This is a genomic window from Streptomyces sp. NPDC060049 (genome assembly GCF_042736715.1).
Lineage (GTDB): Bacteria > Actinomycetota > Actinomycetes > Streptomycetales > Streptomycetaceae > Streptomyces.
This window is the reverse complement of sequence record NZ_JBHWVV010000012.1, coordinates 57,228-253,816: the sequence shown is the minus strand read 5'-3', so window position 1 is coordinate 253,816 and position 196,589 is coordinate 57,228. Positions and strand designations below refer to the sequence as shown.

The 196,589-nt window shown below is 69.8% G+C and carries 175 protein-coding genes and 14 pseudogenes (1 of these 189 only partly in view); 100 read left to right on the top strand and 89 right to left on the bottom strand.

All coding sequences use genetic code 11. The features are described 5' to 3' along the window. A pseudogene (locus ACFWBY_RS23755) lies at positions 1–242 on the bottom strand (hypothetical protein); the annotation flags it as partial. Between the two features lie 1,385 nt (positions 243–1,627). On the opposite strand from ACFWBY_RS23755, the gene ACFWBY_RS23750 reads away from it, so the two are divergent. After that, positions 1,628–2,143 (top strand): hypothetical protein, encoded by a 516-nt coding sequence (locus ACFWBY_RS23750; protein WP_385334078.1) that lies wholly within the window; start codon positions 1,628–1,630, stop codon positions 2,141–2,143. A gap of 152 nt (positions 2,144–2,295) precedes the next feature. Here ACFWBY_RS23750 and ACFWBY_RS23745 read toward each other — a convergent pair whose 3' ends face one another. Both ACFWBY_RS23745 and ACFWBY_RS23740 read right to left on the bottom strand, forming a co-directional pair. Continuing rightward, positions 2,296–2,673, bottom strand: coding sequence for a VOC family protein (locus ACFWBY_RS23745; RefSeq protein ID WP_385334076.1), 378 nt, complete (start codon positions 2,671–2,673; stop codon positions 2,296–2,298). A 247-nt stretch (positions 2,674–2,920) separates the two neighbouring features. Further along, positions 2,921–4,207: a hypothetical protein gene (locus ACFWBY_RS23740; RefSeq protein WP_385334074.1), complete on the bottom strand. Its 1,287-nt coding sequence runs from the start codon at positions 4,205–4,207 to the stop codon at positions 2,921–2,923. Between the two features lie 251 nt (positions 4,208–4,458). Between ACFWBY_RS23740 and ACFWBY_RS23735 the strand changes: the two genes are divergently transcribed. Continuing rightward, a complete protein-coding gene (locus tag ACFWBY_RS23735; RefSeq protein WP_385334071.1) occupies positions 4,459–4,998 on the top strand; it encodes a hypothetical protein in 540 nt (179 codons plus the stop codon). A 956-nt stretch (positions 4,999–5,954) separates the two neighbouring features. Here the strand turns inward: ACFWBY_RS23735 and ACFWBY_RS23730 are convergent. From ACFWBY_RS23730 to ACFWBY_RS23720, 3 genes are all read right to left on the bottom strand, one after another. Then, positions 5,955–6,524 (bottom strand): hypothetical protein, encoded by a 570-nt coding sequence (locus tag ACFWBY_RS23730; RefSeq protein ID WP_385334068.1) that lies wholly within the window; start codon positions 6,522–6,524, stop codon positions 5,955–5,957. A gap of 236 nt (positions 6,525–6,760) precedes the next feature. Beyond that, positions 6,761–7,342 carry a GNAT family N-acetyltransferase gene (locus tag ACFWBY_RS23725; RefSeq protein ID WP_385334065.1) on the bottom strand — a complete coding sequence of 194 codons (582 nt, stop codon included), beginning with the start codon at positions 7,340–7,342 and terminating at the stop codon, positions 6,761–6,763. Between the two features lie 244 nt (positions 7,343–7,586). Continuing rightward, complete coding sequence (locus ACFWBY_RS23720; RefSeq protein ID WP_385334062.1) at positions 7,587–8,687, bottom strand: S41 family peptidase; 1,101 nt, start codon at positions 8,685–8,687, stop codon at positions 7,587–7,589. A gap of 843 nt (positions 8,688–9,530) precedes the next feature. On the opposite strand from ACFWBY_RS23720, the gene ACFWBY_RS23715 reads away from it, so the two are divergent. The 5 genes and pseudogenes from ACFWBY_RS23715 to ACFWBY_RS23695 all read left to right on the top strand — a co-directional run. Further along, positions 9,531–10,334 (top strand): alpha/beta fold hydrolase, encoded by an 804-nt coding sequence (locus tag ACFWBY_RS23715; protein WP_385334059.1) that lies wholly within the window; start codon positions 9,531–9,533, stop codon positions 10,332–10,334. Next, complete coding sequence (locus tag ACFWBY_RS23710) at positions 10,334–11,662, top strand: SpoIIE family protein phosphatase (protein WP_385334056.1); 1,329 nt, start codon at positions 10,334–10,336, stop codon at positions 11,660–11,662. The genes ACFWBY_RS23715 and ACFWBY_RS23710 overlap by 1 nt, the downstream gene beginning before the upstream one ends. Continuing rightward, positions 11,659–11,997, top strand: coding sequence for an STAS domain-containing protein (locus ACFWBY_RS23705; protein ID WP_385334054.1), 339 nt, complete (start codon positions 11,659–11,661; stop codon positions 11,995–11,997). The genes ACFWBY_RS23710 and ACFWBY_RS23705 overlap by 4 nt, the downstream gene beginning before the upstream one ends. Positions 11,998–12,359: 362 nt before the next feature. Beyond that, complete coding sequence (locus tag ACFWBY_RS23700) at positions 12,360–13,616, top strand: esterase/lipase family protein (protein ID WP_385334051.1); 1,257 nt, start codon at positions 12,360–12,362, stop codon at positions 13,614–13,616. 859 nt (positions 13,617–14,475) lie between these two features. Then, positions 14,476–14,700 (top strand): annotated as a pseudogene (locus tag ACFWBY_RS23695) (hypothetical protein); the annotation flags it as partial. Here ACFWBY_RS23695 and ACFWBY_RS23690 read toward each other — a convergent pair. Then, positions 14,621–15,496, bottom strand: a complete 876-nt coding sequence (locus tag ACFWBY_RS23690) for a hypothetical protein (RefSeq protein ID WP_385334045.1) — start codon at positions 15,494–15,496, stop codon at positions 14,621–14,623. The pseudogene ACFWBY_RS23695 and the gene ACFWBY_RS23690 overlap by 80 nt on opposite strands. 181 nt (positions 15,497–15,677) lie before the next feature. On the opposite strand from ACFWBY_RS23690, the pseudogene ACFWBY_RS23685 reads away from it, so the two are divergent. The 4 genes and pseudogenes from ACFWBY_RS23685 to ACFWBY_RS23670 all read left to right on the top strand — a co-directional run bounded on the left by ACFWBY_RS23685 (position 15,678) and on the right by ACFWBY_RS23670 (position 19,611). Further along, positions 15,678–16,560 (top strand): annotated as a pseudogene (locus tag ACFWBY_RS23685) (IS5 family transposase). A 598-nt stretch (positions 16,561–17,158) separates the two neighbouring features. Continuing rightward, positions 17,159–17,401, top strand: coding sequence for a hypothetical protein (locus tag ACFWBY_RS23680; protein ID WP_385409689.1), 243 nt, complete (start codon positions 17,159–17,161; stop codon positions 17,399–17,401). Positions 17,402–17,718: 317 nt separating this feature from the next. Continuing rightward, positions 17,719–18,246 (top strand): hypothetical protein, encoded by a 528-nt coding sequence (locus ACFWBY_RS23675; RefSeq protein WP_385409690.1) that lies wholly within the window; start codon positions 17,719–17,721, stop codon positions 18,244–18,246. A 1,035-nt stretch (positions 18,247–19,281) separates the two neighbouring features. Beyond that, positions 19,282–19,611: a hypothetical protein gene (locus tag ACFWBY_RS23670; protein ID WP_385334037.1), complete on the top strand. Its 330-nt coding sequence runs from the start codon at positions 19,282–19,284 to the stop codon at positions 19,609–19,611. A gap of 84 nt (positions 19,612–19,695) precedes the next feature. Here the strand turns inward: ACFWBY_RS23670 and ACFWBY_RS23665 are convergent, their stop codons facing one another. After that, positions 19,696–20,577, bottom strand: coding sequence for a GyrI-like domain-containing protein (locus ACFWBY_RS23665; protein WP_385334034.1), 882 nt, complete (start codon positions 20,575–20,577; stop codon positions 19,696–19,698). Between the two features lie 157 nt (positions 20,578–20,734). On the opposite strand from ACFWBY_RS23665, the gene ACFWBY_RS23660 reads away from it, so the two are divergent. Further along, the gene (locus ACFWBY_RS23660; RefSeq protein WP_385334106.1) at positions 20,735–21,850 is read left to right on the top strand and encodes a serine hydrolase domain-containing protein; all 1,116 of its coding nucleotides are present in this window, start codon (positions 20,735–20,737) and stop codon (positions 21,848–21,850) included. Between the two features lie 127 nt (positions 21,851–21,977). Here ACFWBY_RS23660 and ACFWBY_RS23655 read toward each other — a convergent pair whose 3' ends face one another. Next, positions 21,978–23,024 (bottom strand): serine hydrolase domain-containing protein, encoded by a 1,047-nt coding sequence (locus ACFWBY_RS23655; protein WP_385334031.1) that lies wholly within the window; start codon positions 23,022–23,024, stop codon positions 21,978–21,980. 849 nt (positions 23,025–23,873) lie between these two features. Between ACFWBY_RS23655 and ACFWBY_RS23650 the strand changes: the two genes are divergently transcribed. Then, the gene (locus tag ACFWBY_RS23650) at positions 23,874–24,149 is read left to right on the top strand and encodes a pentapeptide repeat-containing protein (protein ID WP_385409691.1); all 276 of its coding nucleotides are present in this window, start codon (positions 23,874–23,876) and stop codon (positions 24,147–24,149) included. A 22-nt stretch (positions 24,150–24,171) separates the two neighbouring features. Here ACFWBY_RS23650 and ACFWBY_RS23645 read toward each other — a convergent pair. Both ACFWBY_RS23645 and ACFWBY_RS23640 read right to left on the bottom strand, forming a co-directional pair. After that, a pseudogene (locus tag ACFWBY_RS23645) lies at positions 24,172–24,489 on the bottom strand (hypothetical protein); the annotation flags it as partial. Positions 24,490–24,711: 222 nt separating this feature from the next. Then, a complete protein-coding gene (locus tag ACFWBY_RS23640; protein WP_385334026.1) occupies positions 24,712–25,320 on the bottom strand; it encodes a GPP34 family phosphoprotein in 609 nt (202 codons plus the stop codon). Positions 25,321–25,690: 370 nt separating this feature from the next. On the opposite strand from ACFWBY_RS23640, the gene ACFWBY_RS23635 reads away from it, so the two are divergent. Beyond that, positions 25,691–26,566 carry a hypothetical protein gene (locus tag ACFWBY_RS23635; protein WP_385334023.1) on the top strand — a complete coding sequence of 292 codons (876 nt, stop codon included), beginning with the start codon at positions 25,691–25,693 and terminating at the stop codon, positions 26,564–26,566. A 271-nt stretch (positions 26,567–26,837) separates the two neighbouring features. On the opposite strand, the gene ACFWBY_RS23630 is transcribed toward ACFWBY_RS23635, so the two are convergent. Further along, entirely contained in the window at positions 26,838–27,371 is a 534-nt protein-coding gene (locus tag ACFWBY_RS23630; RefSeq protein WP_385334021.1) for a hypothetical protein, read from the bottom strand. A gap of 220 nt (positions 27,372–27,591) precedes the next feature. Here ACFWBY_RS23630 and ACFWBY_RS23625 point away from each other — a divergent pair, with 220 nt between their 5' ends. Further along, entirely contained in the window at positions 27,592–27,792 is a 201-nt protein-coding gene (locus tag ACFWBY_RS23625) for a hypothetical protein (protein ID WP_385334018.1), read from the top strand. 166 nt (positions 27,793–27,958) lie between these two features. On the opposite strand, the gene ACFWBY_RS23620 is transcribed toward ACFWBY_RS23625, so the two are convergent. Further along, positions 27,959–29,590, bottom strand: a complete 1,632-nt coding sequence (locus ACFWBY_RS23620) for a hypothetical protein (protein WP_385334015.1) — start codon at positions 29,588–29,590, stop codon at positions 27,959–27,961. 1,031 nt (positions 29,591–30,621) lie between these two features. Between ACFWBY_RS23620 and ACFWBY_RS23615 the strand changes: the two genes are divergently transcribed. The 6 genes from ACFWBY_RS23615 (at position 30,622) to ACFWBY_RS23590 (ending at position 35,363) form a co-directional block, all read left to right on the top strand. Then, the gene (locus ACFWBY_RS23615) at positions 30,622–31,137 is read left to right on the top strand and encodes a GNAT family N-acetyltransferase (RefSeq protein ID WP_385334012.1); all 516 of its coding nucleotides are present in this window, start codon (positions 30,622–30,624) and stop codon (positions 31,135–31,137) included. Between the two features lie 354 nt (positions 31,138–31,491). Further along, positions 31,492–32,160 carry a hypothetical protein gene (locus ACFWBY_RS23610; protein ID WP_385334009.1) on the top strand — a complete coding sequence of 223 codons (669 nt, stop codon included), beginning with the start codon at positions 31,492–31,494 and terminating at the stop codon, positions 32,158–32,160. A 62-nt stretch (positions 32,161–32,222) separates the two neighbouring features. Next, positions 32,223–32,585 carry a hypothetical protein gene (locus ACFWBY_RS23605; RefSeq protein ID WP_385334007.1) on the top strand — a complete coding sequence of 121 codons (363 nt, stop codon included), beginning with the start codon at positions 32,223–32,225 and terminating at the stop codon, positions 32,583–32,585. A 398-nt stretch (positions 32,586–32,983) separates the two neighbouring features. After that, positions 32,984–33,679, top strand: a complete 696-nt coding sequence (locus tag ACFWBY_RS23600) for a hypothetical protein (protein WP_385334004.1) — start codon at positions 32,984–32,986, stop codon at positions 33,677–33,679. 49 nt (positions 33,680–33,728) lie between these two features. Next, positions 33,729–34,556, top strand: a complete 828-nt coding sequence (locus ACFWBY_RS23595; RefSeq protein ID WP_385334002.1) for an arylamine N-acetyltransferase — start codon at positions 33,729–33,731, stop codon at positions 34,554–34,556. A 327-nt stretch (positions 34,557–34,883) separates the two neighbouring features. Beyond that, positions 34,884–35,363, top strand: coding sequence for a GNAT family N-acetyltransferase (locus ACFWBY_RS23590; protein WP_385333999.1), 480 nt, complete (start codon positions 34,884–34,886; stop codon positions 35,361–35,363). Positions 35,364–35,480: 117 nt separating this feature from the next. On the opposite strand, the gene ACFWBY_RS23585 is transcribed toward ACFWBY_RS23590, so the two are convergent. Then, a complete protein-coding gene (locus ACFWBY_RS23585; protein WP_385333997.1) occupies positions 35,481–36,107 on the bottom strand; it encodes a 2'-5' RNA ligase family protein in 627 nt (208 codons plus the stop codon). A gap of 521 nt (positions 36,108–36,628) precedes the next feature. After that, entirely contained in the window at positions 36,629–37,084 is a 456-nt protein-coding gene (locus ACFWBY_RS23580; RefSeq protein ID WP_385333994.1) for an RpiB/LacA/LacB family sugar-phosphate isomerase, read from the bottom strand. A 611-nt stretch (positions 37,085–37,695) separates the two neighbouring features. On the opposite strand from ACFWBY_RS23580, the gene ACFWBY_RS23575 reads away from it, so the two are divergent. After that, positions 37,696–38,397 carry an HAD family acid phosphatase gene (locus ACFWBY_RS23575; RefSeq protein WP_385333991.1) on the top strand — a complete coding sequence of 234 codons (702 nt, stop codon included), beginning with the start codon at positions 37,696–37,698 and terminating at the stop codon, positions 38,395–38,397. A gap of 915 nt (positions 38,398–39,312) precedes the next feature. Next, positions 39,313–40,056: an NPP1 family protein gene (locus ACFWBY_RS23570; protein WP_385334104.1), complete on the top strand. Its 744-nt coding sequence runs from the start codon at positions 39,313–39,315 to the stop codon at positions 40,054–40,056. Positions 40,057–41,092: 1,036 nt separating this feature from the next. Here the strand turns inward: ACFWBY_RS23570 and ACFWBY_RS23565 are convergent. Beyond that, positions 41,093–42,220 (bottom strand): glycoside hydrolase family 64 protein, encoded by a 1,128-nt coding sequence (locus tag ACFWBY_RS23565; RefSeq protein WP_385334102.1) that lies wholly within the window; start codon positions 42,218–42,220, stop codon positions 41,093–41,095. 280 nt (positions 42,221–42,500) lie between these two features. Between ACFWBY_RS23565 and ACFWBY_RS23560 the strand changes: the two genes are divergently transcribed. Next, positions 42,501–43,121 (top strand): nucleoside/nucleotide kinase family protein, encoded by a 621-nt coding sequence (locus ACFWBY_RS23560; protein WP_385333988.1) that lies wholly within the window; start codon positions 42,501–42,503, stop codon positions 43,119–43,121. 56 nt (positions 43,122–43,177) lie between these two features. On the opposite strand, the gene ACFWBY_RS23555 is transcribed toward ACFWBY_RS23560, so the two are convergent. Together ACFWBY_RS23555 and ACFWBY_RS23550 are read right to left on the bottom strand one after the other, a co-directional pair. Next, entirely contained in the window at positions 43,178–43,675 is a 498-nt protein-coding gene (locus ACFWBY_RS23555; RefSeq protein WP_385333985.1) for a hypothetical protein, read from the bottom strand. Between the two features lie 136 nt (positions 43,676–43,811). Then, complete coding sequence (locus ACFWBY_RS23550) at positions 43,812–45,005, bottom strand: serine hydrolase domain-containing protein (protein WP_385333982.1); 1,194 nt, start codon at positions 45,003–45,005, stop codon at positions 43,812–43,814. Positions 45,006–45,329: 324 nt separating this feature from the next. Here ACFWBY_RS23550 and ACFWBY_RS23545 point away from each other — a divergent pair, with 324 nt between their 5' ends. Beyond that, positions 45,330–45,770 (top strand): hypothetical protein, encoded by a 441-nt coding sequence (locus tag ACFWBY_RS23545; RefSeq protein WP_385333980.1) that lies wholly within the window; start codon positions 45,330–45,332, stop codon positions 45,768–45,770. Positions 45,771–45,952: 182 nt separating this feature from the next. On the opposite strand, the gene ACFWBY_RS23540 is transcribed toward ACFWBY_RS23545, so the two are convergent. Both ACFWBY_RS23540 and ACFWBY_RS23535 read right to left on the bottom strand, forming a co-directional pair. Beyond that, on the bottom strand, positions 45,953–46,966 hold the full coding sequence (locus tag ACFWBY_RS23540) for a VOC family protein (RefSeq protein WP_385409692.1): 1,014 nt from the start codon (positions 46,964–46,966) through the stop codon (positions 45,953–45,955). 27 nt (positions 46,967–46,993) lie between these two features. Further along, positions 46,994–47,908, bottom strand: coding sequence for a LysR family transcriptional regulator (locus ACFWBY_RS23535; RefSeq protein WP_385333974.1), 915 nt, complete (start codon positions 47,906–47,908; stop codon positions 46,994–46,996). Positions 47,909–48,093: 185 nt separating this feature from the next. On the opposite strand from ACFWBY_RS23535, the gene ACFWBY_RS23530 reads away from it, so the two are divergent. From ACFWBY_RS23530 to ACFWBY_RS23520, 3 genes are all read left to right on the top strand, one after another. Then, positions 48,094–48,906, top strand: a complete 813-nt coding sequence (locus tag ACFWBY_RS23530; RefSeq protein WP_385333972.1) for an inositol monophosphatase family protein — start codon at positions 48,094–48,096, stop codon at positions 48,904–48,906. Positions 48,907–48,956: 50 nt separating this feature from the next. Beyond that, positions 48,957–49,601 (top strand): NADPH-dependent F420 reductase, encoded by a 645-nt coding sequence (locus tag ACFWBY_RS23525; RefSeq protein ID WP_385333969.1) that lies wholly within the window; start codon positions 48,957–48,959, stop codon positions 49,599–49,601. 219 nt (positions 49,602–49,820) lie between these two features. Continuing rightward, complete coding sequence (locus tag ACFWBY_RS23520) at positions 49,821–50,141, top strand: hypothetical protein (RefSeq protein ID WP_385333966.1); 321 nt, start codon at positions 49,821–49,823, stop codon at positions 50,139–50,141. Positions 50,142–50,441: 300 nt separating this feature from the next. On the opposite strand, the gene ACFWBY_RS23515 is transcribed toward ACFWBY_RS23520, so the two are convergent. Beyond that, a complete protein-coding gene (locus ACFWBY_RS23515) occupies positions 50,442–51,449 on the bottom strand; it encodes a Gfo/Idh/MocA family protein (RefSeq protein WP_385333963.1) in 1,008 nt (335 codons plus the stop codon). A 292-nt stretch (positions 51,450–51,741) separates the two neighbouring features. Between ACFWBY_RS23515 and ACFWBY_RS23510 the strand changes: the two genes are divergently transcribed. The 8 genes from ACFWBY_RS23510 to ACFWBY_RS23475 all read left to right on the top strand — a co-directional run bounded on the left by ACFWBY_RS23510 (position 51,742) and on the right by ACFWBY_RS23475 (position 60,604). Further along, complete coding sequence (locus ACFWBY_RS23510; RefSeq protein ID WP_385333961.1) at positions 51,742–52,386, top strand: TetR family transcriptional regulator; 645 nt, start codon at positions 51,742–51,744, stop codon at positions 52,384–52,386. Continuing rightward, entirely contained in the window at positions 52,383–54,059 is a 1,677-nt protein-coding gene (locus tag ACFWBY_RS23505) for an acyl-CoA dehydrogenase family protein (protein ID WP_385333958.1), read from the top strand. Before ACFWBY_RS23510 ends, ACFWBY_RS23505 begins: the two co-directional genes overlap by 4 nt. 356 nt (positions 54,060–54,415) lie before the next feature. Further along, positions 54,416–54,967: a hypothetical protein gene (locus tag ACFWBY_RS23500; protein WP_385333955.1), complete on the top strand. Its 552-nt coding sequence runs from the start codon at positions 54,416–54,418 to the stop codon at positions 54,965–54,967. 63 nt (positions 54,968–55,030) lie between these two features. Next, positions 55,031–55,684, top strand: coding sequence for a hypothetical protein (locus ACFWBY_RS23495; RefSeq protein ID WP_385333952.1), 654 nt, complete (start codon positions 55,031–55,033; stop codon positions 55,682–55,684). 410 nt (positions 55,685–56,094) lie between these two features. Further along, positions 56,095–57,243, top strand: coding sequence for a WD40 repeat domain-containing protein (locus ACFWBY_RS23490; protein WP_385333949.1), 1,149 nt, complete (start codon positions 56,095–56,097; stop codon positions 57,241–57,243). A 436-nt stretch (positions 57,244–57,679) separates the two neighbouring features. Continuing rightward, positions 57,680–58,474: a DUF4328 domain-containing protein gene (locus ACFWBY_RS23485; protein ID WP_385333946.1), complete on the top strand. Its 795-nt coding sequence runs from the start codon at positions 57,680–57,682 to the stop codon at positions 58,472–58,474. A gap of 301 nt (positions 58,475–58,775) precedes the next feature. Further along, on the top strand, positions 58,776–59,312 hold the full coding sequence (locus ACFWBY_RS23480) for an ArsR/SmtB family transcription factor (RefSeq protein WP_385333943.1): 537 nt from the start codon (positions 58,776–58,778) through the stop codon (positions 59,310–59,312). Next, positions 59,309–60,604, top strand: coding sequence for an MFS transporter (locus tag ACFWBY_RS23475; RefSeq protein WP_385333941.1), 1,296 nt, complete (start codon positions 59,309–59,311; stop codon positions 60,602–60,604). The genes ACFWBY_RS23480 and ACFWBY_RS23475 overlap by 4 nt, the downstream gene beginning before the upstream one ends. A 154-nt stretch (positions 60,605–60,758) precedes the next feature. On the opposite strand, the gene ACFWBY_RS23470 is transcribed toward ACFWBY_RS23475, so the two are convergent. After that, positions 60,759–61,172, bottom strand: a complete 414-nt coding sequence (locus ACFWBY_RS23470; protein ID WP_385334100.1) for an SgcJ/EcaC family oxidoreductase — start codon at positions 61,170–61,172, stop codon at positions 60,759–60,761. A 93-nt stretch (positions 61,173–61,265) separates the two neighbouring features. Further along, a complete protein-coding gene (locus ACFWBY_RS23465; RefSeq protein WP_385333939.1) occupies positions 61,266–62,540 on the bottom strand; it encodes an MFS transporter in 1,275 nt (424 codons plus the stop codon). A 99-nt stretch (positions 62,541–62,639) separates the two neighbouring features. Here ACFWBY_RS23465 and ACFWBY_RS23460 point away from each other — a divergent pair, with 99 nt between their 5' ends. Both ACFWBY_RS23460 and ACFWBY_RS23455 read left to right on the top strand, forming a co-directional pair. Further along, positions 62,640–63,725, top strand: coding sequence for a DUF5937 family protein (locus ACFWBY_RS23460; protein WP_385333936.1), 1,086 nt, complete (start codon positions 62,640–62,642; stop codon positions 63,723–63,725). A gap of 217 nt (positions 63,726–63,942) precedes the next feature. Then, a complete protein-coding gene (locus tag ACFWBY_RS23455) occupies positions 63,943–64,545 on the top strand; it encodes an ATP-binding protein (protein ID WP_385333934.1) in 603 nt (200 codons plus the stop codon). A gap of 470 nt (positions 64,546–65,015) precedes the next feature. On the opposite strand, the gene ACFWBY_RS23450 is transcribed toward ACFWBY_RS23455, so the two are convergent. The 6 genes from ACFWBY_RS23450 to ACFWBY_RS23425 all read right to left on the bottom strand — a co-directional run bounded on the left by ACFWBY_RS23450 (position 65,016) and on the right by ACFWBY_RS23425 (position 69,066). Continuing rightward, a complete protein-coding gene (locus tag ACFWBY_RS23450) occupies positions 65,016–65,432 on the bottom strand; it encodes a hypothetical protein (protein WP_385333932.1) in 417 nt (138 codons plus the stop codon). Between the two features lie 418 nt (positions 65,433–65,850). After that, positions 65,851–66,396 carry a L,D-transpeptidase gene (locus tag ACFWBY_RS23445; protein WP_385333929.1) on the bottom strand — a complete coding sequence of 182 codons (546 nt, stop codon included), beginning with the start codon at positions 66,394–66,396 and terminating at the stop codon, positions 65,851–65,853. Continuing rightward, positions 66,300–66,644 (bottom strand): trypsin-like peptidase domain-containing protein, encoded by a 345-nt coding sequence (locus ACFWBY_RS23440; RefSeq protein WP_385333926.1) that lies wholly within the window; start codon positions 66,642–66,644, stop codon positions 66,300–66,302. Before ACFWBY_RS23440 ends, ACFWBY_RS23445 begins: the two co-directional genes overlap by 97 nt. A gap of 6 nt (positions 66,645–66,650) precedes the next feature. Then, on the bottom strand, positions 66,651–66,905 hold the full coding sequence (locus ACFWBY_RS23435; RefSeq protein WP_385334098.1) for a CU044_2847 family protein: 255 nt from the start codon (positions 66,903–66,905) through the stop codon (positions 66,651–66,653). A gap of 203 nt (positions 66,906–67,108) precedes the next feature. After that, positions 67,109–67,840: a response regulator gene (locus tag ACFWBY_RS23430; protein ID WP_385333923.1), complete on the bottom strand. Its 732-nt coding sequence runs from the start codon at positions 67,838–67,840 to the stop codon at positions 67,109–67,111. Then, entirely contained in the window at positions 67,837–69,066 is a 1,230-nt protein-coding gene (locus ACFWBY_RS23425; RefSeq protein WP_385333920.1) for a sensor histidine kinase, read from the bottom strand. Before ACFWBY_RS23425 ends, ACFWBY_RS23430 begins: the two co-directional genes overlap by 4 nt. Before the next feature lie 159 nt (positions 69,067–69,225). On the opposite strand from ACFWBY_RS23425, the gene ACFWBY_RS23420 reads away from it, so the two are divergent. Next, a complete protein-coding gene (locus ACFWBY_RS23420; protein WP_385333917.1) occupies positions 69,226–69,561 on the top strand; it encodes a DUF4190 domain-containing protein in 336 nt (111 codons plus the stop codon). A 296-nt stretch (positions 69,562–69,857) separates the two neighbouring features. Here the strand turns inward: ACFWBY_RS23420 and ACFWBY_RS23415 are convergent, their stop codons facing one another. Beyond that, entirely contained in the window at positions 69,858–71,822 is a 1,965-nt protein-coding gene (locus ACFWBY_RS23415) for a HelD family protein (RefSeq protein ID WP_385409694.1), read from the bottom strand. Positions 71,823–72,881: 1,059 nt separating this feature from the next. Here ACFWBY_RS23415 and ACFWBY_RS23410 point away from each other — a divergent pair. Both ACFWBY_RS23410 and ACFWBY_RS23405 read left to right on the top strand, forming a co-directional pair. Then, positions 72,882–73,235: a molybdopterin dinucleotide binding domain-containing protein gene (locus tag ACFWBY_RS23410; RefSeq protein ID WP_385334092.1), complete on the top strand. Its 354-nt coding sequence runs from the start codon at positions 72,882–72,884 to the stop codon at positions 73,233–73,235. A gap of 229 nt (positions 73,236–73,464) precedes the next feature. After that, entirely contained in the window at positions 73,465–74,184 is a 720-nt protein-coding gene (locus tag ACFWBY_RS23405; protein WP_385333914.1) for a DUF2625 domain-containing protein, read from the top strand. A 6-nt stretch (positions 74,185–74,190) separates the two neighbouring features. Here the strand turns inward: ACFWBY_RS23405 and ACFWBY_RS23400 are convergent, their stop codons facing one another. The 6 genes and pseudogenes from ACFWBY_RS23400 to ACFWBY_RS23375 all read right to left on the bottom strand — a co-directional run bounded on the left by ACFWBY_RS23400 (position 74,191) and on the right by ACFWBY_RS23375 (position 77,547). Next, positions 74,191–74,994, bottom strand: a complete 804-nt coding sequence (locus ACFWBY_RS23400; RefSeq protein ID WP_385334089.1) for an IS5 family transposase — start codon at positions 74,992–74,994, stop codon at positions 74,191–74,193. 321 nt (positions 74,995–75,315) lie between these two features. Continuing rightward, positions 75,316–76,215, bottom strand: a complete 900-nt coding sequence (locus ACFWBY_RS23395) for a GNAT family N-acetyltransferase (RefSeq protein ID WP_385333911.1) — start codon at positions 76,213–76,215, stop codon at positions 75,316–75,318. Between the two features lie 260 nt (positions 76,216–76,475). Further along, positions 76,476–76,619 (bottom strand): hypothetical protein, encoded by a 144-nt coding sequence (locus tag ACFWBY_RS23390; RefSeq protein ID WP_385334109.1) that lies wholly within the window; start codon positions 76,617–76,619, stop codon positions 76,476–76,478. A 24-nt stretch (positions 76,620–76,643) separates the two neighbouring features. Beyond that, positions 76,644–76,727, bottom strand: a pseudogene (locus ACFWBY_RS23385) (DDE endonuclease); the annotation flags it as partial. After that, positions 76,724–77,041 carry a transposase gene (locus ACFWBY_RS23380; protein ID WP_385334086.1) on the bottom strand — a complete coding sequence of 106 codons (318 nt, stop codon included), beginning with the start codon at positions 77,039–77,041 and terminating at the stop codon, positions 76,724–76,726. The gene ACFWBY_RS23380 and the pseudogene ACFWBY_RS23385, both read right to left, overlap by 4 nt. Continuing rightward, complete coding sequence (locus ACFWBY_RS23375; RefSeq protein ID WP_385333908.1) at positions 76,924–77,547, bottom strand: winged helix-turn-helix domain-containing protein; 624 nt, start codon at positions 77,545–77,547, stop codon at positions 76,924–76,926. Before ACFWBY_RS23375 ends, ACFWBY_RS23380 begins: the two co-directional genes overlap by 118 nt. 210 nt (positions 77,548–77,757) lie before the next feature. On the opposite strand from ACFWBY_RS23375, the gene ACFWBY_RS23370 reads away from it, so the two are divergent. Both ACFWBY_RS23370 and ACFWBY_RS23365 read left to right on the top strand, forming a co-directional pair. Next, positions 77,758–78,282 carry an EF-hand domain-containing protein gene (locus ACFWBY_RS23370; RefSeq protein WP_385333905.1) on the top strand — a complete coding sequence of 175 codons (525 nt, stop codon included), beginning with the start codon at positions 77,758–77,760 and terminating at the stop codon, positions 78,280–78,282. Positions 78,283–78,453: 171 nt separating this feature from the next. After that, positions 78,454–79,035: a hypothetical protein gene (locus tag ACFWBY_RS23365; RefSeq protein WP_385333902.1), complete on the top strand. Its 582-nt coding sequence runs from the start codon at positions 78,454–78,456 to the stop codon at positions 79,033–79,035. Between the two features lie 464 nt (positions 79,036–79,499). Here ACFWBY_RS23365 and ACFWBY_RS23360 read toward each other — a convergent pair whose 3' ends face one another. Beyond that, positions 79,500–79,697 carry a hypothetical protein gene (locus tag ACFWBY_RS23360; protein WP_385333899.1) on the bottom strand — a complete coding sequence of 66 codons (198 nt, stop codon included), beginning with the start codon at positions 79,695–79,697 and terminating at the stop codon, positions 79,500–79,502. 619 nt (positions 79,698–80,316) lie between these two features. On the opposite strand from ACFWBY_RS23360, the gene ACFWBY_RS23355 reads away from it, so the two are divergent. The 4 genes and pseudogenes from ACFWBY_RS23355 to ACFWBY_RS23340 form a co-directional block, all read left to right on the top strand. Next, complete coding sequence (locus ACFWBY_RS23355) at positions 80,317–80,679, top strand: hypothetical protein (protein WP_385333896.1); 363 nt, start codon at positions 80,317–80,319, stop codon at positions 80,677–80,679. Positions 80,680–81,429: 750 nt separating this feature from the next. After that, positions 81,430–82,653, top strand: a complete 1,224-nt coding sequence (locus ACFWBY_RS23350) for an ankyrin repeat domain-containing protein (protein WP_385409695.1) — start codon at positions 81,430–81,432, stop codon at positions 82,651–82,653. Between the two features lie 641 nt (positions 82,654–83,294). Beyond that, complete coding sequence (locus tag ACFWBY_RS23345; protein WP_385333892.1) at positions 83,295–84,899, top strand: TROVE domain-containing protein; 1,605 nt, start codon at positions 83,295–83,297, stop codon at positions 84,897–84,899. A 291-nt stretch (positions 84,900–85,190) separates the two neighbouring features. Continuing rightward, a pseudogene (locus ACFWBY_RS23340) lies at positions 85,191–85,424 on the top strand (IS630 family transposase); the annotation flags it as partial. A 296-nt stretch (positions 85,425–85,720) separates the two neighbouring features. Here ACFWBY_RS23340 and ACFWBY_RS23335 read toward each other — a convergent pair. Then, positions 85,721–86,248: a hypothetical protein gene (locus ACFWBY_RS23335; protein WP_385333889.1), complete on the bottom strand. Its 528-nt coding sequence runs from the start codon at positions 86,246–86,248 to the stop codon at positions 85,721–85,723. Between the two features lie 345 nt (positions 86,249–86,593). Between ACFWBY_RS23335 and ACFWBY_RS23330 the strand changes: the two genes are divergently transcribed. From ACFWBY_RS23330 to ACFWBY_RS23320, 3 genes are all read left to right on the top strand, one after another. Then, a complete protein-coding gene (locus tag ACFWBY_RS23330) occupies positions 86,594–87,529 on the top strand; it encodes a helix-turn-helix domain-containing protein (protein WP_385333887.1) in 936 nt (311 codons plus the stop codon). Positions 87,530–87,978: 449 nt separating this feature from the next. Further along, complete coding sequence (locus tag ACFWBY_RS23325) at positions 87,979–88,533, top strand: matrixin family metalloprotease (RefSeq protein ID WP_385333884.1); 555 nt, start codon at positions 87,979–87,981, stop codon at positions 88,531–88,533. Positions 88,534–88,535: 2 nt separating this feature from the next. Then, positions 88,536–89,090: a hypothetical protein gene (locus ACFWBY_RS23320; RefSeq protein ID WP_385333881.1), complete on the top strand. Its 555-nt coding sequence runs from the start codon at positions 88,536–88,538 to the stop codon at positions 89,088–89,090. Between the two features lie 568 nt (positions 89,091–89,658). Here the strand turns inward: ACFWBY_RS23320 and ACFWBY_RS23315 are convergent. Next, positions 89,659–90,333: a hypothetical protein gene (locus ACFWBY_RS23315; protein WP_385333878.1), complete on the bottom strand. Its 675-nt coding sequence runs from the start codon at positions 90,331–90,333 to the stop codon at positions 89,659–89,661. Then, on the bottom strand, positions 90,324–90,887 hold the full coding sequence (locus ACFWBY_RS23310; RefSeq protein ID WP_385333875.1) for an RNA polymerase sigma factor: 564 nt from the start codon (positions 90,885–90,887) through the stop codon (positions 90,324–90,326). The genes ACFWBY_RS23315 and ACFWBY_RS23310 overlap by 10 nt, the downstream gene beginning before the upstream one ends. Positions 90,888–91,116: 229 nt before the next feature. Here ACFWBY_RS23310 and ACFWBY_RS23305 point away from each other — a divergent pair, with 229 nt between their 5' ends. The 5 genes from ACFWBY_RS23305 (at position 91,117) to ACFWBY_RS23285 (ending at position 93,544) form a co-directional block, all read left to right on the top strand. Beyond that, on the top strand, positions 91,117–91,590 hold the full coding sequence (locus ACFWBY_RS23305) for an Asp23/Gls24 family envelope stress response protein (protein ID WP_385333872.1): 474 nt from the start codon (positions 91,117–91,119) through the stop codon (positions 91,588–91,590). A 63-nt stretch (positions 91,591–91,653) separates the two neighbouring features. Continuing rightward, positions 91,654–91,833 (top strand): hypothetical protein, encoded by a 180-nt coding sequence (locus tag ACFWBY_RS23300; RefSeq protein ID WP_385333869.1) that lies wholly within the window; start codon positions 91,654–91,656, stop codon positions 91,831–91,833. Further along, entirely contained in the window at positions 91,830–92,213 is a 384-nt protein-coding gene (locus ACFWBY_RS23295; RefSeq protein WP_385333866.1) for an Asp23/Gls24 family envelope stress response protein, read from the top strand. Before ACFWBY_RS23300 ends, ACFWBY_RS23295 begins: the two co-directional genes overlap by 4 nt. A 34-nt stretch (positions 92,214–92,247) precedes the next feature. Further along, complete coding sequence (locus ACFWBY_RS23290) at positions 92,248–92,895, top strand: DUF6286 domain-containing protein (protein WP_385333863.1); 648 nt, start codon at positions 92,248–92,250, stop codon at positions 92,893–92,895. An 88-nt stretch (positions 92,896–92,983) separates the two neighbouring features. Beyond that, positions 92,984–93,544, top strand: coding sequence for an alkaline shock response membrane anchor protein AmaP (locus ACFWBY_RS23285; protein ID WP_385333861.1), 561 nt, complete (start codon positions 92,984–92,986; stop codon positions 93,542–93,544). 299 nt (positions 93,545–93,843) lie between these two features. On the opposite strand, the gene ACFWBY_RS23280 is transcribed toward ACFWBY_RS23285, so the two are convergent. Beyond that, complete coding sequence (locus tag ACFWBY_RS23280) at positions 93,844–95,037, bottom strand: PP2C family protein-serine/threonine phosphatase (RefSeq protein ID WP_385333858.1); 1,194 nt, start codon at positions 95,035–95,037, stop codon at positions 93,844–93,846. 413 nt (positions 95,038–95,450) lie between these two features. Next, positions 95,451–95,615, bottom strand: a complete 165-nt coding sequence (locus ACFWBY_RS23275) for a hypothetical protein (protein WP_385333855.1) — start codon at positions 95,613–95,615, stop codon at positions 95,451–95,453. Positions 95,616–96,266: 651 nt separating this feature from the next. Between ACFWBY_RS23275 and ACFWBY_RS23270 the strand changes: the two genes are divergently transcribed. The 3 genes from ACFWBY_RS23270 to ACFWBY_RS23260 are packed head-to-tail and all read left to right on the top strand — an operon-like array spanning position 96,267 to position 97,827. Next, complete coding sequence (locus tag ACFWBY_RS23270) at positions 96,267–96,773, top strand: hypothetical protein (protein WP_385333853.1); 507 nt, start codon at positions 96,267–96,269, stop codon at positions 96,771–96,773. 2 nt (positions 96,774–96,775) lie between these two features. Beyond that, positions 96,776–97,153, top strand: a complete 378-nt coding sequence (locus ACFWBY_RS23265) for a tail fiber domain-containing protein (protein WP_385334083.1) — start codon at positions 96,776–96,778, stop codon at positions 97,151–97,153. After that, positions 97,150–97,827, top strand: coding sequence for a 2OG-Fe(II) oxygenase (locus tag ACFWBY_RS23260; protein WP_385333851.1), 678 nt, complete (start codon positions 97,150–97,152; stop codon positions 97,825–97,827). Before ACFWBY_RS23265 ends, ACFWBY_RS23260 begins: the two co-directional genes overlap by 4 nt. Positions 97,828–97,860: 33 nt before the next feature. On the opposite strand, the gene ACFWBY_RS23255 is transcribed toward ACFWBY_RS23260, so the two are convergent. Together ACFWBY_RS23255 and ACFWBY_RS23250 are read right to left on the bottom strand one after the other, a co-directional pair. Beyond that, positions 97,861–98,064, bottom strand: a complete 204-nt coding sequence (locus tag ACFWBY_RS23255; RefSeq protein ID WP_385334080.1) for a helix-turn-helix domain-containing protein — start codon at positions 98,062–98,064, stop codon at positions 97,861–97,863. A gap of 168 nt (positions 98,065–98,232) precedes the next feature. Further along, positions 98,233–98,690: pseudogene (locus ACFWBY_RS23250) on the bottom strand (IS5 family transposase); the annotation flags it as partial. Between the two features lie 593 nt (positions 98,691–99,283). Between ACFWBY_RS23250 and ACFWBY_RS23245 the strand changes: the two are divergent. Together ACFWBY_RS23245 and ACFWBY_RS23240 are read left to right on the top strand one after the other, a co-directional pair. Further along, on the top strand, positions 99,284–100,636 hold the full coding sequence (locus tag ACFWBY_RS23245) for an erythromycin esterase family protein (protein WP_385333849.1): 1,353 nt from the start codon (positions 99,284–99,286) through the stop codon (positions 100,634–100,636). A gap of 56 nt (positions 100,637–100,692) precedes the next feature. Next, positions 100,693–100,833 (top strand): hypothetical protein, encoded by a 141-nt coding sequence (locus ACFWBY_RS23240; protein WP_385333845.1) that lies wholly within the window; start codon positions 100,693–100,695, stop codon positions 100,831–100,833. A gap of 502 nt (positions 100,834–101,335) precedes the next feature. Here the strand turns inward: ACFWBY_RS23240 and ACFWBY_RS23235 are convergent. Beyond that, a complete protein-coding gene (locus ACFWBY_RS23235) occupies positions 101,336–102,289 on the bottom strand; it encodes a hypothetical protein (protein WP_385333842.1) in 954 nt (317 codons plus the stop codon). A 91-nt stretch (positions 102,290–102,380) separates the two neighbouring features. Here ACFWBY_RS23235 and ACFWBY_RS23230 point away from each other — a divergent pair, with 91 nt between their 5' ends. After that, positions 102,381–106,604 carry a S8 family serine peptidase gene (locus ACFWBY_RS23230; protein ID WP_385333839.1) on the top strand — a complete coding sequence of 1,408 codons (4,224 nt, stop codon included), beginning with the start codon at positions 102,381–102,383 and terminating at the stop codon, positions 106,602–106,604. Positions 106,605–107,340: 736 nt separating this feature from the next. Here the strand turns inward: ACFWBY_RS23230 and ACFWBY_RS23225 are convergent. Together ACFWBY_RS23225 and ACFWBY_RS23220 are read right to left on the bottom strand one after the other, a co-directional pair. After that, entirely contained in the window at positions 107,341–110,199 is a 2,859-nt protein-coding gene (locus tag ACFWBY_RS23225; protein ID WP_385333836.1) for a hypothetical protein, read from the bottom strand. Positions 110,200–110,837: 638 nt separating this feature from the next. Continuing rightward, positions 110,838–111,818: a GNAT family N-acetyltransferase gene (locus ACFWBY_RS23220; RefSeq protein ID WP_385333834.1), complete on the bottom strand. Its 981-nt coding sequence runs from the start codon at positions 111,816–111,818 to the stop codon at positions 110,838–110,840. A 197-nt stretch (positions 111,819–112,015) separates the two neighbouring features. Between ACFWBY_RS23220 and ACFWBY_RS23215 the strand changes: the two genes are divergently transcribed. Further along, complete coding sequence (locus ACFWBY_RS23215; RefSeq protein ID WP_385333831.1) at positions 112,016–112,261, top strand: hypothetical protein; 246 nt, start codon at positions 112,016–112,018, stop codon at positions 112,259–112,261. Positions 112,262–112,655: 394 nt separating this feature from the next. Here ACFWBY_RS23215 and ACFWBY_RS23210 read toward each other — a convergent pair whose 3' ends face one another. The 4 genes from ACFWBY_RS23210 to ACFWBY_RS23195 form a co-directional block, all read right to left on the bottom strand. After that, positions 112,656–112,940 (bottom strand): chaplin, encoded by a 285-nt coding sequence (locus ACFWBY_RS23210; protein ID WP_385333828.1) that lies wholly within the window; start codon positions 112,938–112,940, stop codon positions 112,656–112,658. A gap of 494 nt (positions 112,941–113,434) precedes the next feature. Further along, a complete protein-coding gene (locus tag ACFWBY_RS23205) occupies positions 113,435–114,439 on the bottom strand; it encodes a TauD/TfdA family dioxygenase (RefSeq protein WP_385333825.1) in 1,005 nt (334 codons plus the stop codon). Positions 114,440–114,480: 41 nt separating this feature from the next. Continuing rightward, positions 114,481–115,494, bottom strand: coding sequence for a hypothetical protein (locus ACFWBY_RS23200; protein ID WP_385333822.1), 1,014 nt, complete (start codon positions 115,492–115,494; stop codon positions 114,481–114,483). A gap of 524 nt (positions 115,495–116,018) precedes the next feature. Beyond that, positions 116,019–116,450, bottom strand: coding sequence for a cupin domain-containing protein (locus ACFWBY_RS23195; RefSeq protein WP_385333819.1), 432 nt, complete (start codon positions 116,448–116,450; stop codon positions 116,019–116,021). Between the two features lie 292 nt (positions 116,451–116,742). Here ACFWBY_RS23195 and ACFWBY_RS23190 point away from each other — a divergent pair. From ACFWBY_RS23190 to ACFWBY_RS23165, 6 genes and pseudogenes are all read left to right on the top strand, one after another. Continuing rightward, positions 116,743–117,293: pseudogene (locus tag ACFWBY_RS23190) on the top strand (isochorismatase family protein); the annotation flags it as partial. 416 nt (positions 117,294–117,709) lie between these two features. Continuing rightward, positions 117,710–121,096 (top strand): PQQ-binding-like beta-propeller repeat protein, encoded by a 3,387-nt coding sequence (locus ACFWBY_RS23185; protein WP_385333816.1) that lies wholly within the window; start codon positions 117,710–117,712, stop codon positions 121,094–121,096. A gap of 15 nt (positions 121,097–121,111) precedes the next feature. Continuing rightward, complete coding sequence (locus ACFWBY_RS23180) at positions 121,112–122,380, top strand: sulfite exporter TauE/SafE family protein (protein WP_385333813.1); 1,269 nt, start codon at positions 121,112–121,114, stop codon at positions 122,378–122,380. A gap of 624 nt (positions 122,381–123,004) precedes the next feature. Beyond that, positions 123,005–123,145 (top strand): annotated as a pseudogene (locus ACFWBY_RS23175) (ATP-binding protein); the annotation flags it as partial. A 100-nt stretch (positions 123,146–123,245) separates the two neighbouring features. Continuing rightward, positions 123,246–125,324: a SpoIIE family protein phosphatase gene (locus ACFWBY_RS23170; protein ID WP_385333810.1), complete on the top strand. Its 2,079-nt coding sequence runs from the start codon at positions 123,246–123,248 to the stop codon at positions 125,322–125,324. Between the two features lie 251 nt (positions 125,325–125,575). Next, on the top strand, positions 125,576–125,803 hold the full coding sequence (locus ACFWBY_RS23165) for a hypothetical protein (protein ID WP_385333807.1): 228 nt from the start codon (positions 125,576–125,578) through the stop codon (positions 125,801–125,803). Between the two features lie 206 nt (positions 125,804–126,009). Here the strand turns inward: ACFWBY_RS23165 and ACFWBY_RS23160 are convergent, their stop codons facing one another. Beyond that, positions 126,010–126,183, bottom strand: a complete 174-nt coding sequence (locus ACFWBY_RS23160) for a CsbD family protein (RefSeq protein WP_385333804.1) — start codon at positions 126,181–126,183, stop codon at positions 126,010–126,012. 509 nt (positions 126,184–126,692) lie between these two features. Between ACFWBY_RS23160 and ACFWBY_RS23155 the strand changes: the two genes are divergently transcribed. Further along, positions 126,693–126,854, top strand: coding sequence for a hydrophobic protein (locus ACFWBY_RS23155; protein WP_385333801.1), 162 nt, complete (start codon positions 126,693–126,695; stop codon positions 126,852–126,854). Positions 126,855–126,962: 108 nt separating this feature from the next. Here ACFWBY_RS23155 and ACFWBY_RS23150 read toward each other — a convergent pair whose 3' ends face one another. Beyond that, positions 126,963–127,124 carry a hydrophobic protein gene (locus ACFWBY_RS23150; protein WP_385333801.1) on the bottom strand — a complete coding sequence of 54 codons (162 nt, stop codon included), beginning with the start codon at positions 127,122–127,124 and terminating at the stop codon, positions 126,963–126,965. A gap of 509 nt (positions 127,125–127,633) precedes the next feature. Between ACFWBY_RS23150 and ACFWBY_RS23145 the strand changes: the two genes are divergently transcribed. Continuing rightward, positions 127,634–127,807, top strand: a complete 174-nt coding sequence (locus tag ACFWBY_RS23145; RefSeq protein WP_385333804.1) for a CsbD family protein — start codon at positions 127,634–127,636, stop codon at positions 127,805–127,807. Positions 127,808–128,013: 206 nt separating this feature from the next. On the opposite strand, the gene ACFWBY_RS23140 is transcribed toward ACFWBY_RS23145, so the two are convergent. The 6 genes and pseudogenes from ACFWBY_RS23140 to ACFWBY_RS23115 form a co-directional block, all read right to left on the bottom strand. Continuing rightward, positions 128,014–128,241 (bottom strand): hypothetical protein, encoded by a 228-nt coding sequence (locus ACFWBY_RS23140; protein ID WP_385333807.1) that lies wholly within the window; start codon positions 128,239–128,241, stop codon positions 128,014–128,016. A gap of 251 nt (positions 128,242–128,492) precedes the next feature. Continuing rightward, positions 128,493–130,571: a SpoIIE family protein phosphatase gene (locus ACFWBY_RS23135; RefSeq protein WP_385333810.1), complete on the bottom strand. Its 2,079-nt coding sequence runs from the start codon at positions 130,569–130,571 to the stop codon at positions 128,493–128,495. A 100-nt stretch (positions 130,572–130,671) separates the two neighbouring features. Continuing rightward, a pseudogene (locus ACFWBY_RS23130) lies at positions 130,672–130,812 on the bottom strand (ATP-binding protein); the annotation flags it as partial. A gap of 624 nt (positions 130,813–131,436) precedes the next feature. Next, a complete protein-coding gene (locus ACFWBY_RS23125; RefSeq protein ID WP_385333813.1) occupies positions 131,437–132,705 on the bottom strand; it encodes a sulfite exporter TauE/SafE family protein in 1,269 nt (422 codons plus the stop codon). A 15-nt stretch (positions 132,706–132,720) separates the two neighbouring features. Continuing rightward, positions 132,721–136,107 carry a PQQ-binding-like beta-propeller repeat protein gene (locus ACFWBY_RS23120; RefSeq protein ID WP_385333816.1) on the bottom strand — a complete coding sequence of 1,129 codons (3,387 nt, stop codon included), beginning with the start codon at positions 136,105–136,107 and terminating at the stop codon, positions 132,721–132,723. Positions 136,108–136,523: 416 nt separating this feature from the next. Then, positions 136,524–137,074 (bottom strand): annotated as a pseudogene (locus ACFWBY_RS23115) (isochorismatase family protein); the annotation flags it as partial. Between the two features lie 292 nt (positions 137,075–137,366). Here ACFWBY_RS23115 and ACFWBY_RS23110 point away from each other — a divergent pair. The 4 genes from ACFWBY_RS23110 to ACFWBY_RS23095 all read left to right on the top strand — a co-directional run bounded on the left by ACFWBY_RS23110 (position 137,367) and on the right by ACFWBY_RS23095 (position 141,161). Beyond that, on the top strand, positions 137,367–137,798 hold the full coding sequence (locus ACFWBY_RS23110; RefSeq protein WP_385333819.1) for a cupin domain-containing protein: 432 nt from the start codon (positions 137,367–137,369) through the stop codon (positions 137,796–137,798). A 524-nt stretch (positions 137,799–138,322) separates the two neighbouring features. Continuing rightward, on the top strand, positions 138,323–139,336 hold the full coding sequence (locus ACFWBY_RS23105; protein ID WP_385333822.1) for a hypothetical protein: 1,014 nt from the start codon (positions 138,323–138,325) through the stop codon (positions 139,334–139,336). A gap of 41 nt (positions 139,337–139,377) precedes the next feature. Beyond that, positions 139,378–140,382 (top strand): TauD/TfdA family dioxygenase, encoded by a 1,005-nt coding sequence (locus ACFWBY_RS23100; RefSeq protein WP_385333825.1) that lies wholly within the window; start codon positions 139,378–139,380, stop codon positions 140,380–140,382. A gap of 494 nt (positions 140,383–140,876) precedes the next feature. Further along, the gene (locus ACFWBY_RS23095; protein WP_385333828.1) at positions 140,877–141,161 is read left to right on the top strand and encodes a chaplin; all 285 of its coding nucleotides are present in this window, start codon (positions 140,877–140,879) and stop codon (positions 141,159–141,161) included. Between the two features lie 394 nt (positions 141,162–141,555). Here the strand turns inward: ACFWBY_RS23095 and ACFWBY_RS23090 are convergent, their stop codons facing one another. After that, positions 141,556–141,801 (bottom strand): hypothetical protein, encoded by a 246-nt coding sequence (locus ACFWBY_RS23090; RefSeq protein ID WP_385333831.1) that lies wholly within the window; start codon positions 141,799–141,801, stop codon positions 141,556–141,558. A 197-nt stretch (positions 141,802–141,998) separates the two neighbouring features. On the opposite strand from ACFWBY_RS23090, the gene ACFWBY_RS23085 reads away from it, so the two are divergent. Both ACFWBY_RS23085 and ACFWBY_RS23080 read left to right on the top strand, forming a co-directional pair. Continuing rightward, a complete protein-coding gene (locus ACFWBY_RS23085; protein ID WP_385333834.1) occupies positions 141,999–142,979 on the top strand; it encodes a GNAT family N-acetyltransferase in 981 nt (326 codons plus the stop codon). Positions 142,980–143,617: 638 nt separating this feature from the next. Continuing rightward, the gene (locus ACFWBY_RS23080; RefSeq protein WP_385333836.1) at positions 143,618–146,476 is read left to right on the top strand and encodes a hypothetical protein; all 2,859 of its coding nucleotides are present in this window, start codon (positions 143,618–143,620) and stop codon (positions 146,474–146,476) included. 736 nt (positions 146,477–147,212) lie between these two features. On the opposite strand, the gene ACFWBY_RS23075 is transcribed toward ACFWBY_RS23080, so the two are convergent. Further along, positions 147,213–151,436 (bottom strand): S8 family serine peptidase, encoded by a 4,224-nt coding sequence (locus ACFWBY_RS23075; protein ID WP_385333839.1) that lies wholly within the window; start codon positions 151,434–151,436, stop codon positions 147,213–147,215. Between the two features lie 91 nt (positions 151,437–151,527). Between ACFWBY_RS23075 and ACFWBY_RS23070 the strand changes: the two genes are divergently transcribed. Then, positions 151,528–152,481, top strand: a complete 954-nt coding sequence (locus ACFWBY_RS23070) for a hypothetical protein (protein WP_385333842.1) — start codon at positions 151,528–151,530, stop codon at positions 152,479–152,481. 502 nt (positions 152,482–152,983) lie between these two features. On the opposite strand, the gene ACFWBY_RS23065 is transcribed toward ACFWBY_RS23070, so the two are convergent. Continuing rightward, positions 152,984–153,124 carry a hypothetical protein gene (locus tag ACFWBY_RS23065; protein ID WP_385333845.1) on the bottom strand — a complete coding sequence of 47 codons (141 nt, stop codon included), beginning with the start codon at positions 153,122–153,124 and terminating at the stop codon, positions 152,984–152,986. A gap of 56 nt (positions 153,125–153,180) precedes the next feature. Then, positions 153,181–154,533 carry an erythromycin esterase family protein gene (locus ACFWBY_RS23060; RefSeq protein WP_385333849.1) on the bottom strand — a complete coding sequence of 451 codons (1,353 nt, stop codon included), beginning with the start codon at positions 154,531–154,533 and terminating at the stop codon, positions 153,181–153,183. 593 nt (positions 154,534–155,126) lie between these two features. Between ACFWBY_RS23060 and ACFWBY_RS23055 the strand changes: the two are divergent. Both ACFWBY_RS23055 and ACFWBY_RS23050 read left to right on the top strand, forming a co-directional pair. Continuing rightward, a pseudogene (locus ACFWBY_RS23055) lies at positions 155,127–155,584 on the top strand (IS5 family transposase); the annotation flags it as partial. A 168-nt stretch (positions 155,585–155,752) separates the two neighbouring features. Then, complete coding sequence (locus ACFWBY_RS23050; protein ID WP_385334080.1) at positions 155,753–155,956, top strand: helix-turn-helix domain-containing protein; 204 nt, start codon at positions 155,753–155,755, stop codon at positions 155,954–155,956. 33 nt (positions 155,957–155,989) lie between these two features. On the opposite strand, the gene ACFWBY_RS23045 is transcribed toward ACFWBY_RS23050, so the two are convergent. The 3 genes from ACFWBY_RS23045 to ACFWBY_RS23035 are packed head-to-tail and all read right to left on the bottom strand — an operon-like array spanning position 155,990 to position 157,550. After that, positions 155,990–156,667 carry a 2OG-Fe(II) oxygenase gene (locus ACFWBY_RS23045; protein ID WP_385333851.1) on the bottom strand — a complete coding sequence of 226 codons (678 nt, stop codon included), beginning with the start codon at positions 156,665–156,667 and terminating at the stop codon, positions 155,990–155,992. Then, the gene (locus ACFWBY_RS23040; RefSeq protein ID WP_385334083.1) at positions 156,664–157,041 is read right to left on the bottom strand and encodes a tail fiber domain-containing protein; all 378 of its coding nucleotides are present in this window, start codon (positions 157,039–157,041) and stop codon (positions 156,664–156,666) included. Before ACFWBY_RS23040 ends, ACFWBY_RS23045 begins: the two co-directional genes overlap by 4 nt. Before the next feature lie 2 nt (positions 157,042–157,043). After that, positions 157,044–157,550, bottom strand: a complete 507-nt coding sequence (locus tag ACFWBY_RS23035) for a hypothetical protein (RefSeq protein ID WP_385333853.1) — start codon at positions 157,548–157,550, stop codon at positions 157,044–157,046. Between the two features lie 651 nt (positions 157,551–158,201). On the opposite strand from ACFWBY_RS23035, the gene ACFWBY_RS23030 reads away from it, so the two are divergent. Continuing rightward, positions 158,202–158,366, top strand: coding sequence for a hypothetical protein (locus tag ACFWBY_RS23030; protein ID WP_385333855.1), 165 nt, complete (start codon positions 158,202–158,204; stop codon positions 158,364–158,366). Positions 158,367–158,779: 413 nt separating this feature from the next. Continuing rightward, a complete protein-coding gene (locus ACFWBY_RS23025; RefSeq protein ID WP_385333858.1) occupies positions 158,780–159,973 on the top strand; it encodes a PP2C family protein-serine/threonine phosphatase in 1,194 nt (397 codons plus the stop codon). A gap of 299 nt (positions 159,974–160,272) precedes the next feature. Here the strand turns inward: ACFWBY_RS23025 and ACFWBY_RS23020 are convergent, their stop codons facing one another. From ACFWBY_RS23020 to ACFWBY_RS23000, 5 genes are all read right to left on the bottom strand, one after another. Next, the gene (locus tag ACFWBY_RS23020) at positions 160,273–160,833 is read right to left on the bottom strand and encodes an alkaline shock response membrane anchor protein AmaP (protein ID WP_385333861.1); all 561 of its coding nucleotides are present in this window, start codon (positions 160,831–160,833) and stop codon (positions 160,273–160,275) included. 88 nt (positions 160,834–160,921) lie between these two features. Then, positions 160,922–161,569: a DUF6286 domain-containing protein gene (locus ACFWBY_RS23015; RefSeq protein ID WP_385333863.1), complete on the bottom strand. Its 648-nt coding sequence runs from the start codon at positions 161,567–161,569 to the stop codon at positions 160,922–160,924. 34 nt (positions 161,570–161,603) lie between these two features. Beyond that, complete coding sequence (locus ACFWBY_RS23010) at positions 161,604–161,987, bottom strand: Asp23/Gls24 family envelope stress response protein (protein WP_385333866.1); 384 nt, start codon at positions 161,985–161,987, stop codon at positions 161,604–161,606. Then, complete coding sequence (locus ACFWBY_RS23005; protein ID WP_385333869.1) at positions 161,984–162,163, bottom strand: hypothetical protein; 180 nt, start codon at positions 162,161–162,163, stop codon at positions 161,984–161,986. Before ACFWBY_RS23005 ends, ACFWBY_RS23010 begins: the two co-directional genes overlap by 4 nt. 63 nt (positions 162,164–162,226) lie before the next feature. Next, positions 162,227–162,700, bottom strand: a complete 474-nt coding sequence (locus ACFWBY_RS23000; RefSeq protein ID WP_385333872.1) for an Asp23/Gls24 family envelope stress response protein — start codon at positions 162,698–162,700, stop codon at positions 162,227–162,229. Between the two features lie 229 nt (positions 162,701–162,929). Here ACFWBY_RS23000 and ACFWBY_RS22995 point away from each other — a divergent pair, with 229 nt between their 5' ends. Both ACFWBY_RS22995 and ACFWBY_RS22990 read left to right on the top strand, forming a co-directional pair. Further along, a complete protein-coding gene (locus ACFWBY_RS22995; RefSeq protein ID WP_385333875.1) occupies positions 162,930–163,493 on the top strand; it encodes an RNA polymerase sigma factor in 564 nt (187 codons plus the stop codon). Beyond that, positions 163,484–164,158 (top strand): hypothetical protein, encoded by a 675-nt coding sequence (locus tag ACFWBY_RS22990; RefSeq protein WP_385333878.1) that lies wholly within the window; start codon positions 163,484–163,486, stop codon positions 164,156–164,158. The genes ACFWBY_RS22995 and ACFWBY_RS22990 overlap by 10 nt, the downstream gene beginning before the upstream one ends. A gap of 568 nt (positions 164,159–164,726) precedes the next feature. Here ACFWBY_RS22990 and ACFWBY_RS22985 read toward each other — a convergent pair. The 3 genes from ACFWBY_RS22985 to ACFWBY_RS22975 all read right to left on the bottom strand — a co-directional run bounded on the left by ACFWBY_RS22985 (position 164,727) and on the right by ACFWBY_RS22975 (position 167,223). Next, positions 164,727–165,281, bottom strand: a complete 555-nt coding sequence (locus tag ACFWBY_RS22985; protein WP_385333881.1) for a hypothetical protein — start codon at positions 165,279–165,281, stop codon at positions 164,727–164,729. Between the two features lie 2 nt (positions 165,282–165,283). Further along, positions 165,284–165,838 (bottom strand): matrixin family metalloprotease, encoded by a 555-nt coding sequence (locus ACFWBY_RS22980; RefSeq protein WP_385333884.1) that lies wholly within the window; start codon positions 165,836–165,838, stop codon positions 165,284–165,286. Positions 165,839–166,287: 449 nt separating this feature from the next. Next, entirely contained in the window at positions 166,288–167,223 is a 936-nt protein-coding gene (locus tag ACFWBY_RS22975) for a helix-turn-helix domain-containing protein (protein WP_385333887.1), read from the bottom strand. 345 nt (positions 167,224–167,568) lie between these two features. Between ACFWBY_RS22975 and ACFWBY_RS22970 the strand changes: the two genes are divergently transcribed. Next, on the top strand, positions 167,569–168,096 hold the full coding sequence (locus tag ACFWBY_RS22970; protein ID WP_385333889.1) for a hypothetical protein: 528 nt from the start codon (positions 167,569–167,571) through the stop codon (positions 168,094–168,096). Between the two features lie 296 nt (positions 168,097–168,392). Here the strand turns inward: ACFWBY_RS22970 and ACFWBY_RS22965 are convergent. The 4 genes and pseudogenes from ACFWBY_RS22965 to ACFWBY_RS22950 all read right to left on the bottom strand — a co-directional run. Continuing rightward, positions 168,393–168,626 (bottom strand): annotated as a pseudogene (locus ACFWBY_RS22965) (IS630 family transposase); the annotation flags it as partial. Between the two features lie 291 nt (positions 168,627–168,917). Next, on the bottom strand, positions 168,918–170,522 hold the full coding sequence (locus ACFWBY_RS22960) for a TROVE domain-containing protein (protein ID WP_385333892.1): 1,605 nt from the start codon (positions 170,520–170,522) through the stop codon (positions 168,918–168,920). 641 nt (positions 170,523–171,163) lie between these two features. Beyond that, positions 171,164–172,387, bottom strand: a complete 1,224-nt coding sequence (locus ACFWBY_RS22955; protein ID WP_385409695.1) for an ankyrin repeat domain-containing protein — start codon at positions 172,385–172,387, stop codon at positions 171,164–171,166. A 750-nt stretch (positions 172,388–173,137) separates the two neighbouring features. Then, positions 173,138–173,500, bottom strand: coding sequence for a hypothetical protein (locus ACFWBY_RS22950; protein WP_385333896.1), 363 nt, complete (start codon positions 173,498–173,500; stop codon positions 173,138–173,140). A gap of 619 nt (positions 173,501–174,119) precedes the next feature. Between ACFWBY_RS22950 and ACFWBY_RS22945 the strand changes: the two genes are divergently transcribed. Beyond that, positions 174,120–174,317: a hypothetical protein gene (locus ACFWBY_RS22945; RefSeq protein WP_385333899.1), complete on the top strand. Its 198-nt coding sequence runs from the start codon at positions 174,120–174,122 to the stop codon at positions 174,315–174,317. A 464-nt stretch (positions 174,318–174,781) separates the two neighbouring features. Here the strand turns inward: ACFWBY_RS22945 and ACFWBY_RS22940 are convergent, their stop codons facing one another. Then, positions 174,782–175,363 carry a hypothetical protein gene (locus tag ACFWBY_RS22940; RefSeq protein ID WP_385333902.1) on the bottom strand — a complete coding sequence of 194 codons (582 nt, stop codon included), beginning with the start codon at positions 175,361–175,363 and terminating at the stop codon, positions 174,782–174,784. A gap of 171 nt (positions 175,364–175,534) precedes the next feature. Next, positions 175,535–176,059, bottom strand: coding sequence for an EF-hand domain-containing protein (locus ACFWBY_RS22935; RefSeq protein ID WP_385333905.1), 525 nt, complete (start codon positions 176,057–176,059; stop codon positions 175,535–175,537). A gap of 210 nt (positions 176,060–176,269) precedes the next feature. Here ACFWBY_RS22935 and ACFWBY_RS22930 point away from each other — a divergent pair, with 210 nt between their 5' ends. From ACFWBY_RS22930 to ACFWBY_RS22905, 6 genes and pseudogenes are all read left to right on the top strand, one after another. After that, complete coding sequence (locus tag ACFWBY_RS22930; protein WP_385333908.1) at positions 176,270–176,893, top strand: winged helix-turn-helix domain-containing protein; 624 nt, start codon at positions 176,270–176,272, stop codon at positions 176,891–176,893. Continuing rightward, positions 176,776–177,093: a transposase gene (locus ACFWBY_RS22925; protein WP_385334086.1), complete on the top strand. Its 318-nt coding sequence runs from the start codon at positions 176,776–176,778 to the stop codon at positions 177,091–177,093. Before ACFWBY_RS22930 ends, ACFWBY_RS22925 begins: the two co-directional genes overlap by 118 nt. Further along, positions 177,057–177,173 (top strand): annotated as a pseudogene (locus tag ACFWBY_RS22920) (transposase); the annotation flags it as partial. The gene ACFWBY_RS22925 and the pseudogene ACFWBY_RS22920, both read left to right, overlap by 37 nt. Before the next feature lie 24 nt (positions 177,174–177,197). Continuing rightward, on the top strand, positions 177,198–177,341 hold the full coding sequence (locus ACFWBY_RS22915) for a hypothetical protein (protein ID WP_385334109.1): 144 nt from the start codon (positions 177,198–177,200) through the stop codon (positions 177,339–177,341). A gap of 260 nt (positions 177,342–177,601) precedes the next feature. Then, positions 177,602–178,501 carry a GNAT family N-acetyltransferase gene (locus tag ACFWBY_RS22910; protein ID WP_385333911.1) on the top strand — a complete coding sequence of 300 codons (900 nt, stop codon included), beginning with the start codon at positions 177,602–177,604 and terminating at the stop codon, positions 178,499–178,501. Between the two features lie 321 nt (positions 178,502–178,822). Then, positions 178,823–179,626 carry an IS5 family transposase gene (locus ACFWBY_RS22905; protein WP_385334089.1) on the top strand — a complete coding sequence of 268 codons (804 nt, stop codon included), beginning with the start codon at positions 178,823–178,825 and terminating at the stop codon, positions 179,624–179,626. 6 nt (positions 179,627–179,632) lie between these two features. Here ACFWBY_RS22905 and ACFWBY_RS22900 read toward each other — a convergent pair whose 3' ends face one another. Together ACFWBY_RS22900 and ACFWBY_RS22895 are read right to left on the bottom strand one after the other, a co-directional pair. Next, positions 179,633–180,352, bottom strand: a complete 720-nt coding sequence (locus ACFWBY_RS22900; RefSeq protein ID WP_385333914.1) for a DUF2625 domain-containing protein — start codon at positions 180,350–180,352, stop codon at positions 179,633–179,635. 229 nt (positions 180,353–180,581) lie between these two features. Further along, the gene (locus ACFWBY_RS22895) at positions 180,582–180,935 is read right to left on the bottom strand and encodes a molybdopterin dinucleotide binding domain-containing protein (RefSeq protein WP_385334092.1); all 354 of its coding nucleotides are present in this window, start codon (positions 180,933–180,935) and stop codon (positions 180,582–180,584) included. 1,059 nt (positions 180,936–181,994) lie between these two features. Between ACFWBY_RS22895 and ACFWBY_RS22890 the strand changes: the two genes are divergently transcribed. After that, positions 181,995–183,959: a HelD family protein gene (locus ACFWBY_RS22890; protein WP_385409694.1), complete on the top strand. Its 1,965-nt coding sequence runs from the start codon at positions 181,995–181,997 to the stop codon at positions 183,957–183,959. 296 nt (positions 183,960–184,255) lie between these two features. On the opposite strand, the gene ACFWBY_RS22885 is transcribed toward ACFWBY_RS22890, so the two are convergent. Then, complete coding sequence (locus ACFWBY_RS22885; RefSeq protein WP_385333917.1) at positions 184,256–184,591, bottom strand: DUF4190 domain-containing protein; 336 nt, start codon at positions 184,589–184,591, stop codon at positions 184,256–184,258. Positions 184,592–184,750: 159 nt separating this feature from the next. On the opposite strand from ACFWBY_RS22885, the gene ACFWBY_RS22880 reads away from it, so the two are divergent. From ACFWBY_RS22880 to ACFWBY_RS22855, 6 genes are all read left to right on the top strand, one after another. Beyond that, positions 184,751–185,980: a sensor histidine kinase gene (locus tag ACFWBY_RS22880; RefSeq protein ID WP_385333920.1), complete on the top strand. Its 1,230-nt coding sequence runs from the start codon at positions 184,751–184,753 to the stop codon at positions 185,978–185,980. Further along, positions 185,977–186,708, top strand: a complete 732-nt coding sequence (locus ACFWBY_RS22875; RefSeq protein WP_385333923.1) for a response regulator — start codon at positions 185,977–185,979, stop codon at positions 186,706–186,708. Before ACFWBY_RS22880 ends, ACFWBY_RS22875 begins: the two co-directional genes overlap by 4 nt. A gap of 140 nt (positions 186,709–186,848) precedes the next feature. Next, positions 186,849–187,166: a CU044_2847 family protein gene (locus tag ACFWBY_RS22870; RefSeq protein ID WP_385409693.1), complete on the top strand. Its 318-nt coding sequence runs from the start codon at positions 186,849–186,851 to the stop codon at positions 187,164–187,166. A 6-nt stretch (positions 187,167–187,172) separates the two neighbouring features. Beyond that, positions 187,173–187,517: a trypsin-like peptidase domain-containing protein gene (locus ACFWBY_RS22865; RefSeq protein WP_385333926.1), complete on the top strand. Its 345-nt coding sequence runs from the start codon at positions 187,173–187,175 to the stop codon at positions 187,515–187,517. Further along, positions 187,421–187,966, top strand: a complete 546-nt coding sequence (locus ACFWBY_RS22860; protein ID WP_385333929.1) for a L,D-transpeptidase — start codon at positions 187,421–187,423, stop codon at positions 187,964–187,966. The genes ACFWBY_RS22865 and ACFWBY_RS22860 overlap by 97 nt, the downstream gene beginning before the upstream one ends. 418 nt (positions 187,967–188,384) lie before the next feature. Next, complete coding sequence (locus tag ACFWBY_RS22855; RefSeq protein ID WP_385333932.1) at positions 188,385–188,801, top strand: hypothetical protein; 417 nt, start codon at positions 188,385–188,387, stop codon at positions 188,799–188,801. Between the two features lie 470 nt (positions 188,802–189,271). On the opposite strand, the gene ACFWBY_RS22850 is transcribed toward ACFWBY_RS22855, so the two are convergent. After that, positions 189,272–189,874: an ATP-binding protein gene (locus tag ACFWBY_RS22850; protein WP_385333934.1), complete on the bottom strand. Its 603-nt coding sequence runs from the start codon at positions 189,872–189,874 to the stop codon at positions 189,272–189,274. Positions 189,875–190,091: 217 nt separating this feature from the next. After that, positions 190,092–191,177: a DUF5937 family protein gene (locus ACFWBY_RS22845; RefSeq protein WP_385333936.1), complete on the bottom strand. Its 1,086-nt coding sequence runs from the start codon at positions 191,175–191,177 to the stop codon at positions 190,092–190,094. Positions 191,178–191,276: 99 nt separating this feature from the next. Here ACFWBY_RS22845 and ACFWBY_RS22840 point away from each other — a divergent pair, with 99 nt between their 5' ends. Continuing rightward, entirely contained in the window at positions 191,277–192,551 is a 1,275-nt protein-coding gene (locus ACFWBY_RS22840) for an MFS transporter (RefSeq protein ID WP_385333939.1), read from the top strand. A gap of 93 nt (positions 192,552–192,644) precedes the next feature. After that, the gene (locus ACFWBY_RS22835; RefSeq protein ID WP_385334100.1) at positions 192,645–193,058 is read left to right on the top strand and encodes an SgcJ/EcaC family oxidoreductase; all 414 of its coding nucleotides are present in this window, start codon (positions 192,645–192,647) and stop codon (positions 193,056–193,058) included. 154 nt (positions 193,059–193,212) lie between these two features. Here the strand turns inward: ACFWBY_RS22835 and ACFWBY_RS22830 are convergent, their stop codons facing one another. The 4 genes from ACFWBY_RS22830 to ACFWBY_RS22815 form a co-directional block, all read right to left on the bottom strand. Next, positions 193,213–194,508, bottom strand: a complete 1,296-nt coding sequence (locus tag ACFWBY_RS22830; protein ID WP_385333941.1) for an MFS transporter — start codon at positions 194,506–194,508, stop codon at positions 193,213–193,215. Further along, positions 194,505–195,041 (bottom strand): ArsR/SmtB family transcription factor, encoded by a 537-nt coding sequence (locus ACFWBY_RS22825; RefSeq protein WP_385333943.1) that lies wholly within the window; start codon positions 195,039–195,041, stop codon positions 194,505–194,507. Before ACFWBY_RS22825 ends, ACFWBY_RS22830 begins: the two co-directional genes overlap by 4 nt. Positions 195,042–195,342: 301 nt before the next feature. Beyond that, complete coding sequence (locus ACFWBY_RS22820; RefSeq protein ID WP_385333946.1) at positions 195,343–196,137, bottom strand: DUF4328 domain-containing protein; 795 nt, start codon at positions 196,135–196,137, stop codon at positions 195,343–195,345. Positions 196,138–196,573: 436 nt separating this feature from the next. Then, a protein-coding gene (locus ACFWBY_RS22815) for a WD40 repeat domain-containing protein (protein WP_385333949.1) crosses the window boundary here: on the bottom strand, positions 196,574–196,589 show its 3' end. It continues 1,133 nt past the right edge of the window; 16 of the gene's 1,149 nt are visible here — the last part of the coding sequence; the start codon falls outside the window, past its right edge; it ends in the stop codon at positions 196,574–196,576.

The following is a 196,589-nucleotide window of genomic DNA, read 5'->3' as shown; positions in this document are numbered from 1 at the left end:
TCGCCACCATGCACAACCTCGCCATGGCTCGGTGAAAGAGCAGCCCAGACCACACATCGACCTGCCCACACCCACCCTTCTGCAACAACCTTTAGGTGGCGGCGACGCCAGTGAGACCGCCCGATCCGGTGGGCCGTGTCGTGGAGTTCGGAGCGGACCAGTTCGAGGAGGCGGCCAATCCAGTTGCGGATCGGACCGGCGTTGTCGCCCCAGAAGGCCCAGTCGCTGTCGTCGTAGATCACGGTGGCGTCGTCCGGCGCCAGCAAATCTCGGCCGGCTCGGGATGCTGGTCGCATGTGGCGCGCAGCAGGCTGGTCATGACGGCGCCGCGTGCGTGCTACCAGTCTTCACGGCGCGATGCCCCTGCCGCGAGCAGCCGGCCCTGGCGCCAGCACTCGCAAAGGCCGAGCTTTGTTGTCCGTGTCGCCCAGCGCGCAGTTACGCTGAGAGACCGGCATGGCAAGGAAAGCGGTGGGGGCTGCAGTCGCCGAGTCCGTCCCCGGCTCCGGTGTCCTGGGTGCGGCCTCGCGGCGGAGCGGAAGGACCACCGCGCCATCCTCTTCACCTCAGCCGGCTCAGGGGCCTCGCGGTTCGGGACTGCTCGGGGAACAGGGCGGCACCCTCACGGTTCCGCCCCCGGCGCCCCGGCGCCACCGGCATCGCGGACCGGAAGGGTGGCTGGCCCAACCTGAGCGGAGACCGGACCCGACCGCTCACCGTGCCTTCGGTGGCGCGATCAGGAGCGACGGTCCTCGCCCTGGCCAACGACCGCCACCCGGCCGGTCGGCCCCGTCCCGGGCCGGCAGCGGCAAGGTCGCGGTCTCCATGACGAGCAGCGGCAGGGCCGTCGGGCGTAGGGCCGACAGGCCGCGCTTGGTGTCGGAACGGTTACGCACCGCCACGTCGGCCGGCCCGTGTCGTTGGAACGGTATGGAGCAAATCGTTTCCCCTCTGCAGCGGGCCGGGTCCTCCGAACCTGCGAAGGTGTTGCGGGGGATGACGGACACGCCGATCTATGACGCCGTCGAGCGCGAGTGGCTCATCTGGGGCCGCGAGGTGCCGCGCGCTCCGGCAACTTGGGCCCAACGGTGCCCGGTCCACACCGGCGACCTGTTCCGTCGCGGGTAGGGCGAAGGCCCGGAAGGGGGGTGTCCGGCCGGAACGGCGCTGACCGGTGCGGTGAATGAGCTGACATCGGCCCGGGCGGTGACGATGATGCTCGGCATGCGCAGACAGCCCCCGCCGGATACCGACGCCTGGACCTTGGCCCCCGACCCGCTGCTGGCCCTGGCCGAACGAGAGCCGGCGTTCTACCAGCGCCGCGCGGACGCCTCGCGGCGCGCGCACCGCGCGATAGAACCGGGCGCGCCGACCAGTGCCTCCGTGACGGTCGTAGCGGCAGGGCTGCACGCTCCGGCGTGGGTGACGACGGTCCTTGCCGGCGGCGCCCTGTTCTGTACCGGGTTCCGCCAGGTCTTCACCCCCGGCCCCCGCTGGGTAGTGGCGGCCCAGGCCCGTGAATTCCTGCGCCGCGCGCTCAACCGCTATCGACTGCTCCACACTCTCGTTCGTGAGCGCGCCGTGATGGAGACTGGCTTGGTCCACCGAGTCGGGGGAGGCAGAACAGGTGAACCTTCTGAGTACTGCGATCACGGGAGCAGTTGCGCTGCTTGGTGTGGTCGTGGGCGGGTGGTTGTCCATCCGCAACCAGGACCGGCTGTGGCACCGTGACCACGCACGCCAGTGGCGGGACATCCGTCTCGCTGCCTACAAAGACTTCGTGCTCGCCTACCGCCAGTACGTGGCGTTCGCCCTTGAGTCGACCGCCAACATAACTGCCGTCCCGCATCCGCGGATTCCGGGCGAACTGATGCCCTACTTCGACCAGGAAGGGCGACCCTACAAGGAAGGGCTCGAAGGGGCCTCCACGGCTGTTCGGCTCGTGTCGGAGTCACCAGACACGCTGAACGCCGCCGCGGACGTCGTCAGGAGTGTTCGTCAGATCGCCGCCGCGCGCGCGACGTGCTCCGAGGCGGCCCTTCCTCCCGAAGCTTTCGAAAGGCTTTGGACAGCTCAGAAGGCATTCCTTCTCGCAACGCGGAAGGAACTGGGTCTCGTCGCGGCGCCAAGGGGCGGCAGCTGACGAAGCCGGCGGTCGGCGCCGCCCGAATCAGTACGCGGAGGCCAAGGCCCCTTGGCATGGCGCAAGCGGGGTTGGGGCCCGTCCGGGCGGAGCATGCCGCGGCCGCGGGGGAACCGCAGGCCGCGGCGTAACCGGAGGGCGTCGGACGAGCGTCAGAGCGGCTTGATGCGGGCCTTGAGCAGGCAGAACTCATTGCCCTCGGGGTCGGCCAGGACATGCCACTGCTCGTCCCCGGTCTGGCCGACGTCGGCCCGGCGTGCACCGAGCTTCAGGAGGCGTTCGAGCTCGGCGTCCTGGTCGCGGTCGGTTGGGTTGACGTCGATGTGCAGCCGGGACTTCCCCGGCTCCGGCTCGTCCCGGACGCTGAAGAAGATCGTAGGCTGGGGACCCCCGAACCCTTCCGGCGTCCCGATCTCCACGCATCCCTCCTCGCGGCCGACCACAACGTAGCCCAGGACCTCGCACCAGAACTGCGCCAACAGTTCGGCATCGCGGCAACCGAGCACGAGTTCACCGATACGACATGCCATACAGAAACCTGCTCTCAGTCGGTGGTTCACCGGGGCCACACGCGCAGTTCGTGGCTCCCAACAGCGAAAGCAACTCCGCGACCGTACCGGGCGGGACAAGCACGGGAAAGATCTTTTCCGCGCCGACGACCTGTCGGGCGGCCGGCCACGGCAGTAAGCCCCGCAGGCGGCGATGGCCGGGGTTCCTCAACCTGGCGCGAGCGGCTCGCGCGCACCGGTCCCCGGGGTGGACGTTGGCCGGCTCGGGTCAGTTGGCCTCCCCCAGGTAGCTCAGGGCCTCGCGGAAGTCATCGAGGGCGGGGCCGAACTCGCGGGCGGCGGTGTGGAAGGTCGATCGGTCGATCAGGATCCCGGCCAGTGTTCGCCTTCCGTCTGCCGGGTCGTGCTGGGACAGCCGGCGGGCCAGATCCACTCCCTCATCGAACAGGGAGCGCACTCGCTCCGCGAACAGATGGGTGCGGTTCTCCCAGTGGACGGCGGAGCGGATGGTGAGGACGCGGTGCAGGCGGACCAGTTCGGCCAGGTACTGGTCGGGATCCTCGGTGGCTCGCGGAGCAAGGGTGTCCACCTCTTCGCGGAGGGCATGACGGCTGTCGAAGTAGCGCTGCCTGACATCGGGCGACCACTGCACGGGCGCCGCCCCCGTAGGCGGACGCGGTCCAACGGGCGCAGGCCTATCGCTTTCGGCGCCGGAGAAACACAGCAACACCGCCCAGAACGACGCCTGATAGCCGCTCCAGGTCTTACGCTCACCGGTATCGGCCAACTCCTTCAGCAAGGCGAGTGCCTCTTGCCGCGCGAGGGCCGCCTGCTCGCCCCGGCCGTGGATGTCGAGCATCTGCGCGTACCCGATGAGCGAGTACAGATGGCAGGCCATCGACCCGCGGTCGCTCGCGGCTTCGGCCGCTTCCATGCTGACGAGTGTCTCGAACGCGGCGAGCGCTTCGCCGGGCCGGCCGGCGTTGTGGAGAGCGCCGATCCACTCCAGGAGTGACCAGGCGAGAGCCCCGCTGCCGGGCCCGTCGGGCAGGATGCCTGCGACCAACTCGGTCATGGCATCGGCAGCCTCGGCATACCGGCCTTCCTCGGAGAGTCCCGCAGCCCAGTCCCGCAGCTCTCTGGCCACGGGGTGGCCCGCGGACGATTCGGCCCGCGCGCGGCCAATGGCGAGCATCTCGGCGCGCATGGCGAGTCCTTCGGCGCGTCGACCCACGCCGTACAGCTCTCTCTGGCACGTGTTGAGGGCCTCGTACAGAACATCCGCACGGGCAGGTTCGGCCGGATCGATTGACCGCGCCGCTGCCACCGCCTCCTCGCACAGCGCGAGACAGGCCACATGCTTTTTGCCGGAGGTCGTGTCGTAGCTCAGACGTTGCAGCGCCCTGCTCAGGAGCGGCAGGTACGAGGCGGGGCTGACCTGGGCGAGCACCCGGTAGGCGTCGACTTCTTCGCGCGGCGTGCGGCGTCCCGACGCGAGCAGCACGTTCCGCGCCCGCACGATGTCGTCCTGATCGACTTTCCCCGAGTGATTCATAACGGAGATTCTGGGTGCTTTGGAGAGGGCCGAACAAGGCTGGCCACCTGTGCCGTTCGTCCTACGAAAACACCCTCTGACCTGTCATGATGGGTATGACATCACTTCCCGGGGAGTATGTGTCACCCCGATCCCGCGCTATGTGCCGCCCTGCGACAACAGGCCTTCCTTTGGATTTACCAGCCCCCGGCCTGAGCGGGGGCCTACGGTACGGACATGCGGGTGTGGCCGCCGACGCCAAGGAGAGCTCAGTGTCATCGTCCTGCGAACCTCAGTACGCTCCGGCCGGCGATGTGGGTGCGGCGCTCATGCTGATCGACTCCCGCCTGAAATCGATCTACGACGACAAGTCCGAGGCCGGCCCCGAGCAGCGGCTGCTGACCGAGCAGTTCGTCGCCTCGTTGGGGCCCATGGGAGCTCACGAGCTGCTCGACGGGACGTGCACGCTCATCTACATGTTCATGACGTGGTTGCGGAAGGCCTGCGAGGAGCACGACAAGGACGTCATCCAGTTCGTGGTGCCCAACCTGGTGGCCACGATGAGCACGATGTCGAGGAGCGTCCCTCCGGAGGCCATTCCCACCATGGCCGGGATGGTCATCGCGGCGGGCACCGGCCTGAGTCCCAGCCTGTGGCGCCAGCAGTACGGCGAGTGGACCGAGGAGGAGATGAATCCTCTGGAAGCCACCGCCATCCTCCTCGCGGAGCAGATCAACCGCATCGCCGACGACCCCGAATTCGCCACCCGCCTGATCACCCGAGCCCTGTCCAGCGCGGACGGCGAAGACTGAGCCCCAGCGCGGACGGCGAAGACTGAGCCGCACCCCAGGTATCGAGTTCTACCGGCGGTGCAAACGGGGGGTTTGAGCGGCACAAGCCCACGAGCATCACGACGGCCGAGGCAACCCGCGACCGGCTGCGCTTTTCGCGTAGGAGCGCGCCACGACGATCACGGAGCTCCTCGAGGAGCTCGCCGAAAGCAGCTGACCCGAGCCGAGTGGGAGCAGCGCACCCTCCGGGCGCCGGCGCCCCGCAGCCGGGTCCAGTGCCACGACGCCTGGGTGACGCTCATGCGGGGGTCGACCGGTTCGCGGGCGGCGCCGGCCGCCACGGCCTCTTCACCGGCTGAACCGGATGCCTCCTGCCCCGGGAAGCTGACGCGTGTGCCGTCTCGGGACGCCTTGCAGGCGGAGGGCAGGCGCACTTGACGTGCATGTGCTGGCTCCGGGTACGAGCTCCGCGGCCGGATCGGTGGGTTGCTCGGCGTCGGCCGATTCGCGCGTCGCGCCGCCCGGAGCGCGGTGTTCCGCCGGGACGGAGGAGCACATCGAGCCGGTCGGTCGCCACCGAGCCCATCGGGGCTCCCGCGGCGATGTATCCGATCACGGCGGACCGGCGACCGCGAGTATGACCGGAGGCGTGAACTCCGCAAGTCCGGAGACCCACAGACGAAGCTCCGCGCCGGCCGCCGGCCACGCCGCGAGCGTGTCACCGTCGACGGCCGGCCGGCGCCGACCGCCGTGCTTGCCGTACGCCGCTTCGGTGCCCGGGCCGACGAGGGACCGCTCGTGGATGAACCCAACTCGACTTCGGCCGTCGCGCCGAAGGAGACCTTGCCGTCGCCGTGGGCGTTCGGAGGTGCCCGTGAGAGGGAGCCCGGGACGGATCTACGGGCCGTGGCCGCGCCTCTCTCGGCACCCGATCCGATAGGCGCGCCGGCGCTTGGACGTGACCGCGGGGCGTCGTTTCAGGGGGTGGTTCCGGGGGCTGGGGTGTGGCCGGCGAGGTAGATGCGGTTGCGGAGTTCCGTCTCGGCCCAGTCCAGATCAGCTCGTAGGTCGAGCCAGACCTGGTCCTTGCGTTTGCCGGGCTCGTCGAGTCCGACAGCGACCCAGGAGAACGCGCCTTGGAGGATCTCCCGTTTGCGTCCGGGGCTGGTCACGGAGAGCGCGAAGGACAGGGCGATGCCGGCCCGAGTGACGATCATGTGGCTCTCATCGTCCGGTCGGGGGCGGCCTCCGGTGAGGTAGCGCGGAGCGTCGAGGACCTTGATCCAGTCCAGAACCGCTCCGGGGACCTGTTCGTCCAAGATCCCCGCGATGGAGTCGCGCACCGCAACGGCGGGCTGTTCACCGAGCCAGTCCAGCCAGTGCTTGGAGTCCGTGAGCTTGGCGAAGTCGTCCTTGGGCGGCCCGTAGCTCGGATTCTCCACGAACTCGCCGGTCAGCTTCCCGTCCTGACCGACCCGCCAGACACCCTGGACGGCTTCCCCCGGGACGTAGCCGTTGGGGTCGCCGATGAGGTCGGGGTCGATCACCGCAACCGACCCGCCCGGATTCGCCCCGCTTCCGCAACGAGCTCAGGCGGGGGTGACTGCAGGATGCGCCGCCGTTCGGACGATCTGTCCCTCATGGGAGCACTCCTTCATCTGGTCCGCACGAGGAGGTCGACACCGCCCCCCTGGATCATATTTTCATGAGCGCTCTGCTGTCGGCCGACGTCTCAGAGGCGGGATCAAGCCGGTTCTGATTGCGGCTGGTGGCGGGCGGCGCTTCACGAGGCTTCGCCGACACCACTGACAACGTCGCCGTCGTGCGCATTCCCGATGTCGCGCAACGGCAGGGTGAAGCGCCAGTTGTTGCTGGAGTGGTGCTGGCCCGGGGGGTATTCGTGGACCGTTTCGGCGAGGAGGGTGAAGCCCATCGCGCGGCAGAGCGCGTTCGAGGCCGGGTTGGTCACGCGGGGATACGCGTGAACCCCCGGGCGGCGGTGCGCCGAGGGGAGGGCGGCCAGGTGGGCAAGGAGGGCTCGGACGGAAGCCGTCGCCCAACCTTGGCGTTGATATTCGGGGAGGACGCCCCAGCCCACTTCAAAGATCGGTTCTCCGTCGTGTTCCTTCGGTGTGAAGGAGACCGTACCCACGGAGTCGCCCGTCGGGGATTCCACGCGGAACACCCGGCCCTCGTAGGGAGCGTTCGCGCTCATGGCCGTCCAGCGGCGGTGGCGCGCGAGGAGCGCACTGTCCGGCTCGGGGCCGCCTAGGTGGGTCGTCATCTCCGGGGTATTGCGGCGCCGGAGGAGCCAAAGGTCGTTGTCCGCCCAAGGGTGGAGACGCACCGGTCTGGTCGTGTTCATGAGGTGAGCAAACAGTCTGGGGCCTGCGACCCGCACCCGGTTTTTCGACGCCGGGACGGCAAGGGTTGGCTCTCGTCGGCCAGTTGACACGCCGAGCGGGTCGTGGACATGGGTGGGTGGGAACCCCTCTGCGGCACGTGCCGCCCTCAGCTCCGGGAGGGAGTCGCAGCGGAGACCGGTCCACTCCGGAGTGCGGTGAAATGCCGGGTCGTCAGCCGACGTGGCCCGCGAGGCGCTGTGTCGGTCACGGCCGGCAGGCGGGCCGTGACTCCAGCCACTTCCGGGCGGCGTCGACCACGGGATCACCGGTGCCGCGGACCACGTCGCGGTCGGTGAAGTCCACGCGGTCGTCGGGGGCGATGGGGGCGTTGGTGTAGCGGCGCCCGGTGCGGTCCAGGTCGGCTGTTTCCGTGAGGATGAGGAGCGCGCCGTCGCCGAGCGGGTAGGTCGCGTTGCCCGTTGCCAGCCCGGCCGTGGGCAGTCCGAAGCTTCGGCTCTCCGGTCGGCCGCGGAAAGCGATCAGGGTGGCTTCGCCGGCACTCGCCGTCTCCGGGCCCGTGAGGACCGCGACCGGGGGCCGGGGCCGATGCAGCACATAGGCGTTGTGGGTCACGTAGTCCTCGATCCCCGACTCGCCTGTTTCGACGCTCGGAGGGAAGTCCTTGGGGATGACTTCACCGCCGACGGACAGCTCGCCCTTGTTCAGCTCCCATGTGCTCTGTTTGCCGTCGGCGCCCACGAAGGCGCCGAGTCGGCCGTCACCCAGCAGCGGCGCCAGGACGTCGAGCTTGGGCCAGATCGCTCCTCCGCTGTCCTTGCGCAGATCGACGATCCACCCGCAGGGCTTGGAGGCGTCGAGCGTACGGACGACCTGTGCGCCTGCCCGGGCATAGCCCGGGATCTTCTCCGTCGTCGGGAGCGAAACGTAGCCGATCTTCTGTCCGACGAGCCGGCCGCGGGGTACCGGCGGCGGCCCGGTGGTGCCGGGTGCCTCGGCGGACGGGTTCATCGCGGCGGCCTGCTCCGGCCTCAGGAAGAAGGTGTGGGGGTTGTCGAGGGATTTGACGGCGAGGTCGATCGCGTCATAGGTGTCGGCGGTGGTCTTGGCACCGGCCGCTTCGGCGAAGGCCTGACGCCTCACCTCCGGCCAGTCGACCCTGTCCCGGTCCAGCGACCCGTTCTGGAGCAGGTCCAGAACATGCGTCAGGTACTGCTCGGCGTCTGCCGACATGCCCGTGGGCTGCGGTGACGGGGCGTCGGCCACCACTTCGGTCGGCCGGTGACCGACGGGCGCGGCGGTCGTGGTGTCGCCCGTGGCCGTTACGAGGCCGGCTGTCAGCGCCACGGAGATGGAGAACAGTACCCAACGGTTACGATCCGGTACCCAACGTCTTCGCTCCGTGGTCATGAGGTCCTCCTCGCTGACAGCGGAGGTCACCCTCTTCATCGTCACGCGCGTGGGGGCGCCCGGCAACCGGGATGCGTGTGGAGCGGCTGGAGGGAGCGAGGTCGGCGGGCAGCGCGGGATCAAGCCAGGGGGCCGACCGACGCGGGGGTCAGACACGGGCTGCACCGCGGTAGCCGCTAACCCCCCAGCGATGACGCACCACGTGTTCCGGTCGCTGTCGTCGAAGGCAACGGCGCTGAGCTGCAAGGAGTCGTGCTCCTGCACGTCCGGCCACACGTCCTGCCCGAGAGAGCCCGCTCGGCCAGGAGTGCCGCGCCCGCCTTCCGGAGCCACGGCAGAAGCCGATCCGCCTCAGGCTCCGGAGACGGGACGGCTGCGGCTGCCGGCTGAGAGACCGGGGGAGCCCGTGGTCATGGACAGTACGACGAGATGGGGCCCCCGTCGCGGGAGCGAGCGGTGTCGGGGTGCGGCCCCCGTCGCGGCCCTGATGGCCAGGGCCGCACCCCGTACGGCTGAACGTACCCGCCTTCGCGGGCAGCGGCGTACGCCTACGGCTCGGGGGCCGCGCTGACTGCAGTCATCAGCCGTGCAGAACGGCGTCGTCCTTTGGATGACTGGCTGTTCAGCTGAGCGTCCTGCCCCGTGCCGGTTCCGAAGGGCACAGCACTAGCGGTACTCACGCCAGTAGCTGCCGCCCTCGACTGTGAAGGCGCCGGGTGGGATGTGCGGTGATCTTGAGGCTGGTCGGGGGGATGGGCGAGGCTTGAGAGACTGCTGGGTATGGATATCGAGCGCAGGAACAATGTCACCGTGACCGGCAATCCCCAGGGGCCGACGGTGGTGCTGGCGCACGGGTTCGGCTGTGATCAGAACATGTGGCGGCTGACGGTGCCCGCTCTGGCAGAGGATTACCGTGTGGTGCTCTTCGACTACGTGGGCGCGGGCCGGTCGGACCTCTCCGCCTTCTCGGAGAACCGTTACGCCTCCCTGGACGGTTATGCCCGTGACGTCGTCGAGATCTGTGATGCGCTCGACCTGCGCGATGTCGCGTTCGTGGGCCACTCGGTCAGCGCGATGATCGGCGTACTGGCCGCCGAGATGGCGCCGGAGCGCATCGGGGCGCTGGTGATGGTCGCACCCTCCCCCCGCTACATCGACGACGAGGGCTACCGCGGCGGCTTCAGCGCCGAGGACATCGGCGAGCTGCTCGATTCGCTGGAGTCGAACTACCTGGGCTGGTCGGCGGCGATGGCGCCGGTGATCATGGGAAACCCGGAGCGCCCCGAGCTCGGTGCAGAGCTGACGAACAGCTTCTGCGCAACCGACCCGGACATGGCGCGCGTGTTCGCCCGGACCACGTTCCTCTCGGACTCGCGGGGCGATCTGAAGCGGGTGAGCGTGCCGACGCTGGTGCTGGAGTGCACCCAGGATGCCATCGCCCCGCGTGAGGTCGGAGCCTTCGTCCACCAGGCGATCCCCGGCTCGACGCTGGTCACGCTCGATTCGACCGGTCACTGCCCGCACTTGTCCGCGCCCGAAGCCACGAACCAGGCGATCAGCGACTTCCTCGCGGACCTGCGGTGATGTGCCGCACCGGGCAGCTGCCCGACCCGCATGAGGCCGACGCGGACGATGCCGCACCGCACGATGCCGACGACGACAAGGAGACGGCGGACGCGGCGGACGCGGCGGCGTTCGCCGCGCTGCTGGAGGACAGTGCCGAGGAGCTGTATGAGAGCGCGCCGTGCGGGTACCTGTCCACGCTGATGGACGGCACCATCGCGAAGATCAACAGCACGCTGCTGGGCTGGCTCGGCCTGGAAGGGAAGGCCGTGGTGGGCCGGATGCGGTTCGCCGACCTGCTGACCGTCGGCGGCAAGCTCTACTACGAGACACACTTCGCGCCGCTGCTGCACATGAAGGGGGAAATCGGAGGGATCGCCCTGGAGATCAAGCAGGCCGGCGGCCGGATGCCGGTGCTGGCCTCCTCCACGGTCAAGTACGGGACAACAGGCGATCCGCTGTTGATCCGCACCACGCTCTTCGACTCCCGTGACCGCCGCGCCTACGAAGAGGAACTCCTGCGCGCCCGGAAAGCTGCCGAAGAAGCACGCCACCGGGCAGAGACGGACCGTGCACGACTCCAGGACGCCCTCGCCGCGCTCCAGTCATCGCTGCTGCCCGACACCCTTCCGGACATTCCGGGCATGGAGATCGCCGCCCACTACCGCACCGCCTCCCTCGACCGGCTCGGCGGCGACTTCTACGACGTCTTCCCCGTCGACGGCAAACGCTTCGCCTTCTTCCTCGGCGACGTCTGCGGCAAGGGCCCGCAGGCCGCCGCCGTCACCTCGTTGACCCGCTACACCCTGCGGGCCGCCGCCCTCCACGACCCCGACCCCGTCGCCGCCCTGTCCACTCTCAACAAGATCCTTCACGAGCGCTACAGCGCCGGCGACCCCCGCTACTGCACCGCCGTCTTCGGCACCCTCGAACCCCACCCGGACACCGGTCAGGTCACTGTCCGCCTGGCCTCGGGCGGCCACCCGCCGGCCCTCGTCCTGCGCGCCGATGGCACCGCCGACTTCCTGCCCACTCCCGGCGGGCTCCTCGTCGGCATCCTGCCCGACGCGCCCTTCACCAGCGCCGCCACCGTCCTCACCCCCGGCGACACCCTCCTGCTGTACACAGACGGCCTCACCGAGGCACGCACCGGCGAGAGCCGCACCGACCTGTACGGGGACGAGGCCCTGCGCGACTTCACCGCCGGCCACGCCGGCGGGCCTCCCGACGCCCTCATGGAGGCCCTGACCGGCCTGCTGGACGATTTCGGCGACGGCCTCGACGACGACACCGCCCTCCTCGCACTCGGCGCCCCCACCGCCGCTCCTACGACCGGGAACCCGAAATGAGCCCGCTGGACATCACCGTCCGAAGTACCCCGAACGGCCCGGTACTAGGGGTCAGTGGCGAACTCGACTACGCCACCGCCGCCGAACTGCGCGACCTCACCGCCACGCTGGGGCTCGAGCCCGGCCAGCGCCTCGTCCTGGACCTCGCCCGCCTGGAATTCTGCGATTCCAGTGGCATCAGCGCCCTGATCGCCGCCCGCAACCACGCAATCGCCGCTGGGGCCCACATCACGCTCGCAGCCGTTCCCGCCCACACGCTCCGCGTCCTGCGTATCGTCGGCCTGGCCGAGGTCTTCGACCTTCACCCCGACACCGAGTCCACGACCGGATCCTGATCGCCAGGACGGAAGGCGTGCACATCCCCGGCGACCCTGGAGCCACCGCGCTCATGGCTACGGGCTGTCGGTGGGCGCGGGTACGGACCTGCCATGTCGAACCCGTACAGAGAGACGGCCCAGTCCGGTGCCTCCGGCAACCCCGATGACGAAACGATTTTGGCGTGCCGCCGCTCGCCCGAATGCCGAAGATGATCACTCGGAGGGATGGTTTCCCGGTCAGAGGCACGGGGAGCGGCCGAGGGCACGGTGTGAGGATGCCGTGCGGCAGGAGCTGCTGGGTCTCAGGAGCTTTTTGCCCGCCCCGGATCACCGCGCGTGCCGTGCGGTGGTTCCACGACTACGCAAGGAGCCGACGAAGCATGTCCAACACCGTCGTTGACATCTGGGGGCCCGCCTCCCCGCAGGCCCGTTCCTCCTTTCCTCCCGCGCCGGAAGCCCACGACGAGTGGCCCCTGCAGGGCGGTACGGCCTGGGTGTACTACAGCCCGCTGAACCGCCGTCAGCTCACGCGGCCCGTGATCCTCTCCGACGGCTTCTCGGGCGGATCCACCAACCTGGACCAGCTCTGGCACGGGCTGGAGGAGAACGGAAACTTCCGCTTCGTCAGCGAACTCCACGCCCTCGGCCGCGATGTGATCATCCTCGGCTACCACGACCGGACAGCCTCGATCACGGCCAACGCCGAGACCGCGATCGAGTGCATCCGCCGGGCCGTCGACGAGCGGGTGGGCAACGCGAAGCTGGCCGTGGGCGGCTTCAGCATGGGCGGGCTCATCGCCCGCTACGCGCTGGCCAGGATGGAGAACGACCCCGGCCTTCCGGACCACGAGACCGACATCTACCTCTCCTACGACACCCCTCACCAGGGGGCGTGGTTCCCCCTCTCCCTCCAGGCCTTCACCCACTACGCGACGGACAAGTGGGGAGACGTTCCCACCCTGGGCCCCGTGCTGCGTCAGCTTTCCGGGCTGCTGAACAGCCCGGCGGCGAAGGAGATGGCGCGGTGGCACATCGGTAAGGTCGACGCCGAGCCGCAGCAGGCACCGGAGCGGCTGGCGTTCCTCCAGAAGCTCGACGAACTCGGGGGATGGCCGCGCAACGTCCGCAAGATCGGTGTCGCCAACGGCGTGAAGACCGGCGTCGGAAACGGCGCGGAGGCCGGTGCGACCGCGGTGAGGGGCGACGGCGAAACGCTGCAGGACACCTGGCTGAAGATCCAGGCCCAGGGTGAGCAGATCGTCGCCAGGCTGCAGAAGACGGGCGACGAGGCGACCATGGTGCGCACCAGCGGTCTGCCCGACATCGACGGTGCTCCCGGCGGCCTGTTCACCATGCAGTCCCCGGTCGGCGACACCGGAAGCTTCGGCCTCGCCGCCCTCCTCATGAGCCTTCTCGGCAACGAAGTCGACCCGGACGTCATCACCACGTCCTGCTTCATCCCCAGCATCAGCGCCGTCGCGTCCGGCGACATCAACGACCCGAAGGCGCTGCACCACCCGATCGCGGCGGGTGACAGCGAGCTCGACGCCTTCCGCTGCGCCGGCCGCAACGAGGGCCACACCACCATGACCGAAGAACTCGGGGCGTGGATCGTGAGCGAGATCGCGGCCGAGTGACCACCGGGGTGGGCGGCACCGGTCTGACAGCCGCTCCGCCCACCCCGGCTCGCCGTGTCCAGGTATCGCCGCCGCGGAGCCAGAGGGCGCCGTCGCGGCCCTGGGCGCAGCGCGTGATTACCGGTCCCGGCATGCGCGGCCTCTCCTGCGTGGTGGTCACCCAGGCCCCACCGACGAGTTCCGCGCGGCTCAGTTCAATGTCGGGCCGGTTGTGGAACCGGTGGGTGAGGAGCATCCGGGTGCCGCGGACCGCGATGCCCTCGGTGTCCTTGAGGGGTTGCGGTAGCTGGTGATGTCGCCGGTGCTGGGATCGACCCGGACAGGAAGGCGCCCTCGTGGCTGTACCAGGCGAGCCAGACCACGGCCTCCTCGGTGGCGGCCGCGCTTCCGCCGAGGGGCCATACGGGGAGACGACCCCGGGGGCTCCAGGTGTGGGTGCCGTCGGTGTTCCAGCGGGCCAGGCCGCCGCTGCTCTCCGGGTGGTTTCCGTAAATGCCCTTGTCGCCGTACGCGGTCCAGATGCTGCCGTCACGGTCGGTGACGATGTAGTCGATGTCGTCACCGAGGCTGAAGTGGCTCACCGGGTAGCCCCGTGGGGAGTACACGACTCCGTTCCTCTGCCAGACCCCGTCCTGGCCCTGGCGGGAACGGCCCGATGCCAGCAGGAACCGGGACCACGAGAGCAGAGCCAGGTGGCTGAAACGCAGTCACCTCCCGTGCAGCGGCAGCTAGTCCGTGTCCGACGGGTCCTGTGACTCGCCTCGCGCTGGATCGTTGCGGTCGGTGTGGGGCGAGGGGATTTTTCAGATGACGAGTGGATGCGGCTGGAGCGGCATCTGCCGCGTAACCGCGGTCGGGGTCGATGAAGACCCTGTCGGCGCACATGCAGCCGATGGTGGTGCAGGCCCTGGTGACGGCCTTCCAGCGGTCGCTGTGGGAGGAACTGAGGGCGGTTCACCTCGGAGACCGGGTGAACGCCGCCTGCGGGTGCTCTGCTCGCGGGCTCACACACCGCCCGCGAAGAACGTCCAGTCCGAGGAGACCCCGGCGAGTGGTCCGACGTTGGCGTAGGTGTTCCTGCTGAGCTTGGAGGTCCACGCGGTGCCGTCCGTCTTGTAGAAGATCAGGCTGTCCGAGGTCCGGCCCTCCTCCTGCCACATGCCCGACGTGCCGATGTCGCGGAACCCGCCGAGCCTGCCGTCGGTCGCCGTGGCGATGCGGTACCGGAGTCCCGAACCGTTGTCCGCCAGGGCCAGGACCGTGTCCTTGGTCGCGACCAGGGTGCCCAGGTCCTCGGTGCCCCTGCCGTTCACATGCGTGTAGACGCCGCCCTTGAGGGTCCCGTACCCGACTTCGCCGGGCTTCGTGAAGACCGCCGTGTCACACGAGGCGGCGATGGACTCCCAGCCCGTGCTGAAGTTGTCGTACGAGCGGACGTGCTGGTACAGGCCGTTCTTCAGTGTGCCCGTGCCCCCTTGGCCGTTGTCGGCGTTGTAGAAGAGGGCCGAGTCGCCCGACGCCACGACGTTGGTCCAGCCCGTCGAGAAGTTGTCGTAGGTCTGGACGCGGGTGTACTTCCCTCCCTTGAAGGTGCCGCTCTCCCCCGCTCCGGTGTCGGCGTTGTAGAACAGCATCGAGTCGCGGCTCGCGACGCCGTGCGTGTACCCGTCGGGAACCTCGATGTTCGAGCCGTAGCGCCAGCGCCCGGCCGACAGGGTGCCGGTGCCCACGGCTCCGGTGTCCTTGTTGTAGCCGAGGAGCGACGTGCTCGGGGTCGTCTGGTTGCAGAACGCCGAAGCAGCGGCAGCGGGCGTCGCCGGAACGGCCGGCATGACGGCCATCACGGAAGTGGCAAGTGCGGCCATCAGGGTTTTCTTCATGGGTCTCCCCGCTTCTTCGCACGTGAACGGGTGATCCCCCCAGCTGTGCACGGTCGGAGAAGGACACGTGCCCTGTTCATCGTGCGCCGCGTCCGGCGCCGTCGCATCTCGGGCGCCGGACACGCGCGAGGGGGCTGGCCGGGGCGTGTGACGCTCCTGCTGGGAACTCGTTCTGTGGGACATGGGGCGGGGAGATCTTTCGGATGAAGAGTGGGATCGGCTGGAGCCGCACTTGCCGGCCAATCACGGGCGGGGTGGACGCTGGCAATGCCACCGTCGGGTGATCAACGGGATTCTGTTCCGGCAGCGGACCGGCCTCCCCTGGCGGGACCTGCCTCCCTGCTTCGGTAGCTGGAAGACGGTTCACGACCGTCATCGAAGGTGGTCCGCGGACGGCACGTGGGAGAGAATCCTGCGGGCCGTCCAGGCCGACGCCGACGCCGAGGGCCGGATCGACTGGAGCATGGTCAGCGTCGATTCCACGACCTGCCGCGCTCACCAGCACGCCGCTGGTGCCTCCACTCGTGCCCCGGAAGTGCCGGGTTGGCGCAGGAGCCCGGCGCATCACCGCTCCGATGAGGCCCTGGGACGCTCGCGAGGCGGGCTCACAACAAGATCCACCTCGCCGGAGAAGGTGGGTGCCGCCCGCTCGGGTTTGTCATCACGCCCGCCAGTGGGGGGACGCACCGCAGATGATTCGCGTCCTGGAAGAGATCCGCGTGCCCCGACAAGCTGGTGGACGACCGCGCACCCGGCCCGACCACGTCGGGGGAGACAAGGCCTATTCGTCACGCCGCAACCGGCATCACCTGCGCAGACGCCAGATCAAGCACACGATCCCCGAGCCGAGAGACCAGCGGGCCAACCGCCGACGCCGCGGCAGCCAAGGCGGCAGACCCACAGGATTCGACAAGACGATCTACCGCCGCCGCAACGAAGTCGAGCGGACCATCAACCGGCTCAAGAACTTCCGCGCCATCGCCACACGCTTCGACAAGCGGGCCTACGTCTTCCACGGAACGGTCACCGTGGCCGCGATCCGCCTATGGCTCCGTCCGCAGTGAAGCGCACCATTCACAGGTCCTTGGCACCCGGGTAGTGCTGGCGAAGTTCGCTGAGTACGCGCCCGTCGACCGACCTGACATCCCACAGAGCTGTCGAATTCGGTCAGGACGAGCACCAGCTCGTCCCCGGCGAACCCACGTGCCTCGGCGTCGATCAACTGGAGGAAGGGGGTCGTCAACGACAACAGTGTCAACGTGTCCATGCCGGCGCCGGCGGACCCTCTCGCCATCTCGACACAGCGAGGATCGACGATCTCGTCGAATTCGACGCGCCACGTCAGGTCCACGCAGAAGCTGCCGAGGCGAACCAGTAGCTCAGTCAGGGTCACGTAGTGCTTTCCGTGCCAGGCAGGAAACGTGATCCCCTTCATCCCCGCCTCTGCTTCGGCTGTATCGCGTGCCATGCGGCCCCCTTCGTTCCAACGGACAGTAGGCCACGTCCCTGATCAGCTCACACGACCCATCGGACAGGCCCTAGTCCGAGGCGAGGCTGGGGACGCCACCGCCGAATGGCAAGGGCCCTGCTTGGTGAAGTCGAGTCCACCGAGCAGTGAGGGGCGCTTCTGCGGCTCACTGTTCGACTCCGTTGGGTAGGGTTGTGTTCCAGTTTCGTGTGACGGGGGGCGGCATGGTCGAGCTCGGTGTGTTCTTTGGTGTGATGGCCTTGGCGGCGGTGTGGATGGTGTGGACTTTGTTGCGCCGGGGAAACCGGCGTACGGAGACCGCGGAGGGCCTGCTGATCGAGCAGGCTCGTAGGGTGCAGGCCGCGAGTGACCGGTCGTCCTACAGCTCGAACGCCATGCACAACTCACCGACGCACGGGAACAAGTTCAAGCCGTAGTAGCGGAGGCACCCGAGACGCCCCCAAACCCCTGGGCTCTGACGTCTGCCACGGTTGGCATGCTGCTCCCTCGGTGTGGTGGGTCTCGGCACTGCGCCTTCCCCGACCAGAGGCGTCAACACCATCCTCTCCAGCCCTCGCCGTCTTTGCGGTACCTGGTGGAACGAGATCGCTACGTCTCGGGGCGCGCCGGTGACAGACGACGTTTTTGATGCATGCGAGTAGTGGGTACGTCCGGAGAAGTCGACGGAGGGGGATCGATGGGGTCGGCGTTGCTTACTCTCGGGGCTGCTGTCGTAGGAGGGCTGGTCACGCTCATGTCAGTGCTGCTGACGCAGCGGGGCGCGGAGCGGCTTCGCAAAGAAGACCGGGAACGCTTGGACCGGCACCGCCTGGAGGACCGGAAGCACGCTCAGGACACCCAGGTCCTCGAAGGGCGCCGAGCGTCCTACGCGAGGATCAATGCGGCTGCTCGCAGTGCGAGGGATGCGCTGGTGTCGTGCGGTATCGAACTCCGGAAGACCGGACGAATCGAGCCGGAGACAGGTGCTGCGCTGGACAGCGTGTGGGCGGCCTATGTTTCACAGCATGCCGAAGCCCAGATGAGCGTCTCCGATGAGGTATTGGTTGCGCTGGGAGCGGTGAACGGTTCGCTCCGAAAGATGTACGGCCTGGTGCAAGATCTACGTCGGGGCACCCCGGATCGGGAGGCCACCATGCGAGAGCTGGACAGACGCTCAGACGAGTTGTGGGACCGGTTGACCCTGGCCAGGGATGAGATGCGGAGGAGTCTTGGCATCACCTCCAGTGCCTGGCAGTTGGATCCTGCACAAGACACCGCGTAGAGCCGCTGACTGACGCCCCTGACGCCCCTGACGGCGTGACAGGCATGGCTGAGGGTGAGGGCAGCCGGCGTGCACGGACACCACGGCCACGCGATGCCTGGTCGCGGGGGCCTGATCCCGCGGCCTCGAACCCCGAGGCCCACACCGTGGCTTCGTAGACGACGGTCGTGTCCAGGCGGTGCTCGGCGAGACCGAGAAGAGTCTCTTCCCCCGCTGCGATGAGGGATTCCTGGCAGTGGATGAGAACGGCGTGGAGGAGCCCACCGCCCATCAGGCCCTCGCCGGAGCGAAAGAGCACGGCGTGGTCTTCGCCGTACTGGTCCAGGGCGTGCGTGGATGGCTCCCGCATCCGGGCGAAAAGGGGGCGCCGCTACCGGTCCGTCGCTGGTGGAGACCCGTGGAAACGGGCAGCCAGTACCACCTGATCTGTGACGGACTCGGCCCCCTCCTCAGCGTCATCACGCCCACCGGCGAACGTCAACGGCGTCACGCAGCCCGGCCTCCGCAACGCTCGTTCCCTACCGAGAGTGTTTAGCGGCCGTTATTCCGGTTACACCAAGTAATTACAGTTCGTCAGTACCCGACGGAAGGCAGGAACATGACCCTCGTTACCGTGCTCATCCTCGTCGCGGTCCTCGTCCTCGTGGTTCTCCTGGCTCTGGCGCCCAGTGCTCCAGCGCGGAGGAACCCGTTCCCGGGCCGGCGGCGGCGCCGGAGTACCCGGCGCCGGTCGGCTACGACCCGGCGGAGCGGTGTTCCGGGCCAGCGCGGAATCCAGCACCACGCCCGCTGATTTGCCTGCCGCGCGCGACGCCGCCCTGGAAGGCCGCTGACGCCCTCCCAGGGCGGTTCGCCCGCGGGGGAGAGGTCCGCCACCGGGGACGGCGACTGCGCCGGGATGGCGACGAGGGCGTGCACTGCGGTACGGCGAGCACCCCGGCCTGTCGTTCGCGGTCATGTACGGCCCGTGGTGGGGGGAGTTCGGAGTTCGACGATCTCGCTCAGGTCTCGGCGGGCGGCGCGCACGTCTTCCAGGTGAAGTACGAAGAGGACAACGGCAAGCCCGTGCCGCCGTTCTTCGAGTACTACCACGATGGCGTTTCCGCCTGCTCGTTCAATCTGCACCTGGACGGATCATGGGGATACGACGGTATCGACGGGGACCCGGCGGTGGCGGCGGAGGTGACAGCGGCCATGGTGGAAGCCGGACTGCCAGTCACCGGCCGAGATGGCTACACGGGTGAAGAGGACGAAGAGCGGATGCGGCGCACGCTGCTGGAAATCCTGGGCCGTCTCTTCGACCTCTCTCTGCCCCATGAGCGGATCCTCCAAGGGGCCCTGGCCACGGCCACCCTGACGACCTGAGGTCACGGCCCGGGGAGCCCCGGGGTCGGCCGGCCGGCCCCCCGGGGGTTGTGGGTTGCGGCTCCGACGTCCAGGTAACGGTGTTCAAGCCCCGGCGCTCTCGCCGCCCCGCTCGACCGGGATCCACAGCTGGGAGTCGGTCTCCGCGCCGATCTGCACCGGCTGCGTCCGCAGGAGCTCCGGACCGGGCCGGCTCGCGTACGAGTTCGAGGGGAACCACTGCGTGAACACGTCTCGCCACAGTTCCTGGAGGGCGCTCGGATAGGGCCCGTGGTTGTCGAAGACCGCCCAGGTACCGGCCGGCACGTCCAGGGCGTCGAGCTCTGCGGGTGCCGCCTCGGGACCGGTCACCACACCGACCCAGTAGTCCACCTCGGCGCCCTCCTCCCGGCTGTCGGTCAGGTGCACCACCGCCGACAGGATCCCCTCCGGCTCCCGGCCGGGCAGCTCCTTCATCCGCACGATCGCCTGCTCGTCCAGGCTCTCCACGTGCGCCGATGCGGCCTCGTTGACTCCCTCGTGCACGAGCGGGACCCGGGCCTTCCTGCCGACGACCCGAAACGACTCCTTCTCCACGATCCGGTACCGCATGGTCGTACTCCCTTCGACGACGACACGAAAAGACATGCGGGGCTGTGCCGTGAGCACCGCACCCGTGCGCCGGGCCTCGCCCGGCCCGATGCCGTGCACCGACCGGAACGCCCGGGCGAACGCCTCGCCCGAGCCGTACCTGTACCGCACCGCGACATCGAGCAGCGGCAGCTCCCCGGCCAGCACCTCGGCCCCGGCGAGCGTCATCCGCCGGCGCCGCACGTAGACCGGGAGCGGCATCCCGGCGAGCGCGGAGAACAGCCGCCGGAAGTGGTACTCCGACACCGCGGCGATCCGGGCCACCTCCGCCATGTCGATCTCCCGGTCGAGGCAGGCCTCCAGGTGTTCCAGCGCCTGATTCAGCCGCTCCAGCACGCGTATACGTCCTTCCTTTTGCGTTTCCATCGTCCGCGCGGCCGACAGGCCGCCTTGCTGCAGTAGAGAACATTCGATCGCGCCCCGCCCGACAAAACCGGTGCGGGAATTGTCGGGCACAAAGCCCTTGCGTTACCTGAGGCTCATGCCCATGACCATGACCGACATCAAAGGATTTTGTGAGCCGCGGTTTGACGCCGTCCGTGAGGCACTTGCAGCTCTGCTCGGCAAGGACGACGTGGGCGCCTCGGCGGCTGTCTCCCTTGACGGCGAGCCGGTGGTCGACATCTGGGGCGGGTACGCCGATGCGGACCGTTCCGTCGGCTGGGAGCGCGACACCCTCGCCGGCGTGAACTCGACGACCAAGAACATGACCGCCCTCTGTGCACTGATCCTGGCCGACCGGGGCCGGCTCGACCTGTCCGCGCCGGTCGCCGCCTACTGGCCCGAGTTCGCCGCGGCAGGCAAGGAGAACGTGCTGGTACGGCACGTGCTGTCGCACACTGCGGGGCTGCCGGACCTGTCCGGGCTGAGGGCGGTCGAGGAGCTCTACGACTGGGAGAGCGTGACGGCAGGGCTGGCCGCGCAGGCGCCCGAATGGGAACCGGGAACGGCCGCCGGCTATCACGCGCTCACCTTCGGGTTCCTCGTGGGTGAGATCGTCCGCCGCGTCACCGGCCGTGGTGTCGGCGAGTTCTTCGCAGAGGAAGTGGCCGAGCCGCTGGGCGCGGATTTCCACATCGGGCTCTCTGCGGAGCACGACTCCCGCGTCGCACCGCTCATCCCGCCGCCGTCGTCGACCGACGAGTACGCCGCGAGCGCGCCGCCCGGACCGGACGGCGCCCGCCGGGAGAACACCGGCGCCGCCATCCAGGTCAGGGACGCCAACTCTCTGGCCTGGCGCCGTGCGCAGATCCCGGCGGTGAACGGCTTCGGCAACGCTCGTTCTGTCGCCCTCGTCCAGTCGGTACTGGCGAACCAGGGCACGGTCGGCGGTGTGCGCCTGCTGTCCCCCCAGGGTTGCGAGCCCGCGTGGCAGGCGGTGTTCAACGGCGAGGACCGCGTTCTGAGGACGCCGATGTCCTGGACGGCGGGCTTCGGCAAGTTCGGCAACACCTTCGGCTGGGGCGGATGGGGCGGCTCACTGGTCGTGAGTGATCCCGGCTCACGCATGACGGTGGCCTATGTCATGAACCAGATGATCGACCGGGACCGGCAGGAGGACGACCGTGGCATGGAGATCGTGATGGCCGCGTACAGCGGACTGCACTGACAGCGCAACCGGGGCAGTCTGGGTCCTGCACAGGCTGCCCCCTCCCGCTCATGTCCGCATACGGCCCTTGGCGGAGACATGGACGCAGCCGGTCAGGTCGGCGGGGAAAGGCAACGAGTGGGTCGGGCTACTGCGGCTTGGCCGGCACCGGGGCGGGCCAGAGATGGCCAGGGGTCACGATGGAAGTGACGCTGTTGGCGACGATGGAGGACAGGTTCTTGCCCTGGTGGTCGATGTCGGAGTTGACGAGTACGACGAGCGTGGCCTTCTCCGCCGGGAGCTGGACGGCTATCGACTCGTATCCGGGGATCTCGCCGTTGTGGCCGATCCAGCCGTTGGTGTTGAGGATTCCCAGGCCGTAGGAGATGCCGGGGAAGCCGGTCGGCAGCATGCGAAGCCGTTCGGCCTGCGTCTTCTTCGTCAGCAGCCGTCCGTCCGCAAGGGCCGGGGCCCAGGTGTGCAAGTCCTCCAGGTCGGAGACGATCGCGCCGGCGGCCCAGCCCCACGAAGGGTTCCAGTTGGTGGCGTCGGCAACGGTGCCGTCGGGGGTGAAGTCGGTGTAGCCGTGCGCGTGCGGGTCGGGCATGGTGCCGTCGCCGGGCAGGGACGTGTCGTCGAGGTTCAGGGGGGCGAAGACGTGAGCCTGGAGGTAGTCGGCGAGTCGCTGTCCGCTCACCTTCTCGACGAGCAGGCCGAGAAGGATGGTGTTGGTGTTGCTGTACTCCCATTGGGCGCCGGGCTTGAAGTTCGCGGGGTGCTCGAAGGCGGTGTCGAGGAGCTGGCGCGGGGTGTAGGCGCGGTGCGGATCGGCGCTCAGGTTCGCGAGCCACTTCTCATCGTGGGTGTAGTCGAAGAGTCCGCTGCGCATTTCGGCGAGCTGGCGGACGGTGACGGCGCCCCCGCCGGGGACACCGCTGACGTACTTCGAGATGGGGTCGTCGAGTCCGACCTTGCCGTGGTCGACCAGCTGGAGGACCCCGGTGACGGTGAAGGGCTTGGTGACGCTGCCGATCCGGGTGAACAGGTCGCTTTTCATCGGTGTGTCGTTCGCCTTGTCGCCGACGCCGAACGATTTCTCGTACACACCGCGGCCGGGGATCCACAGACCGACGTTGAGACCCGGGATACGGGCCTCTTTCATCGCCTTCGTCAGCGCCGCGTCCAGCTTTTCCACGGTGGCCGTGTCGAAATCCGTCCGCACCGGTGCGGCGGCGTTTCCGACGGGGGCGGTGCCCGTGCACAGGGAGGCGAGAAGGAGAGCCGCCGCCGCCGGAACTGCCGCGCGGCGACAGGGGGCTCCTCGGAAGGCATGAGACCTGGCCATGGCAGGCCCCTTCGATCTGGGCGAACACACGTCGCCGGAACCCCGAGGGCGTCACCCTAATCGTAAATGTGTCCGAGGTGGCGTGCGACTTGCTCCGTTCCTCTGCTCCGTTCCCTTGCTCCAGATCCCTGATCGGCGCCTCCTGCTGAGCGCAGCTGCTCCCACTCGCCGGCCGTCGGATCACCCCGCCCCGCCACGCCGACGATCCGAACGCAGACTCGCTCCCCCGGCCGCACTCCCGATGCCCTGGTGCCGGACTGGGGGAGTGGCCGCAGCTCACCTCCGGCAAGCCCTGGGACCTGGGCGCCTCGGACAGCGGTTCGACCTGGCCGGCCTGGCCGGCCGCCCAGAACCGCCTCGCCGCCGAACTGCGGGCCCGCCACGTCACCTTCGAGCTGATGCTCGCCCTGGCCGCCGAGTGCGTCCCCGGCTCCGGCGTCCTCGCGAGCTGCCTCGCAGCGGAGTAGAGGTTCGACGCACACTGCGCGACCCTCTGGCTGACTGAGCGACTCCGCGGGTGCGAGTCGTCACGGCCGCAGCCAAGCTGCCCGCCAGACGGTCCCCCGTTGACCGCCTGTCGTGAGCCACATGGGGGCGTGAGCGCAGTTATGCCGGGTCTTCGAGAGAGCGACGTGTTAGAGATGTAGGGAAATGTCCAGAAACAGGAGGTATGTAGTGATGCGTGCGCATCTTCTTCGCGTGGCGGCTGTCGTCGGTACCGCTGCGGTCATGACCCTCGGCGGAGCCGCCATGGCGAGCGCTGACGGCGTCGGCAACTCCGGCATCGGCAACTCGGGTGTGGGCAACTCGGGTATCGCCAACTGGGGGGTGGGCAACTCGGGCATCGCCAACTGGGGGGTGGGCAACTCCGGCATTTTCAACGGGGGAGTGGGCAACGCCGGTTTCGGTAACACCGGAGTCGGTAGTGCGGGCATCGGCAACACGGGGATCGGCAGCGCGGGTATCGGCAACTAGGGCCTGTGTGATGATGTGATCGGTCGGCCACCTCCAGGAGGTCGTCGATCCGGTCATTGAGGCGCGGAGGTGGAGGCCGGCGAGGCAGCTTCCAGTGTCTTGTCGTAGCGGGTGGCGATGCCGCGCCAGGCCTTCAACTTGTTGATCAGGGCGTTCGACGGTGTTCCGTTCCTTGTGGAGAACGGCGTCGTGGCCGACGAGCCGACCCGCCTCTCGCGCCCTTCTTCTCCCGGTTGGAGCCTTGGTCCTTACGCTCCGGAATGATTGCCTTCACTCCGTGTCTACGCAGGCAGGGGCGGTTGCCGTGGGGTGAGTACGCCTCGCCCGCGGCGACCGCTCCTGTCCCGCGTTGGCCGCCGCGGCGGGAGAGCGCTCACCCCACTCGATCAGGTTCAGTGGCCGCGGCCGGTTCCCCCGGCTGCGGGGTGGTCCGGCACGGCCGGGTGGTACTTCAGCGCGGTGAAGGATGCTGGTGCGCACGGCATGCCGACGGCGGCTTCGCCCCGGCGGTGACCGATGGAGTTCTCTACGGGGGGCCGGGGAGCCTGCGGACGCTCCGTCGTCATCCGGCGCCGCCCCGCCAAATGTTGTCGAAAGCCGCGTCCTCGATGGCTCGGCGTTGTCGTACGGCCGCCAGTTCCACCAACGCGTCGTTGACGGTGGCCAGCACGGTTGCGACGTCGTCGGCCAAGTCCGGAGTGTCTTCCGTCCGCTTTCCGCGGACCCCTACGGCCTCCGCGAGGGTGGCGAGTACGGGTTCGTCCGAAGCCCAGCGGTCCGCAGACCGGCGGCGGCTGGGCGAATCGACCAGCACCAGCTGACCGGCCCGGAAGGAGATCCCGCGGCGGCGTTGCCTGATGAGCTGCCCTTCCTGCTCGAGCGCGGCTTGGTAGGCCGCGGACAGACCGCGGCCCCTGCGCCACAGCCAGTCGGCGACCGACTCGTAAGGCACCTCCCGAACGAGCGACGCGGCTGCCTCGTCCAACAGGTGATCAACCAGGGTCGGCTGATCACCCGGCACGATGTGATCCCCGTCCAGCCTGATGGCCTGGGCGGCGAGGAGGTCGATCACCTCGGCCCCTGCGAGCGCAAGCGACAGGTCGCCTTGTTCGACAGGGCGACTGGACTCCAGGTCCATGGAAACGATCAACAAGTCCCGCGGAGTGGTCATCAACGGCTCCTCTCGGCCGTGCAGGAATGCCGCCGGCCAATCATTGATCGACTGTACGACGAGGGCCGGGCGGCCGTGACTGATTCCCGGTGACCCGTGGCAGCGGCGAGCCCTGCAGCGGCACTTGAGGGGCTGCCGCTGGGGGAGGCGGTGGCCCTTCGCTCGCCCTGCCGGTGTCGCATGTGCGCTGTTCGGCTGCGGCGGCGGTGTCAGCGGTGTCAGCGGTGTCGGCGGCGGCGGCGGTGTTGGGTGGCGGGGAGGGGGGCGCACGAAGAATTAATTGAACGCGTTCAGTCCGGCTGGCAGAATGGATCCACGCCGCCAGTCTGGCGAACGCGTTCATTTCGCCGTGCCGCGAGGGGGGTTGGCCGTGCATCAGGAGCGGTCGTACGGCCGGATGCTGTTGGTCTCGGCGCTGGCGGGATGCTTGGAGGTCGCGCTCGCCGTCGTCGTGGTCCTTCTGTACGTCCGGACGGAACCGCCGCCGGACACCCCGGTCGACTACGCCGCCCTGGTGGCGGCCCTGTTCTCCTTAGGCGTGATCGTCGGGGTGATCGCGTTCGTGCTGTCCCTGGTCTTCGTGCTGCCGGCGGTGGCGCTGGCCGACCTGCTCGGCCGCCGCATCGGCGGCCGCGAGGCGTGGTGGTGGGTTCCGCTCACGGTGGCGGCCCTGGTGGCACCGCCGATCGCGGCCTTCGCGGCGTACAACAGCGTGGACACGCGGCTCGTGCTCGTCTTCTGGGCGGACGCCACGGCCGCACTCTCCGTGGGCGGCTTGGTCGCCCGGCCCCGGCACCCGGGACTGGTCCGGCAAGTGGCCCTGGGGGGCGCCGCGGTGGTGGTGGGAACGGGCCTCCTCGGCGCCCTCGGGCTCACCTCCGGCCTGCTGCCCGCGTACGAGCCGCCGGCGATCGGTGCGGAGACCATGGTCGGCACCTGGGTCGACCACACGGGCGGAAGGTTGGTCTTCACCTCGGACGGCCGGGTCACGGCCGCCGGCGTCGGCAATCACCGCCCCTCCGACGAACCCGGCGACCCGTCACGGCGGTGCTCGGGTTCCGGCACCTGGTCGTACGAGCCCGGGTGGAACGTCTGGACCCAGGAGGTCCGCGTCCACGTCCCCGGGTGTTTTTGGCAGGCGTGGGGCGTCGGCGGCACCGACCGGGAGCCCGGGATCCACCAGAACGTCGGTCCCTCGGATTCCGGAAAGCTGTACCAGCTGCGGAAAGGCGCCGACGGATCCTGATCCCGGAACGCTTCTTCCGCGTCGTCGCCGCCTGAACGAAGACGCAAGGGGCCGATGCGGAGCCGGTCGTCCGACCGGCCGCCTCAGGGCGGCGCCGGCGTGTCGAGGGGACCACCTGTTTTCGGTGCCCGGCGCCATTCGACCTCTTCCCCCGCGCAGCAGAGCACTGCGGAGAGGTCTGTGTCGGCGTTCTGCCGCTGGACAGCAGGTAGCCCCCACCCGAGCGAGGGCAGGGGCTCTCTCAGCGCCCGCTGGTGAGGCGTTGGTCAGGTCAGCACGGCTTGATGAAGTACACGGGAGACCAGTCCACGTTGCTGCTGCTGCCCTTCGCGGTGTGGTAAAAGCGGATGGTTCGGTCGGAGTTGTAGAACCAGGCCTTCGTACCCCACGTCTGGTTGTTGTTGAAGGAGCCGATCCCTACCCCGTTGAAGTTGTAGAGCCCGCAGTAGTAGTAGTCGTAGTAGTAGCCGAGGCCGTCCGTGATGCAGAGGTGGCCGTTGCCGCACGCCAGTGCGACACCCGGGGCGGCGAGGTCCCGGGCCTGGGCCTGGCCCGGCGCGCTGACCGTCACCGTGCCGAACTCGGTGGCGAGCTTGTTCGCCGAGATCTGCCGGCTTCCGGTGTGGTCGGCCAGGTAGGCGTCGACCTTGTTCTGGAGCCGGCCCGCCTGGGCACTGGTCAGTCCTGCCGCGCGGGCCTGTTGGCCGTAGACGGACGGTTGGGCTGCGGCCGACGCCTGCCCGGCAAGGGACGTGCCCCCCAGTAGAGCGGCCGCAGCGGCAATCACCGCGAAAAGCTTGCGCACGTACACGGTGCCTCCTCGTAGAGACCGGGGAAACCCTCATTGGGCCTCCCGCGTATGCCGACGGTCCCCTACGTGAGCCGTGGAGCACCATGGTTTTACCCCTGGCCGAATAGTGCCGTCCGGGGTGCCCGCGACGCCGTCTCGCCCCTTGTAGCCGGCGCCGCCACCGCCGCGGCCCTCACCATCTGGCTCCGCACGTGACCGGCCGTACAGGTCTCAGGTGTTCTCACCACGCACGGACAGCTCCTCCCGGTGCTGGGGGCGGATCGTCGGCGGCTCGGGCATCCTGGCCCGCCTGGCGCCGCACGGCGGCTACCTGTCCGTTCCCCACGGCGGCCACCTCCTGGGCAACGCACGGCCCGACTGGCTGCCCCACCTCGGCGACCACCTCGTGCGCACCCTGACGGGAACACCCGAGTAGACCGTTTCACCGGCAGGACCATCCTCATCACCGGAGGCGGCACGGGCCTGGCGTGGTTTCCTCGCGCTACGGGTCTGCGGGTCCTGCCCGGAACGCAATGACATCGGCTCCCGCCGCGCGTGATCAGCGCAGCGGGAGCCGATGTCGGTGGTGGCTCGGAGCCTGACTACGGGGCGTCCAGCTGAGCCTTGCTGTGGGCGTAGAGGACGCGCTCACACACGAGGCCCAGGCACGGCGCCGACTTGCCGTCTTCGAGGGCCTCGGCGTTCACCGCCGGACCGTAGTGTTCGGAGACCGACCACAGACGCTGCGCGCCGCGTTCGTAGTAGAGGTCTTCGGCACCCGTGGCGGTTTTGATCGCGCTGCCGTTGGACACCAGCTCACCGTTGCTCCACTTGTAACGCCAGAGGTTGCCCGGGTCGTTGTGGCCGGCACTCTGGTTGACGTACAGCTTCTCGCCCATCGCCAGCGCACCCTGAGCGCCACCGTTGGTCATCGGCAGGTAGTTGGCCCAGCCTTCGGCCGCCACCTCGCCGGAACGGTTCTCGAGGTTCTTGACGGGGAACGAGGCGATCCGCCCGGGGGAGGGGTAGCCGCTCTCAGGACGGCAGTACTCACCCATGATCAGCCGGTCCGGTGTCGTGCTGCGGTCGAGCGACAGGTAGGACGCCTTCGGGGCGCCCGTGCTGACGCACTTGAACGAACCCGAGGGGTTGGACTGCTCGGCCTTGAACTTCCAGGCTGCCACCTGCGGCATCACGTAGCGGTAGCCGAAGCCGTACCAGACGTTGTTCTGGCGGCCGACCTTGGTCTTGTCCTCGACGTTGGACGTGGTCTTCACCCCGTCGGTGTCCGCGCCCATCTCGTCACCGGCCTTGCCGTCCCCGTTGGGATCCAGGTCCATGATCTTCTCCATGTCGAAGATCCGGATGCCGTTCCGGGTGTCGGCGACGTAGAGATAGTGGCCGTACCAGACCATGCCGCCCGCGTGCAGGCCGTTCTGCATGTGTTCGTCCGGGTTCGGAACCGTCGAGCCCTCGTCGGAGTGCACTCCGTCGAAGGAGACGTGGTCGGAATTGTTCATGTACGTCCAGGCCAGCAGCACATGCCGGTACTTCACCGTGCCGTCGGTGCGGCGCTGCACGAAGGAGATCCGCACACCCTTCTGGCTGCAGGCGTCGTTCGCCTTCAACTCGTCGGGGTTGCAGTCGCCCACCTCGTTCCCATTGCTGTCGCGACCCGGGTCCCAGTTGTCGTAGGACGCGTAGAGCTGGATGTTCGCGTCGTTGCCGACGCCGTACTGCTCATTGTCCGCGGCGTCCGAGACGCCGGTCATGGCCTGCGGGATCCACTCGCGCGAGGTCGAGTCGTCGCCCTCCAGGCACCACTTGAGGGCCGGAGCGGGTGCCGTGCCGAACGGGTCACGGCTGCACGACGTGGTGTTGACGGTGCGGTTGGCACTGGCGAGGAGCTTCGATACGCCCGCCTTCGGCAGTACGCCGTCGAGACGGGCGACGCGGTCGGCGGTCGTTCCGTTCATCGCGCCGGCCTGCAGGACGAAGTCCGAGGGGTCGGCCTTGCCGCCGGGGCTGCTCCACGCCCTGGTGCCCAAGGGCGCGGCACCGCTCGCAGCTGTCTGCGGATCCTGGCGCCACGATTCGGGCACCGGCGGAGGAGTCCCCTCCGCGTGGGCCGGGGCCGACAGGCCGGTCAGCACCAGCGTGACTGCGGTGGTGGCCGTCAGCCACGCCCGGCGTATTCGAATGCGGGACGAGCGCCGGGACATGCGTGGGGACATGCGTATTGCCTCCGTTGTTACTGCTGTTGCTGCTGCGTCAGCTGAATCGAACGAAGGCTTTCAGGGCGCTTGTACGGAAAGCAAGCGTGATCGATGGGCCAACCACGCACGCTCGAACGGGATGTGGGGTGTTGCCCCGGAACCTCCGATTCCGGGCCAACGTCCCAGGCCGTGTGGATACGTGTGGCCGCCGCGGTGTCCGCAGTGGCTCTGGAGATCCTGGTGAACCGGCGTCGGTGATGGCGACGTCGAGGGCTGCCCGGCTATCCGACGAAACGGGTGGTGATGTCGCAGGCCGGCCCAGGCGGGTCCCGGTAGGTGGCCGACCAGGACTTGTAGCCTGGCGTAGTCCAGCGCGACTTGGCGTGGTGGGTGGGATGGTGAGGCCGCGATACTCGAGCAGTCGCCGGCTTTGAGGAGAGAGCGGTGCATGGCCGCGCGAGTCCCGATTCCTGGCCGCCGCACCCGACCGAGCTCCTCGTCGTCCTCCAACTCGAACACGCGCTATCGGACGGTGCTCTCGCTCGTCTCGGCCGGCCGCACCAAGCTCGGGCGCCGTTGCCCCCAACATGCGGGCATCCACCGGCAGCAGACCTAGCTGCCGCCCGCTCAGGTACGGGAGCAACATCACAAACGTTAGGGCGAGTTGAGGTCTTGCCGACGGCGACCTTGGCTCCGTACGTCTCCCGTGCCTTGCAGTCGTCGCGGTGGCCGGGCAGAGGCGGGCCGGCGGCGACGCCGATCCGCGTCTGCGCCTTCATGCCGCAGCATCGTCGCCATTTTGCCGAACTGTTGCGGGCGCACGTTGCGGGGCCCCCCGGGTACTGCCCCTGGCGGGACAGGGCATGACTCGGTCGCCCGAACGGAATCGGCGTGAGAGCCTCACGCCCGTGGCCACCGGAAGCGAGGTAGGAGAGCTGTCGCCCCAGCGCGGCTGCGGACGACCGTCCCTCAGGAAGTGCTGTCGATCCTGACGGACCGGCAGCGGTAAAGCAGTTCGTTCAGGGTGCCCGTGGCATTACCGTGGCGCGATGGTGCATGTGCGGGAGATGGATGGGGCTGACATCGAGGCCGTCTCGACGATCCGTGTCCGGGGATGGCAGGCGGCGTACGCCGGCATGGTTCCCCAGACGTACTTGGATGCCCTGACGGTCGAAGGTGATGCCGGTCGACGGCGGCAGCGGTTCTCTCAACCCGGTCGGACGTCACGAGACCTTGTGGCGCTCGGTGACCGTGGCCCAGTGGGTTGGGTCTGCTTCGGGCCGTGTGGGACCGAGATGTCTACTCCGGGGCGGGCAGGCGAGGTCTACGCCCTCTACGTCTCTCCCGATCTGATCGGCCAGGGCATCGGCAGGAGGCTCCTGGACGAGGCACACGCGCAGATGAAGAAGCAGGGCTTCGAGGTGTCGGTCTTGTGGGTTCTTTGTGACAACCAACGAGCCCGGCGCTTCTACGAGCAAGCCGGCTATCAAGCCGACGGGGCGGCGCAAGACGACGTCTACGACGAGATCACACTCACGGAGCTCCGCTACCGGTGCGTGCTCTGAGTTCAGCGCCGATGGGTGCATCCTGGTCGGTTTCGGCTCGATGACGTGCACTACACGGCTGCGATGCCCACCGGCGCTCCGCCCGGTGCGGGGTGCGCCTGCATCATCTGGCCCATGGCGACGGCGGTTGCCCCGCCATACGCCCACCTGCTTGATCGTCGGTTGCCGGCGGCAAACCTGGTCACACGCAGCGGCGAGGATCAAGGGAGGAGTGGGGTCGCGAACCACCCCCGCCGAGTCTTCTCGCGGTGCTCCGGGTGCCCGGGGCTTCCCCTCCGATCGCTCTCCGACCTGCGAATGAGATCATGAGGGCCGGAAGCGCCGTCGTGCGGCGGCGCGGGGGAAGGACTGAGCGTGGCCCAGGGGCGGATGACGTACAACGTGCGGTACGGGACGTCCTTGCCGGTCGTCGTGCGTCACGGCGACGGCGCGGGACGCGAGGGGGATATCGCCATCGGGCTGCTCTGCCGCGTGCCCGACGGCCACGGAGGCGCCGCGCACTCCTCCGCCCGTACCTTCGACATCGTCGGTGAGGGCCAGATCGCGATCGCCCGGGTGTCGACGGAGGGGACGGGATCGCGCGTGAGCGGACGCCCCGCCGTGTACCGCGTCGACGACCCGCACGGCGCCCCGCTGGGCCGGATCACGTACCGGCGCGGCCGCGCCCTGCGCGGCGCCCGAGCCCGCTGGACCGTCGAGTCGGTGACCGGACACTCCGTACGCGGTTTCCGCGGGCGCCTGTTCTGGTGGGCCGTGTGGTGGCCCGTCGGCCTGCCCGTGAGCCTGGTGTGGCTGATCCTGTCCCTCCTCGGCGAGGGCGACGACGCCTTCGGCAAGCCGCGCAGGGTGATCTGGCGCGACTCCTCACGGCGGGCGCACCTCGTCTTTCGGGGCGTCGCGGACGAGTACCGGGTCCTCGACGGGAGCTGGGACCCCCGGCTGGTGGCCGCGCTGCTCGGACTGCACCAGTCGTACGACCCGTCGGAAGGCAGCGGCGAGAACGGCTGGTACGCCAGGCCCTGAGCCGGGGCAGATCCAATGTGCGAGCTGACCAGGGCTTTAGGCGCTGACGGGGGAGGAGATCCATGGCCGGTGACACTCAGCAGACAGCCGTGCCGACAGTCGAGTCGCGCAACACACCCGCCCGGGCCGGTATCTGGGCGGCTGTTGTGGGCAGCAGCCTGATCGTGGGCATCGTCGTGACGCCCATGTTCTGGCTGATGTACGGCGGCTATTACACGGCCTGCACGTTCCTGTGCGGCATCGTAGCCATCCCGACAGGGCACCTCGGACGCCGGCGTGGCAAGCACTTGGGGGGCCGTGACCGAGGTAAGGCGCTGCTCGCCATCGTGACCGGATGGCTGCTCATCCTCTGCAGTCTGCTGCTGGTGCTCGCCTACGTCGGGCTGATCGCAGGACTCGGGTTTCTGGTCACCGTCGCAAAATGAGCCGCGGAACCGAAGGCGAATCCGGCGCTACCCAGCCGCGGGCGTTACGGGTGTGCCGGCGTCGACTGCCGGCGTCGGCGCAGGATTCGAGGACAGCCTCGGGCCCGTGGGCGGTGAGCGGATCGGCCCCCAACGGGCCCGGAAGCGCGTACCTCGTGAACGGGCGAGGAGGTTGTCGACGCGCAGAGCGGCGCGCCGACGGGGAGTTGCTGAGCTCGGGTGACGACGCGCCGCGCCAGGGGCCTGGTGGGTTGACGGAGGCTGCTGTTGGTTTCTCCCCGGTGGCTCAGGATGGTGCTACGAGCATGCGCAGGAGTCCGGGTTCGCCTATTGGCGCACCTGAGGGCCGCGCGGCCGACTGCGGCGCACAAGGGCGAGGTCGTGGAGGCGTCCGCAGCATGATCCGGGTCGCCTGGCGCCGGCAGCGCCTCCAGCTCCTCATCACCGCCCTTCTCATCGCGGCGGTGGGCGCCGTGCTGCTCTTCTACCGCTTCGACGCCGTCTCCCTCATTCAGGACCGGGGTATCGCCGGCTGCCTGCGGATCGGCGTCGACCCCTGTTCACGGAGCGCCATGGCCGCGCTGAGCTCCGAGTACAAGACGTACGTGTCCATCATCCCCATGGTGCTGCTGTGCCTGCCGGTGCTCCTCGGCGTGTTCGCCGGTGCATCGCTCTTCGCGGGCGAGTTCGAGCACGGCACCCATGTCTTCGGGCTCACCCAGTCGGTGAGCCGGCGCCGCTGGCCGGCGACCAAGCTGCTCGTCGGCGGAGGTCCGGTCACCGTCCTCATGCTCGTCCTGGGGCTGGTCGGCGCATGGGCACTGACGCCTCTCAACCACGTGACGCGCGGCCCCATGATGACCCCGGGCTTCGAAACACAGGGGCTGGTGCCGGCCGCGTACACCCCGTCAAGGCGGACTGTCATCAGGTGTCCGCGTACTGTGCAGAGTTCACGTGTACGCCGCCACCTGCCCTACCGGGACCGCCGCGCAGCGTCGGCCCGGGCCACCAGCGCGGTGAACACCCTGTCCCAGGTGCCGTTGACGGACCACCCGCCTCCATCCTGGTACGTACGAAACGGCCTGTCGACCTAGGTCCAATGGCGCATGGCGCGGCGGGCGGCAGGTCGTAAGAGTGGCTGCCATGGAACTTCTCGACTCCGCCCGTACCGACGCCTACCTGCGCCGCCTGGGCGCGGCGCGCCCCGCCCGGCCCACGGCCGCCTCGCTGCGCGAGCTGCACCTGCGTCACCTGCACACCGTGCCGTTCGAGAACCTGTCGATCCACCTCGGCGAGGACATCGTGCTCACCCGCGACGCCGTCTTCGACAAGATCGTGACCGTCGGCCGCGGCGGTATCTGTTACGAACTGAATGCCGGATTCGCCGAGTTGCTGGGCGCCCTCGGCCACCGGGTGGAGCTCCTCCAGGCCCGGGTGTACGGCAAGGACGGTGCGCTGAGCATTCCGTACGACCACCTGGCGCTACGAGTCGACGGGCGCTGGCTGGCGGACGTGGGTTTCGGCGACCACAGCGCATACCCGCTCGACCTGGACGAGCCAGGTGAGCAGAGGGATCCGGGCGGGGTGTTCCTCGTCCGGCCGGCCGGGGACGACGCGCACGGCACGAACGACGAGGTGGGCGGTGGCGGCGGCGACCTCGAGGTGCTGCGCGACGGCGTGCCTGCGTACCGGCTGGAGACCCGTCCCCGCGCACTCGCCGACTTCCTGACCGGCGCCTGGTGGCACCGCACCAGCCCGGAGTCCGGCTTCACCAGGGGCCCGGTCTGCTCCCGTCTCACCGAGGACGGAGGCCGGATCACCTTGAAGGACCACACCTTCATCACCACCTCGGCGGAAGGCGACCGCGCGGAGGAGGAGCTGGCGACCGATGAGGAAGTACGCGCCGTCTACCGTGCCGAGTTCGGCATCGAGCTCGACCGCCTGCCCGTGCCGCTCCACCCTCGGCCCTGAGCGCAGGCGACCGACGGCCACCCTGAAGATGCCGGTCGAGGAGGAACGCGCCAGGGTCCTGGCAACCGGGTGCGTGCACGTCCCAGGACCAGCCCTGAACCAGCTCAGCGCACCGGGCGGCACCAGCCTCCCCAACCTCGTCCAGCGACGCTCGCCCGCCGCCGTCAGGAGACCGATCGGGCCGCAAAGGTGCGGCCGACAGCCGCATTTGGGCTGGCGGCCGGAGTGATGGCGTGGTGTGGATCTTCAGCTGGCAGGATCAGTGGCATGTCTTCGTCTTCGAACCCTGGCCTTTGGCCCGTTTCGCTCAGCACGGACCGACTTGTCTTGCGCCCGATCGAGCGCGGTGACGTTGCCGCCCTGTCGCGGCTCTGGACCGACGCCGAGGTGCGCCGCTATCTCGGTGGGCCCGTGGCCGGGGAGACACTTCGTGCCCGCGAGGAGGGGTGCGTCGCGGCCTTCGGCGCGTTCAGCGTGGTCCTGACCACGGACAGGTCCGTGGTCGGTCTGGTGTCGGTCGAACGATGCTCGCGCCGGGGCGGCCGGACAGAGGTGTCGTATCAGCTGCTGCCAGAGCACTGGGGCTGCGGATATGGCCGCGAGGCGGTCGTCGCCGCGGTGTCCTGGGCCTTGGACGCAGTTGCCTCCGAGCGGCATGAGGTAGTCGCCGTGACCCAGAAGGCCAACGAGCGTTCCCGCAGGCTGCTCGAGTCCATCGGCATGCGACTGATCGACACCTTCGTGGAGTGGGACGCCGAGCAGGTCATGTACTCCACCGATCGAGCCGGTGCGCCGGCCCGGCCTTGAGAGGGTGCCATCCGCGACCAGCGGCCGACGGTGGCCAGACGGCTGCTGTCGGCCGGCCGCGCGGTCTGCCGCCGGCGTGAGTCGCGGCCAAGGGCGTGGGACTGGCGGGCGGAAGGTTCACGGCCCGTCCGGGTCGCCGAGCGGCACGGTGAACCGCGACTGCCAGCCTTCCTCCCTCAGCACGACCAGCTGAACCGCCGCCGCACGGGTGCGCACCGGCAGCAGGTTGCCGATCGCAGCGCGGACACAGGCGGCAGTCGTCGGGTCGTCCGCACCCATAGCCACCGTGACATGGGCGGCGGGCCGCACCCCGAAGCGGCCCTTGTACGGGCGCAACGCGGGCCACTGGGAGTGGAACGCGTCGACGATCGGTTGGAGTCCCGGAACGGTGACGGCGACGAAGCCGGGCGCCGTCACGACCTCCTCCAAGAGCAGATCAGCTGCCGGGGTACTCGCCGCCAGGGAACGCACGTCGTTCTCGTCCTGGCCTGTCAGCGCCGATTCCGGCACGAACGGGTAGAGGAGCGAGACGTGCGCCGGCACCCCACGACGCACCAGAGCCGGGTCGATACGCCACGCCGCATCGAGGAGCGGGGCGGCATCGGGCAAGACAATGACGACGGCGGTGGTCCCTGGCTCTGGCACGTCCTCATCATCGCAGGCCAGTCCGCTACTGCGCCCATTGCACTCCGAGGTGGGCGAGGTCGGCGAGTTGGGCGTGGTCGAGGCGGTCGCGACCGGCACGTTGGCTGGTGATCTAACCGCCCGCACGGTGCCGCTTCCGTCCGGGACGTGCTCGTGGCCGAGGACCGCAGGAGTACGACGAGGAGCCCTCGGACTTCGACGCGGACGAGCCCGCTTTCGTCGCGGCCCTGCAGGCCCGGGCTGCTTCCTGGCGCGTACTGTCGGCCCACAGCGCCGTTCTTGTCGCCCCGAAGCCGCCTCGTCGCTGCTGGTCTACGGCTCGCTGATCGACCACGAGTAGCCCGTTGTACAACCCGGGGCTTCGCTGACACCTTGGAGGGCCTGGTAGGCGGTTTCAACCGCCTTCTAGCTCCCGCGTCCCACACCGGAGGGGCAACTCGCGAGTTCGCCACGACCGCTGGGTCCCGGTGCGCGGCGCCACGAAACCACAGCACTAGCTCCCCCTTCGCCCGACGGGCGTCTTCGCAGCCAGCCCTCAGCGGGCTCGCATCCCACGGGGGAGCGGGCCGGATCGCGGTGGTGGAAGCGATCCACCCACCCGCGGGCGTGACCCTCTTCGTTCAGGGTGTGGTTCTGGTGCTGTCGAGCTGTTCGATGCGCGCCACGTTTTCCTGGTCCTCGGGGTCCGTGCTCACCGAGGCGGTGAACCAGGCGTCGAGGATCTCTTTGAGGAGCGGTTCCGAGGTCAGGCGCAAGCTGAGGGCGAGTACGTTGGCGTGGTTCCAGCGGCGCGCACCGTCCGCGGTATAGGCGTCTGTGCACAGGGCCGCGCGCACGCCGGGCACCTTGTTCGCGGCGATCGACGCGCCCGTACCGGTCCAGCAGCACACGACTGCCTGGTCGGCGTTTCCGACAGCGACCTCGCGAGCCGCCGCTTCCGAGCAGGCCGCCCATTGCGGATCGTCGCCGGGGCGCAGCGCCCCGAACGTCACCACATCGTGTCCGCGGTCGCGCAGTTCCCCGAGGAGGGCGTGAGCCACGGGTTCGTCCATGTCCGAGGAAACGCAGATCCGCATGCCCCGAGACTAACCGGCCGTACGACGGACGATCGCCGCGAGGCGCGCAATGAGCGCCTCGGCGCTACCGCGGTTGACCGCGTGCAGCTGTCCGGGCGCCCCGGGCGCCTCGCCGGCTCCAGTCCCCAGGTCGGCGACCCGGGGCGTACCGGTCAGATACCGCGGGCGTGCCGCCCACGGCTTGCCCCATGGCCACGACGTCCGGTGTGCCTCATCGATGACCACCATGTCTCTACCGGCCGACTCCGAACGCACGGGCTTTACGAGGACTGACACGCGACGAGGGCCCGCCAACTTCTTCTGCGACACCTCCAACTCGAACTCGCCGCCCAGCGCGGCGCCGGCGAACCACGTCGTGTTCTGGGCCCCGTTCCTTGTTGCGGAAGTCGATCACTCCATCACGTGCGACAACGCCCCAAGCGGTCCGGCACCACTGATAGACGACACCACGCTCACATCGCCACGTTGAGCGCCCTTCACACGGGGCCGTAGGGGGGCGGAGATCGTTTCCTTCACCTTGATTCACCGCCCGGCCACGAAAAGTTTCCTACCGGCCAGTAGACATGGGGATGAATCTGGCCAACGCTGGTCGCGTACATGCCAGTTATGACATGACCCAGGAGCGCCCCCACATGCTCGACACCCGCCGCACCCGCACCCGCACGACTCGCGCCGCCGCCGCCGGCGTCGCCGTCGCGTCCGCAGTCCTGACCCTGCTGCCCGCCACCGCCGCCGAGGCGGCGCCGGTCCGGCCCACTGCCGTGACCATGTCGGTGTCTGCCTCCGCGCCCGGCGGCAACGCGGCGATCCTCGGCATCGACTACGCAACCTGGCAGCGGGACGTCGCCACCGTCATCGACGCGGTCCGCCCGACCATCGAACAACGCATCGCCACCTCGCCGGCCGGTGAGAAGCCCGCGATCGTGCTCGACATCGACAACAGCTCGCTGGAGACGGACTTCCACTGGTTCTGGACCCTCCCGACCCCCGCGATCTCCAAGGTCCGCGAGCTGACCCGGTACGCCAACGAGCGCGGAGTGGCGATCTTCTTCGTCACCGCCCGCCCCGGGATCGTCTACTCCTTGACCGAATGGAACCTCAAGTCCGTCGGCTACCCCGTCTCGGGTCTGTACGTGCGCGACCTGCCCGCCCTGTTCGACGAGGTGAGCGCGTACAAGACCGCCAAGCGCACCGAGATCGAGGGCCGCGGCTACACGATCATCGCGAACATCGGGAACAACGCGAGCGACCTGGTCGGCGGCCACGCCGAACTCACCGTCAAGCTGCCGGACTACGACGGCAAGCTGTCCTGACCTCGGGAGCGGAGCTTGCTCGCGCCCGATAGCGCCGAGTCGTGGAGGATCTCCCACGTCTTCATGCGGGTGAAGACGTGCGCTGGGCGAGCCACAGCTCGGATGGTGACATGACGGCAGGGCGACATCGCCGTTGGCCGGCTCGAGCGGCAGGCGGGGTGTGCCTCCAGCACGGCCGCGGGGTGGACACCGGTACGCCGCCGTTGGCATCAACGCTCAGCTTGCTTTCTGCCCGTTCATCTGGGTCCGGTGCCACCGTCGTGGTGGGCGCGTCGGCTGTAGGAATCGTGGTCGCAAGGACACGTCCGAGGGCGTAACGGGTGCGGGCTCGCGGTCCTTCGAGCCGAGCGGGCGGCCGGGGGCGGTGCGCGTCGATCCGGTGAACGGGCTGGAGGGCCCGTCTTGGCCCGTAGGCGCCTGCACTCCCGCCGAACCGGGGCCGGGGGCATGTCCGGTTCCGCCGGCCGCTCTTACGGCCGACGCGGATCCCGCGTTCGCGGGCGAGCGAGGCGGAGCTGGGCGTGTGCGGCCGGGACGAGCCGGCTCAAGCGGTCGGCCGCTCCCGAGTCTGCTTGAGCAGCCGGAACGCTTCGCGGCTCTGCGGTGGCGCGTTCCTCCGCGCGGGCCGGCTCTGTCCGTCCTGGTTCGGACTGGCTGAGCCCAGGGTTCTGTCCGCTGACCGTACGGAGGCGTGACGGAGTCCCCCGCGATCTCCATGGTGCACTCAACTTCCCTTAGCAATAGGACAGTTCAGGACTCCTATGTAAGAAAGAGGAGTCGCCCGGACTCTTGCTGTGCCGCCCCCGTTCGCGAATGATGCTCACCGGCGTGTCGGCCGACGGTGGTCGTCATGCGCCCCCATCTCGAACCCGACCGGCCAGGAGGCACTCTTTGCGGACGAACCGTCACATCCGGATGTCGTTAGGGGTTGTTGGCGCTGCCCTCGCGCTGGTGGTCGGCGTTCCCCAGGTGGCCTTCGCGGCGCCACCCCCGGCCCTGCCCAGCCAGGCCGAAGCGATCGAGGTGGCCTTCCAGCCGGCCTATGACTACGACACCGACGGCTGCTACCCGACTGCCGCCATAGGTCAGGGCGGAGTTCTCAACGGCGGTCTCAGCCCCACCGGTGCCCTCAACGGCAACTGCCGGGACGCCTCGGACCTCGGCAACACCAACGGCTACTCCCGATGGACCTGCAACAACGGCTGGTGCGCCGTGATGTACGGGCTGTACTTCGAGAAGGACCAAGCCATACCCGGCATCAGTCTCGGCGGCCACCGCCATGACTGGGAGCACGTGGTGGTGTGGATCCAGGGCAACGAGGCCAAGTACGTCTCGACTTCCGCTCACGGCGACTTCGTCATCCACGCACGCGACCAGATCCGCTGGGAGGGCACCCACCCCAAGATCGTGTATCACAAGGACGGCATCGGCACGCACTGCTTCCGCGCGGCGAACGCGAACGACGAACCGCCCGAGAACCATCGCCAGGCGTGGCAGTTCCCCGCGCTCGTCGGATGGGCGGGCTACCCCGCGGGCCTGCGCGACAAACTGAGCCAAGCCGACTTCGGAAGCGCGCACTTCGGTCTGAAGGACGGTGCCTTCGCCTCCCACTTGGCGGAGGCCAAGCCGGCGGGCATCCCCTTCGACCCGTACCTGTAACCGGAACCCCGCGCGTCGCGTATGTCGGCCCGGGAAGAGAGCGTCTGCGGTCGCGGCACGAGGGCAGGGGCGACGCCCCGACGTCCTGTTGCCCCGGAACACGAGAGCGCTGCGCCCGCGATGGCGCGGAACTCCGGGGGCGGGTTTCGGCGGGTGGGACTGTGGTGCCCAGTTCACATCGGCCGGTGTCGAGTTCGGCGCCGATGCCGCGCCGACGAGGGCGTGCCGCGGGGCGCCCGGACTTCGCTGCCGACGGCCGCCAAGGGAATGGTGCCCGCGCAGGGCGACAGCGAGGCGGGCATCGCCGCCTGCGGCGACGAACAGGCCTGCCGGTGGATCGCGGTGCGCCACGCACCCGGCGAGGGAGTCCCTGCAGCGCACCGTCCGCCAGGCCGTCGCCCTCGCCCAGGGCGACACGGACGTGCGAGGTGCCCCCGACCCGGCCTGACGTCCGCCGCGCACCGCCGCCCCACCTGATCGGTGGAGGGCGCGGCAGTCCCGCCACGCGCGGAGACCGAGAAGGAGCCGAGGGCCGACCCTACGCAGCCGGTCGGATCGGTTGCGGCGGCGCGGCGGGCTCGGCGCCGCAAGCCCCGTCAGTCGCCGCCCCCGCCCCCGCAGCCCCCGCCGCCTCCGCACGACGAGCCGCCCCCGCAGCCGTCCCCACCGCCGCTGCCCCACGAGCCCCTGCGCCGCCGCCTGCGCGACGACCCACCGCTTCCCCTTACCCCGGCCATGATCAGCGCGACGAGGATGAACCCCGCGACCACCAGGAATTCCATGCCCCTGCCCCCATTCACCGTACGGTTTCCGGCCCCATGCGGTCCGTGCCAGGGAGATCCCCCGCCGGGGTGCCGGACCAACCGCACTTGAGGAACTCCAGAGCTTCGGGCGTCGTGACGTATACCTGCCCGGCACGTTCGTCGGCCGCCGCGGCGGGGCGCCCGAGTACGACCGGTACTGGGGCGCCCCTCCGCCTCGCCTCGCACGGCACGGACACCGCGGGCTCGGCCGACACGATTCCGGAAGAGACGACCTAGTTGAACGGCTCCAGCGTCATGAAGGCCTCCTGCGGGTTTCCGTCGTGCACCAGCGACTCGTGGGCGCCGACGTCGTCGAAGGCGAAGCCGTACGCCTTACCGTCGGCCATCTGCTCGTGGATGATGCGGGAGTAGTGGTTGGTGACGGCGTCACGGTAGAAGTCGGCGCCGTTCGCGTCGGGCTGGCCGGGGTTGGTCAGGAGCGTCGACCGGTTGTAGCCCGCGCACAGGGTGCGGGAGATCGGGCCGCGGACCAGGTCGTTGGGTGCGTCAAGCAGCTTGTAGCAGCCGAAGATGCTGTCGGAGTCCGGCTTCTGGAAGCTGGTGACCACCGCTCCCGAGCTGTTGGTGAAGTTCATGACGTTGCCCGAGACCCGGCCGTAGTACTTGGTGTTCGGCTGGTTCGCGAACGGCGTCACGGTGAGCGTCGAGGAGCTGTACTTGGTCCAGACCCGATTGACGTAGTCGTTCATGACGCCCGCCGGGATTCCGCCCGCCTCGATGCCGTGACCCGGCGAGAGCGCTCGTAGCGGTGTGCCGTCGGGGCGGTTCTGGATCAACCCTCCCCAGCCGGCCGAACGCAGCTTGTTGAAGACTGCGTTGTAGCCGCCCGGCTTGAGCCGACCGGTATTCACCACCGTACCGTTGGCCGCCTTCACACCGACCGCGTACGGAGCCGAGAACATGTCGACCTGCGTGCTGTTGATCCACAGACCGGCGTCGTTGAGGGTGTACTCGGACCAGTTGAACAGGATGTTGTGATTGGGGTCGGAGGGGTTCTGCACGGCGGGCTGCACCAGGCCGCCCGTGCTGACCTTGAAGACGAGCTTCTGGCCGACGGAGAAGTAGACGCGTCCGGAGAACTTGGGCATCCGGATCGTCTTGGTCTGCCCGTTGGCCGGACCCGCTATCGACGCGTCGGGCGCCGGGGTGGGGGGATTGCCGCCCACGGGCCAGGGGTGGAACGTGCCGTTGGCGTCGGCCCAGCCCTGTTGGCCCGTCGTGAGCAGTGTGCCCAGGTTGTAGACGTAGACCGGCTCACTCCGTCCCGAGCTGTTCTTGATCGTGAGCGGGATGGTGACCGGTACGGCCTCCGCGGACGCCGACTGGCCGAGAACCGTCAGGCATGCGGCGACGACCGACGTCGCGACCCCGAATGCCAGTACTTTCGATAAGCGGAACACGCTTTCCTCCTCGTGGGGGGACCTGATGCCGGCCAGTGCGGTGCCCGGTGAGGGAGCGGGCGGACGGAGCGACTGGACGGCTTGAAGGCTGAGAGCGCTCTCAGACTCGGGCCCCGTTCACCTTCTGTCAATGAATTCCGCACGGCTCGGGCGTGACGGCGCCCCCTCGCGGTGCCCGCTCCCGGCGCCGCGGGATGCGGTCCTAGGGCAAGATGCACAGGTGGAGAAGACGACTGAACTGGTGGCGAGGGCGGGTGCGCTCGCCGTCCGGGGAAAGCGGCGCATCCTCGGCATCGCCGGGCCGCCGGGGTCCGGAAAGTCGACGCTGGCCGCCTTGCTCGCCGACGCGCTCGGGCCGCGGGCGGCCGTGGTCGTCCCGATGGACGGATTCCACCTGGCCCAGGCCGAACTGGCCCGGCTGGGGCTGGCCGACCGCAAGGGCGCTCCGGAAACCTTCGACGCCGCCGGCTACGTCTGCCTGCTGCGCCGACTTCGCGCACCCGGCGCGGCCACGGTGTACGCCCCCGCCTTCGACCGCTCCCTCGAGGAGCCGATCGCGGGCAGCGTTCCCGTCGCCCCGGCCCTACCGCTCGTGATCACCGAGGGGAACTACCTGCTGCACGATGCGGGGGAGTGGGCGGCGGTACGGCCACTGCTGGACGAAGCCTGGTACCTCGCCCCGGACCGGGCCCTGCGCATCGAGCGCCTGGTCGAGCGGCACGTACACCACGGCAAGGATCCGGCGCACGCACGCGAGTGGGTGGCGCGCTCGGACGAGGCGAACGCCCGGCTCATCGCCCCGGGCCGCGCCCGCGCGGATCTCGTGGTCGACACGGGCTGACCCACCAGGGCCGCGGCTTCCTGCTCCGCCGCGTCCTTGGTGGGTGCGTCCTTCCGTCAGTACACGAGCTTGTAGGTCACGTCCTTGGGGACCGGCTCCGGTGCGGTGTCGGTGTAGAGGATCCTGATCGTCGTGAAGCGCCGGACGTCGGGGTGCTCGGGCCAGGCCTGCGGATTGCCCAAGGTCACCGTGACCGGGTAGGCGCGGAAACGGCCGGCCGCGCAGTAGGGGCGGCAGTCGTTCACCATGTCGGTGCCGGTGGCCGTCGCGCTCTTCGCCCCCCAGGTGTCCCACCGGAGTCCGACGAGGCGGTTGTTACCGTCACCGCAGGCCAGGAGGTACTCCTCGGGGCGCATCTGCGCCTGGGAGAAACAGTCGACGACCACGACCGGATCCAGAGGATCCACGATCCGGGCCGATGACGTACCACCGGGGTGCGCGGAGGCCGGGATCACGGCGGCCGTCATGGCCGCCGCCGTGCACAGCAGGGTGGCCATGCGCACCCGGCACCGGCGGGACGTGCGTACGGGACGGCCGGTTGCTGAAACGTTCACGAAGGACCCTCCTCGCCACTCTGCCCCCGCCGGCACTACGGCGTTCCCAGCTTCCCCCATCGGTGTGAACCTCGCACCCGCTGGGAATCGCGGCTGACGGCGCGTACGGCCTCGGCGGTCTCCACGACCGCCTGGGTCACCCGCGCAGCAGGGCGCAGACGAAGTCCTCCTCGACCTCCCGGACCTGTGCCAACAGGTCGGGGTTGCTGTTGAGGGCCGTCTGCGTGGTGATCGAGAAGGTCAGCGAGCGCCGGCCGTCCGCCGTGGCCGCCGCAAACTGCGTGTAGCCGGGCGTATTGCCGGTGTGGCCGTACACCGCCCCGCAGCGCGTGGTGTAGCGGTAGATCGCCAGGCCGGCTTCGGTGCGACCGGGTCCGGGAGGCTGGGACAGAGCGCCGGGGATGAACCTGAACTGCTGCCGTCGGGTGCGGTCCGAGACGAGCGCGCCGCCCGCGTAGCCCCGGATGAACGCGGTCAGGTCCTTCGGCGTCGAGACGATGCCCCCCGCTGCCCAGGCCCCCGAGGCGCTCACGGCCTCACTGACGTCGACGGGCCCGGCCTGCGGATCGATCTGGTAGCCGTGGAGGAAGGGCACGGGCAGCCGGTAACCCTGCGGCAGGCTCGTGGCTTCCATGCCCAACGGCTCGTAGACGAGCTCGCGCAACAGCGTCTCGTACCGGCGTCCGGTGGCGGCCTCGGCCATGAGGGCCACGGCGATGTTGTCGGAGTTGGAGTACTGGTAGCGGCTGCCCGGCCGGAATTCGAGCTCCTCGTCGGCGACGAACTCCAGCAGGCCCCGGGAATCGAAGTGGTGGCGGGGGTCCTCGGAGACGATGTCGATGAACCCCTGCGAGGCGGAATAGTCGGGCAACCCACTGGTGTGATTGAGCAGTTGGCGCAGCGTCACCCTGTGCCAGGCAGCAGGCTGACCGGGCAGCACCTCGCCGATCGTGTCGTCCAGGTGCAGCCGTCCCCGGTCGACGAGTCCCAGGGCCACCGCTCCGCTGAAGGCCTTGGCGACACTGGCGATCCGCATGTGGTCGGTCGCCTTCGGCAGCCGGCCGCTCTCCACATCGGCCACACCTGCCCGGTAGGTCTCCGTACGGTCGCCGTTACGCAGCACGGCGATGACTCCGGGAGGGCCGTCGGGCCTCTCCACCAGCTCCCGCAGCTCTTGGCGCAGAGAGGCCCGGGGCGGCGAATTGCGGTCCGCGCCGGCCTGGGCGGGCTGCACGGAGGCGGCGAGCACGGCGCCGCACACGGCGGTGGTGGCAGCCAGGCGCAGTGACGGGCGGATCCGGCCGGCGTGGCCATACGGGCGTGGGGACACGGAGGTACCTCCCGGGGAAGACGGAGCGCGGGGGCCCACGATGGCAGGAGCCGTACCGCTGCCGACGGCGACGCGGCCGCGGCCCGCCGAGCCGTGGCCCATCCGGCCCCTCGTCGGCTGGTCTCGGCTGACTGGTCATCTGCCGTGGGCATGTCCGTTGCCGGCGCCGACCCATCCTTCCCGCGCGGTAGCCGAGGAGAGGATGACCGCCTTCGTGCTCGGGCTTACGGTGAGGCCGAGACGGTGCAGCGCTCTTGGCCGGGGTTGAGACCTTGCCGGGGCCCCTGGTGCGCGGGTGGCGGCCGGGCAGGCTAGTTTGCTCGGATGAGTCTCCTTGATGATGTGGCCGAGCGCGACGGCTGGCAGTGCTGGGTGTGTGACGAACCGGTCGACCCCGACGAGTCGGTGAACGACCCGCGTGGGCCCAGTGTCGACAGCCGGACCGCCGACCGGAAGGCCAAGGTCGCCGAGCGGCTCGCACACCGCGGGTGCAACACCCGCAAGGGCGCGGTCAAGGTGGTCATCGCCTGGCCGGAGCGGCTGTACGTAGTCGAACCCGCGCCGCTGATCGCCGTTGCCGACAGGCTGGAGCGCAAGGGGGGCCGCGAGATCGTGGGCCGTTGTCCGACCAGGAAGGACGCACAAGAGGCGGCGGATTGGCTGGTGGACCGGTTCTCCCGACTGGTACCGGGGCTGCCGGTGACCGCCGCCATCGAGGCGGGCGGCGGCCAGTTCCTCGTCGTCCTCGCCACCGGCCGCCGCTGAGCGAGGATCACCCGCGCACACTCGCGTCGAGATGGTGGTCATCCGACTATCCAACGCTGCAGAGCCTGGCCGACCGGTGTGCGAAGGCACTGTGCTTTGCGCACCGGTCCCGGAAGGGTGACCGCGAACCTCTGACACCTGCCAACGAGCCGCGCCATCGGAAATGCGGTAATGCAGTGCCCCTATGCCCCCTCTCGGATCTCCCGGAAGATCAGAGCTGCACCGAGGGCCGCTTCGGCCGGAACGAAGATCTCCCCTCGGGCCGTCTCGCGTACGGGCAGTCCGTTCTCTGCAAGCAGCGTACGCACCCGGGCAATGTCAGGGACGGCGACCGTGTAGGCGACAAGCGCCGGGAGCGCGGGCGCAGCCTCACCCGGCAGCAGATCCGGGAGGTCGGCCTCGGCCACGAGGGTAACCGGCCCCTCTGCGGAGATCGGCCGGCCCAGATACTGCTCGTACCGCTGGCCCACCAGGGGGAGTTGTCCGTCAGGTACGCACAGCACCGCCTCGACGAGGTCCTGGGCGCCGTTGGGGTGGTCGAGGTGACGGGTGTCCTGATATTCCGGGTCCAAGTCGGCAACGACGCCGACCCGGCCTTCCGGCGCACCGTCGATCTCCAGGTAGCGGACGGGTTCCGTGCGCACGCCGTTGGGGGTCTCGACCGGTCGGCCGACGGTGTTCACCCCTCCGTGGTCGACGCCGGCAGCGGTGAGCCGGGTTCCCGTGCCGTCGATGTCCGGCGAGGAGAACATCAGGATGTGGAGTCCTTCGAAGCGATCACGCCATCCGGCCAGCTGGGCGCTGGTCGCCTCGATCCGCGACAGGACCAGGAAGAGCTTCTCCGGAGGTGCCTGGAGCGCAACGATCCGCGCGTCAGGTGGCAGGCCCGCCATGTTCCCGGACTCCACCGGGGTCACCAACTCGACGAAGCTCCGGGAGAGGTCGGCGTGGGTGTTCGCTGCCCCGAAGGGCTCTGGCGCGGCACCCTCACGGGGTGCCAGCGCCGGCACGCTGGGCGGCGGAACCTGAAAGCCGAGCCGCCGGTAGAGCGCTATGGCCTGTGCCATGTCGCTGACGACGTGGCCGACGTGATGTAAGCGCGTGATGTCGTGAAGCATGGCCTCACCGTAGGCCCACCGGGAAGCCCGCGGAGAGCACTTCCGCCCCCTGTGCCGACGGACGAAGCTGGTCCTCATGGCCCGAGGCAAGCGGCTGGATCCTCTTCAAGAGGCGGTCGGCGGTGTGAATAGTGCCTGGACGGTTTCGGTGGCCAGCTCTCGCAGCCAGGTGTGAGCGCGGTCGTTGTCGTAGCGCTGGTGCCACAGCAGGTACAGGGGTACGTCGGGCAGCGGGATCGGCGGCGGCAGTGTGGCCAGGCCCAGTTGCTCCCGGGCCGTGCGGGTGACCGCGTCGGGGAGGGTGACGACCAGGTCGGTGTCGAGGGCGAGTCTCAGCGCGAAGGCGGCGGTGGGCCCGGCGGCGACGACGCGTCGTTCGAGGCCGCGTGTGGTCAGAGCGTCGTCGATCGGGTCGCGGAGGCTTCCGCGCCGCGAAACGGTGAGGTGTTCGGCGGCGGCGTAACGCTCGAGGCTCAGCGGGCCTGCGGTGAGCGGGTGGCCCGCGCGGACGGCAACAACCAGCCGGTCTCTGCCGACGAGGCGGTGGCGGATGTCGGGGAGGGTCGGAGCGCTGGAGCTTGATTCGAGGTCGACCTCACCCCGGCGCAGCTCGGCGTCGTCTGTCCCGGGTTCGGCGGACAGGCGCAGCCGGACGCCGGGGGCCTGATGGTGGACTGCCGTGGTCAACGCGGTGCCGCATGCGGCGGTCAGGGTGTCGTGCCAGCGCACGGTGAACACCCGGTCCAGAGCCGCCAGGTCGAGTTCCTGCTGCGCGGACAGAAGTTGGTGGGCCTGCTGCACCAGAGCGTGGACCTGGGCGCGCATGGCCAGCGCGCGGGTGGTGGGGACCATGCTGCGGCCGGTGCGGACCAGGATCTGGTCACCGGTGGCCTTGCGGATGCGGCCCAGGGAGCGGCTCATCGCCGGTGCGGTGACGTGGAGGCGTGCTGCCGCGCCGGCGACGCTGCCCTCTTCCAGGAGGGCGTCCAGGGCCGTGAGCAAGTTCAGATCCAATTGCATGGCAGTAACTCTACAAGTGACAAGCATGCACTTGTTGTTAATGACCAAGCGGCCTACCTTCGAAGTGCGGGGGCGAGGCAACCGCCCCGCTTCGACCGCCCCGCTTCGACCGCCCCGCTTCGACCGCCCCGCTTCGACCGCCCCGCCTCGACCGCCCCGCCTCGACCGATCCCAGGGAGCCCACCATGAGCACAACCATGCCTTTCGACGCCGGTACGACGCTCCTCTCCGACGTGACAACTGCGGTGGAGACCGCCGGCGTCACGCTGCGCGCCCGCCACACCCCGCACGCCCGGGGCGTGAGTCTGGACGAGGTCGTGGGCGAGATCCACGCCAACGACGACGCGGTGCTGGACGTGCTGCGGGAACCCCTGTTGCGGGCCCGGCGAGGGGCGCGGTGGGCCGAGGACGAGCTGGCCGGCGGCGCGCTCCCGCCGGGGGAGTGGTGGGTCGTCGACCCCGCCGAGGGCAACATCAACCACGTCCACGGCATGGACGACTGGGCCGTGACCGCCACCCTGGTCCGCGACAACCAGCCGGTACTCACCGTCGTCCACCTGCCGCTGACCGGCGACACCTACACCGCAGTGGCCGGCGGCGGTGCCCGCCTCAACGACCGGCCCCTGAAGGTGTCCGCCAAGACCGACCTGGGCGCCGCGCTCATCGGCACCGGCCAGGCCAAGCCCGGTGAGGGCGAGCGCACCTTCCGGCGGATCGGTGACTCCGTCACCGCCATGCTCATCAACGGGCTGGTTGTGCGCGTGTCCGTTCCCGCCACGATGCAGCTCATCCACGTCGCCGCCGGACGCATGGACGCCTTCTGGCAGTTCTCCGACGTCCGCTCGGGCCTGGTCGCCGGCGCCCTGCTGGTCTCCGAGGCCGGCGGCGCCGTCACCGACCTGGCGGGCGACCCCTGGAACACCGGAAGCCGCGACTTCCTGGCCGCCGCCCCCGGCGTCCACGGCGCCGCCCTCAAGGTCCTCTCACCGACCGACTGACCGGAAGTCTCCGCGCTTCCCCACCCCGATACCGCAAGGAGCATCACCGCATGACCAGCATCGGCATCCTGGGCGCCGGCCGCGTCGGCACCAACCTCGCCGGCAAGCTCTCCGCAGCCGGACACCATGTCACCCTCGGCGGCCGGAGCGCAGAAGGCGCCGCCGCCCGCACCATTGGGCTCGCCCCGCCGGTGGCCTTCGCAGACCAGCGCACTACTGCCCGCACCTCGGACATCGTGATCAACGCGACGCCCGGCCACAGTACGCTGGCACGCCTCACCGACCTGCGCGCCGAACTAGCCGGCAAGATCCTCGTCGACGTCTCCAACGCCACCCGCGACGCTGGTGACGGCCTGCCCGGCGACCTGTGCTATCCCGGCAGCAGCCTCGCCGAGAAGCTCCAGTCCGCGCTCCCCGACACCCATGTGGTCAAGACCCTCAACACCATGCTCTTCATGGTCATGACCGCTCCCGAAACCCTGGCCATCCCACCGACCGCCTATCTCTCGGGAGATGACGAACACGCGAAGAAGACCGTCACCGGCCTGCTCGGCGACCTGGGCTGGCAGCCCGAACGGATCGAGGATCTCGGCGACATCACCACAGCCCGCGCCACCGAGGCCATGATCCTGGTCGTGCCCCACATCCTGCGCCGACACGGCTTGAAGCCCTTCGCCGTCTCCCTCGCCCGCTGACCCACCAGGACTCGGTTCAGACCAAAACCGGGTAGCGGGCTCGTGCGAGGCGGCCGGGTGCCGGCAGGGACAGCGCCCGCTGGGCTGCAAGTGACGCTGAGCCTCGGCTCCGGGGGCGATACCACCCTCCTGATCAACGGGAGACCCTCTACAACCGCCCTATGGACAGCTGGCAGGCGACCGCACCCACCGAACGCAAGGTCGGCAACGCGATCGTGGTTGTCCCGCGATGACGATGCGTCAGGGCGTGGCAAACGCAACCGCGTCGCGCCGGCGCCCGAGTACGCCGAGCGCTACACCCGTGAGATCCTCGACCCGTTCGACCTCGACCCGTTCGACCTCGGCGCGCTCGTGGCCGAGCTTCCGAGCGGCTCGGTGACCGCCCTCTTCTGCGTCGAGCGCGATCCGCGGGCATGCCAACGCTCGCTTGTTGCCGAGCGCCTGCGCGCCGAGCACGGCCTGCCCGTCACGAACATCCGTCCGGGCCCAACCCTGCCCATCACCGGCCTTAGCGGGCCTACGAAGAACCGACGCCACTGACAGTCGGTCCCTGGCGCTGCGGACGGTTGGCGCGTGTCTCTTTGATGGGTTGGCCAGTTGTTCGAGGCCATTGGCACGTCTCCGCGTGGGCCCCGGCCGGCTGCGTGTCCTCCGGCAGTCGAGCCCGTACCGTCGTGCGGTCTCGGGTCGACTCCCGCAGGGGCACCCGGCGGGACCGTTCGGTTCCTGCCCGTCCTCGCCGGGTGCCGTACGCCACCGCCGCGGTGGTCGGCGACTGTCTGGGCAGCCAGGCAGCCAGGCAGCCAGGCAGCCACGCAGCCACGCAGGCAATCGGGGAGATCAGTCGTGATCGTCGTGCGGGTATCGCAGGCCGATCTGTTGCCTGACGGCGTCCAGCGTACGGAGAACCGCGAGGGTGCCGTCCAGGGGCACCAAGGGTGACTCGGTCTGCCCGGCTCGCAGGCAGCGCATCACCTCGGCGGCCTCCGGCACGTAGCCGTGGCCGATGACGGCCGGGGCGGGAAAGTGCATCGGGTCGAGTCCCTCACGATGGAGGACGATCCCTGGCGGGTTGAACAGGTTCGCTGGGATATCGATGCGTCCACGTGTGCCGTAGACGACGGCGGCCTGGCTCAAGGTGGCGGCGAAGGAACAGGTCAGCGATGCGGTGGCCCCGCCGGGGTGGCCGAGCAGGATGCTCGTGTGCTCGTCCACGCCTTCCGGCGTCAGGTGGGCCTGCGCGTGGATGCGGTCCGGGCTGCCGAGCAGGAAGTGCGCCAGCGCGACAGGGTAGGCACCTGCGTCGAGCAGGGCGCCGCCGCCGGCGGTAACGTCGCGGAGCCGGTGGTTTTGGTCGACTTCGGCACGCCAGCCGAGTTCGGCGTGGAGGGAGCGGACCTCGCCGATCGCACCGTCGGCGAGGAGGTCGGCTGCCTTGCGCAGGGCGGGGTTCAGGAGCATCCACATGGCCTCCATCAAGAACGTGCCGCGCTCGCGGGCGAGGGTGATCAGTTCCCGCGCCTGCACGCTGTTCACGGTGAAGGGCTTCTCGCAGAGGACGGGCCGCCTGGCGTCCAGCAGCATCTTGACGGCCGGATGGTGGTGGGCGTGCGGCGTGGCAACGTACACCACGTCCACGTCCGGATCGTCGGCCAGACCCTGCCACGATCCGTGAGCTCGCGGGATCCCGTGCCGGGCGCCGAACGCGCGTGCTGTCCCTGCGTCGCGTGAGGCGACGGCCGCGACCACCGCGCCCGGGGTTCGGTGAAGATCGTCGGTGAACGCCGCGGCGATACCCCCGGTGGCCAGGATGCCCCAGCGGATGGGGAGTTCAGGAGCCGAGTCCACGGATCACCTCTTGTCTAGACCAATGCTGCGTTGCGGGCAGTACGGTACGGGAGGCTGCACAGCCAGGCAACCGTCATCCAGGCCTGCTGTTCTTCGCCCACGACAAGATCGGCGTCCCGGCGGGTTCGGCACATCCTCGATGAATGAGCCGCCGTTGCACACCTCACCTGCTGGAACACCCGAAGGAAAGCTGGGTCGGGAGAGGAACGGCCTCTCGGAAGCTTGGAAATCGCCGTGTACGACATGGCCTGGCGGCTTGGCGTGAAGCTCTGAACGGTGGTTCACTTCATGTATGGCATACCGCAAGACACCTGCCGAGCAGGACCGCCTGGCCACCGCCAGGGAACGCCTGGTGGAACGGGCCACCTGCGTGGTGGCCGATGTGGGCTGGGCCGGCGCCTCGATCACCGCGGTCGCCGCCGCAGCCGGGATGTCGGCCGGTTCGGTGTACCAGCACTTCCCCTCCAAAGCGGCACTGGCCATCGAGGTCTTCCGCCGCGCCTCGGCCCGGGAGGTGGAAGTGCTCGGCGAGGTGCTCCGGCAGGGCGACGGCAACCCGGTGGAGCGGCTGGCCCTGGGGGTCGGCGTCTTCGCGCGGCGCGCCCTGGAGGCGCGTGGCCTGGCCCAAGCCCTGCTGGCTGCCCCGGCCGAGCCGGCGGTCGGCGCCGAGCGATTGGAGTTCCGGCGCCGCTACCGCGAGCTGTTCGCCGAGGTGATCCGCGAAGGCGTCGATGCCGGGCTGTTGCCCGACCAGGACCCGCAGATCACCGCCGCAGCCCTGACCGGCGCGATCGGCGAAGTCCTGGTCGACCCGCTGTCCGTACCCGACGAAGACGCCGCAGACCACCTGGTCACCGAACTGACCGCTATGTCCCTGCGCTGCGCGGGCGCCCGCCCCGCCTCGGCAACCCCTCGACCCGTGGAGTGCACGCGATGACTGCAACTGCCGCCGACCTCACGCTGCGCAGCAACCCCACCGCGCGTACGCATGAGGTGTTCAACCAGGTCCCTCCTCTGGTCGGCCACGACGTGGCCGACGACCCGGTCCTGCTCGAGGGCGTATGCCGCGAGGGCGCCGAGTGGTACGTGGAGGACCTGCACCGTCTGGGACGCCTGGCCGGCAGCGAGCAGGCACAGCGCTGGGGCGAGGAAGCCAACCGTTACGAGCCGGTGCTGCGCACTCACGACCGCTACGGCAACCGGATCGACGAGGTCGACTTCCACCCCTCCTACCACGCCCTACTGGACGTCGCGATCCGCGAGGGCCTCGGCGGCGCGCCGTGGGCCGAGGACAAGCAGGGCGCCCATGTAGCACGCGCCGCGGGGTTCATGGTGTGGAGCTTCACCGACACCGGACACACCTGCCCGGTGTCGATGACCTACGCCGTGATCCCCGCACTGCGCTCCGCCCCGGAACTCGCCGAGGTATACGAGCCGCTGCTGACCAGCCTGGTCTACGACCCCGGCCTGCGGGCTCCAGCCGGCAAGCGCGGCCTGCTGGCGGGGATGAGCATGACGGAGAAGCAGGGCGGCTCGGACGTCCGCGCGAACACCACCACCGCAACCAAGCAGCCCGACGGAACCTGGCGACTGCGCGGCCACAAGTGGTTCACCAGCGCCCCGATGAACGACCTCTTCCTGGTGCTCGCCCAGGCCCCCGGCGGACTCTCCTGCTTCCTGGTGCCGAGGGTGCTCCCCAACGGCAGCCGCAACACCTTCCGCATCCAGCGGCTCAAGGACAAACTCGGCAACCGCAGCAACGCCAGCAGCGAGCCCGAGTTCGACGACACCGTCGCCTGGCTGGTCGGCACCGAAGGCCGCGGAGTGCGAACCATCATCGAGATGGTGACCATGACCCGGCTGGACTGCATCCTCGGCTCGGCGGCGGGGATGCGCACCGCGCTGACCCACGCCGCCCACCATGCCCGGCACCGCGCGGCCTTCGGCGCGACCCTGATCGACCAGCCCCTGATGCGCAACGTCCTCGCCGACCTGGCCGTCGAGTCGGAGGCGGCGACCACCCTGGCACTACGCGTCGCCGGTGCGGCCGACCGCGCACAGCGCGGCGACGACCAGGAGCGGGCCTTCCTGCGGCTCGCCACGGCAGCCGGCAAGTACTGGGTCACCAAGCGGCAGCCCGCGATGGTCGCGGAGGCGATCGAGTGCCTCGGCGGCAACGGCTACGACGAGGCATCCGGCATGCCCAGGCTCTACCGCGATGCGCCGCTCAACGGCATATGGGAGGGCTCCGGCAACGTCAGCACCCTCGACGTGCTGCGCGCCCTGACCCGCGAACCCGATTCCTTCGAGGCCTTCCGCGCCGAGATCGAAACCGCCGCGGGCGCCGACGCCCGCCTCGACGCCGCCTGGCGGGACTTGCGCGACCAGCTGGTGCCCACTGCGGACATCGAACTGCGCGCCCGCCGGCTGGTCGAGCGCATGGCACTGGTGCTCCAGGGCTCCCTGCTGGTCCGGTACGCACCCACCGCGGTGGCGGACGCCTTCTGCGCCTCGCGGCTCGCCGGCGACCGCGGCCTGGCCTTCGGCACCCTCCCCACCGGCCTCGACCTTGCCGGTGTCATCGACCGCATCCCCGGCGCGGCCACCTGAACGGACGGCCCAGGCTCATCGGACACATCCGGTCGCCCCGGGCCGGACCGTCGGCCCGAGTGATTGCGGGGCAGTCATCGGGGTGTCCGTTGGCGGGCAATCAGGGGGCCCACTCGATGCCGGGCCGGCGAGCCGCTGAATGCCGCCGGTCGGGAACCGGTGCACTGGCCGCGGGGACAGGTCGCGAGAGTTCGGTGAAGGCGCGCGGTCGGGCAGTCGGGGTCCGGGGCGATACCGGGGCATCCGCGAGGCACAGCAGGGCATCAGCCGTCTGGCATCGGCCATGGCCACGATCCGGAGCGGCCCGGGAACGAAGTGATCCGACCGCCCGTGTGACCGCGTGCGAGGATCAGGCTATGGATCAGGAAGCCGGGTGGACGGCGTACGGGTCGGCGGGGAAACCGTCGGCGGGCCACGACGACGTGCTGCGCCTGGTGCGCAGTGCCACGCGCCTGGAACCGGGCGGACGGGTCGAGACGCTGGCCGTCGAGTGCGAGATATGCGGTCCCGAGAGCGGCGGGCTCGAAGTCGCCAAGGGCGAGTGCTTCTGCGTGGGCTGCTGCTTTCCGGTCGGCATTGCGGACGGGGACGTGTACCCGCCGGCGTACCCGTGGACGCTCGAACCGTCCGAGGCCCCGCTGCCCCCCGCCTCTCCGGGCCCCGGCTTCGAGCCGTCGGACCTGCCCCGCTGCCCCGCGGGCCACGACGTGTTCCAGGCCGCAGTCGCGCTGTCCTTCGGCGTGGACAGCACGACGGTGGACGGTACGACGCTGCGGGGGATCTCGGTCGGTCTGAAATGCCCGGAGGACGGCGCGCTGCTCCTGTACGTCGACAACGCGCGAGTGGTGCGCAAAGACCCGTGCCCCTGCCCTGGACCGGCGTCTACGAACAGCCACTTGAGCGTCTAGCGCAACCACTGGAGTGGACGGCATGCAGGCTCCCATGTCATGGGCCGCCCGTAGCCTCTCGCCATGCAGACAACTCTGATGATCTACGACGGCACCGCACCGGCCGACTCCGACGTCCCGCGTACCGGGGGCGTGCCGCTGGCTCCCGCAGGATTCGCCTGGCCCATGTGCAGCTCCTACTGCGGAGGGCCGCTGCAGTTCTTCGCCCATCTCCCCGTCGAGGACGGCGTCCTGTCGGTATTCGTGTGCCAGAACGACCCCGGCGCATGTGAATTCTGGGACGCGACTGCCGGCGCGAACCGCGTCTACCTGTTCCCCCGGGAGGAACTGCAGCCGGTAGCCGTGCCCGAGACGGGCGTGACGCTCCTGCCCGCCACTTCGGCCATCCGCACGCACGTGGTGCCGCTCGACCCCGAAGAGAACGGCGACCACGACGAACCCGCGCCTGACGCATACGACCTTGCCCGCTCGGGATGGAAGCGGGAACCCGAAGAACGATTCGGGAAGCAACGCAAAGTGCTCGGATCGCTCGGAGGCAGTCCCTCCTACCTCGAGGACGACCGACTGCCCGCATGCCCCTCCTGCGCCGGCACGACGGAATTCGCGGCGCATCTGGAGGAAGGGATCTCCACGCAGACCGCGATGAACCTCGGCGGCCAGCTGGGCTACGTCTTCGTCTGCCGCGCCTGCCGCGAGGGCGCCTTCCTCACAGACTGAGCACACCGCACCGCAGCCGACGCTCCGTCAGCCGCCCACCAGGCCGACGGGGGCTGAGCGCCAGAACCGCACCGCACCGCACCGCACCGCGGTGCCGAGCCCGAGGGCAGCGGCTCGTGGCAGATTGCGCACTTCGCACCGCCGCCTGATGATGGGCCCGGTCAGGCAGGACGAAGCCGTCGGTAGCCGACTGCCGGAAGCACCGGGGCTCCGTCCGCCGTTCTCTCGCCGCGTGATGGGATGGCCCGATGAACGCTCGTGATCTCGCTCGCCGGCTGCCGGACATCGCCTCCCTGTGAAACCTGTGCCGGTCGATGGCGATGCTCGACGCGGTACTCCAGCCCGGCGCACCGTACCTGCGCCACCACCGGTTCGACGCCCACTGATCCGCGACGCAGGAGCTGGCCTCGATGGACAATGGCGGGGGAGACGCGTACTCCGTCGTCTTCTCGGCGGCCGGAGCGTACATCCGAGGGTTCGACCACACGTCCCCGATGAGCCCGTACGCGGGCGACGGGACGCCGTGGCCCGGTGTGGTCGACACGGTCCCGGAGGTGTTCCGGTCCTGCGTCGAGGATCCGGCCTTCCGGCTGGAGGGCACCCCGCACATCACCATCTGCCTGTGGCGGGAGACCGCTGACGAGCAGTGGTGGACGGGAGCGGTCGAATTCGACGGCGGCCGTTCCGTTCCGGACGGATCCGACTGGCTTTTTCGCCGCCTGGTCGAGGGGACGCCTGAGAAGTACCAGGCATGGGCCCAGAGGTACTACGGCACCCCGGTGGACCTGGACGCGGGCATCGACGTGTACCAGCTGCGGCCTCTCACGCCGGATGCGGTGGCTGCCCTGAACCCCGCCGTGACGCTGGCGCAGCTCGGTGACACCATCGCCCGCGACCCTACTTGCGGACGTGCCTCACCACGACGCCGGACGGCTTGCCGATGGTCGTCTGGGTGGAGGCGGAGCGGGTCATCCGTTCCGTGGTGTGGGATCCGGTCAGCGGGACGGAGAGCGCCTCTTCCTTCTTCCTCCGCCTTCCTCCGCCCGGGCATCAGCTCCCCGGAGTCAATGGCGCCGGTTCCCGCACAGGACGGCACCACCACTCTGATCGCTGTGGTGGGCAGGCGCGGGATCGTCCTGGTCGACCTGGTCTCCGAAAGCATCGTCACCACCTTGAGGTCCCAAGACCGCAGGGGTGGTGTGCTCTTCCTGCGCCCGTGCGTCTTCCCGTCGCAAGGGCGGATGCTGTTGGCCTCCGCGACCTCCACCGACATCCAACTCTGGGACCCCGCCGACGGCTCGCCAGCCGCCCACTGGCACACCCCCGACACATCGGCCCTGGCTGCGATCCCCCTGGACGACGGCCGCACCCTGCTCGCCTCGGGGAACCCGAGCGGCGTACGCATCTGGGACCCGTCGACCGGGGAACTCCGGCACACCCTGCTCACCGGAGCCCCGGTCCACGCCTTGGCCGTCGGCACCGGCCCGACGGGCCCGGTCCTGCACGTCCACGGCCCGGCCGGCCTGGCAACGCTGACGCTGGACCAACGACTGCTGTGAACCCGGTGACACGGAACGCGCGCACTCCTCTGTCATGGCGGGAGCCGACTCGGAGGGCTACGTCAGCTGCGTCGGGCACCGTTCCCAGGGCCTCGGTGGTCCTGTTCGGACTCGGCGTCACAGTTCGGGCAGGCGTGACGTGGTAGAGCTCCAATGCCCCCCTGTGACCTGTAGAGCCCCGAAAAGTCGCCCTCCAGCCCGGTAAGCGCTGCCACAATTGTCAGTGCGTGGGCGAGGTAGGGCTCGTAGGCGGCGGTGCACAAACACAGCTCAAGGGCGACAAGATCAGCCATTCGCCCGCACGAGCCCCTGGGGAACCCGGTCTGACCTGCCAAAACACCTTGCGCTTGGCACAACGGTCTGACATACCTTCGACGGTGCCCGCACATCTGCGGGCCCCTTTCAGATTCGCATGTTCCCGTGGGGGGTAACACTCATGTCCTTCAGCACGCCCGGCTCACCGCCGCCCGTCGACCCCGCCCCGCCGACGCCGCCGCACCCCGGCGGCCCCGCGTACGCCCAGCAAACGGTCCCCCACCAGCCGCTGCCGGGATTCGCCCCGCAGCCCCTCCGGGTCCTGCGCTCGCCGCGGGGTTTCGCGACGGCCGCGACGGTGCTGCTCGCGATCTCCGCCCTGTACGCCTTGATCGTGACGGGAACCGGCCTGTACGTCGGCTCGGTCCTGCGCGACGGTACGTATCCGGATGCGGGAGGCACGGACAGCCTCACCCCGCCGGACGCCCTGATGGGCCTCGTCGCCGTGGTGTCGCTTCCGCTCCTGCTCGCCAGCGCGGCGGCGTTCATCCCGTGGTTCCACCGCGTCCACGGCAACGCCGAGATCTTCAACCCGGGTGCGGTCACCCGCTCCAGTGGCTGGGCCATCGGCGCCTGGTTCATCCCCCTCGGCAACTTCTTCCTCCCCTACGCCATGGCGAAGGAGATCTGGGCCGCCAGCCTGCAGCTCGGTCCCGACGGGTCCTTCCGACGCGTCTCCACCGCCCCCCTCACGTCGTGGTGGCTGCTGTGGGTCGCATCGCTGATCGCCGACCGTGTCTACGGCTCCCTGTACGGCGACGCCACCGACGCGCAGGAGCTCGCCTCCTCCGCCGACGCCTCCGTCGTGTACGGCCTGCTGTCGCTCGCGGCAGCCGTCCTCGCGATCGTCTTCGTACGCAAGCTGACGGCCCTGCAGACCGTCAAGGCCGCCCAGGGCCCGTACGCGGCCGCCTAATCAACCGGTGCGCGGTGGCGTACGCCGCGACGACCAGCGCCGTGGCGAGGATCGCCGCCGCGCCCAGGCGAAGGATCACGTCGGAGGCCTCCTCCGGCGAGCGCCGCGGCGTCATCGCCCACATGGAGTCCCAGGTCAGAAAGTCTTGCGGGCGCCGGGCTTCCAGTGCCAGCACCGCGCACACCGGCGCGAGCGCCCGGCCATGCCTTCACGGACGCCCGGACACCCACCGCGACGACACGCCCTGAGTCCACACGTAAACCCCTTGCTCAATGGTCAAGACTCGTTGACCATTGATCGCATGCCTACCGATGACCTTCCCGAGACGTTCCACGTCACCACTGACGAGCAGCTGCGCGCCGTCTCCAATCTCACGCGCCACCGGATCATGGCCGTGCTCCGCTTCGAGCCCGCGACGATCACGCAGATCGCCGAGCGGGTGGGCCTTGCGAAGGGGAGTTCCAGCTACCACGTACGGCTGCTGGAGCGGGCCGGCCTGGTGAAGGTGGTACGGACACGGAAGGTGCGCGGTGTCACCGAGCGGTACTACGCGATGGCCGCGCGGGCGATCGCGCTGCCGGATCCGGGTGAGGGAGGGCCGGATGTGCTGATGCGGCATGCGGTGGCGGACCTGGAGGCGTCGCCCGTGGATGGGCGGCACGTACGGATGGCGCATCTGCGCCTCACCGAGGAGCAGTTCGCGGAGCTGGGGGCGCGGCTGCAGGCACTGGCGGACGAGTACCGGGAGCTGTCCGATCCGTCGCTGCCGGACGCGTCCCTCGTCTTCGCACTGTTCCACCCGACACCGCGCGAGCAGGCCCAAGGGGACGCCAAGTGACCTCAGACGTTCGGAAGTTGCCGACCGGGTTCGGACGGCTGTGGACTGCGCAGACGGTGTCCTCGCTCGGTGACGGGGTGTCGCATGCCGCGCTGCCGCTGCTCGCGTTGACGTTGACGCGGGATCCGATGGCGCTCGCCGTCGTCACGGCCGCCGGAACGCTGCCGTGGCTGCTCTTCGGGGTGCTCGGCGGTGCACTGGTGGACCGCTGGGACCGTCGGCGCACGATGTGGGTCGTGGACGCGGCGCGTGCGGTGCTGCTCGCGATACCGGCGGCCGCGGCCGCGCTCGACGTGCTGAGCATTCCACTGCTCGCGGTCGTCGCGTTCCTGCTCGGCCTCGGCGGACTCTTCTTCGACACGGCCGCCACGGCCTATCTGCCGGATCTGCTCGGCCGCGACCCCGCACTCCTGGAGCGCGCCAACACCCGCCTGCGCGGCACCCAGACCGCCGCGTCCGGCTTCGCGGGGCCGCCCTTGGGCAGTGCCCTGCTCGCGCTCGGGCGGGCGGTTCCGCTGCTCGCCGACGCGGTGTCGTTCGCGCTCTCCGCACTGCTCGTACGGTCGCTGCCCGCCGCGCCCCGGCCCGTACCGCAGGTCCGTGAGTCGCTGCTGCGGCAGGCGCGGGCCGGCGCCTCGTACGTCTTCCGGGACCGGTTGCTGCTCGGGCTCGCGCTGCGTCCTGCGGTGGGTAACGTTGCCTTCCTCGCCGTGGAGACCGTACTCGCCCTCTTCGCGCACGACCGTCTCGGCATCGACACCTTCGGCTTCGGCCTGCTCCTCACGGCGGAGGCCACCGGCGGTCTGCTCGGCGCGGGCATCGCCTCCTTCCTCGGTCGACGACTCGGCACCGGCACCGCCCTGACCTGCACGGCCGCGGTCGAGGGACTTGCCATCCTGGGGCTCGCCACCGCCCGGAATCCGTACGTGGCCGGGGTGGCGCTCGCCGTCTGCGGGGCCGGCATGGGCGCCACGATGGTGCTCGCGCCCTCCCTGCGGCAGGCGATCGTCCCCGCCCACCTCATGGGCCGGGTCGCCTCCACCTCCCGCATGCTCGCCATGTGCGCCGCCCCGTTCGGCGCCTTCCTCGGCGGCTGGCTGGCCACGACCTACGACATCCGCACCCCGCTCTACGCCGCGGCCGGCCTCCTCCTGACGATGACGGCCGTCACGGCATCCATGACCAGCAACCGCCAGGTCGAAGCGGCGCTGCGTGCCGCCGCCCCGGCCGGCGGTCCAGAACACCCGGCATCCAAGGATCCGGCCCGGGAGAGTGCACCCGACGTGTCGTGACGCCTGCCGCGAAGGCGTCACAACAGGTCGGGTGCCAGGCCCCCGCGCGGCGCAAGTGTTGCCGGGCCGGTCGGGTGTGCCGGCCGTCAATCCTCTTCGTCCTCGGCGGCGTCCGGCCCCGGAAGGCGCGCGGGCCCTGGCCGGGGCGGGCAAGCTAGTCGGCGACGACACCCGTGTTCTGGCAGGCGGTCAGCAGCCAACGTCCGTCGGTCTGCTTGGAGATCACGTACAGGGGGGCGCCTTCGCTCTCCTCGCCCGGGGCCAGGTATCGCTGACGGACCTTGACCGCCGCGACGTCGGGGCGGATGAAGAGCACGTGGGCCACCTCGTAGGTGACCTCGCCGTCCCAGTTCGCCGCGGGGAGGACCTTGCGGGTGAACTCCGAGATCGCGTCAAGGCCGATGAGGACCTTGCCGTGGGCCGTCGTCCAGATCGCGTCCGGGTGAAAGAGGCCCAGGAACTCCTCGGGGTCCTTGTTCCGCTGGGAGTGCTCGACGGTGGCGACGAGCCGGCTGATGGCTTCGATGTCTGCCGCGTGGGACGTGGAATCCGTGGTCATGTGGACCATCGTCATACCTCAAGCGTGATTGAGGTCAAGGGTGTGATCGCATCACGGTACGAGGATGACCGGACGTCCGTGCGGCTCGGAGAACGTCCGCCGCTACTTCGAACCGTCGCCGGAGGCGATTGCGGAGCTCACGAGCCTGCTCCCGCCCGGCGGCATCAACCGCTGAGCCGCGTCTTGATCCTTCTCGGCGGCGACGGCGGAGGCGGAGAGGAGCGTCGCGGCGGCGAGGCTGCCCCAGAGGGCGGCCGGGCCGTGGGGTGCGAGAGCGGTGATGACTGCCGGGGACACGGCGAGGCCGAAGCCCGTGGAGAGCTGGAAGCGCGCGAGGGTGCGTCCCAGGACACGGGCCGGGGCGAGGGCGGTGACGAGCGCGGTGGCGCTGCCGGCATAGATGATCTCGCCGAGGGTGCAGACCACGGACACCGTGGCGACGGCCGGGGCGCCCCAGCCGTGTCCCAGGGAGGTGGCCACCAGGAAGCCGAGGTAGGACGCGGTGAGTACCACGCCGGCGAGAGCCAGCACGGTCCGCCGGGAGAAGCGGGACATCACGACGGTGACCGGAACCTGCAGGGTGACCACCAGCACCGTGTTGGCCACGAAGACGGCTGCCGACCACACCGGGGATGCGTGCAACTCAGTCACCAGGACCAGGGGGAGCGCGATTTCGGGGACGTTGAGGCAGAAGGCGTAGACCACGTTGGCGGCGAGCAGCGCGCGCATCCGGGGTGGCGGCCCGTCGTTCCCGTCCTTGGCCGGGCTAGCGGCCGGATGGGCCCGCAGGTGGACCGACCACGCCAAGGCCGCCGCAGTGAGATAGGCGAGCCCGGTGACGGCTGCCAGCGCCTGCAATGCGCTGGTGCCGCCCGCCAGGCACGCGGTGGCGAGGAGCGCGCCCGCGCCCATGCCGCCGTTGCGCAGGGCGCGGCCTGCCGCGAGAGCGGTGTCGCGTTCCCGGCCGTGGGCGACCGTGGCCACGAGAGCCGCGTGGGCGGCCGGCCATGCCTGGTTGCCGATGCCGAGGAAGAGCGCCGCCGTCGCGAACAGCCAGACGTGTCCCGCCGGGGTGGCCAGCAGCAGCGCCACGCCCAGCACCCGCACCAGCATCGACGCCGCCACGACCGTGCTGCGTGCGCCCCGGTCCAGCCATTGGCCGACCGCGGGCATGCACACCAGACCGACAACGACGCCGACCGTCATGGCGATGCCGGTGGCGGGCGCGGACAACCTCAGTACGGTCACCCCGTAGAGCAGCAGAAAGGGCCGGAGCAGGCCGGTGCCGAGCGCGTCCACGGTCAGGGCGACGGCATAGCGGGGGCCTCCGGAGGCACGGACGAGGGCGCGCGGCCGGATTTTGGTGGTGGTTGGCATGGCGCCAACGGTGCGTTCAACCGCCGGGCCGGCCGCGTCGGTTGACGGACATCGTCAACCGACGCCGTCGTCGGCCATCCGGTCGGTGATGATGAGGGGGTGACGTTGAGGATCGACATCAGCGGCCTGCCGTCCGAGCGATTGCGGTTCGCCGCCTCCCCGCTGGCCGAGCTGAGCGCGATGCTGCACGTGCTGGCCGAACCCGGGCACCATCCGCGACTCGCCGGCTGGGCCGGGGACGTCTGGGCGGGGCTGCGGCCGGAGCTGGCCGAGCGGTTGCGGGAGGCGGAGTTCCTCTGGCGTTCCTCACGAGCCGATTTCCTGGTCCCCGCCCGGCCTCGGCCGACCCTCGCCGAGGAGTTGGACGACGTGGACCGGATCGATGACGAAACGTATGTGAGTTCCGCGCTCGTTACCACCTGCGGCAGCAACCGGGTCCGCTTCGCTGCGCCGTCGCCGCTCGCCGACGCGACTGCGCGCGAGCGGGCCCTGGACCTGGCCCAGGCCCGCGGCCCGCTGCAAGAGGCCTTCGCGGAAAGGCTGCTCGCAGATCCGGCCGCCGTGCGGGCACGGGTGCGCCGCACCCTGGAACAGTGCGCCGATGCCTTCTTCGACGCCGCCTGGACGGGCGTCGCCGTTCGACTGGCCACCGACCTGCGTCTGAAGAACGACCTGCTGAAGCGCATGGGCATCGGGGCGGCACTCGCCTCGGTCTCCGGCGCGGTCACCCTGGCGTCGGACGGCGACTGCATCGTCGTGGACAAACTGCAGGACAAGGCGACCGCCGCCCACGGCACCGGGGTCACCTTCATCCCCAGCGTCTTCGGCCGCCCGCACCTGGTGGTGGTCCACGCGCCCGGGTGGCAGCCTGTGGTGCAGTACCCCGTGGCCGAGCCGGGTACGGCAGAGCCGGTGTCGCTGGAAACCGTCACGCTTCGGCTGGAGGCGCTCGCCCATCCGGTACGGCTGCGGCTGCTGCGTACCTTGGCCCGCGGCCCGCACACCCCCGGCGAGCTGGCCCACGCCTGGGAACTTTCACCCCCGGAGGTATCGCGCCACCTTGCCGTCCTGCGCCACGCCGGGCTGCTCACGGCCCGGCGGCGCGGTCGCTACGTCCACTACACCCTCGACGTGTCCGCGATGACGGCGCTGGGCACGAACCTTCTGTCGGCCGTGCTGCGCTGAGTGCCTTCGGTGCTCAGTGGCTTCGGTCTGCCGGAACGCGGGCGACCGCCGGTTTCGCAGCATCGTCCGAGTCGTACCCCGGGGTCATCCCCCTGTCCGGCCGTCCGGGCCAAGGCCTGTTCGTTGCGGCAGCCTGAACGAGAACCCGACGGATACTTGCCGGATGGATGGATCAAGAACTTCTTGGGTCAACACCACGCACGATTGGTCCGGCACCGTGGACGCGGACCATCTCGATCGGATACGCCAGGGATCCGCGGAGTTCGCACCGGGCGGACCCGAACACCTTGTTCTCGAGATCGTTGCTTACGCCGCTGACGAGGCAGCGAGCCGGGGCGGCGGACGGTGTGTGGTCACGCTGCATGCCGATGGCTCGGTGTCGGTGAAGGATGACGGCCGGGGCACCGACACTCGGGTCGACGAGAACGGCCACGTGGTGAAGAAGCCGGTCATGGCCACGAAGGATCTTCGATTCTTCGACCTTCCGGAGGCGGAGCGGCTTCCGGACGGACACCGGCGTCGCGGCATGTCCGTCGTCGCAGCGCTCGGCGAGTGGTTGATTCATACCAACCGCCGTCGCAACGGATCCTGGAGCCAGCGCTATGAGCACGGCGTCCCGGTGACCGATCTGCAGCCCGTCGAAGCCGACGGGACCACGGGGACCTGCGTGCGCTTCCTGCCGGACGAAGCCCTGCGTTCGCGATGGTCATTGACCGCAGGCGATCTGGTGCGGTGGTCCGAGCACTGGCCGGACCTGACTGCCCACCTCGACGATCAGCGCGACGATCAGCGCGACGGCGAGGACCGGGCAGGTTCCTGACCACGGGCGCCACGACCGAGCCCGTCCACGCCGTACGCGACAGCTCCGCGAGGCGCCGCGGCGGTATCGCCGATACATCCAGAGCGCGCATGTCCAGGTCGGCAAGCTCCTCGACCCGGTCCAGGGCCCACATCATTGCCGAGGCCCCGCCGGGTTGCGCTCCCCTGGGGTTCGTCAGGGGGACGTCAGCCTTTGAGGAGGTAGGAGCATCGGTAGGGGCCGAGGGTTGCCGTGTCACCGCCTGATCCCGGCCCGGTGTCGTGGGGGGCACGAGAACACGTCCGGGCTACTGCTGGGCGAGGCGGATGCGTCGACGGGCGCTCTCACGCCCGCGGCTGGTCGTAGGCGCGGACCTGGTTGGTGACCGGGGAACCGGCGACCCGCAGCATGTTCGGCCAGTGCGCGGATCACCTTGGCCTACGACTGGCCCGGCCGCGCCCGCCCCGCCTGACCTGGGCGGTACCTGGTAATCAGCGCTGCGTGTCGTCATCGCGCCGCCGCCCGTCGGGCCGCCGCCCGAACAGGTACTCGTCGAAGGTCGTGAAGCCGTCCGGCATGCCCTTCGGCCGTTCCGGACGCGGCGTCGCCGGTGGGACGCGGGGCGGTGTGGGCGGGCGCTTCGCCTCAGTGCGCGAGGAGTCACCGAACCCCCGGCAGGGGCAGGACTTCTCGTCCCAGTAGCCGATCCAGTTGCCGCCGCCGTCGTACTTGTCCTTCGAGCCGTCGATGCCGGAGCAGGAGCCGTAACGGCGGTGCGCCTCCTGGCTGTGCCCGCAAGGGCATTGCGGTCCGAGGCCGGCGCCCCGCCCCGCGCCGAAGATGATTGCGCCCAACACGAGCAGGAAGAAGCCGACACCGAAAAGCCCGACCCACGCGACACCATCCACGGCTCCTGCCCCTCCCAGAGTTCGATGACGACACGGCTCGCCCAGGCCGGCCGCCGAGCCCGGCGGGTGCCGGCGGGGTCATGTCCCGACGGAGCCTCGGCGCACTTGCGGCAGACGTGCCCGGGCATATCCACGTATCGCAGGTGCCGCAGTGGGCGTAGCCCGCGCCCGGGGGCACAGGTCTCCCTCCACCAGGACGGGACGGCCGCACTCCTCTCCCTCCCTAAGGGGACCGCGCGCGCATGTCTGCCGGACAAACGCGGGGGAACAGCGGGGGAAACAGGGGTCGGTTCCTGCTGCGTGTACTCCGTTCCGTTCCAGGCCGAGATCGTTGCGCGCGCGAAAGCCAGGCGTGGCCCCCGGCGGCCTGCTGCCGGGAGCCACGTGATGGCGGCCGAAGGGCTCGGCCGTGTATGTGTCAGCTGACCTGCAGGGTCAGGTTCTTCGGCCAGCGGGCCTGGTTCAGGCGGGAGAACAGGTCCTTGATGTCGGCGGGCTTCAGCTTGATGCAGCCCCAGGACTTGTAGTCCCTGTCGCCGTCCCATCGAGTGGGCTCGGTGGAGCCCTGACCACCGTTCTTCGTCATCTCGCTGTGGATGAACAGAGCGTCGCGGTTGACGGCCTCCTTGTCCCGCTTGGGGCGGCACTTCTTGTCGGAGAGCTGGATGGCGTAGCCCTTGATGTCGCTGTTGCGGTGGGTCTGGTGCCCGTTCACCTGGTAGGTGCCGCTGGGAAGCCATCCCTTCTCGCTGCGGCACTCGTCGGTGACTCCTACGCCGGACCCGGCACGGTAGCTCTTGACCGGGATGCCGTCGTGGACGAGGGAGAGGGTCGAGCGGTCCGGGTGATCCCAGTTCTTGGTGAACTTCAGCTGATATCCGCGAGGGCCGTGCTTGGCCCGACGCCTGCAGGGAGCTCGGTGATGCGGACGACCGCCACGTCCGCGCCCGCCGGCGCTCGCCACGGCCCGTCAAGGACCTCACCCTCCAGCTGACGCGCACGGGCAGCCTCCGCATGAGGGAACACCACGCCCACACGGTCGCCGGGACCTCTCCCCGCGACCTCGACGACGTGCGCACAGGTGACGAGGAGCTCTGCGGCCACCAGGAAGCCCACCCCCGCGACCCGTCCGTCCGGTCCGAGGACCTGAGCCACGGCCCGGGGAAGTCCCGGCGTGTCACCAGCACCGTTGTCGGGGTCCTCAGCGGGCATCACGGATCACCTTGAGATTTCGTCCGGAGGCGGAGGAGAGCTGATCGCATCCCGCTGCCAAGACACCGTCACCTTCAGGTGGCCGTCGGCTCGCCTCTTCGCGATCACTGCTCCTGCCATCACCGCCCGGGTGACACCGAACTCGACGGTGCAGCAGGGGCCTCGACCAAGACGCAGCCGCCGCCCTCCAGGGGAGCGCGAGTCAGCGATGTCACCAGGCCTCCTCCATCCGTCGGGCTTCGAATGTCGGCAGGCCCTCATTGGCGGTGGGCGGATCAGCCTGAGGCTCATGACCAGCATCATCGATTTCGGCGGCTGCCGCATCCCGGGTGATGAGGAGCGCCATGGCAGGACGAACGGCGCGAGGAGCCGATCCGCGCGGAGCCTGCGGCTCCACCATTCTGGAGACGCTGCTCGGACCGGGCGGTACCCGAGTCGGCGGCGATCGCGTGCCGTGGTGCGCGTCAGCCGGTGAACCCCGGTACCACCAGACCTGATTCGTACGCGATCACCACCGCGTGGGTCCGGTTCCGCGCACCGAGCTTGGTCAGCACGTTCCCGACGTGCGTCTTCACCGTCTCCAGGCTCACCCTGAGCGACTGCGCGATCTCCGGATTGGACCGGCCGGTAGCCATCAGCCGCAGCACCTCCTCCTCCCGCTCCGTCAGCGCCGCCTTCGGCAACGCCTCGGCGGAGCCCAGCGGGCGGGCGGCGACCATCCGGCGCAGGGCCGCCGGGAAGAGGATCGCCTCGCCCGCCGCCACCACGCGTACCGCCTCGGCGATCTGCCGGACCGGAAGCCGCTTGAGCACGAACCCGCTGGCCCCCGCGCTGAGCGCCGCAGTGACGTAACCGTCGTTCTCGAAGGTGGTGATCACCACGACCTTCGGAGGTTCGGCCGGCCCGGCAAGGAGTTGCCGGGTGGCCTCGATCCCGTTGCACCGCGGCATCCGCACATCCATCAGGACCACGTCCGGCCGCAGCCGCCGCACCTGCTCGACGGCCTCGACGCCGTCGGCGGCCTCCCCGACCACCGAGATCCCCGGCTGCGCCGCGAGCAAGGTGTGCAGACCGCTGCGGGTCACCTCGTCGTCGTCCGCGATCAAGAGGGTGACGGGGGTACATGCAGGGCTGGTTGCGGCGGGGCGGGAGCCCGTGCCCGTCACGGCGGCTGAGCTCGCGTCGGAGCCGGTCATGCCGAACCCCGTACCGGCAGCCGGACCGCCAGCCGCCAGTGCCGCGGCCCGTCCGGGCCGACCTCGATCTCACCGTGCAGCAGCCGCACCCGCTCGGCAAGGCCGGGCAGGCCGTGCCCGGACGTCGGGAAGACACCCACGCCCGTACGCATGCCCGCGCCCGCCCCATTGACCACACCGAGCTCAAGGCAGTCCGACGCGACCGCGACCCGGACCCCGATCGGAACGCCCGTCCCGTGCCGCAACGCGTTCGTCAGCCCTTCCTGCAGAATCCGGTACGCGGCCCGGGAGAGAGTCCCCTGCACCTGCGCCAACTCGCCAGACAGCTCCACGTCAAGGACCGCGCCCGCGTGCCGCAACCGGTCGAGAAGCTCGGGCAGGTCGTCCAGGGTCCGGGTCGGTGCCGTCTCCGCCTTCTCCTCGCGCAGTACGCCCAGTACGTAATCCAGGTCCTCCAGCGCGGCCCTGGCCGACTCCTCGATGCTGCGCAGCGCGGCCCGCGCCGCCCCCGGGTCGGCGGACAGCACCTCGCCCGCGACCGCCGCCTGGATCGTGGTCGCGGTCAGCGTGTGCCCGATCGAGTCGTGCAGCTCGTGGGCCAGCCTGTTGCGTTCGGCAAGGCGCTGCTCTCGCTCGGCCATCAGCGCGAGCTGCTCGGCCGACGAAGGACCCAGGAGCCTCGGCGCCAGCCACCGCAGCACGCTCGTCACCACCACGCACACGACCGCCGCGAGCAGCAGGCAGCCGAGCGCCACCACCCAGCTCTGCCATCCGCCGTCGGACCGCAGCGACCGGCCGGACAGACTCAGCCCGGCTTCGGCACCGAGCCAGTCCCCGGGGAGGGCGATTCCCATGAGGATCAGCACGCCGCTCGTCAGCGCCCCCGTCCATCCCAGCGCTACGTGCAGCAGCAGCCACAGTGGAGTCCGCCAACGGTCGGCGCCGGATGGCACGACGGCAGGGTCCGGCAACGGCACCCTCAAAAGTTGGCGGGCGAACGCGATCAGTGCCCGCCGCGTGGTGCGGGCAACGCCGACCAAGCCGATCAGTGCTGCCCAGACCAGGAGGACCAGGACGGCCTGCACTCCATAGGGAGCGGATGGCCACGCCAGTGTCGGCAGCAGGGCGAAAGGCAGCAGCGGAAGGCTCGCCAACGCGCCGCAGTAGGCGAACAGCATGCCCGAATAGGTGGAGCCGCGCAGCAGCGGCCGGAGTCCCATGATCATCGTCGCCCCAGTATGACCGGGCGGCTCACCGAGGGCTTCCCCCGATCGAGGGAGCAATTTCTCCCGCCTTCCCGCGATGCGCATCCGCGACGCCGGAAGCCAGGATCGTGCCCTGAACAGCTGACCGGAGGACGTTTGATGAACACGCAAGGAATAGAGATGCCGCCGCATCACACGGCATCGGGCAACGGCCTGGCCGGGGTCGCCATGGTGCTTGGCGTCATCGGCTTGAGCACGTCGATCTTCTTCATCGGCGGCCTGTTCGGCGGCATCGGCCTGATCCTGGGCATCGTCGCCCTGACGACGGCCAAGCGGACCGGTTTCGGCCGGGGCAAGGCCCTCACCGGCGTGGTGACGTCGGCCATGGCGATCGCGGTGTCCGTCCTGGTCGCCGTCTTCTTCGTCTGGTACGCCAACAAGACGCAGGAGTGCTACCAGCCCGACAGTTTCCAGCAGTACAAACAGTGCGTCCATCAGCAGCTCACCGGGAACTGACCGGAGACCGGCGATCCGCCTGGCGGCGCGGGAGCGGACTTCCCTGGGGAAGAGGTGACAGGCTGCGCCACCTCACCACCCGCAACACCGCCCGCGACATGGACGTCATCCGTGCCGTGCTCGGGGAGAAGAAGATCTCCTACCTCGCGTTCTCCTACGGCACCTACGTCGGCTTGGACCAGGCCGCGTGATGCCGGGTGGCCACGAGCGGTGAGGCGGCGAGCAACCCCGTGCGCGCAGGCCGGATTCCGTACCGCGCCGGGTGCGCCCGCGGCGACGACGCGGGCGCCGAGTCGTCAGGCGGACTGGACGGTGATGGTGCAGAGGCGCTTGGTGGCCCGGGTCAGGGCTACGTACAAGTCCCTCTCCCCACCGGGGCGGGCCGCGATGATTTCCTCGGGGTCCATGACGACGACCCCGTCGAATTCCAGTCCGCGTGCTTCGGACGCCGGCACGATGCGTGCCTGGTGAGCGATGCCTCGGGCCGTCAGCTCGCTCACCTTGGTGTCCGCGCAGATCACTCCTAGAAGCTCGCCCGGGTGCGCGGTGCTCTGGGCACGGAGTTCCTGAACGACGGCGGTGACCAAACCGTCCGGAGGCGCGGTCACGGTGCGAGGGCTCTCACCGCTTCGCAGTGACCGTGTGGGCTTCTGGTCCGGAGCGATCCGCGTGAGCAGGTCCCGGACGCTCTCCAGGATCTCCTGCGTGGTGCGGTAGCTGACGGTCAGGTTGTGCAGTTTGAACCGCGGTCCGACGTGGGGGCTCAGTGCCTCCTTCCAGTCGCGTGCCGTCGCGACCGGGCCTGCCTGGGCGAAGTCACCCACCAGCGTCATCGCCCTTGCCGGGCAGCGGCGGACGATCATCCGCCACTGCATGGCGGTCAGTTCCTGCGCCTCGTCGACGACGACGTGCCCGTACGTCCGCTCGGGGGGGCCGTCGACCAGGCTCGACGCCTCGTCCAGCAACGGCACATCGGCATCGGTCCACGGGTCGTCCGGACCGCGCAGCAGAAGGGACCGCTCCTGCGCGGTCAGGCGGGGCAGGCGCTCGGCGAGAGCGCCGGCGTTCGTCAGGAGCGCCTTCACGAGGTCCCCGGGTACCAGCCGCGGCCACAGCACCTCGACCGCTCGGTCGACGCCGGCGTCGTCGAGGAGATCGGCTCGGATGGCGTCCAGGTCCAGCTCGTGGACCGGACCCGAGTCGGCCGCACCTTCGGCACGGTGCTGGGCGGCTCCCGTGAACCGGTCGAGGTCCATGCCCGTCATCCTGGCGGCATCGGCGTCGATCTGCTCCAGGAGGTCGCCCATGTCTCGTTGCATCGCGTCGGTGACGGCGTCGACCAAGAGCTCCCTGAACACCTGGCGCGCGGGGTTGTGCCCCGGTGCGGCCGCCACGGCGGCGTCGCGTGCCGTGGCGACCTCCTCGCCGGACAGGTGAACCAGTTCCTGTCCGACCCGCACGGTGAAGTCACCGGCGGGGGCTTGGTGGACGCGCAGCAGGCCGGCCAAGGCGTCGGCGAGGTCGGAGCTGCCCTTGAGACGCGCCGTATCGAACGGGTCCACCGTGTCCGTGGACACTCCGGCCAGTTCCCGGCAGGTCGCCAGAACGACGTCGTTCTCTCCGAGCGAGGGAAGGACCTGGGAGATGTATTCGAGGAACCGGGCGTTCGGGCCCACCACCAGGACACCCTCCTCCGCGGCGCGCGGGAACGCGTACAGGACATAGGCCGCCCGGTGCAGGGCGACCACCGTCTTGCCGGTGCCGGGCCCGCCCTGCACCACGGTCACCCCGCGGTGGGCGGAGCGGACGATCTCGTCCTGCTCGGCCTGCAGCGTCGCGACGGCCGCGTGCATCCTGCCCGTACGCCGTGCCGACAGAGCCTCGGTCAACGGGCCGTCCCCCACGACGTCCTCGTCGGTCGGGGCGGTCCCGTCCAGCAGTTCGTCGCTCACCGAGATGACCGAGCGCCCCTCGAGGCGCAGGTGCCGACGCCGCCGCAGGTCCATCGAGTGGACCGGTGTCGCCTCGTAGAAGGGCCGCGCCGCGTTCGCGCGCCAGTCCACGAGCAGAGGCAGGTCATCCTCCTCCGTATGCAGTCCGATCCGCCCGATGCGCAGGGCCGTGCCGTCCGTCCAGTCGATGCGCCCGAAGACCAGCCCCTTTTCGGCGCCCTCCAGCCGGCCGATATCCTTGGCCAGACGCTCGGCGGCGATTTCTCTCTCGTATGCCTCACCGGCGCTTTCCGCCGGGGCCTTCAGCACATTCGCTCGGTGCACTCGCGCCTCGGCAAGCCGCTCGGTGAGCAACTCATATAAGGAAGACACATAATCCCGCTCCGATTCAACTGCACGCACAGCGGGATTACTCATTTTCGACAACAGGGGGCTCCTTCGATTCGAGCCACACCATACGGTCAAAGTTCCCTGAAGGTAAGTCTTGACTTACTTGGTAAGCCATGACCCTGTGGCGGAATCCATGACGGCTGCCCGTATGGCGTGCGACGCATTCCGCCGTTCCGCATATCGCTAATTGCGCTCCCGACGCCCGCCTGCCTTATGGCGATCCCGCCCTTGGATGCCGGCGATGTTTGCCGCACTCGGGGAAAGGGGGGAAGGGCGGGCGAGCCGACCAGCGCCATCGAGCTCACTGCCAGGGGGCATCTGGTCGCTTCGTCCGGCGACCCGCCCGAGGAGACGAGCACGGGATGGGGTCAAGCCCCCGACCGGTCCACCACTGCCCGACCCGTGCCGACGGCCCCATCTCAAGACCGAAGCGCCACACCGCCGTCGGTCGCGGCCGACCCAGAGAACGGATCGGTGAACTCTCACCCCGCTCGCCGCCGCGACACCCGGCGGCAGGCCCATCCATACCCGGACCACCCGACCCGGCGCCGCCCAACATGGATCCGCCGGTCTTCGGCCACCGCGTCTTCGATGTCGTCAAAGGAACGAATGAAAGGCGCGGCGGGCGTCCAATCAACCCGGGCTGTCCGGGGCCCGGCGGCGGCGCCGCTCCCATCAGATCCGATGACGGCTGATGGCGGCTGATGAGGCTGATGACAGGGTTTGCTGACCGCTAGGGTCGAATGCGGCCACCACAACAGGGAGCGGCATGGCCACCCTGGTCGACGAACGGGTGTCGACCGACCAGCAGTCGACGGACTGCCAGAACCTGGTGCTGGACGAGGCCTGGATCGAGACCCCGGTTGTGGCTTCGAGGAGCAGGTCGGGACCTCCAGCCGCCTTCACCCGCTGGAGCGGCCGAAGTTCGGCGAGCTGCGCGCGTACGCGCGGCCGGGCGACACTGTGCACATCTCCGTGATGTTCCGCCCGGTGCGCGGTACCGGGTACATCCTCGACGTACTCGACGTCCTGCACCGCGACCGCCTCGCCCTGCGCATCCACCGAGGTAGCTGTCTCGCGGGCGCAGTCCTGTCGGACGACGTCATGCCAGGCGTCGTGCAACTGTCCACGGGAGCGTGGTGGGATCCGGTCCGGCCGGGCCTGAGCGGAACATTGGACCGCCACGGCAATCCGAACGTTCTCACGGCGGATCGGCCGTGCTCGCGCCTGTCTCAAAAACCGAGTGCTCTCAGTGCGCTGGTCGACATCGAGTTGTACGGCGATTCCCTTCCTGATGTGCTCGCCTTTACACCACCAAACATCGAACAATGACACGAAGGCTTCCTGCCTCGTCGGGCAAGATTCCGTGTACGCCATCGTCAGGCGCCGTAACAGGCTGGCGCTGCCGCCGAGAGGCTCTCCACTTGTCGTTTGCGCTTGCGTAATGACATGAATACTGTGCGCAGTCATGACTGCACTTTAGAGGTCGTCTCGATTGGTAGATCGGCGTGCGGGTGACCCGGCGGACTGCGTCCCTCGGTGTTGGTGCGACGATGCGGAGATGCGCGATCACAATGAACTGATCAACGTCGACGACCCTGCATGGCCGCTCCTTCTCCAGGAGCTGTCCGGCACCGACGTACCAGTTGAGGTCCTGCCCGGCGATACCGCGGCAGGCCGAGCCTCCCTGCTGCAACTACAGGTCTCCGCCGGGTCGAATTTGGGCGGCATCGTACTGAACTGCGGCGGTCTGCTCGTGGACGGTGGATGGCTGCGGATCTTCGGAAGCCCAAGCGACGCCGGGCTGCCTGGCCTGGCCGAGGTCAACGCCATGCCCTCGGCATTCGATCCCCCATGGCGGCCTGGCGCTGGTCTCGTGGTTGCGCACGACGTGCTGGGCGGGGTCTTCGTGCTCAACGGGGGTAACCCCCGTGAGGCCGGTCGGCCCGGCGATCCAGGCGAGATCCTCTACTTCGCCCCTGATGCGCTCGGCTGGGAGGCCTTGGGCGCCGGCCACTCGGCGTGGTTGTCCTGGATCTTCTCCGGAGGTCTCCAGGAGTTCTATGAAGGCCTGCGGTGGGACGGCTGGCGCAGTGAGGTCTCCGTGCTGGAAGGCCGGCAGGGACTGTCGTTCTTCCCGCCGTTGTGGTCGGCCGAGGCGCGCCAGGATCTGTCGGCGACCAGCCGTCGCGCGGTGCCCATGGCGGAGCTCCTTGGCGTGAGCCGCGACTCATGCCTTCAGCTCGACGGCGCTGACCCGGGGTTTCTCGGAGTCGTATGAACGGGCTCACCCGTCCAGATGCCGGTAGCAGATGAGGGTGGCGGCGATGCCGGCGAACGCCAGGAAGTGTTCGGCCTTGGGCTCGTAGCGGCGGTGTAGACGGCGGCATCCAGCGAGCCAGGCCACCGTTCGTTCCACTGTCCAACGGTGGCGGCCCAGGCACTGAGAGGATTCGATGCCTTTTCGGGCGATGCGCGGGGTGATGTTGCGGGAGCGCAGCCACCTTCGCAGGTGGTCGTAGTCGTACCCCTTGTCGCCATGGAGTTTGGCGGGCCGTCGTCGACGCGGTCCGCGGCGGGAGCGGATGGGCGGGATGCCGCGGACAAGGGGTTCGAGGCCCTGGCTGTCGTGGGTGTTCGCGCCGGAGATCCCGATGGAGAGGGGCAGACCGGACCGGTCGGTGATCAAGTGGATTTTTGAGCCCTTCTTGCCGCGATCTACGGGATTCGGACCTGTCAGATCCCCCCTTTGAGGGCCCGCATGTTCACCGAATCGACCGCGCACCGCGACCAGTCCAGTATCCCCGCGTGCGCCGAGTTCGTCCAGGACCACGCGGTGGAGCTTGCCCCAAACCCCGGCTCGACTCCACTCGGTGAACCGACGGTGCGCAGTCGCTCCAGACGGACCGAAGACCGGCGGCAGCTGCCGCCAGGTACAGCCCGTCGTGGCCACGAACATGATCGCCGCCAGCACCTCGCGATCACCATGCCGCCGTCGGCCACCGTCCTGGGGACGCACCGGAGCAGCCGGGACCACCCGCTGAAAGAACTCCCACAACCCGTCCGGAACCAGGCGCTCCACCCACGTCATCACTACAGCCAGCCTAGTGATCAACCCAGTTGAGACGACCTCTTACTGAGGTTTTCTGTTCGGCGTCGGTCAGTGACGGTTCATGGTCCCTTCGGTATGACGGTGGGGTGAGATATCCGGAGGGTTGGGGGCTGACCTCTGAGATTCGGGCATTTCGTGAGGGGATCCGGCTTCAGTCCGTCAAGAGGTTCACGGCGGGTGAGAAGACCGCGGTAATCGAGCCCGCTGTCGATCCCCTGCCAGCCAGCCTGCCACCGGGCACTGGCAAGCGGTCCGGACCTGCCCTCGGACCGGACCGCTCGCACCGGGTGCTACTCCTCGCTAGGCCTCCTGGCCCGCTGAGTGGAAGTTGATGCGTTCCTTGATGACGGGGAAGCCGGCCTTGGTGAAGTTCGCGGCCATGGGGAAGTTGCCCTGGTCGGTCGATCCGGTGACGACCTCCGCGCCCTGCTCGACGAGGAGGTGGGTGCACTCCGCGAGGAGGTCGTAGGCGTAGCCGTGACCGCGCTGCTCCGGCAGGACTCCGATGAAGCCGATGGTCGGGCCGGAGGGGTTGTAAGCCGGTATGTGGATGCCGGCCAGGTCGCCCTCGGGCGTGTGCGCGATCTGCCACCACTCCCGTGGGGAGGGGCACCAGTGGAGGAAGTCGAGTTCCTCCTGGGCGGCCTGGTCGAGACCGCCCTCCTCGATGGCCCTGAGCGCGTGGGCGTCCAGGGTGACGGAATGGATGCGGCGAAACGCGTCGAAGAACACGGCGTCGTCGGGTTCGGCGCTGAAGCGCAGGCGTCCGGGCCGCTCGGGCAGACCTTGCTCCGGGGTCCAGCGGTACAGGAAGCGTTCCACCAGGAGTTCGTACCCAGCGGCTCGTGCGGCGGCGAAGCGCGTCTCGGCGCCGGCCCGCAGTTCGGGGTCGTCCCGCCAGCCGCTGGGCACGTTGATCTCGAGTTCGACCTGCCAGGGAGCGGAGCGCAGGAGTTCGGCTCCGGCCTCCTCCTCCCCCTCGGCCACGTCGAACCAGTTGATGTTGACGGGCTCCGAGTCGTCGGGGCCGCCCCACCACGCGCCGCGTGCAACGACTTCGCCATCGCGCAGGGCGACGCGCTTCCAGTGGGGGCGGAACCGAGTACGCCGATGACCCTCACGGGCGCCCAGGGGGTCGGGAAGTGCGTCAAAGAGATGTGCGTCGCTCGCGGAAAGCGCACGGATGACCAGATCGGTCATGGATTCCTCCGGGATACAGGCTGCTTGGAGCGCCCCCGGTCAGAACTGAGAAACCACGCCGGGATGCTGGAAGAGGGAGCGCTGGAAAGGTGTGAACCACACGGCACTCGCCTCCTTCCGTTCATCTCAGGGCGTGGAGCCACACGGTACGTGATCTTCCGCGGGTCCGTCCACGGATTTCTGCTGCCCTTGGAAGGAAGGGTTTCGCGGGAGGAGGCAGGGCGCTCTCAATGGCCCACGGGGCCTTACTACTGCGGTTCTCAGGGTGGGGTCAGCGGGTTGATGGCCAGGCCGGTGGAGGTGAGGCAGCCGTCGATCAGGCGAGGCCGAAGCTGAATCTTGCGTAACTCGCGTCGCAGTACGCGGTCGAGGTCGTCGGGTGTGTCGAAGGCGGTGTTGGCCATCGCTCGGCGTACCAGTGACCAGAAGGTCTCGACGGGGTTCAGGTCAGGGGCGTAGGGCGGGAGGCGGACGGTGGTGAGCCAGTCATGCTCGGCCTCATAGCGTTTCAGCCCGGCTGCGAGGTGGGTGTTGAGGTGTTCCAGACCACCACGATCGGTCCTCCGAGCTGGATGTGCGCCCGCACCAGGAGGTCGCGGTAGTCCTTCCAAGAGAAGCTTTTGCGTGCGCCCTTGAGGAGGATGTGGGCGCGGGGTCGGTAGATGAGACGGGCCGGTTCGCCGGGTTTGTAGCAGCACAGTGCGGCGATCAAGGTCCTGCGGCGGGAGCGGCCGCGGACGCGGATGACGGGGGTGTGTCCGCGCCGGCCCCAGGTGCGGGCGCGGGGCGGCGCCATGGAGAATCCGGCCTCGTCCTCGAAGACGATCCAGCCCCCGTGGGCCGCCGCGACGCTTTTACCCGCGGCCACACCTCCTTCTTCCACAGCTCGACGGAGTCCTCGTCGCGTTCGAGTGCTCTGCGGGCGGGCGCCTGCCAGGACCAGCCGTGCCGTTTCAGCAGCCGCCAGACCGTCGCCACCGACAGCGTCAAACACAAACGGCGGCGGATCACCGCCTGGACGCGGACCAGGGTCCACCGCTCATCCTTGAAACCGTGTGCTGACGGGCCCTTGCCGAGCTCGTCCTCGAGAACGGCGAACTGGGCGTCGGTCACGGTCGGGCAGTTCGCCGGCCCACTCGAGCGAAGGGCCTCCATACCGCCCTCGCGCCAGGCACGGCGCCAGCGTTCCACCGATCGGACACTCACCCGCAGATCCTTCGCGATCACCACGGTCTTCTCACCCACCACGAACCGCACACCGGCATCGAGCCGGATCCCCTCACGAAACGCCCGACGCTCAGCAGTCAGGCCCCCACCCTCCGGATAACGCATACCACCGGCATACCGCAGGGATCATGACCCGTCACCACCCGACGACAACCCGAAAACCTCAGTAAGACCTCAAGTACGGCCAGTGGTTCAGGGGCGCCGACGTCGACGGCGACGGGTTCATCACCCAGCGGGACGTCCGAATGATGAGCGAGCGTCACATCGCCGCCCGCGGCACCGGACTCCACGACCGCTCGCCTGCTCACCGAGGGGATGGACGGGTTCTGGACGAACGTGATCGCCCCGATAGATCAGGACGGTGACGGGAAGGTCGATCTGATGGACATGACCGAAGGGTTCAGGCGGGTCCTGACCGACCCCGCCCTGTACCCGGAACAGATCGAGCCGGTGACCAACTGCTTCTTCGACCTGGTCGATCTCAACGGAGACGGCAAGATCGACCAGGCGGAGTTCCAGCAGATGTTCGACTCGGTCGCCGGCGTTCCCGGCGAGGACTGCGCCGCGGTCTTCGCGGCTTTGGACCAGGACGGCTCCGGTGCGCTGGACCGCGCCGAGTTCCACCAGGCGGTCTCGGAGTTCTTCTACGGTACTGACCCGGACGCTCCTGCCAACCACCTGTTCGGCAGGGTCGCCGGCTGTTCCAGATGCGGCCCCGTACGCCGCACGCCCACACCACTGCCGGTGTGGGCGTGCGGCGTGAAGACCTCAGGCCAGGCAGCGGGAGCTCTTCGACGGCGGCGTCGATGCACTTGGTGGTCCGGAGCGCGATGGCGTTGAGGACCAGGCGAAGCGTTCCACATGGCCCCCGTGGCCGCCAGAGAGCCCGCACGCGACTTGTACCGACGTCAGGGGGCGTCAACGCCCCGCGCAAGGCTCCTGAAGGGCTGCCGGGCGCCGAGCAGTATGTGTGAGACTCCCTCTGAATGATCACTCGGGGGGAGTTTCGCGTTGAACGCGCTGTTGAAGAGGGTGTGGATCGGGCTGGCCGCGACCTTGATCGTGAGTCTGGCCGCTGTGGTCCTGCCGGACCACATCCAGATAGAAGACGACGGGCGAATCCACCTGGGCGCGCCCGCGCCCACGCCGGCCCCGTCCACGGCGGCGCCCACACCGGAGTCCACGTCACCGCCCCTCACACGGGACGCCGTGGACGAGGTGATCCGGACCGCGGTCAGCGCGGCGGGCCTCGACCCGGCGCAGGGCCGCCCGACCGTCGCGGCCGACGCCAACTCGAACAGGACGGGCTGGATGGCTGTCCGCGAGAAGACCGCCGCACAGTCGGAGATGAACGCGATCTGCGCCGACCTGGAGCGCCTGGGCTGGACGCTGAACCCGAACGGCGACCGCCCCGACGCCTCGCGCAGCTACAAGCGCGGGGGCTGGTACCTGCTGGTGAGCACGTGGGGGAAGACCCAGGCGCCGTCCACCACGTCCGCCTTGACCGACTCGCAGACCTACCTGACCTTGACCGGGCTCCAGCTGAACCTTTCCGACATACCCCTCCCCGAGATCACCGTCCGCATCGGCTGACCCCTCGGAGAGAAGCCCACACCGTCATCCTGGGACACCCCGGCACCCCGACCCCCCGGCACCCCGACACCCCGACCCCCCGACACCCCGACACCCTGGGCCCGCGTCGAGGAGGTGGCGGTCGGCCAGGTGGAGTTGCTGGGAGACGTCGCTGCTTTTGTCGCCGCTGCTGCCTGCCGGCTCCGGTCAGCGGGGTGGCTCGCCCAGTGTGTGGGTCTCCTCGGTCGCGAACGGTACGGGCCGGGCCATCCATGCCCCCGGTTCGGGGTGGTTGCGACCCCTAGCCTGGTCAAGCCGTCGGTCGAGTGGCCGTTGCCGCCGGGACCGGCGCCCGGCCTCCCGACGGGGGGCGGGGGCCGGTCAGCCCTCGGCCAGGCGGGCCAGGCGGTTCAGCTGGCCGGCCAGGACCTCGGGCGCGGAGGACGGGACCGGGCCCGAGTTCCATGAGTGCGGCCCCGACACGGTCAGTGCGTAGAGTGCGTAGGGCCGAAGACGTCCGGGTTCCACTGGCCGACGGCTTTGAAGGAGTACCCGAAGTCGTACCGGGGGAGTTCCTCCCAGGGGATCAGCAGGTCCCCCGCCTTCATGGCCTGCCGCAGGCCAAGACTGGTGATGACCAGGTAGTGGCCGGGCGCACCAGGTCGGGGTCCTCGGCCAGCCACCGGTAGAGCGACCCCGTCGCTCCCGGCTCGACATCCTCATCGACGCGTACACGGAACTGCACGATGCCCCCCTGGCTCGATTCCGGGCGCGATGCCAACCCAACGCGGCCTGGTTGATGTGTAGTTGCATATTCCCGCGGGCGTTGCGGGGTCCAATGGCGCGCAGCGTGCCGGAGCACTCCGACAGGCGATTCATCCAGGGCGGCGGATCGAAGCACGACTACCGCGAGCTGAAGACCACTCTGGGCCTTGACCACTTCGAGGGTCGCTCCTTCACCGGGCCAGCGCGTCACTCTCGTCACCGCCGCCCACCTGTTCCTCACCGAGCAGCGCGCTCGAGTCATGAAGCAGGCATGCAGGCGCGTGGTGGGTTGACCGGCGTTGACCGGAGCCCGGATGCGTGGCCGCCGAGGCGGGCGGCACGCCCAGGGTCGGTCTCAAGCTCCTGCGATGCCCTGCCTGTCAAGGGTGCCTCTCCGGTCGCAGTCACAACCCCCTCGGCCATTTCCGCCCACACGCGACCGAGTTATTTGACTAGTCGTCAGATTCGACGTAGGAAATGCCCGTAATACGCCCCGTCTCGCCATCACCGTCATCCCTCACCGAAAGAGGCTCATTCATGGGAAAAAGGATCGCTGCAGTACTGGGCAGCGCGGCGCTGCTCGCCACCCCCCTGCTCGCCGGGTCCGCGTCGGCCGCCCCCTCGGGTGCCAACTGGGTGTGCGGAGCCCCCTGGACCGCCAGTCGCGCGGAAGGCCACGCCTCGATCCAGTACTGCGAGGGCAGGCGCGTCCTCGTAGCCTTAGTCACCGACGACAGGGCGGACGGCCGGTGCCCTCGCCTCTCCGGCTACCTGTACCACAACGGCTACTACGTAAACTCTGGGGGCGTCGGACCCAAGGGCGCCACCCGGTACGTCGAGATCTTCGCGCCTTCCGGTGACTACTTCTACACGGCCGGGCTGTCTTGGGAGAGTTGCTGACCCGCATGCGATCTCTCGGCTTCGCGACTCGGCCGTTCCAACAATGCGGCCAGGTGCGGTGCCAGACACCGCGGGCTCGGCAAGATCCGGAAGAGACGGCCTAACCCCTTCCGCGCGGCAATCGCGCGGAGCCGACCATCACACCGCCCGCAGGGATTGCAGCATTTCGTCGGTCCCAGGGCGCAGCGAGGCCTCGGAGCCATGAAAATCACGCGCTGGTGACAAGTAGCTCGATCAGGCGGTGGCAACTATCGCGATCCGTTCCGCAGCTTGACCCAGGTCAACCGGCCGAGCCGGTGACACCGTCGACGGGGAAGGGCATCGGCGAGGACCAGGTCGCACGGATCGCGGCTGGCCAGCCGTAGAAGGGGGTCGAGGGCTTCTGACAGCGGGCTCGGCCGGCGTACCGATCGCGGAGCGTCGCATCCGGATCGGAGCCCTCGACACCCTGCGCGGACAGCTCACTCGCCGCGACCGTGGCCGGCCGGCGTCACCCGCAGCCGTCCGCGCTGAGAGCGATCCGGGTATCGACCCAGAACAGTGGGACCCGGCCGCCCTGTGCGCGCGAAGTCGACCAGGCGCTCTGCCCTTTCCCTGCGGCGTACGCTGCCGGGTGCTGGCGGCGACGGGACCCCTGTGAGGCGACCGAAGCTCTGATCGTCGATCCGGGTCTTCCCGGCTTCTGCCGTGACGTTGATGACGCGGTGGCATTCTCGGCAGTTTACGTCGGCAAAAGAGGGTGGTTGTGTGATGGAGTCCGGGCGGGAGCTCGTAGCGGCGGCCCGGCGGAGGGACGCGGAGGCCGTGACCGTGCTGCTGGAGGCGGGAGCGGATCCGGAGACGGTCGCGGGCGACGGTCTCCCCGTACTGTGCCTGGCGGTCGCCGCCTATGACGCCGCCGTTGCGGGCGCGCTGGTCGGGGGCGGCGCGGACCCGGACCGCAAACTAACGGATGCAACGACGCCTCTCCTGCGGGCGGTCGATGGCGGCTCTCGGGCGGTGGTGAAAGCCCTGCTGGGGGACGATCCGCTGCGCCTCCCCGAAGCCGAACGGGAGCGGTTGCTCGCGTTGGCCCGGCACTGGTACGAGCGGGGCGCGGAGGAGGAACTCCGGGACAGGACGCGTGAGTTCGGTCCTGTTCACGAGGAGAACGTCGAGGACGGCGAGTACGACGAGGTGGCCCAGCTGACACTCGGCGGCCTCACGATCCGCGCTGGGCACGGAGCGGTCCTCACGGAACTGGAGACTGCTTTCGGAGTCCTGACGCCCGTGGACAAGCTGGTCGACAGGGCCGTGGCGCACGAGGATTGGGATCATGTCGACTGGGAGTCGGCCGTGGCGGCCCTCGCTCTTCGCCGGGACACGGAGACGTTCCTGGCAGTGATCGCGTACCGGCACGATCCGAACCCGCGCCGCCGTCAGTTCGTCCTCTCCGTATTCAAATCCTACCGGATGCACGCTTACCGGAACTTCTGGTTGCGGCAGGGGATCCCCTTCGGGAAGGAGACGGCGGACGTCCTCGTGGCCTGGGCCACAGACGGCAAGGAGGAGGACCCGTACGTCCTGGCCTGGGTGCTCTCGACCCTGTGCGGTCTGAAGCACCCCGAACGGGAGGCCGTGGGACTACGGCACGCTGGTCACCCGAGCCCGGACGTCCGGGTCGAAGTCCCCGACCTCGTATTCGACTGGGGCACGTGGCGCCCTCCCCTGGGTGCGGCCAAGGACGCCCTGCTGGTTCTCGCCTCAGACGAGGACCCGCGCGTGCGACGCAGGGCCGGCGCGACACTGATCGTGGGCGACGACGGGAGCGGCGAGTTCACCGAGGCCCTCGTCGGTCTCCTCCGTGACCCCGAATTCGAAGTACGCAAGTACATGGCGGACGGCATCAAGTCCTACAGCAGCGAAGCACGCACTCCGGCCGTGGCTGATGCCTTAGCGGCCCTGCGGGACGAGTGCGACCCAGCTGACAGGTGACGGCACTGCTTTTGGGTGACTGCCAGCACCCTCACTGCCTGGCTGCAGCACCCGGACTTCCGCCTCGTCAAGTAGGCCACTCACAGGCTCGCGTCCCGCTCCAGCGAACGCACCGCAGCGAGGGCACCTTGGGATCAGGCAGGAGCGAGGGGTCCGGAACACACCGGCAACCGCAGTCAGCAACACATCTGGCACACAAGCACCAGGCACCGCAGTTACCTTGCGGCGGCCATTGATCCAGATCGCGAGCAAACACCCTCGCCGGGACAAACGCACTTTGACGTTGGGCACGAGGGGTGCGTCGTCGTCGGCTTCCACTAGGCCGTCTCTTTCGGATCTTGCCTGATCACGCCTGCCGGGCCGGACGGACGGGAGAGCCGGCCATTTAATTGCTGGCGCGCGGTGCGCGGGCCTGCCTACTGTGAGGGCGCGACCGCGTCCCCCGATGCGCTCGGCTGCGGCTACTTCCTTCCGAAACCAAGTGACGCCGCAGCCACTTCTGATCTCGGGGTGGCGCGGGCGCCTGCCCCGCCCGTCCCTCCGCCCCGTCGGACGCCTCGGACGGGGCTTCCCATTGCCTTTGGATCCGGGGGGATTCCCTGCCTCGCCACACCCCGCGCACGTCGAAGATCTGGTCCGAGATGCTCGTGGCCCCGCACATCTCCGCCGCGGCGGCCCGTACCGCGTCCGATCCGTGGTCCCACCATCACCCCACCGGGGCGGACCCGCTCACTTACGAAGGCGGCCCCGGCTTCGTCCGGGAGCCGCGCGAGGAGCTCTTCCTCCTGGCCGTGGGGAACTTCGTCTCCCAGCAGACCTTTTACGAGAGCGGCCCGGAACGCGACGAGCGGTACACCCGCCTCGTGGGTGAACTCGCCCTCCAGGACCCCGCATGGACGGCCGGCCTGCTGCGTTGGCTCCGAGGCGAAGGAAACATGCGTACGGCCTCCCTGATCGGCGCGGCCGCGTACGTCAGGGCACGGCTCGCCGCCGGGTCCTGCGTGGGGCCGTCCAACCGGTCCGTCATCGACTCCGTGCTCCAGCGCGCCGACGAACCCGGCGAGTTGCTCGCCCACTGGACCTCGGCCTACGGGCGGAGCGTCCCACAGCCCGTGAAACGGGGCATCGCCGACGCCGTACGGCGGCTTTACTCCTCCCGCTCCCTGCTGAAGTACGACACCGCGTCCAAGGCCTTCCGCTTCGGCGACGTCCTCAACCTCGTCCACGCCACACCTGACCCGGCCAAGCCCTGGCAGGGCCAGCTGTTCCGGCACGCCCTGGACCGCCGGCATCACCCGCAGGACGCGCCGCCGCCGCCCGGCGACAGGCTGCTGACCGCACACCGGATCCTGATGGAGTTGCCGGCGGACGAGCGGCGGGCCGTGGTCACCGGGCCGGACGGCGCCGAGCGGCTGGCCGCGGCGGGCATGACCTGGGAGGCCCTGGCGGGCTGGCTCCAGGGACCGATGGACGCCGCCGTCTGGGAAGCCGTGATCCCCTCGATGGGACCGATGGCGCTGCTGCGCAACCTGCGCAACTTCGACGGGGCCGGGATCTCGGAGGAGGCGGCGGCCGGAGTCGCCGCACGGATCTCGGACGCCGAAGAGGTCGCCCGGTCCCGGCAGTTCCCCTTCCGCTACCTGGCCGCCCACCGCCACGCACGCTCGGCGCGCTGGTCGGCGCGGCTGGAGGTGGCGCTGAGCCACTCGCTGGCCAACGTACCGGCCCTGACCGGTCGGACCCTGATCCTGGTGGACCGGTCGGGGTCCATGTTCTACGACACCGTCTCGCCGCGGTCCACCCTGACCCGGGCGGACGCCGCGGCCGTTTTCGGCACGGCGCTGGCGATGCGCGCCGAGGAGGCGGACTTGGTGGAGTTCGGGTCGTCGAGCGCGCAGGTGCCGTTCCGGTCCGGGGAGCCGGTGCTCGACGTACTCAAACGGTTCAACAACCTCGGTGGCACCGACACCGCCAAGGCGGTACGCACCCACTACCGGGGCCACGAGAGGGTCCTGATCGTCACCGACGAGCAGACGGGCCCGCACCTAGGGCGCCGCGGTCCGGCGGAATCGGTCCCGGAGGACGTCCCGGTGTACACCTGGAACCTGGCGGGGTACCAGCCCGCCCACGGCCCCGGCGGCCCCAACCGGCACACCTTCGGCGGCCTGACGGACGCCGGGTTCCGGATGATCGGCCTCGTCGAGGCCGGCCGCGAGGCCCGATGGCCATGGACGTCACAGGACTAGGAGCTCTCTTCGGCCCACTTGCCGGCGGTTCGATAGCAGGACCTGCCGGCTCCGACGGAACTGCTGCCTGCGACGATGCGCAGGAGAGCTAGGACCTTGGGGTGGGGGACGGCGACCGTCCACTCGATGACGACCAAGCGGGCTCGACCTACGCCGAGCTCTACGAGCGCTACATGGAGTCGGACGAGGTTGCCGTGCCTACGGTGCCGCGCATCGCGGCCCACGTGGAAGCCCGCATGGCGTGATACCCGGACGATGTCGACCGCAGTGTCGTATGGGCATCGACGCCGGTCACCGACGAGTTCGTCGTGGCTGAACCTGGTGGAGCGGTGGTTCGCCGAGCTCACGCAGAGGAAGCTCAAGCGCGGAGTCCACCGCTCCGTCCAGGCACCTGAACGCGACATCCGGGCCTGGCTGGCCGACTGGAACGAGCAGCCCAGGCCCTTCGTCTGGACGAAGACAGCCGACGAAATCCTCGACAAAGTCGCCGCCTACTGCCACCGAATCTCTGACTCAGGTCACTAGCTCCCCATCTTCCCCACACCGTTCACGCTGCAACGAAGTGAGGTGGAGAGCGACAGCGTGTTTTCGAGAATCCCCATCAGGGTGGTGCGGCTGGACCGGGAGGGCGGGGCCGGGTGTCCGTCGGAGAAGCCGTCGGGGACGTCGGGCGGCTCGCCCGATTCCCCTTCGGCCTCCCCCTCCGAGGACGGGAAGGGCAACGTCACTGTTGGTTTCCTCGTCCTCGTCCTCGCCGGCGCCGCCGTCCTCGGGTCGGCGTCAAGCGGCTGCTGCTGCGGGGTTGAGCGTGGACCGGTGGGTCAGCAGGGGCTCACGTACCAGACCCAGCGCCAGTCGGCCGAGGGGTCGTAGCTGAGACCGCCGGGAGAGGTCCAGCCGAGGGCCTGGTTCCGGTCGTAGAACCTCGCGTACAGGGTCGAGCGCTGGTTGTTGATCCACGAGCCGGTCGTGTTCCACGTGATGCGGAACAGGTGGTTGCAGGTGAACATGTCGAACCGGTCACCCGTGTAGTCCTCGTACATGTAGGCGCACACGTACGAGTAGCGGCAGCCGCCCACCGTGTCGCCCGGGACCGCCGCAGCGTCGAGGTCTCGAGCCTTCTGCTCGCCGGGCAGCGCGAGCAGCAGCTCGCCGCCGGGCAGGGCGATCTTGTTGGCGCCGATCTGGGTGCCCTTGGTGCTCGCCAGGTAGCCGTCGACCCGCTTCTGCAGGCTCCTGGCCTGGGTGGCGTTCAGGCCGGCGCTCGCGGCCTGCGCCGTGAAGTCCGCCCGAGCCCCGTCGGCGGCTCCGGCCGCGCCCGGTACGGCCATGAGCACCAGGAGGGCCATGACGAGGGCGGCGAGGAGCTTGCCCAGCCCGTCGGACCGTAAGATTCCGTGCTTCGTCACTGCGTTGCCTCTCTGCTTCACACTTCGGCACGGTGCCGGCCACCACTGTGTGGGGAGGCGCCGACCTGCGTCGATGGCACGGCGCGCAGATTCGTTGCGCACCGAGCGCAGACAGGCCGCGGATGAGTGGGAGTTGGCCGGTACCCCGCTATCCCGACGCCCCGCCGAACGCCAACTATGGGCGTGTACACATCACCGTGGGGCGGGGGCTTCGTGACGGGTGCACAGCCACGTACACAAACGGTCAGCGTCCGCGCGCGAGACGGTTTCGAGTCGTGGGCGGGCATGGTCGGCGACCTCGTGATGCCGGTCTCCATCACCAGCCCGCACGTCGAGTGCTTCCGCGGCACGGCGACGGCGCTTGACCTCAACCATGTCGACCTGTCCGGGTTCGCCTTCTCGCCGATGTCTGCCCGGCGCGGCGCGGGGAACATCCGGCGCGCGGACCCGGAGAACTACTTCCTCTTCCTCGTCCACGGCAGCCCGGTCGGCCTGGAGCAGAACCGCAGCAACGCCCTGCTCCGCGCCGGTGACATGGCGCTCTTCGACTCCTCGCACCCGTTGAGCTGCGAGTTCCTCGACGAGGGCCGGCTCTCCCGCGTCTCCCTGCTGCGGGTGCCCCGGAGCGCCCTGCCGCTGCCCCAGGACCACGCCAACCGGCTCCTCGGCACCCGGCTCGCTCCTGGCACCGTCTCGGGTGCCCTGCTCGCCTCGTACCTGACCGGGCTGCGCACCCACGCCGAGCGCTCCGCCCCCGCCGAGCTGTCCCGCCTCGGCTCCGTCGGCCTCGATCTGTGCGCCGCGTATCTCGCTGCACAGTCCGGCGGCCCCGGCGCGCTGCCCGCCGAGACCCGCCGCCAGGTCCTGCTGGCCCGGATCCGGGCCTTCGTCAACCACAACCTGCCCGACCCGCGGCTCGGCCCGGACACCATCGCCGCCCACCACCACATCTCCGTACGGCTGCTCCATTCGCTGTTCCGCGAGGAGCCGGAGACCGTCGCCGCCACGATCCGCAGGCTCCGCCTCGAACGCAGCCGCGCCGACCTAGCCGACCCGCGGCTCGGCCACTCCAAGGTCGGCGAGATCGCGGCGCGCTGGGGCTTCCGCCACCCGGCGGACTTCAGCCGGGCCTTCCGCCGCGCGTACGGCATGCCACCCAGCGACTACCGCCACCTGGCGCTGCTGAGCGGTGCCGGACAGACCGAGGGCCCGGCACGATAACCCCTGGGCATACGTCAGGCTGGGAGGCATTCCGTGGTGGCCGCCCATGGACGCTGCGCTCGTGATGAGTCCGCACGCCGTGAATACGTCAATTGAGGCGGCTGCCTTGGGAGCCTTGGGAACGGGGACGCAGCTGCCGGTGTGGGGGCCGCGGATGAACGCGCCGTTGGGGTGGCCGGCCTTTCCGTCAAGCGGCAGGCCCACATCAGGATCGATGCGGGCGTGACGCCTGCTGGGCATGCCTGCGCGGTCGTGTCGTCCCAGGTAGAGACTCCTTGCCATTGCCTCCGGCACGCGGCAGCACCGCTTCACCCAGCCGTACGTTCTTACGCGCAAACCGGTACCGTCCCGAACGCGTTCGAACCCTGGCTCGGTCACGGCTGGAGAACTTCACCACTCGGACAGAGGAAACGATCATCCCCGGCCCGCGGAGCCCTACCGTGGAGTGGATGAAGCGCCTGTCAGCGGGCTTATCGGTGGCCGCAGCCCTGCTCCTGTCCGCCCCGCCCCCGGCGGCAGCCGTTGCTGCCGCTCCGTGTGTCAGGGGCGAGTCCGAGTCGCGGTCGCACAGCTCGGTGGACGACGGCGAGGTCAGATGGACGGCGAACACGGCCTACACCGACGCGTACAGGCACGCTCTCAAGGCGTGGCAGTACGCCGGTCACACGATCAAAATGGCCCCGGACTCGGCGACCACCGTCAACGACCTCGAGTTCGTGGACTACAACGACCCGAAGGACCGCGCCGCCGCGAAGTGGAACTACCGTGGAGGCCCGGGCCAGACCGACTACATCCGGTTCAACACGGCGGCGATGAAGAACGCGAGCCATACCAAGCGCCGGCAGATCGCGGCGCACGAGCTGGGCCACGCCCTGGGGCTGTGCCACAAGTCGGACGCGGGCGGGCCGGGCTACGTGCGGTCGCTGATGTGGCCGACGGCCCATGAGTACTTCGATCTCCCTCAGGACGTCGACAGAGCCAACTACTCCAAGCTGTGGGGCTGATCATGAGCGTGAAGACGTGGGCGGTTGCCGGGACGGCGGCCGCCGTGCTTCTCGGTGGCGGCGGTTGGTATGTCTGGGAGAGCAGCGGTGAGTCGCGCACGGAGAGCCTGTGCGGGACGCCGTCCGGAGGCACGGATGCCGAGGTGGCGACCAGCGCGCAGGGCATCGCCGTGGTCGAGGCCGCCGGCGAGCCCGTTCACGACCCGCAGGCCGTCGGCGCCGAGAATCCCGAGCTCGTCACGACGCCGGTACGGATCGTGGAGTCGATGAAGGGGAAGTTCGCCCCGGTCATCGGGGTGTCGCAGCGGGTGGAGCCCGGCGGGACACCCGGCTCCTTCGAGGTGGCCACCTCGAACCGCGAGGTGATGATGGAGCCCGGGGAGCGGTACGTGGTCGCGATCGGCCCCGGCGACCTGGAGGCCCGGCCGGGAACGACGACGTTCTCCACCCTGATCGAGCCCGCACGCCGGGGGACGGCCGGGGAGGCCGACTACTGGCGGGGCGTGATTGCGAAGGCGCCGCCGAAGCCGGTGTGCGATGACACCGTCATCCAGTAGGGTCTTGCGGCCGGGAGGGAGTGGTCAAGCCACCCGAGTGCAGGCCTCCTCGGGGTGGAATCGGGCCCCGTCCCGGCACGGCGGGCAGGTTGACTAACGCGTGGGGCGCTGCTCGCGACGGGCTACATCGAGCGTTGCTGGTGCGAGAGAGCACACGCGATCGCCCAGCGCGCCAGGAACGGCACCAGGGGCCCTGACCCCGAATCCTGGACACGGGGTACTGAGGATTTCGGGTTGTCGTCGGGTGGTGACGGTTCATGATCCCTGCGGTATGCCGGTGGTAGTCGTTATCCGTATGGTGGGGGCCTGACCTCTGTTGTTCCCTCCGAGCACGTCGCACGATTCTGCGTGTGGACCCGTGGCTGCGGCGCTGGACGCTGGACCGGAGCGTGAGGGACATCTACGACGCGGTCGTCAGCGTGCAGGACGCAGCGCACCTATCGACGCGGGTGTGTTCGCTGTTCCTGCGCTTGTCGCGTGGTGTGCGCGTGAGGCTGCGAGCCGCTACGCCGGGAACGGCGATGGCTGCTTCGGCCGCGGTTCGCTGGATGCGCTCCTGGGGATGCGGTCACCCTTCGCTCAGCTCAGCCCGTTCGTCGCTCGGCACGCGGGAGGGCTCCAGCACGGCGTCGACTTCTACGTCGACGGTAGTGACGGCGAGACCAAGAATATGCTCGGCTGCGTGCAGTACGGCTTGGCGCACTGCTTCGGCGCGCTCTCGCAACGGCTTGTCGAGCTTGGCCGCGACCGAGATGGCGACGGCATGGACGGCGCGGTTGCCGTTGGACGGGGTCAGACGGCAGCTGGCTGTGCGGGCGCCGGGCACGGTGTCGGCGGCCCGGCGCAGAATTTTGGCGCTTTCTGCGATGCGCAGGTCGTGCTCGGGGTCGGTCAGTCGCAGCAGGGTGCCCAGCTCTACCTCAGCGCGGACAGCGCTGATGATTCGGTTGGCGAGGCTGTGGCTGTCGGGTCGTTCCTCGGCGCGCAGAGCACGGGTGGCCAGGGCCAGCGCTCTCAGCCCTTCGATGGCTTCCTGGCAACTGGGGCAGTGGCCGATGTGCGGATCTGCCATGCCGACGGGGGTGCGTGCTTGTTCCCAGGCGCGGCCCAGGGGGCGTCCGCAGGGCAGGAACTCCGCGCCGGCGAGCATGTCGGCTTGTCCGCGCAGGGGTGCTTCGGCGCTCGTGGCGCACACGCTTTCGGGCTGGTCGCGGGAGGCCAGGTGCGGGTCTTCTAGCGCCATGGGCGCATCGCCTCCATCAGTATGCGTCGGGCGCGAGCAAGTCTGCCGCGTACCGTTTGTTCGCTGCTGCCCACCACGTGGGCGATTTCGTCGTAGTGCAGGTCATGCAGTTCCCGCAGGACCCAGCACGCGCGAAGCTCGGGGCGCAGTTCCAGTAGCGCTCGCATCAGGGCGGCTGTGGCTGCGTCGGCCTCTGCCACTCGGGGCGGTGAACTGCCCGCGTCTGCGGCAGCGGGTTCCGAAACGGTGTCCAGGGGAAGCGGGTGGGGCGGGCTGCGCAAAGTGTTGAGGCAGCAGTTCGTCACGATGCGGTACATCCACGTACCGAACGAGGCGCCGTGCCGGAATTCCGGCAGCTGCCTCCAGGCGCTGAGGAAGGCGTCCTGAACCGCGTCCTCGGCGTCCGCGCGGTTGCCGAGCAGATGCTGGGCGAGGGCGAGCAAACGGCTGCTGTGCCGGCGGACCAGGACGGCGAAGGCCTGTTCATCGCCTTCGCACGCCCATACCACCAGCACGCTGTCGTCCGGGCCGATGGAAGCGTCCTGATCGGCCACGGCGGCGACGGCCGACACCGAGTCCGGCCGCCGGGGAAAACCTGTGCCGGGCGGGGGAGGGGGGCTCGTCCGGTTGCGCATCCGTCGCTCGCTTCCTGCCGCAGAATCGCGGCCCGCGTATGCCCTCCTCGATGGTACGGCTGCGAGCGTGAGGAATGTCCGTGCCATGTGTCTAAAACATGAGGGCGCCGCACCGGCGCGCCCGGATCGACATCATGGGGAGGTCCTCATGTCGGACACCGTCAACCCCACCGCAAGCGGGGAGACGCCACGCTCTGCGGGTAAGGCCCTCGCGGGTCAGGCCGGAGCTTCGCCTGAGACACGGGGCCGGACGACCATCGCCGACAGCGTGGTCGAAAAGATCGCAGGTATGGCCACCCGTGAGGTGCCGGGCATCCACAGCCTCGGCTCAGGCATGGCCCGCACGCTCGGGGCAGTCACGGACAAGGTTCCCGGCGGCCGTCCCAGCGTGTCCCGCGGCGTGAAGGTCGAGGTGGGCGAGCGGCAGGCCGCCGTCGATCTCGATGTAGTCGTGGAGTACGGCGTCGCCATCGTGGACATCGCCGGCGACGTCCGCACCAGTGTCATCACAGCTGTGGAGCGCATGACCGGCCTTGAAGTCGTCGAGGTGAACATCAGCGTCGACGACGTCCACCTGCCCGACGAGGAGAGCGACGAGGAAACCACGGGCCGCGTGCAGTGACCCCTGGACCCGGCACGGCCACCGGGTCGAAAGACGACCGACGTGAAAGTTCAGGTGAGTGAGATGAGCGCAGCAACCGTGGGCCTGCTTGCCGGCATGGCCCTGGGCTTCGCCGCCTATTTCGGCGGCTTCTGGGCGTTCCTGCTCGTGGCGTTCCTGGGCCTGGTGGGCCTGATTATCGGCCGCATGCTGCAGGGTGACCTCGAGCTGTCCGACTTCACCCGTTCCCGGGATGGGAAGTGACAACGCAACCCGGCGCTGCCCTGCCCGGGGCCGCGATCGTGCCGCCGGCCGAGCGCGGCGCCACCGCGATCCCGGAGAAGGTAGTGGCCCGCATCGCGGCCCGCGCCGCAAAGGAGGCACTGGCCGCACATATCACCTCGGCCGCCCAAGCGAAACTGGCGGCTCCTCAGGCTTCCGCGACCATCGGCAGCGGCTCGGCACGGTTGAGGCTGACAGTGGACCTGCCCTACCCGGCAGACCTCGCCACCACCTCCCGCCAGGTGCAGCACTACATCAGCGAGCGGGTAGCCCACCTCACCGGGATGCGCGTCACAGAGGTGGCCCTCGCCATCGAGCACCTGGTTTCCGCAGATGGCCAGGAACACCGGCGCGTGCAGTGAACCGGAGCGCATTCCCCCGGGAAGGAGAGCCGGAATGGAACGCGACCAAGAACCCCCAACCGCAACGGAGCAGCTCACCGCATCCGACGAGGTGACCTCCCGCACGGTGGAGCAACTGGCCAAACAGCCTGCGGCCGAACGCCCGCCGACTCCCCGCCCCTGGTCCACTCGCCGGATACCCGCCGCGCTCACGGCCCTGCTCATCGGGGCCGCGGCAGGCACCCTCTTGTTCGACGTCGTCAGGGTCCGCGCCGACCAGACTGCCGCAGCCTGGCGCACGCGCCTGGCCGACGAACTGGCCACCCGCCCACTGGACGACATCTGGATACAGATCGGTGCCGCCGTCATCACCGTCCTCGGCGTCTGGCTGCTCGTCATGGCACTCACCCCCGGTCTGCGCCACAGGCTGCCCCTGAAAACCCCCGACGCACAGACGCACGCCGTGCTGGACCGCGCCGGCGCAGAACTCCTGCTGCGGGATGCAGCGATGCGCGTTGCCGGTGTCAGTGCCGCCCGGGTCCGGATCTTCCACAACCGCATCGGAGCGCGCGCGGACGTGCGCTACCGCGCCCTCGCCGACGTCAAGGCCGATCTCCTGGTCGCTCTGCAAGCGGAACTCGACCGGCTGGAACTCGCGCGTCCTCCTCGGCTCGCCGTCAAGGTGCGCCCACGCCGCAAGTAGTCGGCACCTGGTCGGCCTGCCGCCGAGCGAGAGACGGGAATGGGATCCCATGAAGAGGAAATCCGCAATCAACCGAGTCCTCCTGGCCGTGGCAGGAATCGTCCTGCTGGGCACCGGCCTCCTGATCCTGGCGGGCAGTCTCGACCTCTACCGGCACTGGCGCATGACACCACCCGACGGCTGGCCCCTGATCACTCCCCAGGACGTCCTACTCGACGACGCCGGCCGCACTCGCTGGGTGGACGAGGGATGGTGGTGGCCCGCGGTCATCGCCGTTTTGGCCATCGTCGTCCTGCTCGCCCTGTGGTGGCTGCTGACACAACTGCGCCGCACTCATCCCGGCCCCCTACCCGTCGGCGCAGACCCCGTGGACGGAGTGGAACTGGGCGAGCGGTCCCTCAGCGACGCTCTGACAGCCGACGCCCGGCACCTGCCCGGTGTCCAACAGAGCCGCGCACGGCTGACAGGCTCCTCCCGGCATCCCGAAGCCCATTTCGACCTCGCCCTTACTCCCGACACCGAGCCCGGCCCCGTCCTGCAGGCGCTGTGCGACGGACCCCTGGAACGCGCCCGCCGGTCCACCGGCCGGCCCCTTCCGGCAAGGGCGCTGCTGCGGGTGTCCCCGCACAAAGCGCACCGCGCTGCATAGGGCTCCTGCGGTGCGGCCCCGAAAACGCCGGCAGTGCGCAGGCGCATCACCACGCCGGGAACTTTAGGCCCGCAGCGGCGGGTCGGCTTCGAGGGCGACGACCTGGGCAATTGGCTGGCACGGCAGAAGCAGCCGAGCACCTGGGCGCAGCTGTCGGCCGAGCAGCGGAACGGCTGGCCAACGTGGGCGTACAGGCGCCGGGGCACGCGGCTCTTCGGGAGCTGGTTCGCGCGGCGGTGCCGGCCACCATCGCGGCCGCGGCCGCTCCAGCCGCAGTTCGGGTATTGCGCGGGCTGAGCTCAGGAGGTCGCGGGGATGCCGGTGCCGGGGCCGTGCCAGTCGACGCACAGCGCGGTCGCGTCGTCTCGCGGCGGCCGGCCGTCATAGACGTCGGTGACCGCGCCGACCAGAGCGCGCACGACTTCACGCGGATGCTCGTCGGCCGTCTTGCGCAGGAGCCCCGGCAGGTCGACCGCTTCGGCTTCGCGTTCCTGCATGCCATCCGTGTGGAGCAGGAGACGGTCACCGGGGCGCAGGTCAAGGTCCTGGACCTGGTAAACGCCCAGGTGGTTGGTGAGGCCGAAGGGCAGGTTCACGGCCAGTTCGAGTTCGGTGACCGTGCCGTCGCGCAGGAGCAGTGGTTGGGGGTGGCCGGCGTTGACGATCTGGGCGCGGGTTCCGTCGAGGGCGATGCGCAGGAGCTGGCCGGTGACGAAGGTGCGGTGGCCGTGGTCGAGGAGGGCCTGGTGGGCTTGGCGGGCTTGTTCGGCGAGGTCTTGGCCGGCGCGGCGGGCGCCTCGGGAGGCGTTGACCAGGAGGGTGGCCATCAGGGACGCGTGGACGTCGTGGCCCATGGCGTCGGTGATGGACAGGTGCAGGGTGCCGTTGTCGAGGCTGTAGTCGTAGGTGTCGCCGGCGATGGTGGCAGCCGGGACCAGGGAGCCGGCCAGCGTGAACTGGGGGGCTTCGCAGGCAGCGGCGGAGGGCAGGAGCTGACGCTGGATCTCCGCGGCGACGCTGACGGTGGTGGTGCGGTTGCCCCAGTGGTAAAGGTCGGTGAACCGGCGGTCGGTGACGATGATGTACGCCAGCGCGTGCGCGGCCTCCTCCACCTGCTCCAGGACATCATCCGTGACCTCGGTGAGGTACAGCTCCAGGACGCCGATGGTGTCGCCGCGGTTCGTCACCGGCGCCAGCACCCGCTGCCCGTGATCGCCCTCCGGCCCCCGCACCAGCTTCTGGGTGCGCAGGACCTCGTCGTAGACGCCGCTGTCGGCGAGGGGAATCCGCTCGGCCTGGTCCTCCGGATGCATGCCCCCTGTGTCGTGGACCCGCAGCATGCGCCGGCCCACGATGTCGACGAACAGGAACGACACATAGCGTGCGCCGAACCGGTCCCGCAGATTACGTGCCACTACGTCGAGGGAGTCCACCGGAGCGGCAGCCTCCGCCGCCGCCAGCACCTCGGCCAGCCCGATCCGATCACGTGCCACGTCGGCCTCCACACGTCTTGGACCACAAGACAATACGTGGCCCGGTGAGGTACCGATCGCGCTTCCAACGCCCGGATGGCCGCATACGGCCTGCCGCGCGGTAGCCGGGGGCACCATGGTGGAGGCATGCCCACCAAGCTGATCGTCTACCCGCCCGACGAGTAGTGCCGTCTACCCGCCCGACGAGCAGTGCTGGCGTCGTGTCCGCTACGACGGCGTCGCCATCGGAGTCGCGCGCCGTCCGGCCGACATCCGCGTCTTCCTCGCCTCGGCCGGGCTCGAGGACGCCGAGGACGTGCACCTCACCGATCCCGAATCGTGGAATGGCGCGGCGCCGGCCCCGAAGCATGGGACCCGTCCCGCTGACGAGCTCGCCCCGGCCGACAGCAATCCGAACGGGCCGATAGCGGCTGCTACCAGGGGAGCTCCGCGCAGATGGTCTTGCCACCTTCTGCGACCGGCTTGATGCGGATGTGGGTGGCGAGTCGCTTGATCATGAACCATCCCCACCCGCCGGTCCCGTCCGTACTGGGGGGACCGCGGTCGGGGAGGTCGAGGGCCCTGCCGGGCAGGCTCACGGCAACACAGGTCGCTCAACTCACCCCAACACTGCACCTTGTACCCCTGCGTCCCTTCTGGCCCTGGGCACCCACCCACTTCTACGTGGCCCTGGCCTCGTGGTGCGCGTCAGCAACGGGGGCGGCGAAGAATTCGATGTCTGGTCCGGCGCCGGCCACCGAAGCGCCCTGGCACCGCTGGCCGACCTGCCCGTCGACTGGATCCGCTTCGACGGCTGACATCACGAGATCAGCGACAGAGTGCGTAATTCCCCAGGGACTGCGGTCACGCAATTCCCCAAGGCCTCGCGGGGGCAGACGTCATCAAACGGTTCGTCACTCCACCTGAACCAAGCACGAGAGTCACTGAGCCTTTTCAGCCTTGCCTCACCCTGGTGAGGCAACGCTGAAAAGGCTCACTGGCCGATATGAATCGTCCGCGTTCGTCACGGCGCCGTCGGCGGTTCATCAGATGGTGCGTATTCGTGTTCATCGGACGCCCGGGCCGGACGGGTGTGGCTACGGTCGATCGCGTCGTCCCACAGGGGGCGGCACCGGTCGAGTGCCGCACGTGCCAGGACCGTCCCGGCCTTCCTGCGCTGGTGCGGAGCGCGCCCGGGCGGCTCCTAGGGAGTGGACATGGGTTCTGTTGGACGTAGGACCGTCGCGGTGATGGCAGCCGCTCTGGCGTCGCTGGGCGCGGGGAGCGGTGTCACCGCGACCGCGACCCCCTCGTCGCCCGCGCCGTGCAACGGCGCGGAATGCCCCAGCCTGAAGCCGGTCAGGCTCACGACCAGCCAGGCCACCCTGAACGTCACCCAGATGCAGCTGGAGAACATCCACGCGATGCTCTCCGACGCCCTCACCGGGGAACCCATCCGGGGAGCGAAGATCGTGTTCGCCACCGTCGGCGGCCGAACGCTCGGGGCTGCCTACACCGACTACGACGGCGTGGCCTCCATCACCGCCCCGGAGAATCTGGGCCCCGGAACCCTCCAGGAGCTGCTCGGCGGCTACGAAGCCGCGCTCGTCGGCGACGGCATCCACGCGCCCGTCGGGGCCCACGGGGCGATCACCGTCGGCACCGACCAGGGGCCCGGGCTACCGGGCTCCCCGTGCTCGCTCTGCAGTGACCGCGGGCTCAAGCAGGACGTGGTCCCGGTCGACTGGAGCCGGTGACGATGCGGATCCTCCACCGGCGGGCCCGGGCGGCCGGCGACGCTTCTCCGGACCCCGGCGCGGCAGGTACGCGGGACAGCACCGCCGCGGCCCCGGTCGGCGCGGTCAACGGCTTCGCCGTCCTGGAGACCGTGGCCGCGCTACCGGTCAGCACCTGGCGCTACCTCTGGGAGCCCGACGACGTCCTTCACCTCGGGCCGATGGCCCAGGACTGGCACGCCGCTTTCGGCTTCAACCGGGACGACACCAGGATCCCCGTCGTCGACGGCCTCGGCGTGGCCCTGGTCTGCATCCAGGCGCTCCACCGCCACGTGGAGGAACTCCAGGCCGAAGTGACTCGGCTGCGCGAGACCACGACCCCGTCCGAGGTGGGGCGATGACGGCGGACAGTCTCTCGCCGGTGTCCACGGACGCGATCTGGCGGCTTCCGGCAACGGTCTGCCGCATCACCGGGTTCCTGGGCGAGTGGACGGCCGGCCTCCTGCTGGACCGCGCCATCGCCTCCACGGGCGACCGGCTGAAGCCATCCATGGTCCGGGACCGGGAACTGGACCCCGACCTGCGCAGGTCCAGGTCGTGCCCCGACTTCGAGGCGCCCGAGCTACTGGCGGCCATTGACGACGTCCGGGAGGCGGTCGAGCACACGCTGGGAGTCGACTGCCGCTACACCGAACCCCGTTACGGCCTCAACGTGCACAACGACGGGGACTTCTACCGGCCGCACCAGGACACCAGCGCCGCGTACGCCACCCGACGTCTGCTCACCTTCGTCTACTACCTGCACCGCACGCCCCGGCCGTTCGGCGGCGGCGAGCTGCGCGTCTTCGACGCCGTCCTGCCCCTGCACACCGAGACGACCGGAGAGTGGGAGGAACGCACCTGGCGGGACTGGGAGCCCGAGCACGACAGCATCGTGTTCTTCCTGCCCACCGCCTGGCACGAGGTGCGACCGGTCGTGTGCCCTGGCAAGCAGCACGCGGACAGTCGCTTTGCCGTCAACGGCTGGTTGTGCGGGCCCGACCCGACGCAAGGCGGGGGCGACCAGTGCCGGTGAGAAGCGGGCCACAGCCTCATCCGCCGGCAGGGGCTAGCGCGTTGTCCACGCGCGTTCGCCGGGGTCGATCAGGCGGCGCCGCGAGGCTGTGGTCACCGGGACGGCCTCCCGCCCACTGAGGTCCAGCGCTGCCAGGCCCTTCTCGTTGAACGCGTGGATGACGTCCCGAACGGTGTCCTCATGAGCGGCGACCAGCTGGGCGATCGCCGTCGCCGGGGTCCCCGACGCCGACGCCATGATGATCAAAGCCCTTCGGACGCGCACCGACTCTCGTCTGCCCCGCCGGACGCTCCGCTGCAGCCTCTGTCCCTCTTCATCGGTCAACCGCCTTGCCCTGACCGGCTCTGCCATCCACGACCTCACCCTCGACAGCGATTGCGTTGCCATCGAGAGTGAGGCTGGCAGACGGCCGTCGACGGCGAGGTGGACCTTAGTGGTCAGCCCGCCCCGGGACCGGCCGAGGGCCTGATGCGCCTGCGAGCGGCCCGGATCTTCCAGTTCGTCCCCGTCTGCGGCCCCTTTTTGCGGGCGCCGGCCGCGTGCTGGTGGGCACGGTTGATCGTCGAGTCGACGGAGACGGTCCACTCCACCCGGCCCACCGCGTCGTCGCGGACCTGGACGTGCTCCGGCAGCTTCGCCCAGGTCCCGTCCGCTTTCCAGCGGGCGAACCGCTCGTAGACGGTCTGCCAGGGTCCGTACCGCTCGGGCAGATTGCGCCACGGAGCCCCGGTCCGCAGCCGCCACAGCACCCCGTTGACCACCTGCCGGTGATCACGCCACGGACGACCACGCCCATCCACCCGCGGCAACAGGGGCTCTATTCGCTCCCACGCCGCATCCGTCAACTCACCTCGACCTGCCACAAAATCAATGATCTGGGTGCTCACGCTCGGACTCCCGCGCGGGGTCCGTCACGAAACGGCTCAGCCGGTAGGTAGTCGGCAGCGCCAGGCGCCCGCACAGCGTGTCGATCCGGATCATCGAGCCGTCGACTCCTGCCTCCCGAAGACGGCGCAACCGCGTACGCATCTCCGCCTGGTCCCGAGTCTCAACGACCACTTCCCACTGTCCCGCGTCCGGCGCGGTGCGAGCAGCAAGCCGCTGCCGCGCGTCCTCTTGCCGCCGCCTTCTTTTCCCCTGTCCTGGCACCTGCCCAGAATCACTGGCCAGCGTCAGGGCGGCAAGGCAATTGGACCGAGCACGCACATCCCCGCTCGGTGATCATTTGTCAGACAGCCCTTAGCGGGCGTGGTGGTGCTGCCGCTGCCGACCGTTGTCCCGGTCCTGTACGCCCCCGTGGCGCCGTCACCGGCGAGTTCGCACCCCGGGGCGAGCCCCATCAAAGCTCGGGGGGGTTACCCCCCGTACGTCTCGGAGGTTGACCCCCTTTCGTGGCTGGGCATTCGAGGCAAAAATTCTCTCAAGTAACAGAAACGCAATTTGAGGAACAAAGCACATGGATGGACGCTGGAAGGGCATTGGCCGACGGGGACTGCTGGCCACCGCAGTGGCAGTGATGGGAGCGGTTCTCATTCCTGTGGCGGTTCACGCGGCACCCGCTGACATGGCTCAGGCGAAGCAGGGCGAGGTCCGCGCGCTGGAGCGCGCGGCGCACCCCCTGCGCTCGACGGAGCCGGGAGGAAACACGGCTGACCTGCGCCCTCTGGCCTCGATGGTCGGCGATGCCAAGGTGGTCGGCCTCGGTGAGGCCACTCACGGCTCCCACGAGTTCTTCACGATGAAGGATCGGGTCTTCCGATTCCTCGTGGAAAAGAAGGGGTTCACCACTTTCTCCCTCGAGATGAGCTGGCCCGCAGGGCTCCAGATCGACGACTATCTCCAGACCGGCAACGGAGACGTCCGTGAGATCGCCAAGGAGGCGTTGGGCAACTCCCCGTGGGAGCGGGAGGAATTCGTGAGCCTCCTCGAATGGATGCGAGATTACAACCGCAGCCACCCCGGCCGTACTGTCCACTTCATGGGCAACGACGTCGGCGCACCCAAACTGAGCGACGAGTTCTTCGGCAAGGTGACCGGCTACGTGCAGCGCAATAATCCAGCGGCGCTGCCACGGCTCAACGAGCTCTACGCCGGCCTGCGCCCGATCGACGACGTCTTCGCCTACCTGGCCAAGCCGCTCGAGGAACGCCGGCAGCTCGCCGCGAAGGCACAGCAGGCCCTGGAACTGGTCAGCAGCCGAAAGGGCTCGGACACGGAGGCCTTCACGTGGGCTGAGCAGAACGCCCGGTCCATCGCCCAGACCACCAAATTCCTCACGATGGACCTCACGGACCCCAACTCGGTGGCTACCTCCCAGCGCTTCCGCGACGAGGTGATGGCCCAGAATGTCACTTGGTGGCAGCAGCAAACCGGCGGCAAGGTGCTGCTGTCGGCACACAACGACCATGTCGGCTACATCGCCAGTGACGCCAAGATGTATCCCAAGACACAGGGATCGTTCCTGCGCGACACGATGGCCAACGATTACCTCCCGATCGGCTTCACCTTCAACGAGGGCTCCTTCCTGTCGAAGGACGCGGCCCTCGGCGGCGAATGGAAGAAGTTCACCGTGGGCGCCGCCGGCCCCGGCAGGAACGAAAACACCCTCGACCAGGTACGTCACCGGGACTTCTACCTCGACGTCCGCCACGCCCCGGCCACCGCGCGTGCCTGGCTGGACATCGCCCGGCCCACACTCAACCTCGGCACCCAGTTCCCCGCCGAACCGCGCGATGTGGCACTCGCCAAGTCTTTCGACGTCCTCGTCCACCTGCACAAGGTCCGGGAGGCTGACGCTCTGAAGCCCTGACTGTGGTCCCTGGGTCGTGAGAGACACCTGATGGCGGTCCGTCTTCCCCGGACAGCATGACCTGCCAGTACGCGACCACCTGGGTAGCCACCAAGCTGCGCTGGGGCCTGGCCGCGGAAGACGCCGAACGGCAGGCGCTCCTGGGTCTGGTGGAGGACTGCCCCGACACCACGGTCGTATACGAGCCCGTCTCTTGATCGAACGGACACGGAGCCGGTCCCTTGTGTCAGATCTGTGAGGGCCTGCGATCCGCGGCGTGAGAGACCGCCTCTGACGCCCCCGCGCGGGCCGCCACCACACCGGTGGCGGCCCGCGCCGTCCTGCTGATGTGTGAGGGGTTGACACGTCGGCCGTGGTTCCGGCTGGGAGAAAGGGGCGGGATGGAGAGCCCCAGGAGCTGGTGGAGCGCAGGTGTCGGGCTGTGCGATGTGGCGGCCTGCGGCTTCCCGGACAAGGCGGCGGAGCAGGCCGTTGAGCTGGTCGAAGTCTCTGACCGCCGGAAGCTGTCGGCCGTCGAGCCGCTGAAGGACCTGCGTGAACTCATCGTTTTGACCAGTCCGATGAGTACTCGGGTCAGGTTGCCGATGCCGGCATCACGGACGATGAGCCCGTCCGAGACCCAGAGCAGCGGCCTCCCAAAGCGCTCGTGGCCGGTGGCGGGATCACCGCCAGGTGCGTCTGCCCCGGGCCGGTGGCGGGTCAGATCCAGCCGCGGCGGACCGCGACGACGCCGGCCTGGAAACGGTTCACCGCGCCCAGGAGTTCGTGGAGGCGGCTCATGCGTCGGCGCATGGTGCGGACCGACCAGCCGAGCTGGCGGGCTATGGCCTCGTCCTTGAGGCCGCTGACCAGCAGGGTGAGCACCAGGCGGTCCTCCTCACCGAGCGGGTCCTCGGCGGGCACGTCGAGCGGCAGTGCCTGTTTCCAGCACAGCTCCCAGTAGTCCGTGAGGGCGTCCAGCAGGGCGGAAGGGCGGATGACCGCAGCGCGCACGCCGTCGAGGTCCAGGGAGAGCGGCATCAGCGCCAGCCGGCGATCCGCGATGGCCAGTTTGATCCGCAAGCCCGGCATCACCCGGGCCTGCTCGCCGCGGCGCACGAGTCCGCGGATGTCCTCGAGCACCCCCGGCCACTCCAGCGCCTCGGGGGCGTAGACCGCGCGGTAACGCACGCCGCGCCCCAGCGCCGTGCTCTCCACCGGGTTGGAGGTGGTCAGTGCGTACGGCGGCCGGTCCAGTGTCATGACGTCCTCGCGCGCCTCCTGCTGGAGGCGGACGAACCAGCGGCCGAGCGCCTCGCGGCCGGTGGCGATCTCCACCTCATCCTCTCCTGCGGTGCCGGCCTGAGCCGCCGCAAAGAGGCGGGACAGCTCGCCCGCCGCCGAACGGACCCGGTCCAACTCCGCGGCCCTGGTGCGTACCAGGGACTCGACCGCGGCTCCCGGCTCGATCGCCGCGTACCGGCGGCGGACGCCCGCGAGCCGCCCGACCAGGCCGTGGTCGTGCAGCCGGTCCAGCGCCCTGGCGGCGCGGAGAGGGGAGCAGCCGAGGTCGGCGGCGAGCTCGGTCGGGACCGCCGTACGCCGGGTCAACACGGCCCTGTAGACGCTCTCGTCGAACGGATCGATACCTGCGGCGGTGAGCTCGTTCGTCATATGCGGATACTGGCCCACTTGTGCCAGCGGCAGCAATGGGCCGACAGAAGCCGTTGTACGGAGAGTGACTTCGGCGCTAGGACTACTACCCATGGCCAAGAACCCACGAAGAATCCGACGCCTGGTGGCCGTCACGGTCACCACCGTCGCGCTCGCCGGGACGCTCACCGCGATACCCGGCACCGCGACCGCGCAGTCACCCGACCCGAACCAGCGGGTCATCGTCGAACTGTCCGGGGACGCCGCCGTCGCAGCCGCGCCCGGCGGCTCGCTCACATCCCTGGCCGCCGGCACCGCCTCCGCCGTCGGCGACGCCCGGCGGGCCCTGGCGGAACGGCAGGACGCCTTCGTCGGAACGGTGCGGAAAGCCGGACTGCACCCCGCCTCACCCCGCCAACTCGGCCTGCTCGTCAACGCCGTGGCGATGACGGTGCCCGCCTCCGAGACGGCGCGGCTGGCCGCGCTGCCGGGCGTCATCGCCGTCCGGCCCGACACCCGGATTCAGGTGCGCACGGACAGCAGCGTGCCGCTGACCGGCGCGCCCGAGGTGTGGAAGCGCGAGGACCCGGCCGGGGTGAAGGCCACCGGCAAGGGCACCGTCGTGGCGGTCCTGGACAGCGGCGTGGACTACGGCCACCCCGACCTGGGCGGCGGCTTCGGCAAGGGCCACAAGGTCGTCGGCGGCTTCGACTTCGCCAATGGCGACGACGACCCGATGGACGACAACGGTCACGGCACCCACGTCGCGGGCATCATCGCGGGCAAGGCGGCCAAGAAGGGAGGCGTCACCGGCATGGCGCCCGACGCGCGCCTACTGGCCTACAAGGTCACCGGCGCCGACGGCAGCGGCTACACCTCCGACATCATCGCCGGCATCGAGGCGGCGGCCGACCCGGCCAACCCCCACCCGGCCGACGTCATCAACATGAGCCTCGGCGGCCCCGGTGACGGCACCGACCCGCTGGGCCGCGCGGCGACCGCCGCCGTGCGGGCCGGAGTGGTCGTCGTCGCGGCGGCGGGCAACGACGGACCCGGCAGCGGCACCGTCAACAGTCCGGCGTCGGCCGACGGCGTCATCGCGGTCGGGGCCTCCACCAGCGGGATGCGGACACCCAGCGCGTACCTGGCGGGCAAGGAGCCCGAACTGATCCAGACGTACCGGGGCATCCTGTCCGCGAACCCGCCCCGGGAACCGGTCACCGCGCCGCTCGTGGACGTCGGCGCGGGCACCGCCGAGGACTGGAAGCGGATCGGTGACGTACGGGGCAAGATCCTGCGGGCCGACGTTCTCGTCGCACCCGGTACGGACGTCCTGAGCCAGAGCGACATCGACTGGGCACGCGAGGCCGAGAAGCGCGGCGCGCTTGCCGTGCTCGGCGGCCTCCCGGCCCACGACGGACCCGTGCTCGCCGCCACCCCGGGAACGGTCGAGGCCCCGGCGACCCCCGCCCGCCCCGACCTCACCCGGACCGCCGCCTCCGGCGACTCGTTGCGCATGGACCGCCTGGTCGTCATGGGCATCGACACGACCCAGTACGCCCAGCTGAGCCGTGAACTGGCCGCCGGCCAGGTGTCCGTCACCCTGCGCGGCACTGACTCCACCGACGAGATCGCCTCGTTCTCGTCGCGCGGACCCGGCACCGGCTTCGGCCTCAAGCCCGACTTGGTCGCACCCGGCGTGGAGATCCGCTCCGCGATCCCCACCTCGATGTACGAACCCGGCGTCTACCGCATGTCGGGCACCTCGATGGCGAGCCCGCACGTCGCCGGAGCCGCCGCCCTGCTGCGCCAACTGCGCCCGGACCAGGACCCCGACGGGATCAGGTCCGCGCTGGTCGGCACCGCGAAGCAGCTCGCCGGCACCGGCCCCACCGTCCAGGGCAGCGGACGGCTCGACGTGGCCGCCGCGGCGTCGGCCACCCTCAGCGCCTTCCCGACGACCGTGTCGTTCGGCCTCGCCGACCTGGCGGACAGGACCGTCGGCGGCACCGCGAAGGTACGCCTGGCCAACCCCGGAAAGGAGCCGCTGACCATCACCCTCAGCAGTACCGGGCCCACCACCGTGTCCCCGGCGCGGGTCACCGTCCCCGCCGGGGGGTCCTCGACCGTCTCTGTCACCCTGCGCGCCGACCGCCCGGCCACCGACACGGAGATCAGCGGCCAGATCACGGCCACCCCCGCGCGCGGCCCGGCCCTCCGGGTGCCGTACCTGCTCGTCGTCCGGCACCTGGTCGTCCAGGCGTCCCCCGACCCGAGCGACGGCCGCTCCACCGTGCACGTCGCCGCCCCGGCCGCCCTGAACGCGCCGCCGGAGATCACCGTCACGCCGCCGCACGGCAAGGCCTTCACACTGCCCACCACCATGAACGGCGCCGGCTACTACCAGGCCGACGTGACCGGGAAGGCGGCCGGCGCCTACCAGCTGGCCGTGCGGGCCACGACCACCGACGGCCGGCGGATCACCGGAGCCGGCGCCTTCGAGGTCACCCCCGTCGGCAGCCGCGGCGACCGCTGGGAGCCCGTCGGCCCGAACAGCGAGGCCGGCCACGTCGCGCTCTCGCCCGCCCGGCCGAAGCAGGCCGTCGTGACCCAGTTCCGCAAGGCCGCCCCCTGGCTGACCACCGACGGAGGCGCCAACTGGCGCCAGGTGGGCCGGCTGCCCATCGCCGACGGCAACGGCACCGGAGCGGTCGTGGTCGACGCCCACCGCCCCGACCGCTGGTGGTACGCCGTGAACACGGCCGGCGACCCCACCCGCCGGGGCACGATCCTGCGCACCGACGACAACGGCCGTACCTGGCGCAAGCTCGACGTGCCCGACGCGCACATCGACGAGTTCGTCGCGGACGAGCAGACCCGTACCCTCGCCGCGATGGTCGACGGCACGCTGCTGGTCAGCACGGACGCGGGCGACAGTTGGGCGACGTACCCCACCGGCGTGACCGGTGACGTCCGCGACGCCACCCTCGTCGGCGACACCCTGTACCTGGCGACCTTCGACAGCGTCTGGCGGATCGACGGCGTCGGCAAGGGCGATCCCGGTACGGCGCACCTCGTCCTCGACGAGCCGGTGAGCACCATCCGCGGCATGGCGGCCGACTCCACCGTGGTGGCGGCCTACGTCCCCGGTACGGGCGTCCGCGGCTCCTACGACAAGGGCCGCACCTGGTCCACCCTGCTGCCCCTGGCGGAAGGCGGCAACGGACTGTCCGCCTCCGGCGGCGACCTGTACTTGCGCGCGCTGTTCGGCGCCGGGCAGGTGAGCCGCGACCACGGCAAGACCTGGAAGCCCGTACCCGCCCCCTCGAAGGCCGCCATCGCGATGGACTACGACCGCTGGGCCGACGGCTCGGTGACCGTGTCCAGCGAACAGGACGGCCTGTACCGCGGCTCGGCCGACGGCACCGGCTACCGGAGGATCGGCGTCCAGGGCCTGACCACCTTCGCCCTCGCGGCCAGCGGCGACCAACTGCTCGCCGGAACGGTGAGCGGCACCTACCGCACCGCGATCCCCGTCGCCGGCCCCGAGTGGGGCCAGTCCGGTGCAGAGGGCAGGACCGGTCGTCTCACCTCGCACATCGCCGTCTCGCCCAAGGACACCAAGGTGGTGTGGCAGGTCCGGCGCACCGCGACCGGCCTCTTCGAGGTCTCCCGCAGCGGTGACGCCGGCCGAACCTGGCAGGTGAAGGGCACGTCGTCGGAGATACCGACCTCGATCCTGGTCCACCCGGCCGACCCGGACCGGGTGGCGATCAGCTTCAGGAGCATCCTCGGCGACGGGCTGTTCGCGACTTCCGACGGCGGCAGGACATGGAAGAACCTCTTCCATGAGAGGTCCTTCGATGCCATGGCCGGTGACCCGCGCGACCCGCGGCGCCTCTGGCTCGGCAACGCCTCGGGCCTCTACCGCTCGGACGACGGCGGTGTCACCACGACCAAGGTCGCCGAAGGCCCCGTCTCCGCGATCGTGATGGACGGTCGACGCCTGGTCGTCGGCGGTTCGTCCGTCCGGGTCAGCACCGATGGCGGCAAGACCTTCCGCACTGCCGACACCGGCCCGCTCGCGGTCCACGTCTCGGACCTGCTGCGGGTCGGCGGTGCGCTCTACGCGGCCACCGCCGGCTCGACCGCGTCCGGACTCGTCCAGGGCGGCCGGGGCGTACTGCGCAGCACCGACAACGGTCTCACGTGGGAGAACATCTCGAGCGGTTTGCAGAACACCGACACCACCAAGCTGGCCGCCGCCCCCGACGGCCGCACGCTCTACGTCGGCGCGGTCGACGGCGGGGTACACCGCCTGAAGCTGCGCCGCTGACCCACCCTGCGCGTGACGAGCGTGACCGTATGACCGGCACGTCCGTATGACCGGCGCGAGCATGTGACCGGAACACGCCGACCGGGCCCGGAAGTCCCGGGCCCGGTCGGCACCCGTGCGCGTGGCCGGCGGAAGCCGGACGGGCGGCGGCCGCGAAGCACCGCAGCAGGTTCGGCATCGGGCCCCGCCGGTAACCGGGCGGCTTCCGCCTTCGGCCAATCTGACATTCCCCCACTGACCCAACGCCGTGCCTGCTGTTCGCCGCCCACGGCGCCCGCCACACCTTCGAGTACGAGTTGGCGACCATCCGGCAGGGCCTGCTGCACTGCGCGCTGACCGTCGGTGTCCTGCGCAAGGCCAAGGGACCTGGACGACGACACCGCCGTACGGTCGGGGCCGTCACCACCGGCGTCCTGCCCGACCTCGTGTTCGAGGCGCTGGACGGTGGCCGAAAGTGGCGTCGAACGCCACGCGCCCGGCGGGGGAGTGGACCTGGCGCTGAAGGGCGCGGGCGTCAAACTCTCGCGGTGCACCGTGCTCGCCCAGCTGATGCGGATGCCGCTGCCGCCGCTGGTCACACCCCGGGTGCTGGGGGTGGACGGCTTCGCGCTCCACGGCGACACCTACGGCACCCTCCTGGTCGGCGCCACCAGCCGACTCCCGCTCACACACTGGGAGGGCAGGGACGCCGAACTGCTCAGCCGATGGCTCCGAGAGCATGGGGCAACGGTCCCGGTCAGGTGCCGGGCGTCGGGCCGGGCGGCAGTGGCGCTGCGGCCAGCGGGGAAAGGCCCCAGGCGTGCCTGACCCGGTCGATGAGAACGAGGGCGCTGTACGGCGAGACGGCCAGTTCCAGGCGCATGTCGGCCAGACGTTGGACCGAGCCGTCCGGGTCTGCCAGCGCGACGTCGTGGCTGCGCCGGCGAAAGTCCGCAGGGGTGAAGATCTGAAGCAGGGTGAGCACGTATGCGACGTACGCGCGGGCTTCGGCGATCAGCGGGCGCGTGGCCTCAGGCAAGGCCGCCTCGTCCGGCCCGCCGGATCCCGGCACGCCGGGAGCGGGCAGGGCAGGCGTCGCCGGCGCCGCGAAGTCCCGTAGGGCGCGTACAAGGGCGGCGCCCTGTTCCGGGCGCGCTGCATCCAGCTGCTCGGTGAGGATCCGGTAGTCGACCATGACCGGGGCTGTCTCGGCTGTCCACGGCTGCGCGGCGAGCAGGGTCCGGAAGCCGGCCAGGGTGTCGGACAGTTCCTCGGCCAGCATCACGAGCGCGATGTCGCGCAGTTCCACGTACGGGGTACTCTGGCGCAGCTCGACCAGGCTGAGCGCGTAGCGGATGAGGTCCCGCGGGATGCCTCCGGACAGGGCGTGGGCGAGGATCGCGTACGGCAGGGGGAGCCGGGGCACGCGCTCCTCCAGGATCGCCACCGACTCGGCAGGCGTCATAGGGCGGACGTGCACGACGTCGTCGAAGGCGCTGTCCGTGGTGTCGCGGTACGGCATGCCGCGGCGTACGAATCCCGCGCTGACGTCCTCGGCCACCGACACCAGGCAGTAGACCCGCGGTACGCCGAGGATCGCCTTGACCTCGCCGAGGAACGTCCGCGCCTGTGCCGGGGTGGCCATCCGGTCCAGTTCGTCGATGCACAGGAACAACCGCCCGTCGCCCTGCCCGCCCAGCTCCTCCGCGATCGCCCCCACCAAGGACCGGAACTCCGCGACCAGCTGGGGGAAGTTCGGCGGCAGTGTGGAGAGGGTGGAGCCGTGCGCGCTCCCGAACGGGGTCCCGGGGGCGAGGCTGAGGGCGGCGGACGTGCCTTGGACCGTGCGGAGCCGGAAGAGCTGGTCCAGGCAGCGCCTCGTCAGGTCGGTCTGCGTCGCGTGCCGCTTGCGCCGCTCGAAGGAACAGTGGACGAGCAGCAGTCCGAGCAGGAGCACCGCGAGCCGGCCGGGGTTTTCGGCGTCGGACACGACCGGCCGGGTCGTCGGGTAGATCTTCATGCACCCGATGCAGGCCAGTCCCGCCGCGGTCAGCGCCACCAGCACGCGATCGCTTGCGGTCAGACGACGAGGGAAGTGCGAATACGTGACGAGCAGGAACGCGCACAGCGGTACGAGCAGCGTGACGAGGACGGTTGTCAGCCCATCCGAGGGCGCACCCGGTCGGCTGGTCCAGCTGGTTCGGTCGGGCACGATGTCGACGGCGTCGTACACGGCCACCAGAGCGTCCAGGACCGGCACCGCGACCAACAGCCAGCCGAGCGCCGACAGCAGCACCCAGCCGGCCCGGCGCTCCTCTCCCAGCCCGAGGAACCTTCGGAAGCGACCCGGCGCACGAAGACCCCACACCAGGAAGCTCGTCCAGGCGACCATCAGGCTGACCATGACGTACTGACCGCGCCAGAGCTCGCCCACCACGTGGGTAGCGTCCTGGGCGACACCCGTCGCGAAGGACATGAGGCCCGAACGGTGCCCGTTCCACCAAGCGCGTACCGTCACAGCAGCGCCCAGGACGAGTAGGGCGGCGGCGGGCAGGGCGAACAGGAGCCACCGCACGGCGTGGCGGGCCAGGCCCGCGGTTCGGCGGCCCAGCCGTACGAAGCCCGACAGCCGGGTGAAGTCGGGCACGGGTTGCCCGCTCCGCCGCAGGTACTGCTCGCACACGCCGACCAGGCAGGACAGCAGGAAGTCGTACGGGGTGTAGGCGGCGGGTACGGCGACACGGATCACCAGGTCGGGTTCCGCGACTTCCGCCGTCGCGGGCCGGAGCAGCCTGCTCGCGGCGTCCAGGAGAGTGGTCTTGCCCACGCCGCGCGGACCGCTGAGCGCGATGGTGCCGCCGTCGATCAGGCTCAGCTTGCGCGCCAACTGCCCGGCGCACAGGCTCCGTACGAAGAACCGGGAGTCCCGCCGCGCCCGCAGCCCGTGGTAGCCGTCGTACACGAGCACGGAGTGCGGGTCCTCGCCGAGCAGCGCTTCGATCACCTCGAGGAGGACCTGGCGCATGCTGCGGGCGGTGAACTCCGCTGCAAGCCGCCGCAGGGCGGCGTCGGCGTAGCCGGTGGCCGCCCACACCCCCAGGCGGAAGCGGACGTAGACGGGCATGTTGCGCAGCTGCCGGTATGCGCGAGGGCGGCGCCACAGCCAAGCGCCCACGGCAGGCGCGGCCACCACCGCTGCTACCCGCGAGGTGGACCAGAAAACGCCGGACCCGTTCGCGCTGACAAGCATGCCGACCATGACCAGGAGGGTTGCCACCGTGGCCGGTTCCAGCCCGATCTGGGCCCGGGCGCGGGCCAGGCGCCGCCGGTGCCTCACCCGCTCGTCAAGCGTCGAGCAGACGGCCTCGTGGTCGACCCTGGCAAGGAGCAGAACCCGTTCCACGGCGGCGGTTCCGTGCATGGCCGCGCGCACCGCGTCCGCAGTGACCTCCGGGCGGATCTGCAGCCGGTCGACGGTGGCTGGTTCGGCCAAGAGCTCCTCGACGCTGTTCCGGTAGACGGCGGCCTCCGCCGCGTAGCGCCAGCCGCGGAAGGACGAGAGCGGAAGCGCCGTGTCCGGCGTCGCCACCTCCGACGGTATCGCGATCGCGGTCATCACTCAGCTCCTCCCCACGGCGCAACCAGGCGAGCGTAGAACGACGGACGAGCGTCGCGCAGACGAACCCGCCATCCGGCTGCGCGGGCGGCGGCTGACGCCTGCCGGGCGCCGAGGCATTGCGCAGCAACAGCCCCATCAGATCTGTGAATGGGTCTGGTGGTGGCACCGGATGGGCGTCAGCGAGGACGGAGCGGTTGTCCCTGCTCGCGTTGCGCAGTGGTAGTGATCACGGCTGTCACGGGGTGACCAGCCGACTGCCGGGGAGTGACTGTGTGCAGGCGAATCGGCTGCCACCAGGGCACATTCACAGTGCCCGAGGCCTGGACCGTGACGAGCAGGCGCTCGCGCAGCTGGAGTAGGAGCTCGGTGTGCTCGGACGCATGGGAGGGGTACGTCCTCGGCGGGCCCGCTGCCGGCCTCAGGGTGGGGCATCCGTCCGCGTCGGCCTCTCTGCGGGCTGTGCAGTGGCGTTTCACCTCCGAACCGAAAGTCACATGATCAACGACTTCTGTTAGGACCTCTAAGCCGAGGTCAGCGCCGCGACACTCGGCGACACCGCGAGGCTGTCCGGCCGGTCGGGCCAGGCGACGGCGCAGTCCACCAGAAGCTGGAGCCTGGTGGCCAGACGGGTGGTCTCAGCGCCAGTCGTCGATCACATAGGCGTCGGGGTGGCTGTAACCGGGCTCGTTGGGCCGGTGCATCGTGACGCCCTGCAACCCAGTGCGGAAACCACGGTCGATCATGCGTCGATAGGCATCCGGGCGGCCCAGATTCATCCCGGCGTCCAGCTGACTCAGCCCGCGCTCGGCCGCCAGTTGTTCACATGCGTCGAGCAGTCGCTCGAAGCGGTCGGCGGCCTCCGGGCCAGGGCGTACGGTGCCAAATTTGACGAAACACACGTCCTCGCCGGCCTCCGATCCGGCTCCGCAGTGGCAGACGGCCAGGCCATCGAGCTCGGAGCCGCCGCCCTGGAGCAGGATGGTGTCACCGAGTCCCTGCGTGTGCACGGAGACGATCTCGCGTTCCAGGTCCAGGCCCTCGTACACGGCCCCGGTCAGTGCGCGACAGGCACTGAGGCAGGCGGGCTGCTCGGCGGCAGGCAGCTCGCTGTACATCACCCGGCCGGGGACCGCGGAGCCGCCCGCGACTTGCTTCTTCATGATGGCCGTGAGGAAGCGGGGCCAGAACCCGTACTTGCGGTAGAGCTCAAGGTGCTTGGGACTGTGCGAGAAGGTGAACAGGCCCAGGTGGCGGTTTCCCCAGGTGTCGAAGCAGTCCATGACCGGATCCATGAGGCGCTTGCCGACGCCCTGGTCCCACAGGTCCGGACGCACGGTCAACGGTCCGAAGTACCCGACGCTGCCCCAGTTGGCGGCGAAGTTCGATCCGGCCAGTTCACCCTCGATCGTCGCTGCGAAGGCCGCTTGCGGATCGGCCGCCCAGCGTGTGCGGACGTAATCGGCGGTCGCGAAGAACGTCTTCGGCTCGGGGACCCCGAGGAACGTCCCGAAGGCGACCCGGAAGATCTCATCGGCCTGATCCAGGTCCGCCTCGGCCAACGGGCGGACTGACACCAGGCCCGCGACGGTCTTCCGCTCCGCTGCCGGTGAGGTCATCGCTCTCTCCTTCTCGGACCCCCGTTTCATCACACCACGAGCAGCACCGCAGGGCGATGCGAAAGATCCCCCGACAGCGGAGGCCGGTGACCAGGCCCGATTGCCTTGCCTTCCCGCCCGTGAGCGCAGGACGCCGACACCGATCACCCGGGTCGGTTCAGTGCTCGGGCGAGTTCGCGATGGGCTGCCCGTGCTGCTTGCAGGTCTTCCGTTCGTTCGTCGAGCTGGCCCTGCAGATCGACTACTTGCTGTTGGAGAGTGGTGATCTGTCGTTGCAACTGGTCGATGTCGACGGAGTCACCGCCGAACGGGTCGGCTACTGGGCCGCCCGCGGCACCGCGGGCGACCTCGACACCGCACAGGCCGCTGCCGCCCTCGGACTCGACGAAGTTGCCGCACGCAGACTGATGGCACGCTTCGGGCGCCGGAGCCCCTACCGCTGACCGCTACACCGGGCGGGTTGGCGGCCTGCCCGGGCCGGCGTGCGAAGGAGGACCGGGCGGGCTCCGCAGACCAGCCTGCCAGGACAGCGCGCGTGGACGTGGTGGCCACGCGATGCCCGGGCGCGGGGGCGGGATCCGCTCTGGCGGCAGTAGAACCGGGCCGCCCAACCACCCACTGCGACAGAGGTCCGGCGCGTTGACCGGGCGGAGTGGAACCTCCTGCCCGTGGCCTGGCTCGGCTGGCTGCGCCGCACCGGATCTCGTCATGAGACCGGCCTCCCCTTGGAGGATGAGGGGAGGCCGGTCTGTGCAGGGCTTTGTGGTGCGGCTGGTTCAGATGGTGGTGCTGGATGTCACGGCGCGATGAGCGCGCCGGGTCCAGGATCTGGTGTGGTCAGTTCTTGCCGTGGTGGTCGGCCTTGTGGTGCCCGTCCGAGCCGCCATTGTTGATGCACACGTTGCCGAAGGCAGGGTTGAGGGCCCCGATGATGTTGACGGTGTTGCCGCAGATGTTGATCGGGATGTGGATGGGGGCCTGGAGGACGTTGCCGGACAGGACGCCGGGGGAGCCGATGGCAGCGCCCTCGGCCGCGGCGTCGGCGGCGGCCATGCCGGCCCCGCCTGCCAGGGCAGCACCAGCGGCGGCGATAACGGCTACGGTCTTGGCGATACGGAACATCAAGATCTCCTTGAACTCACTGTGCCGCGGGAGTACGGCACGGACGACGTCCCCCACAACGGCCGAAGCCGCCCGCCCGTCACGGACGATGGGCCGAACGGTGAGCTCTTTCAGCCTTGCCGCCGCTCCAGCACCGGCGAAGACCGCCTTGCGACCGACTACCGTGACTGTTCGAGGTCGATTACCTCACCGCCGCACGAGTGGAAATCTGTCGTGGCTGGAGTAGATTACGACGCAGCCGAGCTGCGCCTCCGGCGGAGTACGTCGCTCCGATCGGGGCCGGTGGCGGGCCCTTGCCCTCAACGCCTGCCCGCGTTCGGGTCCAGGTCTCCGCGACGGCGGCCCGTTCCCGCTCCACCACCACGCTGGCTGCCGTGGCCTACGCGGTGACGGTGGCGGCTAGTGTCTGCCACACGCGTACTGTGCGGCGCCCTGTCAAGCCTCCGCCCCTCGCTCTGCGGCGGGACCGCGGGTTGGTGTTTCCGGGGGATGGGTCACCGGGCGAGTACGTGGCCGTCGTGGGGGCGGTGGTCGCGGGAGCGGCGCAGGTCGGTGGTGACGTAGGTGCGTTGCAGCCAGCGGTCTGCTCCGTCGTAGCGGGGGTGGAAGGCGGTGCGTCCGTGGACGGTGACGCGGTTGTCGATGATGACGAGATCGCCGGGTGTCAGGCGCAGGGTGTGGGCGGTTGCCTCGCAGGCGCGGCCGAATTCGCCCAGCGCTGCGGCGGCTCGGGGGGTGAGTGGGGTGGTGACGAGTTGAGCCATGCGTATGTCGGGGTCCTCCGCTGCTCCGGAAAGCACCGGTCGCGGCTTGGCGTCTGCCTTGCTCGTGGCGGAGTCGGGGCTGAAAGAAGGGGGTGGGGTGGTGGTGAACTCCGGTGTGAACAGGGCCTGGCGGTCGGCCGGGGTGAGGAGAGTCAGTGCTTGGCGGATGCCGGCGATGCGCATGCCGGCGATCCGGTCGTGGTCGGCGCGCAGGCACAGGAAGATCACATAGTCGGGTGGGTGGGGGTGGAAGCCGTTCTCGGTGTGGAAGGACAGCGGAACCGATCCTGCGTTGCCGTGGAAGGTCTCTTGCCCGGGCACGGGTACGACGTCCTGCACGAGGGCGCCGGACTTCTCAGCCCGGTAGGCGAGAGGCTCCCCGAGCCCACAGGCCACCATGGTGAGCACAGCGGCCGGGATGGTGGCCTTGCGCTGGACCGAGCCGGCTACGGTCGGTGTCGGGGGCAGGGCCGCCTGGTCGACGGGCATACCGCCGATCACCAAGGTGCCCGTCGGGCCGGAGTGCCGTCGAAACCGGCGCACCTCGCGGCGCAGCCCTATCGGAAGGTCCTCCCAAGAATCCCGGGCCAGCGCCACCCACTCGGGGCTGTCGACCTGGTCGTTCCCGCCGGTGCACAAGGTGCGGGCCACTCGCTCGCACGCATCGGTTTCCACCCGGTCAAGCTCCCGGCCGGGGCCGCTGCCGTGGGTGGTGTCGGGCATCGTCTGGGCCATGGAAGTCTCCTGCCGGGGATGTGGGCGGCGCACGCTGGGGCTCATGTGTGGCGCAGGCCGGCCACGGCGTCGGCGATGTAGTGGTCCCCGAATCGGATCAGGGAGGCGTACTGGGCAGCCCGTCGATGCCGCATGAGCCGCAGTTCGGCGACGGCGTTGTCGGGCCCTTCCGGTTTCTGAGCGATGGAACGATCCAGATGCACCATCGAGTACGCGAGGGTGACGTGCCGTTCACCATCGACGATGTCGGCCTCCAGGAGAGCGCCCCGCGCTTCGGCCAGCTCCGGGGCCCGCGTCGCCAGATCCTCGTAGGAGTCGGGAACGATGGACAACAGGTCTCGCATCGCCGCCCGGAACAGCTTGTATCCGCGGTGCTGGCGGCCGCTCAACGGGATGTCCACCGACGGAGGTGCCATGGTCTGGCGTATCGCCGCCATGTAGTAATCGGCCGGGATCGTACTGGCGTGGGTCATGGCCGCGGGGAAACCGCGCACGTACACCGTCGCGTCGGCCAGCCTCAGCAGCGCGGCGTCGCTGTCACCGTGGCGCAGGTGGCCGGCGGCGTCGGCCACGGCGACCGCGGCACAGACATTGAACAGGACATGGACCTGGTGGCCGATGAGCCACCGAGCGGTCCACACCTCCTCCAGCGACGCCCTCGTACCGGGCTCGGGAACGGCCACAGGTGGGTCGGAGTCACGGCCGGTGCCCGGCTTCGCGCCGGTGAGGTCGACTACCGCCTGGCGCATCCCGGCCAGCTCCAGTGCCAGGTCTGCGCCCGACAGTGGCGCATCACAGAGGTCTTGAAGACCGCGGTGGATGACCAGGACACCGTGCAGCGCGGCCTGCTGATCGGACAGTTCTTTTTCACGGACCCGGAAGAAGGATTGGCTGGTCGACTCGGCCGGCAGTCCCTCACCCGCCACGGCCGGCGCCTGATCCGACAGCGCGGCTGCCAATTCACCAGCAGCAGACGCGGCATGCCGCAGTACGAGGGTCCGCTCGACAGGTCTGGCATGGGTCGCCGCCCCGGCCAACACGCGCGCGGTGCGCACCGCCGCACCATCGACCCGTGAACCCAGAGCCGGGGTGGGGCGCCCGCCTCGGGGCAGGCGAAAGACGGCGACAGCAGGATGACCGGCAACCAGCGATAAGCCCATAGTCACAGATCTTGGTCATGAACACTTCACCCCAAACCTCGAACCACGCCATTCTCCGAACGGCGCAATGGAGAGAAGGGCAATTCCGGCGAAGCGTGATTTACCAGGCGGGAACTGGAGAGGCTCGACCCTAACCGGCACTTGGCTGTTTGCCTCAGCCGACAGGTGCCGGCGCCCAGCCCTCGCGAAGGCTGCGCTTCGGGCTCCCCCTGTCCGGAGACGAAGGGGCACATTCGGCGGAAGCGGCAGCGGCGGCAAGCAACAGCCGGCCTGCATTGCGCGGAGGGCTGCGTCAAGGCCGCCTGCCACCCCTTGGCACGCGGGCGCCCGAATTGGCGCGGGTGGGTCGGCGACGGTCTCACGCGTGCCGCCGACGTCACCGGATCCGCCGGTCCGCTTCCTGGTTCGGGTCCGGTGCTTCAGCCTGCCCCGACGGGCAGCGGCCCGACTCGGGACTCCAACCACACCGGCAGGTCCAGGAGCCGGACGCCTTCCTGTTCGTTGGGGTCGGTCCGTGCGACCAGGCACACCATGTCCTGGGTGCCGGGGTTCACCGGCATGTGGGGAGTGTCGGCCGGGATGTGGATGTAGTCGCCCGCCTGCAGAAGCACATGCTCAACCAGTCCCTCTCCGTGCCAGACCTCGACCTGGCCGGACTGGATGAAGATGGCCGACTCGTGACCCTCGTGCAGGTGAGGCCGCCCGCGGGTCCCGGCCGGCATCACCAGGCGGTGGAGGCACAGTCGCTCCGCTCCCGCCGACTGGGCGCTGACACCCGCGCCGAACGTGCCGCCCTGGACACCCTCGTACCGTCCGGTCCGGACGACCGTGCACTGTTTCTGATCTGCCATACGCGCAGTACAACAGGCTGCTCACACTGTTCGATCAGTTCCCGCCACACCTCTCGGCGCCAAGGGCCGACAGACGGAGCCGCAAGATCACGCCTGCAGCCGCCCTCGTGCTGCGTGCCGTCCCGTCGCTGTCCTCAGGCGGAGGTTCACCTTCAAGGGTGCGAATCGTTCCTGCGGTGAACGTCCTCGGCTGTGCGGGTGAGCGCAGGTCGCCACGTCTTCGGCGGAGACGAGGAGACGAGGAGACCGGCAGAAGACGGGAGTCGTTCCGTCGTCTTGAGAGGTGCTCCTGATGAGCCGAGGCTTGATCGTCGTGGATGTGCAGAAGGACTTCTGCGAGGAAGGCGGCGTTCCCGTCGCGGGAGGCGCGCAGATCGTCACCCGCGATCGCCGAGCTGGTGGAGCAGAGCGCCGCGGGCGGTGACTGCCAGTACGTGGTGGCCACCCGTACCATCGCATCGACCCGGGCAGCCACTTCTCCTCCAGCCCGGACTTCAAGGACAGCCTCCGCGTCCACTGCGTGGCCGGAGACGAAGGCGGCGAGTTCCACCCGAAGCCGCCCCCACCGCGGCCGGCAGGCAAAGTCCATGCCGTCTTCTTCGAGGGCGCCCACAGCGACTCCAAGAGCGGCTTCGAAGGCGCCGACGCCGAAGGAACATCCCTCGCCGACTGGCTGCGCGCCCGCGGGGTGAGGATGTCGACGTGGTGGGCATCGCGACCGACCACTGCGTGCGCGCCACCGCCCTGGACGCCGCCGGGGCGCGATTCAACACCCGGGTACGCATGGACTACTCGGTCGGCGTCGCCCCCGAGACCATCTCGGATGAGGCCCGGGCGCGGGGACGCACTGCTGCGCTCATGCCTCGCCGGAGGGGCGTTTGCGCGTCCCGTGGCCGGCCAGGCGAAGATGCTCCGCCTACACGTCGTCCCGGGGCGTCGTCCTCAGCCGCCTTCACTCGACTGAGAGCGAGCGGCTCGACTCGTGAGCAGCACGTAGACCCCGCCCCGGGAAAGGAGGTAGCGCCGCCGCCGCTGCACTGTCGATGTGACCGGGCTCGAACCTCCCCGCGGCCACAGCGACCGTACCGGTGATGGCCATCACCAGGGAGCCGGGGCATAACCCGAGCGCCTGAAGGCATGTCTCTGGCGCCCCGCGCGACCCAACAGTCACAATCGGGACGCTGAACATTCGTGGGCGGCTCCGTGAAGTCGTTCAATACTGACCGGTAGACGAACACCCGATCACTAGCGTCTGCCGCATGAAGCACATACACAGAGCAGCCGGGCTCGCCCTCGCGCTGCTGTTGCTCGTGCTGGGCACAGGTGCCCAGACCGCGTTCGCGCACGTCACGCGCGAGCACGCCGAACTCGTGGTCGCACCCGGTGACAACGTCACCAGTGGCCGCCTCATCGTGCACACCGCCGTGGTCGCTCCGGAGCAGGCCGGTGCGTGGGCAGCGGGGCTGCTCTCGGCCCCGTGCCCGGCCGCCGGCTCGGGGGTGCCCGGCGACAGTGGGGGTGTGCCCGGCGGCGTCGTCATCGAGCTGGCGTGGAGCTGCCACGTCGACGCGCTCGACCTGAGCGCCCTCATCGGCAAGGGTGAACTGACCCAGGTCGTTGTCGAGTTCGACGGCACGACCGTCGACGCCTATGCCGCGACCCCGCTCGTCGACGTCCACGGCGCGCACGCCCTGCCGGCCTTCCCCTGGTTCACCGTCGCGCTGGTCGCGGGCGCCTGTGTCGCCGCGCTGCTCGCCGCCTGGCGGATGCCGTCCCTCGTCCGCGGACTGCGCCGTACCCGACGACGCCGGCAGCTGGTGACCGCCGGAGCCGTCGCGCTCTCCTTCCTCGCGCCGCAGGCAGCCTTCGCCGACGACGGCACGGATGCGGCCGGGTCCGGCAACGTCACCGTCACTGTCACTGTCAAGGGCACTGTCTTCAAGGACCGCAACGGCAACGGCCGCCGGGACAAGGGCGAGCCGCCCATGCCGGGCATCGACGTCAACGACGGCGCCGTGTGGACCACGACCGGCGCGGACGGCTCGTACAGCCTGCAGATCGACCCGAAGCGGCGCGAGACCGACCTCGTCGGCATCGTCTCGCCCGACGGATACACGCCGGCGCTGCGCAAGGACTACATCCCGCAGTTCTTCCACAAGGTCCCCGAGGCCGGCGGCACGGGTATCGACTTCGCGCTCGTGCCCGACCGCAACGCCTCGAACCCCAAGGAGAAGTGGGTGATGAACTCCGACTCCGAGGTCGGCAATCGCACCGACGACGAGGCCCGCCGCGCGCTGCCCCAGTGGACCGGCCAGGTCCAGGCGATGTCCGAGGTCGACGGCGCGACGATGCAGATCGCGACCGGGGACCTCACCGTCACGGACTACGCCGCCGAGCCCCGCCGCCAGGGCGCGTACGACCTGTTCAGCAAGGGTTTGGAGGAGGGCCGGCTCGGCCGCCCCTTCTATCCGGTGATCGGCAACCACGACTTCGGCGGCACGGCGACCTCCCAGGGCTACGCCGGCAGCATGGAGTACTACCGCCGCAACCTCGCTCCCGAGTGGTACAGCTTCGACCGGGGCGGCCGTCACATCGTCGTCCTCGAGGACAACTACGACGCCGGGGGGCTGAAGCCGCAGCTGGAGTGGCTGCGCCAGGACCTCGCCCGGCACGCCGCCGGCAAGCAGGTGTTCGTCTTCGCCCACCGCTCGCTGTTCACCCAGTGGGGCCCGGGCGCCGGCATGCAGCCGACGATCGACGAGCTTGCGAAGTACGACGTGCGGATGGTCGCCGCGGGTCACAACCAGCAGGCGGAATTCCGGCGCGGAGCCTTCAAGCGGTCCGTCGAGGTCAACAACCAGGGCACGTACGGCATCGACGGCGCCCACCCCGACTACAAGGTCCTCGACTTCAGCGCCATCACGGACGATCCGAGCACACCGGTCAACGAGGACACCGGCCATGTGTCGGGAATGCACCGGCAGTTCGACATCGACGACGACGCCGCGCTGGTCAGCCCCGCCCAGGGCAGCGTGCACGGCGCCAAGGCCGGAGTGCCCGTCGAGGTGTACGCGGAGGACGACGGCCGCACCCCGGCCAGAGCGGTGCTGACCGTCCGCGACGGCGGCGGCGACCTGGTCAAGCGCGAGGAGGTGCGCTTCGGCCGGGAGGCGTCCCGCCCCGGCATCGAGAACTGCTACACGCCGCCCGGCGGCACGCCGGAGCCCTGCCCCGACGTACACGGCGCCTGGACGAGGGCGAGCGGCACGCTGCGCGGGCTGCGGCCTGGCACGTACACGGCCGAGTCCGTCGCGTACGACACCCGGGGCAAGCAGTTCCCCGTCGTGAAGAACACCTTCGAGGTCGTACGGGACTCCGAGCTCGGCGAGCCCAGGACCGGGCAGGACTGGCTGCGGCAGGGTGGCGACGAGGCCGGGCGGTCCGCGAGCGGCGACGAGCCGGGGGCGCGGCTCGACCTCAGGTGGGCCCGCCACACCGGCGAGCAGTTCAACCTCAACGGTTCGGTGGTCGCGGACGGCAAGCTCATCGTCTCGTCCCGCGCCTTCGACTCGCCGTACAGCATGATGCTCGCGTACGACATCGCCTCCGGCCGTGAGCTGTGGCGTACGTACCTGGACGGTGACGCCGAGTCGGCGCCGACGCTCCACGGCGGCAAGGTCTACCTGACCACGGGCGTCGGCCGGGTTTATGCCCTCGACGCGGTGAGCGGCCGCATCGTCTGGCAGGCGATCGACCGTGAGGAAACCCACGGGGAGACCGTGCGCCGCTACGGCCGCGCGGGCGGACCCGTCAGCGTCTTCGCCCTCGCTGGCGCGGACCACCGCTCGGTCGCCGTCTACCAGGACGCCTCCACGGTCCGCTGCCGGGACTCCGAGACCGGCGGGATGCTGCCGGGCGGCTTCGGCGCCGCGTTCTCCTGGGGCCAGGCGCACAGCACCGTGATCCGTCAGCCCGGTTCCAACACCGCCTACCTGCACTCCATGTCGAGCAACACCGTCATCGCCATGGACCTCGCGACCTGCACCCAGCTGTGGGTGAAGGACACCGCGGGCGACATCGACAGCCATTCCTCGCCCGTCCTGACCGACCCGGCCGCGGGCGGCGAGGCGAAGCTGGTGACGTTCACCGCGTACGGCGTCCGCGGACACGACCCGAAGACGGGCGCGGTGACCTGGGAGTCCAAGCTGGGCGGCGGCAGCACCTGCGAGCCCGGGCGCGCGCCGCTCACCAGCCCGGCCGTGTGGGGTGACAACGCCTATGTCGCGGGCCGGGACGGGGTGGTACGCGCCTACGACACGAGCGCGGCCGATCCGTCGAAGCCGCTGTGGGAGGCAAAGGCCGGCCATCTGGCGGGGGAGAGCCCGCTGGACGACAAGTGGCGTGTCGCCATGGGCTGTTCGGCGGGTCCCGGTTCGCCGACGATGAACCCGCTGGTGACGGACTCCCATGTGTACCTCGGGACGTGGGACGGCCGCCTGCTCGTGCTGGACCGAACGAGCGGAACGCAGGTCGCCTCGTACAACCTCGGCGCGGGAGTGGCCTCGGCCCTCTCCGTGAGCGGTGACTGGGTCTTCGCCCTCACGGACGACGGCACGGTCCACGCGTTCGCCGCCCGCCGGAAGTAGAAGGGAAGCACCAGAGTGCGATCACTCAGCACCGGGGTGCTGCTCCTGCTCGCCGCCGTCCCCGCGCTGCTCCTGGGCAGCGCGGGGACGGCGCAGGCGCACCCCTTCGGAACCCCGCCCGTCGTGAAGATCGAGGCGGCGGGCACCGCCGTGGACGTGTTCTGGTCCGCGCAGCGGGACGACGTCGCCGTACTGAAGAAGGAGGCCGGTGGTGACGAGGCGGGCTATCTGAGCTCGCACGTCGCCGTACGGCAGGACGGCCGCCCGTGCCATGTGGACCGGGCGGTCGGCATGGAGCTCCGCTTCGTCTGCGCACGGCCGGTCGAGCGCATCGACCTGACGGTCACGGCGCTGACGGACGTCGACCCGGCGTACCGGACCCTGTCGGTGACGGGCACGGGCTCCGGCGGGCTGCACACGGCGCAGGAGCCCACCCAGACGCTGGCCCTGACACCGACGGCTGCCGGGGCGACTGCGGGCTCATCGGCCTCTTCCGCTGCTTCGCCTGCTTCGGGCCTGGGCGCCTGGACAACCGACCTGGCCTCACTGGTGGACGATGGCGTGGCCCTGCCACTGGCGCTGCTGGTGGCCGCGGCCGTGGGGGCGCTGCACGCCTGCGCGCCGGGGCACGGAAAGTCGCTGGCTGCCGGGTACCTGGTGGGCGGCGGTGGCCGGGCGCGCGACGCGGTGTGGCTGGGCGGAATCGTCGCCGTGATGCACACATTCTCGGTTGCCGCCCTGGCGGTCGGCTGGTGGCTGGCGGCGAACAGCACCCCGGACACCGCGGCGCTCACCGGGTGGCTTCAGCTGATCGCGGCGCTGGTGGTGGCCGGGGTGGGAGTGAGCCTCCTGCGACGGCACCTGCGCCACCGACAGCATCACCATGCCGACCACGATCACGGGGACAGGCACGATCACGGGCACAGCCATCACATCCCGGACGCCCCGTCACTCCTCACCTGGCGAGGCCTCGTGCTGCTCGGAGCGTCGGGCGGCCTGCTGCCGTCGCCGTCGGCCTTCCTGGTCCTGCTCACCGGCCTGTTGACCGGCAAGGTCGCCATCGCCCTCGCGATGGTCGCCTCCTTCGGCTTCGGCATGGCGCTGACGCTCACCGGCGTCGGCCTGATCGTGCTGCGCGGCCGGGACGCGCTGCTGGATCGTGTCTCCCGCTCCCGAGCACTGCGGACGTGGGCGCCGAGGGTGCCCCTCCTCGCCGCCTCGGCGGTGGTGGCCGGAGGCACAGTGGCCTCGGCCGTTGCGGCCGGCCACCTCCTGACTCCGTGATCGTGGCGACACACCTGATCGTCGAACCCAAACGGTGCCGGTACACCGCCACCGCCCGCACCGACGGGCCCTGACCCCGGATCTTGGACACCGGAGACACTTGGATCTTGATGGTCCACGAGACGGAGTCCCCGTGGGGGATGAAGCACTGCCCGTCGGCGTTCAACGCGGAACTCTGCCGGACACGGCATGCCCCTCAGTGGGGCGTGACCGGCGGAGACTTCCCGGGTCCTGCTTCCCGGCTGTGTAACGAGCGGGTCCGCCCCGGCTTGTGGGCGCCGCCGCTCGGCTACAGCGGTCTGGTCGCGGCCGTGGCCTGGCCGGCCGACGGGCGACGCCTGCCTGGGCAGTGACGCACCAACCCCTAGCGCGTTCGGCTCCGCGGTGCCGGCCGGCAGTGTGTTCCCGCCACATTGACTACCTCGACCTCGACCTCGGCTACTGAGACCCGAGCGTTTCGGTTCCGGATTGCGGGTGAGTCGAAGCACGATAGCTGGCACTGGGGCAGGCCTATTGTCACCGGCTGGGCGGCATGCCCAGTCGATGCGACCTTTTCGCGACAGGTGACACCTGATCTTGGCGGTTGCGACCACTTGCGTCTCGCACGGCGCTAGCGTTGGTTTCATGATCGTATGGCTCAACGGCACCCAGGGCGCAGGCAAGACGACGACCAGCGCACTCGTGCAGCAGCTGATCCCGGATTCACGGGTGTTCGATGCCGAAAAGGTCGGCGAGACGCTCCTGGACATCAGGCCGGGGCTGCCCTGGAGTCCGTAACCGGAGGCGCCGCCGGGCGAGGGCGCGCTGTGGGTCGCCGGGTCTCCCCTCTGGGACGATACTGAAGGTCACGGTGCGTGGAGGCGACATGCGTGAACCGGAGCGTCGTGGCCCGGGGCCGGCCTCGGTGCCCATCAGCGAAACGGCAGCGGTCGTCCTGGACGACGCAGGCGTGGTCGTCGCCCGTTCGGAATTGGCTGCCGCGCTGCTGGAATGCTCGCCGGGTCAGACCTGTGTCCGATTGCTGGGCCTGCCCCCGCGCGCCGGAACGGAGGCGGGACCGGCCTGGCGCCTGGTCACCATTCCGGGTGACGATCTCGAGGGCCAAAAGGTCCCTCTGGTCTGCACGGTTGTCCGGCTTGCAGCTCACACTCCAGCCGATTCCGGTTCCGGTTCTGATGCCGCGCAGTGGCTTGTGCTGGTCACCCCGGCGGAAACCGCGGTGGAGGCAGCCGAGGGAGACGCGCGGCGACGCCGCACGGGGCTGTCCCACGCCGCCGCTGGGGGCATCGGCGCTTCCCTGGACGTGACCGAGGTGGCCGAGAGCCTCGTGAATCTTCTCGTGCCTGATTTCGCCGACCTGGCGACCGTGGACATCGCCGAGCAGGTGCTGGTGGGCGACGAGCCCCCGCATCTTGAGACCAGCGGGGACGTCCGTCTGCGCCGGGCCGCTGCAGCGCAGAGCCCGGAGATATCCGCCGAGGACCTCTTGGCGGTGGGAGAGGCTCTTCCTCCTGTAGAGGACAGTACGTTGATGCGTCCCCTCATGCAGGGGCTGCCCGTGCTGGTGCCGGACGTCGCCGTCCTGCACGCGAAGCTCGGTGTGGATCCGGAGAGCCTGCCGTTGTTCGTCCCGAGCGGGGCTCACTCCTCCATGGCGGTGCCGTTGTACGCGCGGGGTCTGATCCTTGGCTGCGTTACGGTCTGGCGCAGTCAGTTGCCTTCCGCGTTCAGCGAGGAGGACGCAGCCCTGCTGCAGGACGTTGTCTCCAGGGCCGCCCTCGGCGTGGACAACGCACGCCGCTACACGAAGGAACACCGGTCGGCGGCGGCCCTGCAGCGAAGCCTGCTGCCGCACTCCGCCCTGAACATGGCGGCCGCGGACACGGCGGGGGTCTACCAGCCGGCGGGCGGCGGCGTCGGGGTCGGCGGGGACTGGTTCGACGTGATCCCCCTGCCGTCGTTGCGCGTGGCGTTCGTCGTCGGGGATGTCGTCGGCCATGGACTCGAGGCCACCGTAGCCATGGCACGACTGCGGACCGCGGTACAGACCCTGGCTGACCTCGAGCTGGATCCGGGTGAGCTCCTCACGCACCTGGACGACCTGGTGCTCGGTTTCTCCAGCGAGCAGATGACCGGCGAATCACGCGCGGAGCCTGCGGTGCTCGGAGCGACGTGCCTGTACGCCGTCTACGACCCGGTGACGATGCAGTGCGTCGCAGCCACCGCAGGGCATCCGCCGCCGGCCCTGTTGCCCCCGGGTGAGGAGCCGCACTTCCTGGGCATGACGCCTGGGCCGCCACTGGGAGTCGGCGGAATGCCTTTCGAGGTAACAGAGTTCGAAGTACAGCCCGGCAGCATGCTGGCGTTCTTCACGGACGGACTCGTAGAGCGCCGCGGCGGCGACATCGAGGAAGGAATGGACAGACTGAGGAGCGCGCTCGCAGGCGCGAACCCGAGCCGGACGCTGGGTGCGATCAGCCAGAGCATTTTCGACAGCGTGCTGCCTCAAGAGCCCGCCGACGACGTTGCCCTGCTGCTCGCCCGCACACGCACCCTCTCGTCCGATCAGGTCGCCGAGTGGGAACTCGAAGCCGACCTGTCCCTCGTCGCGCACGCCCGTGAGCTGGTACTGGGCCAGCTGTCCAGCTGGCAGTTGGACGAACTGAGCTTCGTGACGGAGCTCGTCGTCAGCGAGCTCGTCACGAACGCGATCCGCTACGCGGGCGGCCCGGTCGGGCTCCGGCTGATCCGCGACCGCGTGCTCGTCTGTGAGGTGTCCGACCTCAGCAGCACGCAGCCGCGCCTGCGTCGTGCACGTGAGACGGACGAGGGCGGGCGTGGCCTGTTCCTCGTCGCCCAGCTCACCGACCGTTGGGGCTGCCGGTTCACCAGCAGGGGGAAGACCATCTGGACGGAGCAGCCCATAGGCGGGCCCCTCGTCTAGGTTTCTGCGACATCGGTCCGGGACTGAGCCCCCGGTGCTGTGGTCTTTCGTCAGTGCGGTGTGGGATGTGAAACGGCCATGGTGACGGTGTCGAAGCGCATGGTGGGCCGGCCCCGAGCACCGCCTGGAGTGGGAGGCGGTCGGCGACCAGGGCCTGGACGACGGCGGGGAGGACCAGGCGGACGCGTGTCTGCGGGACCGGGATGGACACACCGGGTCGAGGCGATGACCGTCCCTCTGCCGGAGACACGTTGCTGGAGCGGCTGGAGGAGGAGATCGACAAGCTGACCAAGACTTCCCCGGTCGCAGCCGTGCGAGCGGCCCGCCGGCTGGAAGTCACCGCGGAACGCGTCGGCTACTGGGCCGCCCGCGGCACCGCCAACGACCTCGACACCGCACAGGCCGCCGCCCTCGGACTCGACGAGGACGCCGCACGCAGACTGATGGCCCGCTTCGGACGCTGGAGCCCATACCGCTGACCCCGCCCCGGGTGGCCGCGGCCTTCCCGGCGCCCGTGCACGTCGCGACCATGGTCATGATCGGGCGGGACCGAAATCGCGACGTAGGCTGCCGCGATGCACTCGGGGGAGAAGACCTCGGGGGAGAAGACGTGGCTGGGCCCCCGACCTGGGGGGAGTAGGTCGAGGGCCCAAAGGGGTGCGACGGCGTTGGCCGCGCGCCCGGGCTACTGGCGGAAGGTGTCCTTGACGTCTTCCTTGGCCTGGCGGGTCTTGCCCTTAGCCTGCTCGGCGTGGCCTTCGGCGGTCATCCGCTCATTTCCGACGGCCCGGCCGAGAGTTTCCTTGGCCTTGCCCTTGGCCTGCTCGGCATGCGCCTTGCTCTTCTCCGTGCCCGACATCGGGACCTCCTCGTGACGTACCGGATTGGTCGTGACGACCCTCCTGCTCGCGATCGGTACCGGCAAACCCCGTACCGGGTACCGACTTCGCCAAGGCGGCCTTCCGGCGGCCGGACCGGCACCGTGCCAGGCGGAGGCCGCTGTCGGCGCCCGCCTGATCACGTACGACCCGGACGGGTACCGGTCGACTCTTCCACCGGTAGCCGGCTCCTGCGCAAGAACCGCTGAGCGGCCCGCAGCGCCGCGCTCACTCCTCGCCGGGGTAGGGGCCTACAGGCGGCCGGCCCGTTTACGCTTCTGCCGCCCGGAACCCGCAGCGCGCGATAGCTGCCGCACTGGCCTTCGGCCCGGACCGCGGGGCGCAATGGGTCTGGTTCCGGCATGTCACTCCGAGCGGGGGCGTCGACGCGACGCAGACGTCTTCCCTCCTGCACCGATAAGAAACAAGTAAGTTTTATTTGCATGGCCGGGGGGCGGCCGGGCAGACGGCTGCTCGGAGGTTGATAAATATGGTTCCCCTGCTTCTTGTTCTTCTGCTGGTTCTGGTTCTCGCTGGTGCGGGTTTTGCGATAAAGGTTCTCTGGTGGGTCGCTATCGCGGTACTCATACTGTGGCTGATTGGTTTCGTCGCCCGTCCGGAGGGCAGTAGCGGCCGATGGTATCGCTGGTAGCTGGTCTATAACCGCAGTTCAGGTGTGGTGTGGCGGTGGCCTGTCACCCCCCGGCCGGGGGGTGACAGGCCACCGCCACACCACACCTGAACTGCGGTTATAGACCAGCTACCAGCGATACCATCGGCCGCTACTGCCCTCCGGACGGGCGACGAAACCAATCAGCCACAGTATGAGTACCGCGATAGCGACCCACCAGAGAACCTTTATCGCAAAACCCGCACCAGCGAGAACCAGAACCAGCAGAAGAACAAGAAGCAGGGGAACCATATTTATCAACCTCCGAGCAGCCGTCTGCCCGGCCGCCCCCCGGCCATGCAAATAAAACTTACTTGTTTCTTATCGGTGCAGGAGGGAAGACGTCTGCGTCGCGTCGACGCCCCCGCTCGGAGTGACATGCCGGAACCAGACCCATTGCGCCCCGCGGTCCGGGCCGAAGGCCAGTGCGGCAGCTATCGCGCGCTGCGGGTTCCGGGCGGCAGAAGCGTAAACGGGCCGGCCGCCTGTAGGCCCCTACCCCGGCGAGGAGTGAGCGCGGCGCTGCGGGCCGCTCAGCGGTTCTTGCGCAGGAGCCGGCTACCGGTGGAAGAGTCGACCGGTACCCGTCCGGGTCGTACGTGATCAGGCGGGCGCCGACAGCGGCCTCCGCCTGGCACGGTGCCGGTCCGGCCGCCGGAAGGCCGCCTTGGCGAAGTCGGTACCCGGTACGGGGTTTGCCGGTACCGATCGCGAGCAGGAGGGTCGTCACGACCAATCCGGTACGTCACGAGGAGGTCCCGATGTCGGGCACGGAGAAGAGCAAGGCGCATGCCGAGCAGGCCAAGGGCAAGGCCAAGGAAACTCTCGGCCGGGCCGTCGGAAATGAGCGGATGACCGCCGAAGGCCACGCCGAGCAGGCTAAGGGCAAGACCCGCCAGGCCAAGGAAGACGTCAAGGACACCTTCCGCCAGTAGCCCGGGCGCGCGGCCAACGCCGTCGCACCCCTTTGGGCCCTCGACCTACTCCCCCCAGGTCGGGGGCCCAGCCACGTCTTCTCCCCCGAGGTCTTCTCCCCCGAGTGCATCGCGGCAGCCTACGTCGCGATTTCGGTCCCGCCCGATCATGACCATGGTCGCGACGTGCACGGGCGCCGGGAAGGCCGCGGCCACCCGGGGCGGGGTCAGCGGTATGGGCTCCAGCGTCCGAAGCGGGCCATCAGTCTGCGTGCGGCGTCCTCGTCGAGTCCGAGGGCGGCGGCCTGTGCGGTGTCGAGGTCGTTGGCGGTGCCGCGGGCGGCCCAGTAGCCGACGCGTTCCGCGGTGACTTCCAGCCGGCGGGCCGCTCGCACGGCTGCGACCGGGGAAGTCTTGGTCAGCTTGTCGATCTCCTCCTCCAGCCGCTCCAGCAACGTGTCTCCGGCAGAGGGACGGTCATCGCCTCGACCCGGTGTGTCCATCCCGGTCCCGCAGACACGCGTCCGCCTGGTCCTCCCCGCCGTCGTCCAGGCCCTGGTCGCCGACCGCCTCCCACTCCAGGCGGTGCTCGGGGCCGGCCCACCATGCGCTTCGACACCGTCACCATGGCCGTTTCACATCCCACACCGCACTGACGAAAGACCACAGCACCGGGGGCTCAGTCCCGGACCGATGTCGCAGAAACCTAGACGAGGGGCCCGCCTATGGGCTGCTCCGTCCAGATGGTCTTCCCCCTGCTGGTGAACCGGCAGCCCCAACGGTCGGTGAGCTGGGCGACGAGGAACAGGCCACGCCCGCCCTCGTCCGTCTCACGTGCACGACGCAGGCGCGGCTGCGTGCTGCTGAGGTCGGACACCTCACAGACGAGCACGCGGTCGCGGATCAGCCGGAGCCCGACCGGGCCGCCCGCGTAGCGGATCGCGTTCGTGACGAGCTCGCTGACGACGAGCTCCGTCACGAAGCTCAGTTCGTCCAACTGCCAGCTGGACAGCTGGCCCAGTACCAGCTCACGGGCGTGCGCGACGAGGGACAGGTCGGCTTCGAGTTCCCACTCGGCGACCTGATCGGACGAGAGGGTGCGTGTGCGGGCGAGCAGCAGGGCAACGTCGTCGGCGGGCTCTTGAGGCAGCACGCTGTCGAAAATGCTCTGGCTGATCGCACCCAGCGTCCGGCTCGGGTTCGCGCCTGCGAGCGCGCTCCTCAGTCTGTCCATTCCTTCCTCGATGTCGCCGCCGCGGCGCTCTACGAGTCCGTCCGTGAAGAACGCCAGCATGCTGCCGGGCTGTACTTCGAACTCTGTTACCTCGAAAGGCATTCCGCCGACTCCCAGTGGCGGCCCAGGCGTCATGCCCAGGAAGTGCGGCTCCTCACCCGGGGGCAACAGGGCCGGCGGCGGATGCCCTGCGGTGGCTGCGACGCACTGCATCGTCACCGGGTCGTAGACGGCGTACAGGCACGTCGCTCCGAGCACCGCAGGCTCCGCGCGTGATTCGCCGGTCATCTGCTCGCTGGAGAAACCGAGCACCAGGTCGTCCAGGTGCGTGAGGAGCTCACCCGGATCCAGCTCGAGGTCAGCCAGGGTCTGTACCGCGGTCCGCAGTCGTGCCATGGCTACGGTGGCCTCGAGTCCATGGCCGACGACATCCCCGACGACGAACGCCACGCGCAACGACGGCAGGGGGATCACGTCGAACCAGTCCCCGCCGACCCCGACGCCGCCGCCCGCCGGCTGGTAGACCCCCGCCGTGTCCGCGGCCGCCATGTTCAGGGCGGAGTGCGGCAGCAGGCTTCGCTGCAGGGCCGCCGCCGACCGGTGTTCCTTCGTGTAGCGGCGTGCGTTGTCCACGCCGAGGGCGGCCCTGGAGACAACGTCCTGCAGCAGGGCTGCGTCCTCCTCGCTGAACGCGGAAGGCAACTGACTGCGCCAGACCGTAACGCAGCCAAGGATCAGACCCCGCGCGTACAACGGCACCGCCATGGAGGAGTGAGCCCCGCTCGGGACGAACAACGGCAGGCTCTCCGGATCCACACCGAGCTTCGCGTGCAGGACGGCGACGTCCGGCACCAGCACGGGCAGCCCCTGCATGAGGGGACGCATCAACGTACTGTCCTCTACAGGAGGAAGAGCCTCTCCCACCGCCAAGAGGTCCTCGGCGGATATCTCCGGGCTCTGCGCTGCAGCGGCCCGGCGCAGACGGACGTCCCCGCTGGTCTCAAGATGCGGGGGCTCGTCGCCCACCAGCACCTGCTCGGCGATGTCCACGGTCGCCAGGTCGGCGAAATCAGGCACGAGAAGATTCACGAGGCTCTCGGCCACCTCGGTCACGTCCAGGGAAGCGCCGATGCCCCCAGCGGCGGCGTGGGACAGCCCCGTGCGGCGTCGCCGCGCGTCTCCCTCGGCTGCCTCCACCGCGGTTTCCGCCGGGGTGACCAGCACAAGCCACTGCGCGGCATCAGAACCGGAACCGGAATCGGCTGGAGTGTGAGCTGCAAGCCGGACAACCGTGCAGACCAGAGGGACCTTTTGGCCCTCGAGATCGTCACCCGGAATGGTGACCAGGCGCCAGGCCGGTCCCGCCTCCGTTCCGGCGCGCGGGGGCAGGCCCAGCAATCGGACACAGGTCTGACCCGGCGAGCATTCCAGCAGCGCGGCAGCCAATTCCGAACGGGCGACGACCACGCCTGCGTCGTCCAGGACGACCGCTGCCGTTTCGCTGATGGGCACCGAGGCCGGCCCCGGGCCACGACGCTCCGGTTCACGCATGTCGCCTCCACGCACCGTGACCTTCAGTATCGTCCCAGAGGGGAGACCCGGCGACCCACAGCGCGCCCTCGCCCGGCGGCGCCTCCGGTTACGGACTCCAGGGCAGCCCCGGCCTGATGTCCAGGAGCGTCTCGCCGACCTTTTCGGCATCGAACACCCGTGAATCCGGGATCAGCTGCTGCACGAGTGCGCTGGTCGTCGTCTTGCCTGCGCCCTGGGTGCCGTTGAGCCATACGATCATGAAACCAACGCTAGCGCCGTGCGAGACGCAAGTGGTCGCAACCGCCAAGATCAGGTGTCACCTGTCGCGAAAAGGTCGCATCGACTGGGCATGCCGCCCAGCCGGTGACAATAGGCCTGCCCCAGTGCCAGCTATCGTGCTTCGACTCACCCGCAATCCGGAACCGAAACGCTCGGGTCTCAGTAGCCGAGGTCGAGGTCGAGGTAGTCAATGTGGCGGGAACACACTGCCGGCCGGCACCGCGGAGCCGAACGCGCTAGGGGTTGGTGCGTCACTGCCCAGGCAGGCGTCGCCCGTCGGCCGGCCAGGCCACGGCCGCGACCAGACCGCTGTAGCCGAGCGGCGGCGCCCACAAGCCGGGGCGGACCCGCTCGTTACACAGCCGGGAAGCAGGACCCGGGAAGTCTCCGCCGGTCACGCCCCACTGAGGGGCATGCCGTGTCCGGCAGAGTTCCGCGTTGAACGCCGACGGGCAGTGCTTCATCCCCCACGGGGACTCCGTCTCGTGGACCATCAAGATCCAAGTGTCTCCGGTGTCCAAGATCCGGGGTCAGGGCCCGTCGGTGCGGGCGGTGGCGGTGTACCGGCACCGTTTGGGTTCGACGATCAGGTGTGTCGCCACGATCACGGAGTCAGGAGGTGGCCGGCCGCAACGGCCGAGGCCACTGTGCCTCCGGCCACCACCGCCGAGGCGGCGAGGAGGGGCACCCTCGGCGCCCACGTCCGCAGTGCTCGGGAGCGGGAGACACGATCCAGCAGCGCGTCCCGGCCGCGCAGCACGATCAGGCCGACGCCGGTGAGCGTCAGCGCCATGCCGAAGCCGAAGGAGGCGACCATCGCGAGGGCGATGGCGACCTTGCCGGTCAACAGGCCGGTGAGCAGGACCAGGAAGGCCGACGGCGACGGCAGCAGGCCGCCCGACGCTCCGAGCAGCACGAGGCCTCGCCAGGTGAGGAGTGACGGGGCGTCCGGGATGTGATGGCTGTGCCCGTGATCGTGCCTGTCCCCGTGATCGTGGTCGGCATGGTGATGCTGTCGGTGGCGCAGGTGCCGTCGCAGGAGGCTCACTCCCACCCCGGCCACCACCAGCGCCGCGATCAGCTGAAGCCACCCGGTGAGCGCCGCGGTGTCCGGGGTGCTGTTCGCCGCCAGCCACCAGCCGACCGCCAGGGCGGCAACCGAGAATGTGTGCATCACGGCGACGATTCCGCCCAGCCACACCGCGTCGCGCGCCCGGCCACCGCCGCCCACCAGGTACCCGGCAGCCAGCGACTTTCCGTGCCCCGGCGCGCAGGCGTGCAGCGCCCCCACGGCCGCGGCCACCAGCAGCGCCAGTGGCAGGGCCACGCCATCGTCCACCAGTGAGGCCAGGTCGGTTGTCCAGGCGCCCAGGCCCGAAGCAGGCGAAGCAGCGGAAGAGGCCGATGAGCCCGCAGTCGCCCCGGCAGCCGTCGGTGTCAGGGCCAGCGTCTGGGTGGGCTCCTGCGCCGTGTGCAGCCCGCCGGAGCCCGTGCCCGTCACCGACAGGGTCCGGTACGCCGGGTCGACGTCCGTCAGCGCCGTGACCGTCAGGTCGATGCGCTCGACCGGCCGTGCGCAGACGAAGCGGAGCTCCATGCCGACCGCCCGGTCCACATGGCACGGGCGGCCGTCCTGCCGTACGGCGACGTGCGAGCTCAGATAGCCCGCCTCGTCACCACCGGCCTCCTTCTTCAGTACGGCGACGTCGTCCCGCTGCGCGGACCAGAACACGTCCACGGCGGTGCCCGCCGCCTCGATCTTCACGACGGGCGGGGTTCCGAAGGGGTGCGCCTGCGCCGTCCCCGCGCTGCCCAGGAGCAGCGCGGGGACGGCGGCGAGCAGGAGCAGCACCCCGGTGCTGAGTGATCGCACTCTGGTGCTTCCCTTCTACTTCCGGCGGGCGGCGAACGCGTGGACCGTGCCGTCGTCCGTGAGGGCGAAGACCCAGTCACCGCTCACGGAGAGGGCCGAGGCCACTCCCGCGCCGAGGTTGTACGAGGCGACCTGCGTTCCGCTCGTTCGGTCCAGCACGAGCAGGCGGCCGTCCCACGTCCCGAGGTACACATGGGAGTCCGTCACCAGCGGGTTCATCGTCGGCGAACCGGGACCCGCCGAACAGCCCATGGCGACACGCCACTTGTCGTCCAGCGGGCTCTCCCCCGCCAGATGGCCGGCCTTTGCCTCCCACAGCGGCTTCGACGGATCGGCCGCGCTCGTGTCGTAGGCGCGTACCACCCCGTCCCGGCCCGCGACATAGGCGTTGTCACCCCACACGGCCGGGCTGGTGAGCGGCGCGCGCCCGGGCTCGCAGGTGCTGCCGCCGCCCAGCTTGGACTCCCAGGTCACCGCGCCCGTCTTCGGGTCGTGTCCGCGGACGCCGTACGCGGTGAACGTCACCAGCTTCGCCTCGCCGCCCGCGGCCGGGTCGGTCAGGACGGGCGAGGAATGGCTGTCGATGTCGCCCGCGGTGTCCTTCACCCACAGCTGGGTGCAGGTCGCGAGGTCCATGGCGATGACGGTGTTGCTCGACATGGAGTGCAGGTAGGCGGTGTTGGAACCGGGCTGACGGATCACGGTGCTGTGCGCCTGGCCCCAGGAGAACGCGGCGCCGAAGCCGCCCGGCAGCATCCCGCCGGTCTCGGAGTCCCGGCAGCGGACCGTGGAGGCGTCCTGGTAGACGGCGACCGAGCGGTGGTCCGCGCCAGCGAGGGCGAAGACGCTGACGGGTCCGCCCGCGCGGCCGTAGCGGCGCACGGTCTCCCCGTGGGTTTCCTCACGGTCGATCGCCTGCCAGACGATGCGGCCGCTCACCGCGTCGAGGGCATAAACCCGGCCGACGCCCGTGGTCAGGTAGACCTTGCCGCCGTGGAGCGTCGGCGCCGACTCGGCGTCACCGTCCAGGTACGTACGCCACAGCTCACGGCCGGAGGCGATGTCGTACGCGAGCATCATGCTGTACGGCGAGTCGAAGGCGCGGGACGAGACGATGAGCTTGCCGTCCGCGACCACCGAACCGTTGAGGTTGAACTGCTCGCCGGTGTGGCGGGCCCACCTGAGGTCGAGCCGCGCCCCCGGCTCGTCGCCGCTCGCGGACCGCCCGGCCTCGTCGCCACCCTGCCGCAGCCAGTCCTGCCCGGTCCTGGGCTCGCCGAGCTCGGAGTCCCGTACGACCTCGAAGGTGTTCTTCACGACGGGGAACTGCTTGCCCCGGGTGTCGTACGCGACGGACTCGGCCGTGTACGTGCCAGGCCGCAGCCCGCGCAGCGTGCCGCTCGCCCTCGTCCAGGCGCCGTGTACGTCGGGGCAGGGCTCCGGCGTGCCGCCGGGCGGCGTGTAGCAGTTCTCGATGCCGGGGCGGGACGCCTCCCGGCCGAAGCGCACCTCCTCGCGCTTGACCAGGTCGCCGCCGCCGTCGCGGACGGTCAGCACCGCTCTGGCCGGGGTGCGGCCGTCGTCCTCCGCGTACACCTCGACGGGCACTCCGGCCTTGGCGCCGTGCACGCTGCCCTGGGCGGGGCTGACCAGCGCGGCGTCGTCGTCGATGTCGAACTGCCGGTGCATTCCCGACACATGGCCGGTGTCCTCGTTGACCGGTGTGCTCGGATCGTCCGTGATGGCGCTGAAGTCGAGGACCTTGTAGTCGGGGTGGGCGCCGTCGATGCCGTACGTGCCCTGGTTGTTGACCTCGACGGACCGCTTGAAGGCTCCGCGCCGGAATTCCGCCTGCTGGTTGTGACCCGCGGCGACCATCCGCACGTCGTACTTCGCAAGCTCGTCGATCGTCGGCTGCATGCCGGCGCCCGGGCCCCACTGGGTGAACAGCGAGCGGTGGGCGAAGACGAACACCTGCTTGCCGGCGGCGTGCCGGGCGAGGTCCTGGCGCAGCCACTCCAGCTGCGGCTTCAGCCCCCCGGCGTCGTAGTTGTCCTCGAGGACGACGATGTGACGGCCGCCCCGGTCGAAGCTGTACCACTCGGGAGCGAGGTTGCGGCGGTAGTACTCCATGCTGCCGGCGTAGCCCTGGGAGGTCGCCGTGCCGCCGAAGTCGTGGTTGCCGATCACCGGATAGAAGGGGCGGCCGAGCCGGCCCTCCTCCAAACCCTTGCTGAACAGGTCGTACGCGCCCTGGCGGCGGGGCTCGGCGGCGTAGTCCGTGACGGTGAGGTCCCCGGTCGCGATCTGCATCGTCGCGCCGTCGACCTCGGACATCGCCTGGACCTGGCCGGTCCACTGGGGCAGCGCGCGGCGGGCCTCGTCGTCGGTGCGATTGCCGACCTCGGAGTCGGAGTTCATCACCCACTTCTCCTTGGGGTTCGAGGCGTTGCGGTCGGGCACGAGCGCGAAGTCGATACCCGTGCCGCCGGCCTCGGGGACCTTGTGGAAGAACTGCGGGATGTAGTCCTTGCGCAGCGCCGGCGTGTATCCGTCGGGCGAGACGATGCCGACGAGGTCGGTCTCGCGCCGCTTCGGGTCGATCTGCAGGCTGTACGAGCCGTCCGCGCCGGTCGTGGTCCACACGGCGCCGTCGTTGACGTCGATGCCCGGCATGGGCGGCTCGCCCTTGTCCCGGCGGCCGTTGCCGTTGCGGTCCTTGAAGACAGTGCCCTTGACAGTGACAGTGACGGTGACGTTGCCGGACCCGGCCGCATCCGTGCCGTCGTCGGCGAAGGCTGCCTGCGGCGCGAGGAAGGAGAGCGCGACGGCTCCGGCGGTCACCAGCTGCCGGCGTCGTCGGGTACGGCGCAGTCCGCGGACGAGGGACGGCATCCGCCAGGCGGCGAGCAGCGCGGCGACACAGGCGCCCGCGACCAGCGCGACGGTGAACCAGGGGAAGGCCGGCAGGGCGTGCGCGCCGTGGACGTCGACGAGCGGGGTCGCGGCATAGGCGTCGACGGTCGTGCCGTCGAACTCGACAACGACCTGGGTCAGTTCACCCTTGCCGATGAGGGCGCTCAGGTCGAGCGCGTCGACGTGGCAGCTCCACGCCAGCTCGATGACGACGCCGCCGGGCACACCCCCACTGTCGCCGGGCACCCCCGAGCCGGCGGCCGGGCACGGGGCCGAGAGCAGCCCCGCTGCCCACGCACCGGCCTGCTCCGGAGCGACCACGGCGGTGTGCACGATGAGGCGGCCACTGGTGACGTTGTCACCGGGTGCGACCACGAGTTCGGCGTGCTCGCGCGTGACGTGCGCGAACGCGGTCTGGGCACCTGTGCCCAGCACGAGCAACAGCAGCGCGAGGGCGAGCCCGGCTGCTCTGTGTATGTGCTTCATGCGGCAGACGCTAGTGATCGGGTGTTCGTCTACCGGTCAGTATTGAACGACTTCACGGAGCCGCCCACGAATGTTCAGCGTCCCGATTGTGACTGTTGGGTCGCGCGGGGCGCCAGAGACATGCCTTCAGGCGCTCGGGTTATGCCCCGGCTCCCTGGTGATGGCCATCACCGGTACGGTCGCTGTGGCCGCGGGGAGGTTCGAGCCCGGTCACATCGACAGTGCAGCGGCGGCGGCGCTACCTCCTTTCCCGGGGCGGGGTCTACGTGCTGCTCACGAGTCGAGCCGCTCGCTCTCAGTCGAGTGAAGGCGGCTGAGGACGACGCCCCGGGACGACGTGTAGGCGGAGCATCTTCGCCTGGCCGGCCACGGGACGCGCAAACGCCCCTCCGGCGAGGCATGAGCGCAGCAGTGCGTCCCCGCGCCCGGGCCTCATCCGAGATGGTCTCGGGGGCGACGCCGACCGAGTAGTCCATGCGTACCCGGGTGTTGAATCGCGCCCCGGCGGCGTCCAGGGCGGTGGCGCGCACGCAGTGGTCGGTCGCGATGCCCACCACGTCGACATCCTCACCCCGCGGGCGCGCAGCCAGTCGGCGAGGGATGTTCCTTCGGCGTCGGCGCCTTCGAAGCCGCTCTTGGAGTCGCTGTGGGCGCCCTCGAAGAAGACGGCATGGACTTTGCCTGCCGGCCGCGGTGGGGGCGGCTTCGGGTGGAACTCGCCGCCTTCGTCTCCGGCCACGCAGTGGACGCGGAGGCTGTCCTTGAAGTCCGGGCTGGAGGAGAAGTGGCTGCCCGGGTCGATGCGATGGTACGGGTGGCCACCACGTACTGGCAGTCACCGCCCGCGGCGCTCTGCTCCACCAGCTCGGCGATCGCGGGTGACGATCTGCGCGCCTCCCGCGACGGGAACGCCGCCTTCCTCGCAGAAGTCCTTCTGCACATCCACGACGATCAAGCCTCGGCTCATCAGGAGCACCTCTCAAGACGACGGAACGACTCCCGTCTTCTGCCGGTCTCCTCGTCTCCTCGTCTCCGCCGAAGACGTGGCGACCTGCGCTCACCCGCACAGCCGAGGACGTTCACCGCAGGAACGATTCGCACCCTTGAAGGTGAACCTCCGCCTGAGGACAGCGACGGGACGGCACGCAGCACGAGGGCGGCTGCAGGCGTGATCTTGCGGCTCCGTCTGTCGGCCCTTGGCGCCGAGAGGTGTGGCGGGAACTGATCGAACAGTGTGAGCAGCCTGTTGTACTGCGCGTATGGCAGATCAGAAACAGTGCACGGTCGTCCGGACCGGACGGTACGAGGGTGTCCAGGGCGGCACGTTCGGCGCGGGTGTCAGCGCCCAGTCGGCGGGAGCGGAGCGACTGTGCCTCCACCGCCTGGTGATGCCGGCCGGGACCCGCGGGCGGCCTCACCTGCACGAGGGTCACGAGTCGGCCATCTTCATCCAGTCCGGCCAGGTCGAGGTCTGGCACGGAGAGGGACTGGTTGAGCATGTGCTTCTGCAGGCGGGCGACTACATCCACATCCCGGCCGACACTCCCCACATGCCGGTGAACCCCGGCACCCAGGACATGGTGTGCCTGGTCGCACGGACCGACCCCAACGAACAGGAAGGCGTCCGGCTCCTGGACCTGCCGGTGTGGTTGGAGTCCCGAGTCGGGCCGCTGCCCGTCGGGGCAGGCTGAAGCACCGGACCCGAACCAGGAAGCGGACCGGCGGATCCGGTGACGTCGGCGGCACGCGTGAGACCGTCGCCGACCCACCCGCGCCAATTCGGGCGCCCGCGTGCCAAGGGGTGGCAGGCGGCCTTGACGCAGCCCTCCGCGCAATGCAGGCCGGCTGTTGCTTGCCGCCGCTGCCGCTTCCGCCGAATGTGCCCCTTCGTCTCCGGACAGGGGGAGCCCGAAGCGCAGCCTTCGCGAGGGCTGGGCGCCGGCACCTGTCGGCTGAGGCAAACAGCCAAGTGCCGGTTAGGGTCGAGCCTCTCCAGTTCCCGCCTGGTAAATCACGCTTCGCCGGAATTGCCCTTCTCTCCATTGCGCCGTTCGGAGAATGGCGTGGTTCGAGGTTTGGGGTGAAGTGTTCATGACCAAGATCTGTGACTATGGGCTTATCGCTGGTTGCCGGTCATCCTGCTGTCGCCGTCTTTCGCCTGCCCCGAGGCGGGCGCCCCACCCCGGCTCTGGGTTCACGGGTCGATGGTGCGGCGGTGCGCACCGCGCGCGTGTTGGCCGGGGCGGCGACCCATGCCAGACCTGTCGAGCGGACCCTCGTACTGCGGCATGCCGCGTCTGCTGCTGGTGAATTGGCAGCCGCGCTGTCGGATCAGGCGCCGGCCGTGGCGGGTGAGGGACTGCCGGCCGAGTCGACCAGCCAATCCTTCTTCCGGGTCCGTGAAAAAGAACTGTCCGATCAGCAGGCCGCGCTGCACGGTGTCCTGGTCATCCACCGCGGTCTTCAAGACCTCTGTGATGCGCCACTGTCGGGCGCAGACCTGGCACTGGAGCTGGCCGGGATGCGCCAGGCGGTAGTCGACCTCACCGGCGCGAAGCCGGGCACCGGCCGTGACTCCGACCCACCTGTGGCCGTTCCCGAGCCCGGTACGAGGGCGTCGCTGGAGGAGGTGTGGACCGCTCGGTGGCTCATCGGCCACCAGGTCCATGTCCTGTTCAATGTCTGTGCCGCGGTCGCCGTGGCCGACGCCGCCGGCCACCTGCGCCACGGTGACAGCGACGCCGCGCTGCTGAGGCTGGCCGACGCGACGGTGTACGTGCGCGGTTTCCCCGCGGCCATGACCCACGCCAGTACGATCCCGGCCGATTACTACATGGCGGCGATACGCCAGACCATGGCACCTCCGTCGGTGGACATCCCGTTGAGCGGCCGCCAGCACCGCGGATACAAGCTGTTCCGGGCGGCGATGCGAGACCTGTTGTCCATCGTTCCCGACTCCTACGAGGATCTGGCGACGCGGGCCCCGGAGCTGGCCGAAGCGCGGGGCGCTCTCCTGGAGGCCGACATCGTCGATGGTGAACGGCACGTCACCCTCGCGTACTCGATGGTGCATCTGGATCGTTCCATCGCTCAGAAACCGGAAGGGCCCGACAACGCCGTCGCCGAACTGCGGCTCATGCGGCATCGACGGGCTGCCCAGTACGCCTCCCTGATCCGATTCGGGGACCACTACATCGCCGACGCCGTGGCCGGCCTGCGCCACACATGAGCCCCAGCGTGCGCCGCCCACATCCCCGGCAGGAGACTTCCATGGCCCAGACGATGCCCGACACCACCCACGGCAGCGGCCCCGGCCGGGAGCTTGACCGGGTGGAAACCGATGCGTGCGAGCGAGTGGCCCGCACCTTGTGCACCGGCGGGAACGACCAGGTCGACAGCCCCGAGTGGGTGGCGCTGGCCCGGGATTCTTGGGAGGACCTTCCGATAGGGCTGCGCCGCGAGGTGCGCCGGTTTCGACGGCACTCCGGCCCGACGGGCACCTTGGTGATCGGCGGTATGCCCGTCGACCAGGCGGCCCTGCCCCCGACACCGACCGTAGCCGGCTCGGTCCAGCGCAAGGCCACCATCCCGGCCGCTGTGCTCACCATGGTGGCCTGTGGGCTCGGGGAGCCTCTCGCCTACCGGGCTGAGAAGTCCGGCGCCCTCGTGCAGGACGTCGTACCCGTGCCCGGGCAAGAGACCTTCCACGGCAACGCAGGATCGGTTCCGCTGTCCTTCCACACCGAGAACGGCTTCCACCCCCACCCACCCGACTATGTGATCTTCCTGTGCCTGCGCGCCGACCACGACCGGATCGCCGGCATGCGCATCGCCGGCATCCGCCAAGCACTGACTCTCCTCACCCCGGCCGACCGCCAGGCCCTGTTCACACCGGAGTTCACCACCACCCCACCCCCTTCTTTCAGCCCCGACTCCGCCACGAGCAAGGCAGACGCCAAGCCGCGACCGGTGCTTTCCGGAGCAGCGGAGGACCCCGACATACGCATGGCTCAACTCGTCACCACCCCACTCACCCCCCGAGCCGCCGCAGCGCTGGGCGAATTCGGCCGCGCCTGCGAGGCAACCGCCCACACCCTGCGCCTGACACCCGGCGATCTCGTCATCATCGACAACCGCGTCACCGTCCACGGACGCACCGCCTTCCACCCCCGCTACGACGGAGCAGACCGCTGGCTGCAACGCACCTACGTCACCACCGACCTGCGCCGCTCCCGCGACCACCGCCCCCACGACGGCCACGTACTCGCCCGGTGACCCATCCCCCGGAAACACCAACCCGCGGTCCCGCCGCAGAGCGAGGGGCGGAGGCTTGACAGGGCGCCGCACAGTACGCGTGTGGCAGACACTAGCCGCCACCGTCACCGCGTAGGCCACGGCAGCCAGCGTGGTGGTGGAGCGGGAACGGGCCGCCGTCGCGGAGACCTGGACCCGAACGCGGGCAGGCGTTGAGGGCAAGGGCCCGCCACCGGCCCCGATCGGAGCGACGTACTCCGCCGGAGGCGCAGCTCGGCTGCGTCGTAATCTACTCCAGCCACGACAGATTTCCACTCGTGCGGCGGTGAGGTAATCGACCTCGAACAGTCACGGTAGTCGGTCGCAAGGCGGTCTTCGCCGGTGCTGGAGCGGCGGCAAGGCTGAAAGAGCTCACCGTTCGGCCCATCGTCCGTGACGGGCGGGCGGCTTCGGCCGTTGTGGGGGACGTCGTCCGTGCCGTACTCCCGCGGCACAGTGAGTTCAAGGAGATCTTGATGTTCCGTATCGCCAAGACCGTAGCCGTTATCGCCGCCGCTGGTGCTGCCCTGGCAGGCGGGGCCGGCATGGCCGCCGCCGACGCCGCGGCCGAGGGCGCTGCCATCGGCTCCCCCGGCGTCCTGTCCGGCAACGTCCTCCAGGCCCCCATCCACATCCCGATCAACATCTGCGGCAACACCGTCAACATCATCGGGGCCCTCAACCCTGCCTTCGGCAACGTGTGCATCAACAATGGCGGCTCGGACGGGCACCACAAGGCCGACCACCACGGCAAGAACTGACCACACCAGATCCTGGACCCGGCGCGCTCATCGCGCCGTGACATCCAGCACCACCATCTGAACCAGCCGCACCACAAAGCCCTGCACAGACCGGCCTCCCCTCATCCTCCAAGGGGAGGCCGGTCTCATGACGAGATCCGGTGCGGCGCAGCCAGCCGAGCCAGGCCACGGGCAGGAGGTTCCACTCCGCCCGGTCAACGCGCCGGACCTCTGTCGCAGTGGGTGGTTGGGCGGCCCGGTTCTACTGCCGCCAGAGCGGATCCCGCCCCCGCGCCCGGGCATCGCGTGGCCACCACGTCCACGCGCGCTGTCCTGGCAGGCTGGTCTGCGGAGCCCGCCCGGTCCTCCTTCGCACGCCGGCCCGGGCAGGCCGCCAACCCGCCCGGTGTAGCGGTCAGCGGTAGGGGCTCCGGCGCCCGAAGCGTGCCATCAGTCTGCGTGCGGCAACTTCGTCGAGTCCGAGGGCGGCAGCGGCCTGTGCGGTGTCGAGGTCGCCCGCGGTGCCGCGGGCGGCCCAGTAGCCGACCCGTTCGGCGGTGACTCCGTCGACATCGACCAGTTGCAACGACAGATCACCACTCTCCAACAGCAAGTAGTCGATCTGCAGGGCCAGCTCGACGAACGAACGGAAGACCTGCAAGCAGCACGGGCAGCCCATCGCGAACTCGCCCGAGCACTGAACCGACCCGGGTGATCGGTGTCGGCGTCCTGCGCTCACGGGCGGGAAGGCAAGGCAATCGGGCCTGGTCACCGGCCTCCGCTGTCGGGGGATCTTTCGCATCGCCCTGCGGTGCTGCTCGTGGTGTGATGAAACGGGGGTCCGAGAAGGAGAGAGCGATGACCTCACCGGCAGCGGAGCGGAAGACCGTCGCGGGCCTGGTGTCAGTCCGCCCGTTGGCCGAGGCGGACCTGGATCAGGCCGATGAGATCTTCCGGGTCGCCTTCGGGACGTTCCTCGGGGTCCCCGAGCCGAAGACGTTCTTCGCGACCGCCGATTACGTCCGCACACGCTGGGCGGCCGATCCGCAAGCGGCCTTCGCAGCGACGATCGAGGGTGAACTGGCCGGATCGAACTTCGCCGCCAACTGGGGCAGCGTCGGGTACTTCGGACCGTTGACCGTGCGTCCGGACCTGTGGGACCAGGGCGTCGGCAAGCGCCTCATGGATCCGGTCATGGACTGCTTCGACACCTGGGGAAACCGCCACCTGGGCCTGTTCACCTTCTCGCACAGTCCCAAGCACCTTGAGCTCTACCGCAAGTACGGGTTCTGGCCCCGCTTCCTCACGGCCATCATGAAGAAGCAAGTCGCGGGCGGCTCCGCGGTCCCCGGCCGGGTGATGTACAGCGAGCTGCCTGCCGCCGAGCAGCCCGCCTGCCTCAGTGCCTGTCGCGCACTGACCGGGGCCGTGTACGAGGGCCTGGACCTGGAACGCGAGATCGTCTCCGTGCACACGCAGGGACTCGGTGACACCATCCTGCTCCAGGGCGGCGGCTCCGAGCTCGATGGCCTGGCCGTCTGCCACTGCGGAGCCGGATCGGAGGCCGGCGAGGACGTGTGTTTCGTCAAATTTGGCACCGTACGCCCTGGCCCGGAGGCCGCCGACCGCTTCGAGCGACTGCTCGACGCATGTGAACAACTGGCGGCCGAGCGCGGGCTGAGTCAGCTGGACGCCGGGATGAATCTGGGCCGCCCGGATGCCTATCGACGCATGATCGACCGTGGTTTCCGCACTGGGTTGCAGGGCGTCACGATGCACCGGCCCAACGAGCCCGGTTACAGCCACCCCGACGCCTATGTGATCGACGACTGGCGCTGAGACCACCCGTCTGGCCACCAGGCTCCAGCTTCTGGTGGACTGCGCCGTCGCCTGGCCCGACCGGCCGGACAGCCTCGCGGTGTCGCCGAGTGTCGCGGCGCTGACCTCGGCTTAGAGGTCCTAACAGAAGTCGTTGATCATGTGACTTTCGGTTCGGAGGTGAAACGCCACTGCACAGCCCGCAGAGAGGCCGACGCGGACGGATGCCCCACCCTGAGGCCGGCAGCGGGCCCGCCGAGGACGTACCCCTCCCATGCGTCCGAGCACACCGAGCTCCTACTCCAGCTGCGCGAGCGCCTGCTCGTCACGGTCCAGGCCTCGGGCACTGTGAATGTGCCCTGGTGGCAGCCGATTCGCCTGCACACAGTCACTCCCCGGCAGTCGGCTGGTCACCCCGTGACAGCCGTGATCACTACCACTGCGCAACGCGAGCAGGGACAACCGCTCCGTCCTCGCTGACGCCCATCCGGTGCCACCACCAGACCCATTCACAGATCTGATGGGGCTGTTGCTGCGCAATGCCTCGGCGCCCGGCAGGCGTCAGCCGCCGCCCGCGCAGCCGGATGGCGGGTTCGTCTGCGCGACGCTCGTCCGTCGTTCTACGCTCGCCTGGTTGCGCCGTGGGGAGGAGCTGAGTGATGACCGCGATCGCGATACCGTCGGAGGTGGCGACGCCGGACACGGCGCTTCCGCTCTCGTCCTTCCGCGGCTGGCGCTACGCGGCGGAGGCCGCCGTCTACCGGAACAGCGTCGAGGAGCTCTTGGCCGAACCAGCCACCGTCGACCGGCTGCAGATCCGCCCGGAGGTCACTGCGGACGCGGTGCGCGCGGCCATGCACGGAACCGCCGCCGTGGAACGGGTTCTGCTCCTTGCCAGGGTCGACCACGAGGCCGTCTGCTCGACGCTTGACGAGCGGGTGAGGCACCGGCGGCGCCTGGCCCGCGCCCGGGCCCAGATCGGGCTGGAACCGGCCACGGTGGCAACCCTCCTGGTCATGGTCGGCATGCTTGTCAGCGCGAACGGGTCCGGCGTTTTCTGGTCCACCTCGCGGGTAGCAGCGGTGGTGGCCGCGCCTGCCGTGGGCGCTTGGCTGTGGCGCCGCCCTCGCGCATACCGGCAGCTGCGCAACATGCCCGTCTACGTCCGCTTCCGCCTGGGGGTGTGGGCGGCCACCGGCTACGCCGACGCCGCCCTGCGGCGGCTTGCAGCGGAGTTCACCGCCCGCAGCATGCGCCAGGTCCTCCTCGAGGTGATCGAAGCGCTGCTCGGCGAGGACCCGCACTCCGTGCTCGTGTACGACGGCTACCACGGGCTGCGGGCGCGGCGGGACTCCCGGTTCTTCGTACGGAGCCTGTGCGCCGGGCAGTTGGCGCGCAAGCTGAGCCTGATCGACGGCGGCACCATCGCGCTCAGCGGTCCGCGCGGCGTGGGCAAGACCACTCTCCTGGACGCCGCGAGCAGGCTGCTCCGGCCCGCGACGGCGGAAGTCGCGGAACCCGACCTGGTGATCCGTGTCGCCGTACCCGCCGCCTACACCCCGTACGACTTCCTGCTGTCCTGCCTGGTCGGCGTGTGCGAGCAGTACCTGCGGCGGAGCGGGCAACCCGTGCCCGACTTCACCCGGCTGTCGGGCTTCGTACGGCTGGGCCGCCGAACCGCGGGCCTGGCCCGCCACGCCGTGCGGTGGCTCCTGTTCGCCCTGCCCGCCGCCGCCCTACTCGTCCTGGGCGCTGCTGTGACGGTACGCGCTTGGTGGAACGGGCACCGTTCGGGCCTCATGTCCTTCGCGACGGGTGTCGCCCAGGACGCTACCCACGTGGTGGGCGAGCTCTGGCGCGGTCAGTACGTCATGGTCAGCCTGATGGTCGCCTGGACGAGCTTCCTGGTGTGGGGTCTTCGTGCGCCGGGTCGCTTCCGAAGGTTCCTCGGGCTGGGAGAGGAGCGCCGGGCCGGCTGGGTGCTGCTGTCGGCGCTCGGCTGGCTGTTGGTCGCGGTGCCGGTCCTGGACGCTCTGGTGGCCGTGTACGACGCCGTCGACATCGTGCCCGACCGAACCAGCTGGACCAGCCGACCGGGTGCGCCCTCGGATGGGCTGACAACCGTCCTCGTCACGCTGCTCGTACCGCTGTGCGCGTTCCTGCTCGTCACGTATTCGCACTTCCCTCGTCGTCTGACCGCAAGCGATCGCGTGCTGGTGGCGCTGACCGCGGCGGGACTGGCCTGCATCGGGTGCATGAAGATCTACCCGACGACCCGGCCGGTCGTGTCCGACGCCGAAAACCCCGGCCGGCTCGCGGTGCTCCTGCTCGGACTGCTGCTCGTCCACTGTTCCTTCGAGCGGCGCAAGCGGCACGCGACGCAGACCGACCTGACGAGGCGCTGCCTGGACCAGCTCTTCCGGCTCCGCACGGTCCAAGGCACGTCCGCCGCCCTCAGCCTCGCCCCCGGGACCCCGTTCGGGAGCGCGCACGGCTCCACCCTCTCCACACTGCCGCCGAACTTCCCCCAGCTGGTCGCGGAGTTCCGGTCCTTGGTGGGGGCGATCGCGGAGGAGCTGGGCGGGCAGGGCGACGGGCGGTTGTTCCTGTGCATCGACGAACTGGACCGGATGGCCACCCCGGCACAGGCGCGGACGTTCCTCGGCGAGGTCAAGGCGATCCTCGGCGTACCGCGGGTCTACTGCCTGGTGTCGGTGGCCGAGGACGTCAGCGCGGGATTCGTACGCCGCGGCATGCCGTACCGCGACACCACGGACAGCGCCTTCGACGACGTCGTGCACGTCCGCCCTATGACGCCTGCCGAGTCGGTGGCGATCCTGGAGGAGCGCGTGCCCCGGCTCCCCCTGCCGTACGCGATCCTCGCCCACGCCCTGTCCGGAGGCATCCCGCGGGACCTCATCCGCTACGCGCTCAGCCTGGTCGAGCTGCGCCAGAGTACCCCGTACGTGGAACTGCGCGACATCGCGCTCGTGATGCTGGCCGAGGAACTGTCCGACACCCTGGCCGGCTTCCGGACCCTGCTCGCCGCGCAGCCGTGGACAGCCGAGACAGCCCCGGTCATGGTCGACTACCGGATCCTCACCGAGCAGCTGGATGCAGCGCGCCCGGAACAGGGCGCCGCCCTTGTACGCGCCCTACGGGACTTCGCGGCGCCGGCGACGCCTGCCCTGCCCGCTCCCGGCGTGCCGGGATCCGGCGGGCCGGACGAGGCGGCCTTGCCTGAGGCCACGCGCCCGCTGATCGCCGAAGCCCGCGCGTACGTCGCATACGTGCTCACCCTGCTTCAGATCTTCACCCCTGCGGACTTTCGCCGGCGCAGCCACGACGTCGCGCTGGCAGACCCGGACGGCTCGGTCCAACGTCTGGCCGACATGCGCCTGGAACTGGCCGTCTCGCCGTACAGCGCCCTCGTTCTCATCGACCGGGTCAGGCACGCCTGGGGCCTTTCCCCGCTGGCCGCAGCGCCACTGCCGCCCGGCCCGACGCCCGGCACCTGACCGGGACCGTTGCCCCATGCTCTCGGAGCCATCGGCTGAGCAGTTCGGCGTCCCTGCCCTCCCAGTGTGTGAGCGGGAGTCGGCTGGTGGCGCCGACCAGGAGGGTGCCGTAGGTGTCGCCGTGGAGCGCGAAGCCGTCCACCCCCAGCACCCGGGGTGTGACCAGCGGCGGCAGCGGCATCCGCATCAGCTGGGCGAGCACGGTGCACCGCGAGAGTTTGACGCCCGCGCCCTTCAGCGCCAGGTCCACTCCCCCGCCGGGCGCGTGGCGTTCGACGCCACTTTCGGCCACCGTCCAGCGCCTCGAACACGAGGTCGGGCAGGACGCCGGTGGTGACGGCCCCGACCGTACGGCGGTGTCGTCGTCCAGGTCCCTTGGCCTTGCGCAGGACACCGACGGTCAGCGCGCAGTGCAGCAGGCCCTGCCGGATGGTCGCCAACTCGTACTCGAAGGTGTGGCGGGCGCCGTGGGCGGCGAACAGCAGGCACGGCGTTGGGTCAGTGGGGGAATGTCAGATTGGCCGAAGGCGGAAGCCGCCCGGTTACCGGCGGGGCCCGATGCCGAACCTGCTGCGGTGCTTCGCGGCCGCCGCCCGTCCGGCTTCCGCCGGCCACGCGCACGGGTGCCGACCGGGCCCGGGACTTCCGGGCCCGGTCGGCGTGTTCCGGTCACATGCTCGCGCCGGTCATACGGACGTGCCGGTCATACGGTCACGCTCGTCACGCGCAGGGTGGGTCAGCGGCGCAGCTTCAGGCGGTGTACCCCGCCGTCGACCGCGCCGACGTAGAGCGTGCGGCCGTCGGGGGCGGCGGCCAGCTTGGTGGTGTCGGTGTTCTGCAAACCGCTCGAGATGTTCTCCCACGTGAGACCGTTGTCGGTGCTGCGCAGTACGCCCCGGCCGCCCTGGACGAGTCCGGACGCGGTCGAGCCGGCGGTGGCCGCGTAGAGCGCACCGCCGACCCGCAGCAGGTCCGAGACGTGGACCGCGAGCGGGCCGGTGTCGGCAGTGCGGAAGGTCTTGCCGCCATCGGTGCTGACCCGGACGGACGAACCGCCGACGACCAGGCGTCGACCGTCCATCACGATCGCGGAGACGGGGCCTTCGGCGACCTTGGTCGTGGTGACACCGCCGTCGTCCGAGCGGTAGAGGCCCGAGGCGTTGCCGAGCCAGAGGCGCCGCGGGTCGCGCGGGTCACCGGCCATGGCATCGAAGGACCTCTCATGGAAGAGGTTCTTCCATGTCCTGCCGCCGTCGGAAGTCGCGAACAGCCCGTCGCCGAGGATGCTCCTGAAGCTGATCGCCACCCGGTCCGGGTCGGCCGGGTGGACCAGGATCGAGGTCGGTATCTCCGACGACGTGCCCTTCACCTGCCAGGTTCGGCCGGCGTCACCGCTGCGGGAGACCTCGAAGAGGCCGGTCGCGGTGCGCCGGACCTGCCACACCACCTTGGTGTCCTTGGGCGAGACGGCGATGTGCGAGGTGAGACGACCGGTCCTGCCCTCTGCACCGGACTGGCCCCACTCGGGGCCGGCGACGGGGATCGCGGTGCGGTAGGTGCCGCTCACCGTTCCGGCGAGCAGTTGGTCGCCGCTGGCCGCGAGGGCGAAGGTGGTCAGGCCCTGGACGCCGATCCTCCGGTAGCCGGTGCCGTCGGCCGAGCCGCGGTACAGGCCGTCCTGTTCGCTGGACACGGTCACCGAGCCGTCGGCCCAGCGGTCGTAGTCCATCGCGATGGCGGCCTTCGAGGGGGCGGGTACGGGCTTCCAGGTCTTGCCGTGGTCGCGGCTCACCTGCCCGGCGCCGAACAGCGCGCGCAAGTACAGGTCGCCGCCGGAGGCGGACAGTCCGTTGCCGCCTTCCGCCAGGGGCAGCAGGGTGGACCAGGTGCGGCCCTTGTCGTAGGAGCCGCGGACGCCCGTACCGGGGACGTAGGCCGCCACCACGGTGGAGTCGGCCGCCATGCCGCGGATGGTGCTCACCGGCTCGTCGAGGACGAGGTGCGCCGTACCGGGATCGCCCTTGCCGACGCCGTCGATCCGCCAGACGCTGTCGAAGGTCGCCAGGTACAGGGTGTCGCCGACGAGGGTGGCGTCGCGGACGTCACCGGTCACGCCGGTGGGGTACGTCGCCCAACTGTCGCCCGCGTCCGTGCTGACCAGCAGCGTGCCGTCGACCATCGCGGCGAGGGTACGGGTCTGCTCGTCCGCGACGAACTCGTCGATGTGCGCGTCGGGCACGTCGAGCTTGCGCCAGGTACGGCCGTTGTCGTCGGTGCGCAGGATCGTGCCCCGGCGGGTGGGGTCGCCGGCCGTGTTCACGGCGTACCACCAGCGGTCGGGGCGGTGGGCGTCGACCACGACCGCTCCGGTGCCGTTGCCGTCGGCGATGGGCAGCCGGCCCACCTGGCGCCAGTTGGCGCCTCCGTCGGTGGTCAGCCAGGGGGCGGCCTTGCGGAACTGGGTCACGACGGCCTGCTTCGGCCGGGCGGGCGAGAGCGCGACGTGGCCGGCCTCGCTGTTCGGGCCGACGGGCTCCCAGCGGTCGCCGCGGCTGCCGACGGGGGTGACCTCGAAGGCGCCGGCTCCGGTGATCCGCCGGCCGTCGGTGGTCGTGGCCCGCACGGCCAGCTGGTAGGCGCCGGCCGCCTTCCCGGTCACGTCGGCCTGGTAGTAGCCGGCGCCGTTCATGGTGGTGGGCAGTGTGAAGGCCTTGCCGTGCGGCGGCGTGACGGTGATCTCCGGCGGCGCGTTCAGGGCGGCCGGGGCGGCGACGTGCACGGTGGAGCGGCCGTCGCTCGGGTCGGGGGACGCCTGGACGACCAGGTGCCGGACGACGAGCAGGTACGGCACCCGGAGGGCCGGGCCGCGCGCGGGGGTGGCCGTGATCTGGCCGCTGATCTCCGTGTCGGTGGCCGGGCGGTCGGCGCGCAGGGTGACAGAGACGGTCGAGGACCCCCCGGCGGGGACGGTGACCCGCGCCGGGGACACGGTGGTGGGCCCGGTACTGCTGAGGGTGATGGTCAGCGGCTCCTTTCCGGGGTTGGCCAGGCGTACCTTCGCGGTGCCGCCGACGGTCCTGTCCGCCAGGTCGGCGAGGCCGAACGACACGGTCGTCGGGAAGGCGCTGAGGGTGGCCGACGCCGCGGCGGCCACGTCGAGCCGTCCGCTGCCCTGGACGGTGGGGCCGGTGCCGGCGAGCTGCTTCGCGGTGCCGACCAGCGCGGACCTGATCCCGTCGGGGTCCTGGTCCGGGCGCAGTTGGCGCAGCAGGGCGGCGGCTCCGGCGACGTGCGGGCTCGCCATCGAGGTGCCCGACATGCGGTAGACGCCGGGTTCGTACATCGAGGTGGGGATCGCGGAGCGGATCTCCACGCCGGGTGCGACCAAGTCGGGCTTGAGGCCGAAGCCGGTGCCGGGTCCGCGCGACGAGAACGAGGCGATCTCGTCGGTGGAGTCAGTGCCGCGCAGGGTGACGGACACCTGGCCGGCGGCCAGTTCACGGCTCAGCTGGGCGTACTGGGTCGTGTCGATGCCCATGACGACCAGGCGGTCCATGCGCAACGAGTCGCCGGAGGCGGCGGTCCGGGTGAGGTCGGGGCGGGCGGGGGTCGCCGGGGCCTCGACCGTTCCCGGGGTGGCGGCGAGCACGGGTCCGTCGTGGGCCGGGAGGCCGCCGAGCACGGCAAGCGCGCCGCGCTTCTCGGCCTCGCGTGCCCAGTCGATGTCGCTCTGGCTCAGGACGTCCGTACCGGGTGCGACGAGAACGTCGGCCCGCAGGATCTTGCCCCGTACGTCACCGATCCGCTTCCAGTCCTCGGCGGTGCCCGCGCCGACGTCCACGAGCGGCGCGGTGACCGGTTCCCGGGGCGGGTTCGCGGACAGGATGCCCCGGTACGTCTGGATCAGTTCGGGCTCCTTGCCCGCCAGGTACGCGCTGGGTGTCCGCATCCCGCTGGTGGAGGCCCCGACCGCGATGACGCCGTCGGCCGACGCCGGACTGTTGACGGTGCCGCTGCCGGGTCCGTCGTTGCCCGCCGCCGCGACGACGACCACTCCGGCCCGCACGGCGGCGGTCGCCGCGCGGCCCAGCGGGTCGGTGCCGTCACCGGGGCCGCCGAGGCTCATGTTGATGACGTCGGCCGGGTGGGGGTTGGCCGGGTCGGCCGCCGCCTCGATGCCGGCGATGATGTCGGAGGTGTAGCCGCTGCCGTCGGCGCCGGTGACCTTGTAGGCCAGTAGGCGCGCGTCGGGCGCCATGCCGGTGACGCCTCCCTTCTTGGCCGCCTTGCCCGCGATGATGCCCGCGACGTGGGTGCCGTGACCGTTGTCGTCCATCGGGTCGTCGTCGCCATTGGCGAAGTCGAAGCCGCCGACGACCTTGTGGCCCTTGCCGAAGCCGCCGCCCAGGTCGGGGTGGCCGTAGTCCACGCCGCTGTCCAGGACCGCCACGACGGTGCCCTTGCCGGTGGCCTTCACCCCGGCCGGGTCCTCGCGCTTCCACACCTCGGGCGCGCCGGTCAGCGGCACGCTGCTGTCCGTGCGCACCTGAATCCGGGTGTCGGGCCGGACGGCGATGACGCCCGGCAGCGCGGCCAGCCGCGCCGTCTCGGAGGCGGGCACCGTCATCGCCACGGCGTTGACGAGCAGGCCGAGTTGGCGGGGTGAGGCGGGGTGCAGTCCGGCTTTCCGCACCGTTCCGACGAAGGCGTCCTGCCGTTCCGCCAGGGCCCGCCGGGCGTCGCCGACGGCGGAGGCGGTGCCGGCGGCCAGGGATGTGAGCGAGCCGCCGGGCGCGGCTGCGACGGCGGCGTCCCCGGACAGTTCGACGATGACCCGCTGGTTCGGGTCGGGTGACTGCGCGGTCGCGGTGCCGGGTATCGCGGTGAGCGTCCCGGCGAGCGCGACGGTGGTGACCGTGACGGCCACCAGGCGTCGGATTCTTCGTGGGTTCTTGGCCATGGGTAGTAGTCCTAGCGCCGAAGTCACTCTCCGTACAACGGCTTCTGTCGGCCCATTGCTGCCGCTGGCACAAGTGGGCCAGTATCCGCATATGACGAACGAGCTCACCGCCGCAGGTATCGATCCGTTCGACGAGAGCGTCTACAGGGCCGTGTTGACCCGGCGTACGGCGGTCCCGACCGAGCTCGCCGCCGACCTCGGCTGCTCCCCTCTCCGCGCCGCCAGGGCGCTGGACCGGCTGCACGACCACGGCCTGGTCGGGCGGCTCGCGGGCGTCCGCCGCCGGTACGCGGCGATCGAGCCGGGAGCCGCGGTCGAGTCCCTGGTACGCACCAGGGCCGCGGAGTTGGACCGGGTCCGTTCGGCGGCGGGCGAGCTGTCCCGCCTCTTTGCGGCGGCTCAGGCCGGCACCGCAGGAGAGGATGAGGTGGAGATCGCCACCGGCCGCGAGGCGCTCGGCCGCTGGTTCGTCCGCCTCCAGCAGGAGGCGCGCGAGGACGTCATGACACTGGACCGGCCGCCGTACGCACTGACCACCTCCAACCCGGTGGAGAGCACGGCGCTGGGGCGCGGCGTGCGTTACCGCGCGGTCTACGCCCCCGAGGCGCTGGAGTGGCCGGGGGTGCTCGAGGACATCCGCGGACTCGTGCGCCGCGGCGAGCAGGCCCGGGTGATGCCGGGCTTGCGGATCAAACTGGCCATCGCGGATCGCCGGCTGGCGCTGATGCCGCTCTCCCTGGACCTCGACGGCGTGCGCGCTGCGGTCATCCGCCCTTCCGCCCTGCTGGACGCCCTCACGGACTACTGGGAGCTGTGCTGGAAACAGGCACTGCCGCTCGACGTGCCCGCCGAGGACCCGCTCGGTGAGGAGGACCGCCTGGTGCTCACCCTGCTGGTCAGCGGCCTCAAGGACGAGGCCATAGCCCGCCAGCTCGGCTGGTCGGTCCGCACCATGCGCCGACGCATGAGCCGCCTCCACGAACTCCTGGGCGCGGTGAACCGTTTCCAGGCCGGCGTCGTCGCGGTCCGCCGCGGCTGGATCTGACCCGCCACCGGCCCGGGGCAGACGCACCTGGCGGTGATCCCGCCACCGGCCACGAGCGCTTTGGGAGGCCGCTGCTCTGGGTCTCGGACGGGCTCATCGTCCGTGATGCCGGCATCGGCAACCTGACCCGAGTACTCATCGGACTGGTCAAAACGATGAGTTCACGCAGGTCCTTCAGCGGCTCGACGGCCGACAGCTTCCGGCGGTCAGAGACTTCGACCAGCTCAACGGCCTGCTCCGCCGCCTTGTCCGGGAAGCCGCAGGCCGCCACATCGCACAGCCCGACACCTGCGCTCCACCAGCTCCTGGGGCTCTCCATCCCGCCCCTTTCTCCCAGCCGGAACCACGGCCGACGTGTCAACCCCTCACACATCAGCAGGACGGCGCGGGCCGCCACCGGTGTGGTGGCGGCCCGCGCGGGGGCGTCAGAGGCGGTCTCTCACGCCGCGGATCGCAGGCCCTCACAGATCTGACACAAGGGACCGGCTCCGTGTCCGTTCGATCAAGAGACGGGCTCGTATACGACCGTGGTGTCGGGGCAGTCCTCCACCAGACCCAGGAGCGCCTGCCGTTCGGCGTCTTCCGCGGCCAGGCCCCAGCGCAGCTTGGTGGCTACCCAGGTGGTCGCGTACTGGCAGGTCATGCTGTCCGGGGAAGACGGACCGCCATCAGGTGTCTCTCACGACCCAGGGACCACAGTCAGGGCTTCAGAGCGTCAGCCTCCCGGACCTTGTGCAGGTGGACGAGGACGTCGAAAGACTTGGCGAGTGCCACATCGCGCGGTTCGGCGGGGAACTGGGTGCCGAGGTTGAGTGTGGGCCGGGCGATGTCCAGCCAGGCACGCGCGGTGGCCGGGGCGTGGCGGACGTCGAGGTAGAAGTCCCGGTGACGTACCTGGTCGAGGGTGTTTTCGTTCCTGCCGGGGCCGGCGGCGCCCACGGTGAACTTCTTCCATTCGCCGCCGAGGGCCGCGTCCTTCGACAGGAAGGAGCCCTCGTTGAAGGTGAAGCCGATCGGGAGGTAATCGTTGGCCATCGTGTCGCGCAGGAACGATCCCTGTGTCTTGGGATACATCTTGGCGTCACTGGCGATGTAGCCGACATGGTCGTTGTGTGCCGACAGCAGCACCTTGCCGCCGGTTTGCTGCTGCCACCAAGTGACATTCTGGGCCATCACCTCGTCGCGGAAGCGCTGGGAGGTAGCCACCGAGTTGGGGTCCGTGAGGTCCATCGTGAGGAATTTGGTGGTCTGGGCGATGGACCGGGCGTTCTGCTCAGCCCACGTGAAGGCCTCCGTGTCCGAGCCCTTTCGGCTGCTGACCAGTTCCAGGGCCTGCTGTGCCTTCGCGGCGAGCTGCCGGCGTTCCTCGAGCGGCTTGGCCAGGTAGGCGAAGACGTCGTCGATCGGGCGCAGGCCGGCGTAGAGCTCGTTGAGCCGTGGCAGCGCCGCTGGATTATTGCGCTGCACGTAGCCGGTCACCTTGCCGAAGAACTCGTCGCTCAGTTTGGGTGCGCCGACGTCGTTGCCCATGAAGTGGACAGTACGGCCGGGGTGGCTGCGGTTGTAATCTCGCATCCATTCGAGGAGGCTCACGAATTCCTCCCGCTCCCACGGGGAGTTGCCCAACGCCTCCTTGGCGATCTCACGGACGTCTCCGTTGCCGGTCTGGAGATAGTCGTCGATCTGGAGCCCTGCGGGCCAGCTCATCTCGAGGGAGAAAGTGGTGAACCCCTTCTTTTCCACGAGGAATCGGAAGACCCGATCCTTCATCGTGAAGAACTCGTGGGAGCCGTGAGTGGCCTCACCGAGGCCGACCACCTTGGCATCGCCGACCATCGAGGCCAGAGGGCGCAGGTCAGCCGTGTTTCCTCCCGGCTCCGTCGAGCGCAGGGGGTGCGCCGCGCGCTCCAGCGCGCGGACCTCGCCCTGCTTCGCCTGAGCCATGTCAGCGGGTGCCGCGTGAACCGCCACAGGAATGAGAACCGCTCCCATCACTGCCACTGCGGTGGCCAGCAGTCCCCGTCGGCCAATGCCCTTCCAGCGTCCATCCATGTGCTTTGTTCCTCAAATTGCGTTTCTGTTACTTGAGAGAATTTTTGCCTCGAATGCCCAGCCACGAAAGGGGGTCAACCTCCGAGACGTACGGGGGGTAACCCCCCCGAGCTTTGATGGGGCTCGCCCCGGGGTGCGAACTCGCCGGTGACGGCGCCACGGGGGCGTACAGGACCGGGACAACGGTCGGCAGCGGCAGCACCACCACGCCCGCTAAGGGCTGTCTGACAAATGATCACCGAGCGGGGATGTGCGTGCTCGGTCCAATTGCCTTGCCGCCCTGACGCTGGCCAGTGATTCTGGGCAGGTGCCAGGACAGGGGAAAAGAAGGCGGCGGCAAGAGGACGCGCGGCAGCGGCTTGCTGCTCGCACCGCGCCGGACGCGGGACAGTGGGAAGTGGTCGTTGAGACTCGGGACCAGGCGGAGATGCGTACGCGGTTGCGCCGTCTTCGGGAGGCAGGAGTCGACGGCTCGATGATCCGGATCGACACGCTGTGCGGGCGCCTGGCGCTGCCGACTACCTACCGGCTGAGCCGTTTCGTGACGGACCCCGCGCGGGAGTCCGAGCGTGAGCACCCAGATCATTGATTTTGTGGCAGGTCGAGGTGAGTTGACGGATGCGGCGTGGGAGCGAATAGAGCCCCTGTTGCCGCGGGTGGATGGGCGTGGTCGTCCGTGGCGTGATCACCGGCAGGTGGTCAACGGGGTGCTGTGGCGGCTGCGGACCGGGGCTCCGTGGCGCAATCTGCCCGAGCGGTACGGACCCTGGCAGACCGTCTACGAGCGGTTCGCCCGCTGGAAAGCGGACGGGACCTGGGCGAAGCTGCCGGAGCACGTCCAGGTCCGCGACGACGCGGTGGGCCGGGTGGAGTGGACCGTCTCCGTCGACTCGACGATCAACCGTGCCCACCAGCACGCGGCCGGCGCCCGCAAAAAGGGGCCGCAGACGGGGACGAACTGGAAGATCCGGGCCGCTCGCAGGCGCATCAGGCCCTCGGCCGGTCCCGGGGCGGGCTGACCACTAAGGTCCACCTCGCCGTCGACGGCCGTCTGCCAGCCTCACTCTCGATGGCAACGCAATCGCTGTCGAGGGTGAGGTCGTGGATGGCAGAGCCGGTCAGGGCAAGGCGGTTGACCGATGAAGAGGGACAGAGGCTGCAGCGGAGCGTCCGGCGGGGCAGACGAGAGTCGGTGCGCGTCCGAAGGGCTTTGATCATCATGGCGTCGGCGTCGGGGACCCCGGCGACGGCGATCGCCCAGCTGGTCGCCGCTCATGAGGACACCGTTCGGGACGTCATCCACGCGTTCAACGAGAAGGGCCTGGCAGCGCTGGACCTCAGTGGGCGGGAGGCCGTCCCGGTGACCACAGCCTCGCGGCGCCGCCTGATCGACCCCGGCGAACGCGCGTGGACAACGCGCTAGCCCCTGCCGGCGGATGAGGCTGTGGCCCGCTTCTCACCGGCACTGGTCGCCCCCGCCTTGCGTCGGGTCGGGCCCGCACAACCAGCCGTTGACGGCAAAGCGACTGTCCGCGTGCTGCTTGCCAGGGCACACGACCGGTCGCACCTCGTGCCAGGCGGTGGGCAGGAAGAACACGATGCTGTCGTGCTCGGGCTCCCAGTCCCGCCAGGTGCGTTCCTCCCACTCTCCGGTCGTCTCGGTGTGCAGGGGCAGGACGGCGTCGAAGACGCGCAGCTCGCCGCCGCCGAACGGCCGGGGCGTGCGGTGCAGGTAGTAGACGAAGGTGAGCAGACGTCGGGTGGCGTACGCGGCGCTGGTGTCCTGGTGCGGCCGGTAGAAGTCCCCGTCGTTGTGCACGTTGAGGCCGTAACGGGGTTCGGTGTAGCGGCAGTCGACTCCCAGCGTGTGCTCGACCGCCTCCCGGACGTCGTCAATGGCCGCCAGTAGCTCGGGCGCCTCGAAGTCGGGGCACGACCTGGACCTGCGCAGGTCGGGGTCCAGTTCCCGGTCCCGGACCATGGATGGCTTCAGCCGGTCGCCCGTGGAGGCGATGGCGCGGTCCAGCAGGAGGCCGGCCGTCCACTCGCCCAGGAACCCGGTGATGCGGCAGACCGTTGCCGGAAGCCGCCAGATCGCGTCCGTGGACACCGGCGAGAGACTGTCCGCCGTCATCGCCCCACCTCGGACGGGGTCGTGGTCTCGCGCAGCCGAGTCACTTCGGCCTGGAGTTCCTCCACGTGGCGGTGGAGCGCCTGGATGCAGACCAGGGCCACGCCGAGGCCGTCGACGACGGGGATCCTGGTGTCGTCCCGGTTGAAGCCGAAAGCGGCGTGCCAGTCCTGGGCCATCGGCCCGAGGTGAAGGACGTCGTCGGGCTCCCAGAGGTAGCGCCAGGTGCTGACCGGTAGCGCGGCCACGGTCTCCAGGACGGCGAAGCCGTTGACCGCGCCGACCGGGGCCGCGGCGGTGCTGTCCCGCGTACCTGCCGCGCCGGGGTCCGGAGAAGCGTCGCCGGCCGCCCGGGCCCGCCGGTGGAGGATCCGCATCGTCACCGGCTCCAGTCGACCGGGACCACGTCCTGCTTGAGCCCGCGGTCACTGCAGAGCGAGCACGGGGAGCCCGGTAGCCCGGGCCCCTGGTCGGTGCCGACGGTGATCGCCCCGTGGGCCCCGACGGGCGCGTGGATGCCGTCGCCGACGAGCGCGGCTTCGTAGCCGCCGAGCAGCTCCTGGAGGGTTCCGGGGCCCAGATTCTCCGGGGCGGTGATGGAGGCCACGCCGTCGTAGTCGGTGTAGGCAGCCCCGAGCGTTCGGCCGCCGACGGTGGCGAACACGATCTTCGCTCCCCGGATGGGTTCCCCGGTGAGGGCGTCGGAGAGCATCGCGTGGATGTTCTCCAGCTGCATCTGGGTGACGTTCAGGGTGGCCTGGCTGGTCGTGAGCCTGACCGGCTTCAGGCTGGGGCATTCCGCGCCGTTGCACGGCGCGGGCGACGAGGGGGTCGCGGTCGCGGTGACACCGCTCCCCGCGCCCAGCGACGCCAGAGCGGCTGCCATCACCGCGACGGTCCTACGTCCAACAGAACCCATGTCCACTCCCTAGGAGCCGCCCGGGCGCGCTCCGCACCAGCGCAGGAAGGCCGGGACGGTCCTGGCACGTGCGGCACTCGACCGGTGCCGCCCCCTGTGGGACGACGCGATCGACCGTAGCCACACCCGTCCGGCCCGGGCGTCCGATGAACACGAATACGCACCATCTGATGAACCGCCGACGGCGCCGTGACGAACGCGGACGATTCATATCGGCCAGTGAGCCTTTTCAGCGTTGCCTCACCAGGGTGAGGCAAGGCTGAAAAGGCTCAGTGACTCTCGTGCTTGGTTCAGGTGGAGTGACGAACCGTTTGATGACGTCTGCCCCCGCGAGGCCTTGGGGAATTGCGTGACCGCAGTCCCTGGGGAATTACGCACTCTGTCGCTGATCTCGTGATGTCAGCCGTCGAAGCGGATCCAGTCGACGGGCAGGTCGGCCAGCGGTGCCAGGGCGCTTCGGTGGCCGGCGCCGGACCAGACATCGAATTCTTCGCCGCCCCCGTTGCTGACGCGCACCACGAGGCCAGGGCCACGTAGAAGTGGGTGGGTGCCCAGGGCCAGAAGGGACGCAGGGGTACAAGGTGCAGTGTTGGGGTGAGTTGAGCGACCTGTGTTGCCGTGAGCCTGCCCGGCAGGGCCCTCGACCTCCCCGACCGCGGTCCCCCCAGTACGGACGGGACCGGCGGGTGGGGATGGTTCATGATCAAGCGACTCGCCACCCACATCCGCATCAAGCCGGTCGCAGAAGGTGGCAAGACCATCTGCGCGGAGCTCCCCTGGTAGCAGCCGCTATCGGCCCGTTCGGATTGCTGTCGGCCGGGGCGAGCTCGTCAGCGGGACGGGTCCCATGCTTCGGGGCCGGCGCCGCGCCATTCCACGATTCGGGATCGGTGAGGTGCACGTCCTCGGCGTCCTCGAGCCCGGCCGAGGCGAGGAAGACGCGGATGTCGGCCGGACGGCGCGCGACTCCGATGGCGACGCCGTCGTAGCGGACACGACGCCAGCACTGCTCGTCGGGCGGGTAGACGGCACTACTCGTCGGGCGGGTAGACGATCAGCTTGGTGGGCATGCCTCCACCATGGTGCCCCCGGCTACCGCGCGGCAGGCCGTATGCGGCCATCCGGGCGTTGGAAGCGCGATCGGTACCTCACCGGGCCACGTATTGTCTTGTGGTCCAAGACGTGTGGAGGCCGACGTGGCACGTGATCGGATCGGGCTGGCCGAGGTGCTGGCGGCGGCGGAGGCTGCCGCTCCGGTGGACTCCCTCGACGTAGTGGCACGTAATCTGCGGGACCGGTTCGGCGCACGCTATGTGTCGTTCCTGTTCGTCGACATCGTGGGCCGGCGCATGCTGCGGGTCCACGACACAGGGGGCATGCATCCGGAGGACCAGGCCGAGCGGATTCCCCTCGCCGACAGCGGCGTCTACGACGAGGTCCTGCGCACCCAGAAGCTGGTGCGGGGGCCGGAGGGCGATCACGGGCAGCGGGTGCTGGCGCCGGTGACGAACCGCGGCGACACCATCGGCGTCCTGGAGCTGTACCTCACCGAGGTCACGGATGATGTCCTGGAGCAGGTGGAGGAGGCCGCGCACGCGCTGGCGTACATCATCGTCACCGACCGCCGGTTCACCGACCTTTACCACTGGGGCAACCGCACCACCACCGTCAGCGTCGCCGCGGAGATCCAGCGTCAGCTCCTGCCCTCCGCCGCTGCCTGCGAAGCCCCCCAGTTCACGCTGGCCGGCTCCCTGGTCCCGGCTGCCACCATCGCCGGCGACACCTACGACTACAGCCTCGACAACGGCACCCTGCACCTGTCCATCACCGACGCCATGGGCCACGACGTCCACGCGTCCCTGATGGCCACCCTCCTGGTCAACGCCTCCCGAGGCGCCCGCCGCGCCGGCCAAGACCTCGCCGAACAAGCCCGCCAAGCCCACCAGGCCCTCCTCGACCACGGCCACCGCACCTTCGTCACCGGCCAGCTCCTGCGCATCGCCCTCGACGGAACCCGCGCCCAGATCGTCAACGCCGGCCACCCCCAACCACTGCTCCTGCGCGACGGCACGGTCACCGAACTCGAACTGGCCGTGAACCTGCCCTTCGGCCTCACCAACCACCTGGGCGTTTACCAGGTCCAGGACCTTGACCTGCGCCCCGGTGACCGTCTCCTGCTCCACACGGATGGCATGCAGGAACGCGAAGCCGAAGCGGTCGACCTGCCGGGGCTCCTGCGCAAGACGGCCGACGAGCATCCGCGTGAAGTCGTGCGCGCTCTGGTCGGCGCGGTCACCGACGTCTATGACGGCCGGCCGCCGCGAGACGACGCGACCGCGCTGTGCGTCGACTGGCACGGCCCCGGCACCGGCATCCCCGCGACCTCCTGAGCTCAGCCCGCGCAATACCCGAACTGCGGCTGGAGCGGCCGCGGCCGCGATGGTGGCCGGCACCGCCGCGCGAACCAGCTCCCGAAGAGCCGCGTGCCCCGGCGCCTGTACGCCCACGTTGGCCAGCCGTTCCGCTGCTCGGCCGACAGCTGCGCCCAGGTGCTCGGCTGCTTCTGCCGTGCCAGCCAATTGCCCAGGTCGTCGCCCTCGAAGCCGACCCGCCGCTGCGGGCCTAAAGTTCCCGGCGTGGTGATGCGCCTGCGCACTGCCGGCGTTTTCGGGGCCGCACCGCAGGAGCCCTATGCAGCGCGGTGCGCTTTGTGCGGGGACACCCGCAGCAGCGCCCTTGCCGGAAGGGGCCGGCCGGTGGACCGGCGGGCGCGTTCCAGGGGTCCGTCGCACAGCGCCTGCAGGACGGGGCCGGGCTCGGTGTCGGGAGTAAGGGCGAGGTCGAAATGGGCTTCGGGATGCCGGGAGGAGCCTGTCAGCCGTGCGCGGCTCTGTTGGACACCGGGCAGGTGCCGGGCGTCGGCTGTCAGAGCGTCGCTGAGGGACCGCTCGCCCAGTTCCACTCCGTCCACGGGGTCTGCGCCGACGGGTAGGGGGCCGGGATGAGTGCGGCGCAGTTGTGTCAGCAGCCACCACAGGGCGAGCAGGACGACGATGGCCAAAACGGCGATGACCGCGGGCCACCACCATCCCTCGTCCACCCAGCGAGTGCGGCCGGCGTCGTCGAGTAGGACGTCCTGGGGAGTGATCAGGGGCCAGCCGTCGGGTGGTGTCATGCGCCAGTGCCGGTAGAGGTCGAGACTGCCCGCCAGGATCAGGAGGCCGGTGCCCAGCAGGACGATTCCTGCCACGGCCAGGAGGACTCGGTTGATTGCGGATTTCCTCTTCATGGGATCCCATTCCCGTCTCTCGCTCGGCGGCAGGCCGACCAGGTGCCGACTACTTGCGGCGTGGGCGCACCTTGACGGCGAGCCGAGGAGGACGCGCGAGTTCCAGCCGGTCGAGTTCCGCTTGCAGAGCGACCAGGAGATCGGCCTTGACGTCGGCGAGGGCGCGGTAGCGCACGTCCGCGCGCGCTCCGATGCGGTTGTGGAAGATCCGGACCCGGGCGGCACTGACACCGGCAACGCGCATCGCTGCATCCCGCAGCAGGAGTTCTGCGCCGGCGCGGTCCAGCACGGCGTGCGTCTGTGCGTCGGGGGTTTTCAGGGGCAGCCTGTGGCGCAGACCGGGGGTGAGTGCCATGACGAGCAGCCAGACGCCGAGGACGGTGATGACGGCGGCACCGATCTGTATCCAGATGTCGTCCAGTGGGCGGGTGGCCAGTTCGTCGGCCAGGCGCGTGCGCCAGGCTGCGGCAGTCTGGTCGGCGCGGACCCTGACGACGTCGAACAAGAGGGTGCCTGCCGCGGCCCCGATGAGCAGGGCCGTGAGCGCGGCGGGTATCCGGCGAGTGGACCAGGGGCGGGGAGTCGGCGGGCGTTCGGCCGCAGGCTGTTTGGCCAGTTGCTCCACCGTGCGGGAGGTCACCTCGTCGGATGCGGTGAGCTGCTCCGTTGCGGTTGGGGGTTCTTGGTCGCGTTCCATTCCGGCTCTCCTTCCCGGGGGAATGCGCTCCGGTTCACTGCACGCGCCGGTGTTCCTGGCCATCTGCGGAAACCAGGTGCTCGATGGCGAGGGCCACCTCTGTGACGCGCATCCCGGTGAGGTGGGCTACCCGCTCGCTGATGTAGTGCTGCACCTGGCGGGAGGTGGTGGCGAGGTCTGCCGGGTAGGGCAGGTCCACTGTCAGCCTCAACCGTGCCGAGCCGCTGCCGATGGTCGCGGAAGCCTGAGGAGCCGCCAGTTTCGCTTGGGCGGCCGAGGTGATATGTGCGGCCAGTGCCTCCTTTGCGGCGCGGGCCGCGATGCGGGCCACTACCTTCTCCGGGATCGCGGTGGCGCCGCGCTCGGCCGGCGGCACGATCGCGGCCCCGGGCAGGGCAGCGCCGGGTTGCGTTGTCACTTCCCATCCCGGGAACGGGTGAAGTCGGACAGCTCGAGGTCACCCTGCAGCATGCGGCCGATAATCAGGCCCACCAGGCCCAGGAACGCCACGAGCAGGAACGCCCAGAAGCCGCCGAAATAGGCGGCGAAGCCCAGGGCCATGCCGGCAAGCAGGCCCACGGTTGCTGCGCTCATCTCACTCACCTGAACTTTCACGTCGGTCGTCTTTCGACCCGGTGGCCGTGCCGGGTCCAGGGGTCACTGCACGCGGCCCGTGGTTTCCTCGTCGCTCTCCTCGTCGGGCAGGTGGACGTCGTCGACGCTGATGTTCACCTCGACGACTTCAAGGCCGGTCATGCGCTCCACAGCTGTGATGACACTGGTGCGGACGTCGCCGGCGATGTCCACGATGGCGACGCCGTACTCCACGACTACATCGAGATCGACGGCGGCCTGCCGCTCGCCCACCTCGACCTTCACGCCGCGGGACACGCTGGGACGGCCGCCGGGAACCTTGTCCGTGACTGCCCCGAGCGTGCGGGCCATGCCTGAGCCGAGGCTGTGGATGCCCGGCACCTCACGGGTGGCCATACCTGCGATCTTTTCGACCACGCTGTCGGCGATGGTCGTCCGGCCCCGTGTCTCAGGCGAAGCTCCGGCCTGACCCGCGAGGGCCTTACCCGCAGAGCGTGGCGTCTCCCCGCTTGCGGTGGGGTTGACGGTGTCCGACATGAGGACCTCCCCATGATGTCGATCCGGGCGCGCCGGTGCGGCGCCCTCATGTTTTAGACACATGGCACGGACATTCCTCACGCTCGCAGCCGTACCATCGAGGAGGGCATACGCGGGCCGCGATTCTGCGGCAGGAAGCGAGCGACGGATGCGCAACCGGACGAGCCCCCCTCCCCCGCCCGGCACAGGTTTTCCCCGGCGGCCGGACTCGGTGTCGGCCGTCGCCGCCGTGGCCGATCAGGACGCTTCCATCGGCCCGGACGACAGCGTGCTGGTGGTATGGGCGTGCGAAGGCGATGAACAGGCCTTCGCCGTCCTGGTCCGCCGGCACAGCAGCCGTTTGCTCGCCCTCGCCCAGCATCTGCTCGGCAACCGCGCGGACGCCGAGGACGCGGTTCAGGACGCCTTCCTCAGCGCCTGGAGGCAGCTGCCGGAATTCCGGCACGGCGCCTCGTTCGGTACGTGGATGTACCGCATCGTGACGAACTGCTGCCTCAACACTTTGCGCAGCCCGCCCCACCCGCTTCCCCTGGACACCGTTTCGGAACCCGCTGCCGCAGACGCGGGCAGTTCACCGCCCCGAGTGGCAGAGGCCGACGCAGCCACAGCCGCCCTGATGCGAGCGCTACTGGAACTGCGCCCCGAGCTTCGCGCGTGCTGGGTCCTGCGGGAACTGCATGACCTGCACTACGACGAAATCGCCCACGTGGTGGGCAGCAGCGAACAAACGGTACGCGGCAGACTTGCTCGCGCCCGACGCATACTGATGGAGGCGATGCGCCCATGGCGCTAGAAGACCCGCACCTGGCCTCCCGCGACCAGCCCGAAAGCGTGTGCGCCACGAGCGCCGAAGCACCCCTGCGCGGACAAGCCGACATGCTCGCCGGCGCGGAGTTCCTGCCCTGCGGACGCCCCCTGGGCCGCGCCTGGGAACAAGCACGCACCCCCGTCGGCATGGCAGATCCGCACATCGGCCACTGCCCCAGTTGCCAGGAAGCCATCGAAGGGCTGAGAGCGCTGGCCCTGGCCACCCGTGCTCTGCGCGCCGAGGAACGACCCGACAGCCACAGCCTCGCCAACCGAATCATCAGCGCTGTCCGCGCTGAGGTAGAGCTGGGCACCCTGCTGCGACTGACCGACCCCGAGCACGACCTGCGCATCGCAGAAAGCGCCAAAATTCTGCGCCGGGCCGCCGACACCGTGCCCGGCGCCCGCACAGCCAGCTGCCGTCTGACCCCGTCCAACGGCAACCGCGCCGTCCATGCCGTCGCCATCTCGGTCGCGGCCAAGCTCGACAAGCCGTTGCGAGAGCGCGCCGAAGCAGTGCGCCAAGCCGTACTGCACGCAGCCGAGCATATTCTTGGTCTCGCCGTCACTACCGTCGACGTAGAAGTCGACGCCGTGCTGGAGCCCTCCCGCGTGCCGAGCGACGAACGGGCTGAGCTGAGCGAAGGGTGACCGCATCCCCAGGAGCGCATCCAGCGAACCGCGGCCGAAGCAGCCATCGCCGTTCCCGGCGTAGCGGCTCGCAGCCTCACGCGCACACCACGCGACAAGCGCAGGAACAGCGAACACACCCGCGTCGATAGGTGCGCTGCGTCCTGCACGCTGACGACCGCGTCGTAGATGTCCCTCACGCTCCGGTCCAGCGTCCAGCGCCGCAGCCACGGGTCCACACGCAGAATCGTGCGACGTGCTCGGAGGGAACAACAGAGGTCAGGCCCCCACCATACGGATAACGACTACCACCGGCATACCGCAGGGATCATGAACCGTCACCACCCGACGACAACCCGAAATCCTCAGTACCCCGTGTCCAGGATTCGGGGTCAGGGCCCCTGGTGCCGTTCCTGGCGCGCTGGGCGATCGCGTGTGCTCTCTCGCACCAGCAACGCTCGATGTAGCCCGTCGCGAGCAGCGCCCCACGCGTTAGTCAACCTGCCCGCCGTGCCGGGACGGGGCCCGATTCCACCCCGAGGAGGCCTGCACTCGGGTGGCTTGACCACTCCCTCCCGGCCGCAAGACCCTACTGGATGACGGTGTCATCGCACACCGGCTTCGGCGGCGCCTTCGCAATCACGCCCCGCCAGTAGTCGGCCTCCCCGGCCGTCCCCCGGCGTGCGGGCTCGATCAGGGTGGAGAACGTCGTCGTTCCCGGCCGGGCCTCCAGGTCGCCGGGGCCGATCGCGACCACGTACCGCTCCCCGGGCTCCATCATCACCTCGCGGTTCGAGGTGGCCACCTCGAAGGAGCCGGGTGTCCCGCCGGGCTCCACCCGCTGCGACACCCCGATGACCGGGGCGAACTTCCCCTTCATCGACTCCACGATCCGTACCGGCGTCGTGACGAGCTCGGGATTCTCGGCGCCGACGGCCTGCGGGTCGTGAACGGGCTCGCCGGCGGCCTCGACCACGGCGATGCCCTGCGCGCTGGTCGCCACCTCGGCATCCGTGCCTCCGGACGGCGTCCCGCACAGGCTCTCCGTGCGCGACTCACCGCTGCTCTCCCAGACATACCAACCGCCGCCACCGAGAAGCACGGCGGCCGCCGTCCCGGCAACCGCCCACGTCTTCACGCTCATGATCAGCCCCACAGCTTGGAGTAGTTGGCTCTGTCGACGTCCTGAGGGAGATCGAAGTACTCATGGGCCGTCGGCCACATCAGCGACCGCACGTAGCCCGGCCCGCCCGCGTCCGACTTGTGGCACAGCCCCAGGGCGTGGCCCAGCTCGTGCGCCGCGATCTGCCGGCGCTTGGTATGGCTCGCGTTCTTCATCGCCGCCGTGTTGAACCGGATGTAGTCGGTCTGGCCCGGGCCTCCACGGTAGTTCCACTTCGCGGCGGCGCGGTCCTTCGGGTCGTTGTAGTCCACGAACTCGAGGTCGTTGACGGTGGTCGCCGAGTCCGGGGCCATTTTGATCGTGTGACCGGCGTACTGCCACGCCTTGAGAGCGTGCCTGTACGCGTCGGTGTAGGCCGTGTTCGCCGTCCATCTGACCTCGCCGTCGTCCACCGAGCTGTGCGACCGCGACTCGGACTCGCCCCTGACACACGGAGCGGCAGCAACGGCTGCCGCCGGGGGCGGGGCGGACAGGAGCAGGGCTGCGGCCACCGATAAGCCCGCTGACAGGCGCTTCATCCACTCCACGGTAGGGCTCCGCGGGCCGGGGATGATCGTTTCCTCTGTCCGAGTGGTGAAGTTCTCCAGCCGTGACCGAGCCAGGGTTCGAACGCGTTCGGGACGGTACCGGTTTGCGCGTAAGAACGTACGGCTGGGTGAAGCGGTGCTGCCGCGTGCCGGAGGCAATGGCAAGGAGTCTCTACCTGGGACGACACGACCGCGCAGGCATGCCCAGCAGGCGTCACGCCCGCATCGATCCTGATGTGGGCCTGCCGCTTGACGGAAAGGCCGGCCACCCCAACGGCGCGTTCATCCGCGGCCCCCACACCGGCAGCTGCGTCCCCGTTCCCAAGGCTCCCAAGGCAGCCGCCTCAATTGACGTATTCACGGCGTGCGGACTCATCACGAGCGCAGCGTCCATGGGCGGCCACCACGGAATGCCTCCCAGCCTGACGTATGCCCAGGGGTTATCGTGCCGGGCCCTCGGTCTGTCCGGCACCGCTCAGCAGCGCCAGGTGGCGGTAGTCGCTGGGTGGCATGCCGTACGCGCGGCGGAAGGCCCGGCTGAAGTCCGCCGGGTGGCGGAAGCCCCAGCGCGCCGCGATCTCGCCGACCTTGGAGTGGCCGAGCCGCGGGTCGGCTAGGTCGGCGCGGCTGCGTTCGAGGCGGAGCCTGCGGATCGTGGCGGCGACGGTCTCCGGCTCCTCGCGGAACAGCGAATGGAGCAGCCGTACGGAGATGTGGTGGTGGGCGGCGATGGTGTCCGGGCCGAGCCGCGGGTCGGGCAGGTTGTGGTTGACGAAGGCCCGGATCCGGGCCAGCAGGACCTGGCGGCGGGTCTCGGCGGGCAGCGCGCCGGGGCCGCCGGACTGTGCAGCGAGATACGCGGCGCACAGATCGAGGCCGACGGAGCCGAGGCGGGACAGCTCGGCGGGGGCGGAGCGCTCGGCGTGGGTGCGCAGCCCGGTCAGGTACGAGGCGAGCAGGGCACCCGAGACGGTGCCAGGAGCGAGCCGGGTGCCGAGGAGCCGGTTGGCGTGGTCCTGGGGCAGCGGCAGGGCGCTCCGGGGCACCCGCAGCAGGGAGACGCGGGAGAGCCGGCCCTCGTCGAGGAACTCGCAGCTCAACGGGTGCGAGGAGTCGAAGAGCGCCATGTCACCGGCGCGGAGCAGGGCGTTGCTGCGGTTCTGCTCCAGGCCGACCGGGCTGCCGTGGACGAGGAAGAGGAAGTAGTTCTCCGGGTCCGCGCGCCGGATGTTCCCCGCGCCGCGCCGGGCAGACATCGGCGAGAAGGCGAACCCGGACAGGTCGACATGGTTGAGGTCAAGCGCCGTCGCCGTGCCGCGGAAGCACTCGACGTGCGGGCTGGTGATGGAGACCGGCATCACGAGGTCGCCGACCATGCCCGCCCACGACTCGAAACCGTCTCGCGCGCGGACGCTGACCGTTTGTGTACGTGGCTGTGCACCCGTCACGAAGCCCCCGCCCCACGGTGATGTGTACACGCCCATAGTTGGCGTTCGGCGGGGCGTCGGGATAGCGGGGTACCGGCCAACTCCCACTCATCCGCGGCCTGTCTGCGCTCGGTGCGCAACGAATCTGCGCGCCGTGCCATCGACGCAGGTCGGCGCCTCCCCACACAGTGGTGGCCGGCACCGTGCCGAAGTGTGAAGCAGAGAGGCAACGCAGTGACGAAGCACGGAATCTTACGGTCCGACGGGCTGGGCAAGCTCCTCGCCGCCCTCGTCATGGCCCTCCTGGTGCTCATGGCCGTACCGGGCGCGGCCGGAGCCGCCGACGGGGCTCGGGCGGACTTCACGGCGCAGGCCGCGAGCGCCGGCCTGAACGCCACCCAGGCCAGGAGCCTGCAGAAGCGGGTCGACGGCTACCTGGCGAGCACCAAGGGCACCCAGATCGGCGCCAACAAGATCGCCCTGCCCGGCGGCGAGCTGCTGCTCGCGCTGCCCGGCGAGCAGAAGGCTCGAGACCTCGACGCTGCGGCGGTCCCGGGCGACACGGTGGGCGGCTGCCGCTACTCGTACGTGTGCGCCTACATGTACGAGGACTACACGGGTGACCGGTTCGACATGTTCACCTGCAACCACCTGTTCCGCATCACGTGGAACACGACCGGCTCGTGGATCAACAACCAGCGCTCGACCCTGTACGCGAGGTTCTACGACCGGAACCAGGCCCTCGGCTGGACCTCTCCCGGCGGTCTCAGCTACGACCCCTCGGCCGACTGGCGCTGGGTCTGGTACGTGAGCCCCTGCTGACCCACCGGTCCACGCTCAACCCCGCAGCAGCAGCCGCTTGACGCCGACCCGAGGACGGCGGCGCCGGCGAGGACGAGGACGAGGAAACCAACAGTGACGTTGCCCTTCCCGTCCTCGGAGGGGGAGGCCGAAGGGGAATCGGGCGAGCCGCCCGACGTCCCCGACGGCTTCTCCGACGGACACCCGGCCCCGCCCTCCCGGTCCAGCCGCACCACCCTGATGGGGATTCTCGAAAACACGCTGTCGCTCTCCACCTCACTTCGTTGCAGCGTGAACGGTGTGGGGAAGATGGGGAGCTAGTGACCTGAGTCAGAGATTCGGTGGCAGTAGGCGGCGACTTTGTCGAGGATTTCGTCGGCTGTCTTCGTCCAGACGAAGGGCCTGGGCTGCTCGTTCCAGTCGGCCAGCCAGGCCCGGATGTCGCGTTCAGGTGCCTGGACGGAGCGGTGGACTCCGCGCTTGAGCTTCCTCTGCGTGAGCTCGGCGAACCACCGCTCCACCAGGTTCAGCCACGACGAACTCGTCGGTGACCGGCGTCGATGCCCATACGACACTGCGGTCGACATCGTCCGGGTATCACGCCATGCGGGCTTCCACGTGGGCCGCGATGCGCGGCACCGTAGGCACGGCAACCTCGTCCGACTCCATGTAGCGCTCGTAGAGCTCGGCGTAGGTCGAGCCCGCTTGGTCGTCATCGAGTGGACGGTCGCCGTCCCCCACCCCAAGGTCCTAGCTCTCCTGCGCATCGTCGCAGGCAGCAGTTCCGTCGGAGCCGGCAGGTCCTGCTATCGAACCGCCGGCAAGTGGGCCGAAGAGAGCTCCTAGTCCTGTGACGTCCATGGCCATCGGGCCTCGCGGCCGGCCTCGACGAGGCCGATCATCCGGAACCCGGCGTCCGTCAGGCCGCCGAAGGTGTGCCGGTTGGGGCCGCCGGGGCCGTGGGCGGGCTGGTACCCCGCCAGGTTCCAGGTGTACACCGGGACGTCCTCCGGGACCGATTCCGCCGGACCGCGGCGCCCTAGGTGCGGGCCCGTCTGCTCGTCGGTGACGATCAGGACCCTCTCGTGGCCCCGGTAGTGGGTGCGTACCGCCTTGGCGGTGTCGGTGCCACCGAGGTTGTTGAACCGTTTGAGTACGTCGAGCACCGGCTCCCCGGACCGGAACGGCACCTGCGCGCTCGACGACCCGAACTCCACCAAGTCCGCCTCCTCGGCGCGCATCGCCAGCGCCGTGCCGAAAACGGCCGCGGCGTCCGCCCGGGTCAGGGTGGACCGCGGCGAGACGGTGTCGTAGAACATGGACCCCGACCGGTCCACCAGGATCAGGGTCCGACCGGTCAGGGCCGGTACGTTGGCCAGCGAGTGGCTCAGCGCCACCTCCAGCCGCGCCGACCAGCGCGCCGAGCGTGCGTGGCGGTGGGCGGCCAGGTAGCGGAAGGGGAACTGCCGGGACCGGGCGACCTCTTCGGCGTCCGAGATCCGTGCGGCGACTCCGGCCGCCGCCTCCTCCGAGATCCCGGCCCCGTCGAAGTTGCGCAGGTTGCGCAGCAGCGCCATCGGTCCCATCGAGGGGATCACGGCTTCCCAGACGGCGGCGTCCATCGGTCCCTGGAGCCAGCCCGCCAGGGCCTCCCAGGTCATGCCCGCCGCGGCCAGCCGCTCGGCGCCGTCCGGCCCGGTGACCACGGCCCGCCGCTCGTCCGCCGGCAACTCCATCAGGATCCGGTGTGCGGTCAGCAGCCTGTCGCCGGGCGGCGGCGGCGCGTCCTGCGGGTGATGCCGGCGGTCCAGGGCGTGCCGGAACAGCTGGCCCTGCCAGGGCTTGGCCGGGTCAGGTGTGGCGTGGACGAGGTTGAGGACGTCGCCGAAGCGGAAGGCCTTGGACGCGGTGTCGTACTTCAGCAGGGAGCGGGAGGAGTAAAGCCGCCGTACGGCGTCGGCGATGCCCCGTTTCACGGGCTGTGGGACGCTCCGCCCGTAGGCCGAGGTCCAGTGGGCGAGCAACTCGCCGGGTTCGTCGGCGCGCTGGAGCACGGAGTCGATGACGGACCGGTTGGACGGCCCCACGCAGGACCCGGCGGCGAGCCGTGCCCTGACGTACGCGGCCGCGCCGATCAGGGAGGCCGTACGCATGTTTCCTTCGCCTCGGAGCCAACGCAGCAGGCCGGCCGTCCATGCGGGGTCCTGGAGGGCGAGTTCACCCACGAGGCGGGTGTACCGCTCGTCGCGTTCCGGGCCGCTCTCGTAAAAGGTCTGCTGGGAGACGAAGTTCCCCACGGCCAGGAGGAAGAGCTCCTCGCGCGGCTCCCGGACGAAGCCGGGGCCGCCTTCGTAAGTGAGCGGGTCCGCCCCGGTGGGGTGATGGTGGGACCACGGATCGGACGCGGTACGGGCCGCCGCGGCGGAGATGTGCGGGGCCACGAGCATCTCGGACCAGATCTTCGACGTGCGCGGGGTGTGGCGAGGCAGGGAATCCCCCCGGATCCAAAGGCAATGGGAAGCCCCGTCCGAGGCGTCCGACGGGGCGGAGGGACGGGCGGGGCAGGCGCCCGCGCCACCCCGAGATCAGAAGTGGCTGCGGCGTCACTTGGTTTCGGAAGGAAGTAGCCGCAGCCGAGCGCATCGGGGGACGCGGTCGCGCCCTCACAGTAGGCAGGCCCGCGCACCGCGCGCCAGCAATTAAATGGCCGGCTCTCCCGTCCGTCCGGCCCGGCAGGCGTGATCAGGCAAGATCCGAAAGAGACGGCCTAGTGGAAGCCGACGACGACGCACCCCTCGTGCCCAACGTCAAAGTGCGTTTGTCCCGGCGAGGGTGTTTGCTCGCGATCTGGATCAATGGCCGCCGCAAGGTAACTGCGGTGCCTGGTGCTTGTGTGCCAGATGTGTTGCTGACTGCGGTTGCCGGTGTGTTCCGGACCCCTCGCTCCTGCCTGATCCCAAGGTGCCCTCGCTGCGGTGCGTTCGCTGGAGCGGGACGCGAGCCTGTGAGTGGCCTACTTGACGAGGCGGAAGTCCGGGTGCTGCAGCCAGGCAGTGAGGGTGCTGGCAGTCACCCAAAAGCAGTGCCGTCACCTGTCAGCTGGGTCGCACTCGTCCCGCAGGGCCGCTAAGGCATCAGCCACGGCCGGAGTGCGTGCTTCGCTGCTGTAGGACTTGATGCCGTCCGCCATGTACTTGCGTACTTCGAATTCGGGGTCACGGAGGAGACCGACGAGGGCCTCGGTGAACTCGCCGCTCCCGTCGTCGCCCACGATCAGTGTCGCGCCGGCCCTGCGTCGCACGCGCGGGTCCTCGTCTGAGGCGAGAACCAGCAGGGCGTCCTTGGCCGCACCCAGGGGAGGGCGCCACGTGCCCCAGTCGAATACGAGGTCGGGGACTTCGACCCGGACGTCCGGGCTCGGGTGACCAGCGTGCCGTAGTCCCACGGCCTCCCGTTCGGGGTGCTTCAGACCGCACAGGGTCGAGAGCACCCAGGCCAGGACGTACGGGTCCTCCTCCTTGCCGTCTGTGGCCCAGGCCACGAGGACGTCCGCCGTCTCCTTCCCGAAGGGGATCCCCTGCCGCAACCAGAAGTTCCGGTAAGCGTGCATCCGGTAGGATTTGAATACGGAGAGGACGAACTGACGGCGGCGCGGGTTCGGATCGTGCCGGTACGCGATCACTGCCAGGAACGTCTCCGTGTCCCGGCGAAGAGCGAGGGCCGCCACGGCCGACTCCCAGTCGACATGATCCCAATCCTCGTGCGCCACGGCCCTGTCGACCAGCTTGTCCACGGGCGTCAGGACTCCGAAAGCAGTCTCCAGTTCCGTGAGGACCGCTCCGTGCCCAGCGCGGATCGTGAGGCCGCCGAGTGTCAGCTGGGCCACCTCGTCGTACTCGCCGTCCTCGACGTTCTCCTCGTGAACAGGACCGAACTCACGCGTCCTGTCCCGGAGTTCCTCCTCCGCGCCCCGCTCGTACCAGTGCCGGGCCAACGCGAGCAACCGCTCCCGTTCGGCTTCGGGGAGGCGCAGCGGATCGTCCCCCAGCAGGGCTTTCACCACCGCCCGAGAGCCGCCATCGACCGCCCGCAGGAGAGGCGTCGTTGCATCCGTTAGTTTGCGGTCCGGGTCCGCGCCGCCCCCGACCAGCGCGCCCGCAACGGCGGCGTCATAGGCGGCGACCGCCAGGCACAGTACGGGGAGACCGTCGCCCGCGACCGTCTCCGGATCCGCTCCCGCCTCCAGCAGCACGGTCACGGCCTCCGCGTCCCTCCGCCGGGCCGCCGCTACGAGCTCCCGCCCGGACTCCATCACACAACCACCCTCTTTTGCCGACGTAAACTGCCGAGAATGCCACCGCGTCATCAACGTCACGGCAGAAGCCGGGAAGACCCGGATCGACGATCAGAGCTTCGGTCGCCTCACAGGGGTCCCGTCGCCGCCAGCACCCGGCAGCGTACGCCGCAGGGAAAGGGCAGAGCGCCTGGTCGACTTCGCGCGCACAGGGCGGCCGGGTCCCACTGTTCTGGGTCGATACCCGGATCGCTCTCAGCGCGGACGGCTGCGGGTGACGCCGGCCGGCCACGGTCGCGGCGAGTGAGCTGTCCGCGCAGGGTGTCGAGGGCTCCGATCCGGATGCGACGCTCCGCGATCGGTACGCCGGCCGAGCCCGCTGTCAGAAGCCCTCGACCCCCTTCTACGGCTGGCCAGCCGCGATCCGTGCGACCTGGTCCTCGCCGATGCCCTTCCCCGTCGACGGTGTCACCGGCTCGGCCGGTTGACCTGGGTCAAGCTGCGGAACGGATCGCGATAGTTGCCACCGCCTGATCGAGCTACTTGTCACCAGCGCGTGATTTTCATGGCTCCGAGGCCTCGCTGCGCCCTGGGACCGACGAAATGCTGCAATCCCTGCGGGCGGTGTGATGGTCGGCTCCGCGCGATTGCCGCGCGGAAGGGGTTAGGCCGTCTCTTCCGGATCTTGCCGAGCCCGCGGTGTCTGGCACCGCACCTGGCCGCATTGTTGGAACGGCCGAGTCGCGAAGCCGAGAGATCGCATGCGGGTCAGCAACTCTCCCAAGACAGCCCGGCCGTGTAGAAGTAGTCACCGGAAGGCGCGAAGATCTCGACGTACCGGGTGGCGCCCTTGGGTCCGACGCCCCCAGAGTTTACGTAGTAGCCGTTGTGGTACAGGTAGCCGGAGAGGCGAGGGCACCGGCCGTCCGCCCTGTCGTCGGTGACTAAGGCTACGAGGACGCGCCTGCCCTCGCAGTACTGGATCGAGGCGTGGCCTTCCGCGCGACTGGCGGTCCAGGGGGCTCCGCACACCCAGTTGGCACCCGAGGGGGCGGCCGACGCGGACCCGGCGAGCAGGGGGGTGGCGAGCAGCGCCGCGCTGCCCAGTACTGCAGCGATCCTTTTTCCCATGAATGAGCCTCTTTCGGTGAGGGATGACGGTGATGGCGAGACGGGGCGTATTACGGGCATTTCCTACGTCGAATCTGACGACTAGTCAAATAACTCGGTCGCGTGTGGGCGGAAATGGCCGAGGGGGTTGTGACTGCGACCGGAGAGGCACCCTTGACAGGCAGGGCATCGCAGGAGCTTGAGACCGACCCTGGGCGTGCCGCCCGCCTCGGCGGCCACGCATCCGGGCTCCGGTCAACGCCGGTCAACCCACCACGCGCCTGCATGCCTGCTTCATGACTCGAGCGCGCTGCTCGGTGAGGAACAGGTGGGCGGCGGTGACGAGAGTGACGCGCTGGCCCGGTGAAGGAGCGACCCTCGAAGTGGTCAAGGCCCAGAGTGGTCTTCAGCTCGCGGTAGTCGTGCTTCGATCCGCCGCCCTGGATGAATCGCCTGTCGGAGTGCTCCGGCACGCTGCGCGCCATTGGACCCCGCAACGCCCGCGGGAATATGCAACTACACATCAACCAGGCCGCGTTGGGTTGGCATCGCGCCCGGAATCGAGCCAGGGGGGCATCGTGCAGTTCCGTGTACGCGTCGATGAGGATGTCGAGCCGGGAGCGACGGGGTCGCTCTACCGGTGGCTGGCCGAGGACCCCGACCTGGTGCGCCCGGCCACTACCTGGTCATCACCAGTCTTGGCCTGCGGCAGGCCATGAAGGCGGGGGACCTGCTGATCCCCTGGGAGGAACTCCCCCGGTACGACTTCGGGTACTCCTTCAAAGCCGTCGGCCAGTGGAACCCGGACGTCTTCGGCCCTACGCACTCTACGCACTGACCGTGTCGGGGCCGCACTCATGGAACTCGGGCCCGGTCCCGTCCTCCGCGCCCGAGGTCCTGGCCGGCCAGCTGAACCGCCTGGCCCGCCTGGCCGAGGGCTGACCGGCCCCCGCCCCCCGTCGGGAGGCCGGGCGCCGGTCCCGGCGGCAACGGCCACTCGACCGACGGCTTGACCAGGCTAGGGGTCGCAACCACCCCGAACCGGGGGCATGGATGGCCCGGCCCGTACCGTTCGCGACCGAGGAGACCCACACACTGGGCGAGCCACCCCGCTGACCGGAGCCGGCAGGCAGCAGCGGCGACAAAAGCAGCGACGTCTCCCAGCAACTCCACCTGGCCGACCGCCACCTCCTCGACGCGGGCCCAGGGTGTCGGGGTGTCGGGGGGTCGGGGTGTCGGGGTGCCGGGGGGTCGGGGTGCCGGGGTGTCCCAGGATGACGGTGTGGGCTTCTCTCCGAGGGGTCAGCCGATGCGGACGGTGATCTCGGGGAGGGGTATGTCGGAAAGGTTCAGCTGGAGCCCGGTCAAGGTCAGGTAGGTCTGCGAGTCGGTCAAGGCGGACGTGGTGGACGGCGCCTGGGTCTTCCCCCACGTGCTCACCAGCAGGTACCAGCCCCCGCGCTTGTAGCTGCGCGAGGCGTCGGGGCGGTCGCCGTTCGGGTTCAGCGTCCAGCCCAGGCGCTCCAGGTCGGCGCAGATCGCGTTCATCTCCGACTGTGCGGCGGTCTTCTCGCGGACAGCCATCCAGCCCGTCCTGTTCGAGTTGGCGTCGGCCGCGACGGTCGGGCGGCCCTGCGCCGGGTCGAGGCCCGCCGCGCTGACCGCGGTCCGGATCACCTCGTCCACGGCGTCCCGTGTGAGGGGCGGTGACGTGGACTCCGGTGTGGGCGCCGCCGTGGACGGGGCCGGCGTGGGCGCGGGCGCGCCCAGGTGGATTCGCCCGTCGTCTTCTATCTGGATGTGGTCCGGCAGGACCACAGCGGCCAGACTCACGATCAAGGTCGCGGCCAGCCCGATCCACACCCTCTTCAACAGCGCGTTCAACGCGAAACTCCCCCCGAGTGATCATTCAGAGGGAGTCTCACACATACTGCTCGGCGCCCGGCAGCCCTTCAGGAGCCTTGCGCGGGGCGTTGACGCCCCCTGACGTCGGTACAAGTCGCGTGCGGGCTCTCTGGCGGCCACGGGGGCCATGTGGAACGCTTCGCCTGGTCCTCAACGCCATCGCGCTCCGGACCACCAAGTGCATCGACGCCGCCGTCGAAGAGCTCCCGCTGCCTGGCCTGAGGTCTTCACGCCGCACGCCCACACCGGCAGTGGTGTGGGCGTGCGGCGTACGGGGCCGCATCTGGAACAGCCGGCGACCCTGCCGAACAGGTGGTTGGCAGGAGCGTCCGGGTCAGTACCGTAGAAGAACTCCGAGACCGCCTGGTGGAACTCGGCGCGGTCCAGCGCACCGGAGCCGTCCTGGTCCAAAGCCGCGAAGACCGCGGCGCAGTCCTCGCCGGGAACGCCGGCGACCGAGTCGAACATCTGCTGGAACTCCGCCTGGTCGATCTTGCCGTCTCCGTTGAGATCGACCAGGTCGAAGAAGCAGTTGGTCACCGGCTCGATCTGTTCCGGGTACAGGGCGGGGTCGGTCAGGACCCGCCTGAACCCTTCGGTCATGTCCATCAGATCGACCTTCCCGTCACCGTCCTGATCTATCGGGGCGATCACGTTCGTCCAGAACCCGTCCATCCCCTCGGTGAGCAGGCGAGCGGTCGTGGAGTCCGGTGCCGCGGGCGGCGATGTGACGCTCGCTCATCATTCGGACGTCCCGCTGGGTGATGAACCCGTCGCCGTCGACGTCGGCGCCCCTGAACCACTGGCCGTACTTGAGGTCTTACTGAGGTTTTCGGGTTGTCGTCGGGTGGTGACGGGTCATGATCCCTGCGGTATGCCGGTGGTATGCGTTATCCGGAGGGTGGGGGCCTGACTGCTGAGCGTCGGGCGTTTCGTGAGGGGATCCGGCTCGATGCCGGTGTGCGGTTCGTGGTGGGTGAGAAGACCGTGGTGATCGCGAAGGATCTGCGGGTGAGTGTCCGATCGGTGGAACGCTGGCGCCGTGCCTGGCGCGAGGGCGGTATGGAGGCCCTTCGCTCGAGTGGGCCGGCGAACTGCCCGACCGTGACCGACGCCCAGTTCGCCGTTCTCGAGGACGAGCTCGGCAAGGGCCCGTCAGCACACGGTTTCAAGGATGAGCGGTGGACCCTGGTCCGCGTCCAGGCGGTGATCCGCCGCCGTTTGTGTTTGACGCTGTCGGTGGCGACGGTCTGGCGGCTGCTGAAACGGCACGGCTGGTCCTGGCAGGCGCCCGCCCGCAGAGCACTCGAACGCGACGAGGACTCCGTCGAGCTGTGGAAGAAGGAGGTGTGGCCGCGGGTAAAAGCGTCGCGGCGGCCCACGGGGGCTGGATCGTCTTCGAGGACGAGGCCGGATTCTCCATGGCGCCGCCCCGCGCCCGCACCTGGGGCCGGCGCGGACACACCCCCGTCATCCGCGTCCGCGGCCGCTCCCGCCGCAGGACCTTGATCGCCGCACTGTGCTGCTACAAACCCGGCGAACCGGCCCGTCTCATCTACCGACCCCGCGCCCACATCCTCCTCAAGGGCGCACGCAAAAGCTTCTCTTGGAAGGACTACCGCGACCTCCTGGTGCGGGCGCACATCCAGCTCGGAGGACCGATCGTGGTGGTCTGGAACACCTCAACACCCACCTCGCAGCCGGGCTGAAACGCTATGAGGCCGAGCATGACTGGCTCACCACCGTCCGCCTCCCGCCCTACGCCCCTGACCTGAACCCCGTCGAGACCTTCTGGTCACTGGTACGCCGAGCGATGGCCAACACCGCCTTCGACACACCCGACGACCTCGACCGCGTACTGCGACGCGAGTTACGCAAGATTCAGCTTCGGCCTCGCCTGATCGACGGCTGCCTCACCTCCACCGGCCTGGCCATCAACCCGCTGACCCCACCCTGAGAACCGCAGTAGTAAGGCCCCGTGGGCCATTGAGAGCGCCCTGCCTCCTCCCGCGAAACCCTTCCTTCCAAGGGCAGCAGAAATCCGTGGACGGACCCGCGGAAGATCACGTACCGTGTGGCTCCACGCCCTGAGATGAACGGAAGGAGGCGAGTGCCGTGTGGTTCACACCTTTCCAGCGCTCCCTCTTCCAGCATCCCGGCGTGGTTTCTCAGTTCTGACCGGGGGCGCTCCAAGCAGCCTGTATCCCGGAGGAATCCATGACCGATCTGGTCATCCGTGCGCTTTCCGCGAGCGACGCACATCTCTTTGACGCACTTCCCGACCCCCTGGGCGCCCGTGAGGGTCATCGGCGTACTCGGTTCCGCCCCCACTGGAAGCGCGTCGCCCTGCGCGATGGCGAAGTCGTTGCACGCGGCGCGTGGTGGGGCGGCCCCGACGACTCGGAGCCCGTCAACATCAACTGGTTCGACGTGGCCGAGGGGGAGGAGGAGGCCGGAGCCGAACTCCTGCGCTCCGCTCCCTGGCAGGTCGAACTCGAGATCAACGTGCCCAGCGGCTGGCGGGACGACCCCGAACTGCGGGCCGGCGCCGAGACGCGCTTCGCCGCCGCACGAGCCGCTGGGTACGAACTCCTGGTGGAACGCTTCCTGTACCGCTGGACCCCGGAGCAAGGTCTGCCCGAGCGGCCCGGACGCCTGCGCTTCAGCGCCGAACCCGACGACGCCGTGTTCTTCGACGCGTTTCGCCGCATCCATTCCGTCACCCTGGACGCCCACGCGCTCAGGGCCATCGAGGAGGGCGGTCTCGACCAGGCCGCCCAGGAGGAACTCGACTTCCTCCACTGGTGCCCCTCCCCACGGGAGTGGTGGCAGATCGCGCACACGCCCGAGGGCGACCTGGCCGGCATCCACATACCGGCTTACAACCCCTCCGGCCCGACCATCGGCTTCATCGGAGTCCTGCCGGAGCAGCGCGGTCACGGCTACGCCTACGACCTCCTCGCGGAGTGCACCCACCTCCTCGTCGAGCAGGGCGCGGAGGTCGTCACCGGATCGACCGACCAGGGCAACTTCCCCATGGCCGCGAACTTCACCAAGGCCGGCTTCCCCGTCATCAAGGAACGCATCAACTTCCACTCAGCGGGCCAGGAGGCCTAGCGAGGAGTAGCACCCGGTGCGAGCGGTCCGGTCCGAGGGCAGGTCCGGACCGCTTGCCAGTGCCCGGTGGCAGGCTGGCTGGCAGGGGATCGACAGCGGGCTCGATTACCGCGGTCTTCTCACCCGCCGTGAACCTCTTGACGGACTGAAGCCGGATCCCCTCACGAAATGCCCGAATCTCAGAGGTCAGCCCCCAACCCTCCGGATATCTCACCCCACCGTCATACCGAAGGGACCATGAACCGTCACTGACCGACGCCGAACAGAAAACCTCAGTAAGAGGTCGTCTCAACTGGGTTGATCACTAGGCTGGCTGTAGTGATGACGTGGGTGGAGCGCCTGGTTCCGGACGGGTTGTGGGAGTTCTTTCAGCGGGTGGTCCCGGCTGCTCCGGTGCGTCCCCAGGACGGTGGCCGACGGCGGCATGGTGATCGCGAGGTGCTGGCGGCGATCATGTTCGTGGCCACGACGGGCTGTACCTGGCGGCAGCTGCCGCCGGTCTTCGGTCCGTCTGGAGCGACTGCGCACCGTCGGTTCACCGAGTGGAGTCGAGCCGGGGTTTGGGGCAAGCTCCACCGCGTGGTCCTGGACGAACTCGGCGCACGCGGGGATACTGGACTGGTCGCGGTGCGCGGTCGATTCGGTGAACATGCGGGCCCTCAAAGGGGGGATCTGACAGGTCCGAATCCCGTAGATCGCGGCAAGAAGGGCTCAAAAATCCACTTGATCACCGACCGGTCCGGTCTGCCCCTCTCCATCGGGATCTCCGGCGCGAACACCCACGACAGCCAGGGCCTCGAACCCCTTGTCCGCGGCATCCCGCCCATCCGCTCCCGCCGCGGACCGCGTCGACGACGGCCCGCCAAACTCCATGGCGACAAGGGGTACGACTACGACCACCTGCGAAGGTGGCTGCGCTCCCGCAACATCACCCCGCGCATCGCCCGAAAAGGCATCGAATCCTCTCAGTGCCTGGGCCGCCACCGTTGGACAGTGGAACGAACGGTGGCCTGGCTCGCTGGATGCCGCCGTCTACACCGCCGCTACGAGCCCAAGGCCGAACACTTCCTGGCGTTCGCCGGCATCGCCGCCACCCTCATCTGCTACCGGCATCTGGACGGGTGAGCCCGTTCATACGACTCCGAGAAACCCCGGGTCAGCGCCGTCGAGCTGAAGGCATGAGTCGCGGCTCACGCCAAGGAGCTCCGCCATGGGCACCGCGCGACGGCTGGTCGCCGACAGATCCTGGCGCGCCTCGGCCGACCACAACGGCGGGAAGAACGACAGTCCCTGCCGGCCTTCCAGCACGGAGACCTCACTGCGCCAGCCGTCCCACCGCAGGCCTTCATAGAACTCCTGGAGACCTCCGGAGAAGATCCAGGACAACCACGCCGAGTGGCCGGCGCCCAAGGCCTCCCAGCCGAGCGCATCAGGGGCGAAGTAGAGGATCTCGCCTGGATCGCCGGGCCGACCGGCCTCACGGGGGTTACCCCCGTTGAGCACGAAGACCCCGCCCAGCACGTCGTGCGCAACCACGAGACCAGCGCCAGGCCGCCATGGGGGATCGAATGCCGAGGGCATGGCGTTGACCTCGGCCAGGCCAGGCAGCCCGGCGTCGCTTGGGCTTCCGAAGATCCGCAGCCATCCACCGTCCACGAGCAGACCGCCGCAGTTCAGTACGATGCCGCCCAAATTCGACCCGGCGGAGACCTGTAGTTGCAGCAGGGAGGCTCGGCCTGCCGCGGTATCGCCGGGCAGGACCTCAACTGGTACGTCGGTGCCGGACAGCTCCTGGAGAAGGAGCGGCCATGCAGGGTCGTCGACGTTGATCAGTTCATTGTGATCGCGCATCTCCGCATCGTCGCACCAACACCGAGGGACGCAGTCCGCCGGGTCACCCGCACGCCGATCTACCAATCGAGACGACCTCTAAAGTGCAGTCATGACTGCGCACAGTATTCATGTCATTACGCAAGCGCAAACGACAAGTGGAGAGCCTCTCGGCGGCAGCGCCAGCCTGTTACGGCGCCTGACGATGGCGTACACGGAATCTTGCCCGACGAGGCAGGAAGCCTTCGTGTCATTGTTCGATGTTTGGTGGTGTAAAGGCGAGCACATCAGGAAGGGAATCGCCGTACAACTCGATGTCGACCAGCGCACTGAGAGCACTCGGTTTTTGAGACAGGCGCGAGCACGGCCGATCCGCCGTGAGAACGTTCGGATTGCCGTGGCGGTCCAATGTTCCGCTCAGGCCCGGCCGGACCGGATCCCACCACGCTCCCGTGGACAGTTGCACGACGCCTGGCATGACGTCGTCCGACAGGACTGCGCCCGCGAGACAGCTACCTCGGTGGATGCGCAGGGCGAGGCGGTCGCGGTGCAGGACGTCGAGTACGTCGAGGATGTACCCGGTACCGCGCACCGGGCGGAACATCACGGAGATGTGCACAGTGTCGCCCGGCCGCGCGTACGCGCGCAGCTCGCCGAACTTCGGCCGCTCCAGCGGGTGAAGGCGGCTGGAGGTCCCGACCTGCTCCTCGAAGCCACAACCGGGGTCTCGATCCAGGCCTCGTCCAGCACCAGGTTCTGGCAGTCCGTCGACTGCTGGTCGGTCGACACCCGTTCGTCGACCAGGGTGGCCATGCCGCTCCCTGTTGTGGTGGCCGCATTCGACCCTAGCGGTCAGCAAACCCTGTCATCAGCCTCATCAGCCGCCATCAGCCGTCATCGGATCTGATGGGAGCGGCGCCGCCGCCGGGCCCCGGACAGCCCGGGTTGATTGGACGCCCGCCGCGCCTTTCATTCGTTCCTTTGACGACATCGAAGACGCGGTGGCCGAAGACCGGCGGATCCATGTTGGGCGGCGCCGGGTCGGGTGGTCCGGGTATGGATGGGCCTGCCGCCGGGTGTCGCGGCGGCGAGCGGGGTGAGAGTTCACCGATCCGTTCTCTGGGTCGGCCGCGACCGACGGCGGTGTGGCGCTTCGGTCTTGAGATGGGGCCGTCGGCACGGGTCGGGCAGTGGTGGACCGGTCGGGGGCTTGACCCCATCCCGTGCTCGTCTCCTCGGGCGGGTCGCCGGACGAAGCGACCAGATGCCCCCTGGCAGTGAGCTCGATGGCGCTGGTCGGCTCGCCCGCCCTTCCCCCCTTTCCCCGAGTGCGGCAAACATCGCCGGCATCCAAGGGCGGGATCGCCATAAGGCAGGCGGGCGTCGGGAGCGCAATTAGCGATATGCGGAACGGCGGAATGCGTCGCACGCCATACGGGCAGCCGTCATGGATTCCGCCACAGGGTCATGGCTTACCAAGTAAGTCAAGACTTACCTTCAGGGAACTTTGACCGTATGGTGTGGCTCGAATCGAAGGAGCCCCCTGTTGTCGAAAATGAGTAATCCCGCTGTGCGTGCAGTTGAATCGGAGCGGGATTATGTGTCTTCCTTATATGAGTTGCTCACCGAGCGGCTTGCCGAGGCGCGAGTGCACCGAGCGAATGTGCTGAAGGCCCCGGCGGAAAGCGCCGGTGAGGCATACGAGAGAGAAATCGCCGCCGAGCGTCTGGCCAAGGATATCGGCCGGCTGGAGGGCGCCGAAAAGGGGCTGGTCTTCGGGCGCATCGACTGGACGGACGGCACGGCCCTGCGCATCGGGCGGATCGGACTGCATACGGAGGAGGATGACCTGCCTCTGCTCGTGGACTGGCGCGCGAACGCGGCGCGGCCCTTCTACGAGGCGACACCGGTCCACTCGATGGACCTGCGGCGGCGTCGGCACCTGCGCCTCGAGGGGCGCTCGGTCATCTCGGTGAGCGACGAACTGCTGGACGGGACCGCCCCGACCGACGAGGACGTCGTGGGGGACGGCCCGTTGACCGAGGCTCTGTCGGCACGGCGTACGGGCAGGATGCACGCGGCCGTCGCGACGCTGCAGGCCGAGCAGGACGAGATCGTCCGCTCCGCCCACCGCGGGGTGACCGTGGTGCAGGGCGGGCCCGGCACCGGCAAGACGGTGGTCGCCCTGCACCGGGCGGCCTATGTCCTGTACGCGTTCCCGCGCGCCGCGGAGGAGGGTGTCCTGGTGGTGGGCCCGAACGCCCGGTTCCTCGAATACATCTCCCAGGTCCTTCCCTCGCTCGGAGAGAACGACGTCGTTCTGGCGACCTGCCGGGAACTGGCCGGAGTGTCCACGGACACGGTGGACCCGTTCGATACGGCGCGTCTCAAGGGCAGCTCCGACCTCGCCGACGCCTTGGCCGGCCTGCTGCGCGTCCACCAAGCCCCCGCCGGTGACTTCACCGTGCGGGTCGGACAGGAACTGGTTCACCTGTCCGGCGAGGAGGTCGCCACGGCACGCGACGCCGCCGTGGCGGCCGCACCGGGGCACAACCCCGCGCGCCAGGTGTTCAGGGAGCTCTTGGTCGACGCCGTCACCGACGCGATGCAACGAGACATGGGCGACCTCCTGGAGCAGATCGACGCCGATGCCGCCAGGATGACGGGCATGGACCTCGACCGGTTCACGGGAGCCGCCCAGCACCGTGCCGAAGGTGCGGCCGACTCGGGTCCGGTCCACGAGCTGGACCTGGACGCCATCCGAGCCGATCTCCTCGACGACGCCGGCGTCGACCGAGCGGTCGAGGTGCTGTGGCCGCGGCTGGTACCCGGGGACCTCGTGAAGGCGCTCCTGACGAACGCCGGCGCTCTCGCCGAGCGCCTGCCCCGCCTGACCGCGCAGGAGCGGTCCCTTCTGCTGCGCGGTCCGGACGACCCGTGGACCGATGCCGATGTGCCGTTGCTGGACGAGGCGTCGAGCCTGGTCGACGGCCCCCCCGAGCGGACGTACGGGCACGTCGTCGTCGACGAGGCGCAGGAACTGACCGCCATGCAGTGGCGGATGATCGTCCGCCGCTGCCCGGCAAGGGCGATGACGCTGGTGGGTGACTTCGCCCAGGCAGGCCCGGTCGCGACGGCACGCGACTGGAAGGAGGCACTGAGCCCCCACGTCGGACCGCGGTTCAAACTGCACAACCTGACCGTCAGCTACCGCACCACGCAGGAGATCCTGGAGAGCGTCCGGGACCTGCTCACGCGGATCGCTCCGGACCAGAAGCCCACACGGTCACTGCGAAGCGGTGAGAGCCCTCGCACCGTGACCGCGCCTCCGGACGGTTTGGTCACCGCCGTCGTTCAGGAACTCCGTGCCCAGAGCACCGCGCACCCGGGCGAGCTTCTAGGAGTGATCTGCGCGGACACCAAGGTGAGCGAGCTGACGGCCCGAGGCATCGCTCACCAGGCACGCATCGTGCCGGCGTCCGAAGCACGCGGACTGGAATTCGACGGGGTCGTCGTCATGGACCCCGAGGAAATCATCGCGGCCCGCCCCGGTGGGGAGAGGGACTTGTACGTAGCCCTGACCCGGGCCACCAAGCGCCTCTGCACCATCACCGTCCAGTCCGCCTGACGACTCGGCGCCCGCGTCGTCGCCGCGGGCGCACCCGGCGCGGTACGGAATCCGGCCTGCGCGCACGGGGTTGCTCGCCGCCTCACCGCTCGTGGCCACCCGGCATCACGCGGCCTGGTCCAAGCCGACGTAGGTGCCGTAGGAGAACGCGAGGTAGGAGATCTTCTTCTCCCCGAGCACGGCACGGATGACGTCCATGTCGCGGGCGGTGTTGCGGGTGGTGAGGTGGCGCAGCCTGTCACCTCTTCCCCAGGGAAGTCCGCTCCCGCGCCGCCAGGCGGATCGCCGGTCTCCGGTCAGTTCCCGGTGAGCTGCTGATGGACGCACTGTTTGTACTGCTGGAAACTGTCGGGCTGGTAGCACTCCTGCGTCTTGTTGGCGTACCAGACGAAGAAGACGGCGACCAGGACGGACACCGCGATCGCCATGGCCGACGTCACCACGCCGGTGAGGGCCTTGCCCCGGCCGAAACCGGTCCGCTTGGCCGTCGTCAGGGCGACGATGCCCAGGATCAGGCCGATGCCGCCGAACAGGCCGCCGATGAAGAAGATCGACGTGCTCAAGCCGATGACGCCAAGCACCATGGCGACCCCGGCCAGGCCGTTGCCCGATGCCGTGTGATGCGGCGGCATCTCTATTCCTTGCGTGTTCATCAAACGTCCTCCGGTCAGCTGTTCAGGGCACGATCCTGGCTTCCGGCGTCGCGGATGCGCATCGCGGGAAGGCGGGAGAAATTGCTCCCTCGATCGGGGGAAGCCCTCGGTGAGCCGCCCGGTCATACTGGGGCGACGATGATCATGGGACTCCGGCCGCTGCTGCGCGGCTCCACCTATTCGGGCATGCTGTTCGCCTACTGCGGCGCGTTGGCGAGCCTTCCGCTGCTGCCTTTCGCCCTGCTGCCGACACTGGCGTGGCCATCCGCTCCCTATGGAGTGCAGGCCGTCCTGGTCCTCCTGGTCTGGGCAGCACTGATCGGCTTGGTCGGCGTTGCCCGCACCACGCGGCGGGCACTGATCGCGTTCGCCCGCCAACTTTTGAGGGTGCCGTTGCCGGACCCTGCCGTCGTGCCATCCGGCGCCGACCGTTGGCGGACTCCACTGTGGCTGCTGCTGCACGTAGCGCTGGGATGGACGGGGGCGCTGACGAGCGGCGTGCTGATCCTCATGGGAATCGCCCTCCCCGGGGACTGGCTCGGTGCCGAAGCCGGGCTGAGTCTGTCCGGCCGGTCGCTGCGGTCCGACGGCGGATGGCAGAGCTGGGTGGTGGCGCTCGGCTGCCTGCTGCTCGCGGCGGTCGTGTGCGTGGTGGTGACGAGCGTGCTGCGGTGGCTGGCGCCGAGGCTCCTGGGTCCTTCGTCGGCCGAGCAGCTCGCGCTGATGGCCGAGCGAGAGCAGCGCCTTGCCGAACGCAACAGGCTGGCCCACGAGCTGCACGACTCGATCGGGCACACGCTGACCGCGACCACGATCCAGGCGGCGGTCGCGGGCGAGGTGCTGTCCGCCGACCCGGGGGCGGCGCGGGCCGCGCTGCGCAGCATCGAGGAGTCGGCCAGGGCCGCGCTGGAGGACCTGGATTACGTACTGGGCGTACTGCGCGAGGAGAAGGCGGAGACGGCACCGACCCGGACCCTGGACGACCTGCCCGAGCTTCTCGACCGGTTGCGGCACGCGGGCGCGGTCCTTGACGTGGAGCTGTCTGGCGAGTTGGCGCAGGTGCAGGGGACTCTCTCCCGGGCCGCGTACCGGATTCTGCAGGAAGGGCTGACGAACGCGTTGCGGCACGGGACGGGCGTTCCGATCGGGGTCCGGGTCGCGGTCGCGTCGGACTGCCTTGAGCTCGGTGTGGTCAATGGGGCGGGCGCGGGCATGCGTACGGGCGTGGGTGTCTTCCCGACGTCCGGGCACGGCCTGCCCGGCCTTGCCGAGCGGGTGCGGCTGCTGCACGGTGAGATCGAGGTCGGCCCGGACGGGCCGCGGCACTGGCGGCTGGCGGTCCGGCTGCCGGTACGGGGTTCGGCATGACCGGCTCCGACGCGAGCTCAGCCGCCGTGACGGGCACGGGCTCCCGCCCCGCCGCAACCAGCCCTGCATGTACCCCCGTCACCCTCTTGATCGCGGACGACGACGAGGTGACCCGCAGCGGTCTGCACACCTTGCTCGCGGCGCAGCCGGGGATCTCGGTGGTCGGGGAGGCCGCCGACGGCGTCGAGGCCGTCGAGCAGGTGCGGCGGCTGCGGCCGGACGTGGTCCTGATGGATGTGCGGATGCCGCGGTGCAACGGGATCGAGGCCACCCGGCAACTCCTTGCCGGGCCGGCCGAACCTCCGAAGGTCGTGGTGATCACCACCTTCGAGAACGACGGTTACGTCACTGCGGCGCTCAGCGCGGGGGCCAGCGGGTTCGTGCTCAAGCGGCTTCCGGTCCGGCAGATCGCCGAGGCGGTACGCGTGGTGGCGGCGGGCGAGGCGATCCTCTTCCCGGCGGCCCTGCGCCGGATGGTCGCCGCCCGCCCGCTGGGCTCCGCCGAGGCGTTGCCGAAGGCGGCGCTGACGGAGCGGGAGGAGGAGGTGCTGCGGCTGATGGCTACCGGCCGGTCCAATCCGGAGATCGCGCAGTCGCTCAGGGTGAGCCTGGAGACGGTGAAGACGCACGTCGGGAACGTGCTGACCAAGCTCGGTGCGCGGAACCGGACCCACGCGGTGGTGATCGCGTACGAATCAGGTCTGGTGGTACCGGGGTTCACCGGCTGACGCGCACCACGGCACGCGATCGCCGCCGACTCGGGTACCGCCCGGTCCGAGCAGCGTCTCCAGAATGGTGGAGCCGCAGGCTCCGCGCGGATCGGCTCCTCGCGCCGTTCGTCCTGCCATGGCGCTCCTCATCACCCGGGATGCGGCAGCCGCCGAAATCGATGATGCTGGTCATGAGCCTCAGGCTGATCCGCCCACCGCCAATGAGGGCCTGCCGACATTCGAAGCCCGACGGATGGAGGAGGCCTGGTGACATCGCTGACTCGCGCTCCCCTGGAGGGCGGCGGCTGCGTCTTGGTCGAGGCCCCTGCTGCACCGTCGAGTTCGGTGTCACCCGGGCGGTGATGGCAGGAGCAGTGATCGCGAAGAGGCGAGCCGACGGCCACCTGAAGGTGACGGTGTCTTGGCAGCGGGATGCGATCAGCTCTCCTCCGCCTCCGGACGAAATCTCAAGGTGATCCGTGATGCCCGCTGAGGACCCCGACAACGGTGCTGGTGACACGCCGGGACTTCCCCGGGCCGTGGCTCAGGTCCTCGGACCGGACGGACGGGTCGCGGGGGTGGGCTTCCTGGTGGCCGCAGAGCTCCTCGTCACCTGTGCGCACGTCGTCGAGGTCGCGGGGAGAGGTCCCGGCGACCGTGTGGGCGTGGTGTTCCCTCATGCGGAGGCTGCCCGTGCGCGTCAGCTGGAGGGTGAGGTCCTTGACGGGCCGTGGCGAGCGCCGGCGGGCGCGGACGTGGCGGTCGTCCGCATCACCGAGCTCCCTGCAGGCGTCGGGCCAAGCACGGCCCTCGCGGATATCAGCTGAAGTTCACCAAGAACTGGGATCACCCGGACCGCTCGACCCTCTCCCTCGTCCACGACGGCATCCCGGTCAAGAGCTACCGTGCCGGGTCCGGCGTAGGAGTCACCGACGAGTGCCGCAGCGAGAAGGGATGGCTTCCCAGCGGCACCTACCAGGTGAACGGGCACCAGACCCACCGCAACAGCGACATCAAGGGCTACGCCATCCAGCTCTCCGACAAGAAGTGCCGCCCCAAGCGGGACAAGGAGGCCGTCAACCGCGACGCTCTGTTCATCCACAGCGAGATGACGAAGAACGGTGGTCAGGGCTCCACCGAGCCCACTCGATGGGACGGCGACAGGGACTACAAGTCCTGGGGCTGCATCAAGCTGAAGCCCGCCGACATCAAGGACCTGTTCTCCCGCCTGAACCAGGCCCGCTGGCCGAAGAACCTGACCCTGCAGGTCAGCTGACACATACACGGCCGAGCCCTTCGGCCGCCATCACGTGGCTCCCGGCAGCAGGCCGCCGGGGGCCACGCCTGGCTTTCGCGCGCGCAACGATCTCGGCCTGGAACGGAACGGAGTACACGCAGCAGGAACCGACCCCTGTTTCCCCCGCTGTTCCCCCGCGTTTGTCCGGCAGACATGCGCGCGCGGTCCCCTTAGGGAGGGAGAGGAGTGCGGCCGTCCCGTCCTGGTGGAGGGAGACCTGTGCCCCCGGGCGCGGGCTACGCCCACTGCGGCACCTGCGATACGTGGATATGCCCGGGCACGTCTGCCGCAAGTGCGCCGAGGCTCCGTCGGGACATGACCCCGCCGGCACCCGCCGGGCTCGGCGGCCGGCCTGGGCGAGCCGTGTCGTCATCGAACTCTGGGAGGGGCAGGAGCCGTGGATGGTGTCGCGTGGGTCGGGCTTTTCGGTGTCGGCTTCTTCCTGCTCGTGTTGGGCGCAATCATCTTCGGCGCGGGGCGGGGCGCCGGCCTCGGACCGCAATGCCCTTGCGGGCACAGCCAGGAGGCGCACCGCCGTTACGGCTCCTGCTCCGGCATCGACGGCTCGAAGGACAAGTACGACGGCGGCGGCAACTGGATCGGCTACTGGGACGAGAAGTCCTGCCCCTGCCGGGGGTTCGGTGACTCCTCGCGCACTGAGGCGAAGCGCCCGCCCACACCGCCCCGCGTCCCACCGGCGACGCCGCGTCCGGAACGGCCGAAGGGCATGCCGGACGGCTTCACGACCTTCGACGAGTACCTGTTCGGGCGGCGGCCCGACGGGCGGCGGCGCGATGACGACACGCAGCGCTGATTACCAGGTACCGCCCAGGTCAGGCGGGGCGGGCGCGGCCGGGCCAGTCGTAGGCCAAGGTGATCCGCGCACTGGCCGAACATGCTGCGGGTCGCCGGTTCCCCGGTCACCAACCAGGTCCGCGCCTACGACCAGCCGCGGGCGTGAGAGCGCCCGTCGACGCATCCGCCTCGCCCAGCAGTAGCCCGGACGTGTTCTCGTGCCCCCCACGACACCGGGCCGGGATCAGGCGGTGACACGGCAACCCTCGGCCCCTACCGATGCTCCTACCTCCTCAAAGGCTGACGTCCCCCTGACGAACCCCAGGGGAGCGCAACCCGGCGGGGCCTCGGCAATGATGTGGGCCCTGGACCGGGTCGAGGAGCTTGCCGACCTGGACATGCGCGCTCTGGATGTATCGGCGATACCGCCGCGGCGCCTCGCGGAGCTGTCGCGTACGGCGTGGACGGGCTCGGTCGTGGCGCCCGTGGTCAGGAACCTGCCCGGTCCTCGCCGTCGCGCTGATCGTCGCGCTGATCGTCGAGGTGGGCAGTCAGGTCCGGCCAGTGCTCGGACCACCGCACCAGATCGCCTGCGGTCAATGACCATCGCGAACGCAGGGCTTCGTCCGGCAGGAAGCGCACGCAGGTCCCCGTGGTCCCGTCGGCTTCGACGGGCTGCAGATCGGTCACCGGGACGCCGTGCTCATAGCGCTGGCTCCAGGATCCGTTGCGACGGCGGTTGGTATGAATCAACCACTCGCCGAGCGCTGCGACGACGGACATGCCGCGACGCCGGTGTCCGTCCGGAAGCCGCTCCGCCTCCGGAAGGTCGAAGAATCGAAGATCCTTCGTGGCCATGACCGGCTTCTTCACCACGTGGCCGTTCTCGTCGACCCGAGTGTCGGTGCCCCGGCCGTCATCCTTCACCGACACCGAGCCATCGGCATGCAGCGTGACCACACACCGTCCGCCGCCCCGGCTCGCTGCCTCGTCAGCGGCGTAAGCAACGATCTCGAGAACAAGGTGTTCGGGTCCGCCCGGTGCGAACTCCGCGGATCCCTGGCGTATCCGATCGAGATGGTCCGCGTCCACGGTGCCGGACCAATCGTGCGTGGTGTTGACCCAAGAAGTTCTTGATCCATCCATCCGGCAAGTATCCGTCGGGTTCTCGTTCAGGCTGCCGCAACGAACAGGCCTTGGCCCGGACGGCCGGACAGGGGGATGACCCCGGGGTACGACTCGGACGATGCTGCGAAACCGGCGGTCGCCCGCGTTCCGGCAGACCGAAGCCACTGAGCACCGAAGGCACTCAGCGCAGCACGGCCGACAGAAGGTTCGTGCCCAGCGCCGTCATCGCGGACACGTCGAGGGTGTAGTGGACGTAGCGACCGCGCCGCCGGGCCGTGAGCAGCCCGGCGTGGCGCAGGACGGCAAGGTGGCGCGATACCTCCGGGGGTGAAAGTTCCCAGGCGTGGGCCAGCTCGCCGGGGGTGTGCGGGCCGCGGGCCAAGGTACGCAGCAGCCGCAGCCGTACCGGATGGGCGAGCGCCTCCAGCCGAAGCGTGACGGTTTCCAGCGACACCGGCTCTGCCGTACCCGGCTCGGCCACGGGGTACTGCACCACAGGCTGCCACCCGGGCGCGTGGACCACCACCAGGTGCGGGCGGCCGAAGACGCTGGGGATGAAGGTGACCCCGGTGCCGTGGGCGGCGGTCGCCTTGTCCTGCAGTTTGTCCACGACGATGCAGTCGCCGTCCGACGCCAGGGTGACCGCGCCGGAGACCGAGGCGAGTGCCGCCCCGATGCCCATGCGCTTCAGCAGGTCGTTCTTCAGACGCAGGTCGGTGGCCAGTCGAACGGCGACGCCCGTCCAGGCGGCGTCGAAGAAGGCATCGGCGCACTGTTCCAGGGTGCGGCGCACCCGTGCCCGCACGGCGGCCGGATCTGCGAGCAGCCTTTCCGCGAAGGCCTCTTGCAGCGGGCCGCGGGCCTGGGCCAGGTCCAGGGCCCGCTCGCGCGCAGTCGCGTCGGCGAGCGGCGACGGCGCAGCGAAGCGGACCCGGTTGCTGCCGCAGGTGGTAACGAGCGCGGAACTCACATACGTTTCGTCATCGATCCGGTCCACGTCGTCCAACTCCTCGGCGAGGGTCGGCCGAGGCCGGGCGGGGACCAGGAAATCGGCTCGTGAGGAACGCCAGAGGAACTCCGCCTCCCGCAACCGCTCGGCCAGCTCCGGCCGCAGCCCCGCCCAGACGTCCCCGGCCCAGCCGGCGAGTCGCGGATGGTGCCCGGGTTCGGCCAGCACGTGCAGCATCGCGCTCAGCTCGGCCAGCGGGGAGGCGGCGAACCGCAATCGCTCGGACGGCAGGCCGCTGATGTCGATCCTCAACGTCACCCCCTCATCATCACCGACCGGATGGCCGACGACGGCGTCGGTTGACGATGTCCGTCAACCGACGCGGCCGGCCCGGCGGTTGAACGCACCGTTGGCGCCATGCCAACCACCACCAAAATCCGGCCGCGCGCCCTCGTCCGTGCCTCCGGAGGCCCCCGCTATGCCGTCGCCCTGACCGTGGACGCGCTCGGCACCGGCCTGCTCCGGCCCTTTCTGCTGCTCTACGGGGTGACCGTACTGAGGTTGTCCGCGCCCGCCACCGGCATCGCCATGACGGTCGGCGTCGTTGTCGGTCTGGTGTGCATGCCCGCGGTCGGCCAATGGCTGGACCGGGGCGCACGCAGCACGGTCGTGGCGGCGTCGATGCTGGTGCGGGTGCTGGGCGTGGCGCTGCTGCTGGCCACCCCGGCGGGACACGTCTGGCTGTTCGCGACGGCGGCGCTCTTCCTCGGCATCGGCAACCAGGCATGGCCGGCCGCCCACGCGGCTCTCGTGGCCACGGTCGCCCACGGCCGGGAACGCGACACCGCTCTCGCGGCAGGCCGCGCCCTGCGCAACGGCGGCATGGGCGCGGGCGCGCTCCTCGCCACCGCGTGCCTGGCGGGCGGCACCAGCGCATTGCAGGCGCTGGCAGCCGTCACCGGGCTCGCCTATCTCACTGCGGCGGCCTTGGCGTGGTCGGTCCACCTGCGGGCCCATCCGGCCGCTAGCCCGGCCAAGGACGGGAACGACGGGCCGCCACCCCGGATGCGCGCGCTGCTCGCCGCCAACGTGGTCTACGCCTTCTGCCTCAACGTCCCCGAAATCGCGCTCCCCCTGGTCCTGGTGACTGAGTTGCACGCATCCCCGGTGTGGTCGGCAGCCGTCTTCGTGGCCAACACGGTGCTGGTGGTCACCCTGCAGGTTCCGGTCACCGTCGTGATGTCCCGCTTCTCCCGGCGGACCGTGCTGGCTCTCGCCGGCGTGGTACTCACCGCGTCCTACCTCGGCTTCCTGGTGGCCACCTCCCTGGGACACGGCTGGGGCGCCCCGGCCGTCGCCACGGTGTCCGTGGTCTGCACCCTCGGCGAGATCATCTATGCCGGCAGCGCCACCGCGCTCGTCACCGCCCTCGCCCCGGCCCGTGTCCTGGGACGCACCCTCGCGCGCTTCCAGCTCTCCACGGGCTTCGGCCTCGCCGTGTCCCCGGCAGTCATCACCGCTCTCGCACCCCACGGCCCGGCCGCCCTCTGGGGCAGCCTCGCCGCCGCGACGCTCCTCTCCGCCTCCGCCGTCGCCGCCGAGAAGGATCAAGACGCGGCTCAGCGGTTGATGCCGCCGGGCGGGAGCAGGCTCGTGAGCTCCGCAATCGCCTCCGGCGACGGTTCGAAGTAGCGGCGGACGTTCTCCGAGCCGCACGGACGTCCGGTCATCCTCGTACCGTGATGCGATCACACCCTTGACCTCAATCACGCTTGAGGTATGACGATGGTCCACATGACCACGGATTCCACGTCCCACGCGGCAGACATCGAAGCCATCAGCCGGCTCGTCGCCACCGTCGAGCACTCCCAGCGGAACAAGGACCCCGAGGAGTTCCTGGGCCTCTTTCACCCGGACGCGATCTGGACGACGGCCCACGGCAAGGTCCTCATCGGCCTTGACGCGATCTCGGAGTTCACCCGCAAGGTCCTCCCCGCGGCGAACTGGGACGGCGAGGTCACCTACGAGGTGGCCCACGTGCTCTTCATCCGCCCCGACGTCGCGGCGGTCAAGGTCCGTCAGCGATACCTGGCCCCGGGCGAGGAGAGCGAAGGCGCCCCCCTGTACGTGATCTCCAAGCAGACCGACGGACGTTGGCTGCTGACCGCCTGCCAGAACACGGGTGTCGTCGCCGACTAGCTTGCCCGCCCCGGCCAGGGCCCGCGCGCCTTCCGGGGCCGGACGCCGCCGAGGACGAAGAGGATTGACGGCCGGCACACCCGACCGGCCCGGCAACACTTGCGCCGCGCGGGGGCCTGGCACCCGACCTGTTGTGACGCCTTCGCGGCAGGCGTCACGACACGTCGGGTGCACTCTCCCGGGCCGGATCCTTGGATGCCGGGTGTTCTGGACCGCCGGCCGGGGCGGCGGCACGCAGCGCCGCTTCGACCTGGCGGTTGCTGGTCATGGATGCCGTGACGGCCGTCATCGTCAGGAGGAGGCCGGCCGCGGCGTAGAGCGGGGTGCGGATGTCGTAGGTCGTGGCCAGCCAGCCGCCGAGGAAGGCGCCGAACGGGGCGGCGCACATGGCGAGCATGCGGGAGGTGGAGGCGACCCGGCCCATGAGGTGGGCGGGGACGATCGCCTGCCGCAGGGAGGGCGCGAGCACCATCGTGGCGCCCATGCCGGCCCCGCAGACGGCGAGCGCCACCCCGGCCACGTACGGATTCCGGGCGGTGGCGAGCCCCAGGATGGCAAGTCCCTCGACCGCGGCCGTGCAGGTCAGGGCGGTGCCGGTGCCGAGTCGTCGACCGAGGAAGGAGGCGATGCCCGCGCCGAGCAGACCGCCGGTGGCCTCCGCCGTGAGGAGCAGGCCGAAGCCGAAGGTGTCGATGCCGAGACGGTCGTGCGCGAAGAGGGCGAGTACGGTCTCCACGGCGAGGAAGGCAACGTTACCCACCGCAGGACGCAGCGCGAGCCCGAGCAGCAACCGGTCCCGGAAGACGTACGAGGCGCCGGCCCGCGCCTGCCGCAGCAGCGACTCACGGACCTGCGGTACGGGCCGGGGCGCGGCGGGCAGCGACCGTACGAGCAGTGCGGAGAGCGCGAACGACACCGCGTCGGCGAGCAGCGGAACCGCCCGCCCGAGCGCGAGCAGGGCACTGCCCAAGGGCGGCCCCGCGAAGCCGGACGCGGCGGTCTGGGTGCCGCGCAGGCGGGTGTTGGCGCGCTCCAGGAGTGCGGGGTCGCGGCCGAGCAGATCCGGCAGATAGGCCGTGGCGGCCGTGTCGAAGAAGAGTCCGCCGAGGCCGAGCAGGAACGCGACGACCGCGAGCAGTGGAATGCTCAGCACGTCGAGCGCGGCCGCGGCCGCCGGTATCGCGAGCAGCACCGCACGCGCCGCGTCCACGACCCACATCGTGCGCCGACGGTCCCAGCGGTCCACCAGTGCACCGCCGAGCACCCCGAAGAGCAGCCACGGCAGCGTTCCGGCGGCCGTGACGACGGCGAGCGCCATCGGATCCCGCGTCAACGTCAACGCGAGCAGCGGCAGCGCGGCATGCGACACCCCGTCACCGAGCGAGGACACCGTCTGCGCAGTCCACAGCCGTCCGAACCCGGTCGGCAACTTCCGAACGTCTGAGGTCACTTGGCGTCCCCTTGGGCCTGCTCGCGCGGTGTCGGGTGGAACAGTGCGAAGACGAGGGACGCGTCCGGCAGCGACGGATCGGACAGCTCCCGGTACTCGTCCGCCAGTGCCTGCAGCCGCGCCCCCAGCTCCGCGAACTGCTCCTCGGTGAGGCGCAGATGCGCCATCCGTACGTGCCGCCCATCCACGGGCGACGCCTCCAGGTCCGCCACCGCATGCCGCATCAGCACATCCGGCCCTCCCTCACCCGGATCCGGCAGCGCGATCGCCCGCGCGGCCATCGCGTAGTACCGCTCGGTGACACCGCGCACCTTCCGTGTCCGTACCACCTTCACCAGGCCGGCCCGCTCCAGCAGCCGTACGTGGTAGCTGGAACTCCCCTTCGCAAGGCCCACCCGCTCGGCGATCTGCGTGATCGTCGCGGGCTCGAAGCGGAGCACGGCCATGATCCGGTGGCGCGTGAGATTGGAGACGGCGCGCAGCTGCTCGTCAGTGGTGACGTGGAACGTCTCGGGAAGGTCATCGGTAGGCATGCGATCAATGGTCAACGAGTCTTGACCATTGAGCAAGGGGTTTACGTGTGGACTCAGGGCGTGTCGTCGCGGTGGGTGTCCGGGCGTCCGTGAAGGCATGGCCGGGCGCTCGCGCCGGTGTGCGCGGTGCTGGCACTGGAAGCCCGGCGCCCGCAAGACTTTCTGACCTGGGACTCCATGTGGGCGATGACGCCGCGGCGCTCGCCGGAGGAGGCCTCCGACGTGATCCTTCGCCTGGGCGCGGCGGCGATCCTCGCCACGGCGCTGGTCGTCGCGGCGTACGCCACCGCGCACCGGTTGATTAGGCGGCCGCGTACGGGCCCTGGGCGGCCTTGACGGTCTGCAGGGCCGTCAGCTTGCGTACGAAGACGATCGCGAGGACGGCTGCCGCGAGCGACAGCAGGCCGTACACGACGGAGGCGTCGGCGGAGGAGGCGAGCTCCTGCGCGTCGGTGGCGTCGCCGTACAGGGAGCCGTAGACACGGTCGGCGATCAGCGATGCGACCCACAGCAGCCACCACGACGTGAGGGGGGCGGTGGAGACGCGTCGGAAGGACCCGTCGGGACCGAGCTGCAGGCTGGCGGCCCAGATCTCCTTCGCCATGGCGTAGGGGAGGAAGAAGTTGCCGAGGGGGATGAACCAGGCGCCGATGGCCCAGCCACTGGAGCGGGTGACCGCACCCGGGTTGAAGATCTCGGCGTTGCCGTGGACGCGGTGGAACCACGGGATGAACGCCGCCGCGCTGGCGAGCAGGAGCGGAAGCGACACCACGGCGACGAGGCCCATCAGGGCGTCCGGCGGGGTGAGGCTGTCCGTGCCTCCCGCATCCGGATACGTACCGTCGCGCAGGACCGAGCCGACGTACAGGCCGGTTCCCGTCACGATCAAGGCGTACAGGGCGGAGATCGCGAGCAGCACCGTCGCGGCCGTCGCGAAACCCCGCGGCGAGCGCAGGACCCGGAGGGGCTGCGGGGCGAATCCCGGCAGCGGCTGGTGGGGGACCGTTTGCTGGGCGTACGCGGGGCCGCCGGGGTGCGGCGGCGTCGGCGGGGCGGGGTCGACGGGCGGCGGTGAGCCGGGCGTGCTGAAGGACATGAGTGTTACCCCCCACGGGAACATGCGAATCTGAAAGGGGCCCGCAGATGTGCGGGCACCGTCGAAGGTATGTCAGACCGTTGTGCCAAGCGCAAGGTGTTTTGGCAGGTCAGACCGGGTTCCCCAGGGGCTCGTGCGGGCGAATGGCTGATCTTGTCGCCCTTGAGCTGTGTTTGTGCACCGCCGCCTACGAGCCCTACCTCGCCCACGCACTGACAATTGTGGCAGCGCTTACCGGGCTGGAGGGCGACTTTTCGGGGCTCTACAGGTCACAGGGGGGCATTGGAGCTCTACCACGTCACGCCTGCCCGAACTGTGACGCCGAGTCCGAACAGGACCACCGAGGCCCTGGGAACGGTGCCCGACGCAGCTGACGTAGCCCTCCGAGTCGGCTCCCGCCATGACAGAGGAGTGCGCGCGTTCCGTGTCACCGGGTTCACAGCAGTCGTTGG

Excerpts from the sequence above, each read along its gene's own strand:
- ACFWBY_RS22915 (WP_385334109.1), top strand. The coding sequence starts at position 177,198 with ATGGCCAACACCGCCTTCGACACACCCGACGACCTCGACCGCGTACTG.
- ACFWBY_RS23495 (WP_385333952.1), top strand. The coding sequence starts at position 55,031 with ATGCAGACAACTCTGATGATCTACGACGGCACCGCACCGGCCGACTCC.
- ACFWBY_RS23675 (WP_385409690.1), top strand. The coding sequence starts at position 17,719 with ATGTCAGTGCTGCTGACGCAGCGGGGCGCGGAGCGGCTTCGCAAAGAA.
- ACFWBY_RS22930 (WP_385333908.1), top strand. The coding sequence starts at position 176,270 with ATGCGTTATCCGGAGGGTGGGGGCCTGACTGCTGAGCGTCGGGCGTTT.
- ACFWBY_RS22975 (WP_385333887.1), bottom strand. The coding sequence starts at position 167,223 with ATGGTCGGCGACCTCGTGATGCCGGTCTCCATCACCAGCCCGCACGTC.
- ACFWBY_RS23740 (WP_385334074.1), bottom strand. The coding sequence starts at position 4,207 with ATGAATCACTCGGGGAAAGTCGATCAGGACGACATCGTGCGGGCGCGG.
- ACFWBY_RS23240 (WP_385333845.1), top strand. The coding sequence starts at position 100,693 with ATGACCTGCCAGTACGCGACCACCTGGGTAGCCACCAAGCTGCGCTGG.
- ACFWBY_RS23525 (WP_385333969.1), top strand. The coding sequence starts at position 48,957 with ATGACCAGCATCGGCATCCTGGGCGCCGGCCGCGTCGGCACCAACCTC.
- ACFWBY_RS23235 (WP_385333842.1), bottom strand. The coding sequence starts at position 102,289 with ATGACGAACGAGCTCACCGCCGCAGGTATCGATCCGTTCGACGAGAGC.
- ACFWBY_RS23420 (WP_385333917.1), top strand. The coding sequence starts at position 69,226 with ATGCCGCCGCATCACACGGCATCGGGCAACGGCCTGGCCGGGGTCGCC.
- ACFWBY_RS23690 (WP_385334045.1), bottom strand. The coding sequence starts at position 15,496 with ATGAAGAAAACCCTGATGGCCGCACTTGCCACTTCCGTGATGGCCGTC.
- ACFWBY_RS23070 (WP_385333842.1), top strand. The coding sequence starts at position 151,528 with ATGACGAACGAGCTCACCGCCGCAGGTATCGATCCGTTCGACGAGAGC.
- ACFWBY_RS23530 (WP_385333972.1), top strand. The coding sequence starts at position 48,094 with ATGAGCACAACCATGCCTTTCGACGCCGGTACGACGCTCCTCTCCGAC.
- ACFWBY_RS23080 (WP_385333836.1), top strand. The coding sequence starts at position 143,618 with ATGACCGCGATCGCGATACCGTCGGAGGTGGCGACGCCGGACACGGCG.
- ACFWBY_RS23465 (WP_385333939.1), bottom strand. The coding sequence starts at position 62,540 with ATGCCAACCACCACCAAAATCCGGCCGCGCGCCCTCGTCCGTGCCTCC.
- ACFWBY_RS22980 (WP_385333884.1), bottom strand. The coding sequence starts at position 165,838 with ATGAAGCGCCTGTCAGCGGGCTTATCGGTGGCCGCAGCCCTGCTCCTG.
- ACFWBY_RS23510 (WP_385333961.1), top strand. The coding sequence starts at position 51,742 with ATGGCATACCGCAAGACACCTGCCGAGCAGGACCGCCTGGCCACCGCC.
- ACFWBY_RS23315 (WP_385333878.1), bottom strand. The coding sequence starts at position 90,333 with ATGGCGCTAGAAGACCCGCACCTGGCCTCCCGCGACCAGCCCGAAAGC.
- ACFWBY_RS22935 (WP_385333905.1), bottom strand. The coding sequence starts at position 176,059 with ATGGACGGGTTCTGGACGAACGTGATCGCCCCGATAGATCAGGACGGT.
- ACFWBY_RS23705 (WP_385334054.1), top strand. The coding sequence starts at position 11,659 with ATGAGCCCGCTGGACATCACCGTCCGAAGTACCCCGAACGGCCCGGTA.
- ACFWBY_RS23410 (WP_385334092.1), top strand. The coding sequence starts at position 72,882 with ATGTTCCGCCCGGTGCGCGGTACCGGGTACATCCTCGACGTACTCGAC.
- ACFWBY_RS23195 (WP_385333819.1), bottom strand. The coding sequence starts at position 116,450 with ATGGCAGATCAGAAACAGTGCACGGTCGTCCGGACCGGACGGTACGAG.
- ACFWBY_RS23745 (WP_385334076.1), bottom strand. The coding sequence starts at position 2,673 with ATGGCATGTCGTATCGGTGAACTCGTGCTCGGTTGCCGCGATGCCGAA.
- ACFWBY_RS23470 (WP_385334100.1), bottom strand. The coding sequence starts at position 61,172 with ATGGTCCACATGACCACGGATTCCACGTCCCACGCGGCAGACATCGAA.
- ACFWBY_RS23255 (WP_385334080.1), bottom strand. The coding sequence starts at position 98,064 with ATGGCGTCGGCGTCGGGGACCCCGGCGACGGCGATCGCCCAGCTGGTC.
- ACFWBY_RS23620 (WP_385334015.1), bottom strand. The coding sequence starts at position 29,590 with ATGTCCCCACGCATGTCCCGGCGCTCGTCCCGCATTCGAATACGCCGG.
- ACFWBY_RS23225 (WP_385333836.1), bottom strand. The coding sequence starts at position 110,199 with ATGACCGCGATCGCGATACCGTCGGAGGTGGCGACGCCGGACACGGCG.
- ACFWBY_RS22875 (WP_385333923.1), top strand. The coding sequence starts at position 185,977 with ATGACCGGCTCCGACGCGAGCTCAGCCGCCGTGACGGGCACGGGCTCC.
- ACFWBY_RS22870 (WP_385409693.1), top strand. The coding sequence starts at position 186,849 with ATGCGGCAGCCGCCGAAATCGATGATGCTGGTCATGAGCCTCAGGCTG.
- ACFWBY_RS23245 (WP_385333849.1), top strand. The coding sequence starts at position 99,284 with ATGGATGGACGCTGGAAGGGCATTGGCCGACGGGGACTGCTGGCCACC.
- ACFWBY_RS23145 (WP_385333804.1), top strand. The coding sequence starts at position 127,634 with ATGTCGGGCACGGAGAAGAGCAAGGCGCATGCCGAGCAGGCCAAGGGC.
- ACFWBY_RS23045 (WP_385333851.1), bottom strand. The coding sequence starts at position 156,667 with ATGACGGCGGACAGTCTCTCGCCGGTGTCCACGGACGCGATCTGGCGG.
- ACFWBY_RS23100 (WP_385333825.1), top strand. The coding sequence starts at position 139,378 with ATGGCCCAGACGATGCCCGACACCACCCACGGCAGCGGCCCCGGCCGG.
- ACFWBY_RS23355 (WP_385333896.1), top strand. The coding sequence starts at position 80,317 with ATGGGAAAAAGGATCGCTGCAGTACTGGGCAGCGCGGCGCTGCTCGCC.
- ACFWBY_RS22950 (WP_385333896.1), bottom strand. The coding sequence starts at position 173,500 with ATGGGAAAAAGGATCGCTGCAGTACTGGGCAGCGCGGCGCTGCTCGCC.
- ACFWBY_RS23500 (WP_385333955.1), top strand. The coding sequence starts at position 54,416 with ATGGATCAGGAAGCCGGGTGGACGGCGTACGGGTCGGCGGGGAAACCG.
- ACFWBY_RS22960 (WP_385333892.1), bottom strand. The coding sequence starts at position 170,522 with ATGCTCGTGGCCCCGCACATCTCCGCCGCGGCGGCCCGTACCGCGTCC.
- ACFWBY_RS22910 (WP_385333911.1), top strand. The coding sequence starts at position 177,602 with ATGACCGATCTGGTCATCCGTGCGCTTTCCGCGAGCGACGCACATCTC.
- ACFWBY_RS23230 (WP_385333839.1), top strand. The coding sequence starts at position 102,381 with ATGGCCAAGAACCCACGAAGAATCCGACGCCTGGTGGCCGTCACGGTC.
- ACFWBY_RS23110 (WP_385333819.1), top strand. The coding sequence starts at position 137,367 with ATGGCAGATCAGAAACAGTGCACGGTCGTCCGGACCGGACGGTACGAG.
- ACFWBY_RS23400 (WP_385334089.1), bottom strand. The coding sequence starts at position 74,994 with ATGACGTGGGTGGAGCGCCTGGTTCCGGACGGGTTGTGGGAGTTCTTT.
- ACFWBY_RS23330 (WP_385333887.1), top strand. The coding sequence starts at position 86,594 with ATGGTCGGCGACCTCGTGATGCCGGTCTCCATCACCAGCCCGCACGTC.
- ACFWBY_RS23580 (WP_385333994.1), bottom strand. The coding sequence starts at position 37,084 with ATGCGGATCTGCGTTTCCTCGGACATGGACGAACCCGTGGCTCACGCC.
- ACFWBY_RS23050 (WP_385334080.1), top strand. The coding sequence starts at position 155,753 with ATGGCGTCGGCGTCGGGGACCCCGGCGACGGCGATCGCCCAGCTGGTC.
- ACFWBY_RS23490 (WP_385333949.1), top strand. The coding sequence starts at position 56,095 with ATGGACAATGGCGGGGGAGACGCGTACTCCGTCGTCTTCTCGGCGGCC.
- ACFWBY_RS22880 (WP_385333920.1), top strand. The coding sequence starts at position 184,751 with ATGATCATGGGACTCCGGCCGCTGCTGCGCGGCTCCACCTATTCGGGC.
- ACFWBY_RS23015 (WP_385333863.1), bottom strand. The coding sequence starts at position 161,569 with ATGGAACGCGACCAAGAACCCCCAACCGCAACGGAGCAGCTCACCGCA.
- ACFWBY_RS23660 (WP_385334106.1), top strand. The coding sequence starts at position 20,735 with ATGACCGACATCAAAGGATTTTGTGAGCCGCGGTTTGACGCCGTCCGT.
- ACFWBY_RS22885 (WP_385333917.1), bottom strand. The coding sequence starts at position 184,591 with ATGCCGCCGCATCACACGGCATCGGGCAACGGCCTGGCCGGGGTCGCC.
- ACFWBY_RS23185 (WP_385333816.1), top strand. The coding sequence starts at position 117,710 with ATGAAGCACATACACAGAGCAGCCGGGCTCGCCCTCGCGCTGCTGTTG.
- ACFWBY_RS22865 (WP_385333926.1), top strand. The coding sequence starts at position 187,173 with ATGCCCGCTGAGGACCCCGACAACGGTGCTGGTGACACGCCGGGACTT.
- ACFWBY_RS23485 (WP_385333946.1), top strand. The coding sequence starts at position 57,680 with ATGTCCTTCAGCACGCCCGGCTCACCGCCGCCCGTCGACCCCGCCCCG.
- ACFWBY_RS23120 (WP_385333816.1), bottom strand. The coding sequence starts at position 136,107 with ATGAAGCACATACACAGAGCAGCCGGGCTCGCCCTCGCGCTGCTGTTG.
- ACFWBY_RS23150 (WP_385333801.1), bottom strand. The coding sequence starts at position 127,124 with ATGGTTCCCCTGCTTCTTGTTCTTCTGCTGGTTCTGGTTCTCGCTGGT.
- ACFWBY_RS23545 (WP_385333980.1), top strand. The coding sequence starts at position 45,330 with ATGAGTCTCCTTGATGATGTGGCCGAGCGCGACGGCTGGCAGTGCTGG.
- ACFWBY_RS23600 (WP_385334004.1), top strand. The coding sequence starts at position 32,984 with ATGATCCGGGTCGCCTGGCGCCGGCAGCGCCTCCAGCTCCTCATCACC.
- ACFWBY_RS23205 (WP_385333825.1), bottom strand. The coding sequence starts at position 114,439 with ATGGCCCAGACGATGCCCGACACCACCCACGGCAGCGGCCCCGGCCGG.
- ACFWBY_RS22900 (WP_385333914.1), bottom strand. The coding sequence starts at position 180,352 with ATGCGCGATCACAATGAACTGATCAACGTCGACGACCCTGCATGGCCG.
- ACFWBY_RS23715 (WP_385334059.1), top strand. The coding sequence starts at position 9,531 with ATGGATATCGAGCGCAGGAACAATGTCACCGTGACCGGCAATCCCCAG.
- ACFWBY_RS23605 (WP_385334007.1), top strand. The coding sequence starts at position 32,223 with ATGGCCGGTGACACTCAGCAGACAGCCGTGCCGACAGTCGAGTCGCGC.
- ACFWBY_RS23345 (WP_385333892.1), top strand. The coding sequence starts at position 83,295 with ATGCTCGTGGCCCCGCACATCTCCGCCGCGGCGGCCCGTACCGCGTCC.
- ACFWBY_RS23375 (WP_385333908.1), bottom strand. The coding sequence starts at position 77,547 with ATGCGTTATCCGGAGGGTGGGGGCCTGACTGCTGAGCGTCGGGCGTTT.
- ACFWBY_RS22835 (WP_385334100.1), top strand. The coding sequence starts at position 192,645 with ATGGTCCACATGACCACGGATTCCACGTCCCACGCGGCAGACATCGAA.
- ACFWBY_RS23505 (WP_385333958.1), top strand. The coding sequence starts at position 52,383 with ATGACTGCAACTGCCGCCGACCTCACGCTGCGCAGCAACCCCACCGCG.
- ACFWBY_RS23535 (WP_385333974.1), bottom strand. The coding sequence starts at position 47,908 with ATGCAATTGGATCTGAACTTGCTCACGGCCCTGGACGCCCTCCTGGAA.
- ACFWBY_RS22985 (WP_385333881.1), bottom strand. The coding sequence starts at position 165,281 with ATGAGCGTGAAGACGTGGGCGGTTGCCGGGACGGCGGCCGCCGTGCTT.
- ACFWBY_RS23060 (WP_385333849.1), bottom strand. The coding sequence starts at position 154,533 with ATGGATGGACGCTGGAAGGGCATTGGCCGACGGGGACTGCTGGCCACC.
- ACFWBY_RS23480 (WP_385333943.1), top strand. The coding sequence starts at position 58,776 with ATGCCTACCGATGACCTTCCCGAGACGTTCCACGTCACCACTGACGAG.
- ACFWBY_RS23160 (WP_385333804.1), bottom strand. The coding sequence starts at position 126,183 with ATGTCGGGCACGGAGAAGAGCAAGGCGCATGCCGAGCAGGCCAAGGGC.
- ACFWBY_RS23325 (WP_385333884.1), top strand. The coding sequence starts at position 87,979 with ATGAAGCGCCTGTCAGCGGGCTTATCGGTGGCCGCAGCCCTGCTCCTG.
- ACFWBY_RS23640 (WP_385334026.1), bottom strand. The coding sequence starts at position 25,320 with ATGACCACTCCGCGGGACTTGTTGATCGTTTCCATGGACCTGGAGTCC.
- ACFWBY_RS23265 (WP_385334083.1), top strand. The coding sequence starts at position 96,776 with ATGCGGATCCTCCACCGGCGGGCCCGGGCGGCCGGCGACGCTTCTCCG.
- ACFWBY_RS23595 (WP_385334002.1), top strand. The coding sequence starts at position 33,729 with ATGGAACTTCTCGACTCCGCCCGTACCGACGCCTACCTGCGCCGCCTG.
- ACFWBY_RS23005 (WP_385333869.1), bottom strand. The coding sequence starts at position 162,163 with ATGAGCGCAGCAACCGTGGGCCTGCTTGCCGGCATGGCCCTGGGCTTC.
- ACFWBY_RS22905 (WP_385334089.1), top strand. The coding sequence starts at position 178,823 with ATGACGTGGGTGGAGCGCCTGGTTCCGGACGGGTTGTGGGAGTTCTTT.
- ACFWBY_RS23370 (WP_385333905.1), top strand. The coding sequence starts at position 77,758 with ATGGACGGGTTCTGGACGAACGTGATCGCCCCGATAGATCAGGACGGT.
- ACFWBY_RS23290 (WP_385333863.1), top strand. The coding sequence starts at position 92,248 with ATGGAACGCGACCAAGAACCCCCAACCGCAACGGAGCAGCTCACCGCA.
- ACFWBY_RS23570 (WP_385334104.1), top strand. The coding sequence starts at position 39,313 with ATGTCGTTAGGGGTTGTTGGCGCTGCCCTCGCGCTGGTGGTCGGCGTT.
- ACFWBY_RS23425 (WP_385333920.1), bottom strand. The coding sequence starts at position 69,066 with ATGATCATGGGACTCCGGCCGCTGCTGCGCGGCTCCACCTATTCGGGC.
- ACFWBY_RS23395 (WP_385333911.1), bottom strand. The coding sequence starts at position 76,215 with ATGACCGATCTGGTCATCCGTGCGCTTTCCGCGAGCGACGCACATCTC.
- ACFWBY_RS23300 (WP_385333869.1), top strand. The coding sequence starts at position 91,654 with ATGAGCGCAGCAACCGTGGGCCTGCTTGCCGGCATGGCCCTGGGCTTC.
- ACFWBY_RS23170 (WP_385333810.1), top strand. The coding sequence starts at position 123,246 with ATGCGTGAACCGGAGCGTCGTGGCCCGGGGCCGGCCTCGGTGCCCATC.
- ACFWBY_RS23085 (WP_385333834.1), top strand. The coding sequence starts at position 141,999 with ATGACCTCACCGGCAGCGGAGCGGAAGACCGTCGCGGGCCTGGTGTCA.
- ACFWBY_RS23350 (WP_385409695.1), top strand. The coding sequence starts at position 81,430 with ATGGAGTCCGGGCGGGAGCTCGTAGCGGCGGCCCGGCGGAGGGACGCG.
- ACFWBY_RS23210 (WP_385333828.1), bottom strand. The coding sequence starts at position 112,940 with ATGTTCCGTATCGCCAAGACCGTAGCCGTTATCGCCGCCGCTGGTGCT.
- ACFWBY_RS23095 (WP_385333828.1), top strand. The coding sequence starts at position 140,877 with ATGTTCCGTATCGCCAAGACCGTAGCCGTTATCGCCGCCGCTGGTGCT.
- ACFWBY_RS23320 (WP_385333881.1), top strand. The coding sequence starts at position 88,536 with ATGAGCGTGAAGACGTGGGCGGTTGCCGGGACGGCGGCCGCCGTGCTT.
- ACFWBY_RS22820 (WP_385333946.1), bottom strand. The coding sequence starts at position 196,137 with ATGTCCTTCAGCACGCCCGGCTCACCGCCGCCCGTCGACCCCGCCCCG.
- ACFWBY_RS22840 (WP_385333939.1), top strand. The coding sequence starts at position 191,277 with ATGCCAACCACCACCAAAATCCGGCCGCGCGCCCTCGTCCGTGCCTCC.
- ACFWBY_RS23435 (WP_385334098.1), bottom strand. The coding sequence starts at position 66,905 with ATGAGGGCCTGCCGACATTCGAAGCCCGACGGATGGAGGAGGCCTGGT.
- ACFWBY_RS23220 (WP_385333834.1), bottom strand. The coding sequence starts at position 111,818 with ATGACCTCACCGGCAGCGGAGCGGAAGACCGTCGCGGGCCTGGTGTCA.
- ACFWBY_RS23540 (WP_385409692.1), bottom strand. The coding sequence starts at position 46,966 with ATGAGGACCAGCTTCGTCCGTCGGCACAGGGGGCGGAAGTGCTCTCCG.
- ACFWBY_RS23305 (WP_385333872.1), top strand. The coding sequence starts at position 91,117 with ATGTCGGACACCGTCAACCCCACCGCAAGCGGGGAGACGCCACGCTCT.
- ACFWBY_RS23035 (WP_385333853.1), bottom strand. The coding sequence starts at position 157,550 with ATGGCAGCCGCTCTGGCGTCGCTGGGCGCGGGGAGCGGTGTCACCGCG.
- ACFWBY_RS23335 (WP_385333889.1), bottom strand. The coding sequence starts at position 86,248 with ATGGCCCTCCTGGTGCTCATGGCCGTACCGGGCGCGGCCGGAGCCGCC.
- ACFWBY_RS23040 (WP_385334083.1), bottom strand. The coding sequence starts at position 157,041 with ATGCGGATCCTCCACCGGCGGGCCCGGGCGGCCGGCGACGCTTCTCCG.
- ACFWBY_RS23710 (WP_385334056.1), top strand. The coding sequence starts at position 10,334 with ATGTGCCGCACCGGGCAGCTGCCCGACCCGCATGAGGCCGACGCGGAC.
- ACFWBY_RS23575 (WP_385333991.1), top strand. The coding sequence starts at position 37,696 with ATGACCCAGGAGCGCCCCCACATGCTCGACACCCGCCGCACCCGCACC.
- ACFWBY_RS23270 (WP_385333853.1), top strand. The coding sequence starts at position 96,267 with ATGGCAGCCGCTCTGGCGTCGCTGGGCGCGGGGAGCGGTGTCACCGCG.
- ACFWBY_RS23440 (WP_385333926.1), bottom strand. The coding sequence starts at position 66,644 with ATGCCCGCTGAGGACCCCGACAACGGTGCTGGTGACACGCCGGGACTT.
- ACFWBY_RS23430 (WP_385333923.1), bottom strand. The coding sequence starts at position 67,840 with ATGACCGGCTCCGACGCGAGCTCAGCCGCCGTGACGGGCACGGGCTCC.
- ACFWBY_RS23155 (WP_385333801.1), top strand. The coding sequence starts at position 126,693 with ATGGTTCCCCTGCTTCTTGTTCTTCTGCTGGTTCTGGTTCTCGCTGGT.
- ACFWBY_RS22970 (WP_385333889.1), top strand. The coding sequence starts at position 167,569 with ATGGCCCTCCTGGTGCTCATGGCCGTACCGGGCGCGGCCGGAGCCGCC.
- ACFWBY_RS23000 (WP_385333872.1), bottom strand. The coding sequence starts at position 162,700 with ATGTCGGACACCGTCAACCCCACCGCAAGCGGGGAGACGCCACGCTCT.
- ACFWBY_RS23075 (WP_385333839.1), bottom strand. The coding sequence starts at position 151,436 with ATGGCCAAGAACCCACGAAGAATCCGACGCCTGGTGGCCGTCACGGTC.
- ACFWBY_RS23405 (WP_385333914.1), top strand. The coding sequence starts at position 73,465 with ATGCGCGATCACAATGAACTGATCAACGTCGACGACCCTGCATGGCCG.
- ACFWBY_RS22825 (WP_385333943.1), bottom strand. The coding sequence starts at position 195,041 with ATGCCTACCGATGACCTTCCCGAGACGTTCCACGTCACCACTGACGAG.
- ACFWBY_RS22955 (WP_385409695.1), bottom strand. The coding sequence starts at position 172,387 with ATGGAGTCCGGGCGGGAGCTCGTAGCGGCGGCCCGGCGGAGGGACGCG.
- ACFWBY_RS23065 (WP_385333845.1), bottom strand. The coding sequence starts at position 153,124 with ATGACCTGCCAGTACGCGACCACCTGGGTAGCCACCAAGCTGCGCTGG.
- ACFWBY_RS22895 (WP_385334092.1), bottom strand. The coding sequence starts at position 180,935 with ATGTTCCGCCCGGTGCGCGGTACCGGGTACATCCTCGACGTACTCGAC.
- ACFWBY_RS23700 (WP_385334051.1), top strand. The coding sequence starts at position 12,360 with ATGTCCAACACCGTCGTTGACATCTGGGGGCCCGCCTCCCCGCAGGCC.
- ACFWBY_RS22990 (WP_385333878.1), top strand. The coding sequence starts at position 163,484 with ATGGCGCTAGAAGACCCGCACCTGGCCTCCCGCGACCAGCCCGAAAGC.
- ACFWBY_RS23135 (WP_385333810.1), bottom strand. The coding sequence starts at position 130,571 with ATGCGTGAACCGGAGCGTCGTGGCCCGGGGCCGGCCTCGGTGCCCATC.
- ACFWBY_RS23615 (WP_385334012.1), top strand. The coding sequence starts at position 30,622 with ATGGTGCATGTGCGGGAGATGGATGGGGCTGACATCGAGGCCGTCTCG.
- ACFWBY_RS23725 (WP_385334065.1), bottom strand. The coding sequence starts at position 7,342 with ATGAACACGACCAGACCGGTGCGTCTCCACCCTTGGGCGGACAACGAC.
- ACFWBY_RS23390 (WP_385334109.1), bottom strand. The coding sequence starts at position 76,619 with ATGGCCAACACCGCCTTCGACACACCCGACGACCTCGACCGCGTACTG.
- ACFWBY_RS23260 (WP_385333851.1), top strand. The coding sequence starts at position 97,150 with ATGACGGCGGACAGTCTCTCGCCGGTGTCCACGGACGCGATCTGGCGG.